This window comes from Bacillus sp. FSL H8-0545 (genome assembly GCF_038006105.1).
In the GTDB taxonomy this organism is placed as follows: domain Bacteria; phylum Bacillota; class Bacilli; order Bacillales; family Bacillaceae_G; genus Bacillus_A; species Bacillus_A cereus_U.
In genome coordinates, this window is record NZ_JBBOUO010000001.1 from 2,317,301 (window position 1) to 2,547,986 (window position 230,686).

The following is a 230,686-nucleotide window of genomic DNA, read 5'->3' on the forward strand; positions in this document are numbered from 1 at the left end:
GCTGGTTACAGGCCGCGTTAAGGATTTGTTTGGCACACTATACAGATCAAGAAAGGATTACTATTGGTATTCCTGTAATTGAAAAGAATCTTGAACAAAGCGAGAATCTTAATAAATTGATTCCTTTAGGAAGTGAAATCCATCCGCATCACAGCTTTAAACAACTAGTAAATCAGATTGAACAAACGACTTTATTCGGGTATGACAATCAGGAGTATCCACTTTCTGAATTATTAGCGAAACACCATTTAACTCCTTTTCAAATTGTTATTGGGATGGAAGGATTACATAATAAAAATTCGATAGAAGAATATGCAGAGAATAATTTAGCCATCTGGATACAAAGAAAATGGAATGAAATACATAATGAATTTGAAATTCAAATTTCTTTTAAGTCTCATTCATTCTCTTCTTTGCAACAGTTTGCAAATTCGTACCTTTATGTTTTAAAGCAAGTGTCAAGAAATTCGAATTTGGCTGTGAAAGATATTTGTATCATTTCAGAAGAAGAGAAAGAGTTGCTAGAAGAATTGAATCAAGATCAGACGGACATAGAATTTTCTCAAACATTTCAAGATTTGTTTGAAGAACAAGTGTTAAAAACCCCAGATCAAATTGCTGTTGTTTGTAATGATCAATCTTTGACATATAGAGAATTGAATAAGAAAGCAAATCAATTAGCTTCTATTCTTCAAAGTAAAGGTGTATCGAAAGAAAGTATTATTGGGGTTATGGTAGATCGGTCATTGGAAATGATCATTGGCATGATGGGAATTTTAAAAGCAGGAGCAGCGTATTTACCAATCGATCCTAACTATCCAAATGAACGAATTGAATATATGTTACAAGATAGTCAAGCAAAATGTTTACTGAGCAAGCGAACAGAAGTAGAATTGCCGCAATTTGCGGGTGAAGTACTGTATCTTGATGAGGAACATCTCTTCCAAGGTGAAGAAAGTAATTTAGTTCGACAAGGTGAGCCTAATGATTTGGCTTATGTTATTTACACATCAGGATCAACAGGAAATCCAAAAGGGGTAATGGTGGAACAGAAATCTCTTGTCCATTTTTTAAGCGTTATGAGAGAAAAAGTAAAAGATAATCAGTCGTTCTTGTTTCTTGCTAGTGTATCTTTTGATATTTCCTTGTTAGAAATATGTCTTCCTTTAACGCAAGGTTCGAAAGTAGTTATTGCTACAGAGGACCAGTTTGCAACAAAAGAATTGGCTCATTTGGTCAAAGTACATAAGGTGGATTTATGGGAATCAACCCCATCGCGAATGGAAGTGATTTTAAGTGATCCAGAAGGGGCAAATTTTCTAAAAGATTTAAAATCTATTTTGTTAGCAGGAGAAGCATTTTCCATTGATTTGGTTGAAAAAATTCGATGCATCAGTGAAGCGACAATTTTAAATATTTATGGTCCTACAGAAACAACCATTTGTGCAACAGTAAAGGATTTGAGCTCTGCCAAAGAAGTTACGATTGGAAGTCCCAACCCGAATTATCATTCCTATATATTGAATAAGTATGGTCAATTAAAACCATTTGGAATTCCGGGTGAACTCTGCATTGGTGGCGTGGCGGTAGCACGAGGGTATCTTGGGAAATCTAAACTGACAGATGAAAAGTTTGTACCGAGTCCTTTTACGGCAGGAGAAATGATGTATCATACGGGTGATCTCGTTCGTTGGTTGCCTAATGGAGAACTTGAATATCTAGGTCGAATGGATCATCAAGTGAAAATTCGGGGATATCGGATTGAATTAAGAGAAATCGAAAGCCAGTTAAGGGAATATCCAGAAATAAACCAAGCTATCGTTGTTGATCAAGTATATGGAAATAGGAAATTATTAGCTGCGTACTATGTATCGGATAATAAGGTCTCTTTTGATGAAATCAGAAAATATTTAAGTGATAAATTACCTGAGTTTATGATTCCTGAAAAAATGATTCAGGTGGAAGAGATTCCGTTGAATCCAAATGGGAAAGTAGATAGGAAAAGGTTATTAGATATAACACAAACAGATTATGTATCAATTCCATACGTTGCCCCGCGCAATGAAATTGAACAAAAATTGGTGCATGCATGGGAAGAAGTTATGGAGATTGAGGGAATCGGTATTCATGATAATTTTTTTGCTTTAAAAGGAGAATCGATTAAAGCACTTCAGGTAATTAATTTATTAAGAAAAGACTGCTTAAAAATAAGTACAACAGATTTTTTTAAGCATCCCACGATTGCTCAACTTAGTACTTGTGTAAAGTTAGAGCATAAAACGAAAAACTTTGAAAATAGACCAACCCATGTTAAAGATTTGTCTAAGCCATTTCCCTTAACAGAGGTTCAGACAGCGTACATGTTAGGACGGAATTCACAGTTTGAATTAAGTGGTATTTCACCTCAAACTTATTTTGAATATGAAACAAAATTGAATATCAATCGTCTTTCAAAAAGTTTTCAAAAGGTAATTCAACGTCATCCGATGTTACGAGCTGTAATTTTACCAGAGGGAGAACAGCAAATATTACAAAGCGTTCCTGATTACGAGATTGAAATAGTGAATCTCATAGATTTAGATGATAGGAATCAAAATGCTCGCTTACAAGAAGAACGTTCTCGAATGACTAATCATGTATTTCCTTTAGGGCAATGGCCTTTGTTTGAATTAAAAGCCTTTCTTTTAAAAGAAGACACGTATTTATTATGTTTTCGATACGATGCTTTATTAATGGACGGAGCAAGCATGAACATCGTTGGACAGGATTTGTTTCATTATTATTATAAACCAGAGCAAAGGTTAGAACCTCTATCTTTTGATTTTCAAGATTACATGTTTATCTATGATGAACTGGAACAAAGCACAGAATATAAAACAGCAAAAGATTATTGGACAAGTAAGCTTCCTGACTTTCCGTTTGCGCCTTCTTTGCTGTTAAAAAAGGATCCGGCAGAGATTGCTACTCCTAAGTTCCAATCACTTACTAAGATCCTGGACAATGAAATATGGACAAAGCTACGAAAGTTAGCACAAGAAAAAGAAGTAACTCCTTCAGCTCTGCTTTGTACAATATATGGTGATGTGTTGGCATATTGGAGTAATCAATGTCGATTGGCAATTAATTTGACTGTATTTAACCGTTATCCTGTTCATGAAGAAGTAGAGCAAATTGTGGGAGATTTCACTTCACTCATCTTGTTGGATGTTGATGTGAATCCAGATCAATCTTTCTTTACTAGAGTAAAAGAAACGCAATCTACTTTATTAGATGGCCTCGAACATCGCCATTACGATGGAGTTAATTTTATTCGAGATTTTACTCGATATCATCAAATGACGCCAAAAGCAGTTATGCCAATTGTTTTCACCTCGATGCTAGCAGGTGCGGGGGCTTTTGCTTGGGAACAGCTTGGTTCACTTCGCCATATTCATGCTCGGACTCCACAAGTGTATTTGGATAATGTGGTAATTGAAAAAAATGGAGAGTTATTAATTAGCTGGAACTATGTTGAAGAATTATTTGATGTTGATGTGATAGAAGCGATGTTTCACCAATTTGTTGACTTATTGGAACAATTAGTGAAACAAAGTGACGTAACATCTTTGCAGATGAAAGAGTCAGACCATGCTTTAATTAAGCAATACAATGAGACAACAGAAAAAATACCGTCGACTACTTTATATCAATTATTTACAGACCAAGTAAAACGTACACCGGATGAAGTAGCAGTAGTTTTTGAACAAGACTACTTAACATACTCGGAGCTTCATAAGCGCTCCAATCAAGTTGCGCACTTTTTAAAAGAACAAGGAATTTGTCTAGGTGACAAAGTTGGTCTTTTAGCACAAAGACGAGTTGACACAATTGCTAATATGATAGGTATTTTAAAAGCAGGTGCCGCTTATGTTCCGATTGATCCCGACCATCCTTCAGATCGCCAAACATATATTTTAGAAAATAGCTCATGCAAACTTTTATTAGAACCTAGTCTTTATGAAGAAAACCACTTGTCATTATATACAACAGAAGATATGCCTGCTATTGCTGGTCCGGAAGATCTTGCCTATATTATCTACACTTCAGGAAGTACAGGAAAACCGAAAGGAGTAATTATTACTCACCAAGCGGTTGCAAACACCATTCAAGATATTAATCAAAAATATCAGGTAAACGAAGATGATCGTATTATTGGTATTTCTTCTATGTGTTTTGATTTATCTGTATACGATATTTTCGGAACGTTAAGCACAGGTGCAATGTTGGTAATGATTCGTGAGCCAAGAGACATGCAAGAATTAATCCGTACCGTCGAACGTAGAGGAATTACAATTTGGAATACAGTACCTGCAATTATGGATTTGGCATTAGATCAAGTAGGTTCTCATTTTGAACATTCTTCCTTGCGTTTAGTTTTACATAGTGGAGATTGGATTCCACTTTCTTTACCAGAAAAAATAAAAAGACATTTTCCGATTGCGGAAGTAGTTTCACTCGGAGGAGCAACAGAAGCATCGATTTGGTCAATTTATTATCCGGTCAAACAGGTGGAATCGCATTGGAAGAGTATTCCATACGGGATACCTTTGGCAAACCAAGCGTATTATGTGTTGAACTATGAAAAGAAAATGTGCCCTGTTGGTGTAATTGGAGATTTATATATCGGGGGAGTGGGACTTGCTAAAGGATATTTAAATGATAGACAGAAAACGAATGAAGCATTTGTGTCACATCCTGATTTTGGTCTTATATACAAGACAGGAGACTGTGGAAAAATGCACCCTGAGGGATATATTGAATTTTTAGGACGCCAAGATTATCAAGTCAAAATTCAAGGATATCGAGTAGAGTTAGAAGAAATCTCCCATTGTCTTCTCACTTACAAACAAGTCGAACACGCTGTAGTGATTGATCAGACAGATGAGAATGGAATGAAATTTTTAGTCGCATATGTGGTAACTGAACAAAATATTAGCACAACAGAACTACGAAAGCATTTGCGAGACCACTTGCCAGATTACATGATTCCTTCTTATTTTGTTTATTTGGAACAACTGCCATTGACTCCAAACGGGAAATTAGATAGAAAAGCGCTCCCTGCTCCAGAGAAACAAAAGAATGAAGTATTTATTGCTCCAAAAACTGAAATGGAAAAAATATTAACTAGTGTATGGCAAGAAGTACTCAAAGTAGATCGGGTTGGAGTAAATGATCATTTCTTTGCCTTAGGTGGAGATTCGATAAAAGCGATTCAAGTTTCCGTCAGACTGTATAGACAAGGATTTGAGCTAGAGCCAAAAAATCTATTTTCATTTCCTATATTAGGAGACATGGCTCAATTTGTTAAAAAGCTAGAGCATCTTTCAAATTCACAATCAAGTGATGTAAACAAAATGAATGATAATCATTTTACATCACTAAATGTTAAAGATAAACAACTTAATCAACATACACTTATCAAAATACAAGAAAAAATGCCGGATATAAAAATAGAACGAATTTATCCATTGGCACCTTTCCAAGAAGTTATTTATGAGCATGCTGCGACTGAACCTGATACAAATGCATATTTTGAACAAACAATTTGGGCACTTGAGGGGGAGCTGGATATTAATCTCTTTACTCAGTGTTTCCAACAATTAGTTGATCGTCATGATTCTTTAAGAACGATAATTGTGCAAGATGAACAAGCACAACCTTGGCAAGCTGTTCTACATGATGTTCAAATGATTTCAGAGATAAAAAACTTGATTGAGATGACGAAACAAGAACAGCAAGAATTCCTAGACCAGTGGATGAATGAAAATATAAGTCGAGGATTTAAAAATGATGAACTCATGACCCGTCTCTGTATATTCCAACTAGGTAATAACGAGCATAAGGTGGTTTGGAGTTCCCATCATCTATTATGTGATGGTTGGAGCGTCAGCATTTTGATAGACGAATTATTCCAGCTCTATGAAACAATAAATGCGAGAACTACGGCGGAGTTACCTATGGTAAAACCTTTTGAAACATTCATAGAATGGACTTTAGCACAAGATCATGAGAAAGCACGTCATTTTTGGCGGGATTATTTATCAGGATACAATCGAAAAATTAGTATTCCTAAAAAGAAAATACCAACGCAAAGTGAAGGGTTAAACTTCACATTCATGGATTTAACATTAGACAAGGATTTGACTAATCAGTTACAGATATTTGTAACTAAAAACAATATAACTATGAATACGGCATTACTAGCTGTATGGGGAATATTGCTTGGTAAATACAACGGAATAAAAGAAGTAGTATTACCTAATCTAGTATCAGTCAGACCTCCCGAAGTAGAAGGAATTGAAAATATGTTCGGTCTGTTCACAAATGTTTTGCCTATCCGACTAGCATGGACAGAAACGCAATCTTTTGTGGACTTCCTGAAAAAAGTACAACTAGAAACATTGAAATGTAATGAGTATGCATACTATTCATTTGTTGATATACAAAAGCAAAGTGAATTAAAAAATCAGTTGACTGATCATCTTTGGGTTTTTGAAAACTATCCAACTAACCAAGCTATCTTTTCTTCAAATGAAAACAGAAATTTTGCCATCGCAGATTACGAAGTTGTTGATGAGCCGCATGTAAAGTATGGAATTATGTGCTTCCCTGAAGAAAAACTTACAATAAAGTTTGGATATGATCAAACTTTATACGAAGCGGAGAAAATACAGGAAATATTGAATCACTTCCATCAGTTAATCAACATGATTCTTCAAAATCCAATACAGGTGATCGGTAATTTCAAATTATAAAAAATGAAAAGGCGGGCAAGAACTCGCCTTTTTAAATAGAATAGGAGTAAACCAAATGACGAAAAACTTGCAGTTATCAGCCGAAGAGATGCGTCAGTTAGGATATCAAGCGGTTGACTTGATTGTTGATCATATGAATCATTTAAAAAGTAAACCAGTTTCGGAAACGATTGATAGTAATATTTTTAGAGACAAGCTAATTGAAACGATTCCAGAAAACGGATCCAATCCAAAAGAGTTACTTCATTTTCTTAATAACAATGTGTTTAATCAAATTACTCATGTGGATCATCCTCATTTTATGGCTTTTGTGCCAGGTCCTAATAATTATGTTGGTGTAGTAGCAGATTTTTTAGCAAGTGGGTTTAATGTATTTCCTACAGCTTGGATAGTAGGTGCAGGTGCTGAACAAATTGAATTAACGACAATCAACTGGTTAAAATCAATGCTAGGATTCCCTGATTCAGCTGAAGGGCTATTTGTCAGTGGCGGTTCCATGGCTAATTTGACTGCACTTACTGTAGCGAGACAGGTCAAGCTGAATAATGACATAGAAAATGCGGTTGTGTATTTTTCTAACCAAACTCATTTTTCTGTAGATCGAGCACTTAAAGTATTAGGTTTTAAACATCATCAAATTTGCCGAATTGAAACAGATGAAGATTTAAGAATTTCAGTTAGTACTTTAAAAAAGCAAATAAAAGAAGATCGATTAAAAGGGAAAAAACCATTCTGTGTTATCGCTAATGCAGGGACAACGAATTGCGGGGCGGTTGATTCCCTCGATGAATTGGCTGATCTTTGTAATGATGAAGACATATGGCTGCACGCGGATGGGGCTTATGGGGCTGCAGCAATTCTCAGTGAAAAAGGAAGGGAGTTGTTAAGCGGAATACATCGTGCCGATTCTTTGACGTTAGACCCGCACAAATGGCTTTTTCAGCCTTATGATGTTGGTTGTGTACTTATTCGAAATAGCCAATATTTAAGTAATACGTTCCGTATGATCCCAGAGTATATTAAGGATACGGAAACTAATATAGAAGAGAAAGTGAATTTTGGGGAGCGTGGAATTGAACTTTCTCGTAGATTTAGGGCATTAAAAGTATGGCTTTCTTTTAAAGTATTTGGAGTCACAGCTTTTCGCGAGGCAATTGATCATGGCATTATGTTGGCTGAACAAGTTGAAGAGTTTTTAAGGAAAGAAAAAGATTGGGAAGTGGTAACACCTGCCCAGTTAGGAATTGTTACTTTTCGTTATATTCCTTGTGAGCTAACATCTACAGATACAATTCATGAAATAAACAAAAAACTGGTGGAAGAAATTAATCAAAGAGGATTTGCTATGCTAAGTACGACTATATTAAAAGAAAAAGTAGTAATTCGACTTTGCTCTATCAACCCGAGGACAACAATAGAAGAAATACTTCAAATCATGATGAGCATTAAGGCGTTGGCAGAGGAAATAAACACATCGCCTAAACATCTTATATCTGTTTCTCAACCTTGATATATTAGGTGGATTTTACATATTAGTAGCCGATTCTAAATGAGAATCGGCTACTATACTATTTAAGAGTGTTTTTCTTGTAAAGGGATTAAGCCTCAACCTTAGAGACTCTTTTGAAACCAGTCTTTACTGCTTGTACCATTTCGTTCACAGCGTAAATAGATACATCGGCATTTGGATTTAATCCTTCAAACCAGTGATAGGCATTTGGATATAAATGAAATTCGACATCAACACCAGCTTGCGCTAGTTTGCTTACATAGGTTAATGTTTCACTGCGGAATGGATCTAATTGACCAACAAATGTGTAAGTATATGGCAAATCACTATAATCCTCTGCTCGAGAAGGCGCTGCATAGGCAGGGATTTGATCTGTTCCATACATTTCTCCTAAATACATTTTCCAACCAGCTTCATTTGCCTTTTGATTCCAAACAAATCCTTCTTTAATTTCATTCGCTGAAGGTGTATTATTTCGGTCATCAATCATTGGATAGAGTGGCATTTGTAAACAAATTGAAGGATATTTTCGATCTCGGGCTAATAATGATAATGCTGCTGTTAGTCCACCGCCAGCACTTACTCCTGCAACCCCAATTCGATTCGAATCAATGTTTAATGACTTTGCATTATCAGCAATCCATTTTAAAGCTGAATAACAATCCTCAATTGATGCTGGGTAAGGGTGTTCAGGTGCTAAGCGGTAGTCTACAGACACGACCACACAGCCAGCTTCTTTTGCAAACCTCATACAAGTATCATCGTTATCATCTATAGACCCTAAGATATAACCACCACCATGCATCCATAATAAGACAGGTAAAGGTTCATTATTTGATTTTGGACGATAAATTCTTAATGGTAACGGATTATCATCAGGTCCAACAATGACTTCATCTGTTAACGAAAGGGATTCATCAACAACGGTAGGTGGTCTCATTTGAGCTATTCCTTCTCTGATTGATTGCAAGTTTTCCGGGCGTAAATCGAGATCTGGAAACATCTCTAACCCTTGTAATAACTCTGGATTTACTCTTGTTTTCATTTTAGCACCTCTATTTGTAATTGTTTTCGAATAAATGAAGTGTATTCTAAGTAGTTTAATTGTGAAAAAACATCACAATTAAATTGTAAATTGGATATGTCTTAGTAGTCAACAGAATATTCGGAAATTAAAACCTTTCTCAAGAAGGAGTTTCATGCAGCCAGTAATACAAGTGGTTGATTTAGGAGTAAAGTGTTTTCATGTCGTTGTAGTTATTTACACTTAGTTTTCTAATTGAACCAAGAGGTGATCCGTTTTATTTTAATGACATATTGCAAGGGATACCTGTTCGAATTCATACTCGGAAAGGATTAATACATTTTCATTCCTTAATATATAATTCAGGGAAATACTCATGGGCAGGCATTAATATAGGAGAACAGTACAAATTAAAATAACTGTTTAAAAAAATTCCTTTTATTTGGCTAGAAAAGGAGTAGATTCTTTTTTCTTATCTAGACTCATGAAGAAGTATGAAAATCAGAATTTATAATTCAAAAGCCAGCTTAAAGTAATTGCAATAATTACTTTGGATAGTAATCTTAAAAAAATAAAAAAAAAGAGAAGAACTCACCAAGGTTCTTCTCTTTTTTATGTGTAATTAGGGTATCCATAACTGTAGATATGGATAGTGTAAATTAATGGATGAATAATTTACTCTTTAAATTATAACAGAACAAATAAAGAATTTTATATGTAATATTGCATAAGAAGGGTAAACAACAATAATTTCTTTTCATAAAAATAAGCCACTGGTGAAAATGATGAGTAACCCTTTTCCATATGAAATGAACTTGGTATAAAATGAAAGATTACAAGTATAAGATTCTATACTTAGTAATCTCTCACTTTAAGGCATATCTTTGGGTAAGTGAGGGGAGTTCAATCGATTCTGAATAAAATTGATAGTATCAGTTGCAATTTTTTTACGTTTAAGAACAATCCCGGCATGTCCACATGTATAAATATATCTTGTAGGTCTTTCCCAGGATTCCCACAAATAGTCCGTATCCTCAGAGTGCACATATAGATCGTGCTTACCTGAAATTAATAAAATATTTTCTTTTTTTACTTTTGGTAACGCTTGACTCGGTTCAGTGATTTTCCAATAATCTATTAATTCATCATACGTTACACCATGGTGTTCCAAGTCTTCTCTAATAAATCTACCTGGATTTGTCTTCCAAATTGAATAAGAAAGTCGATTTGCGTAGAAAATGGATGCTAATACATCAATCTCTGATTCAACAAGAGCTGTTAGGTTAGTAATAACCCCACCTAAACTGATTCCTATTAAAATCAAGGGGCCATTATTATTTGCTTTAATCCATTTAATCAAAGCTCGTAAATCAGCTACCGCTTGTCTAGTGGCTTGTACAGTTCGTTCAATATTGGCACTTACCATGTACTCTCCACTGAATAAGGATTGGTTGGGTTTTCTTTCAAAATGATAGGGTAGAGTGAAATAATACATATTCCACTTCAAGTTGGTCATATGGTCGTGAAATATTTTTTTTACACGTTCGTTAGAATCCATTCTCCAACCATGAACAAAGATGACATGAGGTGCATCTGCATTTTTATGTAAAAATAATTCCCCAGTTACAGAGTCGTTGCGTGAATCACCAGATTGAACCGAGCTTTTATATTTGAATTGTCCAACCATGTATTCCTTTTCCTGTTTTGAATGCTTAATGTTAAAATGAATATCAGATGGTTTTACTTTATAAAAAAATTCTATGTCCTTTATATCTAGTGAGGTGTTAGAAAGAGAAGTATACTGAAACTCTACACTTCTTTTTTTGTGCAAATCATACAAGGCGTATCGATCAATGAGTTTTGAAAAAATCAAATTAACCTCCTCCAAAATACATATTGTTTAAAACATAGACAAAATTTATGTTTTATTTATGCTGTAAATTAATTATAAAATATTCTCTTTTCCTAATATTAGGTGCTTAAATTACAAAAATAGGTAATAAATTTGTATATTATATTATAAAGCTAGCAATAAAATAAAACCATAAATAATTTATACTAAAATCTAAAAAGCAAGTTAATATTCTCATTCATATAAGAGAACATTAACCTGCTTATTTTCGTATCAAAAGGTACACCTTTTGAAGTGACGTAATTTATATGAAAGACAATGTGTCAATTTGTATATTTAATACAGTGATAGTTACCATAATTTTCGAAGCCTATAGTTAATTAACCTTACAATATACGTCTTTTTGGTATATAAATAGCTATATTCATTAGAGAAAGAGTTTTAATCCTTCATGAGAATCTTTAAAACCTAATTTCTTATAAAAGTGTAAAGCTTCTTGTCGTTCTTTATCTGTTGTTAACTGTACTAAATGACATCCCCGTAATTTAGCACGTTGAATAGCCCATTTAATAAGTTTACTTCCTATACCTTTACCACGTTTTGATGAGGCTGTCCGTACACCCTCAATTGTAGCTCTCCAACCCCCTTGACGTACAATGTAAGGCGTAAATGTAATTTGTTGAATACCGACAATCTCCGTCCCATCACACGCTACAATCAACTCGTTATTTGGATCACAATCAATAGCATGAAATGCTCTTATATAACTATCAGGGAGTGGTGTTTCATAGCGCTCTCTTTTATTTCCTAAAACATCATCAGCAAGCATTTTTACAATTTCATCTAAATCATCTGCCGTTGCAATCCTAAATGTTATAGTTTCTATCACTATCAAAAAACCTCCTTAATGTATGCACTTGTTACTTTTATTTTACTTGTTTAAATACAAAAGGTTAAATTATAAAATATTATGAGTCTCTATAACTTTTTCTTATAGATAGCATAAAAGCCTAACTTATAAAATTATAATTTAGGCTTTTTAACGCAATATTATTATTAGAAAATCCGACCAACTTCAATAAACCTCCATATTCTTTAATGAATTTTCATATTTAACAAGCACACATAGAACCATTCAAATAGGGTGGTTTTTATTTGTTGTATAGAAATTACGTAATAAGCATGGATTTGTATGCTCTCATTCAATGCTATCTAAAGCCATAACTTCCTTGCCAATATTCAAAAACGATTACGTTTTTGAATATGTGTTCCGGTCTTTCTTGACCAGGTCAATGAATAACTACACATAAACTCCTTATATCTCTAGATAAACTACCGATTAGCTCCATATAGACTCTAGATAACCTATATAGAATACAAGTTATCAAGGAGGTAAGAAAAAATGAACTTTATGAAACGAGCAATTCTCAGTATGAAAAAAAGAGTAGGAACATCATTAATTTTGATGGCAGTTTTCCTAATTGTTACAAATTTAGTGTTGGCAGGATTCACAATCCAAAATGCATCAAAAAAAGCTGCTGATGCAGCAAGAAAAAAACTCGGTGCAGATGTTACTTTAAGTCTTGATTTTGACAAATTAGGTCAACAAGCTAGGGAAACTGGAGAGATGCCTAATCCACCGAAGCTTAATACAAAAGAAGCAGATCAATTAGCGAAGTCAAAGTATGTAAAAGACTATAATTACATAACTAGCACTCTCGGAATTTCTGACGGACTTAAACTAGTAGGAGCTTCAGAAGGAGAAGAAGAAGGAAAAGGTAAGGCGGGAATGACGGCTGTACGAGGCGGTTCAGGCTCCGGTACAGAAATAGATATGAATTCTTCTTTTATGATTGAGGGAGTTCGCAAAACTGCATTACAAGAAAGCTTTAAGAATGGAAAAAGTAAAATCATTGATGGGAAACCAATTACAGAACAGATGAAAGATCAGAATGTAGCTTTAATGGAAAAACGATTAGCGGAATTAAACAACTTGAAAGTAGGAGATAAAGTTAAAGTTCAATCAGGGGATAAGAAGGAAACTCTTGAAATTGAAATTATCGGTATTTACGAAACGAATGAGCAACCAATGGGGCAAAATCCCCCTCCTATGATGAATCCAGCTAATAAACTATATATGCCTCACTCTACTTTAAAAAAATTAGAAACAGATGAAGGTACTCGTAGTAGTATTCAAGTTGTGTACTTATTGAACGATCCACAAGACATTGATGCATTTAAAAAAGAAGCAAAAAAATCTGATATTGATTTTAATTATTTTAAGTTAGATGCACATGATTCATTATACAAACAAATGATTAGGCCTATCGAAAATATCGCTTCTACTTCTCAAATGATTATCTATATGGTATCTATTGCAGGTGCGATTATCTTAGGATTAATCATTATGTTATCGATTAAAGCACGTCGTAAGGAAATGGGGATTTTATTGTCCATTGGAGAGAAAAAATGGAAACTGATGGCGCAGTTCGTAGTAGAAGTAGTATGTATTGCTATTTTAGCATTTGGATTATCCGTAACAACAGGAGCTAAAGTTTCTCAATACATAGGGGATAATTTACTTTCGAGTGAAATTGCTACAGCAAGCGAAGAAACAGACACCCCACAAAATGGTAGTGTAATGGTGGCTGGACCTGGTGGTAGTCTACAAGACCAAAAAGAAGAGCCGATTGATAAAATTGATGTAAGTGTAACAGGAGCAGATGTAGGAAAAATGGGGGGGATTGGACTAGCTATTGCTATATTAGCAACGCTTCTTCCAGCATTATCTATTCTACGTTTAAATCCAAAACAAATTCTTTTAAAAGATGAATAAGGAGGCTCGATATGGAAACGATTTTACAATTTAAAAATGTGGACTATTATTATGAAAGTAATGGGAAAAATGTAGCGATACTAGATAATGTTAATTTTTCTTTTCAAAAAGGGCATTTCTACACGATTTTAGGACCATCTGGATCTGGTAAAACCACAACTCTGAGCTTAGGTTGTGGACTGGATGTCCCTAAAAATGGTTATGTACTGTATAATGGTAAAGATATTCGAAAAATTGGTTTGGATCGATACCGTAATCAAAATGTATCTGTAATTTTCCAATCTTATAATTTGATTACCTATATGACTGCTCTTCAAAACGTCCTAACAGCAATGGAAATTACAGGTGTTAAAGTGCAAAATAAAAAGGCAAGGGCATTAGAATTATTAGAGAAGGTAGGACTCACAGAAGTAGAAGCGAAACGTAACGTTCTGCAACTAAGTGGCGGGCAACAACAGCGTGTAGCAATTGCTCGAGCGTTATCTTGTAATGTTGATTTACTTATTGCGGATGAGCCAACAGGAAACCTCGACGAAGAAACGGCAATGGATATAATAGAACTGTTTCAAGAACTTGCACATAAAGAAAATAAATGTATTATTGTTGTGACGCACTCACAGGAAGTTGCTAAAAAATCAGATCGTGCAGTTTATTTAAGTAAGAAGAAGTTGGTAGTAAACGAAATCTAATATAAACACCCTAACTTTTTAATTCACATAATTTTCGAAAATCAGTTTCTTCAAATGTTTTTATTTGATATATAATAAAGCCAAGCCATAATCAAAATGGTCTCCCTGCTTTGAATGTTAAGATAGTTTGTTGTTCCCTTTTTAACAATATTTGAAAAAGAACTTGTAGGATTTTCTACAGGTTCTTTTTGTTATGATCGGTTAACTATATCATTGAGGAATCACATATGAAAAACGGAACATTACCTAGATGTATGATCTAAATACTGGCCCGTTCAACTGATTATCTGTATAGTTATTGAAGAATTAAACCTACAATCATAATTAAACTAAATACTATCATCCAACCAAACGCACAATAGCCGAAAATTCTAATCCATTTAGGTAATTGATTCATGTTAACATTGTTTGTGGGAACTCCTTGCATAAAAAACATCATTTTTTGATCTCTATCCCTATTATTTTGTTGTTCATACATAATATCATCACCCTTCTAGAACGATTGTGTATAGATCAGCCTGAAGATAACTAAGCATAGAATATTCGACAATTATAGTGAGTTAATCTGTTTTCCAGTGCTGCATACTAAATTTCAAAAAACTAAAATTTGATTACTCAAAAGCTATATATACTAAAGTATTTGCTCATTTAAAACATAGTAAACCTTTTAACAAGAGATGCTTATTATTTGGTATTGAATAATTTAAATACATTCAATAATACTTCTTAGCGTATAGATACGTATATGTCTTTCAAACTATATGTGCCGTAAAGTAGGAGCAGCTTACATTCATGACTATTATTATTTATTCGTTACTTTTAAAGCATCTAACACTATTTTGGTTGCGTCTGCAATAAGTTTATCATCGTGTTTCGCATCCTCTTTAGCATGATTAGAAAGTATCGCAAGAATAATTGGCTTTTTATTTGGTGGCCAAATGATTGCGATATCATTCCTTGTTCCATAAGACCCAGATCCAGTCTTATCGGCTACTTCCCATTCTCCTGGAACTCCAGCACGAATTAAGTTGTCCCCCGTAGTATTTCTTTTCATCAAATCTATTAAAAAGTTCTGTTTCTCAGTTGAAAGTATATCACCTAGCGCGTATGTTTGAAGACTAGTAGCCAATGCCTTTGGGGTACTAGTATCATGAGTGTCTCCTGGTTGCACTTCGTTTAATTCTGGTTCAAAACGTTCAGGATTTGTGACAGTATCTCCTATTTCTCTCAGTGTTTTTTTGAATTCACTTGGCCCACCTAATTGTTTAAGAATAAGATTTTGTGCAGTATTATCGCTATATCGAATGGAAGCATCCGCAAGCTCTTTCAGAGTCATACCTGTATCTACATATTTTTCAGTAATTGGATTGTAATTCACAAGATCTTTGCTAGTATATTTAATTCTTTGATCTAAATCTTCTATTGATTTCTTTTGTAACAGTGCTCCAACAGCAAGGGCTTTGTGGGTAGATGCGTATGCAAACCGTTCATCTGAACGATAAGTAACAGTTTGATTCGTACCTGTGTCCAATGCATAAATACCAAGTTTAGCATCATATTCTTTTTCCAGCTTTACAAAAGAATGATTACTTGTATTTTCTTGTTTGGTTTGTTTCGGTGGTTCGGATTGAATATTACTATTGGAACAACCTATAAGCGTTACACATGAAAGTAATACTGCAGGTAACATCTTTTTATAATGCGAAATGTGAAAAAACTTCTTTGAAACTATCATACATTTTCAACCTCTTTCAAGAATTTATGGATTTTGTATAGGTATTTTACATGCCGATACAATTAACAAATGTACAGGATAGCACTCCTCTTGTATTTCTTGCATTACAAAATGAGAGAACTACCAAAAACACCTTTTTTATACGTAATAGACAATCTAAGTAACACATTTGTTCCATTTATGATTAAGGTTTTGAATATATCCATTAATTTTATAAGAATCACAAAATCCTCCTTTTTTGAACTCTACTTAATTTTATGTGGATTTAGATTGAGTTTCCCTCGTAACGGGAATATCAATTGGATGGCGCATATATAACAACCTCGTTTCGGATAGAATAGGTAATAACAACTACTGATTTCATTTTAAGTGAGGTGTTATAAGATACATACGACAAAACAAAAAAGATTTGTGGTGCAAAGTATAACTACATTTAGTCTACTAATAACGACTATTTTCACACCCATGCTTATTTACATTGTTTATGGATTACAGATTTCGAAAGGCTTTGAGGGATACTGGCCATCAATCTTGTTTTATACAACTTATATGACGGGTGTGTTTATCTGGATACCTATTGTGAATAAGGCTGGGATTCACCGCTCCTTATATTGGGCTGTTTCTATTCTGATAGTATCATTACTTAGTGTTACTTTCTTTGGATGGAGTTCAAGATGGCTAGAAATAAGTGCGTTAGTTTCTGGTTTTGCAGTTAGTACAATTTCTACCATGACGAGTACTTTATTGTTTCTACATGTGGAAGGCGGGGGAAAGATTTATAATAAAAATCAACAAGCGATTATTATTGGTATCGTTTTTCTTTTACTAATAAGCGTATTGTTAGCGATTAGTTTTCTATCGCCGCCGCTGATAACATGCATATATGGGATTTGTTTAATCAGTATCCTTTTTGCTATAAAAATGATGCCGAGAACGGAGTTAGCCAAAGGGTTTTTACCTATCTCCATCGTATCGGTAGTAGGAAAGTTTCTTTTTGTCTCAATGCTTATTCTTTTGATACGAACAAGTCGTAACATAAATAATGAACAATATATTTTCTGTTTTTTTCTACTCTCTATAGCGCTTATTTGTTTCATGTTTTTGAGTTTGTTGAAAGGAAAGTTCTTTCATAAACTTTCATCTTCTTTACCAATCCGATTAAAGGCAGAATCATTTTTACTTGGATTAGGAAATGGATATTTATTTTTGATAGGTATTTTTTATAGTTTTACTTTCTATAACATGTTAACCTGTATTTTCATTGTAGTTGGCCCATACCTATTAGGGATTTTGATGTCCATATTTTTAGATATCAAAGCTGCTAAGAAAGTTAATCCAATCCATTTGTTTTTAGTATGTACTTTAATCATGATATTCGGGTTTTATTCTCCACTATTTATAGTCCTTAGCGTTACATTTGGGAGCTATGCCATCAATAGTATTTCTTCTCAAAATAATATGAAAGTATATATGGTGAATGCTACACATAGAGAGCTTTCTTTACTCATTTACACAACATGGAGAAATATGGGGAATATATTTTTACAATTTTTTATATTGATTGTGATTGTGGGAGTAGGGGTGTTTTACGATGTCGAATGGTCACAACTTTTCCAAACAATTGTTGGGAAGGGTCAAATGCAGATTGAAGGGTTATCCGTACAACGATTGATGTTTATGTTAGCAATTTGCTGTTGGCTTGGCATGGTGGGCTTAGGTATGTGGATTGGTAAAAAAGCTAATCCCAATATTGCTTAAAAAGTAACTCGAAAAATACCGGTACTAAAAAATGGAGTATCACAAATATCTGATTGTAGCTTTTAGTTTGTCCACGATCTATGTAACATAAGTTGGATGGTAAAAATAAGGAGCTTAAAAAAACGAAAAGTCACCCTATTGATTCTTAATAAGTTTATACTTACTACAAAAACAAACAAACTCGTCCTACTAAGAGGGGAGTTTGTTTGTTGTTTGTTTAGATAATGGAATGTTCATGCAAAATTGTACACTATGTTCCATATTTTTTATAGAATATTTTATATCTAGCGTTTCGAAAATTTGTTTAACAATATATAAACCTAAACCACTTCCTCCAGTATTTCGATTCCTTGATTTTTCAATTCGATAAAATGGTTTGAAAATTTGTTGTATATCCTCTTCTTTAATATTGACACCTGTATTTATAATTTGCATTTTGATTTGACCTTGTTTAGAATCCTCACTTAACTTTATATAGACTTTTTCATTATGTGGTGAATACATAACCGCATTATGGATAATATTTTTACATGTTTTTTCAAAAAGAACACGATCTGTATAAACAGAAAGATCAGAATCAATTTCTTTTATTATTTGGATGCTTTTTTGAGAAGCAAAAAATTCGAGATCTTTTGTGATTGTATCTATTAACTTCGAAAGATTAACTTCTTCTACTTTTAGTTTAAAGGTGTGTTGTTCTAATTTGGACATGCTTAAAATTTCACGAACTAATTGTTCCATACTTTCAATAATTTGATGATTTTTCTTTAAATATTGATCACGATTTTGATAAGGGCCAATATTGTATATCATCCCTTCTAAGTATCCTTTCATTACAGTAAGAGGGGTCTTTAATTCATGTGCTACAATCGCAAAAAACTCTCTGCGTTTTGTTTCTATTTCTCGTTCTTTTTCAATATCATTTTTTAATTGTTGATTTGCTTTTTTTAAATCAAACATAGCTTGTTGTAAGTTAATAGACATGTCATTCAAACTATTAGATAATTCTCCTAACTCATCTGTAGAGCGAACCTCAATTTTTTCAGAGAAATCTAAATTTGCCATCTTTTGTGCACCTTCATTAATATAAATAAGTGGTTTTGTAATAAACCTGGAATAGAAATAAGCACTCCCTACACCAATTACGAGTACAATGATACTAATATAGGGGAGAAAGCGTACTAAAACCTGTGAAGCTTCATCAATTGGTTGAAATGTAGCAAAGACTATAAGCGTTAAACTACCATCTTGGAATTGAATTGGTTGCGTAACGTTATATGAATTGCTAAGGGTACCTGCATTCTCGAACCGTGTCGCTCTAGTAACTACTGTTGTTTGCGAACCACTTTGAGTAAAAGAAAATGAAGGAGAGTATTTAATTATTCCCTCATTATTTTGAAGATAAAGCATCGCATTATTTTTCTTTGCGTATTCATCAAAAAGTGGTATCGCATCTTGAAACGTAAGATCTTTAGACTTATCAATTATTTCTTTTATCCCTGTTTGAAGTTGATCTGTTTTGTATTGCTCATAAAACGTAGGGAGAAAGAAGTATAAAGTTAAATAAATTAATACTGCAAAGGATAACAAAATGAGAGAGGTAGTCATAAAGAGTTTATAAGTAATTTGCTTCATCTTCATGATTTTCACAATACTATTCATCAATTTTATAACCAATACCCTTTATTGTTTTAATATAAGGGATAGCTAACTTTTTACGTAGGTTTTTAATATGTGTATCAATTATTCGTGTTTCTCCAAAATAATCGTACCCCCAAACTTTTTCTACGATATTTTCTCTTGTGAGTACTTTTCTCTCATTTTGAAATAGTAGTTGTAGAATTTCAAATTCTTTTGTCGTTAATAAAATTTCAACGTCATTTACATATACTCTATATGCATCAACATCGATACGCATTTCTTTAAATACCAAATGATTATTTACATTTTTATCATAACTTCTTCTAAGTACAGCTTCGACTCGTCTAATCAAAACATGAAACGAAAAGGGTTTTGTTATATAATCATCGATTCCAAGATCAAACCCTTTCATTTGATCTTCTTCCTCTTCTAACGCAGTTAGCATAATAATTGGTACGTTTGACTGACTTCGAATCATCTTGGATACTTCAAATCCATTAAGATTGGGCATCATTACATCTAGAAGAATTAAATCAAAGGATTGCTTATTAAATTGTGTCATACCCTCTAATCCATCTGATGCGACTACCACTGTATACTGTTGTGTCATTAAAAATTGTTTAATTAATTCCTGAATTTCTTGATCGTCTTCTACCACGAGAATATGATAGTTTTTCATAATATCACCTCTGGTAGTCATTATAGCCTTACTATCTGGAGTTTATGTGGAGATGAATAGGACGTATATCTTGTTAGCTCTACGTTCAAGATTGTGTGTTATCAACTAATAAGTATTAATAGCCACATTACTTTTTTACGGATAAATAATTGTATGCTTAAAAAAATACTCATCGTATAAAAAGATGAGCGATTAATATTTACAAAAAACTAATGTATAATAATGTAAAATACATGTAATTTCTTAAATTGTATGAAAATATATTTTCGCTTCTTTACCAGAAGGGGAAATAGGAAATGAATTTCAATAAAAAAGCTACCGAAATAGTAGAGCGCGTACCACAAACTTTGGAGTTTTTTTATCTAGTTTCTGTTTAATCGTTAATCACCTACATAACAATTCTCCGGCTAAACCAAAAGTTTAAAGTGGGGGTATTTATATAATGTGAGAAAGGTTGTGAAATGATTTGAGGGGTTATAAAGCAATGCTATTTGATTTAGATGATACGTTACTTGATAGGGATATGGCAGTAGATAAATTGTTCTCCATTATTTTAGAGAAGTTTTATGAGGATGTTAAGCAACATGCAGTAAAAAACATTATGTTACAGAAATTCAAAGAATATGATAAAAAAAGCTATGGTCACAGTGATAAAGTAATGGTTTTGGAATCATTTTTTAATGAATTCCCATCGAAATATAGATTACCACGCAATAGCATTCAAGATTTTTGGAATAATAATTTTCCTAAATGTTTTTCTATAAACCAAAGTACTATTAATATTATAAATACTATAAAGTTGCATGTTAAAGTTGGAATTATAACAAATGGATCAACTCAGAGACAAAAAGCTAAAATAATTAACACGAATTTGAATCGTCATTTTGATACAATCATTATTTCTGAAGAAACGGGATTTAGTAAACCTGACAAACGCATATTTGAATTCGCATTAAAGAAGCTAAATGTGCAACCAGAAGATGTACTATTTGTTGGAGATGACTTAGAAAAGGATATTGCTGGTTGTCAAAATGTAAATATAAAGGGCATATGGTTTAACCCTCATATGATCACGAATACTACCGAAATAAAACCATATGCCGAGATTAATACCTTGGATAGTTTGTTAAGTTATGTCACTCCACAATATTTTTATAACAAGTAAAAACAATTTGGAGAGATGAATTTTCAAAAATATTTAAAAGATAGATTATCCTTAATTTCATTGACCGTATGAGAAGTATAAAACTATATTTATATTTGTAGTTAAGATAAAAGAATCCATTTTCATGATGTAATACGTATCACTCAAGTAAGGGCTAAATGGTATAGAGGGAATTTTGAGCCATGATCAATATGAAGAGCTGCAAAGCATGTTTACTACATGATGTGTAAATTATAGAGGAGTGAGACTATGGAATTAGAAAAAATAGTAACCGGCGGAATAAATATTGCTGTCGTAAGAAACGATACGTTAGTAATATCTGATGTTCAATCTGCATTAGATCTTTTGGCGACAGTTCAATATGAAGTAGATTCAAAGCGTATTATTATCCATAAATCATTAATAAGTGAAAGTTTCTTTGACTTAAAAACAGGTCTTGCGGGTGAAATTCTTCAAAAGTTTATAAATTACAAGGTAAAGATTGCTATCGTTGGGGATTTTTCTATGTACGCTAGTGAAAGCTTAAAAGACCTCATTTATGAATGTAATAATGGAAATGATATTTTTTATTTAGCAACTGAACAACAAGCAATTGAAAAGTTAAGCTCATTGAAGTAAATGATATAAAGTGTATTTCGAAAGAGGCATCCGTTATGGTGTCTCTTATTTGTATTCTGATACAAAGATGTTTTCAAAATTTGTACCGGTACAGTAATTGTAAATGTACATGGATACAGTACCTCATAAAATTTACAATCAGCATATATTAGTTTAACTTATAATTTTTAAGGGGTGCTGAATATGACAAGTTTACAACATCAACTTTTTACAAGATTGAACCTTGAAAAACGTACTGAAGTAAAATTTGAAGAATTAAGTACAATACTCTTTGCATTTGCGCATACAATACCGTTTGAGAATTTAGATGTTATAGTAGGTAATACAAATGAAATTTCAAAAGAGAACTTACAGAAGAAAATATTAACAAGTTCGCGTGGCGGGCTTTGTTATGAATTAAATACTCTTTTCTACTATTTTTTAAAAGACTGTGGTTTTAATGCTCAGCTAGCATTAGGAACAGTTTATAAAAATGATATTAATGCATGGGCACTTGAGGACGGACATATTACTATTAATATAAATTTTGATAATGAAACCTATTTAATTGATGTAGGGATTGCTTCGTTGGTACCTCTTGTTCTAGTTCCGTTTTCTGGGCAACCGGTTTCTTCTAAAAACGGCATGTACCGTGTGAGACGGAAAGATACAAGCAAAGGAAACTATGTTTTAGAAAGAATGGATGTTGATGAAGAGTGGAAAGTCTGTCATGCTTTTTATAATCATGTTATTGATGAGTCAATTGTAAATGAGGTTCAAAAAAAGGTGATAGAAGATGAGAAGTCTATTTTCAATAAAGGGTCGATTGCAGTAAAGTTGACCGATTCTGGTCATGTTTCCTTAACGAATACTAGTTTAACTGAAATTATTTACGGAGAAAAAAGTAAGCGTGAAATTACAGGGAATCAATATAGAGAACTATTACATTCACTTTTTAATATTGAACTATGAAAAAGTGAATAGCCGACTCCTATTTGGAATCGGCTATTTTGTTATTTCGAGCCAAGTAGATTCCGTTCTCAATTTAAAGTTTGATTTTCTTAATAGATATAATACACTAGAACAGTATAAAAAATATATAAAATGAATATTGAATGTAGAGGAAGATTATTATGTCAGTCATCGATAAATTGAAACTTAATAAGTATACGAATATGGTGGTTATTAACGAACCGAACGATTATGAAGTGTTTGGAGATAAACCAACTACATTTTCTAAAGAGCATGATGCTGTTTTTATTTTTGTAGAAACGCTTGATGAGATGGTAGAGCATACAAATTTCATTATTAAAAATGAAGAGTTGTTACTTGAGAAAGGTTATGTGTTTTTTGCATATCCGAAAAAAGGTAATGCTCGTTACAGTACTTTTATTCATCGTGATGAAATGTTTCCAGCGTTAAATGTTGGAGAAGATGGATATGTGGGAAATAGTGAGATTAAATTTGCGCGAATGGTAAGTATGGATGACGTTTTTACTGTTGTTGGTTTAAAGCGTGAAAAGAAAAAAGTGAAGAAAACGCCTGCTGCAAGTCAATGTGTTGCTGATTATGCAGATCGTATTCAAGATGTGGAAGCATTATTGGCTAATCATCCGACTGAACTTAAATTTTATCAAAGTTTAACTCCTGGCTATCAAAAAGATTGGGCACGAAATTTATTTTCTGTAAAACAAGAAAAAACACGTGAAAAACGTCTTGAGAAAATGATTGAAATCCTTTCACAAGGCTATAAAACAATTGAATTATTCCGTCAGAAGAAAAAATAACGATTAGGAACGTCACAATGATGCAACAATTAATTGGGATGAGTACATTGAAAAAAGGAATCCTTACATTATACTAAAGGATGTTCTTATATTTTTATATTATGCAAAAGAGAAAAGGTGTTTGAAATGAAATCGTATATTGTTGTTGGATCTGGAATTTTAGGGGCATCTACTGCCTATCATCTTGCTAAGGCCGGTGCAAATGTAACAATTGTTGATCGTCAAGAGTTAGGTCAAGCAACTGATGCAGCAGCGGGTATTGTATGCCCATGGCTTTCACAGCGTCGTAATAAAGCTTGGTATAAAATCGCTAAAGGCGGTGCACGTTACTATTCTTCTTTAATTCAGCAATTAGAAGATGATGGTGAAACGGATACAGGTTACAACCGTGTAGGTGCAATTAGTTTACATACTGACGAGAAAAAGCTAGATCAAATGGAAGAGCGAGCTTATAAACGACGTGAAGATGCGCCAGAGATTGGTGAAATTACGCGCTTATCAGCTGAAGAAACGAAAAAATTATTCCCGGCATTATCAGAAGAATATAGTTCTGTTCATATTAGCGGAGCTGCTAGAGTAAATGGAAGGTCATTACGCAATGCACTAGTAAGCGCTGCGAAAAAACATGGTGCTACTTTCGTAAAAGGAAATGCAATCTTAATTCATGAAAATAATCATGTTACTGGTGTTAAAGTAAACGAAAAAACACTTCTAGCAGAAAAGGTTATTGTAACTGCAGGAGCATGGGCGAACGAAATATTAAATTCATTAGGCGTTAATTTCTTAGTTACGTTCCAAAAAGCTCAAATAGTTCATTTACATATGGAAAATACAAATACAGAAAACTGGCCAGTTGTTATGCCGCCAAACGATCAATATATTTTGACTTTTGATGACGGTCAAGTCGTAATCGGTGCAACACATGAAAACGATACTGGATTTGACCACCGTGTAACTGCAGGTGGTTTACATGAAGTATTCCATAAAGCGTTAACAGTAGCACCTGGTTTAGAAGATGGTACAATGGTTGAAACAAGAGTTGGCTTTAGACCGTTTACACCAGGGTTCTTACCTGTTATTGGACCACTACCTAATTTTGAAGGCATACTCATTGCGAACGGATTAGGTGCTTCAGGATTAACAGCAGGTCCATACTTAGGATCAGAACTTGCTAAACTTGCGTTAGGGCAACCGATTGAATTAGATTTAAATGATTATGATGTTGCTGGGGCAATGGAATAGTAATAAACAAAAAGATTAGGAGTGATTTCCTAATCTTTTTGTCATGTTATTTGGGAGTAACTAAGTATTTGGGGAGGTAGGAGTTCTTTTAAACAGGTACCACCACATCGCTATCAAGCTAAGAAAATAGATAACCCACAAAACGAAAAATTTTTGCCTTTTATAGCAACGAAGTGCATTTTTATCGTTTGAGGTATTAGAGAAGAAAGATGGATTTGTTCAATATAGAGGCGAAAATACATATCAGAAATATAAACAATAGCCTCAAAAACTGGAGGCTATTCAATTTCACAATCTATTATGAGCAATTACAATAGGTACGCTCTTTAAAGTCTGTCCCATCGCTGAATCCGTAAAATGATGAATAACATCAAACCCCTCAACTTGATGGATATTAGCGAACCGTTTCACAAATGAAATTAAAGCGATAGGCGGGATCCCAATTAAAGTTTTTTAAACCTAATTGGACTTACCATTAAGAGAGCGAGGATTAATGTAATCCATGCATTGCTATATGAAAACAATCCCATACCAGCCAATGGTAATCCAGCAGCTGGAATAGGTAATCCCTTAAAATATCCAATGGTTGGTTTTACACTAAATTTAGCTAATCTTAAAGCACCCATCGTTGGGAAAAGGATAAATGCCAAAGAAGTTAAAATAGATGGTGTTGCTATCGAATGAAATAAAAGTGCAGGAGCAACTCCGAAACTAACAATATCAGCTAAGGAATCCAATTGTATACCAAACTCACTGTTCACTTTTAATTTTCTCGCAATTCTTCCATCAAGGAGATCTAAAACAGCTGAAAAGAAAATAAAAATGGAGGCTACTTCCAAATAGTCACTCATATTCATGGTAATTGAAAAAACACCGCACAATAAATTTCCAATCGTAAATAAATTGGGTACAGCTTTTACTATCTGATTGAACAAGGTTGTCCCCCCTAAGTTGATCAAACTTCACATTTATGTAGCATTTTCTATATATTCTTCCGTTATTCTTGAAAATATATGACCACTGTATGCTAAGTAAATTTCGACAAGAGAAAAGCCGATTTCCTGTACGTTATGTTGGTTTATAAACATGTTTAATCAAAGGTAAGTCTATTACTGCTGATTTACCTAATATAAAAAGCCCGTTTTTGAAAAAAAGAGTTATCAAAATAGGCTCTAAACATATTTTATAGAATCACTTTTTATAAAATATGTTTGATTATTTTCGGTACGCATTGTTGAACATTAGCACCCGATAGTTGAAGTGCCGAGTAGTCAAGCATTTTCCTCCGGTTGGTGGATAAGACCAACCACTCCTGTTTTAAATGTATTGGTTTTTATAAGTTTAAGATTGATCTTGTCCGTAATTTCTTTAAATAAAGGTAGTCCACTGCCTAAGACTACAGGAAACATATTAATCCGATATTCATCAATCAAGTCAAGTAGTTTACGAAATTTTGGTTTTCCGCCAGAAAAGATTAGTTAGATATCTTAATTATATAGTGGAACAAGATCGTCGTTTTATCAAGAAATATGTGCGTTCTATTTTGGGATTTAAGTCCTATAAAACAACATCTACACCCTAAAAGTTTCATCATACCTTCATATAGTCATAAAATTAATCTGTGGTCGAAAATACGTAAAGAGCTGCTAGAATGAATTACTGAGAATACGAAGAATAAAGGAGAGAAACGGAGTAAAAACTAAAAAAATTAGATAAGGAAAATGGAGAGATGAATTAAATGTTAAAGATCATTAAACATTTAAAACCATTTGTTACTTCCATCATTGCAGTTGTATGTCTTTTAACTGTGCAGGCAGTATGCGATCTATCACTGCCAGACTATATGTCTAACATTGTCAATGTAGGGATTCAACAAAAAGGTGTAGAAAATGCAGTACCTGAGGTTATTCGTAAAAGTGAAATGGATAAACTTACGCTCTTTATGAATGAAAATGAGAAGAAAAAAGTAGCTGACAACTATGCGCTTTTAGATAAGAACAACCTCTCTCAAAGTGAACTAAAAAATGACTTAAAAGATTATCCACAGCTTGATAAAGAGCCGCTTTATAAGCTACATACAGAAGATAAAAATATAATTAACGAACTTAACAATATCTTTGGGAAACCAATGTTAATTACACAAGGAATTGAAAAAGGAGGCGCATCTGCTTTCCCTCCTGCTGCGACGGGTGACAACAAAACACCAGCGAAGCTTCCGCCAAATACAGATCCTTTTGCAATCATTGCGAAACTTCCTCAAGATCAAATCAATGCAATGAAAGAAAAGGCAGATGAAAAGTTTAAGAATATGCCAGGCAGCATGGTAACACAATCAGCCGTTTCATTCATTGAGAATGAGTATAAAAAGATCGGTATCAATATAGATAAGCTTCAATCTAATTTCATTCTTACTTCCGGCGGGAAAATGCTGCTTTTATCCTTAGTAAGTATGGCAGCTACCGTTATCGTGAGTTTACTTGCTGCAAAAGTAGCTGCTGGACTCGGCAGAGACCTTAGAAAGAAAGTATTCCGGAAAGTTACAAACTTCTCGAATGCGGAGTTTGATAAGTTTTCCACTGCATCTCTAATCACAAGAAGTACAAATGATATCCAACAAGTTCAAACACTTATGGTTATGATGCTTCGCATTGTATTCTATGCACCAATTTTAGGTATCGGCGGCATTATTAAAGTACTTACTACAGACCTTTCAATGGGATGGATTATCGCAGTTGCGGTAATCGCGATTTTAAGTCTAGTCATTGGTTTATTTAGCATCGCGATTCCTAGGTTTAAGCGTATCCAAAAGTTAGTAGATAAAATTAACTTAATCACTCGTGAATCTTTAACAGGTATGCTCGTTATTCGTGCTTTTAATAATCAAAAACATGAAGAAAAGAAATTTGAAAAAGGAAATCAAGATTTAACAAACACAAATTTATTTGTAAGCCGTTTAATGTCATTTATGATGCCAATGATGATGTTTATCATGAATGCCGTTACTGTACTTATTATTTGGGTTGGATCACACCAAGTGGATATGGGACATATGCAAGTTGGTGATTTAATGGCATTTATGCAATATACAATGCAAATCATCATGGCCTTCTTAATGATTTCAATGGTATCTATTATGGTTCCACGTGCTTCAGTTTCCGCACAACGTATCGCAGAAGTTTTAGATACTGACATTACCATTAGTGATGTAAAAGAGCCGAAAACATTTGCTTCAGACAAGAAAGGTTACGTTGAATTTAAAAATGTTGGCTTTAGATATCCAGGTGCAGAAGAAGATGTGCTTTCCAATATCACCTTTACTGCAAAACCTGGTGAAACGACAGCTTTCATCGGAAGTACAGGTAGTGGTAAATCAACATTAATCAACTTAATTCCACGATTTTACGATGTCACAAGCGGCCAAATATTAATAGATGGCACGGATATTAGAGAAGTATCTCAGAAGGAATTAAGAGAGAAAATTGGTTATGTACCGCAAAAAGGAGTTCTATTCTCAGGTACAATCGAGAGTAATTTGAAATACGGTAAGAAAGAAGCAACTGAAGAAGAACTCGCAAAAGCGGCAGAAATCGCGCAAGCTATGGAGTTTATTAACGAAAAACCTGAAAGCTTCCGTACAGAAATATCACAAGGTGGTACGAACGTTTCCGGTGGTCAAAAACAAAGACTTTCTATTGCACGTGCTCTTACGAAAAAATCGGAAATCTTCATATTCGATGATAGTTTCTCAGCTCTTGACTTTAAGACAGACGCAGCATTGCGCAGAGCTTTAAACAATGAGATTACAGGAAGTACTGTTTTACTTATTGCCCAAAGAATCAGCACAATCATGAATGCCGATAAGATCATTGTACTTGACGAAGGAAAAATAGTTGGAACTGGTACTCATGAAGAGCTTATGGAAAACTGTGAAGTTTATAAGCAAATTGCTTTATCACAACTTTCAAGAGAGGAGTTGTCATCATGAGTGATAAAAAAATAGAAAATAGAAAACAAGGCGGTCCTGGCGGTGGCGGTCCTATGGGCGGCGGCATGAGAAAGATTGAGAAGGCAAAAAACTTCAAAGGAACGATGAATAAACTCCTTCAATACTTGAAGCCCTATAAATTATCAATCTTAGTCGTTATCCTTTTCGCAATCGGTAGTGCAGCCTTTACAATCGTTGGTCCAAAAATTTTAGGAAATGCGACAACAAAACTTTTCGAAGGACTCGTAAGCAAAGTATCAGGAGCACCCGGTGCGGCCATTGACTTTACCTATATCGGAAACATTGTCATTTTACTTCTTGGATTATATATACTGAGCACTGTGTTTGGTATTATCCAGGGGTACATTATTTCTGGAGTAGCTCAAAAAGTATCTTATAACTTCAGAAAAGAAATCGACGAAAAAATTAATCGTATGCCGCTGAATTACTTTGATAAAACAACGCACGGCGAAGTATTATCGAGAATTACAAATGACATAGATACGGTGAGCCAAACGTTAAACCAAAGTATGTCGCAAATCATCACATCCGTTATTACAATCATCGGTGTACTTATCATGATGTTATCAATCAGCTGGCAAATGACATTAGTGGCGCTTTTAATATTGCCAGTATCGATGATTCTCATCATGGCAGTCGTAAAACGATCACAAAAATACTTCAAATCCCAGCAAGAATATTTAGGACACGTAAACGGTCAGGTCGAAGAAATTTATAGTGGTCACAATATCGTAAAAGCCTTTAACAAAGAAGAAGAAGAAGTAAAAAAATTCGAAAAGGTAAATGATACCCTTTACCACTCCGCATGGAAATCTCAATTTTTATCTGGAATGATGATGCCGATTATGACATTTATCGGTAATATCGGTTACGTCGCTGTATCCATTTTAGGCGGATGGCTTGCGGTAAAGAGAACCATCGCAGTTGGAGACATTTTAGCCTTTGTGCAATATGTTAGAAGCTTTACGCAACCAATCGCTCAAGTAGCGCAAATCGCGAACGTACTTCAATCCACTGCAGCTGCTGCAGAAAGAGTCTTCGAATTTTTAGAAGAAGAAGAGGAAGTGCCAGAAGCAGAAAATCCAGTGAAGCTGCAAAAAGTTCAAGGAGAAGTTACCTTCCAAGATGTTCAATTTGGATACAATCCAGATAAGATCATCATCAATAATTTCTCATCTAACATTAAACCTGGACAAAAAGTAGCAATCGTCGGACCAACCGGAGCTGGTAAAACAACGATTGTAAAACTGTTAATGCGTTTCTATGACATAAATAGCGGTGCAATATGTATCGACGGTCACGATATAAAAGACTTCACGCGAGAAGACCTACGCAACATGTTTGGTATGGTACTGCAAGACACTTGGCTATTTAACGGCTCCATCATGGAAAATATACGTTACGGTAGACTCGATGCTACAGACGAAGAAGTAATTGAAGCAGCGAAAGCAGCTCACGTTCACAGTTTCGTAAAAACATTACCAAATAAATATCAAATGGAACTAAACGAAGAAGCAAGCAACGTATCCCAAGGACAAAAGCAACTACTAACAATTGCCCGCGCCCTTATTGCGGATCCGAAAATATTAATACTCGATGAAGCAACAAGCTCCATTGACACTCGTACAGAAGTACTGATTCAAAAAGCGATGGAAAACCTTATGGAAGGTAGAACAAGCTTCATTATCGCTCATAGATTATCAACAATACGTGATGCAGATTTAATCCTTGTCATGAGAGATGGGGATATTGTAGAACAAGGTAATCATGAAGAGTTATTGGAAGCTGATGGTTTTTATGCTTCGCTTTATAATAGTCAGTTTGAAGGTGCGGATGCTTCTTGAGTTAGGTGTCCCGAAAGTCCATTTAAATGACTAAAACCCACGGTGAAAATTCATTTTCTTCGTGGGTTTTTATCATTTTTAGGGTTCTGTTACAAAGTTTTTAAAAGTAAGCTAGATTTTTGCAAAACAAAGTGAGGAGCATGATAAATGGGAGATTTTAAAGGGAAACAATTTAAAAAGAACATTATTTTAGTAGCAGTCGGCTATTATCGTCGTTTTCCCTTAAGTTATCGAGATGTATTTGAGATTCTGAAAGAGCGTGGGATTTCGGTTCATCCTACGACGATCATGCGTTAGGCTCATGAGAATGTAGTTGTAATATATGGTTGTACAAAAATCTTCACCGTAAAACAAAGTGGGCTAAAAGTGAGCGAGAAGAGTTAAAGAAAGCATTAGAATATTAATTAATACATTCTTTTGACCAGAGGTGATTTCGCCGATGTAAGGAATCTTGTCCAGTGTAATTAAATCTTGAGCTGACCACCGATATGCAATATTTTCTAGTCCGAAAACTTCCAAAGCCTCGTAATGTTTTAGTGTTTCTCCTCCTTCTCCTGTTTTATTACTTTCTCCAGAGATAAGGAGCATTTCTTCCCCATTAATTGTTGCACAAGGGATAACCGGTTTAATTAAAGGGAATTATCAAAAAGGGTACTATAAAACAGAACAAGCCAAAGAAATGGATAAGGAGTGAGCAAGCGATGGACAACATTATTAATACGGGTAACTTTGGTTTACAAAGGGGACCTGCTCAAAAAACGGTTGGCCAGTATTTGTTCGATTGCCTGAAACTCGAGGGCATTACCGAAATTTTTGGTGTCGCAGGGGACTATAATTTTACACTTCTTGATACTTTGGAGTGTTATAACGGCATCAGCTTTATAGAAGGACGAAACGAACTAAACTCAGGTTATGCTGCAGATGGCTATGCAAGAATCAAAGGAATATCGGCTCTTATTACGACCTTCGGGGTCGGGGAGCTCAGCGCCTGCAATGCGATAGCGGGAGCCAACAGCGAGCATGTACCAATTATACACATTGTGGGTGCGCCTCCTGAGAAGGATCAAAAAGAGCATAAGCTTATGCATCACACCTTAATGGATGGAAATTTTGACGTTTTTCGCAAGGTGTATGAGCAGATTACGGCATATACCGCAGTGCTTACGCCGGAAAATGCCAAGATTGAAATTCAGACTGCGATTCGCATTACTAAGGAAAAGAAAAGGCCGGTATACCTGGTTGTGGCTAATGATTTAGTGACCAAGCCGATTAAAGTCTGGGCAGAACCGGTAACACCACGTCCAACATCCAACCAGAATACCCTTCAGGCTGCAGTGAATCATGTCCGTCCGCTTTTGGAGCGTGCCCACCGACCAGTTATCTTGGTGGATGTGAAAACTATGCGCTTCGGCCTTCAGACAGCAACTCGGCAACTGGCCGATGCAATGAATGTGCCTGTTGTAACGATGATGTACGGGAAGGGAGGATTCGATGAGACCCATCCAAATTATATCGGAATGTATCTAGGCTCTTTCGGGAGGACTGAAGTCCAAAGTACGGTGGAGAATGCAGATTGTATCATTGCGATTGGCATGGTATGGGCGGACACAAACACCGCAAGTTTTACCGCAAAGCTGAACCCGCTGATAACTGTCAATATTCAACCAGATATAGTTAAAATCGCTGAGGCGGAATATCCGAATATTCTTGCAGCCGACATGCTACTTGCCGTTCAGAAGGTGGGTTATACGGGCAAAGGTTTGACAAAAAAATTGTCATTCCCTTATGAGCAATTCACAACTATTGCCGACGGACCTCTAATGGCGGACGGCTATTATCCGCGTTTTCAGCGCATGCTGAAAGATGGGGATATTGTAATCGCCGAGACCGGAACGTTTTATTATGGAATGGGAGAGGTCAGACTGCCGGGCAATGTAACATATATTGGACAAGGTGGATGGCAGTCCATCGGTTACGCAATCCCTTCGGCGTTTGGTGCTATTATGGCCGCGCCGGAACGCCGAGTATTGGTGTTTACAGGTGACGGTGCCCTGCAGCTAACGGCACAGGAAATCAGTTCTATGCTCTATTACGGCTGCAAGCCCATAATCTTTATATTGAACAACGATGGTTATACAATTGAGAAATATTTAAATGTCAAAACAGAGGATCAAAAGTACAACCAAATCCCTCGATGGTCTTACACCAAGCTGGCCGAAGCTTTTGGAGGTAACGCGCTTACCGTTACGGTCCGGACCTATGGAGAGCTTGATCAGGCTATAATCCATGCTGAAAAGGAAAGCGCCGAAAGACTCTGTATAATTGAAATGATCGCAGGGAATCCGATGGACGCACCTGAATATATGCGACGGATGCGTAGTTATATGGAGAAGCAGGAAATGCAGCGCAGTCAGAAATAGTATCCAATTCCCTAGGCCCTAATTGGATACTAATTGAACAGTTCTAATCATATTCTTTTAATAAAACGCAATTAAAGGGGTGTAAAGTAAGTTGACAAAAGTTAAGGTTAGTTTACGACCCATTGCAAGTAAGTTCAATTTACCTACTGTTTTGAAAACAACTATACTACCAGGTGACTCAATTGAAAGGTTATTCATTGCCACCCAGGTAGGAGAAATCTTTTACATAGGAGACGGAGTTATAAGGACTTTTTTAGATATTCGCCCGCGAATCATAAAATTAGGCACATCTGAAGAAGGAGTTTCTAGTAGTGGTTACGATGAACGAGGATTGCTAGGACTAGCGTTTCATCCACAATTTTATCAAAATGGTTTATTTTACCTTCATTATTCAGTAGCTGGCACTCAAGGTCCGGGTGCCCTTTCTGAACCTTTTAAACCTGATCCATGTGATCCGAAAACTTTAAACTTAAAGTGGGTAAATAGAGATAATCAATATGATCATATTGATACGGTTGAGGAATGGATTTTACAATCACATGGTCAATCTCAAAAACGACGGACATTACTTAACATAAGAAGGCCCTTTTTTAATCATAACGGAGTCAATAGTTTAAACTTTTCACCTGAGACTGGAAAACTTGTTTTTACAAATGGAGATGGTGGATCGGGTTATGATCCATTTAATTTAAGCCAGGATGATTTAGAAATAGCGGGTAAAATAATTGAAATCGATGTAAGTAAAAATACATTCATAAATAACCCTCCAGTAGTTACGCGATTTAATGAGTTTCCTTTATCTATACAAGAAACACTTACAGTAATTGCGAAAGGAGTTCGTAATATAACAGGTATTTCATTTCAAAGGTTTTATAATCAGTATATCAAATATGCTGGAAATGTCGGGCAGGATATTGTAGAGTCTATTTTTTCGTTTGTTCATTATAAACCCATACCGGTTACCGAACTTGTTCAAACGCATTTAATGAGATCCACTCCCATTCAAGATGGATTTATTAATTTTGGTTGGCGAGGATGGGAAGGAGAATTACCTACTTCTTTTATAAGGCACTGTTCTGAGAACCCTACTTTGGATGAGAGAACAATGGCTTATTATAATGAAACAATTCAAACGTCAGTGAGACGTATTCAGCCTCTAATTAGTTATTTTCATAAAGATTCCAGACCGGATAAGTTTGGAGGAACTTCACTTACAGGAGTTCAGCCTTATATGGGAACTGCAATACCAAATTTAACTGGTAGCGTCGTGTTTACCGATCTTGCCAAAAAAGAAGAATCTCGGTCTCCAGTTAAAGGTGTTTTAGCATATACTAGGGCAAGTATAGACGATAAACGTAATGATTTTCATGTTATTGAAACCAATTATGATTTTGGTGCTCAAGCAGCTTATTATGTTAGTTTAGGAACAAACTTAGATCAAACTAGATTATATTTAGGAGTTTACGGTTCTATGAAAGTAACTGATTTTAACAAAGGTACTATTTATGAAATTGTTCCATGATACGATATAAACTCTAAGTCTAAAAATATAAGAAATTCATTATTCTTCAAAATGCACGACCTGTTGTCCCTCTAAAAAACTTCTATGTATAAACGATTAGTAGAAAGTTAACTCGTAAACCATAAGTGTATGAATAATTATAGTAAGTGATGAATTAGGTATCTTTAGGAGGTATTTTGATGAATCGCTTTAGATGCTATTGGTATCAATGGATGATAGAGCAGGATGCGAATTTTGTTCATAAAAGAAAGGTGACTCCTGCAAGTAGGTTAGTCATTACAGCGTTACTCGGTTCATTTGCTGCTATTTTTCAATCTGCGGGGAACTTAATCCCTGGAATTGGGTTATTTATTAGTCCTTTCGCGACGCTACCGATTTGTCTGGCTATTTGTTATTCTATTCGTGAGGGAGTACTTTCTTATATTCTTACTATTTTCCTATTATTCATTATTGAGCCAAGTGAACTAATTGTCTTTCCCTTTACTACAGGATTATTAGGTATAGCGTTAGGAGTATCCTTTTTACAATTCAAGAGGAGGATTTGGGTAATTTCCTTTTCAGCGATATGTCTACTTATAGGAATTATGATCATTCTCGATATCTTCCGTTTTCCTGTACTTGGTCCTACTATTCATACAACTATGGATATAAAAGTTATTACATTAATATTTATACTGAGTTTTCTATACTGCTGGATCTATGCAGAGCTATGTAGAATAATAATGAATAGAGTATATAAAGTATGGTCTTAACAATTGTATAAAATCTTTTTGAACGAATACACTTTCTCATATATTTTCAAAGATTGGAGATTTAAGTCATGTATAACGTTGAAATTAGAAGGCCGAATTCGGATGATATTGATGAACTAAATTTGTTTTTTCGTATAGTTATTACGAATACTTATAAAAACGAAGGGTTATCACAACTATTAGATGCCATAGAAAATGAAATTAATTCGAAAAAGCAATATTTGAAAAATGATTTTGATAGTAATGGAGAAAGTCGTTACTTTTTATTAGCAATAGATACAAGTAACAATAAAATCATTGGAACGATTGAAATCGGTCCAGCAAGTACATTAATTAATAGTTGTACAGGCGGTGTACTTAAGGATTTGTATGAAATAGGAACTGTATTTATACTTCCGGAGTATCAAAGAAAAGGTATAGGGAGTTTACTACTAAATACAATGTATCTTACATTACTTAGCAGAGGAATAACCGAATACTGTTTAGATAGTGGATACAAAAAAGCGCAAAAAATATGGACGAAAAAGTTTGGAAAACCTAGTTATGTGCTGAAGGATTATTGGGGCGAATCAAGTGATCATATGATTTGGAAAAAAAGTTTACATGATATACCTATAATATTTGAATTATAAAATGAAATATTTCTCTGAATATAGCTTTTCTTACATACTTATGCTATTATTTATCTTTATAATAAAAGAGGACGTGAATGAACTTGATTAAAATTAATATTCCTGAAACTGATGTTTCAATTACTGAACGTAAACAAGTTATTAAAGGAGACGAGCCATTAATTACTCCAATTAACGGTTTTATCGATTTCCACTTGTTCCCTAGAGATAAAGGCGGCATTTTTATGTTTTACAATATTAATGACGAACTTCTTTTCGTAGGTAAAGCTCGTAAAATTAGACAACGTATTAAAAAGCATTTTGAAGATAATGTTTCACCAATCAAAAATAATCGTGATGAAGTATACCGCATCGATGCATGTATCGTAGAAGATCCAACAGAAAGAGAAATTTACGAAACTTACATCATTAATGAATACAAAGCGAAATATAACGTTGATAAAGTGTTTTATAAATAAACAATATTAGCGAAATGAAACAATCCTAGTACATACACTAGGATTGTTTTTATTTATATAGATTTGTAATTTTTGTCCGTAATGATTTTCCTCGCATTTGTTCCTCCTTATAAGGGAATATATTATTTAATCGGCAGAATTTTTTCGTATTTTAAAGTAATGAGCGGCAATTAAACAAAGTACCCCTATAAATAACATAATAATTCCAAGAGTTTTATGCTTTCCTTCGAAGAAAGGTATGTCTGTAATTACATTTGTCATACATAAGCCTAAGAACACAAGAATTGGTCCAAGCCAAAGTAATATGTTGCCTAATTTTGTGTGTTTCTCCATATAAACCCTCCTTTATTTTTACATATATATCCATCGATATTGCAATCCATAACTTCTAAATAAAAGTTAAAGTAAATCCCCAAGAGAAATATATTTTCTTTCATAACAAAAATTAAAGCATCATATATTGGTACAAGCAAATGAGAAAGGAGATCATCATGAATTGGCTAGAAGCTTTTATTTTAGGAATTATTCAAGGACTGACAGAGTTTTTACCTATAAGTAGTACAGGGCATCTTTACTTAGGGAGACATCTTTTTCAATTAGATGAAGCAGGTTTATTTTTAGATACGATGCTGCATATTGGAACGTTACTTGCGGTGTTTATTTATTATAAGAAAGAATTTATATATTTAATTAAAAATCCGTTTTCAAAGCTTATGTTTTTACTTATTGTCGGGACGATACCTGCGGTTGTAATCGGCTTATTATTTAAAGACTTTTTTGAAGATATTTCAAAAACAGGTATAACAATAGGTTGGGAGTTTTTAGTGACGGGTTTATTTCTTTATATGGCCGATAAACAAAAGAACGGTCGTAAAAAAATGAATGATATTACATATAAAGATGCATTCATAATTGGTTCATTTCAAGCAGTAGCTATATTTCCGGCAATTTCTCGTTCTGGAATGACAATTGTCGCTGCATTATGGAGAAAGTTAGACCGCGAAACAGCGGCGTACTTTTCATTTTTATTATCAACACCAGCTATTGTCGGAGCTATCATCTTGCAATTTGCAGATGTTTTTCAAGGGAAAGCAGAATCTATTTCTAGTACATCATTAATTGTCGGAACATTATCAGCAGCGTTCTTTGGTTACATAGCAGTTTCATGGATGATTCAATATTTAAAACGTCATTCTTTAAAAGTATTCGCGTATTACGTATGGGGATTAGGTATTTTAATTTTAACGTTGCAATTCACAAAGGTGTTTTAAATATAATTAGCAAGGAATTATTAGTTAAGATCCTGTTCCATTCATACACGACAGGATCTCTTTTCATTAAGGGGGAAAAAATGTTTACTAAGGCTATCGTTATCGGTGGAAGTATAGCAGGGAAACTCGTCGCAAAAGCTTTATCAAATACGTTTGAAGAAGTAATCATTTTAGAAGCCGGAGAAAGATGGGATGGAAAAGGACCTCGTAAAAGAGTTCCACAAAGTAATCATCCGCATGTGTTATTAAAAGGCGGCGAAGAAGCACTTGAGGAGTTGTTTCCTAACATTACTAATGAATTAATTGAAGCAGGTAGCATTGTAAATAACTTTACTCGCGATTTAAAATGGCATCAGTTCGGCCTATGGAAGCAGCCTTTCAAAGGCGAAATAAATATGATTCAGCAAAGTCGTCTTCTGTTAGAATCTCATATTCAAAAACGAATTGAACAAGTTTCAAATGTTACTACGAAGTATGAAATGTTGGTTGAAGGATTACTAGTAGATAACAAACTTAATAAAGTCTATGGAATAAGAGCTAAATGTTTGAAAACAGAAATGAAAGAAGAATTTCATGCAGATCTTGTTGTTGATGCAAGTGGATTTGGTTCAAAAAGTATAGATTGGTTACAAAAATACAATTTTGAAGTACAAGAAGAGAAAGTAAGAATTGATTTGTTTTACGCAACTAGAATGTTTAGGCTCAAAGAAAAAGAGAAATTAGACTGCTGTAATATGCTTATGTCTCCAAGTTTTCCCGAGAATCCGTATGGTGTTCTAATTCAAACGATTGAAGATGATCGTTATTTTGTTACTTTTAGTGGAGATGCAAATGAAAAAGCACCGCAAACAGATGATGAATTTTATGATTTTGCTGAAAACCTATCAATCCCTAATGTTACAGAGTTTCTAAACAAATCTGAGGCGATTACCGATATAAAAACGTACAAAATTCCATATCAAGTACGCAGGCGATTTGATCTAGTTAATAATTTACCTGAAAGATTGTTAGTAGTTGGAGATGCGCATTGTCGTTTTGATCCAGTTTTCGGACAAGGTGTTTCAGTTGCAGCTATGGAAGCTCGCCAATTGCAATTAATCCTTCAAGGGAGAAAAAAGCTTGATAAAACATTAACTCAAGAGTTTTATAGGAAGTCTGCTATGATTATCAAAACACCTTGGGAAATGACGACAACGGAGATAGCACGTCATCCTAAGTTACAGCAAGAATTAACTATGAAACAAAAATTTCAGCAATGGTATACGAAACAAATATATCAACTTTCTGCAAGTGATTCTGATATTTATATTCGGTTAGTCAGAGTTATGAACTTAATTCGTAGTCCTTTTCATCTTTTTCATCCTAGAGTATTACTTGCTGTATTACTCAGACGAAAGAAATAGCAGGAAAATTATCGTTTAAAAAAGAATGTATAACAGTTAGTAAATCAAGAAGGGGTAAACGGGATGGAAATATACATAGAACAATTAAAGAATCAAGATGCTGAAGATTTATTTAATTTTGAACTCACGAACAAATCATTTTTTGAAACAATGGTACCAAGTCGTGGCTCTAATTATTACGTGTATGAATACTTTCAAAAGCAACTTGACGAACTATTAAAAGAACAAACTGAGGGGATTTCTTATTTTCATCTCATACGTAATACAGAAAAAGAAATTGTAGGACGTATCAATTTAGTAGATATAGATAAGGAAAAACGAATTGGCTCGTTAGGTTACCGAGTTGGAGAGAAGTTTACTAAAAAAGGAGTTGCAGCATCATCTGTAAAATTGATTTTGGCTCAAGCAAGAGTCTATGAAATTAATGAAATACATGCTACGACAACAACAAATAACATAGCTTCACAAATTGTATTAGAAAAGAGGGGATTTTCTCGTGAAAAGGAAGCAGATACAACTACTGTAGATTTAAACGGAGAAAACGTAAATTTCGTACATTATATTTGGAGGACTACTAAGGATTAAAAATAATAGGGGGGGGACATGTACATGAAGGATTTACGTTATCCAATAGGTCAATTTACTTATGTAGGCACTATTACAGAAGAAATAATTGATAAATGGATTCAAGAAATTGAGGATTTACCTAATGAATTAGCAAGAGCGATAAAAGATTTAGATCAGAAGCAGTTAGATACACCGTATCGCGTTGGTGGATGGACTGTTCGTCAAGTCGTTCATCATGTTGTTGATAGTCATATGAATAGCTACATACGCTTTAAATTAGCACTGACAGAAAAGAATCCAACTATTAAACCGTACAAAGAAGAAAAATGGGCAGAGCTACCTGACTCAAAATTGCCAGTAGATGTTTCACTTGTAATGCTAGATTCATTACATAAAAGATGGGTTAACTTATTATATTCTTTAGAACCGGCAGATTTAGAAAAGACATTTAATCATCCTGAATCAGGAGAAAAAAAACTTGCTGCTGCAATTGGACTATATGCATGGCACGGTCGTCATCATACAGCTCATATCACTTCTTTAAGAGAGCGTTTAAATTGGTAACATTAGAGAAGGCGACAGAAAGTGATGCAGAGATTATATTTCAAATGCAAGTAGAATCATTTAGTTCATTATTAGAAAAGTATAAGGACTATGAAACAAATCCGGCAAATGAACTTATTGAAAGAACGATTTCGAGAATAAATAATCCGGACGGTGGATTTTATAAAATTTTCGTAAATACGAATCTTGTCGGAGCGATATGTATATCACGTAAAGAAGAGTCATCTAAATTTTGGATAAGCCCGATGTTTATTATTCCAAACTATCAAGGGAACGGAATTGCTCAAAAAGTATTAATTTTAATCGAGGAGATGTTTCCGGAAATAACGACTTGGGAGCTTGCTACAATTTTAGAGGAAGAACGAAATTGTTTTCTATACGAAAAGATGGGATATATAAGAGCGGAATTTAAAAATAAATTAAATGATAAAGCAACATTAATTTATTATAAAAAAGAAAGGTAAAGCACATTTTAAATGCTTTACCTTTTCACATTATTTTAGATTGAATATACAAATTTAATGTATATTCTTCCAAAATGTTCGGGTTAGTAATTTCTAATGTGAATAAATATACAAAAACGAACTATTTCGTCGTATATGTTACTAACGCTTTTTGAATACTTAATATGCTATCATCGCCTTTAAATTCTTTCGTAATTGGCGCGCTCAAACTAGACACCCATATTTTAAGTTCTGCATCTAAATCAAAATGCCCAGCTGTTTCAATACTAAATTGTGTAATACTTTTATAAGGGATAGAATGGTATTCTGTTTTTTTACCAGTTACTCCTTGTTTGTCTACTAAAATAAGACGGCGATTTGTAAATACGATTAAATCACGAATTAATTTATAAGCATGCTCAACTTTCTCATCATCTAGCATAATCTTTTCTAAATCACGTTCAACGCTTTCTGTACTCGCACTTGATGCATTTCCTAAAATACCACTAAATAAACCCATATGAAATTCCTCCTTTATAATATGTGGAATGAGTTTCTTATATTGTACCATGCTATTGGATAAGACATTATGACATAAGTTCAATAGTTTTTCGTTATTGTTGCAATTAATTTATATAACCTCATCCTAAAATCTTGTGCTAACATGTAATTAAGAAAATAGAAGCAGAGGGATTAAGCATGAAGAATATCGGTTTAGTATTAGAAGGCGGCGGAATGAAAGGGTTATATACTGCAGGAGTACTCGAATATTTTATGGAAAGGAGCTTATTCTTTCCGTATGTAGTCGGTGTATCCGCTGGAGCGTGTATGGGAGCAACATATTTGTCACGTCAAAAAGGAAGAAATAAGAAAGTAAATACAGAGCTAGTAGCAGATCACAGGTATATATCTTATCGAAACTTAATTCGAAAACGTGAATTATTTGGAATGGATTTTTTATTTGATGAAGTACCAAACAAAATTGTACCGTTTGATTTTCAAACCTTCCTAAATTCAAATGAACAGTTTGTAATCGGAACGACTGATTGCGAATCAGGACAGGCAGTTTATTATAATAAAATAGAACATGGAAATGATATTTTGAAAATCATTCGTGCTTCAAGCTCTGTGCCATTTATTGCACCTGCTGTAGAATATGATAATCGAAAACTGTTAGATGGAGGGATTATAGATCCTATTCCAGTTTTCAAAGCACAGAATGATGGTTATAAAAAGAACGTTGTTGTTATGACAAAGCCAGAAGGATACGAGAAGCAGCGGAATAAATTTTCTGGACTGTCTAAAATTTTATATAGAAGATATCCGAAAATCGCAGAACTTTTAGTAGAACATTATCGTTTTTATAATGAAACTGTATCTTATATGAATCACAACGAACAAAAAGATAATTTTTATGTAATTCAGCCAAGTATACAACTTCCTATAAGCGGTATAGAGAGAAATAAAGAAAAGCTCGTTAATTTATATAATCTTGGGTATAAGGATGCTCATAATCATTATAAAAACTTATTGAATTGGATGGAGAAATAAAGGGGTGGAAAGTTGTTATTAGGAAAAAAGGTTATTTTTAATGAATTACAGAAAATGCATAGTCCTCTGCATAAGCCATTTCCCTATCGTGACACACGAAAATTGCAGAAAAACTATAAAAATACATTTACAGAAGATGACTGTATTAATGCCGATTTAAATTATTATTGGATGCATACAGCAGGAACTTTGAGTAGGGTACTTAATAAAAACGAAAAGAAAATTTTGTTTCAACAAATACTATGGCTACGAAAATCGTTTTTTGAATGGTTTCCGCAATATCGTTTTCTTAAAACAGGAATTATAAAGTACCCCATTTTATATAGAGATTTCATGAATTATGAAAAGGCTCGGAAACTGTTACTTTACTATCTTACTGAATAAAGACGAAAACGCACAGGTTAAATAACTTGTGCGTTTTTTGGTTCATAAAATATACAATATTTCCAACTTGTTTATATAGGAATTCTAATGAGAAGAAAGAAGTACTTATAAAATACTGCAGAGGAGGGAAGAGGATTTTAGTTTTGCGGTCGTTTTCCTTTAAATCATTATTCATCATGTAAATGTTAAGTGACAAAAAAGGTTTTTAATTCTTATTGGACTATCAGGCAGTTTAGTTAACTTGTGTTCAACAATTGTGTCGGATTCTTGAGAATTACTTTCAAATATTGTTAGTTATTTATGTTAAAATATTCCGAGTGAAATCAGGTTCTTATCGATGTTATAAAGTATCAAGCAAAATAATTCAGAATCGAAGAAGGGACAGTACTAACATGGAAAATGTATCAAATGTAGATAAATTGGAATCAATAAAATCTTTACAATCAACCATCAATAAATTAGAAAATGCTTTGTCGCAGATGACTCAAAAAGGCGCAAATACTACTTTAGTAAAGAAACGACTGAAAGCTGTTTGCATCGGCTTAGCAATGCTAGAAAACGTTTGGAATCAAAGAACCCATCATTACACCCTGGAAGAGTTAGCAGAAGCTCGTAATGTCATTACTGGTTTGCTGCCATCAATCAAGAACTTTTATGATAAGTCAAAGGCTGGTAGTCCCCAAAGAACACTTTTAGAAAGAAGAATAAAAGCGTTGGAACAAGCTATTCAAGCAATTGATAAATTTTCTAATAAATAACCGATTTAAAAGGATGCGTTAGTGCAATAAGAATTAAACAAATTTAAAGAGCCTTATTACAAATAAAATGTAGCAAGGCTCTAATTACAGTAAGTTTGAAACATATTCTTTCTATATTTCAATTTTAAATACTACACGTAAGATTCATCTTTATACACCACATGATTATTCTCGCACTTCACACCTTCAAGGACTTCTTATTACATCGGCTAATCAGTATACATTTCATCTTCAATTTCATATAACAGCAGGATATCTTGAAAACGAACCTCTTTAAACGGCAAATAGACGTCTCTATAAAGATTTAAAAGAAAAAAGATACAAAACCATTTATGAAGAGTTTAAAGGCGGTCACGATGGCATTTGGTGGCGTAAAAAGCTACCGAATGGATTGAGAGCATTAAAACATTCGAAAACAACACTATAAAAATAAAATAAAAAGGAGAGAGAATCTATGAATCAAGATGAGCTAGATAAAAAACTTAAAAAACAAGAAATTTTAGTTAAAGATGAAAAAGTTTGGTCGTTCACGTATGAGGATCATATTAGTTCTATCGTTAAACAGGCAGAAAAGACAGGAGTGTTTAATGATTTACCTGGGAAAGGGAAACCTCTTAATCTTGATAAAGATCTTTCGTATAATCCTGACAAGCAACTTTATAGGACTTTGAAAAATAATCATGTTTTGCCTAGGTGGATTGAGCTTTCAAAGGAAATTGATAATTTAAAAGAAAAGCAAAAAGAGGCAACAGATGCAGAAGAAGCAGCTAAACTAATTCAAATTATTAATAAAAAGGTTTCAGAACATAATTTACTTTGTCCGCCAAGTGCACAAAAAATGAGAATGAAAACGGATTTTTAGCTATTTTTAATGAAAGCACTTTTTACTCTATAATAGAGGTAGGCATTTATGAATTATCTTTAAAGGGAGGCAAGAGAAATGAAGGATACGTATCAGCTTAATATACCGAAAGAACTCGAGCAGTATCGAAGTATTTTAGAAGAAAGTGTAAAACCGTATATTAAAGTGTCTGGAACGCAAGCAGAGACAACTCTTTTTGAAAGCAAGTTTGGCGGGTATCCGTATGTACCTATAAATCAGGAACATCCTAAAGACTCAAACGGACAACCTATGATGCTACTTGCGCAGTTAAACTTTGAAGAAATGCCGTATATTGAACCCATGCCTCAAAATGGACTCTGTTACAATTTTTCGTAAGTGCTGATGATGAACTTTTTGGAATAGATTTTGATCATCCAACTAGCCAAAAAGACTTTCGAATCATTTATCATTCTACAATAACGGAAGATTTAACTAAGGTTATTACTAATTTTAGTTATTTAAACACTTTAGATTTAGAGCATTTTATCATACCTGAAGCAGCTAAACTAAAGTTTGAATTGGATTATCAACCAGTAACATCAAGAGATTATCGATTTGAAAAGATTTTTAATAAAAACATTGATTGGGAAGAAATTGTTGATGAAGAAAATAAAACAGAATTAGGCGAACTGTATGATGATCTATGCGAAGATCAAGGGCATAAAATTGGCGGGTATCCATTCTTTACACAGACAGATCCGAGGGAATAGGAAGAAAAATACCAACAACATGATATATTGTTGTTGCAAATCGATACAGACGATTCATTAAATATTATGTGGGGAGATTCTGGTGTTGCTAATTTCTTTATACGCAAGGAAGATTTATTGAACCTAGATTTTTCCAATGTTATTTACAATTGGGATTGCTATTAAAATAACAATTTAGAGCATTACTTATGTTTAAATAGGGAAAAGGACCCGATTTATTGGTGTATATATGTTTAAGTGCTAAAAAATCATCCTAACAGTTAGGATGATTTTTGTTTTGATAATATTTAATTATGTTAACTAAATTAAAAGATAGCAATCATAATAAAAGTCAAGCGATGATATGAAATAAATAAAAATAATGTAACATGTAGCAAATCATATATGTAGCTAAAAATGATAAATCAATCAGTGGGAAATTTATTAGTAATAAAAACACTTTAATCGATTTTAAATTTTTGTTTTAAATATATTGTTACGTAAAATTTTTTTGTGTTTGTAAATAGAACGATTCATGAATTTTAAGTTCGGATTTGCTATGAACGGATTAAATATAAATTAAGTGATAAAAACGTAAAAAAGCATTTAAGTTCGATTTAGTATAAATCTCATTAAAAATCTCCCTTTCATCTCATTAAGTATAGTTTACTTGGTTTTTGATACAGAGAAACACTTACTCTATACAACTTTGTATAATATATATTATGTTAACTAGAAAAAAGTAATAAACTTATCATATGTTAATTATGATTGTTAGGCTCCCCTTTTTAATTGGGTTAATAATCTGTTATAGATTGTGTGGTTATTTGTTATTTTAAGTTGTTCATGTTGTGTTATTGATAAGAATGTTTCCGTGTATAATTTATATTTTAGTTAATAAAAAACGCAATTCTTTTAAAGTGAACGAATTGCGTTGATATGATTAAGAATAAGTTTTTTAAAATTAGTTTGCTACAGCGATTGCTTCGATTTCGATTAATAATTTATCGTTAATCAATTTGTTAACTTCTACAGCTGAACTTGCTGGTGGATTGTTTGTGTTGATGTATTGATCTCGAATATCTCTAACAATGGCCATTTGAGAAATATCCGTCAAGAAAAATATTAATTTTACTACATCATTAAAATTTAATTCTGAAGCTTCTAATGCTACTTTAATATTTTCAAATACTTGGCGCGTTTGTGTACCTAAATCTCCATTCCCGACTATATGACCATCAGCATTAATCGCTACTTGTCCAGATATGTAAATTGTTCGTTTAGCGTTACTAACTTCGACTACATGTGAGCAACCGAAAGTTGCTGGCAAAGTTTCCGGATTGATAAATTTCTTTTGCAATGTACTTCTCTTCTTTAAATATCGCATTTTCTTTATATATTAATTCTAATTAGTTTCTGAACTATTATCTGTTCACAAATGATCTATTTTGTTGTATTCACTTATTTTCCATTGTTCTTGATGGTAATAGATGCTACTGATACAAGCAGTAAAAAGTTTTGTTTTTCCTGAGCCTATTTCATTATTGGATATAAGAGCAAGAATTGTGTTTATGACGGCGCTATGAGTAACTAAAATAACTTTACTATTTGGGTGTTGTTTCTGGATTATATTCAAACCGGTTATAATTCTTGTTTTTAGAAATCTTCTTGGTTCTTGATTTATATAATTACGATTTGGAAACATTTGCGTTCGCTCTTCTGTCGTTAATCCTGAAGCCATACCATAATCGCGTTCTATAAAATTCTCCATTTCAATAAGGTTTACTGGTATTAACATGTATGTATTTATGATTTCAGCTGTTTGCTTTGCTCTTGATAAAGGACTAGAAATAATAATGTCCCATTGTTTTTTACGTAAATATAGACCGCATTTTTCAGCTTGTTGTTTACCCTGTTTATTTAGCTTAATGTTCTCGCGACCTTGGAGCTTTCCAATAGCATTCCACTCCGTTTCCACGTGCCTAACTAAGCATATAACAGCCATACACGTATCCTCCTGCTACAATGTGAAGTTAAATTCTACATACAGTTTAAAGAGTTATATATGTTTGATTCCCTCGAGAGCTGCTTTTAATTACGTCTTGTTTTATTAATTCATCAGTTACTTTTGTATAGAAAAAGTGATACCACCATATAAAAAATTCTTCATAGGTTATTTCCATTGAGTATCTGCTGCTTACGTAATATTCTTTAAGAGGTTGATCATTTTCCTTTAACAATAAGATTAATTCTTCACTAATTGTGTTAGCGATTTCGCTAAGAATAGATAAGTCGGTTGTTTTAAAAACTGGAATAATAGGCTGTGCATTTTGATTTAAGCCTAGTTTTTCGTAAAATACATTTAAATTTAAGTCTATTTGACTATCTACTGCTACAAAATTTTTTACTAATTGCTTTTTCGCGTAATTAATATCAGTAATAGCATCGTGAAAATGTTCTTCAAGTATTTCCTTATTCACTGTTATTAAATTTAAGGTTGAATATCGCGTGTTTCCATAAAGGCCAATTTGAACTTCTCCTAAATCAAAATACGTATTACCATACATCCCGAATGCCCCTATGTCTGTTTGTGCCTGTTCTTGGATCGCATAATAATATCTTTTCTCATTTCTCAAAGGTCGTTCCGTTTCTAAATAGTTTTCTTCAATATTATCTATTTGTCCAAAATCTAGTAACACACCACTATAAAGTAATAGACTATACGATTCTTTAGGTAAATGATTAAATGTTTCAATTCTTTTAGAAATAATATCAATTTGATTAGAATATTTCTCAATCATTTTAAGTGTAGGCTTAATTAGAGGTTTACATAGGTTATACAATTTATCCCCTTCATAAGCTGTTATAACCATACACGTCGGATAGTAGCCTTCTCCTGTCCTTTTCAATAAGCCTTCTAATTCTAATAAATAAATGTGCTTTTCAAATTCTTCATTAGTCCAATTTAGTACTGTTTTTATAGTATTTGATTCAATTCTAAGATGAAGCATAACAAGTAAATATTGAAGATTTGTTTCACTTATTTTTATAGTTGGAGAATTATCTCCAGATGAAATCATTTTAGTCTCATAAGCTGTTTGCAGTATTTTCTCTGGGGTATTATTAGCAAGCATCATTACAGCCCTTCTTTTTAAATAAGTTAATTGTAAAATCTATGTATTTACTATGTTCTATAAATAAAAATAAGTACCCTTTAATAATCTCAAATTAAAAACCTTAGTATGCTCCTTTTGCATAATTAGTTACCTACCTGCTTCTATAACGTATAACGAAACGTACGTTCTTTGTTGTGTATGAGAAAGAATTTACTTAAACAAAACAATTTACAAATACATAATATTAGTTTTAGCTGCTGCTAAATGAATTCTATTTTATATATATAAATAATAAATTTGAAGAATTTATGAAATGTATTGTATTAAAGATGAAAGGTAAAACGATATAGATTACACTAATAACAGCTAGAATAACAACATACGTATATTGTTAAACGTAAAAAGGAGAACTAATGAAAAAGAAATATATAAATCAAATTCATACTGATGTAAGTTTTAAACCAAAAGATATTATAGGTTTAATGACTGATTACTTTAAAATAAAAACAAAGTTGCGACCTATAAAGAATTTACCTATTGTTTTATCGAATAAAGATAATGAGTCTTTAGATAGTGTTACATGGTTTGGACATTCTGCTGCTCTTTTAAAAATAGAAGGTAAAAAGCTGTTATTAGATCCTATGTTTGGCGATGCCTCTTCCCCATTTCCTATTTTTAATAGTAAACGTTATAGTGGTGCTTTTTCTTTAGAACGTGAAGATCTTCAGGAAATTGATGCGATTATCATTTCGCATAATCACTATGACCATTTAAATTACAAAAGTATTATGCAGTTAAAAGATCGTGCAAAGCACTTTTATGTTCCGACTGGAGTTGCGCGTTATCTTATTAAATGGGGTGTTTCACCTAGTAAAATTAGTGAGCATAATTGGTGGGATGAAATTACGTTTGATAATATTAAATTAGTTTGTACACCTGCAAGGCATTTTTCTGGACGAAGTATGACAGATAGAGATAGTTCGTTATGGTGTTCATGGGTTATCCTTGGTCAAGAAACGAAAGTCTTCTTTAGTGGTGATAGTGGATATGCTCCGCACTTCAAGGAAATTGGTAATAAATACGGTCCATTCGATCTTACTTTAATGGAATGCGGGCAATACGATACGAGATGGTCTGCAATTCATATGTTGCCAGAAGAAACAGTACAAGCTCATATTGACGTTAAAGGAGGATTGCTTGTTCCTATTCATTGGGGTGCTTTTACATTATCATTACATGAATGGAGTGATCCAATTGAGCGAGTTACGAAAGAAGCAAATCGTTTAGGGGTTAATATTGCAACGCCGCAAATAGGTGAATCTATTACGTTGAAAGCTAAAGATTATCCTACTTCAGATTGGTGGCGAGAAGTATAATCATAACAAAAAGCGAACTATATTAAATAGGTTCGCTTTTTGTTAATTCACTTATTTTGGAGTTCTCTTATATCTACTGGAATTGCATTTTTCATCTTTTCTTTAGTCCAATATTCTGTAGGGTCTTCTAGATGGTTTGAATCTTGAATAGTTAATGGGATATTTGGAGCTTTTTTAAATTGAGTAAGAGTATCTTTTTTACTAGATGCTGCAAAAGCTAAATAAATAATTGAGGATAATATAATAATCATACTAGTGGTATATATCCAAAATAAAAGCTTTTCTTTTTTCATGAATTCCTCCTTCTTATATATTCCCCACTTAAAACAAATATTTACTATAAAGTATTCTTTATAAACTTCTCAAACTTCCCATGTGATGTTTCAATTTGATTTGTTCTCCACATAATGAATCTCTCCTCAAAATAATGAATTCATTGCTGTGTTTTCTAGATTGCTTCTCCCGAATTAAATGACAAGCTCTTTTTCTTTTAGTTCTTTAAACTCATAGGATAGTAATTTATGGTTTGATAAAACACAAATATGTTCTAATATAGCTTCATTGTTTAGTACTTCAGGTAAAAACTTAGGTATCATTTCTCCTACACTGGAATTATAGTCGCTTAATATCCAGGACACGTTCCTCCAATCTAAAATCCCTTCAGATACCTTTTTAGGCGTGTCATATGTAAACTCGTAAGGTAGTTCTATTACATAAACATATATGCCACCAGAATATGAGGAACCCTCCCATTTAATAATGCCTTAAAATTGAATTTGATTTTGTTCAACATCTATATTTGTTTCTTCTTTTATTTCACGAATCGCATTTTCTAATGGTGTTTCTCCTTTTTCTATCTTCCCTCCTACCCCATTCCATAATCCTTTTACAGGGTCATATTCCCTATTTAACATAAGTATCTCTTCATTTCTTTTTATAAAACATAAAGTATGCTTGTACATAATTTAATTCCTTCCTTTGTTCTTAATAAGTTCTAACAGGCGATATTAAATATACTGCTGCAGATTGTTCACCTGCTTCAATTAATATCGGTCTCATGGAACCGCCAAAACTTAAAGTAACTCTATCTTCTTTTATTGCTTTTAAAGTATCGACCATATATCGTCCATCGAAAGATATATTTAATTGCTTTTCACCTTGAATAGCATCTATTTGTTGTGTCTCGGATATTTTACCAATCTGAGAAGCGTTAGAAGAGATTTGTATTGTGGATTCGTCAATGATTTCTAAGTTAACGTTGTTGTTTGCCCATTCACTAGCTAATAAACTTGACCGATCTACACCTTGTAAAATCTGTTTTCTATCTATATTAATAACCGTTTGGGATTCATTTGGAATTAGGCCGGATATATTAGGATATTTCCCTTCAATAAGCCTTGAATACAATGTAATTGTACCGAATTTAAAGATAATGTGACTCTCTGAAAGATATATGTATACTAAATTTGAATTACTGTTCATTAATTTTAGTAATTCACTAATAGTGGAACTTGGTACAACGCAATTCAATTTCGCATGTGAAGAAATGGTTATTTCACGTAAAGCCAGTCTGTGCGAATCAGTAGCAGCACAAATTAATTTGTTATGATCAATAACGAAATGTACGCCAGTAAGAACGGGTCTAGATTCATTTTTAGCTGCTGCAAAGACAGTTTGTTTAAAGACTTCAATTAATTGTCCCATCTCAACTTGTATTTCCGCATGTTCGTCTATAAATGGTACATTTGGAAATTCGTTTGCCGAGAATCCATTTAAGTTTAAAGTAATTTCATCTGATTGAATTGTAATCAATTGCTCATTCATACTTTTTATTAAAATATCACTTGGCATTTTCTTAATAATTTCAATGAAATATTTTGCTGGTACAACAATACGCCCTGCTTTTAAAATAGTTGCAATTTGTACACCTTCAATTGAACTAGGTATAAATTTTTCAATGAAAATATTCGAATTACTTGCGATTAAAGTAATTCCAAATTGATCTGCTGTTATTTTAATTCCGGATAATATAGGAATTAAAGTTTTTGCTGAGATAGCTTTACTTACTTCTGAAAGAGCTTGTGTAAAGTGTTTGTGATTAACGATAAACTCCATTTTTCCCCCGCCTTAAATGAAATACTATCTTTATGAAGATTGATGAATAATAGTTCCATTAAAAATATAAGGAACTGTTTCTTTCTTTTGTAAAACACCTTTTAAGTGTTCTGGTATACGTAAATAAGGTTCTGCTGAATCTAATTCCATCCAGGTAATCTCTTCAATCTCTTTTGGCCGTGATATACAGATTTCCCCTCCGATTATTTCTCCTAAAAAATTAAAGAAGATTGCATGATGTCCTCTCTCCTCAAAAAAGGCTTCACTAATGGAACAAACCCCTTTTACGGATATATCTAGCCCTGTTTCTTCTTTTATTTCACGAATTGCTGCCTCTTCTAACGTTTCACCGAATTTAACTGCTCCACCTGGTAAAGTGTAATAAGAACCATTTTTCCCTTTGTTTTTAACCATTAATAGCTTTTCATGAGTTTCATCATATAGAAGCGCGTATGTAACATTTACTTTTTTCATATGTAACCCCCTTGAATGGTAAAAATTTTCTGTCTTTATTTTATTCTATCATTAAATTGTTTGGATTCATAAAAAGTAATTTGAGTAAATAACTAATACGAAACGATATCGTGTTCATAGACACACAAAAGAAAAGAGCATATTTTGAAAAAGATTAATCATAATACACTCTTTAATGATTCATTTATAACCTTTTTTCTAAATAGTAATGATTATGTCTTTTAGGATGATCTTCACTTACCCCTATCACTTTATACCCATGCTTCTTATAAAAATTAGGGGCTTGGAAACTAAAAGTATCTAATTTGATTAGCCTACATTCTTTTTTAATTACAAATTCTTCAATAAGATTCATTAAATTGCTTCCGTAACCTTCGTGCCTGTATTCTTCAGAAACCCATAGGAAGTCAACATGTACATGGTGCCAAAATGTGATTGCCGTTATCCCTCCTACTATTTCTTCTTTTTCATTTTTCACTATAAAACTAATCTTTTCTGAAGGTGTTTTTTCTTCATTTGAAAGTTGTTTTTGGTTATATTCAATTACTTTTTCTCTTATGTAATCACTATCTTCTTGTACCCATTGCTTTACTATTTGCATTTTAACTATCACGCCCCTTTACATTATTTATTCAATTTAATAATCGGAATGTCCTATCTTCTTTAATGTTAGATTATGAAATAAGTACAAGGATAAAATTAGATTTTTTGAATGTCATCCATTATTTATACATTTTTTTGTAAAGCAAAAGAGCCCTAGTATAAGGACTCTTTCTTAGCATTAAGCTATTTTTCGATTTAACGATTTGATTTCCTTCTCCTTTTCTGCATTTGGAGGGCGGATTACTATAGAGATAACGAAAGATATAACACATAGAACACCGATTGTAATGAATGTTGGTTGAAATCCACCAAGTAGTGCCCCAATGAATGATCCTGCAAGTGCACCAAATCCGAAACCTTGGTAAACAATCCCGTAGTTTGTACTATGGTTTTTTAATCCGAAGAAGTCTCCCACAATTGCTGGGAAGATGGTGATGTTACCACCAAAGCAAAAGGCAACACTTGCTACACAAGCAAAATAAATCCCGTAATTTAGTGGAATGAAACTTAAAGTGAAGACGGACAATCCAATAATAATAAATGTAGCAGAGACGATTTTTAATCGACCTATTTTATCTGATAACGTTCCAAGAATAATTCTACCTATTGTATTAAAGATTGCAATCATTGCGACGGCATTAGCGGCAGTCGCTGCACTAAGACCAACGAGCTGCACCCCAATGTCTTTTACCATACCGATTAAATATAAACCACCCATACAGGAAGTAAATAGCATGAAAAACAAGAAATATACTTGTTTAGTTCGCATCATTTCACGCGGAGTATAGTCATTGTGTAATGTTTCAGTTGCGGTGTTACTTACAATTGCTTCACGTAAGAAGAACGATCCGATTAATACTAAAAGTAAGACGATAATACCCCAATATAAAAATGCTTGTGATACACCAAGACTATCGATAAGATTTCCGTTTACATATCTAAAAATTAAGCTACCCATTCCATATGCTGAAACAGATATACCAGAAATAAGCCCTTTACGGTTTGGAAACCATTTAATTAAATTAGATAGTGATGTAATATATGCTGTTCCATCAGCATATCCAACGACAACACCGGCTAATAAATAAAGTAATGGTAATGAGGAAACTTGTGAACTAAGTATTAAACCGAGTCCTAAAACAATTCCAGCTGTAGCGATCAGTTTACGAAGTCCAAATTTTTGTTGTAGCTTTCCTGCAAATAGAGTTGAGAATGATAAAGAAAAACTCGTAATTGAGAAAGTGATCGCGACTGAATTGAGGTTCCATCCAAACTTACTTACAAGGGGTTGATTAAATAAACTCCATGTGTAAATTGTTCCTAGGCCAATTTGAACAATGATTGTACCTAGAACAATTAACAACGGATTTATAGATGTTTGTTTCATACTAACTGTCCCCTTCTTTTATCATGACATGAATTTTCACAGTTAGTATATCCATGATAAATTGCAAGATACTGTACGGAAAATGGAAATTAAGTTAGCTTACACAAAAAGACACTTCGTCAAGAAGTGTCTTTTTGTAGGTTATATACAGCATTTAAAGAAAGCTTTGTTAAGATAAGACATTTTCGAATGCTTATGTACATATGTTATCAAATAATTTGCTGAAAGTGATGAGACTTAAGACGTATTTTTCTTTCATAAATAAGTCGGAGAGAAAATTAATATTCAATTTCCTCGAAGTCTTTCGGTTGCGGAACAGTTTGCATATTAGCTGCATCTTTCGGATCGCTATAAATCGCGTTTTGTTCTGTGTTTACATCCTTTATATTTTGCTTTTTATTTTTATTCACTTCATTTTTCATTAAAGTTCACTCCTTTTTATTATAGGAGTAGTTATGCCCTAACCACATTATTTTTACTGCTGCTAAATGTATCAGCGACTAAATTGCTAAATTCACGTAAATAATATAAATAATTATCCCCACCATAGTTGTATCTTTTATTGTACATTTTAGCAACGACGACATTATATTCTGGAATGACTAATATCGTTGGTCCTGTAATTCCTAATATTTGATAGGAACCTTTAGGAACTCGCTCACCAAGTTCACTAAATAAAGCAGGTTCATTTTGAACGAACCAAAACAACCCGTTTTGAGGTAGTTCTTTATTTGTATACTCTGGACTTTGTAAGCTCGTAGCAAGTGCTATAACTTCTTTTGGGACAATTTGTTTACCATTTAAAAACCCGTTATTTAAATGCAGGTTCCCCCAGTATGCAAATTCTCTCGCAGAGACAAACAAATTTTTCTCGGAGCCGTCATCTACTGCACCAACACTATTTATGGCATCTTCATTTGGATTTACAACAACCTTAACTAAATTATCATCTTGCTTTATTCTCCATCCAGTTTCTTTGAAATCAGCAGGTATGAATACACGCTCCTTTAATAGTTCAGGAAAACTCTTATTATACAGCTGATAAATAAGCTGCGTGACCATTCTTACATTAATATCTCTGTACGCCCAAGCTTGTCCCGGCTCAAACTCACGAAAAACTGTCCCATCATTAGTTTCATTTAAACCGTGTGAATGAGTTACTAAATGTCTTATCGTTGTTTTACCGAGTAATGAAGGATCAGGTTTTTCAAAATAATTTACTGCCTCGTCATCAAGAGATTTTATTTTCCCCTCATAAACTGCATAAGCTACCATTAATCCTAAATAGCTTTTTCTTGCGGAAGCGACATTGAACTGTGAAGATATGTTTACTTTTTTACTAGTAGAAATATTTGAATGCGTTCCACTATAATGCTCGAGCACAATCTTATTATCTTTAATAATACAAAGTGCTGCCGCAGAACTTTGATTTGTCTCTTTAATGTTTTCTACCCATGAAATTAATTTTTCATATTTGTACAAATAAATATCCCCCTAAAACATATAAAAATGACAGCATGAAAGAAAAGTTTCAATACATTATAACTTTGCATCTGCACTTTTCTTTCATGTGAAATATTATAGATCAATAATACTTAAATAACCCACCAGTTCCAGCAATTAGAACAGCTGAAACAACCAACGCAGCCTACACAACCTACACAACCGCCGCAACGTCCGCCGCCACAACCACCACAGCGACCACCACAACCGCCACAACGTCCGCCGCCACCGCATCCGCCACAACGACGTGCATCGTCTTGAATGTAGTAATATGGATATTGATTTTGTTGCTGATCCCAATAAACAACATTACCAGGTTGATAAGCATTAAGGTTTAATGCTTGTAGTTCTTGTTGAAACTCATTCATTATGAAACCCTCCATTTATAAATGTGAATTCCGTCCATATCTTTAAGTTTATTTACTTTTAAAAATAAAGTAGAAATAAGGCTATAGACTAAATGCGTACATCAACAAAATATGACTTTACACTAGGTGATGTACCTTGTTTATGAGCCTATTTTCTTTATATTCTTTTAGTGGACGTAATTAATATAAATAAAGACAATTAAAAGTTACTAATCCAGCAAGTTAATAGTTCATCACTTAATTTTCTTTCTAGTAATTCTTTTACGGAAGGTGTTGGCATTATTGTATAGGAGTTTATATTTTCTTTATTAAAATCAATCCAGTGAAATGCTAAATGGGACTCTTTAGATATTGGAGTAAAATCTGATTTTAACTCATTTGAATCTATTTCAAAAATGTGGTTAATTTCATGGTGAAGGGTTTCTTTGGCTTGCCATTTATTTTCTATGACGCCTAAAAATTGTTTTATACTGCAAGTTACTCCAAGTTTTTCTCGTAACTCTCTTAGTAGTGCATTCTCTGCTGATTCTCCAATTTCAACATGGCCACCGGGTAAAAAATAGTGATGTCCTATGTATTCAGCAACTAGTAATTTTTCATCTTTTATCATGATAGCTCGTACAATATGATGGAATTTACTTTTCATTTTGTATTCCTCCTAATCATTCACTTTATACTTGCTCAAAAATTGTCATTTAAAAGCGGGATAATATAAATCATAGGTGCTTCATATGGATGAACATTATTAATAACTGGAAGATAACATTTTACATGTTCTAGTTTACAATTTAATTGAAACTAATAATCTTGATAAACGATTCTAAAAAAGAGTATGTTTATGAAAATAAATCATCGAAACATACTCTTAATATTTTTAGCTGATTCATTCTTTTACAATAAGGTTTGATTAGCCCTATTCTTTGCGGCCTCAAAATCGAAGCCGTAGCTAAAGTATGCAATCACTACTTTTCCCTAAGCAAATCTATTCTCTATTTCAAATTTACCTGCCTGTACAAATTTTAGACTCTTAACGAACCACGAAAGCCTCTTGCGGCATAGTAAGATTCTGCCCCATTGTGATACACAAAGACGTGTCCAAAGCGATAATCGCAAAAAAGGGCACCGCCAAGTTCTCTAATATCAGAAGGTGTTTGCACCCAACTCGATGTCTTTAAATCGAAATTTCCAAGATTTTGCAACGCCCGATATTCTTCTTCCGTTAATAGTTCAATGCCCATGGCAGTTGCCATATCAATAGCGTTATTTTCTGGTTTATGTTTCTTTCTTGATTCTAGCGCTTCAAGGTCATAACAAACACTTCTACGCCCTTTAGGACTTTCTGCTGAACAATCATAAAAAATGTATTCGCCTTTTTCTTTATCAAAATCAACAACATCAGGTTCGCCACCAGTTCGTTCCATTTCATTGAGCGACCACAACTTTTCAGCATTAACATCCAGCTTCTCTTGAACATTAGCCCACTCTAGACCTGTATGGCGGTTCATGTTATTCTCAAAACGATCTTTCAATGTTTGTAGTAATTCTTCACGTTGCTCTAGTGACAACTCCTTTTTATTACTTTCTTTCATATTAGTTCCTCCCATGATGTTTTTATTAATGATAGTTTAAGTATATATAAATACTGTTTTATAATAAAATGTTTAAATAATTTTGTGAATTCGGTTTACAATAATTTATATGATTTAGTAAAATCACTTCTCCGCAATAGGACCCTTTAACGGAACAACTTATTGTTTCTAAACAGTTTCTTAATCGATCTTTCAATTCTAGATGTTCTTTTCCTTTTCACTATAAATACACGATATAACTTTATTCAAAACAGTACATCTTTATTTCAACAACAATAAGCGATATACTTCCTCACCGTCATATACATTTCCTAATGGTTTAAAACCATAACCTTCATATAGTTTCTTTGCAGAAATATTATCTTTATGGACAGTTAATCTAATTTCCTCACACTCTTTAAAGTTATTTTTTATTAAGTTAATGAGTTCCTTTAATGCTGCTTTTCCATATCCTTTTCCTTGCTCTTTTTCATCAATGATAAATCCGTTAATCCAATACATATCTGTTGATTCTCGTACATAAGCGTGCATAATAAAACCAACTATAAGGTCGCCATCATATATAGCGAATGGAACATATTCGACATTTTCACCATCTGGTTTTATGTATACTTTAGCAAGTGATACTGCCACTGCCGGAACAAATTGCATTTGATTTTCTTTAACTTGTAATTTCAATGCGTCTTCCCAATTTTCTCTCGTAACAATTTTTAATTGGACGTTCACTATTTTAAGCTCCTTTAAAAAAGAATTTATCTTTTATATTCAACGGAGTGAAATGATTCCCTTTTTCGACAGCACCTTATAGCATTATTTTTATAAAGTCTCGAATAAATTCTTTTTCATCTAATTCTAATGCTATTTATTATAGATATTTTCCGCTCTCGATTTTTTTATAATTATCTTTTTTAAATGTTAAATGAGTAATTATAACCCCTAATATAGTAATTACCCCTCCAACTATCGAAACAAAAGTTGGCACCTCACCTAACCATATCCAAGCGATAATACATGCAGCTACTGGTGTTAAATATAAAGAACTTGTTGCTTCAGAAGCACTGGAATGAGATGTAATATATGCTAATGTAATATATGGAAGTACTGTCGGGAACACACCTAAATATATAATACTCAAAGTAACTTCTATATGACTATGGATCAAGTTCTTTATCTCAAAGAGTTGCTGCAGAATGGTTAATCAAAGGTTTTTATGAGGAGCACGTAGCAAACGTAAGGATTCACCTAAAAGAGCGAAGACGAATAATGATACAAGCCTTAAATAAGTATTGTGCAGATATTGCCACGTGGGATATTCTTAGCGGCGGATTTTTTATATGGCTAAGGGTGATACCTAACATTCCGATGGAAAAACTGTTTTCAGAAGCATTATCAAAGGGAATTCTTTTAAATCCGGGACGAATTTATGAAGAGAAATCAGATCAGTACATTCGTTTATCGTATGGCTATGCTTCCCCTGAACAATTTACTCAAGGTATTTACATATTAAGTGAATTGATTAGTGAGTTGATGGAATAACAAAAATCCTCTTTAATGTAAAGAGGATTTTTGTTATATCTTATTTACCACAATCTCATCTCGTGTCCTAATAAAATGAGTTCTTTATAAGAATCACCGTCAATCTTTAGCGCTTGCACAAAAGATACCCTTATTTCAATATATTAAGTCGAACTAACAATGTTATTCAACTTTTCTCCTATACTGCAATACTATAAAAATAAAAAGGAGGAATTATTATGAGCATTTTCAATATTCTTTTGACCATTCACATATTATTTGGAACCATATGTTTAATTACGGGAATTGTAGCTATGCTTGCTCAAAAAAAGAAAGGGAAACATACGGAATGGGGCGAAATATATCATGCATCCTATGTTGTAATAACTCTTACTGCAATTATATTGTCTATTATAAATTGGGATAAAATCGCATATTTATTTTATGTAGCAATTTTCTCTTATTCATTTGCGATTTATGGCTATCTTGCAGGAAAAAAGCGTTGGAAAAATTGGATTCATCACCATATTAGAGGTATGTTAGGCTCCTATATCGGTGCCGTTACCGCACTTTTAGTAAACATCGGAATTCATATTCCCATTATTAATTTACTGCCGCCTATATGGTTTTGGTTTTTACCGACGTTAATCGGTATTCCTCTCGTAGTCAGTGTATCAAAAAAATATAAAAAACAAAGGAAAAATTAATTGCATTTTGGTTAATTTCTAATTTATTTTGATATTCTATATAGTGAATTGAATATTTTGTTTTTGCACTAAGGACATGGAATGGAAGAAAAATAAAAGGAATCCAAGCTTTAAAATGTACCCTATAGAATAGACACTGAAAAAAAAGTCTATTCTATAGGGTATTTCTTGTATAATGAGAGAAAATTGGGATCGGAGAAAGTTCAAAATGACAAAAAAGCTATTTACAGAAAGAGACATTCAAATTCTATCAAATAACCCCTACATAAAATCTGTAAGTCAGAAAGGTATCACTTATACAGATGAATTTAAGCGTATTTTTATTGAGGAAAATGAGAAAGGAAAACTACCTCGAAATATTTTTGAAGAATGTGGTTTTGATATAGATATGATTGGAATGAAACGAATTATGTCATCAGGAAGTAGGTGGCGTGCTGCTTACAGAAAAAATGGTGTATTTGGTTTGCGAGATACACGCACCCAAAACGCGGGAAGAACTCTTGAGAGAGAGCTTACGTTAGAAGAGAAGTATGCTCGTTTAGAAGCCGAACGGAACTTACTAAAGGCAGAAAATGAATTGTTAAAAAAGATCAAACTTATGGAAGGGAGGATGAGAAGGAAATAACGTTATCACCTAGTCAGAAATATATCCTGATTCGTTCTGTCATCATAAAATATAACTTAAGAAATATGGTGAGTTATTTGTGTAAAGTAGCTGGTGTATCCCGTTCGGGATACTATAATTATTTTTCCATTTCATCTCAAGAACAACGGAAACAAAAGAACAATCAAGATGAAATCGTGAAAGAAATCATATTAAAAGCACTTCGATTTAGAAATCGAAAGAAAGGGGCTCGTCAAATAAAAATGACATTGGTGGGTCATTTTCAAGTTGTCTACAATTTAAAGCGTATCCGTAGAATCATGAAAAAATATGAGATTGTCTGTCCGATTCGGAAAGCAAATCCTTATAAAAGAATGCTGAAAGCTTCAAAAGAACATCGAGTAGTGCCGAATCAATTAAATCGAGAATTTAAACAAAACACCCCAGGAAAAACGCTTCTTACAGATATCACTTATTTAGTTTACGGTAAGAATAAAAGAGCTTATTTATCTACAATTTTAGATGGATCAACCAATGAAATTTTAGCTTACCATGTTTCAGAACAGATGACATTAGACCTCGTAATAACAACTCTTCATAAACTAAAACGGAATAAGAAGATTCGATTGACTGAAGGTGCATATATTCATTCAGATCAAGGAGCCCACTACACAAGCCCTACCTACCAAAAATTAGTCAAAAAGCTAAAGCTCGGACAATCTATGTCAAGAAGAGGGAACTGTTGGGATAACGCTCCACAAGAATCATTTTTTGGTCATCTGAAAGATGAAGCACATATAAAACCTTGCGAGTCTTTTACTGAGTTGAAACAAGAGATTAAGAAATATATGACGTACTATAATCACTATAGATATCAATGGAATTTAAAAAAGATGACTCCTGTTGGATACAGAAATCATCTTCTTGATGTTGCCTAACTTTTTTAAAAATGTCCTTTACAAAGGGTACAGATTACTTTTGGATTCCTTTTATTTCTGTTTCTTTAAGGCATAAGTGTATCCAAACGATCTGGATAATTAGTAAACATCCCGTCGACGCCCCAAGAAATTAACTTTTTCATATCTTTTTCATTATCTACTGTAAATGGATGAACTTCTAATCCATAATTCTTTATTTTTTTTACGTAGGCTGCATCAATATATTTGTAATTCATACCAAGACCTATGCAGTATGTTTTATACTTTTTTATTTCTGATTCTGTTAATTGAACTGCTTTTTTATATGATAATAATTGTACTAGCGGTATATTGGCATTTAAATTATGAATCTTTCGCAGACTTTCTTCACTAAATGATTGAATAATAACTTTATCATTTATTTGGTAGTGATTAATAATTTCTAATAGTTTTTCTTCCATTCCAGGATATTCATCTGGCGATTTTGTTTCGATATAATAGTTAGCATTATGTCCAAACGTTTCAATAATTTCTTCTAGTGTTGGAACTTTAGCACCTTCAAATTCTTCCTTTGCTAAATTGGAATTCTTTTTATTGAAAAAAGATCCTGCATTTAGTTTCTTTATTTCTTCTAATGTATGTTCTTTAACTAATCCCATACCGTTTGTTGTACGGTTTAATGTTTCATCATGCATAGCTATTAAATGTCCATCTTTTGTCATTTGGAGATCTACTTCTATATAGTCACCTTTTAATTGTTGTCCTAATGTATAAGCCACTATTGTATGTTCTGGTGCATATGCAGAAGCACCTCTATGCGCAATGTTTTTTATATGATTTGATTGATTAGTAGCTTTTATATAATTATGTTCATTTACTTGTTGAAAAACAAAGATGCTTATTACTGTGAAGAAACAAATGATTGTAATTATAGATGTTTTTTTCATAACGGTATGTTAACTCCTATATTTAAAACAATTTGACTTGGATGATTTACTCAAATAAATGCCGATTTTCAAAAACAGTCATTTGTCCTACAACTTGAAAGCCTGATTTTTTATAAATATTTATTCCATCAGGTGAAGCTTGTAATACGCAATACGTATTTTTTAGTTGTTTAGCTTCTTGCAGTAAGAAATTAAACATAGTAGAGCCGAATCCTTGTCCTCTCATTTCTTCTTTAGTCGCAATATCATAAATACCGACACTATCTTTCGTACATACTAAAGAGCCAACAGATACTACCTCACCTTTATAAAGACCTAAGTATAGTTTCGTGTCATCGCTATTCCATAAATCTAAAGAAGAAATTTGATTATAGTATGATTGAACATTAGAGCCTTCCGCTGATGTACCGAATAAAGCCGCTAATGTTTCGCCAAATTTTTGTATTTGTACCGGCGAAGTTGCTTTTTGTATTGTAAAACCTGCTGGTATGTCTATTGTAGGAAGAATTGTTTGTAAATCTGCAACCATTGCAATATTATTTTCTGCTTCTATTAATCTAAGTTTTAGTAACTCGTTCTTAAGTGTATTCTCTCGCTTTGCATCCCAACACCAAACACTCATGGGGAACCCTTTTTGATTAAAGTATTCTATCTCCGCACATAATTCCTCGTTTCCTTCCGTTAAGTTGTTGTTTAATAAAGTAATAATATTAAATGTATCTGTAGGTAAACCACAGTTAACGGCAATATAATCCTTCGTTTTCTTTACACTCATTCCTTGCACATGTCGAGCAACATATGTAGTTTTATATGTAAAATTATCTATAAGTAACTTTTGATAATTCATCAATCGTGCTCCTTTCATAGAAAGTAATAATTTAATAACTCCTATATTAAATATAACATATAAGAAATTTCACTTAATCAATGATATCCCCCTTTTTAACCCCTTTATATCACACGATGTAGCATAATAAGAATTAAAAATGATATAACATTGTCGGAATGAAAAAAGTGGTATATAATAAATATTAACATTACTAGTAATTATTTTAGGTATTCCTAGAATAAAGGAGCGATACATATGAAAATTACTATTTATTTCGGAAGTCATGAAGATCAAGATGTTCGTACTATGGACTGTCATTTAGATGTAGAAGATACAGAAGAGATTGTTTCTGTATCATAATATAAATAATCGGGATGAACCCTATTCCCTACAGCGTTTAAGACACCTTTTACAGGTGTCTTTTTTATTGTTTTTTCATCAAAAACCCTTTACTTTAGAGCGTTTTAATAGTAAAATATAAATATACGAACAAACGTTCTTTTTGATTTATTTGTACATGAAGGGATGATTTTAACAATGGCTCAAGCAAAGCGCAGAGGAAGAAAAAAGCAAACACCTATTATTTCAAATACAGGCTTTATCGGCTCTGTCTTTATTGATACATTGGAGTTACAAAAGAAATCCTATTATTTCGCTCGTAAAAAACTTCAAATTGTTCATCACGTACTAGATGGTCTATCTGGGGCAACGAGTGCATTATTTAAAGAACATAATATCTCCGCATACATGTCATGTGTGTATTTACATAAACAAAAGAAAATCGGCTTTGTTCTTTCAACAAAACCGTTTGAACAAAGTGATGGGTTTGCTTACTTTATAAATTATTTAATCGAAAAGAATTTTTACGGTAACGAAGAAGTAGAATATCAAGAAGTATTTAATACAGGTTTTATTGGTGTAGTATTCGCGGATTTATCTAGTATAGATCGCTTTAATTTTGAGTTTGAAATGGGTATGTTAACGAAATTAATGAAAGATATGATTATTCCGGTTAAAGAGCTCTTTTTACGCCACAATGTACCGGCTTACATCTCCACTTCTCATTTAGAGGAGCAAAATAAATTAGGTTTCGTTCTATCTGTAAAACCATATGATGAACGTGCAGAAGCAGATTTATACTTCGAAACATATTTAAAAGAGCGCGGGTTATTTATTGGTGATGAAGAAGATGATATTGATAAGATTGTTATTAGAAAGACAGCTGAATTACGATAGAAAAGCACAGGATAATGATCCTGTGCTTTTTAAACATTTAACAATATCATTTAGTTACGTTAAACACTATAATCTGTTGAATGAATTTCTAAATTCAACTTATTTGAGTAAGCCTTATTCAAAATAAGAAATACTATCCCTCCTGCAATTGGAAGCATGTAGGCTGGAATATAATTTAATAATAGACCTGATAATGCCATTGCTATAGGCATCATCATTTTACCTATACTTAATCCAATACTGAGTACTCTTCCCCTATATTCATCAGGAATCTCTTTTTGCATGAAATAAGCTAAAGGAATATCAATTAGTGCTATCATTAGTCCTAAAAAGAACATAATAATGCAATACATAGTAACGTATACAAAATTATCTACTTCAATACTGTTGAATAAAACTGGAATCCCTGAAATTATCATAAAAATTGCCAACATAAAACTTGATTTTTTCAAAAGATAGGAATAAGAAAAACAATCAGTTATCTTTTTTACTAATATTGCACCAACTATCATTCCTACTGGAAAAGTCCCATGAATTATGCCAAATTGCTTCGAACTAAGATTGAGAACTGTGTTTATTATGTACGGTAATGGAACGATTACAGCAAAACCTAGGAAGAAATTAAGTGAAGTTAAAATACGAAACGTATTTTTTAAGCTTTCCCTTTCAATTAAGTAAGAAAACCCCTCTTTTATATCTTTAATAAAATTAATTTCTCTTTTTGAACATTCCTCATTTATGTTGTACTCGAACAATTTAAAGTGAATAAACAATATGGATATGCCCGAAAGAATAAATGAAATACCATTTATAATTATAAAAGTTTTTATATCTAATACAGCAAAAACGATGCCCCCTAACATAGGACCGAGAATTAAAGATACAGAATCGATAATTTTACTTATAGAGTTAATACTCATTAATCTCTCTTTAGACACGATATTTGGTTTTGCGGCTTCTAATCCTATTCCAAAGAATGTTGTAAATACCGACATAAGAAAGGTAGTAGCATAAATGATGAATAAGTTTAGTCCATAATTGCTGCTTAATATATAGACAGCAATTAATAAGCCTCCATTTAGTAGATCCATACAAACAACTAGTTTCTTTTTATCAACCTTATCTGCGATTACGCCGGCAAATGGATTCATAACAATCATTGGAATCGTTCCTAAAATGAGTGTAATTGCGAAATTTAATGCTGATCCGGTTATTTTTAAAACATATAATCCTAATGCGAAACTATAAATAGAGCTACCAAATATTGATATTGTTTTCCCAATTACATAGAGACAAATATTTTTTAGTTCTTGGTTGCTTTTTTCATTCTGTAACTGTATTCGTAAACTCTCCATAACTTTTCCCTCCCGCTTAACTTTGTATTACGTACAGTGTAAGTTCTCGGGTCAACCCAATATCAATATGCTAGTATTAAAAACTTTTAAAAGAAAAATTAAAAAAGATGGGGTTAACCCCATCTTTTTCCGAAAAATGAATATGTATAAATTTCTTCTCCTTGAACAAAGAAATCCTCGTATTTTCCTCCTCGTTCTATATATTCTGAAGTTCTTTCATCTATGGAATTAAACTGTAGCTTTTGGATTTCTCTCTTCACTTTTGAAGACGTAAAATTATCTCGAAATCTAGTTGTAATTTGGCTATTTATGCTGAAATTTTTAAATAAAATAAATGAACTTAATAAATAACAATCAGGTTTTAAAAGGGAATTTAATTCATGCAGCAAAAAGATTTCATTCTCAAAACTGTAATTACTTGTACCAGACTGATCAATTACAATATCAACAGAATGGTTCTGAATAGGTATACTTAAAAAATCAGCGCAAATAAAAAGAATGTTTCTTGTGGAGTTTCTTCTTTCAATTACATCTTTTAAAAATAGAAGTTTATTCAAATCTCGATCAACAGCAATATATAAGCAATCTTCTGGCAGCTCTTCATAAATATTTCGTAAAAAGAATCCAAAACCCGATCCTATATCAAGCAGTACCTTGTCATTTAAATCTAGTTGTTTTAATTTCTTTTTCGCCCATTCTCCTGCTCTATGTATATTCTCCAAATAAGAAGAATCAGTTTCATGGATATAATCTGAAATCGGATCTTCAAAAGAAGCCCTGTCAGACGTTTCAAACGATTTACCTGCTGTTAAAATCCCTGAAGTAATAACATACTCTTCGCCGCAATTACAAGTTAATTTCCCCTCCATAATTTGATTGCTATTAATAATTCCATCTTGAAGAATTAAATTTCCGCTACACTTAAAACATGTAAGAAAATTAAGTACCTTTAAATCTATCCCTAAAATTGAATTAGAAATCTCCGTTGTTATAGATAAATCATTTAACGCTGCCTTTAATTTATCTCTTCTTTCCTTTAAAATTTTTATTTCATGTTCCATCTTTTCATATTTCAATTTAAATAAAGATTGGTAAAAAGTATCTTTTTCGTAATTCATAGATTTTGCTAAACTTTTATAAAGAAAAAGTTCTTTAATTTCATTCAAACTAAATCCTAGCCATTTGTACTCTAATATAAGCTCTATATCTTTTTGACAATACTCATCAAAAAAATAATGGCCCCCCTTCTTTTCGGGGATAATTAGCCCGAGATCCATATAATGTCTAATCGTATCTATACTTAAATTATTTTTTTCTCCAAATTTACCGATTTTCATAATATCACTACCATTTTAATATTTGTTTATAAATACTTCTTTTCTAATCATAGAAAATCCTTTTATCTATCTATACATAATTATCTTTAGTATGGGGTAGATTCAATGAATACTTTATATTTGTTATAGAAAAAAATAAAAAACCCGCGAATTATTCACGGGTTTTACTCTTAATAACTAATTGCTATTGTACCTTCACCTGCATGAACAGCAAATGAAATTGGCAATGGATAAAGCTTGAAATCCATTTCAGGGAATGCTTGTTTAATATCTGAAATCCATTCTTCAGCTCCATCTTTATCGTTAGCATAGAACATATGAAGTACTTTTGGTAATTCTTTTTCAAGCTCATTTTTAATGTAGTCTCTACATTTTTGGATTTTACGCACTTTCTTTTCAAGTAAAAGTTCTCCGCCTTTTACTTCTAAGATTAAGTTGACACTTAATAAACTTCCAAGTAAAAATTGAACTCCCTTTACACGACCACTTGCATATAAACCTTTTAAGCTTTTTGGAAATACATAAAAGGGCCTTCTTTTTTCATCTACTAATGTTTTATGTATATCTTGTAAAGTCATACCATCATTGTATAACGTTTTAGCTTTTCTCAAAAGTTCATCCATTGGATAACTTGTCGTTTCACTATCTAATACAGTTAAAGGGAAACCTGCCATATCAGCAGCTAGCTTCATATTTTGATAAGTCCCACTTACTTTTCCGCTAATAGCAACTGCAAAGCCTTCTTCATATTCTTCTTTGCATTTAGTAAATAATTCTACCATTTCCCCTATGTTAGGTTGCGAAGTAGTAACTGTTCTTCCATCATTTAACGCTTCATAAAGACGTTTATGAACTCCTTCTTCACAATCCTTATAAGACACTCCATCAATAATAACTTCAATTGGGATAACAAAGTTATCACCATCTGTTGTAAAACTCGCAGTTGTACTATCAGTAAACCAAGCAACACGCTTCATGTTGTTCCTCCCTTATTCTGTTCCTCTTTTCTGACTTTTCTATATATTTATCTTACGAAAAGAGAATATCCCCTGTAATAGTAACAGGACTTTATTATTTTGGCTATAGTAGATGGATAATAAATGTGAATGTTTTTTGTCTATTTATCAAAAAAAAAGAAAACCACAAAATTTTCCGGCCTTCTTTTAACATTACATTACTTAAATGTTTCGTTATCTAAAATAACAACATAATCATTCGTCATTCGCCCCGCTTCTTTCGTATAACTGACGAGACGCTGGATGTTATCACAGCAAATTTTTGCTCCCCATACGAGTAACGGTACACCAATAAAATCAATATGAAATCTTCTAGAAAACAAACCGCCTAAAGTCATTGGCAATGGAACTGTTGGTGATGTATTAGAAAAAATAATCTTATCATTGTTTTGATAATGTTTTTGCAGAATTTCTCCTAAATGCTTCATGGCAGGTACAACGACCTTTGATGCCCCGCATCCAATTGTATATACAGGATTCCCATATTCATCTTGTCCATGAAAAATAATTTTCCCCATATCTTCTGTTTTCAATTTATTAAAGTACTCTACATTTAAAATTTCTTCTTTCGTTAACTTCCGATCAGTTGGTAATTTATTTAAATGATAAGCTGCAGCTAGCGAGGTTGTATGCGTTCCGCCGAAATCCGTGTAAATGAATATCATATTATCATCCCTTGTTGTAAAAGTTCAATATTATTTAGTATTACCGTTCACAGCGTTGTTAAACAAGGGACGAATGTATTTACGCTGTTTGTGTTAATTCATTATATTTTTTCCAAATATAATAGCGTCTACTAATTACGGTACCTAATGTGATACATAAAAAGGCATTCGTTACAACCATTAATATGTGGTGAGTACTGCCAGGAAACATACTTTGCTTAATCAAAACCTTTGCACCTAAAATAACAAGGAGAATAATTGTACTTAACCAATTTCCTTTTCGTAATACATGACCTGTTTCACTATCTAATCGAAATGTTAAAGCTTTTCCTCTAATAACTCCAAGACCCAATCCAATTCCGAGCATTGCAACGAATAATAGTACGTGCAATATATTTAATTGTCCCATATGAATAATGGACTGGATTGTTACAAAGCACAGCAAAGCCGGAATGAGCCAAATACGATTAATATTCACTTTGTATTCCTTACCTTGCATTAATACAATTATAAGAATAACAAATAGAATATCCATTTAGAGTCCTCCTATATACTTGTTTACCTTTGAAAATTATATTCGCCTCTGTTCATACCATACATGAAATACGATAGCTACTTTAATTTGTAAAATATGGAATGTGATTTCCCATTAGCCTTAAGCATTATTTATAAAAGTAAAAAGACGTACTTTCTACTCGTACGTCTTTAGTAGCTTTATTAGTATATTCCTAAACTGGTTTAAACTTTTATTTATCAATAAATTCTATACCTTTAGAGTTAGTTTTATCTAATACTTGAATGTTAAATGTAGCAGCTAATTTTAAAGTGATTTTATAAATGGAATATCCAATTATAGAACCTAGAACGTTACAGATTACATCATCAATATCGGTAATACGTCCCCATCCACTAACTAATGACTCGATTAATTGTAACAATTCTATACTAACCGATATGATAAAACCTAATAAAATAGTATTTTTAACTTTGTTGAATTTATTCCATATAAGTGGTGCTAAAAACCCTAAAGGCATTAATAATAAAACATTCCCGCCTACATTTCTTACGATTAGACCAATCATAAATAGGACATCACCATCATAAGCACTCCCTATTTGACCGATATCTTTAATAATTGATGCAAAAGGAATAATATTGATTGACCGATTAAGATTTTCAACACTAGAAGGAAACCCGATTGGTAAAGGGAATAAGGTTACTGCAACAACCATACAAATGTATACTGCAAATAGAAAACTAATTAATTCTTTCCACCAATTCACATGCTTTTTATTTTTGAACCCAATTAATATACTTCGGACAAATAAATAACAGATAACCCCAAAAATAATAAATAAACTATCGTTAATCATATGCAAATCGCTAACACATCCCTTTATCTTAATTATTCTATAGGACTTTTCGCAGGTTAGTTTTGTCATACGGAATAATGCATCTTTATATTATTGTAAATTCATTAAAGAGAAACCTTCATTTGCGGGATTTTCATATTTTTCTTTCCCTCTAAGTACATTGTCATAATATGCTGTATCTAAAAAAGATAACATACTGCAACATATCCAGCCTATTTCATCGTTTTTTATATGCTCTAATTTTTATATCCATGTAATTAAAAAACTCCTTCTATTTCTACCATGAATTTTTCGGGTCCTGCCCCTTTATTTGATGGAATAACTAATGTAATTCCTAAGTCCGGGTATACGGCCGAACGAAAACTCACGCCTGGATCATATCCCATTACATGATATTTAAAAATATTTTCTTGTCTTTTCTCAATCCATATTCCATAACCGTAAGACTGGCTATTATTCACCAAAATATGAGGAGTTAAAAGTAACTTCGTATATTCGTGGCTTAATATTTCGTTGTTAAATAGAGCTTCCCAAAATTTCACCATGTCTGGTGCAGTAATATAAGCACCGCCATCAGAACCTCCTTTTATGGGGATAGAGTATGCATTTGTTCTCCATTTTTGACTATTTACATCCTTTATATATCCGAGAGCTGTATGTTTTGGCAAATTATCTAAAGAGAAATAGCCTGAATCATTCATGCCAACTGGAACAAATATATTTCTTTCTATATATTCCGTAAATTCAAGTCCTGTCTGTTGTTCTATAATTAATCCAAGTATAATAAAACCTGCATTGTTATAGTAAAACTTACTTCCTGGTGTAAACATCATAGTATTGTTTTGGAATAAGGGTAAAAAGTCTTTTAAACTTTTTAAAAGATACATAGGGGTCTGTTTCCAAAGATCTTCAAAGTTATCCATGATACTTTCATCAAAATAATCTGGAATACCCGAACTATGCGTTAAAAGTTGATGTATTGTAATATCTTCATTAAAGTTTGGGAATTTAATATGTAGACAATCTTTTAACTTTGTATGAAAAGTAATTACACCTCTTTCAACAAGTTGACAGATACTGATAGCAGTGAACAATTTACATCCTGAGGCAATTCCGAATCTTGTTTGTAGTGTATTGTTTATACATTCACTTCGGTTAGCATATCCAAATGAATTTTCATAGATAATATCATCATCTTTTTTTATTAAGACTACCCCAGAAAAATCTATATTCCGATGTATTTCTTTTGCAATTTTCTCTATTTGATCTTTTGTTTTTATCATAATAACCACCCTTGTTTATCGATATTGTTCTTTCCCCTTATTATTTTTCCATATATAGGGGAAAGAACCCTCCTATTCAACCCCCTAAGTTTCAAATGAAAACTAAGGGAACTATTTCGATGTTATTGATTCAGCGGAATATACCTTAGACTGCGATGGTAATAAAGTAAACACGCACAATATGATAGTAATAAGTAGCATTACAAATACTCCTACAATGACTACAAGTTGTATAGAAGTGAATTGAGTTGCAACTCCGAACAGAATCGTTATAAAAATTGTTAAAACAGCTATAACGAGTCCGTATATACTCCCGATTCGTCCCATCATATGAACCGGAACGTTATTTTGATAAAATGTGTAAAATCCTGTATTTGCATATGCCATAGAGAAAGATAAAACAAAGAATCCGATAGCAGCTATTAAAAACCCACTTGAAAAAGCATAAATCAAATATCCGATTGCAATGAATAATGATCCTATCCCAATTAGAAATGAAGGTGCTAATTTTTTTGATAAAATTGTATTTGTTATGGCTCCTAAAATAAAACCCGCTCCAGCGATACTAACTAGGAAGCCATACTCACTATCTGTTAACAATAAAACTTCTTTTGCAAACGATAGTTCAAGCGAATCAATAGCGGTAGCTAAGACCATCATCCCTTGAAATAAGAAGTAAACACAAACAATATACATAGATTTTTTACTAAAATTTAAAACTATGTTCCAATCTTTCTTTAATACAGTTAGTGACAATTTATCATTGGATGTATTAGAATCGTCTTTTTTATCAAGATTAGGTAAAAGTAATGTAATGAACCCTGATAGCAGAAATGCTATAGCATTCATATATATTGCAAACTCTGGTGTGCCAATTATTAATAATATCCCCGCTACCGCTGGACCAATTAAAAATGCACCAGATCCTATTAAACTACGTAGTGAGTTGAAACGTTGTCTTTGCTCTACTGGAATTAATTTCGTCATATATGTCATAGCAGTTGGCTCATAAATCGCACTAGCCATGCTAATAAAGAATACTAAAAGATAGATAATCCAAAGAGATGGAAGCAAAGGTAAAATGACGATAAATACTGCGCGGTATATATCAAGGTGAATCATTAACTTCCGTTTGTTTAAACGATCTATCATACTTCCCGACCAAGCGTTTGTAAATAAAGCAGCTAATGGTTTAATCACATATAAAGCAGCAACCGCTAAAGCTGAGCCGCCCATATTATAGACAAGTACATTAAGTGCTATTAAGTAAATCCATGCACCTAAATTTGCAATACCGACTCCGGACAGTAGTAATAAAGGATATTTCCAATCTTTAAGTAATTTTTTCACTTTAGGCACCCGCTTTCTAAATTGTTTTAAACCAATAAAAAAATCCCACCCCCAAGACTTAAAGTCTTAGGGACGAGATTTATCATCGCGGTGCCACCCTAGTTTGTTAATATGTCGCCATATTAACCTTATCAGGTACTGCATAAAGCTTATACCTTAGCTCTATAACGGGAGCTCCCGTCACACCATCCCCTTATTAAAGGTTCCGATGTGCTGCTCAGAGGCTTGATTCAATAAAGAATTTTTGCTCCTTTTCAGCTAAATGGAGCTCTCTGTGAAAAATTCATTTTATTTACTCTTCTCATCATCGCATGTAATTTTATCCATATTATCATATAGGTTTTATATTGTAAATAATTAAAAAGAATAATCAGTTTTTTAAGAAAGTGAACATCCTTTATAATTTTGTAACTTGATTTTTTATTTATTAAAAAAAATACGGTGCGTGAAATTGCTTGTAACTCTAACAAAAAGAGCCTATTTATACTATAGGCTCTTACAAATTCGATATTAATTTGTACTCGCTTCTGCTAATGGTTCTAGAGGCGGTTCCAAATCTAGTTTTAAAGCATCACCTTCTTGTATATATTGTCCATTTTCAATGCTTTGACTCGTTACATACCCTGTACCTGTTGTTTTTAAATCTAATTTCAACAACTTAGAGAAATACATAACATCACGCATTGACCAACCTTTTAGGTTAGGCATTTTCACATTATTTCCCACTAGAAATATGCGATCTCCTTCACTCATTACCTCGCCAGTTTGTGGATATTGTTTTATTATCTTTCCTTCTCCTAATAATACCGGCTGAAGTTTCGCTTTTTCTGCAATATTTTTCACCGTATCCATCGTTTGATTTACATGATTTTGTACTTTTATTTCAGATTGCTTTGTTGCATCTGCCATTTGTTTTTCTGTATATGGTTTCACTTTTAAATATTCTAGACTATTTTTCATAACTGGTTTAAAAATTTCGGCAAGAGGCTGAGCGCCGTATTCATTCCCCTTTAATTTAGGTTGCTTAATGGCTAAATATACGACTAATTGCGGATCATCAATTGGAGCCATTCCTAAGAATGAAAAAATATAATTATCTTTCCCTTCCATATATCGTCCATTTTCAGGATTCGGAATTTGCGCTGTCCCTGTTTTACCACCAATCGGATAACCATCAATTTTATACATCGTTCCCGTTCCTTTAGATGATGTTATAACACGTTCCATTAAGTTCCTTACCTTATCTGCAGTTTCTTTTTTAATCGGATTCCCTATTTCTTTAGGTTGATTTTCCATAATAACTTGCTTATTTGTTGGATTTACAACCTTATCAACAATATAAGGTTGCATCATTTTCCCGTCATTTGCTATAGCTGTGGCCGCTTGTACGATTTGAATAGGAGTTACAGTTGAGCCTTGGCCGAAAGAAGTAGTAACTTGTTGAATTTGAGTATTTAACAATAATGTATTTTTACTTTCTCCAGGCAAATCTATCCCTGTTTTTTGATTGAAACCAAATTTATTCATATATTGCTTGAATTTATTTGGTTTCAGTAACTGGTCTTCTAAAATAGAAAAAGCAACGTTAGATGACCGTTCAAACCCTTCATCAAATGTAATTGAGCCCCATCCATATCCGCCATTATGATCTTTAATTTCTGCTGAACCAACTGTGTATTTTCCTGATTGGAAATATTCTTTCCCGTTATATACACCTTCATTAATTGCAGCAGCTAATGTAAAAACTTTCATTGTAGACCCTGGTTCGAATGCGTTCGCAATTGGATCATTTAAAAAATATTCAATGTCTCCCTGATTAGGATTATAACTAGGCTTACTAGACATTGCTAAAATTTTACCTGTTTTTGGATCTGCAATGATTCCTACTAACATAGAAGGATCATAGTGTTGCTCCGCTTTGTTCATCGCGTCTTCTAAAAAACTATTAATTTGTTTATCAAGCGTAAGATATACGTTATTTCCATTTTTAGCAGGTTCTATTTTTCCTATATCATTTGTAAGTGGGATACCTCTTCGTGAACCTACATATTCTACATTTCCGTTTGTAGAGCGTAAATATTTATCCAAACTTTCTTCAAGCCCAAACTTCCCCTCCGCATTACCTTTATCATCTGGTCTTGCAAAACCAAGTATATACGAGGCGAAGTCTTCATTTGGGTATACTCTGGCTTTTTCTGTTGTAAACGATACACCTGGTATTTTCAAATTATTAATTTCTTCCTTCGCTTCTCTAGATAAGTTACGTCCAATTTTACCAATTTCAACTTGCGTACGTCCTTCATGAAAATTTTTCATGATCTCCTCTTTATCAACTTCAAGCGCATCTGCTAAACGTTGTGCAGTATCTTCTTTATCTTTTAATTTATCTTTTCCTTTTAAGTTTACAACGATGCGATATGTCGTTGAGTCTTGGACTAATACTTTACCGTTTTGATCATAAATTGTCCCGCGATTTGCTTCAAGAACTCCATTTTTGTTTTGTTGTTCATTCGCAAGATCTTTTACATTAACATTATGCACGACTCCTACTGCTTGAATATAAAATATACGTAAAAGCATAGTAAGAAACAAAACAATAAAAGCAATCATCATATATCGAGCGCCTTTATTCGTTTGAAGTTTATGCATACTTATCTCCTTTCTTTTCCAATGTATTAATGCAAAGATGTGCTACTAAATATGTTCTTTATTATATTAGATACTATCTTTTTCGAAGTTTTTTTACTAATTCCTCTATAACAATAAGAAAACCAGCTCTGTTGCTGTTTGTTTTTTATTTATTTTGTATTTTTTAATATAAAATACGGTAAGTGAAATTTAAGAATGTTCAAATAAAAAGAACCTACTTTTTGTAGGTTCTTACGATTAAGCTATATGATTATATTTTGCTAAAAAAGGAACTCGTTTTGCTACTAGTGCATACATTTTGAAAATTAAACTAGCTAACGGTTCAAGTATACGTGTGCTTTGTATTACTAATCCACTTGTAATAAATGTTAAGAACGCAGCCCCAAGTATATCTAGAGGATAATGAACACCTACGTACATGCGTGATACACCGACTAATATTGCCCATATAAGCGCGATATATTTAAGTTTTTCTCCTCTTAGAATAAATACGAAAGCAATCGAAAATACAAGTACAGAATGATCACTTACAAATGATGAATCTGCTGCATGCGGTACTAATTGATTGACATGATGTGTAATAAAAGGACGCGGATGATAATATACCGCATGTATAAGAACATTTACTAATAATGCAATACTAACTGAAAGTGTCGTGTATAACACCGTATATTGTTTTCGGATTGCATTTTCTTTCTTTCCATTATTGAACCATAGGATAAGCATAAATAGAATAGCTACATATGCAGCACTATTTGTAATAGCAATCATTAGCGTATCTAATAGCTTGGATGATCCAGCAAAATTATTAATCCATTGAAATACTGTGTAATTCATATTACTCTCTCCTTATTTTTTCTCATTGTACTTTAAATAAAGATACAAGTGTTCTTGATTTACACAGCATACAACATCAAAATGAAAATGGGCTTAAACTTTTCTCATCTAATTCTCATTTTGCTACTATTCATTTGACAATGGTGTAACTATTTACACGAGCTAAATATGTATAAAGGTTGTAAACCATTTTAAATAGCATGGTGAACACTCTATGCATGGATATAATACATAACATATTCATTCAAATATATTAGTTACGAAATCATATTCTTATTCCATACGAAGGGCAATATTACCGAATTGTTCTCCTTGCTGCATTCGATTTAAAGCTTGGATTGCTTCTTCTAATGGATATACTTTATCAATAATTGGTTTAATATTATGTTTCTCTATAAAATGAACCATCTCATTAAATTCTTCACGGCTTCCCATTGATGTTCCCATAATATCAATTTGATTATAAAATAATGCTCGTAACGGTAATTCGATTTTATCTCCTGAACTTGCACCAAAGTTAACGATTCTTCCATTTGGTTTTAATATATCAAAATATTTTAAGAAAGTCGCCGGACCTATACTATCTATAATTAAATCCACTTTTTCTCCATGTAGGCACTCTTCCCAATTACCAGAACTATTAAAAGAAAAGTCTGCTCCATATTTTTCAGCAGCCTTTCTTTTGTCCTCTATCCTTGAAGTAACACTCACCTTTGCTCCAATTGCTTTAGCAAATAACATAGCATAAGTAGCTACACCACCGCCAATCCCCGGAATTAGGACATGTTCTTCAGATTTTAATCTACCTTTTGTAAAAAGCGCTTTATATGCAGTTAATGCCGATAAAGATAACACACCAGATTCTTCCCACGTAAGATAGGATGGCTTTTTCACTACATTTTCAGCTGGCACAATAACATATTCGGCAAACGTTCCATCGGCTGGTCCACCTAGTACTTCAGGTAACTCTGGTATTTCATGAGTATTATTCCATCCAATACTAGGGTTAATAATAACCTCGGTATGTAGTGAAATATTTGAAACTCCTTCTCCTAGTTCTATAACAATACCTGCACCATCTGACCCTAAAACTAATGGTAGTTCCATTTCTTTCCTATTATTCATTATAAATAAGTCGCGATGATTTAAACCTGCTGCTTTTAATCTCACTTTAACTTCCCCAACATTAGGTGTTATCTCAGGTGATAATTTATATTTTAAACCTTCTATTCCATTTTTATGTTGATGTACAATAGCTTTCATTAATAATCCCCCTTTATATTATTAATGTATCGAAAATATCGAAATAAATAAAATATTTTGATTACTAAACATTAAAAAAAGAGGAAATACATCATGTATTCCTCCTTTTAAATAACTCTTACAAAAAGAATTTTCCACCTTCAACTATCAATGGGTAGCATAAGGAAATGTAATCGTAACAACTGTTCCTTCATTTTCTTTACTCTCTAATTGAATAGTTCCGTTATATTTTTCTACAAGCCGTTTTGCAATAGATAGACCTAGCCCATTGCCACCTTGTTTTCGACTTCTCGCTTTATCGACTCTATAAAAACGGTTAAGAACAAATGGTAAATCCGATTCAGGTATTCCCGTTCCATGATCTATTATGCGAATATTAATTTTCCCCGACTGTATACTTGATTCAATACAAATATACTTATTAGCTTCTTTTGTATATTTCACTGCATTATCCATTACAATAATACTAATTTGTTCTAAGTAAGATGGTGGTATTGAAACATACGCTTCATCTGCATCTAATTTCATATCAAATTGAACGTCAGGTTGCAGTACTGCAAAGTTTTGTGTAACTTGTTTTAATACGCTATTAACATGGACTCGTTCGGCTGCTATTGGATGCATCTGGTCTGATTCAGCTCTTGATAGCTCTAGCAATTCTGAAACTAATTTATTTAATCGATCTACTTCTTTTAGACTGGATTGAAGAGATTTATCCAATAATGCTGAATCATTTTTCCCCCATCGATTCAGCATTGATAAGTGCCCTTGAATAATTGTTAATGGTGTTCTTAATTCATGCGATGCGTCTTCTACAAACTGTTTTTGCTGTGTAAAAGAAGTTTCTACTTCATCCATCATTTCATTAAAAAGAATCGATAATTTTGCGAGTTCATCATTATTTTCTCGTACTGGAACTCTTTCATTTAGTCCGTTTTTCTTAATACGCTTCATCGTATCCGTTATGTTTTGGACACTTGATAAAAGCTTTTTCGTTATAAGTATCCCGCCTAAAAAACTAAACACTAATCCACATATCCCTGCAAAGACCATTACCACTAAGATAATTTTTAATAAATGATCAAATGTCTCTAAGTTTTTCGTAAGTTCAATAGTTCCCGTGAATTTTTTTGTTTGAATTGGTATGCGCTCAACTAATATTCGATCTTCTATATGTCTTTTTATAAATGCTTCATCTTGTGTAACATTTTTTGGTTCTATCCACGATTCATTAAAATCTCGCGAAACAGTAACAATGGGTTTTCCATCATTTCCGATAATACGAATCATTTGATGTTTATCAATCATGTTGTTAAGAAATTCATTACTGTTTTCAAATGTTTTGCTCGAGAGCGTATCATTTTTATCTTGAAAATATGCCGCTATTTCTGTCACTTGTCTATTTATTTGTTTCTGTTCATAATCTATAGTCCACTTATTAATTACAACAAATTGTAACGCGCTATATAAAATAAACAAAATGAATACTAGTGTAGTGGACCAAAGTGTTAATTTCCACTTTATAGGCAAATTTCTAATTCGGTACATAATGTTTTTTATCATTTCATTATATATCCAGCACCGCGGACTGTTTGGATATACTCCTCCTTATCTAAACTATGTAACTTATTACGTAGATAACGAACATATACATCGACTATATTTGTCTCAACCATTGCATCATATCCCCATACTTGGTCCAGTAAAATATCACGGGTAAGAACTCGATTAATATTTTTCATAAACATAAGCAGTAGCTCGAATTCTTTATTTGTAAGTTCAATTTCTTCATTTCCTTTAGTTATAGTTCGAGATTCAATCTGAAGCTGTAAATCTTTAAACGAAAGAAATGATGCGTGCTTTTGCTCTGTATTTTCTTCTCTCCTAAAAATCACTCTCATACGTGCTAAAAGTTCTTCAATCGCAAACGGTTTTGGAAGATAATCATCAGCTCCACTATCTAACCCTGTCACACGGTCCATAATACTATCACGAGCAGTCAACATGATAATAGGTGTACTTTTAGTTGCTCTTAGTCGACGACATACTTCCAGTCCGTTTAATCCTGGTAACATTAAATCAAGTAATATGAGATCGTAATTCTTTTCAAGTGCTGCTTCTAATCCCTTTCTTCCATCAAGTTGTATATCTACTATATATCCTTCATACTTTAATTCTAATTCTAAAAAATCTGCTAAGCTTTCCTCATCTTCAATAATTAGTATATGTTGCAACGATACTTCCTCCTATACGATTAAATGAATAAGTAATCCTATTCCGAATAAAACCGCAATGAATTGATGTACTTTTCGATACATCTTCAATTTTGTTTTCTGATTAGATTTCTGTAAACCAAATCCTGCAACCCCTAATGCTATTAAGGTTAAAAGAGAAAATATACCACTGTATATTAGTATTATATGACGACTTCCTTTTATTAAAAAGTAAACACCGTGAGTAGCCGCAACAGCTATTACAGTGTAACCAATTAGTATGTGAAACCGTTTTATAAAAAGATATAGCTCTTTAATTATTTTAAATCCGTGCATGTTTTTCTTCTTTAAAAATAACCATATATGACGTAAGAACCATGATGATGCAGCTAGAATTGCCCCATATTCACCGAAAGAACCTAATTTCTTATTTAACCATTGTACATTTAATACATTCCCGTACGTAACATTAATAAATAGCACTTCCACACTACAAATAATAATAGTAATACCTATTATTTTAACGTACATATGAAAATATTTATTTCTTAGTATCTTCTCCATTTTATTTAATCCCCTTTTGACTCAAAAGCTCTATAATCAGCAGTGTATCAAGCAAAAGAGAGAATAACATGAGAGAAAGATTAAAATAAAATGAGAATCTGCAAATTACTTATATTTTGTTTATATCCTTTTTGGCCAATTTTAATATGTTGCAAATAAACGGTGCTTTTGCATTTGTATATGAAACACGATCAAAAGGATATGTAGCAGCAAGTTTCTCTTTTAATTTTCTATATTCTTCACGTGCCCACTCATGATTTTTTAGAAATTCTCGAAATAATAGGTTGTTCTTCCATTCCTCACTATTATAAATATAAACATGCAAATGATGACTACCCGCTCTCCATTTCCCTTTTCTAAAAAAACGCCAATTAAGTGTTTCTTTTGGAACATATTCATAGCCAATTTCCGCTAGGGGTTCCCTCCAATTTTCGGTAATTTGTAAATTTGTTACGCCAATCATCATATCAATAAGAGGTTTAGCCCCTAATCCTTCTACGGCCGTGCTTCCTATATGTTCAATAGCAATAATTTCTTCATTTAGTAACGGCACAATTTTATTTTTTTCATTTAAAAACTCTGTATGCCAATAATGTTCGTACGGTTTAATTAAGATTTTTCCATCCATTTTCTTTCCTCCTTATAACTATACATCATTATATTTATAAAATTTAATTTTATTAACATAGGGATTTTACAAAATATGTCGAATATTATAATAGACAACTTAATTATACTAAATATGAGGTGAATCATGAAAGATATTCCAGTTGAAATTCAATTAAATACTGTCACATTCCAACTAAAAAATTATCATAATTTTGATTGGCTTACGAAACTAGGAACAGTATTTGCAGTTTTTGACCAACAAGATTCCGGTAATATAAGTTTCGGTGTTGAAAAGAATGGGAAAAAGAAGTTTATTAAATATGCAGGGGCACAAACACTCGCATATAATGCTTCTACAAATGAAGCTATAAAAAGATTAAAAAACTCAGTTACTATATACAATGAATTAAAACACGTTTCTCTTATAAATTTAATTGATCACTACCCTTTACAACATGGATATGTTTTAATTTTTGATTGGTTTGACGGTGAATGTCTTCACCCGCACTGGAGTTTCCCACCCCCAGCAAAATACAATGATCCTAATTCACCATTTTATAAATATAAGAAATTATCCGTTAAAGACAGACTGATTTCATTAAATTCTATTTTAAATTTCCATACTTACGTTGAACACAAACACTATGTAGCTATTGATTTTTATGACGGTAGTATTTTATACAACTTTAAAACTAATGAAACAAAAATTTGTGATATTGATTTATACAGTAACACACCGTATGTAAATAAGATGGGGCGACTGTGGGGATCATCTCGTTTTATGTCACCTGAAGAGTTTCAACTTAACTCTATAATAGATGGAAAAACAAACGTATTTAATATGGGGGCTATAGCTTTTGCACTTTTAGGTGGCGGGCAAGATCGTTCCTTTATAAAATGGGAAGCTGGCGAAGGATTATATGAAGTAGCATACCGTGCTGTAAATGAAAATCGTAGTAAGCGCTATGCGTCAATGGAAGAGTTTAATAATGCATGGTTAAAAGTCTATAACGCTGAAAAGCTATAAAAACTACATACATTATAAAAGTACATGTAAAACTTGTACTTTTATAATGTATAATACATATGGGATTGAAATTCAGGATAACGGGGCATGTATTATGAACTTTGTTTACATTAATCAAAATGTTTTAAATAATCTTCTTTATATTTTAAGCAGTATTTTTGTTTTTTACTTTATTTATGATAGTGGGTACTTCGGGAAGAAATATAAGAAACTACTTATCATTCTTTGTACGAGCATCCCACTAATTTTATGTATGCGGTACCCTATCTATATGGATGAAAATTGTATTCATGATTTAAGACAAATCCCCTTTTTAATTGGTACACTTTATGGTGGATTTCCTGTCGGTATTGCATTACTCATGATTTTATTAATTACACGTTTTATGTTTTATGGTTTTAGCCTGTTAACAATCATTGTTTATGGAACGATGTTAATAATTACAGCATTCGCATCATCAAAATTTAAAACATACAATCGGAAAACGAAAGTAGCTTCATCTATGTTTTTAACTTTTTTCCTTGCAATATTTACAACTGTAATTGTTTTAACTCTATCAGATTTTGAAGTGAATAATTTGTACATTATTTATTTCATTCTATTACCCACTATTTTAATATTATTTATGGTCTATTTTAATGAAGTTTTAAAAGATGCAATATTCATGCGATCAAAATTAATAAAAGTTGAAAAAATGGAGATTGTCAGCCAACTCGCTGCAAGTATTTCACATGAAGTAAGGAATCCATTGACTGTTGTAAAAGGATTTACACAACTTTTAAAAACACCAAATATAACTCAACAATCCAGAGATGAGTATATTGAACATATTCTTGAAGAGTTAAATCGTGCACAAGCAATTATTGATGATTACTTAACTTTTGCCAAACCGGCTTCAGAAAAACTAGATCATATTTCAGTGGAGCACGAGTTAACTCGGGTTATTAATATGATGTTGCCTTTTTGTAACATGAATAATATTAATATTACAAAAGAGTTCTCAGCGGGAACAATTATTGGTAATACACAGCATTTCCATCAATGTTTTTTAAATTTAATAAAAAACAGTATAGAAGCAATGCCATGTGGCGGTAATCTAATTATTTCTGCAACTGTTAGTAATAATACGGTCATAATAAGGATTCAAGATAGTGGAATTGGAATGTCGCAAGAGCAAATTAATCGATTTGGCGAACCGTATTTTAGTACAAAAACGAAAGGTACTGGTTTAGGTACGATGGTTGCTGTGAAAATTATCGAAACGATGCGAGGCACATTGAAAATCCGAAGTGTTATAAATAAAGGAACTACTTTAACTATCACATTACCTAAATACAGTAATGAAGAGATTTCGTATAATAAATGAAAAAGGAGCTATTAAGCTCCTTTTTCATTTATTTCGATACAAAAAGTATCTGCTATGTTTTTTAAAGTTTACATTTTGTAGAGATTAATTAGAAATTAGTATCCTTAGCTCCAACAGCTACATCCAACAATAATTAATAAAATAAATAACACAACTAATAATGCGAAACCTCCACCAAAACCACAAGAACCGCCGAAACTCATATTTTTTCCTCCTTTTGGTTTGAAAACTAATAGGTAGTTGATCATTTTAACTGGTTCGTATTATACAGTATGTGTATCTCCCTTTTTTGAGCATGTCTTCATAAAATTAGTAAAAGCACTCTATTGAGAGTGCTTTAAAATGGGTACCAGAAACTCTTGAATACATTTACTTTTAAGTACACTGCAATAATTAAAATGATAATACCAACAAAAAGAGTGATGTAATCTACTTTTTGAGCATTCTTTGCATAGTACCACGTACGTTTGTCTTTCTTTCCAAACCCTCTTAAATCCATTGCATTTGAAACCGTATCAATTCTTTCTAAAGAATGAATAATAAGTGGCCAAAAAATCAAAATACGATTTTTCATAAGAATCCATAAACTTGCTTCTCCCTTTTCAAAAGGTACGCCTCTTGCCTCCTGTGCATGTTTAATGATTATATATTCAGATTGAATGTTTGGTATATAACGCAGTGCAATATTTATTGCATATGTAATTTTATAAGGAATGGTAAATTTATTTAAGCTGCTGACAAATTCACTTGGATGAGTTGTATAAATAAAAAGAAGTGTAAATGGTAATAACGTAAAATATTTCAATGAAAGTGTAGCGGCATAAAATAAAGTTTCATATGTAATTGTTGCATAACCTATATGAAAAAAAGAGGTATACGTTCCCGTTAATTTCGATCCATGGGTGGGCGTAATGAAAAGAATCATAACGGAATTTAATAAACTAAATGTAAATATAACGCTGAAAACAACTATAATTTTACGCAATTGAATTTTTGCAATTAAGAGGCCGATACATCCAATAATAAATAAAATTAGCAATATACGAAAATCAAAAAATAAAAAAGTAAGTGTCATACAAAATATAAATAAAGATAATTTAATTGCACCATCCATACGATGAAAATACGTATTATGCATATTCCTCCCTCCTATTAGCCTCAATATAAAGTTTCACAAACTTTTCTGGAGTTGGAATTCCGCTTAATTTAGCTAGTTTTATTAATGAAATCTCCCGTAGATTAGCTCTTTGTAACGTTCCTTGATCCCCTAATACAGCGGATACAGTATTGTCCGCAATGATTTTCCCTTCATGCAGAACTACCGCTCGATCTGCGTATTCTAAAGCAAGATTCATATCGTGTGTGATAAAAATAAAGGATATGCCCTTTTCAGCCAATGTTCTTATAAACGACATAAACTGTTTGTAATGGTAGTAATCTTGCCCAGCTGTCGGCTCATCTAATATAATAAGTTTTGGGTTTGTTGTAAGTACAGAAGCAATAGTTAGTCTCTTTTTTTGCCCGTAGCTTAATGCCTGAATTGGCCAATTACGAAATGGGTATAATCCACAAATTTTCAAAACAACTTCCACTCTACTACTAATTTCTTCTTTAGAAACCTTTTTTAATTTTAATGTGAATGAAACCTCCTCTAAAACAGTACGTTGTGTAATCATATGATTTGGGTTTTGCATAACATACGAAATAACTTCGCCACGTTTACGGATAGACCACGTATTTATGTTTTCTCCAGCGAATGTAATTCTCCCATTTTTTGTTTTATTTATTCCTATTAGACTATGAGCTAATGTCGATTTACCTGCTCCATTATGACCCAATAATGCTACTATTTCACCTTCTCTTATTGAAAGGTTTATATCTTCTAATGCTATATGTTTATTATTATACGAAAATGATAAATTTTCTATTTGACATACTTCTCTATTTTTATGTGTGTCTTCAAATGAAACTTGTTTCTGCATCCAATTCTTCATTACGCTATTAACTTTTTCATTACAAAGATTTTCAATTGGGAACAACAGGTTATTGTTATTGACAAAATTTAATTTCTTTAGAACTTCTATATAAATAGGTTCTCTTAGCCCGATATTTGGTAATATATTAGATGCTAATATTTTATCCGGTGAACCCATCGCAACAATTTCTCCTTCATCGATTAAAATAATTTTGTCTAAATCAAGGTTTAAAATTTCTTCTATTCGATGTTCAATAATTACAATTGTTTTATTATATTTCTCATGAATATCTTTAATGAGTTCTATAGTATTCAAACTACTTGCTGGATCTAAGTTAGCTAACGGTTCATCAAATAATAATATATCTGCATTTGTCGTTAGCAGACCTGCAAGAGAGACTGTCTGTTTTTGACCTCCTGATAATTCATGAGGACTTTGTGCATGAAAATTCTGCATGTTTACTTTTTTTAAAGAATCATTAACAATTTTTTTCATTTCATTTTGATTTATACATTCGTTTTCTAATGAAAATGCTACATCTTCTTCGACAGTAAGACCAATAAATTGTGAATCTTGATCTTGTAATATTGTTCCTACATGTTTACTCTGTTCAAAAATACTTCCCTCTCTCGGATCCTTTCCAGCTATTAAAATATTACCAGTACTAATCCCTTCGTAAGAAAATGGGATTAGCCCATTAATACAATGAGCTAATGTTGACTTACCTGAACCACTTCTTCCAGCTATTAGTACCTTTTCCCCTGGATATATATGAAATGTAATTTCTTTTAAAGTAGGCTGTGCGGCATGCCCATATTGAAAGGTAAATTGTTCAAAAGATATAATTGGTTGCATGTATACATCCCTACTTTTCAATTTTTAAATGTGTATGTTTCTTATTTGCTTTAGCTAGACCAATCGTGATTGGTAATCCAAGAACTAAAAATACGATAATGTCTGAAATGGTTGCTCCTAGTACTTGTATAACGATTTTGTCAAACGGTTCTCCCATCACAATAATATCGAATGCACCAGCAAATATAATGGCAATGACAATTCCAACTAACCCCGCTATTGCAAAATAAGAAATATCACGGTTATTATACGCTCCATTTTTTACACTGAAACCAGTTCTTTTTTGTATAAGACCCATTGAAAATCCGATAATCCCCGAACTAAACACCCATCCCCACCAAATACCCCAACCAGCGATTGTATCTGTAACGGTATGACCAATAAGCCCTATTAATAGTCCTGCCACTGGGCCAAATAACGCACCAAAAACTGTTAATATAGCCAATGCTGGTTTAACAAATGTATTGGGTGCGATAGAAAATCCCCAAAGCCCTAATACCCCGTATAAAGCTGCTCCAATTCCGATTGCTACTACTAGTTTTGTCGTTAATTTGTTCATTACAATTCTCCTCTCCTATTATCCCGCTTTTAATACTCTATATTTATTTTGAAAATGAATTATGCATCGACACTTCCTTTCTATACAACAAAAAATGACCCCTTAAATTAAGAGGTCATTTTCTTTCACGTACAAGAATCCTCTTATCTTTCAAAAGACATATAAATGTCCTCTGCGGAATTAGCACCTTCCTATGCATTTACATAGGGGTTGCTGAGGCTTCGTAGGGCCGTTCCCTCTACCTCTCTGGATAAGTATGTATTTGTAATCTGTATTATGGCACTAACAATTAAAAAATTCAACACTTTTCTTAATATTTTTATTTTTCTATAAATAGTTCTTCTAAATCATTGTATTCTTATAGGAATTATGAAATAATGAATTCAAAATTGTTACGGGAGGAATACATGATGAAAGTTATTGGCCTAATTGGCGGACTAAGTTGGGAATCAACATCGTTATACTATAAACATATAAATACACTAACCCTCTCTCAATATGATCAAAATGCGAAGCTTGTTTTATATAGCATGGACTTTGGTGAGGTAACTACATTATTACAAAATCATCAATATGAAGAAGTGAAAAATGAATTAGTCACAGTAGCCAAAAAGGTAGAAAAATCTGGAGCTGAATGTTTACTAATGTGTTCTAATACTGTACATCTATTTGCTGAGGAAGTAGAACAAGCAATATCAATCCCACTTCTTCATATCGGTGATGTAAGTGCTACAGAAATGGTAGAACAGAATATAAAACGTATCGGACTATTAGGAACAAAACAAACGATGGAACAAGATTTCTATACATCACGACTAGCAAAATATAACATTGAGACAATTATCCCAAATGACGAAGAAAGAACTTTTATCCATCACGTCATATTAAACGAATTAAGTAGAGGCATTATTTCAGAAACTTCAAGGGAGAAACTAATACAAATTACCAATTCATTAATTCAAAACGGTGCGGAAGGTATATTACTAGGCTGTACTGAAATACCATTGCTTATTTCCCAAAATGACCTTACTGTTCCTGTTTTTGATACTGCTTTTTTACATGCAAATACTGCTGTACAATTTGCTGGATAATAATATAAAAGCATAAAGGTAGATCCTCTATGCTTTTATATTGTCCGAACTATTTATTTAAAAGAGCATCAATAACTGCAATGGCTCTTTCGGAACCACCACACTCTAAAAAACTTTCATTCAGTTTTCGAATGCCATGTTTATACTTTTTATTTGAAAGAACGTCTGTTACCGCCTCTTTTAAAGTTTGCACATTAACATGCTCTTTCAATAATCTATGTGCTGCCTCAAGCTCAGTTAATCTTTGCGCTATCATAGGTTGATCTTTATCATGCGGTATTATCACAAATGGGACATTGTAATAAATTGCATCGTGCACACTATTCATTCCACCATGTGTAATAAAAACATCTGCTTCACTTAATATTTCTGATTGAGGTACGTAAGGGGCTATAATAAAGTTGTCTGGCGTTTGCTTAATTTTTGAAATATCATTTCTATCACCGATCGCCATTACTACAATCCCTTCGAAATTTGAAAAAGCATCAATACAAGTATTAAAAAATGGTTCGAGCCCTTCAAGAAGTGTTCCCATTGAAATATAAATAACTTTCTTTTTTGAAAGCAATTCAAGTGGAAACGTTGCATTTGTTTTGCGCTTTATAATACTCGGTCCAATAAAAACATTGTTTTCTCCGAACGAATCGCTATTAGGTTGAAAATAACGACTTGTATACACGAGACTAATATCTCCCTTATTATGCATAAATTGAAGATTATTTTTGGGCTTTACTCCAAATTCATGTTCCATTTGATACAGTAACTTTTCAGAGAGTTCATCGGGTTGGAATTGTATTTCTGCATTTGGATGAAAAGGCAAGGTTTCCAATAATTCTGGTGGAATTAAAAATATAGGAGAGGAAACTATGCCTGGAACTTGTAAATATTCCTTTACTAACTCTCCGGCACCAAATATATCATAAACTACGAAATCAAAATTTATGCTTTTACATAATTCTTTCGTAATTTCTAATATATATAAAGAAGTTTGAACATGTACATGAAAGAAAGATTTTAATCCATATGAAGTTTCATTATCAATAGAAATCTCCTTTAATAAATCCGGATGAGTATGTACAATAGCCCCCAAAACTTCAAGCCTTTCCTTAAAGTTTTCCGTTGTAATATAGTGTACGTTATCTCCTCTTTCAGTAAAGGCCTTTACTAAACTTAATGTAGGATTTACATGTCCCTCTGCAGGAAAATTAACTATTAAAATATTCAACACGTATTTCTCACTCCTTACAATTCAATGTTCTTATTAATCGTACTGTTATTATTACAAGCAATCTTCCTCTAATAGTCCCAATATGCTTACTACTTTAGGTTGATAAATAATTATCAGTCATCGGAAAAGGCATCTACATAAGTAGATGCCTAACTGTGATAAGGAGTGTTCTGTGAGGTTAGGATAAGCTTTTCTGCTTGTCCTATGCTATCAATATATGAATTATTTTATAAAACGTGAATAGTTAATAGAATTATTTTAACCATTTTATTTGATCAAATGGATAATATACCATTTTCACTTTACCTATTACATGTGACTCATCGATAAGTCCAAGTGTATTCCTACTATCTTTACTATGATTTCGATTATCACCTAATACAAATAATTTATGCGAGGGAACTTTCATTTCTCTAAAGTTTGAAAAATGATTTGATACTTGTGACATATCTAACTGTATATACAACTCATCTCGCTTTTTACCGTTAATATATACCACATCGTTTCTTAATTGTATGTTATCCCCTGGTAATCCAATAATTCGTTTCACGTAGTATGTAGGCTCGTCTTCTTTTTTTATTATTACAACATCACCATGATGAAAAGAAGAAAAATAGACACTAGCCTTATTAACTAGTATGCGATTATTTTCATTCAAAGTAGGTTGCATCGAAATTCCTTCTACCATACAAAATAAAAATGACTTATTAATAATAATAATTCCTATTATAATTAAAATATAGCTACATATTTTTCTCCAATCTTTTAGAATCAATTGCTTCATATATACCTCATTTCTAATCTATTCGTATGTAAAAACGTCTCTAGTTCATATAAATGCTAGAGACATTTCGTATATTTTAATTCTCTTTAGAGTCATCTATTTTTGGTGCTTCGCCAGTTAATCGCTTATTTTTTAAATCAAAATAAGCATCTAAAACTTCTTTTCCAATATCAGAGTTAATACCAGACTTATCATTTATAACCCATGGTACTACAACGGAAAATGCTACTTCTGGATCATCATAAGGCGCATATCCCGCTAATGTTAAATTATAGCATTCTCTACGTTCACCTTTATCATTTCTGCCAATATTACTTTCTCCACCATATACAGTCTGTGCGGTTCCTGTTTTACCAGCAGGTTTATATGATGCTTTTTGAAACGCCCTTACTCCCGTTCCATCCCCTTCTTGGAAAACTCTTCTAAACCCTTCTTTTACTTGATTTATATAATCTTCTTTCATATCCACTCTATTTAAAACAACTGGTTCTATTGATTGCACCACTTTGCCGATTTCATCTTTCTGCACGGTTTGTTCTCTAATCTCTTGAACAATTTGTGGTTTCATACGATACCCACCATTTGCAATAGTAGAAATATATTGTGCAAGCTGAAGTGGTGTATACGTATCATACTGACCAATGGAAAAGTCTAATAAGAAACCAGGCTGATTATCTTTTCTCCCTATTTGTCCAGCTGTTTCATTCGGTAAATCAATGCCCGTTGGAACACCTAAACCGAATTGCCTGAAATAATATCTCATTTTATCAAAGTATTCTTGTTTAATATCTAGTGAACTATTTTTCACATAATCCACACCTGCAATTTTTAATGCTGTATTAAACATATAGACGTTAGAAGAAACTTGTAAAGCTCTTAGATCATCAATATTTCCGAATTCTTTCCAAGACTTTTTCTCCTTAGTTCCTTTGAATTTCATAGGTGCGTCATAAAAGTATGTACCTGGTGTTATAGCTTTTGTTTCAAACCCTGTTAACACTGTCGCACCTTTCACAGTTGATCCAAGCTCATATGAACTTGTCATCGTGCCTAAAGCGTAATCTTCAACTTCAGTTTTCCCGTCTTTTTCTACTAACTTTTTCCCAGCCATTGATAATACTTGACCATTTTTCGGATTCATCATTACAACGAAAGCACGGTCCAACATCGATTCTGAACCTTTGTATGCCTTTAATATTTTTTCTATGCTCTCTTCAACTTTTTTCTGTAATTCCATATCTATTGTTAAAGTTAAATTCTTGCCGCTTTTCCCTTCGGAAACTGTTTCCGTTCTAATCGTATTATCTTGTTTATCAGCAAGACTTCTTACTTCTTTCTTCGTACCATGAAGTACATCTTCATATTGTTGTTCGATGTAACTTTTCCCGACCCTGTCATTCCGGCTATAATCACGCACTAAATAATAATCTAATCGTTCACGTGGTAATCCTTCATCAGCATTCGAAACATTTCCAAGTACCGAGCGGAATAAACCATCATTAACATAGAAACGCTCCCAATCAACTGATGCATCTACCCCTGGGAGGTTTGCTAAGTTTTCACTAATCACAGTATATTCCTTTTCACTAACATTTTTTTTAATAATTTGAGGTGCCATTTGATAACCTGAAGTCATTTTACTTTTAATAGCCAACACTTCTATATCTTGAGCTGTTAATTCTTGAAGGTTTTTATCTGAAACTCGTTTTCTCTTTAACTCTTCAGTTTTTTTATCTAGCTCTTTTCCGGCAATATCATTTTCTCTAAACTTATCTATTTCTTTTTTAGATACTAAATTTTGAGCAACCTTTGGATTTAATTGTATCCAAAAATCTTTCTTATCTGTCTCGGTTAACTTATCTATATCTTCTTGCGGCATTTCAATTATTTCTGCAAGTTGTCTTGCAGTTTTTAGCATTTCTTCCGATTTTACACCTTTCACCTTTGTATATGTAATCGTACGTAAAGACTTATTGTCAACAACTGGATTACCTTCGCGGTCATAAATTTTGCCACGTGGTACTGTAAGACTAACAGTTGCATTCTCTCTTTTTTCTACTTCATTCTTATATGTTTCTCCATCGAAAATTTGCACTTTACCTAACTGGATTATAATTCCAGAAAATAATAAAAATACACAAAAGAATAAAATATTTAACCGTATTGGTATTGGCCAACCGTTCTTCTTTTTTTGCTTTTTCACCTTGTTATAATCTCCTCCCTACATCACTTTCGTTTCATTACTTACTATATGTAGTCTCCATATAGTAAGTAATATTATTTTTTAAACATTACGTTGTATGAATATTAATATAATGTTTAAAACTTAATAGAAATTTAAGCAATGGTAAAGAAAAGGTAAAGTTTACTAAATAAAATTTAAAAATACGCAATAACAAAGGGCTTAGTTTTCACTAAGCCCTTTGTTATTGCGTATTTAATTATTTACGAGTTATATAGAGCGTATTGTTACGGATCTATCTTCACTCTTTGATATGGACGGTTCATTTTGAAATTTTGGTAAGTAAATCGTTACAGTTGTCCCGGCGCCAACCTCACTCATAATACTAATAGTCCCATGGTGACTTTCAATGATTTTATAACTTAGCATCAATCCGATTCCTGTTCCTTTTTCTTTCGTACTATAAAAAGGTTCACCCAATCTCTTAATTCTTTCTTCTGGTATCCCTATTCCTTCGTCTACTACATCTATTATGATACCACCTTCATTCATTTCTTTAATATGAATTGAAATCTTCCCGCCATCTGGCATCGCTTCAATTGAATTTTGCAAAATATTAATAAATACTTGTTTTAATTGATTTTCAGAGCATTCAATAATCATCTCTTTGGAATCTGTAAATAACTCAACTTGAATGTTTGTCATAATTGCTTTTGTGTTAATTAACGACACAACATTTTTGAATATTTGACAAATATTTTTCTTCTCAGTAGGGATTTCATCTGTTTTAGCAATCGATAAAAATTCCTGAAGGATTGCTTCAATTCTCTCGATTTCAGAAAGCATAAGATTAAAATATTTTTCTTGATCCTCTTTGTTAATTTGGAATAATTGTATAAATCCTTTTATTACAGTTAAAGGGTTCCTCACTTCATGTGCTACACCGGCTGCTAATTGACCAATTGCCGCAAGTGTATCTGATTTATTTAGCAATTCTTCTGCCTTTTTCCGCTCTGTAATATCGCGGACAACAATCATAATTTTATCTTGTAATAATGGTAAACATCTAGCTTCAAAGAAATCGATACTTTCATTAATTGTTAGAGGGTATTCTACAATTACATTCTTTCCTTCTTCTTTCAATTGGCGAATTGCTTCTTGAAATTGCTGTGCTACTGGAGACGGTAATATTTCGTAAAACTTTTTTCCCATAAAAGCTTCTGCGGGTACGTAAAATTTTGTAGGAGATCCTGCTTTATAATCTATAATTGTCCCATCGTCTTCTGTTAAAAAACATAAATCTGGTAAAGCTTTAAAAATTAATTCTAATTCAGAGGTTTGTTGTTTTAATTGCCCTTCTATCGCTTTTAAATGTGTAATATCTACCCCAACAGCCCAGTAACTAAATCCTGTTACAGGAAACTGCTCAGATATATTGGACCACATTATCGTTTTAATTTCACCATTTTTACATGTTAAACTCATTTCCCAATCTCTAAAATTTTTTCCACGAGTCAAAAATTTATTTTGTATTTGATGGCGATAATTATGGTCAGGATACAGTAATTGAAGAGCGTTTGGATTCCCAATTATTTCTTCAGCAGTATAACCTGTTACAATCTCGCATTCTCGATTCCACAAAACAAAATCTCCATTATAGTCAAGCGCATCCACCATAACAGGCATGTTTTGTAAGATCGTATGTAGTTCTTCCTCTTTTCGAGAAAGTAACGATGTATTTTTACTTTGAACTGCTTTTTTCACCCCAGCTATAATGAGGTTAGAAAGCATTTCAAAATATTTTTGACAATTGAAAATTTCGCTTCGTTTGGACCATACAACAAAAGATCCTAAATATTGATTGTATAAGAAAAGGGGGATTTCAATTTTGGGAAGTTTACATACTTTCATTTCATTAATTCCAAATGAAAATATACATTCGTTTTCAGCATCAAGAAGTTGATGTGATATGTTGGTTAATTTATAAAATTGTTCTGCCATGGTTTCTATTGTACTCACATCAATAAGTTCCATTAGCCGCGCATTCATTCCTTTTTCACCTCGATATGTAAAATTTATACAAATTCAAAATTCATACTTCTTCATTATACGAAGAAAGTGCTCCTAGGTATATAGCTGTAGAATAATTATTCGAACAAATTCTATTTTTCAATTAAAAACAGAAAATAATATGGGAGTGTTACGCGCTGCTAGTAGCAGTATAAAAATACAATAAACGTAGAATTCACAAAAAATTCACAACTTTCATGAAAAATATAAACATTTATTCCAATATATTCTATATAATGAGGTGTAATAAGGCTTCTATGAATCTCATAGAATACCTTACCCCTAATAAAAAGAAAAAAAGAATCTATTTGGATTCTTTTTTTCTTTTTTTATTACATTACATATTTATATAAAGCATGTGCGACACCATGTTCTTCATTTGTTAACGTTTCGTATTGACACATCGCTTTTATTTCTTCAACTGCATTTCCCATTGCAATTGATATATTTGCTTTCTCCATCATAGAAACATCGTTTAAGCCATCGCCTATTGCTACAGTGTTTTCAACTGGAATATTAAGATGTTCTGCTAAAGTATATAATCCATTTCCTTTTTGAGCATCTCGATGATTAATCTCTAAATTATGCCAATAGGAAGATGTAATAGCTAAATCCGTATTATGCAGAAACGTTTCTTTTAATTTTTTTAATTTCTCTATGTCATAAGAAAACGGTAAAAGTTTATGCACATGTATATCCATTTCTACAATTGGTTTACAGCTTTCTGTACTATGAAATGCTGTATGCTCAAGGTATAATGCAGCAATCGTTTCTAACTCTTTCAAATCGAAATTTTCTTTTGCATTCCTCACATACTCGATTTCATTACGTACACTCTCTACTCCATAATCCGGTACATACACACCTTTATTAGTATAAAGCTGATAATACAAGCCATTCTCTTCAAGATATTCTACAATCTCAAGTGCCTGCATATTTTGAATTGGATATCTCTTCATCATTTTTTTATCTTTATATATAAGTGCACCATTTTCCGCAATAATCGGACACTCCAAATCAACTTCTAACAAAAGTCGTTCAATATCCACAATAGAACGTCCTGTACAAATTGCTACAACATGGCCAGCTTCTTGACATTTCCGAATTGCTTCTGCATTCTCTTTACTAATCATTTTATTCCCTGAAAGAAGAGTTCCATCTAGATCAATTGCGATTAATTTCATTATTTCTTCACCACTTTCTATAAATACACGAGTTTTTATTAAATAAAAGGTATCGTTTTCATACGAATCTCGTGAAGCACTCCTTATTTATAATTTATGAAAAGCGTTTCAGGTCAAGAAATAATTAAAAATAAAATCCAAAGCTGTTCTTTTTAAAGAAAAGCTTTGGATTTTAAGCTACGAATTATAACTAATATATTTTGTCTCACACATGTATACGTTTTTTTCTTCTGTTGGTATATATACTTTAAACTTTTCTAAACGTTTTCCGTATATATGAATAGTGATTGCGCTTTCATTTTCGGATATTTCTAGAATATGACAATCAGCTGGTGGAATTACTTTATCTGTTTCGCCTTCTCCCAAATAAAGATTTCCTGTATGTGTTAAATAAGAAAGTGAATTTCCAAGTTGCTTCGTTTGAACAAAGTTCTGCACCATTATCCTTCCTGAAAAAACACCTTCTACTCCCCATGTGCCATCATGATCATGTAATGGTGTAGATTGTCCATCTTTCCATACGAGAGCTAATACTTCAAAACGTTTTAACGGATCTTCATACAGTAAGTGTCGTGCATATTGAGCCGAATTCGCCTTCTGTTTATCTAATGGAAGCCATGTTTTCTTTTCTAAAAGTTCTTCTAGTAATGTTTCAATTTCACACACGATTTGTTCTTCCAATAAATCACCATCTATTAAATCAGTTACAGCTTTAATAAATATTTGAAACGTTTTACTCCCATTGCACGTTAACATAAGCATCCTCCTCTACTCTTTTTTCACACACCTCCATACTATAAAACACACTAAAATTTTACAATTGAGAAATAAAAAAACAAGGTACAATACAATGTACCTTGTTGAACGTTTTATTGAGTTTTTAAGCGAATAGGTAAGTATTTTAAGGTTTGCTCATTTTCCAATATACATGTTTCTAAATTATAAGATGGAGATAATTCTATTTTTTCGAAAGCATTTATAAAGGTACTTAATGCAATCTCAGCTTCTAAACGTGCAAGCGGTGCCCCCAAACAAAAGTGCGGACCTTTACCAAAGGTTAAATGTTTTTCATTTCCTATGCGGTGTAAATTATACTTAGAAGCATGTGAGAATTTGTTCTCATCTAAATTTGCTGCACTAACCCATGCAACAATCATTTGATCCTTTTTCATTAAGGGACCAAATATGTTTGTATCCTCTGTAATCCTCCGAGCTAATGTAACTGGAAAGCGATAACGTAATACTTCCTCAATTGCTTTTACAACTAATTTAGGTTCTTCTCTTAATTCTTGATAAATTCCAGGTGAATCCACTAAAAAGCAATAAAAACTATTAATAATTAAATTTGTAGTCGTTTCATTCCCAGCAGCTAAAAGTCCTATTGAAAAAGTTACAATTTCTTCATCAGTTAACCTTTCCTCTTCATACTCCGCTCGTATTAAATCTGAAATAATATCATCCGTTAAGTGATATCGTTTTTCTTGGACAATCGGAAGAAGGTATGCTTTAAATTCATTTAAAGCAACTCCTTTCTTCGTGTCCAGATCATTAAACTTTTCTTTACTATACGGCATAAATAAAATATCAGACCATTCTTTAATTTGTTTACGGTCTGTAGTTGGTACTCCTAATAGATCTGATATAACAGTAACAGGTAAAGGTGCAGCAAATTGATTAACAATATTAACTTCATCATACTTTTCTATATTTTTTACAAGTTCATCTGCAATAGTTTGTATACGAGGTTTCCATTGTTCTAAACTTCTTGGAGTAAATGCTTTCGAAACTATTGAACGTACATTACGGTGTTCTGGGGGATCAGAAGAATTTATATTTATTTTCGTTTCTAAAGGTGGTATTGAAAATTGTCTACGTTCCCTTCTACTAGAAAATAAGCGAAAATCTGATAGAACACGGTTCACATCCTCATACAGAAACACATTCCATACGTCTTGTTCTTCATCATAATAAACAGGGTGATTGTCTCTCATATACTGATACCAATCATAAGGATTCCATAACTCTTCTTTTGTTTTTAGCTTTGAAATTTCATGAACTAAAATAACATTTTCAGGTGAAGTCATAGTTCTTTCCTCCCTTTTCTTTTACAATAAAAGTGATAGGTAGGCTTTACAAAGATGTATAGACTAACATATGTTATTTTAACATATAGAGAGCTGGAATTTTCAAATAAGAACTTGAGAAACATATTAGGGGGATTACTATGTACGTTGATATTTTACTACTAGCTGAATTAACGACAGGACCAAAACACGGCTATGAAATAAAGAAAAATATTCAAAATCGCTTAGGCGGGAATTTTGAATTGAATCATAATATGCTTTATCCTGCGCTTCGACGTTTTGAGGACATGGGGGCTATAATGAAAGAAATTCATCAACAAGTCGGAAAACCAAACCGAAATATATATGAAATAACAGAAACAGGCGAAGAAATTTTTTATGAAATGCTAAGAGAGTTTCCTGAAAAAATTGCGACAAACAATACTGAATTCCTTGTGCGTATCGCGCTCTTCGAAAAACTTGATTACGAGGCTAGAAAAGAAATTTTGACTACGCGCCAAAACGTGCTTCAAGAACAACTTACAGCCATCCAATCCCTTGACGTTGTCTCACCTTTTATTACAGAAGTTGTTGAATTTACTAAATCACGTATTGAACATGAATTACATTGGATTATATCTCTTATGAAGAAAATATAAAAAATAACAAGAAAAGTAAAAAATAATGAATGAAAATGAGATTTATTATCAATACTATAATTAATAAAAGGGCAACCTCGATTTGGCTACCCTTCAAAAATTTATACTTCTGGATCGAAAGTTTTGCAATCTGTTTCTTCAGTTGTAGATGCTTGTTTTCCTTTATGACTAACTACATAAATTGCATCTGCACTACATTTATTACCGTTACTCCAAAATTTACAGTTATTCACTTCGCATAATACATCTTGTGCCATAGTATCACACCTCCTTGTTCTTTTTATCATTAACAAAATTCGGGGGTATGATACTCTTTGGCATGCATTTTTTATTTTCTTTTTAGCTTTCTTAATGATTCTATATCCCCTCGTACAATAGTATCAACATTTTCGGTTATTTTTTCAATGTCAAAATTCCACCATTGAATCTGCAATAATTCATCTATTATTGCATTTGAAAATCTCTCTTTTATTTTATTTGCAGGATTTCCACCAACAATTGTATATGGTGCGACATCTTTAGTCACAACAGATTTAGCTGCAATTATTGCACCATCACCTATTTTTATTCCAGGCATAATAGTTGTGTCCATACCAACCCAAACGTCATTTCCAATCACTGTATCTCCTTTATAGGGCAGATCAGATAACTGTGGTGTGAATTTCTCCCAGCCATTCCTAAAAATATTAAATGGATATGCCGAAAATCCATCCATTCGATGATTCGCTCCGTTCATAATAAAGGTAACTCCAGACGCAATGCAACAAAATTTACCAATAACGAGACGATCCCCGATAAATTCATAATGATATAATACTTGATCTTCAAATGTTTCCCCATGCTTCGCATCATAGTAAGAATAATCACCAACGATTATATTAGATTTCATTATTGTGTTTTTTATAAAATGAACGTTTTGATTTCCTTCAATTGGGTATTTAACGTTTGGATTAGGATTCATGTTGCACAGCACTTCCTTTACCATTCATTTCACTTTCTACTGCTATAACTGGCTTTAGATTATATATAGGTAAAATAAACAATAATCCAATTATAAATAATAGAGCTGTCCCTTCATACATTGTACTTAAAGAAAAGGTTTCTTTTAACGCTCCAGCAATACTCATCGTTACTACCATAGAACCAGTAAATAATGGACTTAGAATACCATTCACGCGCCCAATAAAATCCGTATCACTATTTTGAATAATAAGCGTATTAATCCCAATTTGAATGCACGGTAAAGCTAATCCGCTAAAAAGTTGTGCAGTAAGTGTAACCCATAAATTTGTGGAATAGCCTATAATACCAATTCCGATTGCCTGACCGAGCATACCTACAATTAACATCTTTTGCGGGGCCACGTTTTTCGCGAATATCATTGCTAAAGCTCCGCCAACAATCATTCCTGCACCATTTACTGTTAATAACCACTGTAAACTTTCTTTTGATAATCCTAGTTGTTCTGTCACAATAAATATTCCGAGCGGCTGGATAAGCCCTATACCGAGTCCAGCTGCCATAAAACATAGACCGAGCAAAGTTAATGCTTTTTTCTTTTTTACATATTGAATACCATCAATCATTTCCTGCAATAGAGTTATTTCTTTTTTCTCTGCTTCGTTTTCAAGATCTTTCGGAAGAAATAACAATACAGCTGCAGCAAGTAAAAAAGCGATACCAGTTATTATTATTGAAATATAGATTCCAAAGCTGTGAAAAATAAATGTTCCAATAATCGGTCCTAACACCATAAATATTGCAAATATCGTTTGATATAATGACATGGCTAATTGAATTTGTTCTGTCGATAAATGTTGTTTAAATAATTTCATTCCGGATGGTTGGGAAAACTGTGAAAGAATCGCAGATATGAGCGTCACAAAAAACACGATTTTCCACGTACCAAACATTAGAGTGATCAATACTGCGAACACTGATATAGAACTTAAAGTTTCACACCATATCATTGTCTTCTTCGGCTTCCATCTATCCGCAAAGGTCCCACCAATAAAGGAGAAGATAAAAATCGGTGCAAATTCGGCAACTGAAATCATCGAAATTGCAAAAGCATCACCTTTCGTCATTTCCATAACATAAAGTAATACTGCAAAGTTCCGAACCCATATTCCAATTTGTAAAAATAATGCTGAAGCAAGAATTCCTTGCACAAATCGATTTTTTAATACTTGTGATACCCCCTGATTTTGATTCGTTTCTGCAGTCGTCGACATAAAAAAGCCTCCTATTTCGTGTTCTAAATAGGAGGCAGCACAAATCATATGAAAAGACTATATATTCGCAGCGCGAAATACATCCCTTTTCTATACATGCACATACTAATCCTATTCAGAAGAATATTTCGTTTTTTAACGAAGATCTCTTACAAATAGAATTAGTTGATCATTGGGATGTTTTCACCCTTCCGTTTCGAATTTAAATAATACATACATACTCTATGTAAATCGTTTTCGATGTATGCATGTCTTAATGTAACTATTCTAGAAAGTCAAAGGTAATTCCTCTAAAGAACGCATTAAGTAATTTCCTTGCCAGTTAATTTCTTCACGATTACCTTTTATTTGTAACGAAGGCAAACGCTTTAACAAAGTAGTAATAGCAATCTTTGCTTCTAACCTAGCAAGTGGTGCTCCTAAACAGAAATGGCTACCATGTCCAAAGGCAATGTGACGGTTATTCTCCCTTGTAATATCGAATACTTCTGGGTTTTCAAATACTGATTCATCACGGTTTGCTGAAGCTAATGCAATAATAACCATGTCTCCTTTTTGGATTGTTTGATCGTGAATTTGAAACGGCTCAGCCGCCCATCTTGCAGTTGTAACCTCAACTGGAGAATAATATCGCAATCCTTCCTCTATAGCTGAATCAATTAGTTTTGAATTTTCTTTTAATAACTGTAATTGATCAGGATTTTCGAGAAGTGCTAATACCGTATTTGTAATTAAATTCACAGTTGTCTCGTGTCCCGCTACGATAAGTAACATAATCATTGAGTATAGTTCCGGGGCACTAAGTTTATGTCCCTCACTTTCCACAAGTATTAAAGCACTCACCAAATCCTCTTTAGGATCTTGTCGTTTTACATCAACTAAATATTGAAGATATGTAATAAATTCAGATAGTTGCTTTCCAGTTTCTTTTATTTCTTCTGGTGTTACTGGGGAGGCAATGACGGCATGCGACCAAATCCTAAATTTCGCTTGATCCTCTTTTGGAATTCCAAGCATCTCACTTATTACAATAATCGGTAATGGGAATGAATAATCATCCACAAGATTTAATGTACCTTTTCGCTCTATCTCATTTATTAAATCATCCGCTACTCTCTGAATTCTTCCGTCTAATTGTGAAATCATCTTCGGTGTAAAAGCTTTTTGAACTAAAGAGCGTAAACGACTGTGGTTAGGTGGGTCCGAATTTAACATGTGTGTTGTTAAATGATCACTATTGTCAACAGAAAGAAACATGTTCATTGTATCTTTAGAAAACACATTATTTGGATCTTTTTTTAAGCGATTATCTTTTAAAAGCGGCAAGGCATCTTCATATCTTGTAATGAGCCATTCTGTACCAATCTCGACTTTATTAACAAATAAAATAGGTTGCACTTTTCGCGATTCTTTATAAATCTCATAAGCATCTTCTTTAAACTGAGCAGAAGCTAAATTAATGCCATCCTCTATTTTTCGGCCAACCTTATTTTTTATTGACATTGCATTCCCTCACTCTCAATTATTTGTGTAAATCAACCCAACATTTGAATTATACTTCAATAAAAACTAGAAAATTGTAAATTTTTAATTAAAATCTTACTTCGTATATTGAAAAATAAAAAAGTGAGAGAGTAAAATTATTCTACTCTCTCACTTCCTATTATGCGAAGCACATAAAATTACTAATTTGTTGATATCGATAACTTACTTTGCGGCGGCGACCAGCTTGCCAAGTGTAGCCGGATACCCCACTTCTTCTTACTTCTGTCGGAAAAAACCATAAGTCTCTTCCGAATGGACCAGGACGATGTAAACGTAAATATCCCCATCTCCCTAAACAGTTACACATCCATGATTTCATATTGCCCGCTTGTGCAGGAGAAGCAAATGTGGATGGTAAAGACGGAGCTTGTGACGGTGGTGGTGACGTTGGAGCATCTTCCGCATCATCTGGTCTATAATCTTCTAGTTCAACCTCTCTAACTTCGATATCAGGTTCATATCCGTATTGTTGTGGATTATAATACATCGTTTGATCATATGGATAATTTTGTTGGTTATACATATTAACAAATCACCTTCTTTTCATTCATTACCTTTAACATTCATATGTGATATAACACCTATCGGAAGCTTATGTATAGCCCAAATTAAACTAAAAAAATAAAGCTCGTATCTTTTTTTCAAAAATACGAGCTTTTTTATAAACGGAATATATTATTATTTTTTCAACTTCACACTATAAAAACGCATTTCTTCTAATAAACCTTCAAATTCAAATACCTCTTGTTTAATTAATACTTTCAAGCGATACTCTAAGAAAGTATCCCCAACTAATTGCTCTACAAGACCAAGTGCTTCACCAATTACTCTCGGAGCTTTAAGGAAGTCTTTATCAGCACCTACTTTTTTCGCACACTCAATAATGAATTGGTCAAAATATTCTTCTTGTACAGAATGCACTTCATTGTCTTTCCAAACTCTTAAAAATTCCATACTATTCGATAAACTATCCCACTCGTGTTCAAGATTCACTCTGCTTTCTTTAGTTAAAAACGGTGATTCTGCAAAACTATTTTGGAAAGTAGCTAAACTTTCGGGCGATAATTCTCCCGTTCCACGTATATCATACTCTTGGTTTAAGATTTCTCTACTCACTTCAGATGTATTAATGATTCGAATATTTTTCTTACCTTTTAATTGCGCCATTACAAAACAAAGGCCTACATGTTCATGTGCGTTATCTGCCTTCCAAATGGTAATCGGTGTTTCATTAGGAATAGAATGTAGTTCTTCTAAAGTTTCCATAAATCTTGGTAAATATTCTTCTTCATAATAACTATCATAAGAAGTTAAGTTGTTTAATAACCATTGCTGTCTTGCGAGTTGCCCTTTATTCGTATGTAATTGATTAATCGGTCCAATTGAAAAGAATTCAGAGAATGCAACAACACTCTCCTCAAATAGTTCTTCTTGACTTAACATATATTTTAAACACCCAGTTGTTGAATCATCAAAAGCGATATGAATGTGTGTACTTTCTTTTACATTCTTTTTATAAGATGTATTACTCGTTAGTTGCTTAGGTATACTTATCAAGTGTTTAATCGTATCTTCACTATAGTTCTCTTCTAATAAATCTAATTGTATAAGAATGCTTTGCAGTAAATGTTTTGCTTCATCTTCGTACATATCCTCTACAGCATTTTTGATTTTATCTATCACGCAAATACCTCTATTCATTTCTAAAATAACGTAGATTATAGTGTATCATTTTAGTATAGATGTTTAAAAGTCTTTTTAAAATCAAATCGTTTATTACACAGATTGCTGCAGCCATCTAAGTTTTTAACAAAAGCTTTCTCTATATTCCTCTCAATCTATAGATTTATAATATTTTTTGCTTCCTCCTTATCTATCTCCCCAAATCACATTAGTTGCTAAATAATTTTTAAACACTTTATAAATCTTTTTATTTAAATGTATAATTATATAGAAAATAAAAACTACAGGAGCAATATTAATGGCGAAAGTACTTACTAATTATAAACATTATTTAAAAAATTGGAGATTTATATTTATTTGTATATTACCTGCTGTCGCTTTATTGTATACATTCGATGTCATCTTTGAACTACTGTTTCACCAAAATTTCTATTTGTCTAATTTAATTGTTGCTATCATGCTAATCTTAATATTTATTAACGTTAAAGATAAGTTTAATATCAAAGGTTAAAGAAAACTATAATTGAAACGAAACCGTTGTGAAGCTACATTTTTCATAAAAAATTAGAGCACCCTGCTATTGGATGCCCTAATGTGATTAGAGGTTTTTTCTGAGTATTTAGTAGGACACGAAGATCTTGTCCTATTACATAATATATGCTTGTACTTATTACATTGTGCATTAAAAAGTACAATGTCCAGATGCCAAATAGATACATACACATTGGAGTAACTAACACGCTAGAAAAGACCTTCCTATATCCATTCATTCTTAATAGCCTACATTATTACTAATAAAATCTGCTCATACTTTCATTGTACAATTGCTTTATTTATAAACAAAAAACATCCCCATGGATGTTTTTTATCTAATTATCTTTAAACTTCCGATAGTTATCTTTTATTTATAACTACTTTATAAGCTTCTGCTAATTACTCTTTTTAGTATATTATCATGAAGACTAGAGCAAGCATGCCTTGTCATATATTAGATAAGGGATGTGATAACATTGGGTAACGATAACAATCAATTTGTTTTTCATGTAGTAAAAAGTTCGGCAATTAAAAGATTTATAATTATCGATATAATTGCTGGAACAGGAATTTATTGGACCGTAAATTTCATTTCTTCAAATGCATTACTCGCAATTATTAGTTGTATTTTGGGGACAAAAAAAATGAAGAAAATGCATCATTCATAGAAGCAATAACTAAATCCCAATTCATTTCTTTCAAATTTGTTGCCTTTACTCTTCTTGAAGTGGGAAAGCAATTTTTCACAGTTGGCTAATTCATCCGACTTTCTGGCAGACAATACTTTTGATTGTCTGCTTTTTGTATGAGATTTTTCGTTTTACATATACTACTTTTGAACCTGTATACCAATGCAAGCCATTTTGGTGTTTGGGATTTCCCTTCCTGGGATAAGTATTTTTGTACTTATCCCTTTTTTGTATAGGTATGTATATTTGGGATAAAACTAATTACAAGCAGATTTTCTGTTTATTCGTAGTTCTTAACCAAAAGACTTTTCTCCTTTAAAGGACAGTAGGTACGACTGCTTGTCCTTTTTTATTAATATTTCACACACTATTTTTTGCTCCCTTCTAAGCATTCAATTACAGCTCCCAAATAGCCGATGTTTATATTCATACAAAATAAGCAGTTGCTGATACTTTCCTTTTTGAGTTACACAACACAATAAACATGTGTAACTATAGATTTGAATCCATGTCCCTCCTATCTCAAAAGCTCTCCTAAGTAACTAAAAAAAGAACACTTGTGGGTGTCCTTTTTTTCTTTATGTAAGAGAACATACAGATAACATTAATCCTCCAAATGTCACTGTTCCTAGTAACCCCAATACAACTCCTGTTAAACAAACACAATCAGCAAGAAAAATTGAAGATTGCGATAATGGAACAAATGACCTACTTGTGCTCGATCCATAATGTTTTATTTTTTCATAATTTATATCCAACATTAAATGTAGACATGATACACAACCCTCAATAGTTTGAAGAGATTCATTTTCTAACCGCTCCAATAACTTGTTATTTAAAGCAAATGGTAGAGGGTACTGCTTATCTAATTTTATATTTTGATAAATTAATTGTAAACGAGATAGCATACTATTTTTCTTTTTTTCAGATGCAGCTGTACATTTCATATTATTAAATTCATTTAATAACAGCGTCAATTCATCTCTGTTGCCGTATAAATCCCTAGCTATTCTTCTCTTTAGTTTGTACGAATGGATAATAGATTTAATTTCAATCATTTAATTACACTTCCTAATTAAATATTATTTCCCCTTATACATAATCAGTGCTTTTAAACCCTATTAACAATACACTCAAACATCTTAATTTACTATCGATTATCATTAAATTAACCTTACATAGTTGTAATAATTTCTTTAACTACTTACCAACTAGAGGCAATCCATCCTCATAATTAATATTGTATATATCTCTATAGAAAGTGAAATCATAAATAAAAATAACTTGACTTTATTTGCTGGATTAACTCTTCTCTTTACTTTGTAATAAAGTATTAAAATAATACTGGTTATATGTTCACGTTATTATAGCTAATAAGAAGGATAAGGATAAAAATGCACAAAGCGGTACATATAAAACAGTATCCATTCTGGCAAACTGCGTATCTTTTTTTCGTTTAAAGATACCAAAATAATGAAACTCACCAATTACTCTTATGAAAAAAACAACCATACAAACCCAGGATGCCATTTGAACAAAAACATTGGGAAGTGCGAAATGAACAATATTTGCTTGTTGTAATAAAATCATTGCTGCCATACTTAATAATAACGCAATGAACAATGTCATTCCTGTACCTGGTGTAAACGCCTTTTCTCCAGCTTTAGTTGGAATGACACTATTTGTCGCCCACTTACCTCCGAAAGCCCAATAAACATGTAAAAAACTAACTAAGAATAATATGCAAACAGAAATATATGTAATAATAAGCATTTTGTCCTCCCATTATTTTATTTAAATCCTTACCTTTAAAATATGCTATGAATCCTTCATACGCAACCTATATTTAATTACATAAAAAACCCCTTAATGATTTATCAATTTTACGATAAATCATTAAGGGGTTAGTGAAATTTATTATGCATTATACCTATTTTTTCGACGTTCCATCCTAGTTTGTCCTTGAACAGTACTTTCTTTATATTGATCTATTTGCTCTGCCATTTCATATGTTACAACTGGTTCTGCGTTATTACGCTCATGCATTATTTCTGACGTTTTACGTTTAGAACCTTTTCCACCAAACTTAAATAATTTCATCTTAAATTTCGGTAATCTTGGAAAGCGGATCTTAAATGATAGCCTTTTACGTTTCTTTTTTTGTTTAAATAGATTTGTATTTTCTTTATTATTATCTTTCTCTTTTCGATGAATTAACGTCGCAAGTAATCCACCTAATATAAGTCCTCCAACCAAGAGTAAAAGATATACGTAATTGCTTGTCATTAAACTCGTCATACGCTCAAGTATGACTAACGACTGTACTTCTTTTATATCCCATAATAAAGCGGCCCATAATGAGAATAAACCTAAAGTAAGCCCGTATGTACGAAAGCGGAATATACAAGGTATTAAAGCGATACAAGCGGCAATTTTGGCATTTGCTATTATAGCACTTGTTGAAATATCCTGATTCCAAATAACTAACAGTAGTGTTATAAATGGTGCATATGCTATCCAGCTACATATACGTGAATATATCTTTTTCGCAAAGTAACTACCGAAACTAGTAAAAAATAAAAGTCCTCCAATATATAAAGATTGTTCAAGAGGGATTTGCTTTAACATTCCTGCAATTGGAAAGAGGCCGCTCAGTAGCATTAATAATACATCTAATTTCTTCACAATTCCCCATTCCTTTCAAATTATCTTTTCAATTAATAAAAATCGCTTTTCCATATGATGTAGTTTTTGTATTTCTAAAAAACATCTTAATCCTGTATGTAAATAAAGTAAATACGTAAAAGAAAAGATACATGACAAAGGATAGCCTTATTTACATGGAAAAATGACAAATCCTGCTCATTATTACTAGCAGGATTTGTATACTATTATTTATATTAATATCAATGCATCTTCTTTTTCTAAAATTATTACATCTGCATCTAATTCGTCACTGAATTCTTTAAACTCCCTTGAATCAATATCTGTAGTATAATTTTTAATTAATTTAACCATATGCATTACATGCGTATTATGAATATTTTGTTCCGAGAGCAAGGTTGATTTACAGCACATGTAATGTATCATTTTGGCGATTTCTTCTCTTTCCTCAGATTTTACACCAAACGGGATAACTTCGAGTATGTGCTGCTGTACTATCTCATTGCAATTTAATTCGTATGCAGCCGTGCTATAGTAAATTCCCATTTGATCTACAAATAATCTCGTTTCATCCATAACATATTCTTGGTCTCTAACAATATAGTTCGGTACATCTGAGTTAGTATTAATTCTAATTATGTTTATATCCTCTTTAAAATTTGGGATTATTTCAGGTGAAACCTTGATATTAACGCTTTCATTTTGCAATTCCTCTATCCAATATTTCCTCATATTTGCATCTACAATAAAATAAACTTCTTTATTTTGTTTATGTGCATCTTGTGAAATTTCAACTAATGTTTCTGACATAAATTGTTTAAAACTGACTCCTATATCATTCCTTTTTGATGGTTGTGGTAAAAACACTTTATTATTACCTATATTTAATAACGTATGATCAATTGTGCCCCATTCTTCTTGCCCATATAATTTATATACTATTTCTCTCCCATTTATTTTTGAAAAAATAGGTAAGAAATCATATTTAGACATTTTCTCAATTGATAAATTTACAATTATCCCCGGTAATTTTATCTTATTCCAACTACGCTTTAAGAATCCCTTTTGTTCTAACAAACTAAGAATGGCATTAATAATTTCTTTTTTAGATACACTTTGTCCAATAAATAAATTAATAAATGCTGAAATACGTTCCGTTCGAGCGAATCCTTCCCGAATGATTTGCTTTGGATTAATTTTTTCGCGACCATCACAATTTTTCATTGCAATTAATGCTAATTTCATTTCATCTTGCTCACCTGCCGTAACATGTACAGCTTTTACGACATCGTCTACAAGTTTCTTTTTGTTTTTATGGCTATATTGCATTCTATATGGATTTTGTAATAATTTTTCAATGTTGTATCTTTCAATTTTTAACAGCACCGGATTATCTGCATTTAATACATAGGATGAATCTTCATTTTGAGCTAAAACTATTTTGCTATCTAATAACGCTTGTTCTATCTCTATTATTATGTCATCTGACCATACTTCTAACGTAATTGTGTCTAATCCCTTTGGAGCAAATAAAGGTAATAACTCATTCTCATTATCAGTTAATACTTTTCACATTCTGGAAGTGATGTAAAATATGGGAAGCTTAGTTGGAATTCATTAAAAAGTTCCTCTTTTTCTCTTACTTTTATACCAAATTTTATTTTTGTTCCTTGAACTTTATATATATTTTCGTTATATGGAAGAAGCACTCTTACATTAGTTCCTCTAATATACTCTTTCGGACATTGGAGAATGTCCTCTAATTTAACTTCTCCACCTATCCTATACTCATCTTTTAAATTTCTAAAACGTTTAATCCATTTTATTCCTTTTTCAGCTTGTTGCACTTTTAACTTTATAAACCTTTGCTTTTTATTATTTAATTCAAATTCAGGAGTTGAAATCAGTATTTGGCTCCGCTTCCGCCCTAAAAGTATAGGAATATCTTTATGATTATATTGTTGATAAAACCGCCTAATCCCTACGGATACTTTTAATAGTGGAATATTCTCACCTCCACGAGTTACGTATTCAAACCGATATACATAAGCGAAATAATCATGTGTTTCTTCATCTTTAATTGGCTCAGACATCGCTTCAAAAACATCTTGTGATCGCAGTGGCGAAAAATATATTTCTTCCTCGTTTTTATTTTCCATACGTAAAGGCTGTTCGCAAAAAATATGAGTAATTAAAGCTGGTACCCATTTAGAAAACGTTTTTTTATCATGTAATACTGGTAAATTACTAATTAAATCATACTGCCATTCTAAATGTGGTGGATCTATTAATTTATTCGGTTTCCAATCATGAATAACCTCATACCAGCTTTGGAAAATATAGTCTAACTGTTCTTGTCTCATTGGTTCTTTTGCTACAATCCAAGGTGTATCTTCCTTTAATACATATGGATCATGCTGAATGAACAATATATCAGAAAACATATCATACAATCTTTCATTTACAAGTTTTAATTTGCTCGTTAATAAAAATGTTCTATAATGTATCTCTACAATCTCAAGCCATTCAATAGGAAAGTAAATATACGATACTTTCTCATTATAGAGGGGTTCTACTATATTTTTAAATGTTAATAACCGTAATTTTTCCATATTATTAATACTTCCTCTCTTAATATATATTGATCATAAATAATACTAGAAAAGATACCAATTTTTTTAAGCATAAACGAATCAAATTTAAACCAAGCATAGTTTAGGAAAAAATAAATTTAATTATAAGAATAATACAGTATAAAAACTAAATTAATAAAAAGTTACTATTACCATATAACTACCTCCTTATTTCACTCTATATATTATAAAAACATTATAATTCATTATTGTATTTTATATCTGTAATTTACAAAATATTTACATAAATTAAACATAATAAAAGGTAACGCCTCTTTATATAGCGATACCTTTTATATACTCTTTATTAAATAACACCTTTAACTTCTTCATTCACCGGCCATTTTTCTAATGTATATGCCATTTCCCAAAATGAATATTCATATTGACTACTAAAAATAAAATGTTGTCTCATACGATTACGGTCTGCCTCTGTTACTTTTTCAGCAATCGTATCTAATCGTGTAATTTGCTCTTCTACTAGAGTACGGAACCAATCCGAACCATATGCAGAAATCCATTCTTGATAAATTGGTTCTTCTGGTTGACATTCTTTTAATCGTTCACCAATTTCATAATATAACCAATAACAAGGTAAAATAGCCGCAATAATATCTCCTAAATGCCCTTCATAAGCTGCACGATACATATGAGATGTATATGCATATGCAGTTGGCGCAGGAATAAAATTATCTTTTTCTTCTTTTGTAATCCCTAATTTCTTTGCGAAATTCTCATGTAAAGATAACTCAGCTTCATACGTATTTTGTGCATGATGCGCCATACGAGCCGTCGTTTCTAATTCAAGAGCCTTTGCAGCACCTAACGTTTGTACTCTAGCAAAATGACTTAAATAATATGAATCTTGAAGCACATAATAACGGAAACTAGCTAAATCTAACGTTCCTTCGCCAAGCTTTTTTACAAAAGGGTGATTGAAACTCGCTTCCCAAATTGAATCTACTTCTTTACGTAATGATTGTGAAAAAGTCATTTAAATCCCTCCAATAATTTATAAAATATAAGTATTTATCCACATTTAATGAAATAAAAAAAACTTTCTTTACAGGCGTAAAGAAAGTGAAATAGACAATATTAATTTATGCATTAAATACCATGTCTTCCCCACTTTCCTACGCTGGCATTAACCAGATCAGGTACTAAGAGTCTCAAAATTACATTTGATCTCAGCCTATAAAAGGCCCCTCTAGTGGATAAATATTTAGTTGTCGTATTGTAATTATCATAGCATACTTCGTGGAACTATCAAAAGTTTTAATTGTACAAGTATCTTAAAAACCTTCTTCTTTCCTTACTTTTAATGAAGTTTCAATGATCATATCTAATAGCTTACTATAGCTAATTCCCGCTGCATCTGCACTTTTCGGCAGTAAACTTGATTGTGTCATCCCTGGTAATGTATTAACCTCCATTACATATGGAATTCCGTCCTTCACCATCATATCAACCCTTGCATAAACACTACATTTTAATGCTTTATAACAAGCCATTGACGCTTTATTTACACGTTCCTTAATTTCAGTTGGCAGTTCAATAACTTCTTCAATTGTACTAACATCATCGTATTTTGCATTGTAGTCAAAAAACTCAGCTGCATGTCGAATCGAAATGATAGGTAACTGTTTACCATCAAAAATTGAACATGTAATCTCGTCACCTTTTATATACTTCTCAATTACTACTTCAGAATCCCATTCGAATACAGTTTCCAGCATTGAGATTAATTCGTTTTTATCATTAACGATCTTTACTCCAACACTTGAGCCACCAGAGTTAGGTTTTACCACTAACGGAAATCCTATCTTATCTAACTCTTCAAGCTTTAGATCATCCATTTTTGTAAGTTCAATCCAATCGGGTGTTTCTACTCCTTCATAACGCAAAATCTTTTTCGAAATATTTTTATCCATACATATACCGCTAGATAACATATTGCTACCGCTATAAGGAATACCTAAACTCTCAAGCGTCCCTTGAACTGTACCATCTTCTCCGTATTTTCCGTGTAATGCTAGCAATGCAAAATCAATGTCTTTCGCTTTTTCAATTAAATCCATTTTTTCATTTAATGTAATTGGAACTATTTCATACTTACTCTTATCTAAATGTGCAATCATTTCATTACCAGTCATAATTGATACTTGTTTTTCAGAGGATACTCCTCCCATAATAACGCCAATTCTCATTTTCTCAACTCCAAGTTTCATTTTTTAATGTTTCACCAATTATTTGAATCCCGCTAACAATTTCCTTTTCTTTCAAACGTGAAAAACCTAATCGGAATGTGTTCGCTCCTCCTCCATCAGAGTAAAAAACATCTCCAGGAGAAAACGTAACTCCTTTCTCATAACACTTTTGTAAAAGTGTGCGGGCTTGAATTTTTTCTTCCAACTCTATAAACAAATGAAGTCCACCATCTCCAGTCATTCTTTTAAACGGAATGTACTGATTACACGCCCCAACAGCTAACTCATATTTTTTCTTATAAACAGATCTTGCTTTTTTTAAATATTTTTCAAAATATCCTTCATGTAAATATTGAAACAGAACAGCTTGATCTAACGTTGATGTGTGAATGGTTCTTGCTCTTTTAACACTTTCTAAATAATGTATCAGTTCTTTATCTGCAATAATCCAGCCTACACGTAAACCAGGGAAAAGTACCTTCGAAAAGCTACTAATATAAATCACATTATTACCAGCCCCAGCAAAAGTTAATAACGGCGATAAATGTGAACCTGAATAACGTAATTCTTCATTAAATCCGTCCTCTATAATAGGAACCTTATATTTCGAAAATAACCTCATCAATTCCGTTCTTTTCTCCGAACTCGTAACAATACCAGTTGGATTATGATAAGAAGGAATTAAATACGCAAAATCAAAATCCTTTTCACGCAAACTTTTTTCTACTTCAGTCGTATCAATACCATCATCATTCATATTAATTCCATGAACTTCAAGTCCATGTAAACGAAAAAGCTTCAATGCAGCATGGTGAGTTGGGTTCTCACAAATAACACGCCCTGATTTTTTCAATAAGGAAGAAAGTACAATATCTAATCCTTCTGTAAATCCATTTGTAATTAAAATATCTTTGTTCGAAATATCTACACCTTTCATTTCCATGTAATGAAGTAGATAATTCATTAACGGTCGATAACCTTTTGCATATCCGTAGTTCAATACGATATCCCCTTCAATGGACATACGAGTAAGAAAAGCTCTTTTGAAATTTTCAACATCAAATAGCTTTTCATCCGGAGCTATACTATTAAAAACAATCATTCCTTTTTCCCAGCGAACACCATGTTTCATTAAATCTAATTCATCCGCTAATGCGGTAACTGTATTGAGTTTATTTTTCCAATCTATTTCAACAGACGAAGTGTTACTTATATCCACTTTCGCGACAAAGTTCCCTTTTCCTTTAACTGCATAAATGAGCCCTTCTTGTTCTAAATCCGCATATGCAGAGAGTACTGTATTCCTGCTCACTGATAGTAATTCACTCAGTTCCCTTGTTGATGGGATTTTTTGGTTCCCTAACAAATGCCCTTTCATAATCATCTTTTTCAAATAATCCTTTAATTGAATATAAACGGGACGATCTTTTACAACTTTAAAATCCTTAAACAATTCCTTACCCCCTGCAATTATTTTTGCACATTTATTTCATTCTCAAAAGGTCCACCACATATGTATTTTTTATGAATAGCGGTACGGTTATAAAGCCTATAAATCCTTTCGATATAGATTGATTACATCTTTCAAAGCGGCTGCGGCTGCCCCACGTGGGTTTGAGGCCCCTCCAAGCGTTGTCACTTGTCCCATTGAATCCGTAAAGAATGTAATTCCTTTTTCGGTACTATTTATATTTGCTAATGGATGTTCTTTCTCTAAATTACAAGGTTTTACACTAAGATTTACTTTTCCATTATCATCTTTATATGCTGATGCAATCAATTTAATAGATTTATTTTGTTCCTTTGCATTTTGAATTTGTTGCGTTGTAACGTGCTCTATTCCGTTTATTTGTATATCTTTGAGTGAATAATCTGTTCCCATTAAACTATTCGTCAAAAGTAATAATTTACAAGCGCTATCCATCCCGCTTATATCTAATAACGGGTTAGTCTCCGCAATTCCTTTATTTTGTGCTTCTTGCAACGCTTCTTCAAACGTCTTATCTTCTTCATGCATCTTTGTAAGAATATAATTTGTTGTCCCGTTCAATATTCCTTCTATTTTTTCAATATGGCAACCTGCTAAACTTAGTTGTCCAATGTCTAATGTCGGTAACGCAGCCGCAGTTGCACCGCTATATCGAATACGTACATTTGCCATTTTTGCTGCTTCCTTTATTTCTCTCCAGTTTGTAACGAGTGCACCTTTAGAAATTGCGACTATATCCATATGTTTCTCAATCGCTTGTTTTATATATTGTTTTCCTGGATTTCCATCCTTTAGATTTGTAACAGTTGATTCTACCAATACAGTGCCACTTATCCCACTCGTTCCACGTTCCTCCGGATGATGTTCTATATATTTTTCAATCGCAGCAGTACCGCCACCATACATTAATAAATGATGAATAGATAACCCTCCCTCATTACGTATTGCAACATTTCTACCTAATACGCCACTTACCACTAAATTTATTCCATATGTTTCATTTATATATAAATATTTTTCATTTAATAATTTTATAAACTCTCTTCCTACTGTTCCATATCCAGATAGTACAATGTGAATTTTCATAATATCCCCCCATATTTTTCTACCAAATCCCTCTTTCAATATAATATAAAGCGCCCCCGAATTCCATCGAGAGCGCTTTATTATTAACTATTGCGGTAGCCATGATAACTTTTCTGCAATTGTTCTATAAAATTCTTGAATATTAGAAAAACCTAACGTGTCTGAAACACTTAATCCTACCATATCGAGATGATCCCAATTTACTTTCGTTTCAATATGATTCCATTTTCCAACCTGTAAAGACTCATTATTATTTACGGCAATATTAGACGAAGGCGCAATCATAGAATTTGTATTTACTACACCGTCATTTTGCCACCAAGATGTATCAATTAATGGGCGATTTTCTTCATATCTTGCATAGGAACCTAAGAAAAATGCATTACCCATTAACACTTTATTCATCGTAATATGAGGTAATTGTAAACCTGTTATAGGTGCTGCTTGCGATGCATGTCCACTATACGATAAGTAATATACATCCGATTGTGTCTTTACCCAATTATTTAACTCTTTTGCACCATCAGTACTTAAATCCCATTGACTTATATCTTTTGTATTTTTCCAAATTGAACTATTTAAAATACGATCAGTATATTGGAAAAAGGACTCTCCACCATTCTTTTTCATACCCCATTGATCCAATTTAAAATCATATAATGATAAATTATTGTTTCCTCCTAAACTTGCAGCAGTAATGAGTAAATCTTTAACAAACGGAAGCAATAGACTACCATCCGCAAGTGTTGTCCCGTTGTGAGGAGTTGCTAAAGTTGTAACACTATGAACATACGATTTACCACCTTCAAATAGTGGTGATATCTTTGTATTCGGATGATTTTTCACATAATTTTTTTCTTCATAACTTCCTTCTTTTAATAGCTGTACTAATGTTCTCGTCGTTTGTCCTCCCATACTATGCCCAACTAAATGAACTTTATTTGTTTCACTCCAATTCGGTGCAAAACCACTATATGTTCTACCAAAACGATTATGTCTATGTTTCTCAGCATGTGCCGCACCATAATCTACTGTTCCACCGTTAATTTGCGCATATAATTCACATGCACGGTCCCAATTACTAGAAACAGGGCCAACAGCAGCCGTATGAACTGTATAACCATTTCTTTTTAAATCTTCCTGTATATCATGAACACCACCCCAATATTTTACCCCTAGCATTTCTTCCCTACCCCATCCAGCAAATCCATTCACTAAAATGATAGGATAATTATTTTGTTGCCTCTCTTCAGCGTAAGTTGTTTTCGCTACAAATGAACAAACAGTCACTAATGCAAAAAAACATATTTTTAAAAATAGCTTCCCCATACTTCCCCCCCTAATAAAACGTTTACATTTTTCCGTGAAAAAGATTTACACAATTCGTTTTTAACTTAAACATAATGTAAAGTATTTTATATACGTTGTATATATAGAAAACATACACAAATGTTGATAAATATTAATTCAAGTAAACATTTACTTTTTACAATAAAACTTTTAAATCTTATTATTTGAATTTATAATTGAATGTAGTTTCCTCATGTTAAATGGATTAAAAATCATAAGAAAACTAATTTCATTGCTTGAAAGGAGGAAAAAGCATGCAAATCGGATTAAACATTCGTACTTTATCTCAACCTACTAAAATAACTTCCTCTAGTCTTGAGCATAATAATATCCCTTCTATTAAACTTGAAGATACGAAATCAAATGATCCAATCAAATTTGATATTCGTTCATCTGAAAAAGAAATGAAACGACTTGAGCATAAATTTAGCGAATTAGATTTATGGAAGATGTTGAAAGATAAAGGTGTTCCTTTATGGATCATACTTGAAATGCTACAAAAAGTCCGTAAAGAAAAAGAAGCTCAAAATAATTCAGTTCAAAATTCAAATACGATTGAAGAAACGAGTGAGACTCGATTAAATGAAGTAATGTAAAGCATAATATTTGATTGGTCTATAAACTAAAAAGAGTTCAAGACTGATAAAGTTTTTATCAACCTTGAACTCTTTTTTAAGATTTTTCTCCAATCGTTACAAACTGAAAAGATACTTCTCCTTCCAAACCTTTAATTAGCCTTGTTACTTTGACATTTTCATTAACCAATGTATTATCTGTCGACATTTTAGGTTTTTCATCTCCTAAAGATTTTTTCAGATGAAGAAGGTGCATTTTCGTTTCATTTGCCTTTATTTCTTTATACACACTATTTTGTGCTACAATCACATACCATTGCGTTGGATATGTACGAGTGTTACCTATCCAAGCGTCACTATCGTATGAAACTGGAATCTCTTTTCCTTCTAATTCAATACTTTTCATATTCTTTTCGTCTTCATGTGTAAACAACAGCGAACCTTCTTTTGGGAATTTCGGTAACGTATCTATAATATAATTGGAGCCATTATCTCGTTTACGAAAAACTTTTTCTTTAATCAATGCTTGTGCTGTAGATTCATTTAAAATTAATACCTGTCCATTTCCAACTTTACCTTTTTTCACAGAAAACACTTCATTTTCTTTCGTAATTTCTTGATAACGATTAATAATTGGTGAAATTTTATTTTCATCTCCAATGATTAATAAACCGTTTGCAGGAAATGGATTTTCCTTTTTAGAGCATGCACTAAAACTTATTAAAAGTAGTATCGTTAACATAAAAATAGTTAAAGTTCTTTTCATCGCGTTTCCTTTCATCATACAGTTCATTTTTTCACATACTTTTGTGTAGTCTTACAAGCTAATATACTCTATTGCTCCATAACTTTATAAAGCTTTTGTAGGTAACGCCAACGAGTTATAAAGAAATATAAAACTTGTATACATATAAATGAAATTAAAATAACGATCGAGCTATTTAAAATAGAAAAATCGACTAATTGTTGCAGTGCCGTATACGCAACTACAGTATGAATCACTGCAATGATAATCGGTAAGAAGAACATTAATACTAACTGTCTCGTTACAACTTTTTTTAACTCTCGTTTACTTAATCCCATTTTCGAAATCATTTTATATTGTTGTTGATCACGGTCCAAATCAGTATATAATCGGAAATAAATAAAACTAGCAGCAAATGTAAAGAAAACGATTCCGACTAAAACACTTGCCATAAGTAATAAACCATTCTTTTGCTTTGCCTCCAACAAGTTTAATGTTAAAGCCTCAAAGTAGAAATCTCTGTCCCTAAGATCTTTATCGAATACATTCTTTAATTGATTTGAAATCTCTTTCGTTTTTATCCAATCATCTACAACAAATCCGTAAGTACGATGTTGAATATTTTCATCTTTTGGATTACTCGTATGAGGAATTTCATCATACACATGATCTTGAACAGCAATATAAATACTACTAGGATCATGTGGTAAAACTAAATTTCCCACAGTTTTTTTCACACGAAATGTCTTTGTCCAATCTCCTTGAATGACTTCAATATTTTTTTTATAGTCACCATTTTTAAATTCTTGTTTTTGTGACACCCTCCCAGGGATTAGTAAAATTTCATCTTCTTTTTCAATCGTTTCTTGTTGGTATCCGAGTGCTCTCGTAAGTTCGTTATATTCACTTAATTTCAATACATTTACGTTACTTTCTGTAAATTTATTTGAAGATGAAGCCATTCGGTACGGAATATTTGCATCCGCAAGATGTTTTTTTATAGTAGAGAGATGTTTATCTACCAATTTGTTGTTTTCAGAGCTTTCATACAGAAATGTATATGGGTTTGTCATCCATACTAAATTCCTATTACCAAGAGCAGCTGTTGTACCGATTGCTGTAAATGCAACTGCTGAAATAATAGATACAATGAAAAACATCGCTGCGTTATCTTTCATACGGTAAATTAATTCTGAAAATGTTAATATATTTGTTCGCTTTAAAAAGAATGATTCACTCCTTTTAGCAAGATACAATATATACACGCTACACTGTGTATATAAAAAGTACGTTCCTATAATGACTAGAAGTACACCCATTCCGAGCGTAATAAAATTAGTACTTGGGATAAAGCGAAATACTGAAATATATCCATAGCCTATACTAATTAAAGAAAGTAGCGATAATAGAATAGAAGCTTTCGGTTCAGGCTTTGGCTTTTCCTCTGCTTGAATAAGTTCCACAAGTTCCGTTACTTTTATCATTTTAAAAGTAACAAGCGAAACAATTAAAAATAATAAAAGAAATGTGATGACTGTTAATAATACCGCCTGCACTGGTATATAAAAAGGTAAACCATTACTAATCATTAATACACTTGCACTTATCAATAAAACTAGTTTAGAAAATATGAGTCCAATAAGAATTCCTATACAAATTGAGCCAAATCCAATCAACATATTTTCAATTAATAATAATTTCTTAAGCTGTCTCATTGACATACCTTGCATCATTAATATGCCAAATTCTTTCTTACGCGTTTTTAAAAACGAACTAACTGAATATAAAATAAAGAAAAATGAAAATACAAAAATCAATCCTTGCGAAACTGTAAATCCCAATGTACCGAATGCACTTATTGTTGCACTTGTCGATTTTAATTCTCCTTGTAAATCAGGATGAAATAATAAAAGAGCATACGTAAAGAAAATCATAATAGAAAATGCACTACTTAAAAAATGGGCAGCATATGTACGCTTATTACGAAAAATATTATTAAATGCGAACTGACGAAAAGTCATGTCTTTTCCCCCCTAACAAAGAAAGGACATCCATAATCTTTTGATAAAATGCTTGCCTGCTTTCACCACAATAAATTTCGTTATATAGTTGACCATCTTTAATAAATATAACTCTGCTGCAAAAACTGGCTGCATACGGATCATGTGTAACTAACATCATCGTTGCCTTTTCTTCCTTATTAAGAGCATCTAGCATCTCCATTACATCATTTGAAGATTTAGAATCCAAGTTCCCTGTTGGTTCATCTGCAAGTAATAATTGCGGCTTATGAACGATTGCACGAGCGATTGCTGTTCTTTGAGCCTGCCCCCCTGATATTTCAAAAGTTCTTTTACTCAATATATCTGTAATATTTAATTTCTCTGCAATTTCTTCCACTCGTTTGTTCATTTCTTGCACAGAAACACCATCTAATGTCATCGGCAATACGATGTTTTCTTTTACAGTAAGTGTGCTAAGAAGATTAAATGATTGAAAAACAAATCCTAATTGTTTCCTGCGGAATAACGCTAAATCTTCTGATGATAATTGGAAAGGATTTGTGCCATTTATTAATATTTCTCCCGATGTTGGAGAATCGATAGTAGATACCATATTTAATAACGTTGTTTTCCCGCTTCCTGATGGTCCCATAATCCCTATAAATTCACCTTCTTGAATTGATAAATCAATATCTACCAATGCTTTAAAAGGTATTTTCCCCTTATATACTTTACTAATACTTTTTGCATGTAAAATTTCCATTTATATTCTCCCTTCATTTGTACTGCTCACTATAAAGTGTAAAGGAATTGTCTTACAGCTCATATTGATTCATCTTTCATTTATCTTACACGCTTGTAAGATTTCTAAAAAAACTGATAACAAATCTATTTTTAAGCTACAACCGGCGTATATCTATCTTATAATATATACATAGTAGCATGAAATACAATGCTACTTATCTCTGACGCCGGGACAACTTGTATTCTTTATTAGCAACATGCAATATATTATAAAAAATAACTATACAACTTCAAAACGATTAATAACAACTTATAATTCACAAGTAAAATCAAAAAGTAAATATTATGTAAAAAAGCTTAGAGTTTTAAGCCCTAAGCTTTTCTTTTTTATAATGATTTTATTCCATTATAGCCCTTTTTAAAGAAGAACATTTTTTATCCACTCTGATTTACTCACTATATAATGATTATATAGTTGGTTTTCTATCGTTTGTTGACTCAGATAAGTAAACCCACATTTTTTAATTACTTTATTTGATGGTATGTTGTTGATTAAAGCAATTGCATTTAGGACATCTAAAGTTGTATTTTTGAACAAATAATCAATTAACCCTTTAGTCGCTTTCGTAGCGTAACCATTATTATGATACTCGCTTGAAATAGCATACATGATTTCTCTATTTGGTGAAGGGAGTTCTTCTTTAATGCTTGTGCAGCACCATCCAATAAATTCATTTGTATCTTTATTAAATATTCCTAGCTTTAATATATGATCATCTATGTTGCATGTATTTTTCACCGCATCAAGAAATGCTTTATTTGCTGGTATTTCATAATTTGCAACCCAATTTACTCGTTGTTCTTTCGTTGATTTCCAGTCTGGCAAAAACCTTTCTATTTCCGGTTGATTCGATATTTTATAAATACTCTCCGCATCTTTGTTAGTAAACTCTTGCAAGTATATATCTCCACAGTCTATTCTAAATAAATTAGTCGAACTCTCTTCTCCCATGTTAATCCCCCTTAATTATATTAAAGCGCCTTAATCTGCTTCGTAAGTTCTATAAATCGTTCATCAAGTTCTTTATATTCTTTATCGTTAAAAGTTAAAAAGCTTAATTTACCTAATACTTCTTGTCTCTCTGTTTCTAACGTTAAACGTAGCTCTTCAATATCATCTCTTGTTTTAGTAGGCTCTTCTAACTGCTTTTGTATCGTATTATTTGAAAACACGAGTTTCGTGTTAGTTGTTTTCTCTAGAAAATATCGATCGTGAGAAACTATAACCAATGTTCCATTATACTCAGCCAATGTATTTTCAAGTTGTTCCCTTGAAGGTAAGTCTAGATGATTTGTCGGTTCATCTAAAATAAGTACATCTTTTTCCTCTAAAATATAGGTCATTAGCTTACACTTCACTCGTTCTCCCATGCTCATTTGCTCAATCGGCTCTTTCCATTGAGAAGCCTGGAACCCTAAATATTTCATTAAATTTTGGACTTTTCCTCTTTCTTCAAATGTCTCTTTAAAAAATAAATCTTCTGGTGTTTTATCAAGTGGTAAATCAAATACTTCTTGTGTTAAATAACCGATGTTTGCTGATGGTGAAATCCATACTTCTCCTTGAACAGTCTCCGTGCCCATAATCATCTTCAGTAATGTTGTTTTCCCGCTTCCGTTTGGTCCAATAATCGCAAGCTTCTCACCGTGTTGGATTGTAAAATTAACGTTTTCGAATAATGTTCGTCCATCAAATTCTTTCCTCAATTGTTTCACTTCTAAAAAGCGTTTTCCTACTTTTTTATTCGCTTGAATAGAGAACTCAACTGAATACTCTTCTTTAACACGTTCTACTTTCGTTTTCTCAAGCTCTTTTTCGAGACGTTTCCGTTTCGACTTCACTTGCGCATCCATTCGCTTCGCTTTCACACGATAAAATTCTTTAACGCCTTCTTGTTTTGTAGACTGTGCATGTGCCTTTTGTGACCATGAACTTAATTCGTTTATTTGTGATTCTACTTGTTCTATCTTTTTTTGCTGTTTTTCATATTCACGCTGCTGCGTCATTCTTTTTTGCTCACGTGCTTTCATATAACTCGTATAATTACCGCTATGGTCAATTAATTTTTTATCCTCAATTGACCATATTTTTGTTGCGACAACATCTAAAAAATATCGATCATGCGATACGACGATAACTGTACCTCTCATATTTTTTATTTGTTTAATGAGAAATTCCGTACTCGTCTCATCTAAATGATTTGTCGGTTCGTCTAATATTAATAAATTAGGATTTTCGGAAAACCCTTTTGCTAATCGAACTTTCAGCTTTTCACCACCACTTAAAGTAAGAAAATCGTTTGTTGGCACGCCCCATTTCGCAAGAAGTTCTGCTTCTTTTGCAATCACATCATTACTAATAAAGGATTCTGTTTCTTGTTCAACATATGCCGTTGTCACATTCATTTGCTGCCATTCAACAGTACCTTTTGATGGCTCAATCTTCCCATTAATTAATTGAAGTAACGTTGATTTACCAGCACCATTTTTACCAATTAATCCGATAACATCCCCTTGTTTTACTGTAACATTCATTTTCTCTAATAAAGTATTTTCTATTATTTCAACATAAACATCATTTAATTTTAAAAGTTCTTTCATATTACAGATCCCTTTCATTAAGGGAGAACAAAAAAATCCTCCCAAATTAATTTGGCAGGATTAGTCATTAAAATATTTATACCCAAATAAGCTATTAAGCAAAATAAATAGCAATACTATTGTATGGAAATCGGGCAGACTAATCCTATTTTTTATAAATTGAAATTTATTTAATTTCAACATTTAAAAATAAGATTAGTTAATCATCGTCCACCCATCATTCCTTTCCGTCGTTAGTAACCAAATTGTACCATAGTAGTACTGTATGAGTAAATGTAATTATATGTGATACTGCTTTAGATTTTACTATCATGTAAACTTCTACGCGCTCCCACTTATATATTTTTTATATAAATCTCCAATAAATTATATATTATACATATTAAATTTCAGTTCTTATAATGAAGATATCATTTTAAAAGGAGGATACTACAATGGAGTTTAGCAAACTAGGAAACAGTGGATTAACAGTAAGCAAGATTGCATATGGGAACTGGATAAACCATGGTGGAAAAGTAGATGAGGATACTGCAAAGGATTGTGTGAAAGTCGCACTAGATGTCGGAATTACAACGTTCGATACTGCCGATGTTTATTCAGACACTATAGCCGAAGAAGTACTTGGCCGGGCTTTGCAAGGTATACGCCGAGAAAGTATAGAACTATGTACAAAAGTATGCCATCCGACTGGACCCGGAAAAAATGATCGAGGCTTATCACGAAAGCATATTTTAGAAAATTGTAATGCATCTTTACACAGGTTACAGACAGACTACATTGATGTCTATTATGCACATAGATTTGATACAACAACTCCTCTTGAAGAAACGATGTTTGCTTTCTCAGATCTTGTAAGGCAAGGAAAAGTCCATTATATTGGTGTAAGTGAGTGGACATCGGAACAAATTACCCGCGGTGCAGCACTTGCACGAGAATTGAAAATTCCACTCATCGCTAGCCAACCTCAATACTCGATGTTGTGGCGAGTTATCGAAACTGATGTAATACCAACATGTCAACGTGAGGGACTTGGTCAAATTGTATGGTCCCCCCTTGCACAAGGTATTCTCACAGGAAAATATCAACCTGGTAAAGCAATACCCACTCAATCACGTGCTAATTCAGATGCTGGCAAACCATTTTTCCACAAACTGGTGCAAAGTTGGATGAATGATGACATACTCATCGCTATCCAAAAACTCAATCCCATCGCGCAAGAAAATAATCTTACCCTACCTCAACTCGCAGTTGCATGGGTACTACAAAATCCAGCTGTTTCCTCCGCAATTATAGGTGCTTCAAACCCAGAGCAAATAAGAGAAAATGCAGTTGCTTCTAGTGTTAAATTACACCCTGAAATAATGGATCAGATTGATAGTGTACTAAAAGGTTTCATTGAGTACGATCCGAGCAAAACAGGTTGAAACATCAGTGAATTACTTTTTAAAAACCACAAAATACCTTGTGGTCTAACTTTAAAATAAAAATAGAGGTTTCACTTTCCAATTTCTCACTGCCCATCCTATCAAGATGGGCTTTTACTCTTTAAATTCAAATTGTGAAGTCGCATAAACCTCTCTAACAACTGTTAAAAAGTTCTCTAACACGACAGACTTTTCATCTTGTCTCCATCCAACATATAAATTTATTTTCGGTGTATTTTCTTGAATGTCTTTATATATGACACCCGATTTTTTATAACTTTCCACCGATGATGGAACGACAGAAATCCCCATTCCTGCTGCAACTAAATTTACAATCGTTTGCATTTGGATCGCTTCTTGAACAATATTTAAACTTACTCCATGTTCCCAAAAGTAACTAATAATTAAATCATAAAAGTTAGTACCGAAATGACGAGGAAATAAAACAAATGGTTCGTCCACTAGTTCTTTAATAGAAATATTAGGTAACGAAACTAAGGGATGATCTTGATGTAATACCAATTTTAAACGTTCCTCAGAACAAATTTCGGAAGACAATATTTCATTATTCTGCTTAGAACGAATAAATCCAATATGAATTTGTTTTTCATAGAGTGCTTTTATTTGCTGGTCTGTTGTCATCTCGCGTAATATGAGCTGTATTTTAGGAAAACGTTCTCGGAATTTTTTTAATATCTCTATAACGGTTTCTGTAGAATCGACAAAACCAATTATTAAATGTCCTATCTTCCCTTCATCCGCAAGCTGCGTTTCTTTAATGGTTCTATCTACTTGAAGCAACGTTTGCCGTGCACCTTCTAAAAAGATTTTCCCCGCATCGGTAAGTTCAACCATTCTTTTTGTCCGGTGAAAAAGTTGAACTCCTAATTCTTCTTCCAATTTTCGAATTTCTTGGCTTAAAGGCGGTTGTGCCATCATAAGACGCTCTGCTGCACGACTAAAGTTTAATTCTTCTGCCACTGTTATGAAATATCTCATTTTACGAATATCCATTACAATCCCCCCTACCATAAACAAATAATAAACACTTCGCTTTTACTTCTCTAAGGTAAATAATTTTTTATTTTCAAGTGGTACAAAACAAGGCTAAAAAACTTATCTCCAAAGTTCTTTAGCCTTAATCACTTGTTACACATTAAAAAATATTATTCGTACAACGGTACCTTTATCAACTTCTGAATGGATCTCTACACTATGTCCCAATTGTTTTGTAATTTCATATACAAGATATAACCCCATTCCAGTTGATTCTTTAAAATCTCTACCATTTTCTCCTGTAAAGAACGGTTTAAATACTCTTGGTAAATCTTGCTTCGGTATCCCGACGCCACTATCGGCAATTTCAAGTACAACTGTATTACCTTCCCTACATGCTTTCACTTTAATCTTTTCTCTACTACCTGATGAGTATTTAATCGCATTCGATATAATTTGTCCAATTAAAAATTGCAACCATTTCGCATCACTTTCTACAGTAATACCTTTATCAATTTCAAGCTCTGGATATACAAAACTCCGGATAAAGAAGCGTTTATGTTCATGCACGGAATCATTTACTACTTTATGTAGTTGTACTCTTTCTACATAAAAATCTTGTGTGAATGCTTCTAAACGCGCGACATATAATGCCATCTCTAATCCCTTTTTTAACCGATCTGTTTCCTCATTAATACTTTCAAAACGCGAATCCACTTCATCCTGTGTAATTAATTCTATTACAGATAAAGGTGTTTTCATTTGATGAATCCACTGATTCATAAAGGTTAAATGATCATTATTTTTTCTCTCTTGCAATTGGAGCTGATTTTGATAATGGCGATATTGCACTTCAAGCAGATCTTGAAGTGCAGTAGATACAGCTGCAAAATCAGATTTTTGAACAGATTCATCTAAAGATTGCATCGGATTTGCTAAGCGCTCATAAAAAGAACGATGTGTAAAATAACGAAATAATAAATAACTTACCATAAAAAAAGCACCTAAAAACATTGCATATAATGCTGTTGTAATATGGTTATGCCCATCAAACCAATACACAAGGAATATGGACAGAAGTTGAAATACTGTAAAACAAATAAGTGGTATATGATCACGTATAAACAGTTTTATCATTTTTCCATACCAGTATCCCAAGTAATATGCAGTCTATATCCAACACTACGAATTGTTTCAATCGCTCCTTCAATATGTAACGTTTTTAATTTTTTACGCACCCGTGTTGTATTTACACTTAACGTATTATCATCAACATAGGATTCACTATCCCATAATTTATTTAGTAACACTTCTCTACTCACAACACGCGGATAATTTTTCATTAACGTCTCTAATAAAATGGCTTCGTTTCTCGTAATATCAATCTCTTGATTCATAAGTTTTAATACAAGCCTTTCGGGATATAAACAAAGACCTTGTTGCTCAACCATACGTTCTTCTAGTTTCGGTGCATAATCTCCGTAAGCACGTCTTAAATGACTACGAATTTTCGCCATTACAACTTCATAGTGGAACGGTTTCGAAATAAAATCATCGCCACCATTTTCTAATGCCATAACTTGATCCATCGTACCTTCGCGAGCCGAAATAAATAAAATCGGACATGTAGAAACCGCACGAATTTGACGACACCAATAATAACCATCAAAACTTGGTAAATTAATATCTAATAAAACTAACTCTGGTTGTTCTTCTAAAAATATGTCTAACACATTTTGAAAATCCGATACAATAATTCCTTGGTAACCATATTTCGCAACATATGTTGATAATAGCTCCGCAATTTTCATATCATCTTCTACAATCATAATTTTGACCATTATTGAACTCCTTTTAATTCACAATCTCAAATATACTTATACAAAATAAATACTACCTCTTTTTATTTAATCCGTAAATTAAAAAAGGATACTTTTATAAAACAGCATCCTTCTTCTATTATTCTTATTTAATATTAAATTTACTCCAATTAAAACCCAGCTTCTCCACATAGTCCATTCTTAGTTCCATCCGCGTCGTTTTTAGTGGATCCACAACTTGGCAAACTTTTAAATTACCCGCTGCTGATAATAAAAGAGTTGCATCAGCTTTAGCCATTTCTAATTCTTCATGTAAAAATGTCACCATATTATGTACAGCACGATTCGCTGCATCGTCTAACAATTTCTCTGAAGCAATCGTCATTATTTTTTCTTTTTGGATAACCATTGGTAATGGCCATTTCTTTTCTTTTATAATTTGAACAGTTACAGTTACCTCTCCAGCAACTTCCACTCCACTAACACCAATTTCACCATCACCCATTGCGGCGTGTAAATCCCCTAATGCTAAAAGAGCGCCAGAAACATTTACAGGTAATAATAATGTTGTTCCTTCTTTTATCTCTTTACAATCCATATTTCCGCCGTGGTCATGCGGTGTTCCACATGAAATACTCTCTTCTTTTGGGGCAGTACCAATCACACCGATCATTGGATTAATTGGAATCTGTATTTCATTTGAAAATATAACATGTTCATTGTGTATTGGGACAATTTTCACTGTATTTTCATTTAGCTCATCCCCCATTACACCAAGGTTCGCACCTGTTGTTAAAACACCCTGCTCTGAAATTTTAATCTTTACAATCCTGACGACTAATATATCACCAGGTTCTGCTCCTTTAATATATACAGGGCCAGTCGCTGGATTAATTCGATTCCAATCTAGTTCTTGAAATACGACATTTTCCGAATCAATTTGATTTTCAAAGCAGTCGTACGTTTCAAATACAATCCGACTCCCAGTGTCTACTTCTATACATGGCTCATTATTTGGTGACATTGCATAAATAATATGTTCTTTATGAATACGATACATACTACCTCTCCCTTTTCATTATTATCTTCTATAACTAATTAGCTCTAATTCATACAAGTTCCTTGTTAAAATTAAAAGTTATTTTCAGATTACAAAAGCACTTAGCTCATTTTGAAACATACACTCTTTACTATAACAAGTAAAGAAAGGTGGTATTACAATGCCCCTTATTCCATACAACGAAAGTGACGTTGATTTACTAGCACGTTTAATCCGTGCTGAAGCTGAGGGCGAAGGACGACAAGGTGAACAACTTGTCGGATGTGTTGTAGTAAACCGTGTATTTTGCGATTGCTTAGATTTTAAACAACTCCGTACCGTACCTGATGCTGTATATCAAAGCCCTGGCGGATTCGAAGCGGTTCAATACGGATACTTTTATCAACGTGCCCGTGAATCAGAAAAAGAAATCGCAAGAAAAGTTTTACAAGGTGAATGGCGCTGGCCGGCAAGGTGGGCTCTTTGGTATTTCCGTCCAGTTGGAGCTTGTCCGCCTGAATGGTATAATCAGCCGTTTGCAGGGCAATTTAAAAGCCATTGTTTTTACGAACCACGTGGTGATGAATGTCCAAAAATGTATTCACGATAGCAAAAATTAAGCAACGCAAGTACTTATTCTTTTGAGTACTTGCGTTATTTTTTAATGTACTTTAGAAATCTAATAATGTGACGAATTTTCTGACGCCTACCACATGTATTAATAAAGGTATACGTGGACCACTTGATTGATTCATAATGAGCCTATATATAATGGTAAATAATTGTTTTTGATTTTCTTTCATTATTTTTTTATTTTCATGATGACAAATCGGATACAATTGTTCCATTAAGTTAGAATAATCTTTATTAGAACGTAATATTTTACAAACTTCCACTAGCCATTTTTTCTGCCTTTCATCTAATGTGTTATAAAACTCCGTATTTTTCTCTTGATTTACCTCAATTAATTTTTCAGATTGAAAGTTTCTTATCCAATACTCTGCACGATTACTTATCGCTATCATTTCAGGTAATCCATAGCTCCTATCTATTTTCTCTAATATATCTTGTAAAATAGATGAATCAAAATTTAATAACGGTAAAGTTCCTACTACTTGATTAAACTTTGGATACTCTTTAAATCGGCTATCATGTCTAGAAAGTTTAATTGCATCAAATAAATCTTCATTTTTGAGTGTTTTATTTTCATAACTGTCCTTCAATCGTTCATACTCTGTATAATTACGTATCACATCTTCATCAAGTCCAATATGAAAAGCTGCATCAGGCTTATATTTTGCAAACATAAAAAGAATTACTTCTGGTAAATACACTTTTAATAAGTCGCTAGGTGTAATACTATTCCCTGAAGAACTGGACATTTTTTCATGATGCCCTTTAATTCCAATGAAATCATAAGCAACGTATTGAGGGGCTTCACAATTGAATATTTTCCTTGCAATTTCTTTTGATACATTATAACTACCTGTTTCCGATGAATGATCTCTTCCGCCCGGTTCGAAAATAACATCCTCTATCATCCATCTCATCGGCCAATCGATTTTCCAATTCAGTTTCATTTGATTTGTATTTAATACGGATAATTTATTTTGATTTCCACATTCACAATCATACCGAACTGTTTTTAATACTTCATCAAAATGTGTAATAGTTGTTGCATCATTCCCGCAGCTCTCACAATATAACGTAACGGGATAAAAGTTTTCTCTATCTTCTTCTCGGTGTATTCCTGTTTTAAAACCCATTAAAATATCATATATTTCTTTTCTTTTATACAAAGACTCTAATATGTTTTCGTTATACCTTCCGCTTCTATATTCAGCATGTTGATAAATAAATTCTACTTCAATTCCAAATGCTTTGAGCGATTTCTCAAACTCTTTTTCAAAATGCTCTGCATACGAGTCATGACATCCATACGAATCTGGAATATCAGAGTATGGCATACCAATATACCTTGCAAAAGATGAATCAATATTTTGGGGAACTTTTCTAAACCTGTCATAATCATCCCATGAAAATATGAAACGAGTCTTTTTCCCTAAATTTTGAAGCGCCCTTACAACGAAATAAGTCGTTATTATTTCACGAAAGTTTCCAATGTGAACAGAACCAGATGGACTTATTCCAGATGCGCAAACAAAAGTTTCTTTGTTTGGATGCTTTCTAATTAATTCATGTGCTACTTCATACGCCCAATGCATATGTTACTCACCTCAATTGTATTTTTGTTTTCACATTTTCAGTTTTATGCAATAAAAAAACTCCCACCCCCAAGATTATTCATCTTGAGGACGAGAGTTATTAGCTTCGCGGTACCACCTCAGTTTGTTAATACGTCACCATATTAACCTCTTCAGGTACGGCAAAATATGCTTATACCCTATCTCTATAACGGGAGAACCCGTCGCACCATCCCTAAACAAATTAGTTCCTTGCGCAGCTCCAAGTCTTTTTTCATTAAGATGTATACCGCTCTTTCTCAGCTACCAGAGCTCTCTGTATGTATTCATTCTTAACTACTCTTCTCTTCAATGCCAATTTATATTAGTTTTTTACACATGATAATTTATAACGTATATATTGTCAAATTTTTCTGAACAGAAATTAATAACACATATTTTCCCTATCTAAAAAATATATTCATTCAAGTTGAATGTTGTGACTACACCATCACAACATTATGTCACTTTCGGTTTCTCTTTAAATCGCTTATACTTTTCACTCCTTTTATATACTCGCAATACATTTTCACATGAAACATCCTATACCTCTTCCTCCTCATAGTTATATGCTATTTTCGAGTTACGTGAGAAGTCCTTCGTTTTTTCACAGTACATCTTTTTTATTCCAATCCGACAAAAGGTTTACCTACATTTTTATCGAATTTTATATGTATCTTTAATGAATTGAGGTCAATCACTATGAACAGAATCGATTACATAAGACAAGAAGAGAAAAAGTATCACGATCTTTGCTATGAACAATACAAATTATTCGAAGCAGGATCTTGGCTGTATAAACCTGTTAAAACAGTTATGGACATGCTGAACTATTTTGAAGGACAGAAAGACCTACACATACTTGACCTTGGCTCTGGTGTCGGTAGAAACAGTATTCCGATTGCACAAAAAATCATGAATAGTGGCGGAACCGTTACTTGTGTTGATCTACTTGATTCGGCTTTAACGAAGTTACAAGTTTATAGCAAAGAACATGGTGTATTTGAATACATAAAAACAGAACAATCAGCACTTGAAGACTACTATATTTCCTCTAATTCTTATAACTACATCATTGCAGTATCAAGTTTAGAGCATGTCAAATCGATAGAAGATTTTAAAAAAGTGCTTCACTCTATGAAAAACGGAACAAAGAGTAACGGTATCAACTGTTTAATAGTCAACTCTAACATTCAAGAAATTGACTTGGAAACGAATCAAGAATTAGATGCTTTAATTGAAATTAACATTTCTATGGAAGAAATGATACGTATACTAAAAGACGTTTATTCCGAATGGCAAGAAGTAAAAGTTGAAATGAAAAATTTAACGTATGATATTGTACGAAACGGTACACACATTCAATTAAATACGAATGCGATTACTTTTGTCGTGCAAAAATTATAGTATATATGAGTGGTGACTATTTTCATTTCATATAGTCACCACTCATATATTTATGTAACCATCATCCCATTGTAATTACAATTTCCCCTCTAGTATGCTGACTTTCACTCAAAATATGAGCTTCTCTAACTCCTTTTTCATTAAACGGAACAACCTTGCTAATGATTGGTTTAATTTTTTCAGCTTGGATCAAACTAGTTAATTCGTCTAATTGCTTCCCACTTGGTTTCAACCATAAAAACCCTGATTTTATGCCCTTTACTTCATGCAGTGGTTCATGAACGATAGAAACTAGAACACCACCAGATTTAATAATTCGAAAACTTTTTTCTTGTACTTCTCCGCCGATTGTATCTAACACAATATCATAATCTGATAGTAACTCTTCAAATTTATCTTTTTTATAATCAATAACAAGGTCAGCCCCTAAACACTTTAAAAACTCTTCATTTTTACTACTTGCAGTTGTTGCGACAAAGGCCCCAAATGATTTTGCGATTTGAATTGCAAAACTCCCTACTCCGCCCGCTCCAGCATGAATGAATACTCGGTCATTTTCTTTTATTTGTGCATAATCAACAAGACTTTGCCAAGCTGTTAGTCCTGCAAGAGGTATAGATGCTGCTTCTTCAAAATTAAGATTATTTGGCATTTGCGCTACTAAATTTGATTTCACTGTAATGTATTCAGAATAAGAACCTTTCCCTATATTTTCGGGTTTCGTAAATACTTTATCTCCTATTTTAAAATGATTCACATCTTCTCCAACTTCTTCAACTACTCCAGCAACATCTAATCCTAATGTAATTGGAAATGAAAATCGCAACTTTTTTTGTAAGTCTCCCTTTCTTATTTTCCAATCAACAGGATTGACGGATGTTGCGTGTATGCGTATTAATACTTCATTACATTTAACAACCGGCTTTGGAACTTGTCTTTCTTGTAATTCTTCAACACTACCATATTGATTAATAACAATTGCTTTCATTTCCTCGCCCCCTTGCTGTTTATTTTAATAACAAACAATTATTTTTCAAAATTTTTCGCCTTGTATGAAAATAAATATGTTTGGAGGTGATATTTATGCTACTCTACTAATTAAGCATCATGAGTGCAAAAAACATTTATTTCACTTAAATACAATCTAATTTACGCTTAAGAAACACCCAAAGTTATATTTCTCTTTATTTATTAATGACCTTTAAATGAAACGGAGAGTGTGCTATGAGTGAACAAGTTTTCAAAGTAAACGGTATTGATATATGTACAGAAGGCTTTGGAAATCCTAATAACCCAGCAATATTATTAATTATGGGAGCTACGTGTTCAATGGTTTATTGGGATGAAGAATTTTGTGAAAGGTTGGCTAGCACAGGAAGATTTGTCATTCGCTATGATAACCGTGATGTTGGGCGCTCTGTTACATATGAGCCTGGGACTTCCAATTACACTGTAGCTGACCTGGCTGAGGATGCAATCGGGGTACTCGATGCATATCATATTGACAAGGCACACCTTCTGGGCATGTCATTAGGAGGTATGATTGCTCAAATTGCTGCAGTAAAACACCCAGAAAGAATTTTGTCCTTAACATTACTAGCAACAAGCGTTATTGGATCTGATAACAATACTCGTGATTTGCCTCCAATGGATGAAAGAATTTTGACACATCATGCTAATGGTGCGAATTTAGATTGGACAAATAAAGATGTTATAGCGAAATATTTAGTTACAGGATCACGTCTACTCTGTGGATCAAAGCGTATATTTGATGAAGCAAGAACTTTGAAACAAGTAAAGCAAGAAATAGAACGTGCCAACAATTTATTAAGCATGTTCAACCATGCCCTCCTTACAGGTGATGATTCTTATGAAGGTATACTTAAGTCATTACTAGTACCTACTTTAGTAATTCATGGTACGGACGATACAGCTCTTCCACTTGAACATGGACTCGCACTTATTGATGAAATTCCGAACGCAAAACTACTAACCCTTGAAGGTTCAGGGCATGAGAATCATCCCGATGACTGGGCCGAAATTATTAAAACAGTTTCAAAACATACATCTAAAATATAAGATAAAAACAACTAATAGAAATAGTGATACAATTACAAAAGCCCATCACTGCATTTGTATGTATAGTCATGGGCTCTACCTATGATTTTCTATGTTCAAAAGAATGGGCAATCTAATTGATCAACAGATTCCCACGATTTTTTTTTTACATTTTCGGTGGATTTACTATTTTCTAGTGGTACGTTTTTAAATGGATTCACTTCAACTTTTAGTAGAGATGGCGGTTCTACATATAAAGAAAAAACATGACTACTTGGCAAGGCTTTCGATACATCAATATCTCCTACTTGTTTAAATAATTGCTGCGCTGCAAAGAAAAAGAAATTAGTTGGATTAGTTTGTTTATTAAGCCATGCAATCATTTCAGGTGATACCGATTTATTAATATTTATTTTCACTCGATCACCACGTTTAAATCGCCTAGATCGCATACTTCCACCAACTAACTTATCGTTAAGTTTGTGAATCCTAACTCTTTTTGCTTATGCTCTCTATATTTTGGCGAACATGTATATACTAAAAGACCACGAGCATTGGTGAATAACGGGTTATCTACAAAAATTACATTTTTCAAGCGTCCTTTTTGTTTCAAAATCATTTTTAAGCTATTTTTAATAATAACTGCGCCCCCACCATAAATAAATACATATGGATCGTCTTTCATATCATCAATTTTGTTAATAATATCCGTTGCAACGCGTGCTGCTAAACCTAAAAACGCTGGCTGCGATTCCTCAACTAACAATGCATTTCTTGGATGCTTTTCATTTAAATAAATTTGGTTGAATTCTGTAATACTATCAATTGTTTTCGTAGGATATTTCCGATTCCATCTCGTAATAATTTGTAGTAACGTTTCTTTTACACCGTACGATAATCCTTTACTTAATTGCGGGCGGAAATTTACCCCTAATGAAACAACTTCTTCCGTTGTCCCTGCGCCAATATCAAAAGACAATAAAGTTTTATCTACAAAATCAATTTCTGAAACTTGATTTTGTTCACATTCTATTTTATGTTTCACAACATTTCCTTCCTCATCATATACAATCCCCCACGTCCCAGAAGCGCCTTCAGGTAGACATTTACAAAACTCAATAGAAACATTAATCGTAACATCGCGTCCATTTGGATAATGGAATATGACCTTGTGATTACCCATATACCGTTTCGAATTTTCAGCAGCGATTTCCTGTGTAATAAGTTGCATTGGAAGAGCAACAGATAAATCATAACGAATATTAATATGACTTGAAGTTGGACTTTGACGCATAGCACTTATCGCTAAACCTGAAAGGATTGTAATGACCATTAATTCATCAGTAGATTTATTTGATTTCTTCTCCACTTCTGTACCTTTTAATTGATCTTGAATCACTTTTTCTCCAACGATGTATCGTACATTATTTAACATTAGCGATGGAGAACTAATGGTCACATCAATGTGATTCTCTAATTCTGACGATGAAACTTCACCCTCATCTAACAACCCCGTAGGCTCACCTATATATAAGGAATAAATACTCGGAATAAAAATGGGTTCCTGCCCTTTCACCATTAACTTCAAACCATTATTTCCTGCATCTGCACCAGCTTTTAAAAGAATAGACATAACTACCCCCTAATTTAATCTGACATCCCTTCCAAATATATGCGAGCCCATTCTTTTACATTCAAATGTAATGTAATTTTTTCTTCATCCTTTAAACAAAATATCACAAATATTCATTTATCGTGTAAAAAGTATTTGACATAAAACTTTTCCAATTTTATACTATGGTTGTAAAGATTTTTTGACAATGGTGGAGGTGCAATTATATATTGAATACTAAAAAGATTATTTTTGTAATCATTGTTTTATCGTTAATCGCGATACTCGGACATGGCGCATACAAATACGCAACTGAAGGTTCAATTTTGGGTGGAACGATTTTCGCTGCTTCTTTAATACTTAGTAATTTAATTAATCATATTACATGGGGAGATCCAAACGGAGTATCGAAAGAAAGTCAAGATGAGATGGGACAACAAATTACATATAAAAGCTTTAAAATCGCGTATTTTGTGCTTGTAGGTGTTATGTTCCTTATATTACTCTGCTCGGAAGGATTTTCTATGGGTTTCAATTTGGATGGTGTAAAAAACCTTCCACTCTTTATTGCACTCTGTTCTTCCTTTCTTATTTTCCCTATCGTTGAACTCATTGTCGCCAAACAATATAAATAAAAAAAGTGGTTTTCTGTAAATAGAAAACCACTTTTTTATTTAAATCTCTTCTGCTATTGCTTTCAGCTTATTCACAGTCCGCCAGTTCCTTACTGTAGCTGGCGTATGTAATTTTTGAAACTGGTTCATTAGTTTAGAATTCCGAATGCTTTTTTTGAAAAATAAATACACTACTCTTCCTTCGATATGACAATCTTCTATGTCACTATTAAGCCTAAGTAACTGATTGCACTCCCCTTCAGAAAGGGTATTAGCCAAAAAGGCCACATGTACACTTTCTCCTTCTAACAATGAATTGGTCTCGTAAGGACATTTTTTAATAATATTAATAAATTCATCATTTGTTCTTAACATGACCGGAACATCGAAATCAAAAACGTTCTTAATTGCACATTCAATTCGTTCCTTTAGAAAATTTATTTCTTCCTCTGATTCAAATACTACATTCCCGCTTTGAATATACGTTTTCACTTGTTTTACCCCAATTGATTCAAACGCTTTTTTCAAATCCGCCATTTTGATTACTTTATGCCCACCTACATTTATTCCCCGTAGTAATGCAATATAAATTGTCATATGATTACCCCTCGCGTATTTACATGCTTAGCAATCGAATTGTTTTGCACCTTCATACTTCTCGAATACTTACCTTAATGCCTCTAACATATCATGTTTGGAAAATATCTCAAATGAAAAAACTTACTACATGATTTTTTTCAAGAGTAAGCTTTATTATCTTATTATCTCGTTATAGGTAAATGTAATATGAATTGTTGTCCAATTGGTCCCATTCTTCTAAATCCTCTATCTTGAAATCCAACTTTCTCATATAACTGTTGTGCCGGAATATTTTTTTCATTTACAGCAAGAATCACTTCGTTTTTTATTGAATAATAATATTTTACAAAGCCTTGTAATAGCGCCAATGATTTTTTAGCATATCCTTTTCCTTGTTTATTATGATTAACAGAAAAAGAAGTTAAAAGTATGGCATCCTTATTTTCTGTAAACTCCTGTACTCTATCACCTGTTTGTAATATAAATACACCGACAGGTACTCCGTTATAGTCTAAAATAACAACTACATTTTTCGTTCGATCATTTTTCGCTTTCTCCAGTAATTCACCTGGATTCGCCGTAAATTGAACTTGTTCACTTGGTAAAGTAAATGATTGTATTATCTCTTTATACTGCTCCTTATACGGAACTAATTGTATTTCCCCTGTATGTATGTTCATGCTTAACTCTCCCACTCCTTCAAGTTATTAACTTAAACCTTGCTGTGTTTTAGAATGCACTTTTCCATCCAAAAATGTAATTTCAGCAAATGATTTTGGATCGTTGCCTTTCCAAGCAAAAATTTGTTTAATTCGTGTAGAATGTTCTTCCCCTTCTTCTATGAGTAAATCCCCTTCAAAACCGATTAATTCTTTCACTTCTAAATATGTCATTCCTTCATTAATATTTGAGAAATGATTTACATTAATGGATTTTTGATTTTTATTTTCCGTTATAGTAGAAGATGTAGCAGTTTTCTTCTTCACTTCTTTCTTCTGGTCACACGCTGTCATACTAAAACCTATGCATAAACTACACAATATGAGTGTGCTTTTTTTCATCATAACGGTTGTCCCTCCCCTCATTATTAAACCATATTTTCCCTTAAAAATAAACTGAATATTTAATTTTATAAAAAATCCCGTACAATTTAGTACGGGATTTCCACTATTTTTTCAAATGATTATTGGACTGATCATCTTGTTCTTTTCGAAGTTCTTGTTCTTCATCTTTTGGTAATTGTTTATCATTATCTTTAATCGGGTTTGTTTCTCTATTTTCAATCATATCATTTGGAACTTGCGGCATTACACGGCCAACAATTGCTGCTAATTCATCAAGTATGCCTTCACCAGTTTTACCTTTTTTAATTTGCTTACCTATTTGTTTTAGTCTTTCATACGTATCAACATCTGCTACAACGACTGCATTCGCACCATTTGGGTCATTCTTTAAACTTTCTGCAACAGAATACTTAATTGACTCAACGCGAGTTCGATCAAGTTTCGCTTTTACATCAATACCTACCACAGCATATTTCCCAACTACTACTGCTGTCGCATCGTTTACACCAGGTATACTTGCAGCTAAAGATGCCAGATGATCAGCTGCCTTTTCATTTGGTTTATTTGATTTATTTGTATACGTAACATTTTTCATCGAGACATTTTTTTGTTCTGGCTTTTCATTAGAATTGTCTTTTTTTCCAATACTACATCCAGTAATAACGAAACAAAACATTAACATATATATAATGATTTTCATTATTTTCACCACTTTATCATTGATGTTTAATCATAAATTTTTTCAACCGCTTGCATCTTCTTCACTTTTTCTTCTGCCCCGCTATTTGCGTTAATGAAAATTTGGTACGTATCTTTCCCTAAAGTACCAATATATTCATAACAAAGTACTTCATTATGCAAGTCATTTACTACTACAGCTTTACGTTCTTCCATAACTTTTACATCGGGATTAATTTTCTTTCTCGCCTCAGCAGCAGTTAGCTTCGCACTCGGAATTGTTCGTTTTTGATGCGATGCTAAATATTCTTTCGCAGAAAAACCAACAATCGATCCATCATCTAAAGCAATTTTCATTTGAATTGCTTCTGGATAAATACGCACTCCATTTTCATTTACAACGTACGTAAACACACCGATATTATCATATTGAGAACTATCAAATAGCTCCATATTTGTAAACTTATGATCCTTTAAAAATGTTAATCCTTTACTTCCTGCATCATTTAAACTAATTTTTTGTTCTTTAATTTCTCGGTTGTTCATTACCCAAATTGGATATCCACCTTTTCCGGTAATATCCATATAATACTCATTGTTCGTTGCTGGATCTTGAATTTTCACACTGTAGAATGATTCTTTTGCACCTTTTCCACTTTTCTCAACTTCTACTTTTTCATTCCCTTTTAAGTTTAAAAATGATTTCGCGATTTTTTCCGCTTCCTCTTTCGAAATCGCCTTTCCTTTTGCCTCAAATCCGCCTTTTTTATTCTTTTGTGCACTTGTAAAAGTCGGTCCAAAGTTTGTGGACGAGTATGATGTTACATTCTTTTCTACCGTCTTTAATCCATCGATAATTGTGTTATCTGCTGGATCTTGGTTTGACGCTAGAGCCATTTCTACATCCATCCAGCGAAGATTATTTTTCAATACAAGATGCTGCACTTTTCTCAGTTCATCTTGTATATTTTCTGCATTTGAATATAAACCTTGTAACGTTTTATATTCTTGATCATTTAACGGTTCTTTTTCTAAATCACGAACCGCTGCACGATAACTAAAATCACCGATATTCGCAAGGAACTCTTCCGTTTTATTAAATGGCATTAATGTTAATGGTAGTTGCCCTACATCAGAACGAGCCTCTGATGTTAAACGCCATACATCTGCTAAAGCTGGCGATAATGAGGAACGTGAATTCATCGCCAGTGTTGTTCCAATTTTATCGTGTAATAAATCAACTTCATATGCTAAATCATGAAACGCACGCTGATAACTATTTTCCGCTCGAATTAATACCGCATTTTTCTCTTGATGCTCTTTATAGCCCCAATACCCTGTTCCTACTACACCTACTGTTAACAATACAATGATAATACCTCGTAACATGTTTCCACCTCCGCTCTATTTACAGAAAATATGTTTACCGATTTTTTTAATTTGTGGACGAGTCCAAATCCATTTACTTGTCGCAGTATCTGGATTGAAATAATATAATGCATTCCCAGTTGGGTCCCATCCATTAATCGCATCTAATACAGCTTTTTTCGCTGTTTCATTTGGCGTTAAATATATTTGTCCATCTGCTACTGCTGTAAATGCTCTCGGTTCAAATATTACACCTGAAACGGTATTTGGAAACGATGCACTTGTGACACGGTTTAAAATTACCGCAGCTACTGCAACTTGTCCTAAATATGGCTCACCACGCGATTCTCCGTACACAGCGTTTGCCATTAGCTGAATGTCATTTTGAGAATAACCGTTTGGAACATTTGTCCCTTTACTTTGTGGTGGTTTATTTTCTTGTGCAGTACCACCGCTATTCCCTTTATTAGTTGTAGTACCTTTATTAGCGGTCGACTTATCATACTTCGTCGCTTTTACAAGCATTTGCTTCGTTTTAGCACCCGCTAAACCATCAACTGGCAATCCGAATTTTTGCTGAAAGTTTCGAAGCGCCCAATATGTACCCCATCCGAAAACACCATCAACTTTTCCCGTATAAAATCCGTTATATTTCAAACGAGTTTGCAGTTCAATGACATCTTCTCCAGATGCTCCCCTTTGAATTACTTGATTAGAAAAGGCTTCTACATTTTTGGTTTGTATACTACTTACCATTAAAGATAAACCAATAAAGGTAAGTAAAACTGCTAGCTTCAAAAAACCTTTTTGACGCATATGTTTCCCTCCTTAAATACAGAATGAATTCATGGTTATGTTTTGTAAATGTGAAGCTTTTATGTAAAGAAGACAAAAAAAGCCAAGCTTATATGCTTGAAGATATATGCACACAATATAAAAAAGAGTAAAAGGAGCTTATTATGAAGTATTTCTTCACACGTATAGCATTCGCGATTTTTTTACTAACAGCATGTTCAAATATATATACTGGTCCATCTATAGTTCACGCACAGCCACCCTATGCAAAATGGGGTAAACTAGCCGTTGAAAAAACGAAAGAACAATATCCGAAAGCTGAAATTATCGATTACCTTCATATAGGTAGAAAACCAAAAACTGTTCAAATAACAGTTGAAAAGTTTAAATTATGGCTACGTGAGGGTAGAAAAGAGTATGGTGTTTTTGTGGATATAGAGTTTGATACGAAAACAGAGAAATTTTTAAAGATGTCCTTTCAGAAGACAAATCGGTAAAACAAAGAAACCTCCGTCTTTACATACAGACAGAGGTTTCTTTATGTACTTCTTCCTTAATAAGGAGGATTATTATTTATATGCAAAGATCGATTACCTAACATTTTTACTAATCCGCAAATAGCTCCAATTACAACCGCTATTCCGATACTATATAAAAGTACTCTACCATATCCACCTATTCTCGGATCGAGAAACGGATATGGGTACCAATTCACGAATGGACCGCGTATTAAGCTATAGACAACATATAAAAGCGGGAAAACAAGCCAACTCGCAGCCTGTTTCCATGTAATGGTCTTTGTAGGTGGATTTATAACCCAGTCTAAAATCATCGCTAATGGCATGATGTAATGAAGCACAGTATTTACCCACGGTATTGCTGTTTGAAGTGACTCTTCTAATCCCCTTAATAACAAAAAATAAATAAGTCCTGTTGTCAGTATATATACTGTAGCTGCGCCGCGAAGAACTCCAAACTGCTCGGAACGTCCGAATGTGGCTGTCACCAAGCTACTTAATAGTAGAATTACCGCCACTAAAATGTTGCTTTCAATTGTGAAGTAACTAAAAAAATTAACTGGATTGAACGGTTTCACTTGTGCTCTTGTAACAAATTGAGTAATAAGTGCACTAAACGCTAGAAGACTTAATAACAGTCTATAAATCGCTATCATTTTTGCACTTCTCATACAACACCTCCTTCCTCTTCTTATTTATGATTGGAATTCTCTATTATATGCTCTATAAATAACTTTAATGGTACGAGGCCACGTTTCGGCATGTGACTACTAATAACCGCTACGAGCTCTAACTGCGGAATGATAATAATGTATTGTCCTCCGTATCCCATAGCAAAATACATACAATACGGTATGTGAAATCTTTCGTTATGTAATACCCACCAGTGATATCCATATGCCCCGACATGTTCATACGTTTCAAATAGAGCTGTATTTGATTCTTCTAACCATTTCGATGATACAATTTCATTCCCCTTCCAATATCCATTGTTCAAACATAATTTCCCTAACTTTAATAAGTCTATAGATTTCATTTTCATACCGAATCCGCCAACATATATATCTTGCGGGTCTTGTTGCCACTCATACTCCGTAATGTTTAACGGCTCAAATAAATACTTTTTCGCGAACTGCTCCGTCGACATTCCAGTTGCTTGTTGAATGATGTAACTAAGTAAGTGAGAAGAGCCTGAATTATAATTCATTTTCGTACCCATTTCTTCAATGAGCGGCTTTTCTAAAATGTATTGCACCCAATTGTCTGATTCCACAAAGTCATTTGGGAAAATAACCCCATTTCCGAACTCTTGCCAATCTTCTCCTGTTGTCATCGTTAATAAATGATACAGCGTTAGTTCCCTCTTTTTCTCCGGTGCATTTTGAATCCATGTTGTGATTTGTGTATGTATATCATTTATAAATCCTTTATCAATTGCGATACCAATTAATATAGATACGATACTTTTTGTAATCGAATTAATTTTAAATAAGTCATTTGCACAGTCTATCGTTTTATAGTACTCAGTCGTTAATTCCCCTTTTTGATAAACAAGAAATGTATTAACTTTTTTCTTTTCAAATTTATTTTGTAATTGCTCAAAGTTCAAGAAATCTTCCTCCATCTAAATGATTATGTAATATTTGTTGTTCATCTCGTTCTCTCTATTAAATCATATTTGTTTTTAAAACAAAAAAAATAAACTTGCCAGCATTTAATAGCTGACAAGTTTATTTTATAATTTCGTTCGAACATTCCAAAGCTCTGGGAAGAAGCATTGATCAAGCACTCGCTTTAAATAAGATACGCCAGAAGAGCCACCTGTTCCCATTTTATGACCAATAATTCGTTCTACCGTTTTCATATGACGGAAACGCCATTGTTGTAGCCAGTCTTCAATATCGATTAATTTCTCTGCAAGCTGATATAAATCCCAATATTTCTGCACGTCCGCATATACTTCTATCCAAGCCGCTTCTACAGTTGCATCCTCTTCGTAAGGCTGCGTAATATCACGATTTAACACATCTTCATGAATTGGGAATCCTTCTTTAACAAGCGCTTGTATCGCCACATCATACAAACTTGGTGCATGAAGTGCTTTATGAAGACGAGCATGTAATTCTGGGTCCTTTTCATAAATCTTTAATGCATGTGGTGTTTTATAACCAAGTGCATACTCAATCATTCGATATTGATACGATTGAAAACCGGAAGCCTGACCAAGTGAATCACGGAACTCAATATATTCTGATGGCGTTAATGTCGCAAGAATATCCCAAGATTGAATAATTTGCGACTGAATTTTTGATACACGTGCTAACATTTTAAAAGCTGGTGGTAATTTATCTTGTTTAATAGATTCAATTGCTGCATTCAGTTCATGTAAAATTAGTTTCATCCAAAGCTCACTCGCTTGGTGAATAACGATAAATAACATTTCATCGTGATGATCTGATAATCTTTGTTGACTAGATAATAAGCTATCTAGCTGTAAATACTCTCCGTACGTCATATTTTCCTTAAAATCAGTGTGAATCCCTTTTTCCATAATTACTTTTTCATTTTCTTTCATATTAGTCAAACGCCCCTTTTAACATTTCTATTTATATTGGTCTAATAACAGCTCGAACTGGGCTCCCATCTGCATCTGTTAATGCAAGTGGTAAGGCAATAAGTTCGTAATCGCCGTCTGCTACGTGATCGAGTACGACATTTTCTAAAATGTGAATTCCGTGTTTAAATAATTGATGATGTGCTGCTAGTTCTTTATCATCTAAAGGATCAACAGAGGGTACATCTACCCCAATTAAACGAATGCCCTTACTTGATAGAAAATCTGCAATATCAGCACGTAAATACGGGATTTTTTCTGGGAATTCTTGCGCTTTACCATGTGAAGATGTACGTAATAATAATCGCTCTACACCTTCTAATTTAAAACGTTCTAATTCCTTTTTACCGATACTCTCCAGCCCTGACACATCGATAACTCGTGCTGCGCCTACATATACGTGTATATCTAAATCTAACACCTTCTTACCGTCATTATCGAAATGAAATGGTGCATCAATATGAGTACCTGTATGGATACTCATCGTTAACTTTCCGACATTTACCGAACCACTGTCTTCTTTTGACCATGAAACTTCATACGAGAACGGTGTATCCCCTGGCCATGTCGCGATATCATTATTTAGCGGTTGTGAAATATCAATCCACTGCGATGTTTTCATGCTTACGCCACAACCTCTCGCTTATTTTCAAAGTTTTTATATTCTTCATTTTTCATAATTTTCTTTAAGATTTGTACAGAGTTCCATACTTCCTCATACGTATTGTATAAAGCAACAGGCGCAAGTCTAACTCCATTTGGAGCTCTAAAGTCTGGAATCACTCCATTTGCTTTTAACGCTTTACATATACGTGCCGCCTCAGCATGTTCTAAATAAATATGCCCGCCTCGTTTTTCATCCTCTAGCGGATTTCCGATTGTAAATCCCATATCATTTAACTCCAATTGAATTAAATCGAGCATATATCTTGTTATATGTAATGACTTTTCACGTAATCTTTCAATACGGGCATCTTTAAAAATTTCAAGAGAACCGATTAATGGTGCAATACTTAATACGTGAGGTGTCCCTATTTGATAGGCTCCAGCATGATCAGCCGCAGTTAATGAATGTTCCATATCAAACTGCTTATCCTTTCTAGAGCTAAACCAACCAGATAATCCTGGAAGTCTATCTAAATGTTTTTTATTCACATATAAACCTGCAACACCACCAGGACCTGCATTTAAATATTTATAATTACACCATACAGCGAAATCTACATCCCATTCGTTAAAATGATGCGGAATAGAACCGATTGAATGACATAAGTCAAAACCGATATGAATACCACGTTTATGAGCTTCAGCTGTTAATCGCTTCATATCGAGAATTTGTCCGCTTCTATATAGTACAGAAGGCAATAAAATTAAAGCGATATCATCTGTCATTGCCTGAATAATATCATCTTCAGAAAGTGTTCTTCCATCTCGACTTTTCACTCGTACTAAATGCTCATCTGGATCTAAGCCTTTTAAACGAATTTGACTTTGAAGCGCATAAATATCTGACGGAAATGTTAATTCATCCGCAAGAATTTTTGTACGTATTCCTTTCGGCTCATAAAACGTCGCAATAACTTGATGTATATTCGCAGTCGTGGAACCGGTTACAATTGTTTCTTCCGGCAAAGCTCCAATAAGAGGTGCTGTCAATTCACCTAATTTCTCCGAAAGGAAAAACCACGGATGCTCACCTTCAGTCCATCCATCAATTCCAAACTCTTTCCATGAATCTAGCAAAGTAAGTAACGATTTCTCTGCTCTTTTTGAAAGCAAACCTAAAGAGTTACCATCTAAATATATTGTTCCTTCTTTTTTATAAAATTCAGTTTGAAAATCTTTCAGTTCATCATGTTTATCACATTCAAGCGCATACTCATAAGTTGGTTGAAATGGTTCTTTATACATGGTGTCACCTTCTTTTAATTTTCTTTTTATTCTAACTAATTAAAATATATCACTTAAGTTGATATGACGTCAATGATATTATGTCAGTTGACTTTATATACGAACTTCTTTTACAATACAATTATATTTTCAGATATTTCAGTATAAAGAGGTGATTCTTTGAAAAACTCTACTCTTTCAACAAGAAAACACCGCTCCTTAGAAACGAAAAAGAAACTATTACATTCCGGTTATACTATTTTTATAAAAAACGGATTTCAGAAAACTACAATCACGCAAATTATTAAACATGCAGAAACTGGTTATGGAACAGCATATGTATACTTTAAAAACAAAGATGCTCTCCTCGTCGTTTTGATGGAAGGTGTGATGAATCGCTTTTATGATATTGCTGATCGCTCTTTTTCCCCTCAAACAAAGTTAGAAGCATGTGATATGATTCAAAGTCAAGTTAGAGCATTTTTACAATTAGCGGAAGAAGAACGGGATATTTTGCAAGTTGTCGAAGAAGCAATAGGATTATCAAGAGAGATAAGTCAAAAATGGGATGAGATTCGTGAACGCTTTATAAAAAGTATTACACAAGATATTACTTACTCTCAAGAAAGTGGATTGGCGCAGCCTGAATTAAATAAAGAGATTGTAGCACGTGGTTGGTTCGCGATGAATGAAACGTTTCTTTGGACAATCGTACAAAATGATAAAGAACTAGAGTTAGAAGAAATTGTACATACTTTAACGGTAATGTATACGACAGGATTATATAAATAGCACATTATAACCTCAAAAAACCGTTACTCAATATGCTTAGTAACGGTTTATTTAAAATATTTTATTAACGATACAAAAATACAAAATAGCGATGCAAGTAAGAGAATAATCCCCAGATTTTTATTCTCTTTTTCATCTTTCTTAAAATTTTGTACCCCCATACCAGCTAACATAAATCCTAGAAGCAATTGTAGAATAAGCATACTTTGTTTCGAATCATCATTCCAACTATAGATGGAATAGACCATTACAATAATTGCAAGTATGAATGTGGTAATTCTAATCATAAGAACACCCCCTGTTTGATTCTATTGTTTTAACCTACTCACCATTCCAACAATAAACTTATACTCAGCTCTACTTTTTCTTACTTTCTTAAAGCCCTCTCTCGTATCAAAAATAAAACACGTTTTCCACAACCAAATTCGTACATATAAAGACTCAAAATAAATAGGTTTTATAATGCCGCGTTCCTCAAATTCAGTTCCGTCTTTATTTTCAGTTTCTGTTCGAACGAACCACCTATTCCCGATTCCAATTTCAATATACTTCACATGTTAACCCCCTTCAGGAAATCTTCTTTCTAACTATTCTATTATTTCCCCGGTAAGCGCACATTCCGACAGAACGTGAGCCCACAAAGAAAAAGCAGATTACAAAAATCTACTTTTATAGCCTAAATTTTTGCATTCGTTTATAAAATGTACTGCGTGGCACAGCAAATAATTTTGCAGCTAATGAAACATTTCCGTTTGTCTTTTCTAGCGCTTCAATCATGCTATAACACTGTAGTTTTCCGTGAAAATTCAGCGTATGTTTTTCTTTATTTCCATTTTGTAACTCAATTTGTTTTTGATTTCCCATCACCTTCTGTAATAAAATGACATTTACGTTCCGCATATTTCCCGTCCATTTATATTTTGAACATTGATTACAAATAACAACTTGTTCATCACTATCAATTACATCTAAAAAGCGGTGAATTACATGTAGTTCGTTTTGATGTATTTGAATGCTACATTCACGTTCAATCGCATGGGCAATTGAAGTTAACATACCTAGCATATACGGATGTGAAAACTCAATCGAACAGGAGAAATAGCATTTTCAACACAATTAGAAAGACGACACAAATATGTTGATAATTTGAATATCTTAATGAATTTCTTTATGTTTTTTTATCAACACTATATTTTGTATAATGGAGCCTACTAAAATACATAACCAAAACCACTTTATCGGATTGTTATTTAAAAAGAATATTGCCACTGCTATTGCGAATAAAATAGTGGATGCTAAACTAATATATAATTTCGTTCTCATCCCCATTTGGCTTCACTCCTCTATCATTTTACAGTACATAGTAACTTTTCATTTTTCATCTCTATTATGTACTCTCGTAAAACATATTCTTTCCCGCCATGTTTATCATACCAATCATGTATTCTTTTAACATGCATTTTATCATTTCTAATTTCCGTTTCAATTTCTACATATTCTTCATAACTATCATATTCCCATATTGCAAATACTTCAGTCGTACCATCATTATTATCTTTCATCCAGCGTCCTATTAAACGAGAACCATATTTTAATTGATTAGGTAAATTAGTATCATTGAAATGATCATTAAATATTTCTATGAATTCATTTTTTACTACATAGTACTTCCTTCTGTAAAACATATTTCTTCACCTCTTTTATGAAAAGTATCAGTAAACCTTCCCATTACTACCGTATTATAATACTTACCATCCGACAGTTTTTTATCATTTTTTAGAATACCTTCTACCCCAAAACCTAAATTTTTATAAAGCTGAATGGCTTTCTTATTTGTCTCTATCACTTGTAATGCTATCTTTTTCACTGCATTTTCATCAGCCCAATTAATAGATTGTTGTAATAGGCACTTACCCATTCCATATCCCCAAAACTCTTTTAAAATACAAACTCCGAATTCTACTTTATGAGATAATCTCGTTAAATCAGATCCTTCACATCTCGAAAATCCAACGACACGGTTATGAACTTCCGCAACTAAAAAGAGATTTCTTGTTTTTTTACTATCCGTTTTTATTATTTCCTGGAATCCCTTCGTATCTATAAATCCCTCTCCAACTTCTCTATCCATATTTTCAGTTTCTCCATCGATCTGAACTCGTATTTTCGATAACTGCTCTGCATCTGTCTCAGCTGCAGAACGAATTGTATAAGTTAATCCATTTATATGAAACTCTTGTCCTTTTATAATCATTTCAAACTCCTTTTAAATGCAGTCTATTGGCGCTATTACAATTTGTTTACCTTGTTTCTCAAATTCTTGAATAGTTTCTTTACTAGCCTCTTCATCTGTTATTATAAGGTCAATTTCTTTAAGTGACTCTCCTTTTATAAAGCAGTCTATTCCGAGTTTATTATGAGGAGCTAAACAAATATTTCTTCGAGCGATTTTGCTTACTGTTTTTCCAAAATGAGCAACTTCCGGTGTTGCAGTACTTATACCATGTAATGAAACTCCACCACCTGTGGAAAAATAAATATCAATAGTAAAACTACTAATCAATTCCGAGGCAAGTGTATCAGTAATATTTCCTGAAGGTTTTACCTTACCACCAATTAAATACACTTCTATGTTCTTATATTCTCGTAACGAACTAGCTATCTCTATAGAATTCGTAATAACTGTGAATGATGTTTCGGGTAAAAATTTTAACATAGCACAATGAATTGAAGCCCCACCAATAAAAACGGAATCTCCTTCTTGTATATAAGATGCAGCAACTTTAGCGATTGCGTCCTCATATATAGGGCCATTACTATAACGTTTAGATGGCTCTGCGGCTAAGTTCCTCACTCTTGCAAGTTCAATTGCACCTCCGTGCGTCCTTTTTAATAAACCCTCTTTCTCCATAATAGATAGATCTCTTCTTATAGAATCAATAGACATATCAAATATTTCAGCAAGATCTTTTGCGACTACTCTTCCATCTTTCTTAAGCAATTCTAAAATGTTCTCTCGACGCTCTTCAGTAAACATGTTCTCACCACCGTTATTGAAAATTCAGAAATTTAATATTTATGTTAATTATATGCATGTCCCTTCCGTTTTACAATATTTTCAATTCTTATTTTTTCAGCTTTATGCAGGTTTTCTCTCTCTTTCTATTTCATTAACTTCAACACCGAATAAATGTATATTTGTATATCCTACTAAAATGCTTCTATTTATCTCCTTATTGTTGTAAAATTATTCCTATGTTTTACTTTTTAATACAGAAAGGAATTACTATGAAATCTTTAATTAAAGTAACTTGTACAGCATTAATATTTACAGGAATAATGGCAGGATGTAATAGCAGTGCTACACCAAAACAAGAAAAGAGCTCTCTCGAAAAGAATGCAATGCACTATGGGGAAATATTTAAAAACGGATACTATAGAGCAACTGTTGAAAATGCAAGATTCGAAAAAATAGACAAAGAGTGGCGTCTCACAGCACGTGTTATGATTAATAATGTTCGAGCCGATGGACAAACTATTGATCTTTCAGAGATAAAATATTTCATAAAAGATGAAAAAACTGGTCAAAAATATGAAGGTGAAGTTCATCCAGTAGATGATGAGAAATATAAAAATGTTCCACTCGAATTTTCTTTAACTACTGACGTTGTATTTGAAATGAAAACTTCGCCTAAAGACTTAAATAACATGTATTTGTATATAGATAGTAAAGTTGCTCCATTAACAAATACATATTGGAAGCTTGATAATTTAGTATCAAAATAAAAAACAGTCTTAAATGACTGTTTTTTTGTTATCGAACTTGTAAACTTCAGCAAAAGAAACTCTCTTTATTATAAATTAATATACAAATAACCAAGTTATTTTTTCTCAAGCAAGACATCTTTTGCACAAATCGTTACTTCTTCAAATGGGCAATCAAATAACATACCTAATTCAAATCCATCTTCAGTAAGCTCTATTTCATGGTACAGCCACCAAGCACCTTTAAGATTATCCGGCATAGAACATTTCGTCACTCCTGTAAAAGTTACTTGAAGTTTATCGAAATCACTAAAAGTGCCACTGCAATCTACTGTTATAGATAAAATATCTTCTAAATTTCTCTCTACAGTTAAAATTTCACTATCATGTAGTGATGCCTTATGTAACTGAACAACATTTGACGGAAGCATTTTCTTAATGGAATTAAAATGTTCTAAGTATGATAGATCTAATTGAGCCATTCTTTTCTCATAATCTGCTGTCCACTCTAATAAAAGTTTCTTTAATTCATTAGGTGGATATTCTGAATCAATAGTGTTGTTATGAATATGTGTATGTAGTGTTTCAGGAAGAAAATTTAATAAATCTTCTTTCCTTTCTTCTACTTCGTCTTTCAAACTTTGTATATAATCAGGATTCACTTCTTTCCATTCTTCTATTGATCCTATGTAATTTACAAATCCTGAAATTTGCATTTCTTTATACCAATCTCTTGTGAAATATTTCAATGACATCTCTCCTAAAATATTTTAACATCCAAGAAAAGCAATATATTTATTTATTATATCATTCCAATAACCATTTTTTCTAAAGAAAAAATGTAAAACTGCAAATATTCCGCCTATTATTTCTAAAACTTCAGAATATTTACAAAATTATAAAACTAGATTACATTTTACTAGTACAAGATTTTCCTGTACAAAAATCTAAACAAAAAAAGGGATGGTTATATGTTGAAGAAATTAGTAGCAGGGACATTAGTAGCAGGTTTTGCATTAACTGGAGGATTAGGTGTAGTAAGTGCTGCAGAAAAAGATAATACAATTAAATCATTTGATTATTTAAAAGTTGATGAAAAGAATGTTAATTCATTCACAAAACTAAGCGATCAATCAAAAAAAGACATCCAAATTACTATGGTACTACCTAAGCAAAATGAAAATGGAGATTGGTTAGCTTATGGCTTTACTAGCAGAGAAACATTGAATGCTTTTATTGAAAAGGATAAAAAGGCACTTAAAAATCAAATTAACCCCTTAGGTAGTGGTGCTGGTAGTACCGATTTTTATGAGCATCAAAATAAAGGTGGACAGTATATTTATTGGAGCAGCGGCTTTAAAAACCTACCTTCTAGCTGGAACGACAGAATTTCTTCTGTAAGTACAGCTTCACCTTCTGCAAGTTATTCAACAACGCTATGGGAACATTCTTCAACTCAAGGATATGGAAAAGGTGTCTCCTTTAGACACTCTGATTGGTATGGTCAAACTGCTAATTTAGCTGCGGATTGGAACGATATTACTTCAGCAATTGAAATCAAATAGTAACAGGGCATTTCAATTGAATAGTTGGAACTACATTTTTATATAGTTTCACACAAATTGCTACTTAAATATTATTAGATAGTAGAAAGACCAGTCATTTTAGACTGGTCTTTCTACCTTCAAGCGTGCACAGCATGTCTTACGGCCTACAATAATGCTTCATGAATTGCTTCAGATAAATTAGAGAACCATTACACTATTCACTATCAAAACTCTTCTGTAATTTCCGAATGTAAATAATTTGACCAATATGATACGCATTATGAGTTGTTACATTAGCTAATACTTCCCACCACTTCGCAGATACAGGAAATCCAATTACATCACTTTCAACCTTGTCTTCATTTATGAGATTTTGCCATTGTAACAGTTTCTCTAATAGTTTTTCTCTTAACTCTTCAAATGTTTGATTATCTGATAGCATAAAACTTTTGTTATTATCACCAATAGCGGGCACGGCATTAACATTTGATTCTTTATACCTTGTTTGCCACGTCGAGTTCCAATACAGTAAATGTTGTACAATTTCAGCTATACTATTACTCTCTTCATTCGGTTTCCAGAAAGCTTCTCTCTCAGATAAATCCTTAACTGCATCTGAAAACGGAATATACCAACTAGGATCATTCGCATTTGCTAATAACTGATCTGCTAAAACATCTTTAACATGGAACATTTTACTTCCCCCCGTTAAAAAGATTCATTTCAAGACAATACTCACTTCTCTATATACGCTGAGTTTGCAAAATCCCCTCTTTTTAGCCTCAATCCCAAACATATGCACATAAAGAAACCGAAAGCACCTAATCCATAAGCTGTTGTATAACCACTTTCCCCGATAATCCATCCTGCAAGTCCTGGTCCAATCATTTGACCAACTGCATAGAAAACGGATATAAAACTAATTGCCATTGAGACATATTTCGGAGATACTTGCTTTGAAGCAGCAACTTGAATTAATAAAAGGATACCTCCGAGGCTGGAACCCCAAATAATTGCCGACATGATAAAGCCAATGATATGTCCAAATATAATTGGAATCATATCACCTATTACAGCTAATAAAAGTGCAATACATAACGTCTTCTTTATACCAATCCGATCCGAAATCAATCCCCAGACAGGAGCTCCTACGATTGAAAACATACCTGCAATCGCATAAACAGTTCCCGAAATTGATGCCGAAATACCATTATCAATCATAAAACTAGTTTGATATAAATTTGGAATTAAATAAACAACTCCAACAATAAAATACATCCATGCAATGATGTATAGCTCTTTCGTTTTCCATAAAAACGACTTATTATTCCTTTCCCCCTCATCTTCAGTAACTTCTGGATTTTTCAAAACAATTGAGGAAACGAATACAACAATACATGTAATAACGCCAAACAAAAGCCATGAACCACGCCAACTATACTCTGGAAATGTACGTACTATATAAGGAACAATTATTCCACTAAATAGCATGCCTATGCCAGCACCGCTTAATAACAGCCCCATTGCAGTTCCTCTTTTTTCTGGAAACCATCCTACTGTTATTGACATGAGTGGTGTATATACAAGAGCACTTCCAGCTCCAGCACATAGCATAAAAATAGCAGCTATCCAAACTGAAGGAACAAATGCTAATCCTATTAAACTTACAACGACGAGCCAACTCCCTATTAATAAAACTGATTTTGCTCCAAAATGAATGGTGAGTATTCCAGATGTTCCGACTGTTAATAAATAGCCTAAAAAGAGTATCGTTCCTAGCATACCTGATTGAGCTGTAGATAAATGGAGTCCTTCTTGCATAAACGGCAATATAATTCCATATGCCATACGTGCAAAACCCGTCGTTGTTATAATAAGAAACATTCCTGTTAATACAAATATCCAAAAATGACGCTCCTTCTGCTCTTTCATTTAAATCCCTCCATAAAAAGTTATTTCCAATTGGATGTTGATTGTAATTATAATGACCATTACAAAAAGCAACTACCAAATGACGGAGGAGTTTACGGTATAGCGGATTATTCCTGTTTTACGTTAATAAATACGTAAAAATTTTGATGGATTCATTCCATATTTTTTACGAAATAACTCTGAAAAATGACTGACATTATTGTATCCAACTGCAAATGCCGTTTCGGTCACATTACTATTTCCCGAACGCAGTAAATCTATCGCATGTTCCATACGTTTTTCTCGTAAATATGTAAATGTGGACATCCCAAATAATTCTTTAAACCCAATTTTTAATTTATAATCATTTAATCCTACTATTTTAGCCAATTCTAATAATGATGGGGGTGATTCCATTCGTTGAAGTAAAATTTCTTCAGCCTGTTTTATTTTATTCAAATCCTTTTTTGATAATTGACTCCTTTTATTGGCGTCACAATCATTAAGCAACACTCTCCCAAAATGTATAGAAAGCAATTCGAGCGCTTTACTTTCTATTTCTAGTTGATTAATACGATCCTTTTGGGGATGCTCTATCATTCTCTTAATACGATTAGATGTTATAGAATCAATTGGATTTTGAAACTTTTTAAAAGATTGATTTCCTAATATAGAATGAAAATCAAGACTTTTTTCAATAGCATTATTCGTCATGAAATGATTAAACAATGGTACAGGAATACCAATCGCTAATGAATATAGAGTCGTTTCTTTTTCATATTCAAATAATACATCAAAATCATTCATAAAATATAAATAGCTATTTCCAGTCATTAATTCATACGAGGAATGACCAACTTGCACTTCTCCGAACCCTTGTAAACAAAAATTAAGCTCCACCATTGCTGCATCAGATGCAAACTGGATGCAATGATTTTTATGAAATTGATAATTTGATAACACAATTTCCATTCCTGAAAACGAAGTCCATCTTCGTATTTCACCCTTACCTATTGTTTTGGGCATATTCATATGTCTTTCCTCTACAACTTGTAAACCATGAAAATATTTATGAAAAATATCATGAAAACCGTTAGTCTCCATGAAATCCACCCTCCTTTTATGTAAAAACTAAAATTAATTGATAATCATTTTCAATTATAACAAATATCTTTATACAATAAATAGATTTTATCCCCATAACTCGTTATGATAAAAGAAAAAGAAAGCGAGCGACCAATGAATAAAAAAATCGCGGTTATTACAGGGGCATCAAGTGGATTCGGACTATTAACGACACTTGAACTTGCGAAAAAAGACTATTTTGTCATTGCTACAATGCGAAATCTTGAAAAACAAGTAGACTTAATATCTCAAGCTACTAAACTCAACTTACAGCAAAACATAAAAGTTCAACAATTAGATGTAACAGATCAAAGTTCTATACATAACTTTCAATTATTTTTAAAAGACATGAATAGAGTAGACCTTCTCATTAATAATGCAGGATATGCAACTGGAGGCTTTGTAGAAGAAATTCCAGTAGAGGAATACCGTAAACAATTTGAAACGAACCTTTTTGGAGCTATTTCAATCACTCAACTTGTCTTACCATATATGAGAAAGCAGAAAAGTGGAAAAATCATTAATATAAGCAGTATTAGTGGCCAAGTTGGATTTCCTGGTTTATCCCCTTACGTTTCTTCAAAATATGCATTAGAAGGCTGGAGTGAATCGCTTCGCTTAGAAGTAAAACCTTTCGGAATAGACGTTGCCTTACTTGAACCTGGTTCTTATAACACGAACATATGGGAAGTTGGTAAACAATTAGCTGAAAACCAATCTGATACAACCTCTCCTTACAAAGAATATATGGATAAAATACAAAAACATATTAATAGCGGCAGCAATACATTTGGTAATCCGATAGATGTTGCCAATAAAATCGTTGAAATTGCCGAAGCGAAACGTACTACATTAAGATATCCAATTGGAAAAGGTGTCAAATTTATGATCTTTGCGAAGAAAATTCTTCCATGGAGATTGTGGGAGTTTCTTGTTTTGAGGAGTTTTAAGAAGATGTAAGTAACTTTATTGAAAAAATATGTAAGGGGTGCTAATTAAATGCTAGGTTTACCCTATGGTAAAGTGTTTTTAGTTCCGTGGTCCGAAGAGTGGGAATTTGAGTTTTCAAAAGAAAAACAATTAATTGAGGAACAAATTGGAAAATATATTTTAGCGATACACCATATTGGAAGTACTTCCATCCCGCATTTAAGCGCAAAACCTATTATTGATATTGCGATTGAATTAAGAGATTTCAAAAGTGATCTAAAATGTATTACAAACCTAGAACAATTAAATTATAAATATAGAAAAGATGTATTACCCGAAAGGTATTATTTCAATAAAGGTGAGCCAAGAACTCATCAAATTCATATGTATGAACAAGGGAATAAATATTTAATGGAACAATTAAAATTCAGATATTACTTAATAGACAATAAAACTTCTCGTATGCAGTATGAACAGTTAAAGATTCAACTTTCAAAAGCTAATCCTAATGATAAACATAAGTATGCAGAAGATAAAACAAATTTCATTAAATCCATATTGACTAAAATCAATGATTAAATTACGAGGGCCAAACTTCATACACATGATAAGCAACCATTTACACATAGATAAATGGTTGCTTATCAATTAGTTATCTCATTAATCGTACCATCGATACCTATTATTATAAGTGATTGATCTTCACATTTTTCATGAATCCATTCTAAAATCACGTTTAAATCCAACCTAATCCATCCCCTTATACTTCTTACATCAATAATTATATCGTTATGCAGCAGGTGGAACGAAGTAAAATAGCATCGAAGTCATAAAAACAAATGTAAATACTCCAATTAGTGAAAATATATAATCTTTCGATTCTCTATCATACTTCCATTCCATCCATGCTCTCAAGATCAACGTACCACCTAAATAAGTGAAAATGACATAAGCAATATTAACACTTTCGAATTTAAAGATAAAAATAAAACTAGTTATTAAATAAATAAAAAGTAATCCTATTTCCAATTTTTTATGTAAACTATTTACATGTTTTTTATAGCCCCAAAAACCTATCTTAGGCATATTCAATTTTTTTCTTAAAAACTTATCAAAAAATAGACAGCTATACAAAAAACAATACTTATAATCCAAAAAGTAGAAGTTCCCATTACCATTCCTCCTATTACTTCATTGAATTATTAAAAATAAAGTGGACGTTATTACGGTTATTCTCTTCTAAATAACTTAAGATTCCTTCAGGATATGTTGGTTTCTCCTTTAATTCTTCTAGACTTTTCCAAGTTAATATAATATCCTCATGATCTTTATGCCGTATTTCATTTGTAATGATCTCTTCAACAGTTCCCCGATGTAGCAATGTACAGTGATGTCCTTTTTCGTTTTTCCACTCAAAAATATTCTCACTTACAATTGCTAACTCTTGAACATCAACTTTCAAATCATATTCTTCCATCAACTCCCGTATTATTGCTTCTTGTGCCGTCTCACCAAACTCAATAGAGCCACCTGAAAAACGGTAAAGTGAAACTTTAATCAGTGGGGGTTTTGTTCCCCACCAATGATTATTAGTTGAACCAATCGGGCGTTTACGGGCAGTTGATCTCCCACCTAACTTCTTTGCACCAGCCGATTTTTTGAGGTGGGAGTCTTACTGCCCGTTAATGCGGGATAAAATGATTCATTCTCATCACATTGAACAGGCGCTTTAGGATGATCTTCATTTAAAATCATTGCTTCAGCGCGTAATCGAAGACTTTTCATTTCTTCTCTCCCTATAATTGCTCATTATATGATATTGCCATAGTTTCGTAATCAATACATATTAAATAAGGAAATATAGAATTATCCCCGTTATCATTAGTGATACAGCCCCGCCTAAGGACATCAAAAACTCCCTCGATTCTCGGTCATATTTCCATTCCATATATGATTCGAAACTATATAACGTAATTAAAAACAAAAAAGGTAGAAAGCCCATATATAGGGGATTTGAAAGAGAAGAGCATATAATTATAACCACTATATAAGAAAAAATAATAATTCTGTTTCCCCATTTATGCAGCTTATTTACATATTTATTATTCCATCCTTTTTGTTTCGGTATATTTAGCCTTTTTCTCACTATATTTTCTAAGAAAAATAAGAATATGATCCATAAAACTAATACAATTACTTTCACATGCAATAGAGAGATCGCCTCCTTTACCTTATCGTTTAGATTTTCTCCGGCTGATCACTCGGATACGTAGCATTTCCTTTATTTTCAATATCCCAACTAATAATTGTCGCACTATCTCGTCCGAATTGATAATGAACGTGTTCTAAAACATTGTGAACATGTTCTTTAAGCTCTACATTATTTCCATTCATATCATTATAAAGATTTAATGAAGTTTCATAACGGCGTTCCCCGCATTCTAATACTCCATCTGTCACCATTACAATTCGATTCTTTCCAGTACGTAGTTCACGAATTCCTGACGAATAGCAAGGAACGGGTAAATTAAATGTATTTACATTACCAATCCATTCGTAAAAGTGGCGTTGATTCAATGTATATTGTCCTAATTTATGTAACTCTTCATGAAATACATAAACCAAGCAATCACCTATGGAAAGCCACCATATGTAATTTTCTTTTCTTACGCATATTAAGCAAGCAGTTTCACCTTTTACTCTTTCGCACTTTTCTTTAAATGAGGGGGATTGAAAAATCGTAAGTATATAATTTTCAACAGATCGAAATACGGTTTCAATTGATTCTTTCATAATCGCTTTTATATTTTCATATTCTTTTTGGATTGTATTTACTACTAAATCAACACTATCTGCACTATTATGTCCATCTAATATAACAGCGAATTCCCAATCACCATTTGACCAAACTAATGCACCGTCTTCATTCTTTTTTGCTCCGGCACTTATATTCCCGCCGTATTTACCAAGTACGATATCACCATATTGCTTTACTGAAACTTCGTCTAAACACATTTCCCTACTTCCAACCCATGAATATTGTGTATTATTTGTTGTATGCATACTCATTTACCATATACTTTCGTATTCTTTCGCATAGTTTTTTGATTTTCTCTGAGTCACCATATGGTGCGCCAGTCCATTTCGCTACTTCAGTTGGTGACCAAAACTCTTTTGGTGTATTCGGATAACGCGGAATAATGTGCATATGCAAATGTGGTACACCATTACCTGAAACGAAACTGTAAATATGTTCTGCACCTTCGCTTTCTTTAAGTGCTTTACTTACTCTACTTGTTATAAGTCCGAACGCTTTCGCTTCTTCATCTGTTAGTTCAGCAAGGCCAGGTACATGTCTCTTTATATCTATCATTACATAGCCAAGGTATGTTTCTTCTGCATCCCAATGGACATGTCCAACGTATATGAGATCATCTTCATAAATAGCACCACCTGGAACTGTAATGTTCCCTTTATGTTTTTCACAAATGAAGCAGTTTTTTTCTGCTTGATTGTTTATTGGCATATCCATCACCATCCTTTTCATATATAATATCACAAAAAAAGGAAAAATAGGTTTTGTATTCCGAAAATTCAATCTCTTAAACCCACATTTTTTCTATTAAATTTATATGATACGATTTAAACAAATTTCATTTTAAAAGTTTACAACTCATTATTTCTTCAAAAGCGTAATCCCCATTCCAACTGCAATCCCAATCGCTATTCCGATTGCTATATTATCAGTAAATACACCAGGAATTACACCAATTACAACACCTATAGCGACACCAATTGTCATAGCATCATTTCTTTTTTTATTTTCAGACAAAATTGCATCTCCTCCCATCATTTCTCCCTATATAATATCTATTTACATAAACGTGGTAATATCCTAATATATTCGCTATTCCACTTGAATATTTCCAAAAAATGTACTTTAAACTTTAAATATATTACTTTTCCATTTTCCGTACATACTCCTCTTATTATGAAAAAATTTTCGAGTAACCATTAAATATACATAGGCATTTACTATAAGAAAGATTCGTAATTCATTTAAGGAGGAACGATTCAAATGCATCCTCATTGGAATCCAAATTTAAATCAACAATATGTTTACTCACCCCATACCCCAAGGAATACACTGCATTATGATTCGCAATACATGATGCAGCGCATCGCAAGCCTTGAAAGCCAATTAGCTAAATTGATCTCTTTAATCGAAGAAAATAATCATTTAATAAAATCAATGGAACAACAGCAAAACCAAGTTTGTGCACCAGCTGGAGGTTCTGTTATTGTTCGGATGTAATTCGAATTCAAAAAAACACACTTTGTTGTATAAAGTGTGTTTTTTGAATTATTTTCTTTTTGTATGAAACCCTTGCGTAATTCGGTCTAATATAATCGCAATCACGACGATAGCTAGTCCCGCTTCAAATCCCATTCCGATATTTACTTGTGTTACAGAGCGATATACATCGACGCCAAGTCCTGGCGCTCCTACAAGTGAAGCTGTTACAACCATTGATAACGAAAGCATAATACTTTGATTCACTCCAGCCATGATCGTTCCGGTTGCGAGTGGTAATTGTACTTTAAATAATTTTTGTGATGCGGTAGAGCCAAACGCATTCGCAGCTTCAATTAAATCTTCTGGAACTTGTCTAATTCCTAAGTCTGTAAATCTGATTGTCGGTGGCATAGCAAAAATAACGGAAGCGATAATGCCTGGTACGACGCCTACCCCAAAAAATGTTATCGCGGGAATGAGATAGACGAATGCTGGCATTGTTTGCATAAAATCTAATGTCGGTTTTAAAAATTTTGAAAAGCGCTCGTTTTGAGATGCTAAAATGCCAATTGGAATTCCGACTATAATTGAAATAATAACTGAAGTAAGTACGAGCGCTAATGTTTGCATCGTTTGTGCCCAATAGTTAATATTTAAAATAAATAATAATCCGATGAGCGTAAAAATGACTAAAGATAATTTTCTCGTTGTGTACCAAATGAGGAAACATAGGAGAATAATCATCAATATGGCTGGTATTATTGTTAAAAAATTAGTGAGTAAATCAACAAATCCACCGATAATATAGGAGAATCCTCGGAACAAGCCTTCAAAGTGCTCATATAAACTTGCAACAAATGAATCGACCCATTCCCCTAATGGAATACGCGGTATACTATTCATCGTCTTTCACCTCTTCCTCAATGTTTCCTGCAAGAGCCTGAATGACACTTTCACGTTTAATAATTCCTCTTAGCCTTTTCTTCTCATCAATTACGGGTAACGGATATTTCATCTCCGCCATTTTTGCATACGTTTCTTCCAGTAAAGTTTCTAAATACACATGCGGAATATCGTTAAGTAATAAATCAGCAATCGGCCACTGTTTTTGTACTGCTTTACTTGCATCATCCGCAGTTAATATACCTAAAAACTCATACTTTTTGTTTACAACATATACGGTAGAAACACCTGCATTCCTCATAATTTGAAGTGCTACACGTGGTCCACGATCAATTAATAAAGTCTCCGGTCGTTTTAATATAGATTCCGCCGTAATTACTTTTCCTAAATTCACGTCCGCCACGAATTTCTCTACAAATTCATTGGCAGGACTCATCATAATTTCTTCCGGCGTTCCAATTTGAACGATTTCTCCATCTTTCATTAATGCGATACGATCTCCAATGCGAAGCGCTTCATCTAAATCGTGTGTAATAAATATAATTGTTTTTTCCATTTTATCTTGTAACTCTAACAATTCATCTTGCATTTCTTTTCGAATTAGTGGATCTAATGCACTAAATGACTCGTCCATTAGTAATACATCTGGATTATTCGTTAGTGCCCTTGCGATTCCAACACGCTGCTGCATACCACCACTAAGTTGACTTGGGTAATTATCTTTATGATGATCTAGCCCTACTAACTGTAGCGATTCTAACGCCTTATTTTCTCTTTCCTCTACTGGAACTCCTTGAATTTCTAACCCGTACGCAACGTTTTGTATCACTGTACGGTGCGGAAATAAAGCGAACTTTTGAAACACCATGCTCATCTTCGTTCTTCTTACTCTTCGCAACTCTTCTTTTCCCATCGTTGCGATATCTTCACCATCTATGTATATATGCCCCGCTGTCGGTTTAATTAATTGATTTAGCATTCGAACCAATGTAGATTTCCCACTACCAGATAAACCCATAATAACAAAAATTTCTCCAGTGTATACTTCAAACGTTGCCTTTTTCACACCAACGTTCATTCCTGTCTCCTTTAAAATTTCGGATTTGCTTTTTCCTTCTTTTAATAAGGTAAGCGCTCGTTGCGGATGTTTCCCAAATACTTTTGTTACATTTTCAACACGTACCTTTGTATTATCCATGTCACTACTCCTTTTCTGCCCATCTATTTACATAGTGTTGCGATTTTGCAAAGAAATATTACATAAAAATGACATTCATAAGCTTTCTTTAAAATTCTCGTTTCCGTTCATAATAAGAATGCTTACTTATACATTTATTTAAAAAGGCAAACGTTTCTTAGGAGGGTTTCGATGAAAAAGAAAATATGGCTTATATGCCTTGCATTATTTATTACTATGATTTTCACTTCATGTAATGCAACAAATGCAAATTCGAAAGGGAAAATTAAAATAGGTGTAACAAGTTGGAAAGAAAATATCGCAACCGCAAACATGTGGAAAGTTTTATTAGAAGAAAAAGGCTACAAAGTTGAGCTCATGTATTTAGAAAAAGCTGCGATTTGGACTGGAGTCGCACGTGGTGATGTCGATGCAAATTTAGAAGTATGGCTTCCAGTTACTGATCAACCATTAAATGATCGTTATAAAGATGACATTGTCTTAAAATCAAAATGGTATGAAGGCACTGGACTTGGTTTAGTCGTCCCTTCTTATGTGAAAAACATAAACAGCATCGAAGATTTAAACGCTCATAAAGATGAGCTAGATAATAAAATCGTCGGGATTGAACCTGGCAGTAGCCTTATGAATTTAACGAATAAAGCAATGAAAGAATATGATATAAAACTCAAACTTGTCCAATCTTCAGAAGCTGCGATGATGAGCGAACTAAAGAAGGCATATACGAAAAAGAAACCAATCGCTGTTACGCTTTGGAATCCTCATTGGGGCTTTTCAGAATTTGACTTAAAATATTTAAAAGACCCTAAGAAAGTATATGGTGAAAAAGATGACATTTATTACTCCGTTCGTAAAGGTTTCGAAAAAGATCATCCGGATATTGTGAAATACTTTGATCAATGGAAAATGAACGATGAACAACTAGGTACTTTAATGGTCATGCTAAATAAAACGAAAGATCCGGAAGAAGCCGCGCGAAAATGGATTAAAAAAAATCAAGCTTTAGTTGATGAATGGGTAAAAGAATGACAAAAACAGGCTAGGGAATTTATCATATTCTCTAGCCTGTTTCATGTTATTTTTTCTCAATAACTGCATCAACAATTCCATATTCCTTCGCTTCTTCTGCCGTCATAAAATAATCTCTTTCTGTATCATGAGCTACCTTTTCTACTGGTTGCCCTGTTCGATCAGATATGATTTTGTTAATATCATGTTTTAACTTTAATATTCTTTTTGCTGTAATTTCAATCTCCGTTGCTTGCCCTTTTACACCACCGAGCGGTTGATGAATCATGATTTCACTGTTAGGGAGCGCAAATCTTTTTCCCTTTGCGCCAGCTAATAGTAAAAGCGCACCAAATGATGCCGCAAAGCCCATACAAAGTGTTTGCACATCTGGTTTAATAAGGTTCATCGTATCTAATATTGCAAATCCCGCTGTCGTTGAACCGCCCGGACTATTGATATACAGGAATATATCTTTTTCTGCATCTTCCGCTTCTAAAAATAATAATTGTGCTACTACACTGCTTGCAACTTGATCGTTAATTTCTGAACCAATCATAATAATTCGGTCTTTTAATAATCTTGAATATATATCATAGGAGCGTTCTCCTAATTTCGTTTGTTCTACTACGTAAGGAATTGCATTCATATTAAATCCCTCCATCTATTTTATGCCGCACTAAGCATACAACTGTAAGAAGAAGGTTTTTTCATACTGAAGAATAACACCGGTTGTATTGATGGTAACTTAGTGAAATCTATTGTTGGGAGAAGTTTCGTCAACAATTCAGGTCTTTCTTCACGAATAGAAGTTACAACGATTTCAACATCATCCGTGTACTCCACTATTTCAATCCCTTCTTCACTTACCGTTTTCAGCCTATTTCTACTCCTAAATAACGATGCTTTCACTGCACCTTCTGATACCGAACATACTTTAGCAATATCCGCGATACTATATTGAAAAACATCCTTTAATAATAAAATTACGGATTGTTGCACATTTAACGAAGATAATACTTTCCCTACCATTTCATGCAAATCTGCAATTTTTTCATGTGGTTCTTCAAATGTATTTTGCTGTTCTAACTTTTCTTGAACGGATTTTGATTTCATTTGATCTAACCATTGATTTCGAGCAATTTTATACAGAAGCGTTATACAAATTTTCTTCTCACTATACTTTTGAAGAACTTTGCAAATTGCTTCTTGGGCAAGGTCTTCCCCATCCCATTTATTCTTCGTCAAAAACGTACAGTACCTTTTTACCTCTGCATAATGTTCAATCAATAAATTTATATTTGAATGATTCATATCGATATGATCCTTTAAAACCTGAGTTACTTTTGTGCACAAAATAACCACTCCTTTTCAGCGCTTACTTATTAAACGATTGAACAAATAAAAAAGTTACGGGGCTTATAATAAATTTTATGTTTATGTTCATGAATACGGGTCATAAATATGTTATATAGCATTTTACATGAGGAGGAATCAATTTGCCAAAATTAACAGTTGAAGGTACCGGAACTTTTGATGTTGAGGAAGGGACAAAACTAGTATTAGCACTTGAAGATAACGGTGTACACATTCTTCATCGTTGCGGTGGCAAAGCAAGATGTACAACTTGCCGAGTTGAAGTCATTGCAGGTGATTTTTGTGAGGCTACAAATGATGAAAAACAAGCTATTACGGAAAAAGGAATTGAAGACCACTTACGATTATCGTGCCAAATGCGTGTACATAAAGATATTACTGTTCGCCCTATACTTACAGTTGAAAATTCCGGTTTAGATGCTGGACCACGTCCGGCGGAGTAAAATGATGAATTTAAAACAGCTAGCCGGTGAATATGCTGCTGGCTTTGTAAAAGATGGTATGAAGGTTGGAGTTGGTACGGGTTCAACTGTATATTGGACAATACAAAAGTTAGGTCAACATGTAAAAGAAGGGTTATCTATTCAAGCTGTACCGACATCAAAAGAAACTGAAGCATTAGCAAAACAACTATCTATTCCGTTAATCTCTTTAAATGAAGCCGATATACTCGATCTCACAATCGATGGAGCAGATGAAATCAATAATGATTTACAATTAATAAAAGGTGGCGGTGGTGCATTACTTCGCGAAAAAATTGTTGCCACCTCCTCTAAAGAACTTATTATTATTGCAGATGAATCCAAACTCGTTTCACACTTAGGTGCCTTTCCACTTCCTATTGAAATCATCCCCTTCTCTTGGAAGCAAACTGAAAAGAGAGTTCAATCTTTAGGATACGAAACACGTTTACGTATGAAAGATGGCGGACCATTTATAACTGATAACGGCAATTTAATTATTGATTGTATTTTTCCAAACAAAATATTGAATCCAAATGACACACATACAGGGTTAAAGATGATTACCGGTGTAGTTGAAACAGGATTATTTATCAATATGACGAACAAAGCGATCATCGGAACAAAAAACGGGATAAAAGAATATTAACCATTTTAAAGGCTGACTTTTGCAAGTCAGTTTTTTATTTTTCATAGTATAACATTACAGTATGATATACTATGAAAACACATTCATATCACACTAGAAAGGGCTGAACAATTTGCAATCCAAACTCATAACAGAACTTACTGATTTAGAAACTGCCTTTTACATTCGAAAAGAAGTATTCGTAAAAGAGCAAGGTGTCCCTCTTGAGGATGAATTCGATACATATGACCAAATTGGCGAGACATGCAAACATATATTAGTTTATTATAATGAACTTCCTGTAGGAACTGGCCGTATACGATTCATTGACGGAATGGGTAAACTAGAACGAATTTGTATTTTAAAAGACTATCGCAAATACGGATTAGGAAAAGTAATCATTCAAAAGTTAGAAGAGATTGCTCGTAACAAAGAAGCAAACAAAGTGAGACTACACGGTCAAACACAAGCTGCAGGATTTTATGAAAAATTAGGCTATCAAACTTCTTCTGATGTATTTATGGAAGATGGAATTCCGCACATACTTATGATGAAGGAATTGGCGTGATAAAAAGGGTATTATATGAATCCATACTGCAGGTTCATATAATACCCTTTTGTGTCCTATTCGTTTGTTTCATGAAACTTATCATATTCTTTACTGTAATGGATTTTTAATTTTTGTATTAAACTTGCATATTTTTCAGTTCACTACCGACCTATACATACAAAAATCTCATCAACAGCTTGCATATCCCCACCTGTTTTCCGGAAAGACTCCTTCATCTTTAAAGCAGTTTCTTTAAACGATGATTGTCCTAAAACAAGCGCTACACTTTCACGTAGTTGAGTCTCCGTTAATCCTTGCATTTGTAATGTAACTCCTGCCCCGAGATTCTCCACTTGATTCGCGATTACTGGCTGATCTGCACTTTGCGGAATTACAATTAGTGGCACCCCATTATAAAGTCCTTCATGTGTACTATTCATTCCACCGTGTGTAATAAATAATTTTGTATATGTAAGTACCTCAATTTGTGGAACATAATTTTTCACAATGAAGTTTTTAGGAATCTCACCTAAATCACTTATTTTAGTCTTTTCACCGATAGACATAACAATAGTATAATCGGTATTCTCAAACGCTTTAAAACAAAGTTTATAGAAAGTAATGGACTCGTTAAAAACCGTACCTAGTGAAATATAAATGAGACTTTTCCCTTCGATTGTAGTAAAATCGAAGTTTTCTTTTCTTAATTGTGTAGAAATAGATGGTCCTACAAATTTATATGATTCATCAAAAGTTTCTCCAAAAGGTTGGAACTCCCTAGTTGTATAAACAATTGTAAGTGATGCAGGATTACAGAAAACTTCATAAGGTGATTTAATTTCAACACCATATTTTTCTTTAATTCCTATTGTTAAGTTTTGATAATCATTTTTAATTTTTTCAATAGATTCATCTCGGATATTTTTCGAAAGATGTTCTAACATTATTGTGAATGATTTTTCATCCTGCGCAAAAGATGTACATGAATTAATTGCTGGCAGCTTAAGAATTTGAGCAATTAGATGTCCACAGCCAAACATAGAATCGTGAATGATGTAATCAAAATGTTCTCCTTCAATTTGTTCAAGAACACTCGGTATAATAACATCTGCTGTATGTAAAAGACCATTTATTCTTTCTGGTAAATAATTTCGACCACCGGAAAGAAAAGCTTTTATAAACTTTTGGTCGTCAATTGTTCGTACAGTAGCCCCTGTTTTTTCAATACGCTCCCTGAAAGCTTCTATTGAAAAATAAACTACCTCTTCACCGCGGGAAATTAGTTCTTCTACAACTTTAATGGTTGGATTAATATGACCTTCTGATCCAGCGTTAATGAATAAAACACGTGCCAATGTAAACACTCCTTAGGTTAAATGATTTCTATGTTGTCATTAGGAGTACAGACACTTTCCGTACTCCTATCTTTTATTCTCCTTCTAAATGGACCTAGCAAGCCTAAAACCAAGATCATCTATATGAAATGTAGGATGGCTACGGCGGCGACAAGTAGCACCGCAACCTCTCGCTTCTTCAGCCCAGCTACCGCCTCGGAAAATTCGGTACGATCCGTACACTTTTTCATCATACAAATCATAGCACCATTCCCAAACGTTCCCCAACATATCATATAATCCCCATGCATTCGGTTCTTTTTTACCGACCTCATGAATATGTCCATCTGAATTTTCATTATACCAAGCAATCTCTTTAAGCTCTCCATATATGTATCCAGTAGTTCCTGCCTTACACGCATATTGCCACTCTGCTTCAGAAGGTAATCGGTAGCCGTTTGAATCTAAGTTACAACTAACAATTTGATCGTCATCACTAATAGAATAATACTCTTTTAATCCCGCTTTTTTTGAAAGTAAATTACAAAACGCAATTGCATCATTCCATGAGATATTTACAACTGGTTTATTATTATCTTTGAATATATTTGATGTATTATTCGTAATAGCATCATATACTTCCATCGTTACAGCATATTTTGCAAGAAGAAATGGTTTAACTTGAACTTTCCATTCCTTTTTTATTCGATCATCTCTTAATACTACCTCTCCTGTTGGAACTTTTACCATAAAAGAATCAGTCGAGCGAATGATTTCATTCAATATTATCCCTCCAATTCAAAATGGAACATAATTTAATTCTTTTAATGCACTAATTTATACTTACCGTACTTCCTTTAAGAATCGTTGAACCTCACTTGGTGTTTTTAAAATAATAACTCTTTTATGCTTTTTTAATTGATCCAGTCTTGTTATAATTGCAGGTCTTTTCGACTTAGGATATTCCCATATCCGGTCTTGTTTTATTCCGATATTGCACAATTCTTTTAAAAGCACGATAAACACATATTGTTCTATGAATATCAAGAAAGATAATTGTATCAGCTGCGTTAATTCTTATGTCCATTGTCCCGCCATAATTCCCATCAATAATCCACTTTTCTTCTTTAATTAAGTCATTTTGAACTGTTCTTTGTTCCTCCCTCGGAACACCTTCCCAATTCGGTTTCCAAAATAACGCATCAAGATGATACACCTGTATTTTTAGTTTATTTCCTAACAGCCTTGCTAATGTAGATTTTCCTGAACCACCAGAACCAATTAATATAATTTTTTTCATATGAGTACGATTCTTTCTATAGATTCTTCAATATCTTCCTTATTAGCAAAAATCCATAAAAACATCTCTTCATTTAACTTTAGTAAATCTTTTAACTGAACAAAATAAGTAATAAATATAACTTGAATTGAAAGCATTACATACCAAATTGATTTTAGTTCTTCTCTCGTTAAAATGTTTTGCTTATAATATCCTTTAAAAATTCCACTTACAATTTGTAACCATTTCCCTCTTAATGTTTCATCACTAAATATCTCACTTAAAATACTTGTACAGCAATAGCATAAATCGAATACTCTAACGTTTTCTTCTAGAAGTTCAAAATCGATAAACCCTTGAAAATCACTTTCTTTAAAGATTACATTTGATAAGTGCATATCGCGATGAATAATTTGTTTCGGTAATGAGTGAACCGTTTCCTTGAAAGTTGTATGTATTTGATCCATTTTTTGAATTACATTCCGATGAACATGCTCATTCTTTACTAAATTCGGTAACGCCCATTCGTATACCACTTTATATAACTCTCTTTTTATTAACTCGTTAGCACTATTCACTGAATTTAGTTCGTGATGTAAATTAGCTATTTCCTCTCCAATTGTACTTCCTAGCACTTTTAGCTTTTCTGTATCTTTTATTTCTAGTACACTTCCGGCAACATATTCGTACAAACAATAATTCTTCTCTCTATAAAATACGTACCTTTCATCATTTCTCGTTTTCACTAATTTTTGTACTTTAACTCTTTTTTCATCAAGCTGTTCTAATACATTTAGTTCAACTAGAAACTGTTTTATCGATCCCTTTTCCTTTAAAATATACGCTTTTTTATTACAATGAATCTTCGTTACGTTAGGTTGAATTTCAGTAGCTGTGACATCTTTATCTTGAAACCAAAACTTTGCAATTTCCAGTGCATGCTCCATATACAAATCCCCCTTTTTTAAATCTCTTATTTCTTCCGTAACATAAACTCAAAAAACATTCCTACACCAACACCAATTGTATAAGCCACTAAATCACTCCATAAAAATCCGTACCCTAATACGAGTCCACCTAAAGTCGTTGCACGAATACTATCTATCCAAGCCGCATGGTACAATTGGCTAATTTCAATCCCATAACAAAATAGCAAACTAATAAAAGCTAATTTCTTCGTTTCTATTTTAGGAAATAAAAAGCCAAATCCAGTGAAAATCATTAATGCCCATAATGCATCCCCTAAGTAGTCATTTAATAGATCAGGTAATGCAAAAGCAAACTTTCTTGAACTAAGACCTAAAATAATAACAACTATAATAAACACTGCATATAGTAATCTATTTCGTTTCGTATTCATTTCAAAATCCCCTATTTTATAATTTAAAACTGTAAATAGCTAGTAAAATATAATCATTTTACTAGCTATTTATGGTCGACTTCACTTTGTATTTAATCCATTATCTCTTGCTGCTTTTTCTTTGAAAATGATTGTAGTACTAAATCATACGACCAATCTATCATCTTATTAATTTGTTCTTTCCCTACATCTTTATGTATGTACACTGTATTCCAATGCTTTTTATTCATATGATATCCAGGAATAATCGTTTCTGGATAATCTTCTCTTATTCGCAAAGCAAGTTCCGGATCACACTTTAATGTAATCGCAGCTTTTTCACCTTCTTCATGGTTCACTATCGCAAATATTTTATTATTGAGTCTCATACATGTTGCACTCCAGCCATCTGGAGAATCTTCTGTCGCTTTTCTTTTCGATAAACAATACTCTCTCGTTGCATTCATTCTTCTAGCACCTCTTATTCTTTCACTATTTGATTACTATGCATCACAATTTGCTTTGTCGCTTGAAATTGCTGTTCACCATAAAACTTTATTAGTTTCTCTCCGCAAAATAGACTAACAATATCAATATGAGAAATCTCTTTCAGTAACATTGTTAGCATCTTCTCACCAATTCCTTTATTTCTTACACTCTCATGGACGACAACATCTTCTATGTACGCTCGAAAAACACCATCAGAAACAACTCTAGCAAATCCAATTAATTCGTTATCTTCCCATACTCCAATTGCTATACTATTCTTTAACATTTTTTCAATATCGATTTCTTTTCTTTCTGGCCACCAGCCGATAGAATCGTAAAGCTTCTTTATTTTCTCTGCACAGATTGGTTGTTCATGTTGTAATTTATACGTGTACATATTATTTTTCCCACCAACTAGTATACATAATATTATTATAATCTCTTTTCTAAAAAGTGTTGACTATGACCTTTCGGGTGATTTTCAACAACACCATATTCTCGGTAACCATGCTTTTTATAGAAGTCTGGTGCTTGGAAACTAAATGAATCTAGTAATATTAGTCTACACCCTTTTTCCTTTGCAATTTCTTCAATTTTATGTAACAATTGACTGCCGTATCCATCATGGCGAACTGATTCATCAACCCATAAAAAATCGATATGAAGGTGATAAAAATACATCGTTCCTGTTACGCCGCCAAAGATTTTCCCTTCCTCATCTTTCACTACGAAACTTACTTGCTCCATCGGTTGTTTTACTTCATCTGTTAAGATAGACATGTTATATTGAATTACTTTATTTTTTATGTATTCGCCTTCAGTACGAGTACCGTTCTCTATGCGTTTCATATATTTCTTCCTTTCAACGTAGTAAGCTACATTTAATTTTTATTTCTTTTCTTTAAAATACTAATAAATACAAATCCGCCATATATAACAAAGCATGAAAAACCAATTATCCCTGGTACAGAGACATAGCCTTTTCTTGCATAACTTATAACTGCAAAACTAACGATTGACAATAAAATAGATGACCAAAATATAAGAGCTGTTTTTCTTCGTCTCTGTTTCGATGTACTTTCTCTCTCTTCAGAAATACGAGTGCCAAAAAGCAATACAATACAAATGAGTATCGCTGCAAAGTAAATTGTATCTAATGACAAATTGTGATCGTATAGTGCGATTCCAACTTCCAAAGCAATAATCGTTACAATTAATATGATGATCGTTGAAATTTTTAAATTTCTTTTCAATCGCTCACTCCTAGCATGCTTTCACTATATTCTTTGTATATGTATTTCAAAGCTGTTGTAATAGTTTCATCAACCTCTATATTATGAACTCGCTCGGGTAAATCTTTCCCTCCAATTACATAAAGAAACGGGAGTTCATTAAACATTCCCATTATACCAATATTTATTGTAGTGGTGGGCAACCCACCTGTCTGACAGTCTGCATATTCATTCCTCTTTTTATATCATTTTATCATCTTCTCAAAATTCGATATTAAATTTTAAAACCCCTTTTTTTGTTAAACCATATTTGTGCTTACAACAAAAAGGTAGCATGAAATTCCTTCATACTACCTTTTGAAAATAATGAACTATAAACTATTATTTACAAGGTACAGCTCTTACCTTCCGATAATAATCTCTTTATAATTATCGGAACGAACATTTCTATTCCTCCGCAGGATTTTTTGGCCCATTAAGCTCCAATTGATAAAAAGCTAAGTCTAACCATCTATTGAATTTATAACCAGCCTTTTTTATTGTCCCTGAATGAACAAACCCAAAGTTTTTATGCATAGCAATACTTTTTTCATTTTCTGCATCAATCCCAGCAATTAACGTCATATATTCTCTTTCCTGTGCAATAGCTATTAGTTCTTTCATTAAAGACGTCCCAATTCCATTTTTTCTATATTCCTTATCAACATATATCGAATGTTCAACTGAATATTTATAAGCAGGCCATGCCCTAAATGGACCGAATGTTGCAAATCCCACTACTTTATTATCTAGTTCGTATACTAAAATTGGATAACCGTCAGTCTTTTTTTGTTCATACCAATCTATTCTATTTTCAAGGGTTACAGGTTTATAAGCATATACAGCTGTTGTATAAACTATCGCATCATTATAAATATCTAAAATACATGCTAAATCTTTTTTCGTTGCTTCCCTTATCATTGTTTTCTTCCTTTCATAATGGTTATCTTCTAAATGGTTTCATATTATCGGAATTCCTGATTCATTTCCACATACGAATACTAGCTTTTCGGAAACCATCAAATATATTTATTGCAGCAGACAGTGTGTAAATAAAAATTCCACCGCCGATTAACCACGTTTTAAATTCCTCTGGGGACATAGTAAACACATTTGCCACATACGTAATAAATCCTTCGTTAAATAAATGCGAATTTACTACAATTACAATGAATACTATTGTTCCAGCTACTTGAAGAATAGCATTCCCAATTGCCAACCTTTGCGTCCATTGTCCTTGTACTAATTTATAAAGTGATATACCTATTTCGAAAACGATCATAATAACAACGATTGGCCAGTACTGGAGTAAAACATCTTGATTGAAAGTTGGCGCGACAAAATTCAGTCCATTTTCAGTACCTTCATATACGCCTACAAGATGATTGGCATAAAAATAAAGCGTTGCCCATACTGCCGTCCACATCAGCCCTCCAAAAACTTCAAACTTTGAAATCGCCTTTTTCTTCGGGATATACGAGATGCTTTTCAAATCATCTGGTGTCCATTTTTTAAAACTTGTTGTTAATGGGTGCGCATCTTTTTCCTTATCCGTTCTTTCTAAAATAGCAAAAACAATTGTTACCCAGAAAAATACTTGGAGACCTACTTCCAATGTCCTTCCAATGCCTTCACCTATCATTTTTAAAATTACATTTAATACCGCCTGATCACCACTATAGCCAATAAAATTTTCTGCAACCATTGAAATAAGCGCAATAACAACCGCAATCGGTATAATCATTTTTAATAAAGTCATATACACATCAAAATAACGTGGTCCAATTAAATGCATCGGTCTATCCAAGTACCCATTAGCCAATGAGACTGGACTCCCTAATTTTTCAAGAACACTTTTTTCATCGTCTTCATTATAATCATCAGGTAACATATCCTCGATTGTTGACCGTAGTTCAAGTATAATATCTTCACGATTTTTTTCAGGTAATCTCTTCGCAACTTCCTCGACGTAGATATCAATCAAACTCATTCTCGTCCTCCTCCTTCAATAGGTTATAAAGTTCTTTCGAATCCTTTATCCATTCCTTTTTCAACTGTAAAAATATCTCTAATCCATATTCACTTAAAACATAATACTTTCGAGGTCTACTCTCCGTTTTATCCCAACTACTCGTCACTAGTTCTTGCTTTTCTAATCGGCGAAGTAGTGGATATAAAGTACTTTGATCAATTATAATCCCCGATTGCTCCAATAATTGGACCAGTGAATATCCATACTGCGGCGTTCTTAATTGGCTTAAAACCGCTAATGCTAATGTCCCTCTTCTTAGCTCAGTAATTAACGAATTTAATAAAGCATCCATTTATTCACCTCATTTCCATTACTATATGTCATACAGTATATGTTTTATACTATGTATCGTACAGTATTAGTGTGACAAAAACAATGATTATTTACCAAAAAAATACATAATTAAAAGCACAAACTATATGATTTGTGCTTTTCTAGCCAACTTAAATATCTATAACACGCTTAACTTTGTATCTCTGGTAATATAAACTCTCCTTTTTCTTTAGAAAATGGGACAACCTCTACAATCGCCTCAACATTGATTACTCCATATACATGCGGGTATTCTTGACCGTTTGAAGCAAGTTCATATTTTATTTCTGCTTTTACCAGGGATGGATTAATTGTAAGTAATAAAACCTCTTCTTCATGATTAAAATGTTTTTGAGCAACTTTTAAAGCTTGATCTAATAATGAACAATGAATAAACCCCTCATCTTTAAGAGAGGCTTCATTAATTTCTCCAGTTGTTTTTGCGACTTCCCAATTTCTTTTCGTTATTACTTTTGTAATCATACTCATTCTCTCCCCTATCTTTATATAGAAAAACAAGAGGATTTTCTGTTTATTACTAGAAAGTCCTCTTGAAGTTTTTATTTATTTTTACCCCTTAATTAAAGGTGATGCTTCCCCGCCATGGAAAATCCATAAATCATGAAGAGATCTCGTACATCCAACATACAATAACTTCGCATCATGTTTTGTATTTTTGTAATGCTCCTCATCAACGTCGATTAGAAGTACTGCATCAAATTCTAAACCTTTTGCTAAGTAGACAGGCACTACCGAAATACCACCCTCGTATTTACTTTGATCTGCTTCAATGACATTAACAGTCAACCCTGCATTTGTTAACTTCTCATATATATCACGGCATTCATCATCTGTTCTTCCAATTACCGCGATTGTTTTCACATCTTCATTTTGCAAATGCTGTAATGTCTTCAAAACTTCAGTAAATTGATCCTCTGCATGAATTACCTTTACTTCTTCACCACTACGGAAAACAGGTGTAGCAAGCCCTACAGGAATTTCTGCATTTTTAATTATTTCATTCGCAAATTCAATAATTTCTTTTGTCGAACGATAACTTCTCGTCAGTTCATAATAACCTGTTTCTTGAAAGACTTCCTTAAAGGCATTCCAGTCTTCAATTCCTTGATAATCATAAATTGCTTGCGATAAATCACCTAATATAGTGAAAGAATTACCTAGTGTAATTTCTTTTAGTACATAAACTTGGAATGGTGAGAAGTCCTGCGCTTCATCAATAACGACGTGATGAAACTTCTGTCCGATTTCAATACCTGTTATGCGATGATGTATGTAAATTAAAGCAGGTAAATCTTCTACATACACTTCTTTTTTACGACAATTCTTTTCTGTTTCTTGCACTAATTCTTCAGGTAATACGTCGAGTATTTCTTTACTTTTCAACATTGAACTGTATAGTGAAAGTGGGCTCATCTTTGGCCAAAAATTCATATATGTGTTCAATCTCTTTGTCGCTTCTTTTTTTAGTAACTTTTTCTCGTTTGTTTCTCCAAACTTTTTAAGTTCAATTTCAATCCAGCGCTTCATACGGCCGACTAAACGTTCTCTTCTTTTCTTTAATGGATAATGTTTATATTCAACTTGCATCCATTTTTTAACGTCTTCCACTGGAATAACTGCTTTATCCCACGCCTCAAAATCTTTTGTCGGTACTAAATCTTTTTCAAATTGAACCATTCTCTCTTCAATAAACGACTTAAATTCCAGTGTGCCTTTCAATTTACCGAGCATAACCTTTTTTTCATCACGATTAATTGAAAAAGCTTCTTTCAATTTTTCTTCTGTCTGCTTCAGTTTCACCGAACCATCTAACGTACGTAATGCCCAATCTGGAAACGTTGTTTGACTAATATTGCCTACACCTAATTCAGGAAGTACACTCGAAATATAGTCTAAAAACAAACTGTTTGGAGCAAATACAATCATTCTCTCCGCCTCTAGTTGTTCACGGTATTCATAAATTAAAAAAGCAAGGCGATGTAAAGCGATCGTTGTTTTTCCGCTTCCCGCAACCCCTTGAATTAATAATGGTAAGTTTCTTTCCGCACGAATAATATTATTTTGCTCCGATTGTATAGTCGAAACGATATCTTTCAATTTATTATCTTTATTCTCACCTAATCGATATAGAAGAAAATCATCAGCATGCGATACATCTTCATTTCCTTTCACATATGTATCAACAACACGTTCAAGCTCTCTTTTTCGAATAGAAATATTTCTTTTTAAATAAACATCGCCTTCTACTAACCCGTCTGGTGAATGATAAAACGCTAATTCTTCTCCACCGGTAAATGAATAAAACATACTTGCGACAGGTGCTCGCCAATCAATAACCATCGGTTTCATCGTATCTTTATCTGAAACACCTACTTTACCGATGTAAATCGGCATAACATCTTCTTTGCCATCCTCCTGGAAGTCTAATCTTCCAAAGTACGGCTCTTGCACACCAATACGTAAGTTTTGTCTATTAGACTCCCTCATACTTTCAAGAATTTGCTCTTTAAAATCTTCTCCATAATAAACCGGGATTTTTTCAAGCTGCTCTAATTGCTCATCCATCGTACATAAAATATCTTTCATTTTCTGTAATTCTTCTTCAAATATGTTACTCATTTGATGATTCCCTCCTGTCCGTTCCAATTTTTTCAGTCGAGATATAATTCTATAAAAAACACAATCATAAAGTCAATAGTTTAAGTGAGAATTTTCCAAAATAAAGAAAAGGTAGGGATAAGCCCATACCCATCAGCTAAGATTTTGAAGTATCCTCAAAGGAAATTTTTTCTCTATATTTATTTATGAGAATTACATTCATTTTTTTGTTTTGGGGAACAATCAATTTTTCACTTACATGCAGGAATTACATACTTACCAAATAAGTCTAAAGATGAAAGCACTTTATGATGTTCTAATCCACCAAAATTCATTACTGCCATAAAATTCGTAACACCTATTTCACTGTAGGACTGAATTTGTTTAATAACTTCATCAGGACTTCCTATTACTGGATCGAATTTATGTTTAAGGTCTTCATATGAAATATTCGTCCCACGCGGAGTATTCATAAATAGTTGATAAGGACCTTTTGCATTTGATTCAGCATCTGCATATGTTTCACCAACATGAACATGAAATGCAATAGGGATTTCCAACTCTTCTGGATTACCGTATCCTGACTTTAGATACGTATTCTTGTAAGTATCAATCAGCTTTGCTAATTCATCTCGTGATTTACTAAACCCAAGCCCCATGAAATTGTTTCCCATACTAGCAACATGATTAACACCTTTTTCACTAGAGGTTGCAATCCAATGAGGCGGAAACGGAGCTTGTGTTGGCTGAACATTAAGCCTAAGGTCTTTGTATTGAAAAAAGTTCCCTTGATGAGAAAAAATCTTGCCTGACCATGCCTTACGTAGCACTTCTAGAGACTCGTTAAAACGCTCGGTTTTGTCCTCCAATGAAATATTATAACCATCAAATTCCTTCTGTGCATATCCACTACCTAGCCCCAAGTCTAATCTTCCGTTTGATAAAAGATCAACCATCGCATAATCTTCAGCAACTCGTATAGGGTTGTGTAATGGCAGTACTGAAACACCCACACCGAGGCGAATTCTATTCGTTCTTTGAGATACCGCAGCGAGCAGAACTGCTGGAGAAGGATTAATACCAAAATCTGAGAAGTGATGTTCTGCAAACCATACCCCATCAAAATTCACTTCTTCAGCCCGAACGGCTTGCTCTAATACCTCATTATAGAATTGTTTAGGTGTTCGGGATAATCGATTGGGGTAATTATCAAATATGGTTAATGTACTAAATTTCATTTAATATCGCTCCTGATACTTTATATTCATTTCTATATTTCATAGATCTTTTACATAAAATCTAAATGGTATTATTAATATTCTAGTTATCCGAATCATTCCACTTACGACTTATTTCTAGGCCATAATCCATATCGTAAACTTCTTTTATGGCTTTAACTTTTTCAAGACTTTCATCGCTAAACACAGGTTTGTTTTCAAAAGAATGAAGAACAATTCTTTCAAGAAGAACACCTAATGAAATATCATGATATTCTGCCATCGCTTTCAAAACTTTTACCATTCTTTTTTCCATCCTAATTCCAGTTTGCACACGTTCAACTTTAATTTTTATATTCTTTTCATTTATTTGCTCATTATTTTGTTTCATAATTTCACATCCTTACCGCAAATAATACTATTTTGTTACCTTGATAACAATGTAACATTATAACACCGATGCATATTTTGTCAATTGTGTCATTTTATTATTGGTTAAACATAATAGGTTCTCGCCTATTACTATTATCAAGATAATGTAAATTTGTATCCATATAACGAAAAAAAACGCTATTCTTTTTATAGGAATATAAAAAATGAGAAATTCGACTGAAAACAAAATAAAAAGCAGATAATGAATTATTCCATTATCTGCTTACCAATTTATCCTTAGCTGCTTTTATTATATTTTTTGATACACGATCCAATCCCCAGAATCAATGATTTTCTTTAATATCTCTTTATCCTGAGCAACATACACATATGCATGTATTTCTTTATCAGCAAAATATACCGTTTGTGTAATTCGATCATATAAATCAGTCTCTGCATTACCTGTATATTCTTCGAGTTCATCTAACTTTTGCAAAACCTCATCATCTACTTCGTAAACTTCACCATATACTTTCTCCTCACTTGGGCAAATCATTGCAGGATACCCTTCGTTTGTATCAAATAATTTGCCATACGTCCATGCTCCGTCTACGATGCATGTTGCTCCTTGCATATAATGAGCATTCGTTTGCCCTCTTCTTAACGTGCCATAAACGAAAACGTGATGCATATATCCCTATCCCCTTTATATGTCTCTACTTTCTTATTTGTAAATAAGCACGAATCATAAAGTAACTCACTTCATCTGGAAGCTGCTCTTTAATAGACTTTAATCCACCTTCTGCATTTTGCACGGCAGTTTCAATAAGAGATTCATACGCTGCTGGAACAAAGCTTTTCCAATCTACTTCCATTCCATCTTCAAAAGAGCGAATTAAATGATTTTCAATCGTTTGTCTCGATAGACCACGCTCTTTCGCAATCTCACTTAGATCAATGCCTTGTTTATACATTTCATACGTTTCTAAATGGGAATTTGCTGAAGCTTTTCCTGATTTTTTATGCTCTGTAACAACTTCCATCTTAATCGTTTCCGCATAGTCTGGATTTTCTTCAATAAAGTGCTGAACTGCTTGTAAGAAGTGAGAACCGTACTTCACAAGTTTATGTTCTCCTATTCCTTTTACAGCTAGAAGTTCGGAGTCACTTTGCGGCATTTTCGCGCACATATCTTTTAATGTTTGGTCAGAGAAAATAACGAAAGGCGGTACACCTTCTTCTTGCGCAATTTCTTTACGCACTTCACGAAGCACTTCAAATAAAGGATGGTCTTGGACGATTTGTCGCGTTTCAACTCGTTCTTTTCGTAAAACATTTTCTTTACCAAGCAATACTTCTTTCCCTTTTTCCGTTACTTTTAATGTCGGATATGTACCATGTTCAACTGCAATTAACTCGTCCGAAATTAAAAACTCAATAAACTCACTGACTTCTTTTACACTACGGTTTGATAAAAGGCCATACGTTGGTAAAGTATGAAAATTAAATTCAATGACTTTCTTATTTTTTGATCCAGTTAAAACTTGTGCAATCATTTGTTTTCCAAATCGTTGGTTCGTCCTGATCATACACGATAGAACCATTTGTGATTCTATCGTCACATCAATACTTTCACGATCGTCAGTACAATTACCACAGCGGCCACAATCTTCCTTCGGTTCTTCTCCAAAGTATTGCAAAATAAATGATTGTAAACATTGTTCTGTATGACAGTAGTCCGTCATATTTTGTAGTTTTTCAAGTTCATTTGAAAAACGTGATTCTCCAGTTGATTGATCAATTAAAAAGCGCTGCACTTGCACATCTTGAGAAGAATATAGCAAAATACATTCACTATCTAATCCGTCACGACCAGCACGTCCTGCTTCTTGATAGTAACTTTCCATATTTTTTGGAAGTTGATAATGAATAACGTAACGAATATTCGATTTATCAATCCCCATTCCAAACGCTGATGTCGCTACCATAACGCTGATTTCATCTCGTAAAAAGAGTTCTTGCTGTTCATTTCGATCGTGATCGCTCATACCAGCATGATATTTCGATACCGAAACTCCTGCTTTCCCTAAATCTTCATATAACTGATCGACTACTTTTCTTGTAGCTGCATAAATAATCCCAGATTCCTTCTGATTTTGACGAATATAATCTGCTAAATACGCATTACGATCCTGTCCTTTAATTACTGAAAACGATAAGTTCTCGCGTTCGAACGTTGTCATAATTGTATTTTCTTGATTAATTTCAAGCGTATTACAAATATCATCACGTACTTGTGGTGTTGCTGTTGCTGTTAATGCTAAAACGAGTGGTTTTTCTGGAAGATAATCTAATATGCGATGTATATGCAAATAACTCGGACGGAAATCATGACCCCACTGCGAAATACAGTGCGCCTCATCAATTGCTATCATCGGGATTTTCATATCGATAAGTTGATCAACAAACTCCATAGAATCAAGACGCTCAGGCGCCACGTAAAGCAACTTGTAATGCCCTTGTTTCGCCAATTGAATTCGTTGATTCGCTTCTGTAATAGAAATAGAACTATTAATATATGTAGCGGAAATACCGTTTTGTATTAATGTATCTACTTGATCTTTCATAAGTGAAATCAAAGGTGAGATAACTAATGTCGTTCCTTCGAATACTAATGCGGGAATTTGATAACAAATTGACTTACCACCGCCCGTAGGCATAATACAAACTGTATCTTTCCCATCTAATACATTTTTAATTGTTTCATCTTGTCCTCTTCGGAATGACGAATAACCGAAATAAGACGCTAAAAGTTCTTGTGCTTTTGTAAACAAAAAAGATTCACCTGCTTTTCTATATCTTTCATCTATTCCTATTATATCATCACTTATGCGTCATGAAAGTGATGAATGCCAGAGTTATATAATCTGTCATCAAATTGATTCTCGCCACTTTGAATTTTATAAGTATTTGAGTTCTAGTTGCTTCCTACGTTTTACAATATAAAAAACACAAATCTAGTACATAAGAAGAAAAAATTTCAATATAAATATTCATTTTATTCCCCTTCCTAGAATACTACTAATCGTATACATATGAATTTGAGGAGGTTAAATTATGAAACGTAGTTACAATAGTTCCATCAAGCCTAAAGAGTCAAATAAACAACTCCAATTCTCTAATAATGATGCGTGGAAATATGAATCATTTTATAAGTATCAGCCCTTATTTTCTTATAGCAAGCTTATGAATTTCCTTTCTCAACTTTTTAAACGTTAATACATGTGCCAAATATATATTATTCAAACAAATTTTCTCAACATATAACTTATAGACTTACTACAATACAGTTGTTACCATATATAATAATCTGTTAGATAAACCCCTTATGTTGACCTGCTTAAAATTAGCAGGTCTTTTTTATCCTTACATATTGCAATGTATGATATCCTGGCTGAAAAGTCTTTTCTCCATTTTAGAACCCTATTCCACTCTCCACAAATGATTATAATTCCAAAAAGCAAAATATAAATCCGCTACATTCATACAAGCAATTCATTTTTTCTCAATACACAAAGTGAATTTCATTTGTTATTATGAAGATACTCTAGATGAGTCTTTGCTCATCAACATTATCTAGTTAAAGGGGTCTGCCGCGGGAAGCAGATCCCTTTAACTTTATTAAAAATTATCCTTTTCATTTGGTCGCATTTACCAGGTTATTTCGAAAGAATTTTATGCTAATATTACGTAGTCGAGTCCGACATCTCGGCAATACCCTTTTGAGGTCCTGCAATTTCCCTTGCAGGACCTCTATTACTTTAAAATTCTTTTAATTCATATATATCGTAATCATGTTTTTTATTCCCCTTCAACTTTCTCCTTTTCCAACTCTCAAAAAAACTCCTGGACACGTAACTTAAAAATAACGTTTATCATATTGTGAGATATACCTGTTCAAAGGAGTGTAACTATTTATGTATACTTATTGGCAATCGTATTACTCCCCTTATCATATCACTAATGGAAACTTCGATTCATTTGTACGGAATTACCGAGTTAGTAAAAACGAAAACTTTTTAAAAGGATATATGCGTTCTTTATGGGAACAACACGTCGCTTGGACGCGATTAGCCATTATAGGCATCATCTTTAACTTGCCAGACGTAAACGTTACTGTTGGACGTCTTCTACAAAATGCAACACATATGGGGCTTTCACTTGAACCATTCTACGGAGAAAATGCAGTAAAAAAATATAGTGCATTAATTAAAGACCACTTAGTAATTGCAGCTGATCTTGTTAAAGCCGCAAAAGCTGGCGATCAAAACGCAGCAGCCGCTATAGAAAAGAAGTGGTACTCTAATGGTGATGAAATTGTTGAGTTTCTAACCAGTATCAACCCATATATAGAAAAAGAAGAATTTAGAAAAATGTTTTATGAGCATTTAGCGTTAACGAAAGCGGAAGCACTCGCCTTCCTAAATAAAGATTATGATGCCAGTGTAAAACTATACGATAAAATTGAAAAAGAAGCATTAGAAATGGCTGATACTATAACAGATGCAATCGTAAAACAATTTCCGCAAGTATTTCAATAATAATGGGCCGATTTGTCTTCAAATCGGCTTATTATTATTTCTATCTAGTTCACATTTTACGCCTCTCCTCTTTACATTTAGCTTATATCGATATATTTTATTAATATCCGTTTTTTATAGGAGGAAATAGTTTGATTAACGCAATTGGTCTCGTATTTATCCTCACAAATAAGCACGAGAAAAAGAAGAAAGTTTATCTGAATGAAAAATTCGCATTAATAGACATTATTGATTCTAAAGAAGTATTTGATGATGAAGGTAACTCATTAGTAGAACTAACATGTAAATACAGCATATACTTAGATGAAAAATACTACTGTAAATCTCTCGATGATTATACTGGACAAGTATTCCCCTTCTTAAGCGCTAAAATAGGAAAAGGACTTCTCAGAAACTTAAATTACTACTTTTCTTACGTTGATGCCTATGATAAAAAACCACCTGTTAAGGAAATAAGACCTCTTATGAAACAAGTAACTAACAGATAGTGCTAATTGCCAAAAAGAAAGTATCTAACTTCGGATGCTTTCTTTTTGAATTACTTGATTGCTAGCTTTCATCCTCTTCTAAATATATGTATCCAAGCATACTTTAAAATAAAAACACTGGAGGATTAAGCTGAATGAAATATTCAGAAACAATCGTAAGTAAACGACTTCGAAAACTTAGAACAGCTGGTATGTTTTTTATATTATTTTTAATCGCATGGCTTGGATATACAAAATTCCTTTATGGAAATGGTTTTCTTTTAGAAAAGAAAAATTCAGTTGAAGTAATGAATATTAACTTTACTGGAGAAATAGAAAAGAATTTCGATGTAAACTTACAAGGCTTTCGTAAAACGAACCTTGATACTCTAATAAATGCTAGTAAAACTGATCCGAGTGAATTATCATTAATCGAAATTATTAACACATCTTGTTCTCAAGATTGCATAGGTGAACCTTCAACTTACGTAAAATCGAATCAAGGATATATCTTTTATAAAGAATCTAACGGTACCCCTGTATCTTTAAAAATTAAAAAGCAAGATTCATGGGAAATAGAAAAGAAATCCGTTCAAAATGGAATTTAAACATGCATTTAATATAAACTACCGTTAGCTTTTCACTATAGAAATAGCTCCTATCCCCTTAGGGGTTATATTTGTTTGACGAGTCTACTTATCACATAAATAAAAAGAGTACTTCAAAGTACCCTTTTTATTTATCATTCTTACCATTCTTCATGTTTACAATGACATTTTTCACACTTGCAATGGCATTTCGGTTTCTCTTTACAGCGACATTCGTCACAATCACATTTCGGTTTTTCCTTGCAACGACACTCGTCACAATCACATTTCGGTTTTTCCTTGCAACAACATTCGTGACAATCCTTACGTTTGCATCTACATCTTCCGAACATTAACTCATCCCAAAAACTATTACAATTATTTCTCATGAGAATATGATTCCTCCTTTATAGACTTCATCATATTCTATGTTTTAAAGTGTAAAATGGCTTGTTTGCTAGTCTAGTTTATTAGTATTAAAGTGAGTTGAATCTAGTATCAAATCATATCTATACTTCCTGCTGTGCTTCCACAGCATCATTCAACCTCTGCAACATATACCCAATTCCTTTACACCCTTCTAATGGATATGTAATGATTTCTTCTGGATATAGCTTCGTCACAACTTTTTTATGCTTCTTCCCTGCAAGTAAGACTATTTCATCAAACTGAAGTAAGCTTTTATCAATCATCTGTTGTTTTAATTGTTCTATACTAATAATTTCATTACTCTTTGAATCAAATGCAAGATCATAGTTTTCCTGTAAAATATCATTTGGTCGTAAAAATCCATGCTTTGCTGATAATATAACCCAGTTCTCGAAAAACTCAGCTGCATACGCCTGACATGCTTTTCCGAATGGACTAATATATACATCTTTTGCCTCTACCTCTCCGTAATCTGGGTACTTATCCCAAATTTTCTTCTTTCCGCATGGAATTATGCATAACCTTTTCATCGTTATTTCTTACCTCGCTTCTATCTTTCTTATGAAACATCAATTTCCCAGTACATTTTTTTACAGAATACTATATACTAATCTTGAAAGATAAAATTACATTATCTTCTATATTTAGTTTACTTTCTTTTAGAACAGTCGATTAAGCATATATATTATTACATAAACACACCGTACTAAAGTCACTTTCATACAGCATGCATACACCTCATCCTTTAGTGGATTTGTGAAGATTTCGTAAAATCAAGTACACTTAACCTCCCAATCACTATTCAATAGTACAGTATATATATCATTGAAAGGAGGTGAACAACTATGAAAAATATACTCCCAGCATTATTAGCTTATATTATTGTTTGTATCATCGCGATTATCATTCCAGCATCCGAGGGCTATAATACTGTAGGTTGGAAATTCTTTGTTGGGCAAGCGTACGCAATACCTATTTTCATTATTGCTGCTATTATTACATTTTATATAAATAAGAAACGATCTTATGAATAAACGATAAGTAGGATAGCTATTGCTATCCTTTTTTATTTCCATCCAATAGGCTCGTCTGTAATTTTATAATAAAAAAAGACAAGCAGCCAATCTGACTACTTGTCCTTTCTGTTTATCCGTACTCAATATTATTAAGCTTGGAATGTTTCTGTTAATACAGGAACGATTTGTTTTTTACGAGATACAACACCCTTTAAAGTAGCTGTGTTGTTTTGTAATGTTACGTTGTATGCTTTCTCAACAACGTTTGCTTCTTTACCGATCGCAAGACCAACAGAATCGTTAGTTAAGATGTCAGTTACAACGAATAAGAATAGGTCTAAACCTTTTTCTTCTACTACTGCAGAGATAACTTTTTCAAGTTCCGCTTGGTGTACAAGAACGTCGTTTGTATCAACAGCGTTTACTTGTGCGATTTCAACTTTCGCGTTACCCATTTGGAATTCTTTAGCGTCAAGAGAGATTAATTGCTCCATTGTTTTTCCGCTTAAGTCAGCACCAGCTTTTAACATTTCTAAGCCGTAGCTATCTGCATCTACACCAGCGATTTCCGCTAATTCACGAGCTGCTGCTACGTCTTGTTCTGTGCAAGTTGGAGATTTGAATAGTAAAGAATCTGAAATAATTGCAGATAACATTAAACCTGCAACTTCTTTACGAATTGCAACGCCGTTTTCTTTGTACATTTTGTTTAAGATTGTAGCTGTACATCCAACTGGCTCACAACGATAGTAAATAGGATCGCTTGTTTCAAAGTTAGCAATACGGTGATGGTCAATAACTTCTAACACACGAACAGATTCGATATCGTTAGCACTTTGTTGACGCTCATTATGGTCAACTAAAATAATGTTGTCCACTTCGTTTGCTACTGTCTCAACAAAACGCGGTCCTTCTACTTTAAAATGATCTAACGCAAATTGAGTTTCACCGCTGATTTCGCCTAAACGTACAGGCTCAGCATTCATTCCTAATTCTTTTTTCAATTCTGCATAAGCAATCGCAGAACAAATTGCATCTGTATCTGGGTTTTTATGCCCGAAAACTAGTACTTTTTCCATGATTTCCACCTCTTCATGAAAAGGATATCTTAAAGAAGCAAATATGACAATATTTTAGACACATTTTTTTATAAATAATTGCAGTTTCTTCTATATTTTTCATCGTTTTCACAAAAAAAGACCCTCTAAAATAATTTAGATGGTCAAAGGTTATCTTTTCTTAAAATAAAGGTGGTACTTGCACTACGTTGTTAAATGTGAAATTGACAAAGTCCGTCTAATTATCGAATAGCCCTCTTCCTCTCAAATTTGCGGAAACAGGCTCCTTTCCTATTTCACGTGCCCATATAGATAACTGGCCGATATGGTGGATTTCGTGGACAATGACATGACGTATTATCTCTCCGTGTGTACATTCAATGGCTCGGCGCCTAATTGGTGTGTCTCTAGAGCTAATCGGTTTTTCATTGAAATCAATTTCTGAAAGTTTCCGAGAATCCATTTCATTTGTCCAAGAGGTCACAAATGGCTTCACTTTCTCGTGGTATTGAGCTGAAAGATTTTTCACTTTTTGCAAGCTGGCATATTCTTCAAACAACGGCTCCTCAGGCACTGGTTCACCGCGCAAACCTAATATCCACATATATTCCACATCTACAATGTGAAATAGAGTATGCAGGATACTGCCGAACCCACCGACCCGTTTCTTTAATAGTTCTTCATCCGGCATGTCTTCGCACAATGTAAACCACTCATCACGAACTTGCCAGTTATATTGAAACAGTTTTAACATCACAACACCCTCCATCTTTTAGATTAACATTTAATACTCACCAAAGACTTCAAAATCCCTATTTAAATAATAACTCTAAAAAACCTATTAAAACCTTCTACAAACTGGCTCTTTAATTGAACATTCCAGATGAAGTTACAGGGTTTTATCAAACTTTATTTTAAATTATCAATCTTTTTTATAAATCAACACACAGACATAATAACAAATATGTCGTTTGAAATTATCTCCCTTTTCAAATAAAAAACTAAATCATTTTGTAATAAATTACCGTTGCATCTAACCCACCATTTGGAGAAATTGCATACCCTGGTATTTTACCGGATTCTTGATAGTCTAATGACTTATACAATCTATTGGAAGGATCTCCTTCTCTAGTATCTAATACTAAAAGAGTCCTGTTTTCTTGCTTTGCTCGTTCCTCTGCTTTTTGCATAAGTGAACGTCCAATACCGTTACGTCTAAAGTTTGGATGAGTCATTAACTTACAAATTTCGGCTCTATGGATCCCGTTCGGCTTTGTAACTAGATGTAGTTGAACACTGCCTGTCACTTCATTGTTTATTTTAGCAACATACAATATCACTTCTAGTGCTAATACAGTTTGCCAATACTTCGCTGCTTCTTTTTCTTCTAGTGGAGGTAAAAAACCTATTGACGCTCCATCATCTACTACAGTTTTCAACAGTTCAGAAAGCTCTTCAATATCATTTTCTAGTTGCTTAAGTTCTTCAATTACTATACTTCGCATTCCTTTTCCCCCTTTTGTTTCATTGTAGCAATTTTTAAAGCAGGAATAATGAAATACTAAGATGAAATTATTTAAAATATGATTTTTTAGAGAAAGGATAACTATATGAAATATATATTAGATAGGAAATATGCAAGAGAATTGCTGGATTGGGCATATGAACAAAACCCAGGTCCGTGGTTCGAACATTCACGTAATGTTGCCCTTGCAACTGAAAAGATAGTTGTAGAACTTATTAATAATGGATACGACCTAGATGCTGACATAGCATACAATGCTGCCCTCCTGCATGATATAGGAAGATATAAAGGTTTTACTAAATCTGTTATTCATTCCTATGATGGTTATATGTATATGAATGATTTAGGATATACAGGAAACGCCATTATATGTGTGACACATTCATTTCCTTGCAAAAATGAGCATATAGATATCGCAGCGGAGTGGAGCCTTGTTCCCGATTATATGGAAAGCCGGTTAATTGAAATATTGAATGAAAATAGTGACTACGACTTATACAATAAGGTTATTACCCTTTGTGATGCACTTGCTGATGCGGAAGGCTTTACTACTCTTGAAAAAAGATTGATTTCAGTTGGTTTACGACATGGAACAACCTCTCATACCTCTTTACATTGGAAGGGATTCTACACAATTAAGAATGAATTAGAATCTTTAATCGGTAAGAATATATACACACTTCTCCCTGATGTAGAGAAATCGATTTATAAAAATATAGAATATTAAAATAAACGAAACTTAAAAACGATAGAATTTGTATTTATGATTCTAAAAAACTCTTTGAAAAGTGGAGGGATAAATTATTAGTAAAATGGGATTTGACTTGATAGAACATAAAGATAACTTTGATTTTGGATATGAAGATATAGTAAGTATATCTAGGAGATGTAAATTTTCTAACTGTTCGCATACTAATGAACCACACTGTGCAGTTCAAAAAGCTCTCTCTGACGGAATTCTTTCTGAAGAAATATTTAATAATTATTATAGAGATATAAATGAGGCACAATATGTTTCTGCACAAAGTAATAAAACAAAAGCTATCGATTATATGAAACAACTGAAACTCTTTCAAAAAAATTAGGCTAAAATAAAAAGCTCTCCTTACAAGCTTATTTTAAGGAGAGCTTTCTCATGTTTAATGAATTTGATTTTTCAATTCCACCATACACTCTTGCACTAAAATCATTGCTTAGCACTTTTCAGTTCTCCTGAAATTGCAGCTAAAACACAACAAGCTTCTAAAATCACTTTACTAAGATCAGCCTTTTTGTTTACGACCAAACAAGGACCATATATAACCTTGATTAAAGATTGAATTTTCAGTTTTTTAATACTAGAAATTTGCATGTTTAAAATTTAACACTATCATCCGCCGATACTTTTTCTTTAGAATTTTTCCTTCCAACCTCTTTACTCCGCTCTTCCCAAATCGTTAAACCTTCAATTCCTACTTTTTTAGGATCAAAAACAGGATCTTTTCCTTCTTTTTTCTGCGTTTCATAATCTTTTAACACTTTTAATGCAGTTTTGCTTAACAATAGGATTGCTATAAGGTTTAACCATGCCATACTACCAATTCCTAAATCTCCGAGGTTCCATAAAAACGAAGCTGATTCTACACTACCGATGTATACCATAATTAAAAATCCAATTTTTAATACTGGTTTTAACCAGCTATATTTGAGCCCACCATCTAAATAAGTAAGCGTCGTTTCAGCGATATAGTAGTAAGCGAGTAAAGTTGTAAATGCGAAGAAGAAGATTGCGATTGAAATGAATATTGGACCAAATCCAGTCATAACAGTTTCAACTGCTTGTTGTGTATAAATTGGACCTGCTTCCACATTTCCTATATTCTGTACAATAGCGCTTTTCCCTTCAGGTATAACATTATACATACCTGTTATTAAAATCATGAGAGCTGTTGCTGTACATACTACAATTGTATCGATATATACAGAAAACGCTTGAACTAACCCTTGTTTTGCAGGGTGTGATACTTCAGCAGCTGCAGAACTATATGTTGCTTCTCCTACACCCGCAACGTTTGAAAATACTGCACGCTTTACTCCCCATGCAATAGCTGCCCCAACGATTCCTCCAAACATTTCATTTACACCAAATGCACTTGAGAAAATTAAAGCAAACATACTTGGAATTTCCGTTACATTCGCAATTAATACGATACATGTAACAATTACATACCCAATTGCCATAAATGGAACTAACATTTGTGAAACGCCTGCAATTCTCTTTACTCCACCAAAAATAATCGCTGCCAATAATACAACTAAAAATATACCAGTTATATATTTACTAATGCCCGAAGAGTTTTCAAATCCAACCGCGATACTACTTGATTGAATCCCTGGTAATAAAACGCCATATGAAAGTGTTACAACCACTGCTACAATGACCGCAAACCATTTCATTTTCAAACCTTTTTCAATGAAATATGGTGTACCACCGCGGTATTCATTTCCTACTTTACTTTTATATACTTGTGCTAATGTTGATTCAACAAATGCACTAGCCGCTCCTAATAGAGCCATCATCCACATCCAAAATACAGCTCCAGGTCCGCCAAAAGCGATAGCTGTCGCGACCCCTGCGATATTCCCTATTCCAACCCTACCTGATAACGCCAAACAAAATGCTTGAAAGGATGATATCCCAGTCTCTGAGCTCTTTCCTTCAAATAATAGTTTAATCATCTCTTTAAAATAACGAATTTGTAAAAAACGAGTTGCAATTGTAAAATACACTCCTGCTCCTAATGCAAAAACAACTAAACCAATACTCCATACTTGCCCTACTAACCATTCTACTAATTTCTCCATCCAAATCCCCCTTATAATTCTTTTGAAAAAGCAATTTTATATATAAGAAAAAGGACAACCTTTATCCTACCTACCAGTTGTCCGCATCTCTTACTATATTTCATCATTCTTTTATCCCGCTATTTGTGGGTAGTATGATTCCCACCTCATGCGTTGAACACAAAGGAAGTAAGGTGGAAAATCACCTACCCGTAAATGCCTGATTGGTTCAACTACTATTCAGCAGGGATGAAAAGACTCCCGACTGAATAGAGTATCACTTAATATTTACCCAAACACTTTTCACTTCTGTATAGTTATCAAGGGCGTATGAACCTAATTCCCGTCCAACACCAGATTGCTTATATCCACCAAATGGTGCAGCAGCATTTTCTAAGTTATAATCATTAATCCACACTGTTCCTGCCTTTAATTTATTGGCAACTTGATGCCCTGTTTTAATATTTTGTGTCCATACACCCGCAGCAAGCCCATATGAAGAGCGATTCGCTCTTTCAATTACTTCTTCTGTCGAATCAAATGGAAGTACAACGACAACTGGTCCAAAGATTTCTTCCTTAACAATTGTCATATCATCAGTAACATTTGTGAATACGGTTGGCTGTACAAAATAACCTTTTTCAAATGCACGTTCACCGCCAGCTGCAACAGTAGCACCTTCAGCTTTTCCTTGTTCAATGTAATTTAGCACACGCTCTTGTTGTTTTTTAGATACGAGCGGTCCCATTTCAGTTTCCGCCTCCATACCTGCCCCAAGCTTCACTTCATTTGCCATTTTTACAAGTTCATTTACGACTGTTTCATAGTGCTTTCGATGAACGAAAACTCGAGATCCTGCGCTACAATTTTGACCATGATTATACATAATTCCTTGGAACGCACCGTTAATCGCTTCTTCTAAGTCAGCATCTTCTAAAATGATGTTTGGTGACTTACCACCAAGTTCTAGTGTTACATGTTTAATTGTTTCTGCAGATTGACGCATAATATATTTCCCTGTAACTGTTGAACCTGTGAAAGCTACTTTATCAATATCATGATGGTTTACAATTGCAGCTCCTGCTTCTTGGCCGAAACCTGGTACAAAGTTTACAACACCGTTTGGAAAACCAGCTTCTTTAAAAAGCTTCGCTGTATATAGTAAAGATAAAGGTGTTTGCTCTGCTGGTTTTAATACAATCGTACAACCTGTCGCAAGAGCGGCTCCCATTTTCCAAGAAGACATAACGAGCGGAAAATTCCATGGAATAATTTGACCTACAACACCAACCGGTTCATGGCGTGTGTAATTTAAATAATCTTTTGAAATCGGAATTGTTTGCCCGATAATTTTTGTAGCCCATCCCGCGTAATAACGATAATTTTCTACAGTTGCTGAAATATCATCATCCAGTGCTACTTGATATGGTTTTCCATTGTCTAAAGCTTCTAGCTGTGCTAATTCTTCTCTATGCTCTTCAATTAAATCTGCTAATTTATAAATAAGATGTGCTCTTTCAGCAGTAGTCATCTCTGCCCACGGGCCTGATTCAAAAGCAAATCTCGCCGCTTTTACTGCGATATCAATATCTTCTTCTTGTGCTTCACATACGACGGCTAGCACATCTTCTGTCGCTGGATTGTATGTTTCAAATGTCTTTCCACTAATAGAAGGAACAAATTCGCCATTAATAAACATTTTAATTTCTTCATTTAAAAACGCTTTCACCTTTGGTTTCAACTCAATGTTTGTCGTTAACATATATACTCTCCTCCTTGTTTAAACAGCTGCATGAGCTGCAATTTTTGATAAAATCGTTTGAAGCTTTTGATCTTCCTCTTCAGTTAATCCTAATCTCGGATAACGAGAAGGTCCGCCAACTTGCCCGTGTAGTTCCATTGAACGTTTAACGATTTGTACATATTTCCCTGATCCTTCAAGAAACTCGCAAAGTGGTAAAATAGCATCGTTCATTTCCCACGCTTTTTCTAATTCACCATTTTGAAAATGCTCATACATTTTCGTAACAAGTCCTGGAACAATATTTCCTGCTACTGAAACCCATCCTGTTGCACCAACTAAATAAGATTCCATAACTAAATCTTCAGATCCGCAGAAGACTTGAAAAGCACCTTCACCTTGTCTTACTAAATCTCTCGCTTTTCGAATATCTCCGCTAGATTCTTTAATATGTGTAACATTTTCACATTCTTTTCCGATTCGAAGCATAAGTTCTGTACTCATATCAACACCAGAAGTAAATGGATTATTGTATAGCATAATTGGTATATTTACAGCGTTTGAGATTTCTTTAAAATGAAAATAGATTTCCTCTTCTTTCGGTTTACAATAATACGAGTGTATAATTAATGCACAATCTGCTCCGTGCGCTTCTGCATGTTTCGTATATTCAATCGTTTCTTTCGTCGTCTCCGCAGCAGTTCCAACAATAACTGGAATACGGCCATCAACTTCTTTTAATACTGTTTCTACCATGTTAAATCGTTCTTCTTTTGATAAACTAACAAATTCCCCCGTACTTCCATTAATAATAATTCCAGCTACCTTTTGCTCAATAAAGTAGTTTACGTTTTGTTTTACGCCTTTCCAATCAATCTCTTGAAATTCATCCATCGGTGTTATTAATACTGGAAATGCCCCTTTAATTTTTTGCATCTTTATCTCTCCCTTTAACATATTATTTTAATAAGAAACCTGTTGGAAACGGATCAGTAGGATCTAATATAAATGTTTGCATACCTGTAATAAACCCTCTACTTTCAAATCGAAAAATGTATCCGAGTTCTTCTTTCTTCACTTTTTCTACTGTTATAAAGCTATTAAAAATACTTTCATTTCTAAAAGGTTTATCCGCTATATAATCATTTTTAAATAATGTATGAACATAAGACACAATAGTAGAAACAAAACCCGGCGAACGTACTATAAAGTTATCTTCATGAAATGTAATCGACTTTATATGGTTCTTTTCTTTTTGCATAGAATCTACTAAAATAAGTCTTTTTATTAATGACTGTTTTTGTATAGATTGAAGTGTAGCTTCACCCCATTTTTTTAATTTAGAGATGTTTTCAATACTGATTTCTGGCGAATACGTATCTTTTTCTACAACTGCATATACTTTATCTGCTTGTATGAGAGAATAACGTATATTACCAATATTCAAATCCTTCTCAACCATATAACATAGTTTGCTTTCAAACGAAACAGATATAACTTCATCATCCTCTACATATGCGTGGACTGAAAAAATTCCAGATAGCGTTTCAATTTTATATTGATTAGAATCTCTCTTTTTTAAATATCCACTTTCTAGTAGCATTGTTATTACCGCGACAATACCACCGTAATGAAGAGGGATTGATCCTTCATGATTAAAAAACAATACAGCTGCATCCACTTCATTATGAATAGAAGGAACGACAATACATCCATTTAAACCGATAAAACCACGTGGTTCATTTAATAAGAGTTTCATTTCTTCTGCTAAATCACCTGAAAATTGTTCATTTAGTTGCTCCAAACTGTAGTAGTATTTGCATGGTAGGTCTTTAATTACACGAAATGCTTCGCCAGCTACGTGTACGTCTACTGCTGTATACATTTTTTGAATGTTCATTTTACATCCTCCGTTTCATGTTCCATCGGCGGAATTAGCAAAAAGCCTTCTTTAAGTGGATCCTTTTCATTGTAAAAAAATCTATGCATGCCCATAAGCCAAGCTGATCCCGTAATTTTCGTTACTACAGCTTCAATATTTTCGACATATGTTGTATTCATGACACACCCTTTAAATAGAGAACCCACAATACTCTCATGAACAAATTCTTCATCGATGTCAATTTTTTTATGAGCGTATAATACAGCTAACTTCGCTGATGTTCCTGTACCACATGGAGATCGATCAATTCCCCCTGGTGGAACAACAACTGTATTTTTCACATGCGCACTTTCATGAGTAGGATCTGTGTAAAATTCAATATGTGTTAATCCTCTTATAAACGAATACTCTGGATGAATGATTTCAAAATTCTCATTAATTGTATTTCTAATATGAATCGCCTTATCAATGATTGTAGAAGCATTTTCTGGCACTAGCTCTAGACCAACTGCCTTCGCATCGATAATGGCATAAAAATTACCTCCATACGCAATATCAGCCTCTACAGTTCCAATTTCTTCGACGTATACAGAAATATTTTTCAGTAAAAAAGCTGGTATGTTACAGAAAGAGACTTCTTTCGCTTTCCCATCTTGAACAGAAATATCTACTTCAACTAAGCCAGCTGGCGTATCTAGCTTTAAGGAAGTAATCGGTTCAACTACTGGAATTAAACCTGATTCAACTAAAGCTGTACATACACCAATTGTATCGTGGCCACACATCGGCAAATATCCACCCGTCTCTATGTATATAACACCTATATCAGCTTCAGGATGACACGGATCTGTTAATAGTGCTCCTGACATTACATCATGACCACGTGGCTCATTCATTAACAATTTACGAATCCAGTCATACTCCTTTTTCATATGTAACATCTTCTCTGCCATCGTCTCTCCAATTAACTTAGGAAGTCCGCTAATTAATGTCCTCGTTGGATTCCCGCCCGTATGTGTATCAATCGTCGTAAAGACTCTTTGTGACCTCATCCGTTTAACACCCTTTCTGTAAAACGACTCAAACGAAGTTGTTCAATAGGAATGATTGTTTCTTTGTCATTTAATAACTCTTCAATCACTTTCCCAGTAACTGCTGCAAGACTAATTCCATCACCTTCATGTCCTGCTGCTATAAAGTAGTTCGGAATATGTTCCACTCCTGAAATGATTGGCAAATGATCTTCTGTCCACGGGCGTAAACCAGCATATGAACGAATCACCATCATATCTGCCATTTTCGGATAAAAACGAATTGCTCTGTTCGCAATACATTTAATAACCTCGTTATTTATCTTCGTATGAAAGCCTACAAATTCTCTACTACTACCAATTAAAAAATTTTGGCTTTCTGTCGGTTCAAATACAAGTGCCACCCCGTACTTTTCAGTTAAAGCATCCACTTTTCGTTTTCCACCAAATTTAGAAATCAAATAACCAAATTCCATTACTTTACGGCAACCTACGTGTTGTTGCCTTGAAGCTACAATAATATGTCCCTTTCTCGGTTCAATTGGGATATTCACATCTAACATCTGTCCGATTTTAGGAGCCCACACACCGGCTGCGTTCACAACTTGCTTCGCAGTAAACGTTCCATTTGTCGTTTCTACAATAAAGGAACCATCTATATCTCTTTTTATTTCTTTCACTTCTGTATGATTAAAAGCTTTTGTACCAAATTTTTTTGACTCTGCGAGAAGTGAAAAAGCAAGAAGGTACGGATTTACAGTCGAATCCGTTGCACATTCTAAACCACCTAATAAATCATCTGCAAAAAACGGTGATTCGTCTCTTATATCTTGTCTATCAAGCATACGAAACGGTAAACCAGCTTCTTTTTGCCGATTGACCCATTGCTGCGCCGCTTCCATCTCTTCGTCTAATTCACAAACGAGAATGCTTCCTGGCGCCCTATATTCAAATGAGTGCTCTAACTCTTCACTTAAATCAGTTACTAATTTTTGACTTACTAACGACATTTGGCTATCAAACCCTGGGTCTTTATCAATCGCTAAAATATTCCCATCACACCGTGAAGACGTTCCACTGACAAATTCTCCTTTTTCAATGATCGTTACGTCTCTTCCGTATTTTGAAGTGTAATAAGCGATAGAACATCCTATAATTCCACCGCCTATTATTAAAACGTCACAGTGCCTCATATATAGCACTCCTCCTTTCTCCTAAATCTCTCACTTTTTATTTATGCAATTGGTGTGCCAACTCTACATACAGAACTATTTATATGAAATAATTTTTATTTGTAAAAATATTTTAAATTTATCGTAAATAGGTGTATTATTTCTTTATCACTGTCTAAATTTTTATACATACTAGGAGGACACTATGACATTTTCATTTCCAACAATAAAAGGGTTTATAAAAATTTTATCAATTGATCGTACAAGCACCATTCAGCACATGAAACAGGAAGGTAAAAATTTTTATTACCTTCCTTCATCTACTGAAGAATGTAGTTGCGCAGTTATTTATGAAGAGGACTCTTTCACTACGTTAATCGAAGCTTTTTCTAACAATTCGGCAGTTGTAATTGTGAACGAAAATCTAGATCCTATATGCTGTGTAACTGCTCAACAAATGATTCCATTTCTTTATAAGTCTTACAATGATCTGCTAGCTTTTTATAACACTGTCATTCAAACGACTGATTCTTCTGTTACCGTCATTGATGAGAAAGAATGCGTTCGTACGTGGACAGATGGCGCTGAAAAAATCTTTTCAGTCAAACATAACGAAATTATCGGACAACCGATTACACGTTTTTTTGATTATAAAGATTTAGAAATTTTACAATCATTACATGACGGAAAAAGCATAATCGCCCAGTTCCATCAGCCTCGTCCGGATTTGTTCGTATTAATTAATTCAAATCCAGTTTATTGTAACAATGAAATTATAGGAGCAGTCGTTTCTGAAACTGATGTTACAAATCAAGTCGCTTTGAATGAAAAACTATTTAATATGTCGCATGAAATGCACCGATTAGAACAAGAAGTAGCAAAATATAAAGATACATCCGATCCTTTCCTTGCGATGAATGGAAAAAGCCCTGTTATACAACGAACGATTCAATTAGCTAGAAAGGTTTGTTCAGTGAAATCCACGGTTTTAATACTCGGCGAAAGCGGAGTTGGAAAAGAAGTGTTTGCGAAAGCAATTCATGAAGCAAGTGAGACAGCGAATGCCCCGTTTATTTCAATTAACTGCGGTGCAATTCCTGAAGCGTTATTTGAAAGTGAATTATTTGGTTACGAGCGCGGGGCGTTTTCTGGTGCAAATAGTAAAGGGAAGAAAGGGAAAATAGAGCTCGCGCAAGGCGGTACTTTATTCCTTGATGAGATTGGAGAAATGCCTCTCGATATGCAAGTGAAACTTTTGCGTGTACTGCAAGAACGAAAGTATTACCGAGTTGGTGGAGAAAAAGAAATTAATATCGATTTCCGCATTATCGCTGCTACAAATCGTGATTTACAAGAAGAAATGAGAAAAGGAACTTTCCGAGAAGATTTATACTATCGCTTAAATGTAGTTAGCTTGCACATTCCGCCACTGCGCGAAAGACGAGAGGATATTATCGAATTAACCTACTCCTTCTTAAACGATTTTTCAATAAACTATAACAGGCCTATTCGTGACTTACCTTCAAGCATTATGCATGAACTGCTTCATTACAATTGGCCTGGTAATATTCGCGAGCTCCGCAACGTAGTTGAAAGACTCGTCGTATTTGCGACAGACGGCATTATAAAACAAGAATATTTACCGTTTCATACAAATGATACTTTAGAGAACAAAACATCTCATTCCCTATTACTCAGCAATAATAATATGATTCTTTCTTTACAAGAAGAAATGGATGAGCACGAGAAAAAGGTAATTGAAAGGGCTTTACGCATTTTAGATGGTAATAAATTAGAATGTGCGAAACAACTCGGGGTAACGAGGGCCACTTTATATAACCGCTTAAAAAGGCTTGGGTTACAATAACCCCTTCTCCTCCTCTATGTTGGCATAGTTATTGCATAATAATTTGTGTAAACCGAACTAGAGGAGGAATACATATGACGAATAAAGAGAATTTAATTGTTTGTCGTTGTGAAGAAGTTACATACGGACAACTTCAATCGACAATTGCTGAATATAATTGCTCAGCTCGTGAGTTAAAACTAAGAACGCGTGCTGGTATGGGTTTTTGCGGGGGACGTACATGTAGAACAACACTAGATCGAATGATCGAAAACGCTAACCCTGGTACATCTCCTGACGAGATTCCATTAAAATATCAACCACCAGTGCGTGCAGTTACTTTTGGGGCGGTAGGTGAAAATAAATGAATAGAATTATAAATCACCCTATTTTAGGTAGTTTAAATAGTAGTCAGCGTATCAATTTTCAATTTAATGGTCAACAATATGAAGCATATGAACATGAAACGATAGCGGCCGCTCTACTTGCAAACGGAATAAGAACGTTAAGAGTCCATGAAGATAGCGGGACGCCGCGAGGTATTTATTGTAATATCGGACATTGTTCTGAATGCCGTGTGACAGTAAACAATCAAACGAACGTACGAGCATGCTTAACGGTTGTAGAAAACGATATGGTTGTTGAAAGCGGAAAACAGCATCCAAATATCGTGAGAGAGATGGTGAAAAAGCGATGATCGATGTAATTATTATTGGCGCAGGACCAGCAGGATTATCAGCTTCCATCTCTTGTGCACGTTTTGGACTTAACGTACTTGTTATTGATGAATTTATGAAGCCGGGCGGGAGATTGTTAGGACAGTTACATCAAGAGCCTACTGGGGAATGGTGGAACGGAATAGAAGAATCCAAACGCCTTCACGAAGAAGCAAAATCCCTTTCAGTCGATATTCGGTGCGGTGTTTCCGTCTATAATTTAGATAAAGATGAAAGTTCTTGGTTCGTGCATACAAATATCGGTACGTTAGAAGCACCGTTCGTACTAATTGCTACTGGGGCTGCTGAGTATTCTATTCCCCTTCCTGGCTGGACACTTCCAGGAGTTATGTCAATTGGAGCAGCTCAAGTTATGACAAATGTTCACCGCGTGCAAGTTGGAAAAAAAGGAATCATAATTGGCGCTAACATTTTGTCTTTCGCCATTTTAAATGAATTACAATTAGCTGGAATTAAAGTAGAACATATTGTACTTCCTGAAAAAAGTGAGTTAAGCCAAAAGGCTGGTGAACCAGAAGAAGTTTTGAACTCTCTTTTAAATGTAGCTCACCTCGCTCCTTCTGCTTTTCTGCGTTTAGGTAGCCGTTTTATGAAATATGATTGGATTCGAAAAGCTGGATTAACCTTCTATCCAAATAGCGGAATGAAAATAAACGGGACGCCGCTTCATCTTCGTAAAGCTGCGCTTGAAATTATCGGAACGGATCAAGTTGAAGGTGTCCGTGTGGCTAATATTGATTCTAAAGGAAATATTATTAATGGATCAGAAAAGATATATGAGGCTGACTTTGTTTGTATTGCCGGAGGTTTATACCCTCTTGCTGAGCTTGCCGCTGTAGCTGGTTGTCCGTTCCATTACATTCCTGAACTTGGCGGGCATGTCCCGCTTCATTCAGAAGAAATGGAAACCTCTCTTCCAGGTTTATTTGTTGCTGGAAATATTACGGGCATTGAAAGCGGAAAAATCGCGATGGCGCAAGGAACAGTTGCAGGTCTATCTATTGCTAAACATGCAAGTGAGAAACGTGATCTAGTCGACCAACAATTACAACAAGCAATGCAAAACGTTCACTCTGTTCGTCAAAAAGCAGCGATTCAATTTAATCCAATGATTGATGTTGGTAGACGGAAGATGAATGAACTTTGGTATGATTATTCTTCTACATATGCACATACTAAAAAGAGCTGCTGAGATTACTCTCAACAGCTCTTTTCACTACTCATCTGAGTTATTAAATTTCGCTAATGCGTAAATACCTTCTTCATCATCTAATTCAAGTTGCAATCTTGCTGCAAATGAATTGACGTTGTATTCTCGATCAAGTAGTAAGCGTAGTGCTTCGATTAAGTTCGCTTGAATTAATATTTGCTGGCGACCATTTACCTCTACTTCTGCAGAGAAACCGTAGTCATCATCATACATTAGTTCAACTGAAACTTCTTCTGGACCAACTTGTCTTTTTTCAGCGATATATATACAAAGCGCATTTATAAGCTCTTGTTCAGAAATTTTTATTGTTTCCATGCTACTTCATCTGCCTTTTTCTTACGTTGATCTTTGAAGTATTTAAATGCACGAACTGCTAACATTACGATACCAGCCATTACTAACATATTTACCATAAACGCTAATACAGAACCAAGAGCTCCCATATTTGCAAATAAGCTACCCATTAGTAAACCACCAAGACCACCTAGTAATAAACCTTTCATAAAGCCACCTTTATTACTTTTTGGTGCTGTGTTTGTTGCTTTTGTTTTTGAATCTGTTGTCGTTTTTTGTGAATTTACATTAGAATCTTTTTTGTTTAAATCAACTTTTGAATTTTGACCAGAACTTGGTGTATATGATTTTTTACCAGATTTGTAACTTTTCGCTTCCGCGTGATTTACGAACATAAAGCTACTAGCCCCAAAGATAACCATGAATGCTGTCATTACTGCTACAAGTTTTTTCAACATATTATATCCATTCTCCTTTTATATAGATATATGTGAAATCTACCTTTCTTTTAAAACAAGAATGATAGATTTATTTTAAAACCTTTTTAAAGGTTCTTATGAACTCATTATATGAACTTTTGTCGAAATATGCAAGTATTATTTACTATCGACAATAATTCCATAACAAAGGAAAAATTAAGAAAAACGGAATTGACTTTAAATGAAACAAAACATATTATAAGTTCATAAGAACTTTTTATAATTTTGGAGGTGAAAAGATGGAAACATTTCATCTCACACGAAACGAAATGGCAACGCTCCTTCTATCACTTAGAGGATGGAATCCGAAAAAGCCTCTTAGCATTTTACAAGAAGCTTGGGCAAAGTCACATAAAAAAGATATTGAAAGCGGACAAAGCGTTACAGCTTTTATTACAACCGCACTTTCACCTATTTTTGAAAAATTAATTAAAATCGATGATACGGATGTCGGTTTTTCTTTAAATGAAATAGTTGCGCTTGGTAATCAGATTGAAAACACAAGTTTCTCTGTAACTGCTATGCAAAACTGGGTGAAACGAGATATAAAAGAAATGATTGGCTCCCCTCAAAAAGGGAAGAAATACTCAATCGAACAAGCAGCCTTATTATTCATTGTTGAAGATTTAAAAACAGCGCTTGATTTTGAATCTATTCGCAAACTATTACGACTTATCGTAAATGACCCGGCCGATCGAAGTGATGATTTAATTAACCCCGTTCATTTATATGTAGCTTATTCTTCTTTATTTGAAGAACTAAATCAAGGGAATTGCTTACAACTAAATGCAACTGATACCATTCATACGATCGAAAATATTGTAAAAGAAAAAGCTGATAAAATTGCAAGCAAGTTTGATCAAATTAATAACGAACAACGCGAAGCAATTCGTAACGCTATTATTATTGCTACCCTATCTGTTCATACCGCATATGTACAAATGTTAGCGAAGCGCTACGTTTCAGCAACGTTATTTTTACAAAATTTAGATGTGAAGCCGTAAAAAATAGGAGCAGAATTGCTTCTATTTTTTTATAACAAAAAGGTATTTAATTTTAAAGACGAAAACAAGCATAACCCTGTCGTATATTGAGAACAGGGTTATGCTTGTTTTCCCTCGATGTAAGATACTTAACTACACTAAACAATTTAATCAGAAATTCTTTTAAAATCTAAATTTCATTCCATTAGATTTCTAACCGATTTTTTCCATAAATCTAATTATTTCATCCCTATAATTGAATTTATCATTAATCTTTTGTAATAATTCAATATCATGAGTATGGGTTTTTCCTGTTTCGAGCAGTTCTCGATATAAATCAATATACGGAAGTTGTTTATTAATAGCGTTTTTTAATTCCTTTTCTACATCATAAGAAATTTTTTTAAATCTCACCTCTGCAACCCCTGCCTCATCAATTTCAAGAATTGCATACTGAGCACGTAGGTCAGAGTTTAACTTATCCCATCTGTAAAAAGGTTGTCCAATAGTTCCTGGGTTAATAATTAATTGATCATTGCTACTATAGCGTAACAATTGGTGATGGGTATGAGCGTAAATCGCAATATCATAATCATGATCAAATAACTGATCAAAACTTTCCTGATTATTAGTGGGCCATAAATCTCCTCCATAATTTTTATTCGGTAGATTATGACTAATACTGATAGATAAATCATTAACCCGTTTTGTTATATGTAATGGTAGATTTTTAATATGATTAATATAGTTTTTATCTAAATTTTCACATTGATACTGAACTAATCTAGAAACATAAATATCCGTAGCGTTATTAATATCAATGTTTTTATTAAGCACATCCAGAAAACTATCTTCCCAATTTCCTTGAACATACGTATCAACGTTAATACTCTCTAACATCTCAAATAAATCATTCGATCCAGGCCCAGGCATAATTAAATCTCCTAAAAACCAATAATCAGTCACACTTTCTTTAATAGAATCTTCGATAACTGCAGTTAAAGCAGTTGCATTACCATGGACATCTGCCAGTAAAGCAATTTTATGTTTCATGTATTTCATTTCCCCCTTTGTAAATTCAACACTTACATCATTATACAAAATTTTCAGTCTACTAGTCCTTTCCTTCTCTTTAAATATGAGAAATTTTTAATACTCCTTTCATTCTCTCTTCATGAAAACTCAATTTATATCGTTTACTATAAATACTAGGAAAACTAATACAAGACATAAAAAGTATTAAAATGGCAATACATTCATTAAATAAGGTATAATTTGCATATAGTGAACTTTTTATGTTATTAAATAAAAAGAGCTCTTACTCGAAAAAACTTATGAACTAGAAGGTGCAACAATGTTAAGTAGTTTTATTCATTCAGTATTAACATTTTTTGAAGGATTAGGTTATTGGGGCATAATGCTTGGACTTATGATTGAGATTATCCCAAGTGAGATTGTCCTAGCTTATGCAGGTTACTTAGTATCAAATGGAAGTATCTCATTTGTAGGCGCAGTTATATTCGGTACAATCGGCGGCGTTATTGCCCAAGTTTTTGTTTATTGGATTGGAAGATACGGTGGTCGCCCTGTATTAGAACGTTACGGAAAGTATATTTTCATTCATAAAAAACAAATTGATGCTGCTGAAGATTGGTTTAATCGTTACGGAACTGGCGTAATTTTCACTGCACGTTTCATTCCAGTCGTTCGTCATGCGATTTCAATTCCTGCTGGGATTACCAAAATGCCACTTTCACGTTTCATTACTTTAACAGGACTTGCGATTATTCCTTGGTCTATCATTTTCATTTACTTAGGTGAAAAACTTGGAGAAAACTGGGGTAATATAAATGACGTTGCTGGACCATATGTGCAATCTTTCGCTATTGGCGGGGTTGTTCTTATTATTTTATATTTCGTAATAAAAAAGTGGACAAAAAAACGTAAAAAGCTTGCTTAAATTTTTAATAAAACCGCTATAAATTCATTTAGAATTATAGCGGTTTTTTATTATAGGCTTGTTTATATATTATAAATTGCATTATTTCTTCTTTATGTTTTAAATCATGTTGAATGAGTGATGAAAAATAATCGTTTAATCTCACTCTTTTCGTGCCGAATTGGTAGTCATCTTTAAAGTTCTGGGCAGAAATTTGATTCATTTGATCAACTAACTGTTTACGAGTAAAACTAAATTGATCTATTAGTCCTTCTTTCGAAATACCAGACCTCGCATATTTTATTGCACTCTTATTCATTTCCTCAACATCTGTTGGAACATTTGGTACAGATTGCCCACTTGTAAAATATGAAATTCTATACTTCATTAAAAACTCATCCCAAACGATAAAATGTGAAATCACATCCGCAATTCCCCATGAACCTTTTCTAAAAGACTCAAACCATACATCATTAGTTACACACTTCAATGTTTGGCACCAGTCTATTAGACTTAACTTTTCTTCCAGAATCCTTTCTTTCTCCATAATGCACTCCTCTTCCACACTAATAATTCATTCATATTAATGATTTCTAGACATTTCATTAAAACCCTCCAGTTTAAGATTTACTTGGATAAGTTACAATTCATTTGTAACTTCGTATAGTAACTCAAAAGGAGTGATTCCCCTATGCATTGGCATCAAAAAGTACCATACTTAATCGGACGCCCTATCGGCATTTCCTTCATGAATGGACAAGGAACTTCCGGCGTTTTATGCGGTGTACAAAATAATCAATTATTTGTTTACGAATACCTTTACCAAGCTCAATTTGCAATGAAACATTATGATTTTAGGCAAATTCAAGATATACACGCCTTTCCAAATTGCCCGCACCAAAATCCTTTATATTAAAAAACAGGAACGGCTTTATCGCCATTCCTGTTTCCATTGTTTATACATTATTTTTCAGAGTAAAACTTCTGCACTGCTTCATCAAAATAGATCCAGCCTTTCCAGCCTAAATGAATTGTATCTTTTAAGAAATACTTATCATATTCATGGCTAGAAAAATCAACTACTGGGTATCCTGCTTTTTCGACTTGATCGCGAACCTTGTTATAATACACATCACGGCGTTCTTTTGGGAAACCAGCGTAATCATACCACGGTCCGTTTACAGGCACAGAAATAAAGAGTGGTTTTACATTTTTTTCTTTGAAAAGATCTAAAACAATTTGTAAGTCATCATATTCTGGTGAATCATCATACGATTCATTTGCTCTAAAGTTTTTTAAACCTTTTAATTTTTTCTTTAAATTATGTTTATAGTAATATGGATTTTCAATTCCGAATGTATTTGTTGTGGATCCTACTTTACCTTCTTGTTCCGCATGTTTACGTGCATCTTCCCAAGAAAGTGAACGTAATCCCATATTTGTTTTCTCTTTCATCGGTTCGATTTTAAATAGAGAGTTAAATAGATCTCTATGATCTAAAATATTCCGGTACATGTATGCTAACGGTTTAGCTAGTCCAGCCTTTATGTTATGTTTTGTATCGTTATACACAATACTTTCTAGTGAGCTACTTAATATCGCATCCTTACGAACTACTTTATAATCTAGTAAACGTTTCGCAATTTTCTTCTTCATATCAGGATTTATTTCATCATTAAAGATGAAATGATATGCTTGTTGTTTAGAAAAATTATTTAAAAAGTCCCCTTGTGATACACCAGTTTTTGTAAACCATTGTGGTGAAAGAACAAACACTACCTTTTTACCTTCTAATTCATCCATTGTTGACGTCATATTTAATATATGAGCCAAACTTTGCGTACCGCCAGTCCCGATTAAAAATGGTGTAAAGCCAGCTGGATTTACTTTAAAATAGTTAGACGGATGATATGCATCCATTCGTAAAAACTCTGATGAACCATACATCGGTAAGTACTGCGAATTCTCTAACATTTTCTGTTGCAAGAAAATACTTTGTAATTTCTCTTTTTGCAAGGAAGTTGCCGCATCTTCAACCTTCTTATCGCTAATAAGTGATACTAAACTTTTAGATGGGATAAGCAGAACAATGAAAAAGAGTAGACACGCTATAATAATTGGACCAAAAGCATGCTTCATCTTCATCGGTTATTCCTCTTTCTATTACGAATAAATTGTAACCCTTGTTTATGACACGTCATCATTTCTCTCCTTTTTCTCTATACATGTTCCATTCTATTTATCTATTATATACATGTATGTATTTCCTTCCTTGTTCTATTAAGTCCTATACAAATAGCGCAAGAAAATGTTTCCAAAGAAACACGTTAATTATACAAGATTCCACATATATTTCACACTGAAAATTTAGTAATAATTTTATTTTTAAACAGTGAAAAAATATATAAAATGTCTATAATTCATTGGAAGCTATAAGAAAAAACAGACTATCACATACGTGAAGTCTGTTTTTTCTCTTTCTTTACTTTTGTATGTCTGCCCATTTCAAGCTTGTTGCTGGGCCAAATTGATGTACGTATAAATCTTTCACGTATGGTTTTTGTAAGTAAGATAATCCGCGCTGGAATACCGGTGCAATTACCGCATCATCAAGGAGCACTTTTTCCGCATCTTGCAATGCCTTCCAACGAGCTTTTTCATCATTACCTAATTCAGTTTTAATCTTTTTAATTAACGCATCATATTCTGGATTTGCATATCCTGTATTATTGACAGTACTTCCCGAAAGGAATACTTCTAAGTAAGTCATTGGATCTGGATAATCAGGTAACCAGCGTGATAACGACATTTCATATTCTTTTTTCTTCTCTAGCGCTAGTTTTTGAGTATGGGGTTGTAATTTCACATTTACTTTTAGCCCTGGTAAGTTTTTCTCAAGCTCTTCTTTAATATACTCTCCTACTTTTTTAAAGTTTTCTAAGTCATAGTTTAAGAATTCTAACGTTACTTCATTTGTTCCCGTCTCTTGCTTTGCTTTTTCCCAATATTCCTTCGCCTGTTTTACGTTCGTCTTATTAAATTCTCCAGCTGTATCTCTAAAATCTTTCTTATCTGGGCCCTTTAAAAATCCTTTCGGAACGTAGTAGTTCGCAGCTACCGATCCATCATTTAAAAATGAAGTCGCAAGTCCCTTCTTATCAAAAACTGTGCTCAGTGCAAGACGTGCGTTTTTATTTTTAAGAATCGGTACATTTTCATTGAAACGGAAGAAATACATAACCGGATCTGTATATTGTTTCAGTTCTTTATTATTTTTATATTTATCTACGAATTCTGTAGAAATGACAGCTCTATCAACTTTATCTGTTTCATATAAATTTACCGCCGTTGAAATTTCTTTAACAACTTGATAGTTTACTTCATCTAACTTCACTTCTTTTTTATCCCAATATTTATCGTTTTTCTTCATTGTAAAACTTGCTTCGTGCTTCCACTCCGACAACGTAAACGGCCCATTATACACCGCTTTATTTGCCTCTAAACCGTATTTATCACCTTGCTCTTTCACAAAATTTTCATTAATTGGATAGAACGACGGTAAAATAAGTAGTTTTGTAAAATACGGTACTGGATGTTCTAATTCCACAACAAACGTTTTATCATCTTTTGCTTTCACACCTAATTCTTCTAATCCTAATTGTTTCTTATTTATCTTTTCCGCATTTTTCACATCGTACGCAATATATGCATATTGAGAGGCTGTATCTGGATTAATAAGTTGCTTCCAAGCATATACGTAATCATGAGCTGTTACTGGATCGCCGTTAGACCATTTCGCATCACGTAAGTGGAATGTATAAGTCTTTCCGTCTTTACTCACTTCATATTTCTGTGTCCCAGCCTGGATCACTTCATCATTTTTCGATAAACGGAATAACCCTTCCATTACATTATTCAAAACGTTAAACGATACAGCATCTGTTACTTTCCCTGAATTTAATGATGGAATTTCACCCGTTTCTAATAGTTGCAATACTTTCTTCTCATCTCTCGGCTTTGTAGCTGTTTTTTCTTTTGCGCAACCAACTAAAAATGAAGAAACTAATAGAGTACTAACTAATGAGTAGCGAACTACCTTTTTCATTTCCAAACCCCCTCTATTTTTTACGGTAAGTAACGACGAGCACCAGCGTATTCTTCTATATATCCTGGTGTATTTAACGGGATTATTTCAACTGATCTTTCAGCTCTTGGTGAGTGAATCATATTACCATCACCAATATACATTGCAACGTGATGGACACTACCTTTTCCTTGATTATGTGCAAAGAATATTAAATCGCCCTTTTGTAGGTTTTCTTTATCAACCGCAGTTCCTGCTTTTGATTGTGGCCCAGAATCCCTCGGTATGGTAATGCCATGTGATTTATAAATCGTATGTGTAAATCCAGAGCAATCAAAACCAAACCCACTTGTACCAGCCCATATATACGGTAAGCCTAAAAACATCTTGCCGGTGTTTATTAAATCATCAGCTGTTGGCATAGGAATATCATTTTGAGAACGGTGAACCGTTCCATCATTTTTCCGTAGCCACGCCTTCTGACCATTTGGTAATAGTACGCGGTACGAAATAGCATCTTCACTCAAAAGTGGTAATCGCGTATTATAACTTACTTCTAGTGATTTATGTTTTTCAGAAGGATTTATATATAAAATAGCTGTCGGTTTTGTAATTAAAACGAACGGCTGTCCTGCCTTATCTGCAAATTCTTGATTATACGTTAATTGTTTTTCAGGCATCCACCCGGGATACCCTTCTTCATTTCGCGGTGTTGGCTGTCCGTGCACTAGTACTTTTACCCAATCACCTTTTTTATCAATGACCGTTACTTCTTGACCGAGTAGCGCTTGCGTTTCTAATTTATTTGCACTCGTTAACCAAAGCTTCTCATCAAGTGTCATTGATTTCGTCCACTTCCACAAATCAACTGGGTTTGTTGCGCTCGGTGCATCGATTGGCCGAAGCGAATCTGGTGCGGTCCATAACGTCGCAGCTGCCACATCAATAAATGCTTTCTTATCTTTTTTCTCTTCGGCATTTGCCGATGTGAAAGATGAAAAAATGAATAATGTCGTTAATAATGCAGTCCCCACTTTTTTCATAATATATCCCCCTTAAAAGATAGTTTACTAGGTACTCCTCCTAAGATTGTATATTCACTACAGAATGCAGGTTTACCTTTGGGCCAGTGTAAGTCATCCCTTCTGGCTCTTCTACTAACCATAACGGTGCATCAAGATCAAAGTAATGAATATTTGGATGAGCCGCAGCTAAATGTGCAACAGCGCTAACTGAAAGTGAAGATTCCATCATACTTCCAACCATACACTTCACACCTGCTGCTTCCGCAATATCCGCAATTTTCCAGGCTTCTCGAATACCACCGCATTTCATTAACTTAATATTAAGTAGGTCTGCATATCCTCCTTGGACAATCTTTAATGCGTCGCTTGCCGAAAACATACTTTCATCTGCCATAATAGGCGTTTGTACATTGTCCTTCACGTACTTTAATCCTTCCCAATCTTTCGCATGAACTGGTTGTTCTACAAATTCTATATTTAAATTTCTATTCTCCATTTCTCTAATAATAGAAACCGCTTCTTTCGGTTTCCATCCTTGATTTGCATCTAAACGTAACGTCGTATTCTTTGGAACCACATTTCGAATTGCCTCTATGCGTTCCAAATCTAAATGTGCCTCTTTACCCACCTTAATTTTTAATGTTTGGAATCCCTTTTCGATATGCTTTTCTGCTTCTTTTGCCATTAATAAAGGTTCATCCACACTTACTGTAATATCAGTATAAATCTCTTTCTTTCCACCTAGTAATGCGTATAACGGTATGTTGTGAAATTGACAATACACATCGTATAAAGCCATATCTACCGCCGCTTTTGCACTTGTATTTCCTATACAACTCATTTGAATGTGTAACAATAACGTTTGAAATTGCAGTACATCTTTTTCAACTAATACAGAACGAATTGGTCCTAATATTGCTTCCTCCATCCCGTTGGCAAAATCACCTGTAATAACCGGCGTTGCTGCAGCAGCTCCTCTTCCAACAATTCCTTCATCTGTATGAATAAACACATCTATACTTTCGATTTCCGTTACAGTACGAAGCGCTGTTTTAAACGGTGTATGAAGCTTTACATGTCGGCGGTTTACCTTCACATCGGTAATTTTCATTTTGTTCATCCTTTCGTTGTTTATAGAGTGATACTTTAATACACGGGAGACTTTATTCTGCCCGTTAATGCGAAACAAAAAAATCCAGCCATAAGAAGATTCTTACGGCTGGATTTTGTCTATGAATGGGTAGACAAAGCAGCAATCTGATTATATTTTTTCTGTGCATCCTTTAGCGCTACAAGTAGCGCCTTTTGAGACGAACCGAAGTATCGATTTTTTATTTCTGTTACTAATGCTGGGTCATTAATATTTTTATGTAGAAACAAATATTTAACAAATTGAGATGTTAATGCAATTGTCGCTGAGCAATCTGCATCTACAATTTCCCCTGTATCCTTCTCAAGTACAAATGCTACAAAATAACTTTTGAACTTTTCGGTAATGGGATTATTTTGAGGTGCTTTCGCATCCCCTACGACGTAAATTGTATTTGAAGCGTACACAGCTATCTTCCTTTCTTATACGAGGATAACGGTTTTCTTAACAGACGTATAAGCTGTTAACTCAACGTTGATCAAAAAATGTATCCGCTTACCTTGTATTATATACAATTGACAGAATTTTAACAATATTTATTTTGACATATATTCCATAATTATGGAAATCTCTTAAAACAATTAAAAATGGCTCAAACTTCTCATTTTTACAATATGTCATTGCTCCTTGTACCATGACATTCACACTACAAACACCTTTTTCCTCATACATCAAAAAACAGTTAGCTATCGCTAACTGTTCCACCACTTCACTTTGGCAATACGAATATTGTTTCGTTTGACTTAGAAAATTGATACTCTTTTCTCGCAAACTTTAATATTTCTTCTTCATTATCCGTTAAATTCTCGATGTTAGTCTTTAAAGAACCTTGATCTTTCTTTAAAGAAACTAATTGTTTCTTTTGGTTCGTTATTGTATTTTGTTTGCCATTAATTACTTCTTGTTGTTTCGTCAAAATATATTGAACGTAAAGAGTAGTCGCAGCAATAAAAATGAACATGAAAATAAAACGCCTTAACTTCTTCTTATTTATAGTTCGATTGTCGTTAGGCTGTGATAGTTGCTCTGGTATATTAGGAACATTTACTCTTTTGAGTTTCCTCATTTTCAAATCCCCCTAACCCATATTTTTCCACTACCATAGGCACGATCTCTTATTAACTTAAATTCTATTCTTATAAAATAAGCTCCTTCACAAAAAAATCTCACAAATTAACCAATTAGAGATAGCGTTCGACGACATCTCTGTATTTAAAATGAGAATTTTTATTTATGCTGCTATAAAATAGTAGTTTATGTTATTCTTTTTCCCCAATTGTAGAAAACATTTTTACACATATAAATTCTAGTTTTGCATACCGATGTTATAACATGCTTACAAGGAGGAAAAATGATGCACTACCGCACATTGGGTAAAACTGGAATTACTGTTTCTGAAATTGGCTTTGGAGCGTGGGCGATTGGCGGCGATGAATGGGGTCCTGTTAACGACAAACAATCTATAACCGCTATGAAGAAAGCAATTGAATGCGGCGTAAACTTTATTGATACTGCTGATGTATACGGATTAGGACATAGTGAAAGGTTAGTAACTCAAGCGATAAGAGAGCACCGTAATAATATCGTTTTATCAACGAAAGGTGGTTTAATTGGACATCACTATGATCCAAGTGGAGAGCCTGTTTATAATACTGCCGAAAAAGTGATCGCAGTATTTGAAACTAGCTTACTGCGCCTAGAAACAGATTATATTGATGTTTATTTCTGTCACATTTGGTGGGATAAACAAGAAGAAACAGAAGCATTTTTACGCGCATTTGAAATATTAAAACGGGACGGAAAAGTAAGAGCTGTTGGTGTTTCAACTCACGACCTACAATATATAAAACACTTCAATAAAAACGATGAAATTGATGTTGTGCAACTTGATTACAACATATTAAACCGAAAACCAGAAAACGACATACTGCCCTACCTACAAGAGAACAATTTAGGAGCTGTTATACGCGGACCTTTAAAAATGGGGATATTAACTGGAAAGTTTACAAATAAAACAACTTTTCCTGATGGAGATTTACGCAAAGAATGGCCAAAAGAAAAGTGGTTTCAAGAAGATTTACAAAAAGTAGAAAAATTAAGGTTACTCTCAAATAAAAATCAGACATTAGGACAACTTGCACTTCGCTACGTCCTCTCCCATCCAGCAGTATCGGTCGCAATTCCTGGCGCAAAAACAGAAACACAAGCGAAAGAAAATGCAGATGCAACTACCCGTCCGATCCTTACAGATGAGGAATTAGCGTATATTCAGTCAATATAAAACAAGACCAGCAGTTGGATTTTTCCAACTGCTGGTCTTGTTTTACTTTTAATATTGTAAATCAATATCATATTCCATTCTCTTCGCTGTTTCTTCAGCAACCCGAGCACCTAACAAATTTTTCACAATATGAAATGACATATTAATTCCGGCTGAAATTCCACCAGACGTAATAATATGCCCCTCATCTACAAACTTTACATTTTCTAATACTTCAATATTCGGAAAATCATTTCTAAAACTTTCAATCCTTGCCCAATGTGTTGTCGCTTTGAAGCCATCGAGTAATCCAGCTTTCGCAAGTAAAAGCGCACCGGTACAAACAGAAGTCATTAACTTTACTTCTTTCATTTGCTCGCGGATCCAATTTGTTATTATTTCATTTTTCATTTCGTTTTCTCTAACACCTAACCCACCAGGAATAATTAAAATATCAACTGGAGGCAAGTTTTCGATACTATAGTCCGGTTGTACCTTTAATCCATTTCTCGCTGTAATCATTTCTCCATCTTGACTAACAGTATGAACTGTAAATGGTTGACCTTCACTTGTTGCTGTAACGGAAAAAACTTCAAATGGGCCCGCAAAATCTAACACTTCCACTTCCTTAAAAAGAAAAATCCCTACATTCCAGTGGCTAATCATAAGCTCACTTCCTCTTGCAAATGATGTAATAAGGATTCATGCCCTTTTGCTAAAGCAATATCATATGCGGTTTTCCCATCATTTTTCTTAATCATTTTATTTGCACCATTTTCAAGAAGTAATATAATGATTTCTTCATTTCCTAATAACGCTGCTTCATGAAGTCCTGTCCAGCCACCACTTTGCACAGCATTCACATCTGATCCCTTTTCAATTAAGAAAGCTACAAGCTCGCTTTGTTTGTTCGCAATTGCTGCTTGAAGTGGCGTATTTTCATTTTCGTTTTTTGCTCTAATATGTATTTCTGCTCCCTGTTCTAAAAGGAAACTTGCAATTTTTTTCTGTCCAAAATAAGCAGCTAAGTGAAGCGGTGTCCATCCATCTTCACTAAATGAGTTAACAACACTTGGATCCGTATTAATGATTTCTACTACCTTTTCTTTTTCCCCGCTTATGACTGCTTGTGATATTGATATGATTTGTTCCATAATGAACCTCCATGTATACAAATATTAAGTACCCCTTAATAAATTCCATTAATAATCACATGTTCCTTTCTTAATAATTAAGTTTACATAATAATATTATTTTTATAATTCGTTATCCTAATAAAAAAACAACCCACTCTTGAGTAGATTGTTTTTGAATTTCATTTTTATAATTGTTTTAAAAAATTATCATTTTCACTTGCAACTAATTAACATTAATAAAAATGAAATGAAATTATATATTTAGCAGCCATGAACTCTTAACATATCGAAACCGGCTATTTACTTAAATCAATAGTTTTTTATCATTTGAAAACCAAAATGAATTTTATCCTTACATTTGAAAAATCCATATGTAGCAAGAGTCTATAACGGTACTCTTATCATACTAATCTATAACAATTCTGCCTTCTTCCCTTACCTGTATCCTTTAAAACATAAGACTTTAAAACGAGTGCTGTTAGTGAATCTGTTAATGTTTTATATGATAAATTTGAAAGAGCTAATAGATCGTTCGTATATAACATTCTATGCTTCTCTAATAATAATAGTACTAATCGTTCTGACGGTTTTAATGTTTCATCACTTTCTAGTATAAAATCTATATTTTTCATATTCCCTACTTCTTACTCCTTATATAAAAAATGATTTTAGTAGTTATTTAATATAAAAATACTACATAACAAATTTGAAGATATATCGAAATAACATAACGCCCAAACACTTTTATACTATAACATAAAAAAGATATTTCCCCAAATTGAAAATGCCTTTTTATATCTACTTCTCTTTTTTATATAATTGATATGATTGTTCTAACCCTTTATTATATTTCGTATTATTATCTGTCCATTCTCCCCCTAAATTTCCTGGCCACCCTGATGTATTAGCAACATATTTAAGCAACTCCCAATCCTGCAGTCCTTTTTTCACACCACGCTCATACGATTTGACCATACTTGAAATTGCTATCGTTGTATTTATACGTGAATCCACTAAACTCTCTTCCGATAATTGTGCTGGTGCTAATCCACCACGATGTAATTGGAATAATCCGAAAGATGTTCCGTTATCTCCTATTGCTTTTCGGTTAAATTTTGTTTCATGATCCGCAATTGATAATGGTATCCAATCTGGAATATCATACCTCTTTGCAACTTCACTAATTACTTGTTTATTATTTTTAATCTCTTTATGCTTTTCATAGTTGGTATGAATTACATAACTTAAGGTAAATAACGTAAGTAATATAAATATATATTGTAACGCTTTTTTCATCATTTCATCTCCTGATTTGTGTATGTTTCACTTTCTATATACACTATAAGACTTTTATGTGACATTCATTTGACAAAATGATATTAATTATACATAAGCTGTTACAGTTTTAACTATCAATCTAAAAACTACAATTCTTCTAAAAGACTCCTTCAACACATAAAAACAATCAGCCTTTCATGTATAGTACATGAAAGGCTGATTGTTTTTCACTACACTTTTTTATGTATACAGTATATCCCTGCTATAATAAAACAAATTGAAATTACCGATAAAATTGCACCCTGGATTTCATAAAATGCAGTAAAGAATTTTCCACTTAGTCTATCCCAAATTTCTAATGAACCCGCGTAAATTGCGGAAGTTATATATGTAAGACCGAATAGGAGAACTCCCGAAAGAACATAGGTTACTCCACTATTTTTCATTATTAGTTCACCTCCATTAATTCTATTTGTGAATAAAACAAAAAAGACCTTTATACGTTAAAGATCTTTTTCATCTTATTTTTGTTACAAAAACGCCAGAATCTAAAACAAAAACTTACTTTAGGATAAAACATTTCTATATACAAATTAAATACTACAAGCATCTTCTCGATTAACATTTTTCACATTAAATATCTCTTGCAATATGCGGTTTACTATAATGGCTTGTTCCACCACCGCCTACTATTACTTTACCGCCTTTTTCAAAGATTAATAATTTTCTTGAACCATCAGAAAGTAAAACTACTACTTCCGCATTGTCACTTGTAGCCGTATATATTACATATCCACTTTTCGAAATACAAGTTGCCCAATTTTCATCAAATTCTGATCTTAATACTCGATTAGAATACACTTGATTTTCAATTCTTCCCGGCTGTTCATTTTCCAAATTTTTCTTACCTCCTTCCAAAGTTGTCATTTATATATAAATGACGGTTTCTCAATAAATTAGTGACCGTCCTTAATATAAATAGTATATGTGTTTATTATGAAAAAGCTTGGACAATGAAAACGTAACAGCATTTAAGTATTTTATAATCGAAATTTCTCCTTAATCATTACAGCTACTTCTTTAGCACTCAAATGAGTATTATTAATTTTTATGTACTCTTCTTTTTCGATTTCACCATGAAGAGAGTTTAATCTATGTTTTTTCATCGTTTCTTTTAAATTTTTTTCGGACCATTCAATATCTCTTTTTTTTGGTTTATGTTCTAATCTATGGGGACTTTTATTACGCTCTAATCTTTCACCAATTTCTGCTTCAAGTTCTACAAAATATACTGCTGCACCTTTTGATTCAAAAATGCTTACTACATGGTGTATGTAATCCCAATCCGATTGAAGGTCAAATGCCCATACATATGTAAAAATCATTCCGTATAAATCACTTTGAGACACTTCTTCAAATATTTCATTACGAAACAAACTTACTAATCTTTTTGCTTCTTTTGTACTGTAATCAAAAAATGTACTTACTAGATCAATTGTCATGTGATTATGAAAAAGCTTTAAATCTGTAATTTTTGCTAACTCTTGACCGACTGTCATTTTCCCAACTGCTTGTGGGCCAAATATTAATATGAATTTCATTTGTTTTCCTCCGATTTTTCTCTATAAACAATTACATAAAACATATCCTAAAATTGAAAATAAGGCAGTCGATGTTGTGTCGATTGCCTTATTTTCATGAATAGTTCCTATATTATTCGTTTCGTACAGCTTCAAAAGTAATAATTTGGTCTGCATTTGACGGTTGCTTTTCATAAACATAGTCAGCAGAGCAAGTAATGTCAGTGAAACCTATACTTTCTAAAAGGAGTTTAAACTCTTCTATTCCATACCACCGCATTGCAAAGCGTTGTAGCTCTGTTTGTACTAACTGTCCTTTACTCCATTTTTCATATTTTAAATATGATAGGGTAACTTGGTTCAGCCAATCTATCTCAATTGATTTATTTTCTAATGTAATCCCGTCCCCGCTTGGCAAAGAAAAAGTCGATGTATGAATCTCACCCGTCTTCCAGTCATATGGAAGCGCAAGATCTACAATTAAACGCCCGCCTAGATTAAGATGTTCATAAAAACATTTCAAAGCGTTTATAGAATCATCATGATTTTCAATTAAACAAAAGGATCCAGTAGGAATGATAATTGCCTCATATTTATGTGGCAGTGAAAATTGTTGTAAGCTGTCTTGATATAAATTAGGATTTAAACTTCTTTCTTTACAACGCTTTCGGCAAGAATCTAGCATTTCAGGTGAATAATCTATCCCATCAACTTTAAAACCAGCTTCAAGAAATGGAATAATGACACGCCCCGACCCTACCGCTGCTTCAAGAATTGTTCCTTTACAACTTTTTAAACGTTCTTGATAATATTCAATATCACCATTCAAAGAGTAACCGACAGGTTTTGTGTAATCATAAAGTTCCGTACAAAGCGTACTATAAAAACTAAACATTTATTTTCTCCTCCGTTTTATGTGTACGGAAGATTCTAATTTACTTAATCTTTCCGTACCTCAAATTTTAATGAGAATTCGAAAGAGCTGACTGTCATAATATATCACTCGCTTTCCATAGAATATAATCATATTGTATAATATTCCCTTCAAAATGAACATATAGAAATCAAAATTCAAACTTACACTGAAAGGAAGATATGATGAATTCATTAATTGGATTTCTTTTTCTTCTTATCGCTATTAATGTTCTAATTTTCTTTATAGCAAAAAATTATAAACGAATATGGAAAATAGCCAGTGGTATTTTCATTCTTTCTTCCCCCATTGTTTTCTTTGCCACTATGCACGTAATTGGAGAAAAAGTAGGAGATGGATTAGCTGGAGGTTTTGCCGCTTTTACCTTTAGTGGACTTTTAATCATTAATGCAATTTTTTTATTTGTTATAAGCATTTTTGTATCTACCGATAGAAATTCATAATAAACTCCCCATGTTTGTAGGCATTTATATTTCAAAATTTAAAGAGCTTACTATGTAGTAAGCTCTTTATTAATAACTATTTATTTCACAATCGGCAATGTCACTTCACTCAATTTTACTGTAAGCTTCGTGCCCGCTTTCGGTCTAATTGTATAATCGTAATCACTTGCGATTAAGACGACTCCTATTTGATGTCCTGCTTTAAATACGTAATCATCTGGCTGCATGTCCCATGAAAATGTGTAATCTTTACCAGGTTGAATCGCTGTTGAATTCTCTATACTATTTAAGTTTTGCGGATCCATCCAATCTCTCGTTACGATTTCAGGCTTCGCTCCGCCGTAATCAACGAGTAAAGCTGTTAAATTTGAAACTGATCGATCCATATTTCCTGTTATTGAAATCTTAGGCGTACCACTTATTCGCATATCTTTTTGCAGTACAGGCATTGTATATATTAATCGATTCGCTATTTCTAACTCAGGGTTTTCTACTAGTTGATTTGACTTTATTTTTGCATCATCTACTAACGAGAAAACATTGTTTACTGATCCCATACTTAATGGCAAATTGATTGCTTTATTACTTAAATACATACGGACTTTTGATGGTACAGCCGCTGGATCTGGCCAATTTTTTATTTTTTGCCACGATTTATTTTCACGTTGGACATCTACCATCGGTTCAGCCATAATTCCATTTTCAATTCCATATAACCAATAATCGAACCATTTATTTTGCGTTTGTTGCCAGTTATTACTTGATGTTCCGCCGTGTCCACCTTGATGTAACCACATTTTACGAGGAACATTGTTGTCGCCAAGAGCTTCCCACCACTGTGAAAACTGCTTCGTTTTTACATTCCAATCATTTAGCCCATGAACTACAAATACACTTGCTTTCACATTTTTTACATCTTTTACATAGTTACGTTTATCCCAAAAGTCGTTATAATCGCCTGTTTTACGATCTTGTCCAGCTGTTAATTCTTTAATGACCTGCCCGCAAACTTCAGGATTCTTTCTTGTTAGTACTGCTTCAGCCATATTATCTGTATCTTCTCCTTGATAACCTCCTGGCGCAATTACTGCTCCATTTGCACGATAATAATCATACCAACTACTAATCGCTGCGATTGGAATAATTGTTTTTAACCCTTCAACTCCAGTCGTTGCGACAGCATTCGGTAACGTACCATTATAAGAAACTCCTGTCATTCCTACATTTCCCGAAGACCAATTTGCATTTACTTCCTTACCATCCTCTGTATATGCTTTCGCACGCCCATTTACCCAATCAATGACAGACTTCGTCCCTAGTATTTCTTGCTCATCTCCAGTTGTCGGACATCCATCTGATTTTCCAGTTCCGATACTTTCGCCTAAAATGACTGCATATCCTCTCGGAACATAATAATTACCATACGATCCAAGATTAACTGCCCCATACGGTTTTCCCTCATACGCATACAATTCTTCATCAACATTATAAACAGGAACATCTTTTAAACCAGATCGATATGGACTCATTTCATAAATAACAGGAACTTTCACATCTGGATTTGTCTTTGGACGCATAACCTTTACTGATACACGATCTTTTTTACCATCTCGATCACTATCAACTTCTGTCTCTACAAATAGATTTTCTACAATGGCTTCATCAAGTGAATAGATTGGTTTCGTCATCCCATTTTCCAATTGAATTTTCGTATTTGGAGTTAAAGCTTCTGAAACTTGTCCATTTAACTTAACATCATTCTCTTTTACGAAGCTCCCTTCCTTATTTTCCGCATGTGCAGTTATACTAGAAACCCCTGAAGTAATTGTTAAAGATACTATAGCTGAAAGTGTAATTGCTAATTTCTTTTTCTTCATACCCTTCCCTCCCCATATGTTCCTTCTCTTACTATACATCAAAAATACAGAAAATTCAGTTTATATTTTATAAAAAGTTGAGAAATTTGTAGAACTATCAAATCTTTTTATATAAAAGAAAAGGAACTAATAACAATTAGTTCCTTTCTATATACATATAAAATTGTATTTCCCCATCTACTACCGAAACCCCGTATTCAAATCCATGTCTTTCTAAAATACTTTTTACAATCGCTAGTCCTAATCCAGTACCTGATTTCTCTTTACTACGAGAAGATTCTAATACGTAAAAAGGTTCCCAAATTTTATCAATCTCTTTAACGCCCTCAGCAGCAATACCATTTTGAATTTGAAAATACACAACGTCATTTTTCTCTTCTAATGTGATTTTTATATTTTGATTCGTTGTATATTTTATCGCATTAGAGATTAAATTTTGAAAGACCATTCTCATTTTATTTAAATCAGCATAAACAATCGCGTCACCAGCATTATAGTTCACTTGCAACTTGATTTCTTTCGAATCCAGTTCAATTTTATGCTTATCTATTATACTTTGGACTAGTGGTTCAATAGGGAATTCTTCTTTTTGTAAAATATCTCTTTCTAGTTTAGAAAATCGCAATAACTCTTCAATTAAATTTGAAATTTGATCTGTTTGTTTAATGATTGTATCAACATATGTGCCATCATCTAAACCATCTTTTATTCCCATAGAATATGCTTTTACTAATGCGATTGGTGTTTTTAACTCATGAGTTACATCGCCCATAAATCGTTTTAAATGCTCATTTCGATTTGTTAAATCTTGATGCGCTCCATGCAATTTATCACTCATGATGTTAATACTATTTGCTAAATCACCTATTTCATCATTCGTTTTAACTTTCGTCCGTTTAAATTTCAGACGTGAAATATCTTCTGCGACATCACTCAATTCTTTCAGTGGAGTAGTGATTGTTTTTGAAAGAATCCAAACAAGCACGATAATAAGAAATAGTGAGAATCCCAAAATGTATAAATAAAATGAGTTAAGCGTTTTAATTACTTCATTGGAATGTGCGATAGAAACTCCTACTAAAATCAACATATCATCTTTCGCAATGTATTTCGCAAAAAAACTAGATTTTATCTTTTCTTGATCATATATTTTATTCGATTGTCCGAGGTTCTTCACTTTCGTAATTTCTTCTTTTGTAATCCAAAGTTTATTCAATGCAACTCTCTTTTTTGTAAGTTGCATGCGTAATTCTTCATTAATAGCATCTTCTGAATTATTTATTGATGTATATGCAATCGTAACATTACCTTCATTTTCAATGCGATTTATAGCATCATCCAGTTCTTCACGCGGTATCGACTGTATTTCCGCTGTAATGCCTTCTAAGCTTTCACGTGTTTTGTGCACATTATATTTTGGTAAAAAATAGTTAATTAATAATAAAGAGATGACAAAAATAAGGATGACTGTTAAAGAAATGCTGAAAAATAACTTTTTACCGAGCTTATTCACACTCTTCCTCCAAACTGTATCCTAAACCACGATGTGTCTTTATAATATTTTCTCCTATTTTTTTACGTAATCTTCTTACATGCGTATCAACCGTTCGCTCTTCCCCAAAATAATCAAATCCCCAGACGATATCTAACAACTTTTTCCGTGTTAAAATCGTGCCTTTATGATTTAAAAAGCACTTTATTAATTGTAATTCTGTCTTTGTAATGTCTAATTCTTTCTCATTTTTATATACTTTATTTTTGGTGAAATCTATTTTTAAATCTTGAACTTGAATAACATCTTCATGCTGCACAAGCTTTTTCGCTCGGGTTATTAGCACTCCTGGATGAAATGGTTTTTTTACATACTCATCTGCCCCGCTTTGAAGAGCTACTAATTCATCTTCACTTTCACTTTTCGCAGTAAGCATTAATACTTTCACACTTGAATTCTTTTTTATTTCCTGACAGACAGTAATACCACTATTTTTCGGCATCATCCAATCTAAAATAGCTAAGTCAATTTTCTCATCATAAAATATTTGAAGTGCTTCCTCTCCATCCTTCGCTAATAAAACTTCGAAGCCTTCTTTTTCAAAATACGCTTTTAAAATTTTCAGCATATCTTGTTCATCATCTGCGATTAATACTTTCATTACATTTCCTCCATTACCTATAAACAAATATCAATTTTATCATACAACTTCTTTGTTACATGAATGTGACAGAAAAATATTTACAACATTTGAGGGTATAGTAAGTGTGAGGTGTTGTTTTATGTTCAAAAAAATAGGAGTCATTACTCTGCTTTTCTTTTTATTATCAACAAATGCGTTCGCAAATACAAATAAACAAATTGAAGTATTTGATTGCAAAAAAGAAATGGTAGTCCAAAAACAATCTTTAGATCGGGCCATTCAAAAAGAAGCAGTTCAATTTGCAAAATCAATTACCGGTCCATTCAAAAACTTAAATGTCGTTCCGAAAGATGGACATATGATAAAAATCCCTTTATCTAAACCTGTTTCTATTACAAATCAATGGTTACATACAACAATCGATGAAGTACTCATCCTTCTTCCATTTAATGAAAAACCTTATATTATGCTTTACGACGATGAGAATAATCCGCATTTTTATTATGTAAAAGGTGATCCGAAGGGATTATTGAAACAAATGAATGTTAAGATGTAATTGCTTAAGAAAGGTTCCGTACATGAGTATGGGACCTTTCTACAATCTTATAAAGTGACTTGAACCTTTATAAGATTCTCCTTTTACAAATTCATTTGCGCAATAAAACTCATCACCTTGCTTCGTATCCGTATGTAGAACCACAACGTGAAAATACTTTTCCGCATGTCTTAATAGTTGCTTTAATAACAACTTCCCTAATCCGATGCGCCGATAATCCTTTGAAATATAAAACCTTCTTAATCGGCCAATCTTTAAACCTTTCGTATTTGGATCTTGATTTAATCCTCCAATACTAATTAACTTATCCTCTCGAAAAATTCCATATAAACATTCGCCTGTTTTACTAAATGTATTTCTTTTACTTTCATATTCATTTATTAATTTTATTAGGAAGTTAAATCCTTCTTCTGTACTTTCTTCGACAAGATGATTGATCTCATATTTAAACAAATCTTCAATCTGCTTAATTTGTATATCTTCCAGCTTTATCCCCCACTTTCTCTATTCAAATGTATCTTTTTGAAAAATAAAAATGCCCAAGAATATATCATCCTGAGCATTCATTTGTCTGTTCACTTATTCAATTTGTAGTGTAAGAATTCTTCAATTCAGGTAATATTCCCTTCAATTCCATTAAATCATTAATTACTAAATCAGCATGAGCAAGTTCCTCTTCTTGTGCAAAATCAAAATTACATCCAATCGCAATCAAGCCATTATCTTTAGCTGCATTTATATCAGATAAACGATCTCCAACTACCGCTGCCTCTTTTATATCGTATTTTTTCAAAATACTTTTTACTAAGTCACTTTTATTAAGCGACTGAATTTGTTCGATACTAAACGTTTCAGTAACCCATTGCTCTAAATCATAATAAGAGACGATTGCCTGTAAATATTCCGTTAAACCGTTACTAGCTATGTAAATTGAGCAATCATTTTCTTTTAAATAATTGAAAACCTCTTTTACATTCGGATATAAAGCACCTTTCCCACTCTTTATGTTTTCAATTAATCTTTCTAAGAAATATGCATCCGTTTGTTCTCTTACTTCATTAGAATGGTTCGGCAATAAAGCTTCCCAAACTTTTGGTAAAGGTACACCCATAATTTCACGGTATTTATCAATTGGTGTTACTGCATTCCATAATTGTAGTGACCGTAAATGATCAAATGTATCATCTAGTGATAACTCTAAAATTTTGTCTGTTTGAAATAAAGTCCCATCCATATCGAAAATTAGTGCTTGCAACATTTTATTCTCTCCCATTCTTTACTTATAAACTACAATACAATTTTACTCGAAATATGTTTAAGCATCTCAACAATAATTTCTGAACAATAATTCGCTGCGGTTTTCGCGAAATCATCATATGAAACTTGCGCCTCATCATCTGCACTATCAGAAATGCATCTCAAAACTAGAAATGGTATGTCATTTATATAAGCAACATGTCCAATTGCCGCTCCTTCCATTTCTGTACAATGAGGTGCATATTCAGTGACTAATTGCGCCTTTAATTTTGAATCCTCGACGAAGCATTCTCCGCTGACGATTCTTCCTTCATGAACAGTAATATTTAAACTACTACTATTAACAGCTTTTCGGGCTAAATCTCTTAATTCCTCGCTTGCATGAAACTCTTCTTGAAACGGAAATAGATTCTTCATTTGATTTTTATTAACATCATGATGCGTAACATTTGTAGAAATAACTAGATCGCCAACTTTCACATCCGGATGTAATCCACCCGCAACACCTGTATTAATGATAGAGTCTACATCAAACTTACTAATTAATATTTGTGTACATGCAGCTGCATTTACTTTCCCTACACCACAGCGAGTAATTATAATCTCTGTACCCATGAACTCTCCCTTATAGAAAGGCATGTTGGCAACTGTATGTTCCTCTTTTATATGTAGTTTTTCTAAAAGTAAGTCTATTTCTATTTGCATTGCTCCGATAATACCGATTCTGTTCATAATGTATTCCCCTTTATCTATTTGTGCGCCCCCTACATAAGCTCCAAATATTCATCAACATCTTTATTTATTTGTATAAAAGCTTTATTCCAAAACTCATAATTTGTTAAATCAATTTCAAAATGTATCTCCATAAGTTCTTCAACTGGGGCTTTCCCCGTTTCTCGCAAAAATTCTTTATACCTCAAATAAAATTCACTTTTATTTTCTTTCGCTAATTCTAGTAAACTAAAACTTACTAAATAACCAAATGTGTATGGATAATTATAGAAAGGAACATCTGCTATATAAAACTGAACGTATTTCATCCAAACAAACGGCTGATATTCTGTTAGTGCATTTCCATATGCCTTTTCTTGCACGGCTATAGATAATTTCTCAATTTCATCAGCACTTATAGGACCTTCTTTACTTTTTTCATAAAAACTCTTTTCGAACTGAAACGATGCACGAATCGCCATAACATAATTAAAGCTATTTCTAATTTTCCAGCTAAGCAATGACTTTTTCATTTCTGTACATTCTGCTGTTTTTATTAAGTGATCTACAAGTACCATTTCAAAGAAAATAGACGCTGATTCAGCTGTACTCATTGGCAGATAATCATCTAAAAATGAAGTGGATTGTTCAAAACTCATAACATAAAAATGCCAAGCATGTCCTAATTCATGAGCAAGTACTCTTACACTATCAATCCTCCCATCATAACGCATTGAAATACGGGATTCTTTTTCACTGAAAAAAGGAGCACAAAATCCCCCCGGCGGTTTATTATCTCTCGGTTCAGCATCGACCCAGCCATTCGCTATCGCATTCCGCGCGAACTTTTCCAATTCTTCATCTATATTTTCAAATGCATCATATATGTTTTGTACTCCTACTGAAAAAGGAAAAACATTCACATTACTTTCTTTTAATGTCATAAGTTCATGCCATGTAATCGAATTCTTTTCCTTTTTAAAAGCGTTTAAAGCACTTACTAGCTTATCAAGTTTAGATTCAGTTGCATCCCACATTTGTGATAATACAGTTTCAGAAATGCCATTCATTTGAAGGGATTGAGTTAAAACTTCTCTCCTTTCTAATTCATTACTCCGCGTATTACGTAACCTTCCTATTTGGTTCAATACAGTAGCAAAGATTTCTTTTTCCTTATTCAAAGTATTTGTAAGAGAATCGAACACTTTTAATCTTTCATTATGATCATCACTATTCATCGCAACATAATTCGCTTGTCCAAAAGATAAGGTCTCTTTATCGTGTATTACTTCTATCTTATTCCGTAATTGTATGTACATATCTTCCCAAGCTTTTAATTCATCTTCTATTAGCTTAATACTTGAATTATTACCATTAATATTTTGTTCCTTACTAGATTCTATTAATAGTTGAACTTCTTTCTTCAATTGGTTTATTATTACACCTTGTAAATTATTTTCGGGTGGTGGATCATCTTCAGTAGCGCGGCAATATAAGTAATACTCTGCTTTTTCGATAGCCTGTATAAGTTGTGAAAGGATTACTGAGTCTTTTGTTGCTTTATATTCAATTTTTAATCTTTCTATCGTTTCTATAGAAAACGTGAAGTTTTGTTCTTGAGGATATAGCCTGTCCAAATCCCATTGAGATTGAGATTGGGCTTGTATTATTTTATTCATTTTGCACCCTCCTTTTTTACAAATAGTTACAAAAATCTACTCTTTTCACTATTATATATGAACTATCAAATTTTTAACATCTTGAAATATTCAAACTTATATGAATGTAATTTGATATTTCATTTTCTATTTCTTCCTATTTAAATAAGTTGTAAGTATTACTACTTATTCTAGGGAATTTCTAGGTTCGTATAGACTACACTGTTTATTTACTCTTTCTTTTGTTTGAAGTTTATAACTTTCACTCCACTTGGATTAATGTTATAAGTAATTGTTACAACATGATTTGGTGGGTTATGGGCGTTTGTATAAGTTCGATACTTTGCAACGACAATGAAGTTAAAAGTGTATTTTGGGGATCGGTCAATTTTTATAACCTTCGCATCAGTTAAACTATACTGATGCGAAGGTCCAAGTTTGCTTTGAATCGTTCGACTTGCATACGGAGCCAATAAAGTGTTATAGGAATCATAAAAATCTTTATCAGATATGTTAGCTGCGTTTCCTTCTTTCGGAGATGCAAATATGACCATTATTAAAATCCCGTAAATTATTAGGGATAGTTTACTCTTTAGCATGAGATTCACTCCAGGCTTATTAGATGATAAACTTTAGGATGCTCTAAAAAATAATGACTATTCTCTTTATGTTATTCTTAGCTTATTAAGCATCAAATAAATCAGAGCTTTTACTTGCGAGTCAATATTTTTAATAACATTTATGCTAGCTCGAATAACTGGAACTGATTTTTAACTATATTTCAAACAAATTGAAAAAAATACCACCCTAACGATCTAAAGATGCTGGCTTTTACTGAGTATATATAGAATTTAAACATAGTAGAAAGTGAGAGAATAACTTATGACAACTCATATTGTACAATCAACCGACTATAATCAAGCATCTGATGCATTACGACGCGGAATTGCTGTAATGCTACAGCGGGTTTGGCCAGATTCCGATTCCCTGCCTGAGGGGAAAATTCCTGAAACACATCTTAAAGAATTTAATGTACACTCATTTTATTCCTATATAGATGAAAAGCTAGTCAGCTATGCAGGTGTAGTGCGCAAAACTATCCATCATAAGGGACAACCATTTAATATAGCCGGACTGAGTTGTGTAGCGATTGATCCAGATTATCATGGTCAAGGTTTAGGTTTACATACAGTTACTGCCGCTACCGAATGGATTGAAAAACAAAGCGATATAGATTTCGGTATATTTACATGTAAACCGTCTTTAGCTCCCTTTTATAATCGTGCTGGCTCTTGGCCTGTTATACAAGATGTAGTACTTATTGGTAGAGAAGATGAAAATGCTTTATCTAGTGCATCCTTAGAAGTTGCTGTTTTAATGCGTTTGTTTTCAAAGAAAGCGAAATCCCATAAATCAATATTGCGCCATACCACTATTAATCTTGATTTTCCAGTTGCTCAGTTTCTATAATACAGATAAACAAAAGCCAATTTCCCTACGATAAGGACATTGGCTTTTTCTTTTTTATTTTGCTTCACATACGAAATTCGTATTTTGTGATTCCTTCCCATACAGTACCATTAATGCGTGGGAACCTCTTTTAATTAATAATCTGAGAAAACATATTACTGAAACCCTGTTTTAATCCATTTTATTTTCAGCTGATATTTTATAATATTTAGCAGATAATTTATAGGAACGATTCTCATAATAATAATCCCCAAATTTAAAAGCTAATTCAGCAACCAAGCTATATTGCTGTTTTTCTATCCCCATCTCAATTGCTTGTTTCATATTCTTCTCATATCCATTATAATCTGCCCATATTTTATACTTTTCTGCTTTAAACCCATAAAGTTGAACATGTGCATAAGGTACATCGAAAATTGATAAAATTTCAAATGCCTCATCTATAAATTTAGTTACTTTTTTCCAATCTTTTAATTCCATATAAATCTCTATTAAATTCCGGATTGTATATACTTTATCTGCTTTGTTTGGTAAATACTCACAAAGAATCAAGTTTTCTTCGTAACATTTTATTGCATTTTTATAATCTTTTAATGCTTGATAAATTTTTCCGTAATTATATTTTACATAACATAAGTTTAATGAATCATTTTCCACCTTTGATTCATTTTCTACTCGTTTCAAAGTTTCAAATGCTTGTTCATACTGTTTATCTTTGTTATATTGCATCACAAGAAGTATTAACGCATAAATTTTATGTTGCTCTATATTAAACTTTTTATACAATTCATATGCTTTTTTTGCGTATATGCGACTAACACTTAGGTCTTTATTAAGATGCTGACTTACCATACTTATATTGTAATACGTATCCGCATGCAACTCGGTCTCTTCTGGTTCCAGCATATTTTCTATCTTTTTGTAAACTCCATATGCTGTGAAATATTCCCCTTTATTAGAAAAATAAAGACCTCGAGCTCTTAAGTAATAAATATAATCCTCATTATCTTGTATTTCGACCTGACTTGGTATCATTTGCAAAGCTTGATCTACTAACGGCTTCACATATAATAAGTTTTTTTGTCGGGCATGATAGTATATAAGTACACCATATACCTTTAGTAATAAAGGTATTGAATCCACTTCACGAACATATAATTCTAACAAAGATAAATCAGCTTCAGTAATACTTTGATCTTTTTTATATTTATTACATATTTCAAGAATAGTAAGCTTTATCTCCTCGTGATTACCTTCTATGAGATAATCGCCATCAACACCCAGCTTCTTAGAAACTTGTTTTAAAAAAGAAGATGATGGTTTTATTTTCCCACTCTCAATTCTACTTAAATAGGTTACTGAGCATATTTCTGATACGAGCTCCCCCTGTGTTAATCCTTTATGCATACGAACTTGCCGAATACGTTCCCCAATTTCCATCTCTCTACTCTCCCTATTTAACCATTTCATGCTTTTTACTAATTAAGTCATTATGTATTTCTTAATCTTTCATACTATATAAAATGGGCATTCTCACATATGTAAAAAAATGTATCGATTATTTAAATTGTACATTCATACTTTGATTATTTCTATACTTCTTGTTAAATTAAATGGTAAAAAACCGGTTTTTCCGGCTATTTTTTTCATACAATTTTACTACTTGTTATTAACAAAGACAGCGCCATATACTTGAATTACGATAAACTTAATAAAAAGGATTTAACTAAATGTAAACTATCATTCTTAATTTAGATAGCATGTTTGCTTAAGCTTGCCTAGTACATAGAAGGCACCGATTGTAAACCAAAAATAAATTAAATGAACTTAATAGACGAATTATAAATACCATATCCTATAAGTTAGTTTATCGAATAATTTACAAAAAAAGAAAGGATGATAACCATGATTGTAAGACTTAAAAATGAATCAGCACGAAAAATAGTAAGATATGTTGGAGGAGCCGTTTTACTTTTAATAATAGCTTCTTTCCTTTATCAGTGGAAAAATGACTTAGTAATTGATCATACTGAAAGAATCAGCTTTGCACTCGCCGTCACTACTTTCCTATCTACCTTCATACCTTTTAAAGAGAAAGTTAATAAATAATTACATATTTTTCATTCGCATAAAACATTTATATTAGAATTAAAAAAGGATTGATCAAAAGATCAATCCTTTACTCTACTTCATTTAAGAAGAACAATGTTAACGCACCTGGTCCTGTATGCGCTCCGATTGCAGCTCCAATTGTATTTACGATAAATACTTCGCAGCCGAATCTTTCAGTAATTAATGCTTTTAATGCTTCGGCCGTTTCTAAGTCATCACCGTGAGTCATACCGATTGTTTGACCTTTAAGGTCTTTTCCGCGCTCTTCCATAATATCAACAATTCGGCTTAATACTTTCTTTTTCCCTCTTACCTTTTCAAGTGGTACAAGTTTTCCTTCATCCACATTTAAAATTGGCTTAATGTTTAATAAACCGCCGATGAAACCGGCTACTTTACTTAAACGTCCACCTCTAACAAGGTACTGTAAGTCAGCTACAGTGAAGATATGTTCCATATGCTCCATTAGAAAAGCGACACGGTTTAAGATTTCTTCTTTTGACGCGCCCTCTTTTGCCATTTTGGCAGCTTCTAATACGACAATACCTTGACCGAGTGAGGCACATTTTGTATCGATAATTTC

The 230,686-nt window shown here is 33.2% G+C and carries 236 protein-coding genes, 16 pseudogenes, 2 riboswitches and 2 other annotated features (2 of these 256 cut by a window edge); of the genes and pseudogenes, 75 read left to right on the top strand and 177 right to left on the bottom strand.

The window, feature by feature from the left end:
• Together MHI07_RS12085 and MHI07_RS12090 are read left to right on the top strand one after the other, a co-directional pair.
• Positions 1 to 6,794, top strand: the 3' portion of a protein-coding gene (locus MHI07_RS12085) for an amino acid adenylation domain-containing protein (RefSeq protein WP_340823989.1). Its footprint begins 217 nt before the window's first position; the window shows 6,794 of its 7,011 coding nt (coding positions 218-7,011); the start codon falls outside the window, past its left edge; it ends in the stop codon at positions 6,792 to 6,794.
• 55 nt (positions 6,795 to 6,849) lie between these two features.
• Complete coding sequence (locus tag MHI07_RS12090; RefSeq protein WP_002161664.1) at positions 6,850 to 8,304, top strand: pyridoxal phosphate-dependent decarboxylase family protein; 1,455 nt, start codon at positions 6,850 to 6,852, stop codon at positions 8,302 to 8,304.
• An 88-nt stretch (positions 8,305 to 8,392) separates the two neighbouring features.
• Here MHI07_RS12090 and MHI07_RS12095 read toward each other — a convergent pair whose 3' ends face one another.
• The 3 genes from MHI07_RS12095 to MHI07_RS12105 all read right to left on the bottom strand — a co-directional run bounded on the left by MHI07_RS12095 (position 8,393) and on the right by MHI07_RS12105 (position 12,069).
• Positions 8,393 to 9,349, bottom strand: a complete 957-nt coding sequence (locus MHI07_RS12095) for an alpha/beta hydrolase (RefSeq protein ID WP_340823992.1) — start codon at positions 9,347 to 9,349, stop codon at positions 8,393 to 8,395.
• 850 nt (positions 9,350 to 10,199) lie between these two features.
• A complete protein-coding gene (locus MHI07_RS12100) occupies positions 10,200 to 11,201 on the bottom strand; it encodes an alpha/beta hydrolase (protein ID WP_340823994.1) in 1,002 nt (333 codons plus the stop codon).
• 406 nt (positions 11,202 to 11,607) lie between these two features.
• Entirely contained in the window at positions 11,608 to 12,069 is a 462-nt protein-coding gene (locus MHI07_RS12105) for a GNAT family N-acetyltransferase (protein ID WP_002013294.1), read from the bottom strand.
• 513 nt (positions 12,070 to 12,582) lie between these two features.
• Between MHI07_RS12105 and MHI07_RS12110 the strand changes: the two genes are divergently transcribed.
• Entirely contained in the window at positions 12,583 to 14,016 is a 1,434-nt protein-coding gene (locus MHI07_RS12110) for an ABC transporter permease (RefSeq protein ID WP_340823998.1), read from the top strand.
• Between the two features lie 11 nt (positions 14,017 to 14,027).
• Positions 14,028 to 14,705 carry an ABC transporter ATP-binding protein gene (locus MHI07_RS12115; RefSeq protein WP_002161658.1) on the top strand — a complete coding sequence of 226 codons (678 nt, stop codon included), beginning with the start codon at positions 14,028 to 14,030 and terminating at the stop codon, positions 14,703 to 14,705.
• Positions 14,706 to 15,000: 295 nt separating this feature from the next.
• Here the strand turns inward: MHI07_RS12115 and MHI07_RS12120 are convergent, their stop codons facing one another.
• Together MHI07_RS12120 and bla are read right to left on the bottom strand one after the other, a co-directional pair.
• Positions 15,001 to 15,183: a hypothetical protein gene (locus tag MHI07_RS12120; protein WP_002161657.1), complete on the bottom strand. Its 183-nt coding sequence runs from the start codon at positions 15,181 to 15,183 to the stop codon at positions 15,001 to 15,003.
• 324 nt (positions 15,184 to 15,507) lie between these two features.
• Positions 15,508 to 16,440, bottom strand: a complete 933-nt coding sequence (bla, locus tag MHI07_RS12125) for a class A beta-lactamase (RefSeq protein ID WP_002161656.1) — start codon at positions 16,438 to 16,440, stop codon at positions 15,508 to 15,510.
• A gap of 465 nt (positions 16,441 to 16,905) precedes the next feature.
• Between bla and MHI07_RS12130 the strand changes: the two genes are divergently transcribed.
• A complete protein-coding gene (locus tag MHI07_RS12130) occupies positions 16,906 to 18,198 on the top strand; it encodes a hypothetical protein (protein WP_340826898.1) in 1,293 nt (430 codons plus the stop codon).
• Between the two features lie 189 nt (positions 18,199 to 18,387).
• Here MHI07_RS12130 and MHI07_RS12135 read toward each other — a convergent pair whose 3' ends face one another.
• Entirely contained in the window at positions 18,388 to 19,860 is a 1,473-nt protein-coding gene (locus tag MHI07_RS12135) for a sensor histidine kinase (protein WP_215581849.1), read from the bottom strand.
• On the bottom strand, positions 19,853 to 20,518 hold the full coding sequence (locus MHI07_RS12140) for a response regulator transcription factor (RefSeq protein ID WP_340824002.1): 666 nt from the start codon (positions 20,516 to 20,518) through the stop codon (positions 19,853 to 19,855). The genes MHI07_RS12135 and MHI07_RS12140 overlap by 8 nt, the downstream gene beginning before the upstream one ends.
• A gap of 484 nt (positions 20,519 to 21,002) precedes the next feature.
• Here MHI07_RS12140 and MHI07_RS12145 point away from each other — a divergent pair, with 484 nt between their 5' ends.
• The 5 genes from MHI07_RS12145 (at position 21,003) to MHI07_RS12165 (ending at position 25,309) form a co-directional block, all read left to right on the top strand.
• Positions 21,003 to 21,683: an HAD family hydrolase gene (locus MHI07_RS12145; protein WP_340824003.1), complete on the top strand. Its 681-nt coding sequence runs from the start codon at positions 21,003 to 21,005 to the stop codon at positions 21,681 to 21,683.
• A gap of 249 nt (positions 21,684 to 21,932) precedes the next feature.
• A complete protein-coding gene (locus MHI07_RS12150; protein WP_215581852.1) occupies positions 21,933 to 22,301 on the top strand; it encodes a DUF4180 domain-containing protein in 369 nt (122 codons plus the stop codon).
• Positions 22,302 to 22,484: 183 nt separating this feature from the next.
• Positions 22,485 to 23,252 (top strand): arylamine N-acetyltransferase family protein, encoded by a 768-nt coding sequence (locus MHI07_RS12155; RefSeq protein ID WP_340824005.1) that lies wholly within the window; start codon positions 22,485 to 22,487, stop codon positions 23,250 to 23,252.
• Between the two features lie 161 nt (positions 23,253 to 23,413).
• Positions 23,414 to 24,067 (top strand): YdeI/OmpD-associated family protein, encoded by a 654-nt coding sequence (locus MHI07_RS12160; protein ID WP_199659446.1) that lies wholly within the window; start codon positions 23,414 to 23,416, stop codon positions 24,065 to 24,067.
• Positions 24,068 to 24,193: 126 nt separating this feature from the next.
• A complete protein-coding gene (locus tag MHI07_RS12165) occupies positions 24,194 to 25,309 on the top strand; it encodes an NAD(P)/FAD-dependent oxidoreductase (protein ID WP_215581857.1) in 1,116 nt (371 codons plus the stop codon).
• A gap of 443 nt (positions 25,310 to 25,752) precedes the next feature.
• Here MHI07_RS12165 and pssA read toward each other — a convergent pair whose 3' ends face one another.
• Positions 25,753 to 26,244 carry a CDP-diacylglycerol--serine O-phosphatidyltransferase gene (gene pssA / locus MHI07_RS12170; protein ID WP_215581859.1) on the bottom strand — a complete coding sequence of 164 codons (492 nt, stop codon included), beginning with the start codon at positions 26,242 to 26,244 and terminating at the stop codon, positions 25,753 to 25,755.
• A gap of 530 nt (positions 26,245 to 26,774) precedes the next feature.
• On the opposite strand from pssA, the pseudogene MHI07_RS12175 reads away from it, so the two are divergent.
• The 4 genes and pseudogenes from MHI07_RS12175 to MHI07_RS12190 form a co-directional block, all read left to right on the top strand.
• Positions 26,775 to 26,885: pseudogene (locus MHI07_RS12175) on the top strand (IS6 family transposase); the annotation flags it as partial.
• 162 nt (positions 26,886 to 27,047) lie between these two features.
• Entirely contained in the window at positions 27,048 to 29,294 is a 2,247-nt protein-coding gene (locus MHI07_RS12180; protein WP_002200375.1) for an ABC transporter ATP-binding protein, read from the top strand.
• A complete protein-coding gene (locus MHI07_RS12185) occupies positions 29,291 to 31,159 on the top strand; it encodes an ABC transporter ATP-binding protein (RefSeq protein WP_340824014.1) in 1,869 nt (622 codons plus the stop codon). The genes MHI07_RS12180 and MHI07_RS12185 overlap by 4 nt, the downstream gene beginning before the upstream one ends.
• A 147-nt stretch (positions 31,160 to 31,306) precedes the next feature.
• Positions 31,307 to 31,453, top strand: a pseudogene (locus MHI07_RS12190) (IS6 family transposase); the annotation flags it as partial.
• Between the two features lie 108 nt (positions 31,454 to 31,561).
• On the opposite strand, the pseudogene MHI07_RS12195 reads toward MHI07_RS12190, so the two are convergent.
• Positions 31,562 to 31,765: pseudogene (locus MHI07_RS12195) on the bottom strand (FAD-dependent oxidoreductase); the annotation flags it as partial.
• 95 nt (positions 31,766 to 31,860) lie between these two features.
• Between MHI07_RS12195 and MHI07_RS12200 the strand changes: the two are divergent.
• The 5 genes from MHI07_RS12200 to MHI07_RS12220 all read left to right on the top strand — a co-directional run bounded on the left by MHI07_RS12200 (position 31,861) and on the right by MHI07_RS12220 (position 36,943).
• On the top strand, positions 31,861 to 33,579 hold the full coding sequence (locus tag MHI07_RS12200; protein WP_340824016.1) for an alpha-keto acid decarboxylase family protein: 1,719 nt from the start codon (positions 31,861 to 31,863) through the stop codon (positions 33,577 to 33,579).
• Positions 33,580 to 33,670: 91 nt separating this feature from the next.
• The gene (locus MHI07_RS12205; protein ID WP_016104962.1) at positions 33,671 to 35,101 is read left to right on the top strand and encodes a PQQ-dependent sugar dehydrogenase; all 1,431 of its coding nucleotides are present in this window, start codon (positions 33,671 to 33,673) and stop codon (positions 35,099 to 35,101) included.
• A gap of 179 nt (positions 35,102 to 35,280) precedes the next feature.
• Complete coding sequence (locus tag MHI07_RS12210; RefSeq protein ID WP_340824019.1) at positions 35,281 to 35,853, top strand: hypothetical protein; 573 nt, start codon at positions 35,281 to 35,283, stop codon at positions 35,851 to 35,853.
• A 68-nt stretch (positions 35,854 to 35,921) separates the two neighbouring features.
• Positions 35,922 to 36,485 carry a GNAT family N-acetyltransferase gene (locus MHI07_RS12215; RefSeq protein WP_215581867.1) on the top strand — a complete coding sequence of 188 codons (564 nt, stop codon included), beginning with the start codon at positions 35,922 to 35,924 and terminating at the stop codon, positions 36,483 to 36,485.
• Between the two features lie 77 nt (positions 36,486 to 36,562).
• Positions 36,563 to 36,943, top strand: coding sequence for a nucleotide excision repair endonuclease (locus MHI07_RS12220; protein WP_002161640.1), 381 nt, complete (start codon positions 36,563 to 36,565; stop codon positions 36,941 to 36,943).
• 126 nt (positions 36,944 to 37,069) lie between these two features.
• Here the strand turns inward: MHI07_RS12220 and MHI07_RS12225 are convergent, their stop codons facing one another.
• Positions 37,070 to 37,276: a hypothetical protein gene (locus MHI07_RS12225; protein ID WP_002161639.1), complete on the bottom strand. Its 207-nt coding sequence runs from the start codon at positions 37,274 to 37,276 to the stop codon at positions 37,070 to 37,072.
• A 158-nt stretch (positions 37,277 to 37,434) separates the two neighbouring features.
• On the opposite strand from MHI07_RS12225, the gene MHI07_RS12230 reads away from it, so the two are divergent.
• From MHI07_RS12230 to MHI07_RS12250, 5 genes are all read left to right on the top strand, one after another.
• A complete protein-coding gene (locus tag MHI07_RS12230) occupies positions 37,435 to 38,214 on the top strand; it encodes an undecaprenyl-diphosphate phosphatase (protein ID WP_002110135.1) in 780 nt (259 codons plus the stop codon).
• 80 nt (positions 38,215 to 38,294) lie between these two features.
• The gene (locus tag MHI07_RS12235) at positions 38,295 to 39,617 is read left to right on the top strand and encodes a glutamate synthase (RefSeq protein WP_340824024.1); all 1,323 of its coding nucleotides are present in this window, start codon (positions 38,295 to 38,297) and stop codon (positions 39,615 to 39,617) included.
• Positions 39,618 to 39,680: 63 nt separating this feature from the next.
• Complete coding sequence (locus MHI07_RS12240) at positions 39,681 to 40,202, top strand: GNAT family N-acetyltransferase (RefSeq protein ID WP_215581873.1); 522 nt, start codon at positions 39,681 to 39,683, stop codon at positions 40,200 to 40,202.
• Positions 40,203 to 40,226: 24 nt separating this feature from the next.
• A complete protein-coding gene (locus tag MHI07_RS12245) occupies positions 40,227 to 40,748 on the top strand; it encodes a YfiT family bacillithiol transferase (RefSeq protein WP_002119716.1) in 522 nt (173 codons plus the stop codon).
• On the top strand, positions 40,688 to 41,212 hold the full coding sequence (locus tag MHI07_RS12250; protein WP_215581875.1) for a GNAT family N-acetyltransferase: 525 nt from the start codon (positions 40,688 to 40,690) through the stop codon (positions 41,210 to 41,212). Before MHI07_RS12245 ends, MHI07_RS12250 begins: the two co-directional genes overlap by 61 nt.
• Positions 41,213 to 41,333: 121 nt before the next feature.
• On the opposite strand, the gene MHI07_RS12255 is transcribed toward MHI07_RS12250, so the two are convergent.
• On the bottom strand, positions 41,334 to 41,711 hold the full coding sequence (locus tag MHI07_RS12255; RefSeq protein WP_002110143.1) for a PH domain-containing protein: 378 nt from the start codon (positions 41,709 to 41,711) through the stop codon (positions 41,334 to 41,336).
• 179 nt (positions 41,712 to 41,890) lie between these two features.
• On the opposite strand from MHI07_RS12255, the gene MHI07_RS12260 reads away from it, so the two are divergent.
• The 5 genes and pseudogenes from MHI07_RS12260 (at position 41,891) to MHI07_RS12280 (ending at position 45,642) form a co-directional block, all read left to right on the top strand.
• Positions 41,891 to 42,742, top strand: coding sequence for a patatin-like phospholipase family protein (locus tag MHI07_RS12260; protein ID WP_215581877.1), 852 nt, complete (start codon positions 41,891 to 41,893; stop codon positions 42,740 to 42,742).
• Between the two features lie 12 nt (positions 42,743 to 42,754).
• The gene (locus tag MHI07_RS12265; protein WP_215581879.1) at positions 42,755 to 43,126 is read left to right on the top strand and encodes a YxiJ-like family protein; all 372 of its coding nucleotides are present in this window, start codon (positions 42,755 to 42,757) and stop codon (positions 43,124 to 43,126) included.
• Positions 43,127 to 43,518: 392 nt separating this feature from the next.
• A complete protein-coding gene (locus tag MHI07_RS12270; protein WP_204209566.1) occupies positions 43,519 to 43,884 on the top strand; it encodes a hypothetical protein in 366 nt (121 codons plus the stop codon).
• 91 nt (positions 43,885 to 43,975) lie between these two features.
• Positions 43,976 to 44,746 (top strand): annotated as a pseudogene (locus MHI07_RS12275) (DnaJ family domain-containing protein); the annotation flags it as partial.
• 78 nt (positions 44,747 to 44,824) lie between these two features.
• Positions 44,825 to 45,642 (top strand): annotated as a pseudogene (locus MHI07_RS12280) (YwqG family protein).
• A gap of 778 nt (positions 45,643 to 46,420) precedes the next feature.
• Here the strand turns inward: MHI07_RS12280 and MHI07_RS12285 are convergent.
• The 3 genes from MHI07_RS12285 to MHI07_RS12295 all read right to left on the bottom strand — a co-directional run bounded on the left by MHI07_RS12285 (position 46,421) and on the right by MHI07_RS12295 (position 48,590).
• Entirely contained in the window at positions 46,421 to 46,816 is a 396-nt protein-coding gene (locus MHI07_RS12285) for a RidA family protein (RefSeq protein WP_215582081.1), read from the bottom strand.
• A gap of 72 nt (positions 46,817 to 46,888) precedes the next feature.
• Complete coding sequence (locus tag MHI07_RS12290; RefSeq protein WP_340824033.1) at positions 46,889 to 47,461, bottom strand: histidine phosphatase family protein; 573 nt, start codon at positions 47,459 to 47,461, stop codon at positions 46,889 to 46,891.
• A 46-nt stretch (positions 47,462 to 47,507) separates the two neighbouring features.
• Positions 47,508 to 48,590: a hypothetical protein gene (locus MHI07_RS12295; RefSeq protein WP_215582082.1), complete on the bottom strand. Its 1,083-nt coding sequence runs from the start codon at positions 48,588 to 48,590 to the stop codon at positions 47,508 to 47,510.
• A 395-nt stretch (positions 48,591 to 48,985) separates the two neighbouring features.
• Between MHI07_RS12295 and MHI07_RS12300 the strand changes: the two genes are divergently transcribed.
• Positions 48,986 to 49,948, top strand: a complete 963-nt coding sequence (locus MHI07_RS12300) for an MBL fold metallo-hydrolase (RefSeq protein WP_215581883.1) — start codon at positions 48,986 to 48,988, stop codon at positions 49,946 to 49,948.
• A gap of 47 nt (positions 49,949 to 49,995) precedes the next feature.
• On the opposite strand, the gene MHI07_RS12305 is transcribed toward MHI07_RS12300, so the two are convergent.
• The 14 genes and pseudogenes from MHI07_RS12305 to MHI07_RS12370 form a co-directional block, all read right to left on the bottom strand.
• Complete coding sequence (locus MHI07_RS12305; protein ID WP_215581885.1) at positions 49,996 to 50,241, bottom strand: hypothetical protein; 246 nt, start codon at positions 50,239 to 50,241, stop codon at positions 49,996 to 49,998.
• Between the two features lie 174 nt (positions 50,242 to 50,415).
• Positions 50,416 to 50,910 (bottom strand): annotated as a pseudogene (locus MHI07_RS12310) (NUDIX hydrolase).
• 22 nt (positions 50,911 to 50,932) lie between these two features.
• A complete protein-coding gene (gene dnaN, locus MHI07_RS12315) occupies positions 50,933 to 52,063 on the bottom strand; it encodes a DNA polymerase III subunit beta (RefSeq protein ID WP_340824037.1) in 1,131 nt (376 codons plus the stop codon).
• 30 nt (positions 52,064 to 52,093) lie between these two features.
• On the bottom strand, positions 52,094 to 52,537 hold the full coding sequence (locus tag MHI07_RS12320) for an NUDIX hydrolase (RefSeq protein ID WP_340824041.1): 444 nt from the start codon (positions 52,535 to 52,537) through the stop codon (positions 52,094 to 52,096).
• A gap of 184 nt (positions 52,538 to 52,721) precedes the next feature.
• Positions 52,722 to 53,138, bottom strand: a complete 417-nt coding sequence (locus MHI07_RS12325) for a GNAT family N-acetyltransferase (protein ID WP_340824043.1) — start codon at positions 53,136 to 53,138, stop codon at positions 52,722 to 52,724.
• Between the two features lie 180 nt (positions 53,139 to 53,318).
• Positions 53,319 to 54,527, bottom strand: coding sequence for an L-lactate MFS transporter (locus MHI07_RS12330; protein ID WP_002161621.1), 1,209 nt, complete (start codon positions 54,525 to 54,527; stop codon positions 53,319 to 53,321).
• Between the two features lie 278 nt (positions 54,528 to 54,805).
• The gene (locus MHI07_RS12335) at positions 54,806 to 54,949 is read right to left on the bottom strand and encodes a hypothetical protein (protein WP_002013225.1); all 144 of its coding nucleotides are present in this window, start codon (positions 54,947 to 54,949) and stop codon (positions 54,806 to 54,808) included.
• A gap of 31 nt (positions 54,950 to 54,980) precedes the next feature.
• Positions 54,981 to 56,009, bottom strand: a complete 1,029-nt coding sequence (locus MHI07_RS12340; protein ID WP_215581895.1) for a serine hydrolase domain-containing protein — start codon at positions 56,007 to 56,009, stop codon at positions 54,981 to 54,983.
• Positions 56,010 to 56,122: 113 nt separating this feature from the next.
• Positions 56,123 to 56,398 (bottom strand): heterocycloanthracin/sonorensin family bacteriocin, encoded by a 276-nt coding sequence (locus MHI07_RS12345; protein ID WP_219921178.1) that lies wholly within the window; start codon positions 56,396 to 56,398, stop codon positions 56,123 to 56,125.
• Between the two features lie 199 nt (positions 56,399 to 56,597).
• Positions 56,598 to 57,044: an NUDIX domain-containing protein gene (locus MHI07_RS12350; protein ID WP_340824047.1), complete on the bottom strand. Its 447-nt coding sequence runs from the start codon at positions 57,042 to 57,044 to the stop codon at positions 56,598 to 56,600.
• Positions 57,045 to 57,079: 35 nt separating this feature from the next.
• A pseudogene (locus tag MHI07_RS12355) lies at positions 57,080 to 57,193 on the bottom strand (cytochrome C biogenesis protein); the annotation flags it as partial.
• A 224-nt stretch (positions 57,194 to 57,417) separates the two neighbouring features.
• Positions 57,418 to 57,987 carry a DUF4256 domain-containing protein gene (locus MHI07_RS12360; protein ID WP_340824050.1) on the bottom strand — a complete coding sequence of 190 codons (570 nt, stop codon included), beginning with the start codon at positions 57,985 to 57,987 and terminating at the stop codon, positions 57,418 to 57,420.
• Positions 57,988 to 58,248: 261 nt separating this feature from the next.
• Positions 58,249 to 58,713, bottom strand: coding sequence for a GNAT family N-acetyltransferase (locus tag MHI07_RS12365; RefSeq protein WP_215581903.1), 465 nt, complete (start codon positions 58,711 to 58,713; stop codon positions 58,249 to 58,251).
• A gap of 139 nt (positions 58,714 to 58,852) precedes the next feature.
• Positions 58,853 to 59,134 (bottom strand): annotated as a pseudogene (locus MHI07_RS12370) (EamA family transporter); the annotation flags it as partial.
• Positions 59,135 to 59,136: 2 nt separating this feature from the next.
• Between MHI07_RS12370 and MHI07_RS12375 the strand changes: the two are divergent.
• A pseudogene (locus MHI07_RS12375) lies at positions 59,137 to 59,523 on the top strand (aminotransferase class I/II-fold pyridoxal phosphate-dependent enzyme); the annotation flags it as partial.
• A gap of 44 nt (positions 59,524 to 59,567) precedes the next feature.
• Here the strand turns inward: MHI07_RS12375 and MHI07_RS12380 are convergent.
• Positions 59,568 to 59,645, bottom strand: a pseudogene (locus tag MHI07_RS12380) (DUF4269 domain-containing protein); the annotation flags it as partial.
• A gap of 96 nt (positions 59,646 to 59,741) precedes the next feature.
• Here MHI07_RS12380 and MHI07_RS12385 point away from each other — a divergent pair.
• On the top strand, positions 59,742 to 60,209 hold the full coding sequence (locus MHI07_RS12385) for a DUF2306 domain-containing protein (protein WP_002161613.1): 468 nt from the start codon (positions 59,742 to 59,744) through the stop codon (positions 60,207 to 60,209).
• A 208-nt stretch (positions 60,210 to 60,417) separates the two neighbouring features.
• Positions 60,418 to 61,751, top strand: a protein-coding gene (locus MHI07_RS12390; protein WP_215579587.1) for an IS3 family transposase whose coding sequence is annotated in 2 segments (ribosomal slippage) — positions 60,418 to 60,805 and positions 60,805 to 61,751 — 1,335 coding nt in all. Because the reading frame shifts where the segments join, the coding sequence is not laid out codon by codon here.
• Between the two features lie 65 nt (positions 61,752 to 61,816).
• On the opposite strand, the gene MHI07_RS12395 is transcribed toward MHI07_RS12390, so the two are convergent.
• Positions 61,817 to 62,677, bottom strand: a complete 861-nt coding sequence (locus MHI07_RS12395) for a glycerophosphodiester phosphodiesterase (protein ID WP_002161612.1) — start codon at positions 62,675 to 62,677, stop codon at positions 61,817 to 61,819.
• 46 nt (positions 62,678 to 62,723) lie between these two features.
• Positions 62,724 to 63,524 (bottom strand): GNAT family N-acetyltransferase, encoded by an 801-nt coding sequence (locus tag MHI07_RS12400; protein WP_340824055.1) that lies wholly within the window; start codon positions 63,522 to 63,524, stop codon positions 62,724 to 62,726.
• Positions 63,525 to 64,043: 519 nt separating this feature from the next.
• On the opposite strand from MHI07_RS12400, the gene MHI07_RS12405 reads away from it, so the two are divergent.
• A complete protein-coding gene (locus MHI07_RS12405; protein ID WP_016104985.1) occupies positions 64,044 to 64,742 on the top strand; it encodes a hypothetical protein in 699 nt (232 codons plus the stop codon).
• Positions 64,743 to 64,801: 59 nt separating this feature from the next.
• On the opposite strand, the gene MHI07_RS12410 is transcribed toward MHI07_RS12405, so the two are convergent.
• The 15 genes from MHI07_RS12410 to MHI07_RS12480 all read right to left on the bottom strand — a co-directional run bounded on the left by MHI07_RS12410 (position 64,802) and on the right by MHI07_RS12480 (position 81,275).
• On the bottom strand, positions 64,802 to 66,097 hold the full coding sequence (locus MHI07_RS12410; RefSeq protein ID WP_340824058.1) for an MFS transporter: 1,296 nt from the start codon (positions 66,095 to 66,097) through the stop codon (positions 64,802 to 64,804).
• Positions 66,098 to 66,210: 113 nt separating this feature from the next.
• On the bottom strand, positions 66,211 to 67,434 hold the full coding sequence (locus MHI07_RS12415) for a methyltransferase domain-containing protein (protein WP_340824060.1): 1,224 nt from the start codon (positions 67,432 to 67,434) through the stop codon (positions 66,211 to 66,213).
• A 170-nt stretch (positions 67,435 to 67,604) separates the two neighbouring features.
• On the bottom strand, positions 67,605 to 68,411 hold the full coding sequence (locus MHI07_RS12420; RefSeq protein ID WP_002110177.1) for a DegV family protein: 807 nt from the start codon (positions 68,409 to 68,411) through the stop codon (positions 67,605 to 67,607).
• 197 nt (positions 68,412 to 68,608) lie between these two features.
• Positions 68,609 to 69,115, bottom strand: a complete 507-nt coding sequence (locus MHI07_RS12425; protein ID WP_002110178.1) for a DUF3189 family protein — start codon at positions 69,113 to 69,115, stop codon at positions 68,609 to 68,611.
• A gap of 79 nt (positions 69,116 to 69,194) precedes the next feature.
• A complete protein-coding gene (locus tag MHI07_RS12430; RefSeq protein WP_215581909.1) occupies positions 69,195 to 69,650 on the bottom strand; it encodes a DUF1453 family protein in 456 nt (151 codons plus the stop codon).
• A 211-nt stretch (positions 69,651 to 69,861) separates the two neighbouring features.
• A complete protein-coding gene (locus MHI07_RS12435; protein WP_445661750.1) occupies positions 69,862 to 70,488 on the bottom strand; it encodes a VanZ family protein in 627 nt (208 codons plus the stop codon).
• Positions 70,489 to 70,745: 257 nt separating this feature from the next.
• Positions 70,746 to 71,771, bottom strand: coding sequence for a serine hydrolase domain-containing protein (locus MHI07_RS12440; protein ID WP_340824066.1), 1,026 nt, complete (start codon positions 71,769 to 71,771; stop codon positions 70,746 to 70,748).
• A 111-nt stretch (positions 71,772 to 71,882) separates the two neighbouring features.
• Entirely contained in the window at positions 71,883 to 73,121 is a 1,239-nt protein-coding gene (locus MHI07_RS12445) for an MFS transporter (protein ID WP_340824068.1), read from the bottom strand.
• Between the two features lie 65 nt (positions 73,122 to 73,186).
• Positions 73,187 to 73,438 (bottom strand) — a binding site (T-box leader).
• A gap of 193 nt (positions 73,439 to 73,631) precedes the next feature.
• On the bottom strand, positions 73,632 to 75,770 hold the full coding sequence (locus tag MHI07_RS12450; RefSeq protein ID WP_340824071.1) for a penicillin-binding protein: 2,139 nt from the start codon (positions 75,768 to 75,770) through the stop codon (positions 73,632 to 73,634).
• 237 nt (positions 75,771 to 76,007) lie between these two features.
• Positions 76,008 to 76,607 (bottom strand): undecaprenyl-diphosphatase, encoded by a 600-nt coding sequence (locus MHI07_RS12455; protein WP_002110185.1) that lies wholly within the window; start codon positions 76,605 to 76,607, stop codon positions 76,008 to 76,010.
• 273 nt (positions 76,608 to 76,880) lie between these two features.
• Complete coding sequence (locus MHI07_RS12460; RefSeq protein ID WP_215581917.1) at positions 76,881 to 77,870, bottom strand: zinc-binding dehydrogenase; 990 nt, start codon at positions 77,868 to 77,870, stop codon at positions 76,881 to 76,883.
• Between the two features lie 147 nt (positions 77,871 to 78,017).
• Positions 78,018 to 79,433: a HAMP domain-containing histidine kinase gene (locus MHI07_RS12465; protein ID WP_340824075.1), complete on the bottom strand. Its 1,416-nt coding sequence runs from the start codon at positions 79,431 to 79,433 to the stop codon at positions 78,018 to 78,020.
• Positions 79,430 to 80,104 (bottom strand): response regulator transcription factor, encoded by a 675-nt coding sequence (locus MHI07_RS12470; RefSeq protein WP_002141982.1) that lies wholly within the window; start codon positions 80,102 to 80,104, stop codon positions 79,430 to 79,432. The genes MHI07_RS12465 and MHI07_RS12470 overlap by 4 nt, the downstream gene beginning before the upstream one ends.
• A gap of 12 nt (positions 80,105 to 80,116) precedes the next feature.
• Entirely contained in the window at positions 80,117 to 80,647 is a 531-nt protein-coding gene (locus MHI07_RS12475; RefSeq protein ID WP_078182372.1) for a hypothetical protein, read from the bottom strand.
• Positions 80,648 to 80,756: 109 nt separating this feature from the next.
• The gene (locus MHI07_RS12480; RefSeq protein WP_340824080.1) at positions 80,757 to 81,275 is read right to left on the bottom strand and encodes a GrpB family protein; all 519 of its coding nucleotides are present in this window, start codon (positions 81,273 to 81,275) and stop codon (positions 80,757 to 80,759) included.
• 126 nt (positions 81,276 to 81,401) lie between these two features.
• On the opposite strand from MHI07_RS12480, the gene MHI07_RS12485 reads away from it, so the two are divergent.
• Entirely contained in the window at positions 81,402 to 82,283 is an 882-nt protein-coding gene (locus tag MHI07_RS12485) for a serine/threonine protein kinase (protein ID WP_215581925.1), read from the top strand.
• A 46-nt stretch (positions 82,284 to 82,329) separates the two neighbouring features.
• Positions 82,330 to 83,649 carry a HAMP domain-containing sensor histidine kinase gene (locus MHI07_RS12490; RefSeq protein WP_340824083.1) on the top strand — a complete coding sequence of 440 codons (1,320 nt, stop codon included), beginning with the start codon at positions 82,330 to 82,332 and terminating at the stop codon, positions 83,647 to 83,649.
• Between the two features lie 104 nt (positions 83,650 to 83,753).
• Here MHI07_RS12490 and MHI07_RS12495 read toward each other — a convergent pair whose 3' ends face one another.
• The 4 genes from MHI07_RS12495 to MHI07_RS12510 all read right to left on the bottom strand — a co-directional run bounded on the left by MHI07_RS12495 (position 83,754) and on the right by MHI07_RS12510 (position 87,039).
• Positions 83,754 to 83,852 (bottom strand): YjcZ family sporulation protein, encoded by a 99-nt coding sequence (locus MHI07_RS12495; RefSeq protein ID WP_000007808.1) that lies wholly within the window; start codon positions 83,850 to 83,852, stop codon positions 83,754 to 83,756.
• Positions 83,853 to 83,986: 134 nt separating this feature from the next.
• A complete protein-coding gene (locus MHI07_RS12500; protein ID WP_340824084.1) occupies positions 83,987 to 84,787 on the bottom strand; it encodes an energy-coupling factor transporter transmembrane component T family protein in 801 nt (266 codons plus the stop codon).
• A complete protein-coding gene (locus MHI07_RS12505; protein ID WP_340824087.1) occupies positions 84,780 to 86,480 on the bottom strand; it encodes a DUF3744 domain-containing protein in 1,701 nt (566 codons plus the stop codon). Before MHI07_RS12505 ends, MHI07_RS12500 begins: the two co-directional genes overlap by 8 nt.
• Before the next feature lie 10 nt (positions 86,481 to 86,490).
• On the bottom strand, positions 86,491 to 87,039 hold the full coding sequence (locus MHI07_RS12510) for an ECF-type riboflavin transporter substrate-binding protein (RefSeq protein WP_340824090.1): 549 nt from the start codon (positions 87,037 to 87,039) through the stop codon (positions 86,491 to 86,493).
• Between the two features lie 140 nt (positions 87,040 to 87,179).
• Positions 87,180 to 87,296, bottom strand: a riboswitch (SAM riboswitch).
• Between the two features lie 150 nt (positions 87,297 to 87,446).
• Here MHI07_RS12510 and MHI07_RS12515 point away from each other — a divergent pair.
• A complete protein-coding gene (locus MHI07_RS12515) occupies positions 87,447 to 88,130 on the top strand; it encodes an aspartate/glutamate racemase family protein (protein ID WP_215581936.1) in 684 nt (227 codons plus the stop codon).
• A gap of 49 nt (positions 88,131 to 88,179) precedes the next feature.
• On the opposite strand, the gene MHI07_RS12520 is transcribed toward MHI07_RS12515, so the two are convergent.
• The 7 genes from MHI07_RS12520 to MHI07_RS12550 all read right to left on the bottom strand — a co-directional run bounded on the left by MHI07_RS12520 (position 88,180) and on the right by MHI07_RS12550 (position 97,662).
• Entirely contained in the window at positions 88,180 to 89,358 is a 1,179-nt protein-coding gene (locus MHI07_RS12520; protein ID WP_340824095.1) for a macrolide family glycosyltransferase, read from the bottom strand.
• Positions 89,359 to 89,611: 253 nt separating this feature from the next.
• Positions 89,612 to 90,142 carry a signal peptidase I gene (lepB, locus tag MHI07_RS12525; protein WP_097829317.1) on the bottom strand — a complete coding sequence of 177 codons (531 nt, stop codon included), beginning with the start codon at positions 90,140 to 90,142 and terminating at the stop codon, positions 89,612 to 89,614.
• A 76-nt stretch (positions 90,143 to 90,218) separates the two neighbouring features.
• Positions 90,219 to 92,345 (bottom strand): peptidoglycan D,D-transpeptidase FtsI family protein, encoded by a 2,127-nt coding sequence (locus MHI07_RS12530; protein ID WP_340824098.1) that lies wholly within the window; start codon positions 92,343 to 92,345, stop codon positions 90,219 to 90,221.
• Between the two features lie 249 nt (positions 92,346 to 92,594).
• Entirely contained in the window at positions 92,595 to 94,373 is a 1,779-nt protein-coding gene (locus MHI07_RS12535) for an ATP-binding protein (protein WP_340824100.1), read from the bottom strand.
• Between the two features lie 353 nt (positions 94,374 to 94,726).
• Entirely contained in the window at positions 94,727 to 95,578 is an 852-nt protein-coding gene (locus MHI07_RS12540) for a Cof-type HAD-IIB family hydrolase (RefSeq protein WP_002085231.1), read from the bottom strand.
• A gap of 177 nt (positions 95,579 to 95,755) precedes the next feature.
• Entirely contained in the window at positions 95,756 to 96,334 is a 579-nt protein-coding gene (locus MHI07_RS12545) for a cysteine dioxygenase family protein (RefSeq protein ID WP_340824103.1), read from the bottom strand.
• Between the two features lie 113 nt (positions 96,335 to 96,447).
• Entirely contained in the window at positions 96,448 to 97,662 is a 1,215-nt protein-coding gene (locus MHI07_RS12550) for a cytochrome P450 (protein WP_215581944.1), read from the bottom strand.
• Positions 97,663 to 97,802: 140 nt separating this feature from the next.
• Between MHI07_RS12550 and MHI07_RS12555 the strand changes: the two genes are divergently transcribed.
• The gene (locus MHI07_RS12555) at positions 97,803 to 98,300 is read left to right on the top strand and encodes a PadR family transcriptional regulator (RefSeq protein WP_215581946.1); all 498 of its coding nucleotides are present in this window, start codon (positions 97,803 to 97,805) and stop codon (positions 98,298 to 98,300) included.
• Positions 98,301 to 98,401: 101 nt separating this feature from the next.
• Here MHI07_RS12555 and MHI07_RS12560 read toward each other — a convergent pair whose 3' ends face one another.
• The 6 genes from MHI07_RS12560 to MHI07_RS12585 all read right to left on the bottom strand — a co-directional run bounded on the left by MHI07_RS12560 (position 98,402) and on the right by MHI07_RS12585 (position 103,762).
• Positions 98,402 to 98,557 carry a DUF1540 domain-containing protein gene (locus MHI07_RS12560; RefSeq protein WP_215581948.1) on the bottom strand — a complete coding sequence of 52 codons (156 nt, stop codon included), beginning with the start codon at positions 98,555 to 98,557 and terminating at the stop codon, positions 98,402 to 98,404.
• A 71-nt stretch (positions 98,558 to 98,628) separates the two neighbouring features.
• The gene (locus tag MHI07_RS12565) at positions 98,629 to 99,261 is read right to left on the bottom strand and encodes a Vat family streptogramin A O-acetyltransferase (RefSeq protein ID WP_340824109.1); all 633 of its coding nucleotides are present in this window, start codon (positions 99,259 to 99,261) and stop codon (positions 98,629 to 98,631) included.
• Positions 99,251 to 100,534 (bottom strand): MFS transporter, encoded by a 1,284-nt coding sequence (locus MHI07_RS12570; RefSeq protein ID WP_215581952.1) that lies wholly within the window; start codon positions 100,532 to 100,534, stop codon positions 99,251 to 99,253. Before MHI07_RS12570 ends, MHI07_RS12565 begins: the two co-directional genes overlap by 11 nt.
• 267 nt (positions 100,535 to 100,801) lie before the next feature.
• Positions 100,802 to 102,037, bottom strand: a complete 1,236-nt coding sequence (locus MHI07_RS12575; protein WP_215581954.1) for a cytochrome P450 family protein — start codon at positions 102,035 to 102,037, stop codon at positions 100,802 to 100,804.
• Between the two features lie 160 nt (positions 102,038 to 102,197).
• Positions 102,198 to 102,602: a hypothetical protein gene (locus MHI07_RS12580; protein WP_002110206.1), complete on the bottom strand. Its 405-nt coding sequence runs from the start codon at positions 102,600 to 102,602 to the stop codon at positions 102,198 to 102,200.
• A gap of 155 nt (positions 102,603 to 102,757) precedes the next feature.
• Positions 102,758 to 103,762, bottom strand: a complete 1,005-nt coding sequence (locus MHI07_RS12585) for a DUF1835 domain-containing protein (protein ID WP_340824112.1) — start codon at positions 103,760 to 103,762, stop codon at positions 102,758 to 102,760.
• Positions 103,763 to 104,060: 298 nt separating this feature from the next.
• On the opposite strand from MHI07_RS12585, the gene MHI07_RS12590 reads away from it, so the two are divergent.
• Positions 104,061 to 104,273 carry a hypothetical protein gene (locus MHI07_RS12590; RefSeq protein WP_215581958.1) on the top strand — a complete coding sequence of 71 codons (213 nt, stop codon included), beginning with the start codon at positions 104,061 to 104,063 and terminating at the stop codon, positions 104,271 to 104,273.
• Positions 104,274 to 104,772: 499 nt separating this feature from the next.
• Positions 104,773 to 104,964 carry a hypothetical protein gene (locus MHI07_RS12595; RefSeq protein WP_033710969.1) on the top strand — a complete coding sequence of 64 codons (192 nt, stop codon included), beginning with the start codon at positions 104,773 to 104,775 and terminating at the stop codon, positions 104,962 to 104,964.
• Between the two features lie 599 nt (positions 104,965 to 105,563).
• Here MHI07_RS12595 and MHI07_RS12600 read toward each other — a convergent pair.
• From MHI07_RS12600 to MHI07_RS12640, 9 genes and pseudogenes are all read right to left on the bottom strand, one after another.
• Positions 105,564 to 106,043: a hypothetical protein gene (locus MHI07_RS12600; RefSeq protein ID WP_002161576.1), complete on the bottom strand. Its 480-nt coding sequence runs from the start codon at positions 106,041 to 106,043 to the stop codon at positions 105,564 to 105,566.
• Positions 106,044 to 106,341: 298 nt separating this feature from the next.
• A complete protein-coding gene (locus MHI07_RS12605; RefSeq protein ID WP_215581960.1) occupies positions 106,342 to 106,758 on the bottom strand; it encodes a DUF3995 domain-containing protein in 417 nt (138 codons plus the stop codon).
• 144 nt (positions 106,759 to 106,902) lie between these two features.
• Positions 106,903 to 107,670, bottom strand: a complete 768-nt coding sequence (locus MHI07_RS12610; protein WP_002161574.1) for a DUF3959 family protein — start codon at positions 107,668 to 107,670, stop codon at positions 106,903 to 106,905.
• 210 nt (positions 107,671 to 107,880) lie between these two features.
• A pseudogene (locus MHI07_RS12615) lies at positions 107,881 to 110,261 on the bottom strand (pPIWI_RE module domain-containing protein).
• A 328-nt stretch (positions 110,262 to 110,589) separates the two neighbouring features.
• Positions 110,590 to 111,276, bottom strand: a complete 687-nt coding sequence (tenA, locus tag MHI07_RS12620) for a thiaminase II (protein ID WP_002032475.1) — start codon at positions 111,274 to 111,276, stop codon at positions 110,590 to 110,592.
• A gap of 119 nt (positions 111,277 to 111,395) precedes the next feature.
• A riboswitch (TPP riboswitch) is annotated at positions 111,396 to 111,501 on the bottom strand.
• 73 nt (positions 111,502 to 111,574) lie between these two features.
• The gene (gene ddlB / locus MHI07_RS12625; protein ID WP_002110213.1) at positions 111,575 to 112,489 is read right to left on the bottom strand and encodes a D-alanine--D-alanine ligase; all 915 of its coding nucleotides are present in this window, start codon (positions 112,487 to 112,489) and stop codon (positions 111,575 to 111,577) included.
• A 4-nt stretch (positions 112,490 to 112,493) separates the two neighbouring features.
• Entirely contained in the window at positions 112,494 to 113,942 is a 1,449-nt protein-coding gene (gene pdxR / locus MHI07_RS12630) for a MocR-like pyridoxine biosynthesis transcription factor PdxR (RefSeq protein WP_340824122.1), read from the bottom strand.
• Between the two features lie 96 nt (positions 113,943 to 114,038).
• A complete protein-coding gene (locus MHI07_RS12635) occupies positions 114,039 to 115,064 on the bottom strand; it encodes a homoserine dehydrogenase (protein ID WP_078173613.1) in 1,026 nt (341 codons plus the stop codon).
• A gap of 87 nt (positions 115,065 to 115,151) precedes the next feature.
• On the bottom strand, positions 115,152 to 116,393 hold the full coding sequence (locus MHI07_RS12640) for an esterase/lipase family protein (RefSeq protein WP_215581970.1): 1,242 nt from the start codon (positions 116,391 to 116,393) through the stop codon (positions 115,152 to 115,154).
• A gap of 275 nt (positions 116,394 to 116,668) precedes the next feature.
• On the opposite strand from MHI07_RS12640, the gene MHI07_RS12645 reads away from it, so the two are divergent.
• A complete protein-coding gene (locus MHI07_RS12645; protein WP_215581972.1) occupies positions 116,669 to 117,010 on the top strand; it encodes a DUF3914 domain-containing protein in 342 nt (113 codons plus the stop codon).
• A 76-nt stretch (positions 117,011 to 117,086) separates the two neighbouring features.
• On the opposite strand, the gene MHI07_RS12650 is transcribed toward MHI07_RS12645, so the two are convergent.
• The 5 genes from MHI07_RS12650 to abc-f form a co-directional block, all read right to left on the bottom strand.
• A complete protein-coding gene (locus MHI07_RS12650; RefSeq protein WP_078173675.1) occupies positions 117,087 to 117,770 on the bottom strand; it encodes a lipoprotein BA_5634 family protein in 684 nt (227 codons plus the stop codon).
• 53 nt (positions 117,771 to 117,823) lie between these two features.
• Entirely contained in the window at positions 117,824 to 119,755 is a 1,932-nt protein-coding gene (locus tag MHI07_RS12655; protein WP_215581974.1) for an ABC transporter permease, read from the bottom strand.
• A complete protein-coding gene (locus MHI07_RS12660) occupies positions 119,730 to 120,500 on the bottom strand; it encodes an ABC transporter ATP-binding protein (protein ID WP_199659506.1) in 771 nt (256 codons plus the stop codon). Before MHI07_RS12660 ends, MHI07_RS12655 begins: the two co-directional genes overlap by 26 nt.
• 399 nt (positions 120,501 to 120,899) lie before the next feature.
• Positions 120,900 to 121,493, bottom strand: a complete 594-nt coding sequence (locus MHI07_RS12665) for a GNAT family N-acetyltransferase (protein ID WP_340824128.1) — start codon at positions 121,491 to 121,493, stop codon at positions 120,900 to 120,902.
• A gap of 20 nt (positions 121,494 to 121,513) precedes the next feature.
• Positions 121,514 to 123,142: a ribosomal protection-like ABC-F family protein gene (gene abc-f, locus MHI07_RS12670; protein WP_340824130.1), complete on the bottom strand. Its 1,629-nt coding sequence runs from the start codon at positions 123,140 to 123,142 to the stop codon at positions 121,514 to 121,516.
• A gap of 434 nt (positions 123,143 to 123,576) precedes the next feature.
• On the opposite strand from abc-f, the gene MHI07_RS12675 reads away from it, so the two are divergent.
• Positions 123,577 to 124,566 (top strand): aldo/keto reductase family protein, encoded by a 990-nt coding sequence (locus MHI07_RS12675; protein ID WP_340824132.1) that lies wholly within the window; start codon positions 123,577 to 123,579, stop codon positions 124,564 to 124,566.
• Positions 124,567 to 124,680: 114 nt separating this feature from the next.
• Here MHI07_RS12675 and MHI07_RS12680 read toward each other — a convergent pair whose 3' ends face one another.
• From MHI07_RS12680 to MHI07_RS12695, 4 genes are all read right to left on the bottom strand, one after another.
• Positions 124,681 to 125,580, bottom strand: coding sequence for a LysR substrate-binding domain-containing protein (locus MHI07_RS12680; protein ID WP_215578637.1), 900 nt, complete (start codon positions 125,578 to 125,580; stop codon positions 124,681 to 124,683).
• A gap of 135 nt (positions 125,581 to 125,715) precedes the next feature.
• Positions 125,716 to 126,699, bottom strand: a complete 984-nt coding sequence (locus tag MHI07_RS12685; RefSeq protein WP_215582084.1) for a sensor histidine kinase — start codon at positions 126,697 to 126,699, stop codon at positions 125,716 to 125,718.
• Positions 126,696 to 127,403: a response regulator transcription factor gene (locus MHI07_RS12690; RefSeq protein WP_215578639.1), complete on the bottom strand. Its 708-nt coding sequence runs from the start codon at positions 127,401 to 127,403 to the stop codon at positions 126,696 to 126,698. Before MHI07_RS12690 ends, MHI07_RS12685 begins: the two co-directional genes overlap by 4 nt.
• Before the next feature lie 124 nt (positions 127,404 to 127,527).
• A complete protein-coding gene (locus tag MHI07_RS12695) occupies positions 127,528 to 128,442 on the bottom strand; it encodes an acetamidase/formamidase family protein (RefSeq protein ID WP_215578641.1) in 915 nt (304 codons plus the stop codon).
• Between the two features lie 160 nt (positions 128,443 to 128,602).
• On the opposite strand from MHI07_RS12695, the gene MHI07_RS12700 reads away from it, so the two are divergent.
• Entirely contained in the window at positions 128,603 to 129,031 is a 429-nt protein-coding gene (locus MHI07_RS12700; protein ID WP_002119861.1) for a cell wall hydrolase, read from the top strand.
• A gap of 61 nt (positions 129,032 to 129,092) precedes the next feature.
• Here MHI07_RS12700 and lysS read toward each other — a convergent pair whose 3' ends face one another.
• Entirely contained in the window at positions 129,093 to 130,646 is a 1,554-nt protein-coding gene (lysS, locus tag MHI07_RS12705; protein WP_340824138.1) for a lysine--tRNA ligase, read from the bottom strand.
• 83 nt (positions 130,647 to 130,729) lie between these two features.
• Positions 130,730 to 130,986: a binding site (T-box leader), on the bottom strand.
• A gap of 380 nt (positions 130,987 to 131,366) precedes the next feature.
• On the opposite strand from lysS, the gene MHI07_RS12710 reads away from it, so the two are divergent.
• Positions 131,367 to 132,071, top strand: coding sequence for a class I SAM-dependent methyltransferase (locus MHI07_RS12710; protein ID WP_215578645.1), 705 nt, complete (start codon positions 131,367 to 131,369; stop codon positions 132,069 to 132,071).
• A gap of 61 nt (positions 132,072 to 132,132) precedes the next feature.
• Here the strand turns inward: MHI07_RS12710 and MHI07_RS12715 are convergent, their stop codons facing one another.
• Positions 132,133 to 133,059, bottom strand: a complete 927-nt coding sequence (locus MHI07_RS12715; RefSeq protein WP_340824142.1) for an NADP-dependent oxidoreductase — start codon at positions 133,057 to 133,059, stop codon at positions 132,133 to 132,135.
• Between the two features lie 236 nt (positions 133,060 to 133,295).
• On the opposite strand from MHI07_RS12715, the gene MHI07_RS12720 reads away from it, so the two are divergent.
• Positions 133,296 to 134,150: an alpha/beta fold hydrolase gene (locus tag MHI07_RS12720; protein ID WP_215578647.1), complete on the top strand. Its 855-nt coding sequence runs from the start codon at positions 133,296 to 133,298 to the stop codon at positions 134,148 to 134,150.
• Positions 134,151 to 134,245: 95 nt separating this feature from the next.
• Here MHI07_RS12720 and MHI07_RS12725 read toward each other — a convergent pair whose 3' ends face one another.
• Positions 134,246 to 134,581, bottom strand: coding sequence for a hypothetical protein (locus MHI07_RS12725; RefSeq protein WP_002110237.1), 336 nt, complete (start codon positions 134,579 to 134,581; stop codon positions 134,246 to 134,248).
• 11 nt (positions 134,582 to 134,592) lie between these two features.
• Positions 134,593 to 135,762: a ParM/StbA family protein gene (locus MHI07_RS12730; RefSeq protein ID WP_002161548.1), complete on the bottom strand. Its 1,170-nt coding sequence runs from the start codon at positions 135,760 to 135,762 to the stop codon at positions 134,593 to 134,595.
• A gap of 209 nt (positions 135,763 to 135,971) precedes the next feature.
• Here MHI07_RS12730 and MHI07_RS12735 point away from each other — a divergent pair, with 209 nt between their 5' ends.
• Positions 135,972 to 136,376: a hypothetical protein gene (locus MHI07_RS12735; protein WP_215578649.1), complete on the top strand. Its 405-nt coding sequence runs from the start codon at positions 135,972 to 135,974 to the stop codon at positions 136,374 to 136,376.
• A 39-nt stretch (positions 136,377 to 136,415) separates the two neighbouring features.
• On the opposite strand, the gene MHI07_RS12740 is transcribed toward MHI07_RS12735, so the two are convergent.
• From MHI07_RS12740 to sleB, 6 genes are all read right to left on the bottom strand, one after another.
• Positions 136,416 to 136,952 carry a DUF1697 domain-containing protein gene (locus tag MHI07_RS12740; protein WP_215578652.1) on the bottom strand — a complete coding sequence of 179 codons (537 nt, stop codon included), beginning with the start codon at positions 136,950 to 136,952 and terminating at the stop codon, positions 136,416 to 136,418.
• Positions 136,953 to 137,116: 164 nt separating this feature from the next.
• On the bottom strand, positions 137,117 to 137,614 hold the full coding sequence (locus MHI07_RS12745; protein ID WP_215578654.1) for a GNAT family N-acetyltransferase: 498 nt from the start codon (positions 137,612 to 137,614) through the stop codon (positions 137,117 to 137,119).
• Between the two features lie 27 nt (positions 137,615 to 137,641).
• Positions 137,642 to 137,998 carry a hypothetical protein gene (locus tag MHI07_RS12750; RefSeq protein WP_340824154.1) on the bottom strand — a complete coding sequence of 119 codons (357 nt, stop codon included), beginning with the start codon at positions 137,996 to 137,998 and terminating at the stop codon, positions 137,642 to 137,644.
• A 103-nt stretch (positions 137,999 to 138,101) separates the two neighbouring features.
• Positions 138,102 to 138,698 carry a YhcN/YlaJ family sporulation lipoprotein gene (locus MHI07_RS12755; protein ID WP_340824156.1) on the bottom strand — a complete coding sequence of 199 codons (597 nt, stop codon included), beginning with the start codon at positions 138,696 to 138,698 and terminating at the stop codon, positions 138,102 to 138,104.
• A gap of 26 nt (positions 138,699 to 138,724) precedes the next feature.
• On the bottom strand, positions 138,725 to 140,065 hold the full coding sequence (gene ypeB / locus MHI07_RS12760; protein ID WP_215578658.1) for a germination protein YpeB: 1,341 nt from the start codon (positions 140,063 to 140,065) through the stop codon (positions 138,725 to 138,727).
• 15 nt (positions 140,066 to 140,080) lie between these two features.
• A complete protein-coding gene (sleB, locus tag MHI07_RS12765) occupies positions 140,081 to 140,860 on the bottom strand; it encodes a spore cortex-lytic enzyme (RefSeq protein ID WP_215578660.1) in 780 nt (259 codons plus the stop codon).
• Positions 140,861 to 141,003: 143 nt separating this feature from the next.
• Here sleB and MHI07_RS12770 point away from each other — a divergent pair, with 143 nt between their 5' ends.
• Positions 141,004 to 141,336 carry a DUF3889 domain-containing protein gene (locus tag MHI07_RS12770; protein WP_340824158.1) on the top strand — a complete coding sequence of 111 codons (333 nt, stop codon included), beginning with the start codon at positions 141,004 to 141,006 and terminating at the stop codon, positions 141,334 to 141,336.
• Between the two features lie 56 nt (positions 141,337 to 141,392).
• On the opposite strand, the gene MHI07_RS12775 is transcribed toward MHI07_RS12770, so the two are convergent.
• The 5 genes from MHI07_RS12775 to kynU all read right to left on the bottom strand — a co-directional run bounded on the left by MHI07_RS12775 (position 141,393) and on the right by kynU (position 145,882).
• Positions 141,393 to 142,028, bottom strand: a complete 636-nt coding sequence (locus MHI07_RS12775; RefSeq protein WP_215578662.1) for a Pr6Pr family membrane protein — start codon at positions 142,026 to 142,028, stop codon at positions 141,393 to 141,395.
• A 20-nt stretch (positions 142,029 to 142,048) separates the two neighbouring features.
• Positions 142,049 to 142,966 carry a serine hydrolase domain-containing protein gene (locus MHI07_RS12780; RefSeq protein WP_340824159.1) on the bottom strand — a complete coding sequence of 306 codons (918 nt, stop codon included), beginning with the start codon at positions 142,964 to 142,966 and terminating at the stop codon, positions 142,049 to 142,051.
• 126 nt (positions 142,967 to 143,092) lie between these two features.
• The gene (kynA, locus tag MHI07_RS12785; RefSeq protein WP_002110249.1) at positions 143,093 to 143,932 is read right to left on the bottom strand and encodes a tryptophan 2,3-dioxygenase; all 840 of its coding nucleotides are present in this window, start codon (positions 143,930 to 143,932) and stop codon (positions 143,093 to 143,095) included.
• 31 nt (positions 143,933 to 143,963) lie between these two features.
• Positions 143,964 to 144,593 carry an arylformamidase gene (kynB, locus tag MHI07_RS12790; RefSeq protein ID WP_002161539.1) on the bottom strand — a complete coding sequence of 210 codons (630 nt, stop codon included), beginning with the start codon at positions 144,591 to 144,593 and terminating at the stop codon, positions 143,964 to 143,966.
• Positions 144,594 to 144,595: 2 nt separating this feature from the next.
• Positions 144,596 to 145,882, bottom strand: a complete 1,287-nt coding sequence (gene kynU / locus MHI07_RS12795; RefSeq protein ID WP_070139384.1) for a kynureninase — start codon at positions 145,880 to 145,882, stop codon at positions 144,596 to 144,598.
• Between the two features lie 159 nt (positions 145,883 to 146,041).
• Between kynU and MHI07_RS12800 the strand changes: the two genes are divergently transcribed.
• Positions 146,042 to 146,653 (top strand): TetR/AcrR family transcriptional regulator, encoded by a 612-nt coding sequence (locus MHI07_RS12800; RefSeq protein WP_215578668.1) that lies wholly within the window; start codon positions 146,042 to 146,044, stop codon positions 146,651 to 146,653.
• A 47-nt stretch (positions 146,654 to 146,700) separates the two neighbouring features.
• Here the strand turns inward: MHI07_RS12800 and MHI07_RS12805 are convergent, their stop codons facing one another.
• From MHI07_RS12805 to MHI07_RS12835, 7 genes are all read right to left on the bottom strand, one after another.
• Complete coding sequence (locus tag MHI07_RS12805) at positions 146,701 to 146,940, bottom strand: YczI family protein (protein ID WP_002110253.1); 240 nt, start codon at positions 146,938 to 146,940, stop codon at positions 146,701 to 146,703.
• A 21-nt stretch (positions 146,941 to 146,961) separates the two neighbouring features.
• Positions 146,962 to 147,207, bottom strand: a complete 246-nt coding sequence (locus MHI07_RS12810; protein ID WP_002110254.1) for a DUF3977 family protein — start codon at positions 147,205 to 147,207, stop codon at positions 146,962 to 146,964.
• A 115-nt stretch (positions 147,208 to 147,322) separates the two neighbouring features.
• Complete coding sequence (locus tag MHI07_RS12815; protein ID WP_435868776.1) at positions 147,323 to 147,553, bottom strand: helix-turn-helix domain-containing protein; 231 nt, start codon at positions 147,551 to 147,553, stop codon at positions 147,323 to 147,325.
• 255 nt (positions 147,554 to 147,808) lie between these two features.
• Positions 147,809 to 147,982, bottom strand: coding sequence for a hypothetical protein (locus MHI07_RS12820; RefSeq protein ID WP_002110256.1), 174 nt, complete (start codon positions 147,980 to 147,982; stop codon positions 147,809 to 147,811).
• A gap of 17 nt (positions 147,983 to 147,999) precedes the next feature.
• Positions 148,000 to 148,338, bottom strand: a complete 339-nt coding sequence (locus tag MHI07_RS12825) for an NIPSNAP family protein (protein WP_215556930.1) — start codon at positions 148,336 to 148,338, stop codon at positions 148,000 to 148,002.
• Complete coding sequence (locus tag MHI07_RS12830) at positions 148,311 to 148,907, bottom strand: GNAT family N-acetyltransferase (protein ID WP_215578672.1); 597 nt, start codon at positions 148,905 to 148,907, stop codon at positions 148,311 to 148,313. The genes MHI07_RS12825 and MHI07_RS12830 overlap by 28 nt, the downstream gene beginning before the upstream one ends.
• Positions 148,908 to 148,919: 12 nt before the next feature.
• On the bottom strand, positions 148,920 to 149,690 hold the full coding sequence (locus MHI07_RS12835; RefSeq protein ID WP_204209977.1) for a DeoR/GlpR family DNA-binding transcription regulator: 771 nt from the start codon (positions 149,688 to 149,690) through the stop codon (positions 148,920 to 148,922).
• 251 nt (positions 149,691 to 149,941) lie between these two features.
• Between MHI07_RS12835 and MHI07_RS12840 the strand changes: the two genes are divergently transcribed.
• Positions 149,942 to 150,439: a hypothetical protein gene (locus tag MHI07_RS12840; protein ID WP_340824173.1), complete on the top strand. Its 498-nt coding sequence runs from the start codon at positions 149,942 to 149,944 to the stop codon at positions 150,437 to 150,439.
• Between the two features lie 95 nt (positions 150,440 to 150,534).
• Here the strand turns inward: MHI07_RS12840 and MHI07_RS12845 are convergent, their stop codons facing one another.
• Positions 150,535 to 151,167, bottom strand: a complete 633-nt coding sequence (locus tag MHI07_RS12845; RefSeq protein WP_215578676.1) for a DUF4085 family protein — start codon at positions 151,165 to 151,167, stop codon at positions 150,535 to 150,537.
• A gap of 222 nt (positions 151,168 to 151,389) precedes the next feature.
• Between MHI07_RS12845 and MHI07_RS12850 the strand changes: the two genes are divergently transcribed.
• Positions 151,390 to 151,983 carry a hypothetical protein gene (locus tag MHI07_RS12850; RefSeq protein ID WP_000914462.1) on the top strand — a complete coding sequence of 198 codons (594 nt, stop codon included), beginning with the start codon at positions 151,390 to 151,392 and terminating at the stop codon, positions 151,981 to 151,983.
• Positions 151,984 to 152,179: 196 nt separating this feature from the next.
• On the opposite strand, the gene MHI07_RS12855 is transcribed toward MHI07_RS12850, so the two are convergent.
• From MHI07_RS12855 to MHI07_RS12865, 3 genes are all read right to left on the bottom strand, one after another.
• Positions 152,180 to 152,659, bottom strand: a complete 480-nt coding sequence (locus MHI07_RS12855; protein ID WP_002110268.1) for a DinB family protein — start codon at positions 152,657 to 152,659, stop codon at positions 152,180 to 152,182.
• Between the two features lie 41 nt (positions 152,660 to 152,700).
• On the bottom strand, positions 152,701 to 153,897 hold the full coding sequence (locus tag MHI07_RS12860; protein WP_088078688.1) for an MFS transporter: 1,197 nt from the start codon (positions 153,895 to 153,897) through the stop codon (positions 152,701 to 152,703).
• 123 nt (positions 153,898 to 154,020) lie between these two features.
• Positions 154,021 to 154,980 carry a helix-turn-helix domain-containing protein gene (locus MHI07_RS12865; RefSeq protein WP_340824179.1) on the bottom strand — a complete coding sequence of 320 codons (960 nt, stop codon included), beginning with the start codon at positions 154,978 to 154,980 and terminating at the stop codon, positions 154,021 to 154,023.
• Positions 154,981 to 155,115: 135 nt separating this feature from the next.
• Between MHI07_RS12865 and MHI07_RS12870 the strand changes: the two genes are divergently transcribed.
• Both MHI07_RS12870 and MHI07_RS12875 read left to right on the top strand, forming a co-directional pair.
• Positions 155,116 to 155,961: an oxidoreductase gene (locus MHI07_RS12870; RefSeq protein ID WP_340824181.1), complete on the top strand. Its 846-nt coding sequence runs from the start codon at positions 155,116 to 155,118 to the stop codon at positions 155,959 to 155,961.
• Positions 155,962 to 156,000: 39 nt separating this feature from the next.
• The gene (locus MHI07_RS12875; protein WP_340824183.1) at positions 156,001 to 156,510 is read left to right on the top strand and encodes a GrpB family protein; all 510 of its coding nucleotides are present in this window, start codon (positions 156,001 to 156,003) and stop codon (positions 156,508 to 156,510) included.
• A gap of 210 nt (positions 156,511 to 156,720) precedes the next feature.
• Here MHI07_RS12875 and MHI07_RS12880 read toward each other — a convergent pair.
• The 6 genes and pseudogenes from MHI07_RS12880 to MHI07_RS12910 form a co-directional block, all read right to left on the bottom strand.
• Positions 156,721 to 157,103, bottom strand: a pseudogene (locus tag MHI07_RS12880) (DUF4181 domain-containing protein).
• A gap of 14 nt (positions 157,104 to 157,117) precedes the next feature.
• A pseudogene (locus MHI07_RS29385) lies at positions 157,118 to 157,716 on the bottom strand (NUDIX domain-containing protein).
• A gap of 61 nt (positions 157,717 to 157,777) precedes the next feature.
• Positions 157,778 to 158,140: a DUF4181 domain-containing protein gene (locus tag MHI07_RS12895; RefSeq protein ID WP_131230266.1), complete on the bottom strand. Its 363-nt coding sequence runs from the start codon at positions 158,138 to 158,140 to the stop codon at positions 157,778 to 157,780.
• A gap of 29 nt (positions 158,141 to 158,169) precedes the next feature.
• Positions 158,170 to 158,994 (bottom strand): PP2C family serine/threonine-protein phosphatase, encoded by an 825-nt coding sequence (locus tag MHI07_RS12900; protein ID WP_340826899.1) that lies wholly within the window; start codon positions 158,992 to 158,994, stop codon positions 158,170 to 158,172.
• Positions 158,978 to 159,478, bottom strand: coding sequence for an HIT family protein (locus tag MHI07_RS12905; protein ID WP_215578686.1), 501 nt, complete (start codon positions 159,476 to 159,478; stop codon positions 158,978 to 158,980). Before MHI07_RS12905 ends, MHI07_RS12900 begins: the two co-directional genes overlap by 17 nt.
• A gap of 129 nt (positions 159,479 to 159,607) precedes the next feature.
• A complete protein-coding gene (locus tag MHI07_RS12910) occupies positions 159,608 to 159,781 on the bottom strand; it encodes a septum formation initiator (RefSeq protein ID WP_340824188.1) in 174 nt (57 codons plus the stop codon).
• Between the two features lie 228 nt (positions 159,782 to 160,009).
• Here MHI07_RS12910 and MHI07_RS12915 point away from each other — a divergent pair, with 228 nt between their 5' ends.
• Positions 160,010 to 160,246, top strand: a complete 237-nt coding sequence (locus tag MHI07_RS12915) for a hypothetical protein (protein ID WP_016105064.1) — start codon at positions 160,010 to 160,012, stop codon at positions 160,244 to 160,246.
• Positions 160,247 to 160,294: 48 nt separating this feature from the next.
• Here MHI07_RS12915 and MHI07_RS12920 read toward each other — a convergent pair whose 3' ends face one another.
• Positions 160,295 to 161,131, bottom strand: a complete 837-nt coding sequence (locus MHI07_RS12920; RefSeq protein ID WP_215578688.1) for an ABC transporter permease — start codon at positions 161,129 to 161,131, stop codon at positions 160,295 to 160,297.
• The gene (locus MHI07_RS12925) at positions 161,124 to 162,329 is read right to left on the bottom strand and encodes a quaternary amine ABC transporter ATP-binding protein (protein WP_340824194.1); all 1,206 of its coding nucleotides are present in this window, start codon (positions 162,327 to 162,329) and stop codon (positions 161,124 to 161,126) included. The genes MHI07_RS12920 and MHI07_RS12925 overlap by 8 nt, the downstream gene beginning before the upstream one ends.
• 171 nt (positions 162,330 to 162,500) lie before the next feature.
• Between MHI07_RS12925 and MHI07_RS12930 the strand changes: the two genes are divergently transcribed.
• On the top strand, positions 162,501 to 163,358 hold the full coding sequence (locus tag MHI07_RS12930) for a glycine betaine ABC transporter substrate-binding protein (protein ID WP_016105066.1): 858 nt from the start codon (positions 162,501 to 162,503) through the stop codon (positions 163,356 to 163,358).
• Positions 163,359 to 163,404: 46 nt separating this feature from the next.
• On the opposite strand, the gene clpP is transcribed toward MHI07_RS12930, so the two are convergent.
• Together clpP and MHI07_RS12940 are read right to left on the bottom strand one after the other, a co-directional pair.
• A complete protein-coding gene (clpP, locus tag MHI07_RS12935) occupies positions 163,405 to 163,986 on the bottom strand; it encodes an ATP-dependent Clp endopeptidase proteolytic subunit ClpP (RefSeq protein ID WP_016105067.1) in 582 nt (193 codons plus the stop codon).
• Positions 163,987 to 164,006: 20 nt separating this feature from the next.
• On the bottom strand, positions 164,007 to 164,693 hold the full coding sequence (locus tag MHI07_RS12940) for an RNA polymerase subunit sigma-70 (RefSeq protein WP_002161519.1): 687 nt from the start codon (positions 164,691 to 164,693) through the stop codon (positions 164,007 to 164,009).
• Between the two features lie 143 nt (positions 164,694 to 164,836).
• Between MHI07_RS12940 and MHI07_RS12945 the strand changes: the two genes are divergently transcribed.
• From MHI07_RS12945 to MHI07_RS12955, 3 genes are all read left to right on the top strand, one after another.
• Entirely contained in the window at positions 164,837 to 165,157 is a 321-nt protein-coding gene (locus MHI07_RS12945; protein ID WP_002110280.1) for a 2Fe-2S iron-sulfur cluster-binding protein, read from the top strand.
• Between the two features lie 4 nt (positions 165,158 to 165,161).
• Positions 165,162 to 165,824 carry a ribose 5-phosphate isomerase A gene (gene rpiA, locus MHI07_RS12950; RefSeq protein ID WP_340824200.1) on the top strand — a complete coding sequence of 221 codons (663 nt, stop codon included), beginning with the start codon at positions 165,162 to 165,164 and terminating at the stop codon, positions 165,822 to 165,824.
• A 112-nt stretch (positions 165,825 to 165,936) separates the two neighbouring features.
• Entirely contained in the window at positions 165,937 to 166,371 is a 435-nt protein-coding gene (locus MHI07_RS12955) for a GNAT family N-acetyltransferase (RefSeq protein ID WP_215578690.1), read from the top strand.
• Between the two features lie 143 nt (positions 166,372 to 166,514).
• On the opposite strand, the gene MHI07_RS12960 is transcribed toward MHI07_RS12955, so the two are convergent.
• The 19 genes and pseudogenes from MHI07_RS12960 to recQ all read right to left on the bottom strand — a co-directional run bounded on the left by MHI07_RS12960 (position 166,515) and on the right by recQ (position 181,451).
• A complete protein-coding gene (locus MHI07_RS12960; RefSeq protein WP_340824203.1) occupies positions 166,515 to 167,708 on the bottom strand; it encodes a macrolide family glycosyltransferase in 1,194 nt (397 codons plus the stop codon).
• A gap of 84 nt (positions 167,709 to 167,792) precedes the next feature.
• Positions 167,793 to 168,437 carry a formylglycine-generating enzyme family protein gene (locus tag MHI07_RS12965; RefSeq protein WP_435868777.1) on the bottom strand — a complete coding sequence of 215 codons (645 nt, stop codon included), beginning with the start codon at positions 168,435 to 168,437 and terminating at the stop codon, positions 167,793 to 167,795.
• A 93-nt stretch (positions 168,438 to 168,530) separates the two neighbouring features.
• Positions 168,531 to 168,987: pseudogene (locus tag MHI07_RS12970) on the bottom strand (DNA topology modulation protein).
• Positions 168,984 to 169,913, bottom strand: coding sequence for a phosphotransferase enzyme family protein (locus tag MHI07_RS12975; RefSeq protein WP_340824205.1), 930 nt, complete (start codon positions 169,911 to 169,913; stop codon positions 168,984 to 168,986). Before MHI07_RS12975 ends, MHI07_RS12970 begins: the two are co-directional and overlap by 4 nt.
• A gap of 26 nt (positions 169,914 to 169,939) precedes the next feature.
• Entirely contained in the window at positions 169,940 to 170,326 is a 387-nt protein-coding gene (locus MHI07_RS12980; RefSeq protein ID WP_215578696.1) for a ribosomal maturation YjgA family protein, read from the bottom strand.
• Between the two features lie 92 nt (positions 170,327 to 170,418).
• On the bottom strand, positions 170,419 to 170,772 hold the full coding sequence (locus tag MHI07_RS12985) for an MmcQ/YjbR family DNA-binding protein (RefSeq protein WP_215578698.1): 354 nt from the start codon (positions 170,770 to 170,772) through the stop codon (positions 170,419 to 170,421).
• A 14-nt stretch (positions 170,773 to 170,786) separates the two neighbouring features.
• The gene (locus MHI07_RS12990) at positions 170,787 to 171,191 is read right to left on the bottom strand and encodes a GNAT family N-acetyltransferase (RefSeq protein WP_340824211.1); all 405 of its coding nucleotides are present in this window, start codon (positions 171,189 to 171,191) and stop codon (positions 170,787 to 170,789) included.
• 35 nt (positions 171,192 to 171,226) lie between these two features.
• Complete coding sequence (locus MHI07_RS12995; protein WP_215578700.1) at positions 171,227 to 171,643, bottom strand: GNAT family N-acetyltransferase; 417 nt, start codon at positions 171,641 to 171,643, stop codon at positions 171,227 to 171,229.
• A 32-nt stretch (positions 171,644 to 171,675) separates the two neighbouring features.
• Entirely contained in the window at positions 171,676 to 172,047 is a 372-nt protein-coding gene (locus MHI07_RS13000) for a hypothetical protein (protein WP_215578702.1), read from the bottom strand.
• Positions 172,044 to 172,238 (bottom strand): annotated as a pseudogene (locus MHI07_RS13005) (serine hydrolase); the annotation flags it as partial. The gene MHI07_RS13000 and the pseudogene MHI07_RS13005, both read right to left, overlap by 4 nt.
• Before the next feature lie 235 nt (positions 172,239 to 172,473).
• A complete protein-coding gene (locus MHI07_RS13010) occupies positions 172,474 to 172,986 on the bottom strand; it encodes a GNAT family N-acetyltransferase (RefSeq protein WP_215578704.1) in 513 nt (170 codons plus the stop codon).
• Between the two features lie 61 nt (positions 172,987 to 173,047).
• Positions 173,048 to 174,055, bottom strand: a complete 1,008-nt coding sequence (locus tag MHI07_RS13015; RefSeq protein ID WP_002200244.1) for an HAAS signaling domain-containing protein — start codon at positions 174,053 to 174,055, stop codon at positions 173,048 to 173,050.
• Complete coding sequence (locus MHI07_RS13020; RefSeq protein WP_215578706.1) at positions 174,042 to 174,389, bottom strand: PadR family transcriptional regulator; 348 nt, start codon at positions 174,387 to 174,389, stop codon at positions 174,042 to 174,044. Before MHI07_RS13020 ends, MHI07_RS13015 begins: the two co-directional genes overlap by 14 nt.
• A gap of 170 nt (positions 174,390 to 174,559) precedes the next feature.
• Positions 174,560 to 174,892: a DUF952 domain-containing protein gene (locus tag MHI07_RS13025; RefSeq protein ID WP_215578708.1), complete on the bottom strand. Its 333-nt coding sequence runs from the start codon at positions 174,890 to 174,892 to the stop codon at positions 174,560 to 174,562.
• Between the two features lie 87 nt (positions 174,893 to 174,979).
• Entirely contained in the window at positions 174,980 to 177,049 is a 2,070-nt protein-coding gene (locus MHI07_RS13030; protein ID WP_340824220.1) for a HelD family protein, read from the bottom strand.
• A 230-nt stretch (positions 177,050 to 177,279) separates the two neighbouring features.
• Positions 177,280 to 178,266, bottom strand: a complete 987-nt coding sequence (locus MHI07_RS13035; protein WP_215578712.1) for an LLM class flavin-dependent oxidoreductase — start codon at positions 178,264 to 178,266, stop codon at positions 177,280 to 177,282.
• An 82-nt stretch (positions 178,267 to 178,348) separates the two neighbouring features.
• The gene (locus tag MHI07_RS13040; protein ID WP_088229249.1) at positions 178,349 to 178,636 is read right to left on the bottom strand and encodes a hypothetical protein; all 288 of its coding nucleotides are present in this window, start codon (positions 178,634 to 178,636) and stop codon (positions 178,349 to 178,351) included.
• Positions 178,637 to 178,927: 291 nt separating this feature from the next.
• Positions 178,928 to 179,308, bottom strand: coding sequence for a gamma-glutamylcyclotransferase family protein (locus MHI07_RS13045; protein ID WP_215578716.1), 381 nt, complete (start codon positions 179,306 to 179,308; stop codon positions 178,928 to 178,930).
• Positions 179,309 to 179,333: 25 nt separating this feature from the next.
• Complete coding sequence (gene recQ, locus MHI07_RS13050) at positions 179,334 to 181,451, bottom strand: DNA helicase RecQ (protein WP_215578718.1); 2,118 nt, start codon at positions 181,449 to 181,451, stop codon at positions 179,334 to 179,336.
• Positions 181,452 to 182,594: 1,143 nt separating this feature from the next.
• On the opposite strand from recQ, the gene MHI07_RS13055 reads away from it, so the two are divergent.
• The 3 genes from MHI07_RS13055 (at position 182,595) to MHI07_RS13065 (ending at position 184,293) form a co-directional block, all read left to right on the top strand.
• Positions 182,595 to 183,218: an acetylglutamate kinase gene (locus MHI07_RS13055; RefSeq protein ID WP_340824227.1), complete on the top strand. Its 624-nt coding sequence runs from the start codon at positions 182,595 to 182,597 to the stop codon at positions 183,216 to 183,218.
• A 131-nt stretch (positions 183,219 to 183,349) separates the two neighbouring features.
• Positions 183,350 to 183,706, top strand: coding sequence for a hypothetical protein (locus MHI07_RS13060; RefSeq protein WP_000606233.1), 357 nt, complete (start codon positions 183,350 to 183,352; stop codon positions 183,704 to 183,706).
• Between the two features lie 134 nt (positions 183,707 to 183,840).
• Entirely contained in the window at positions 183,841 to 184,293 is a 453-nt protein-coding gene (locus MHI07_RS13065) for a hypothetical protein (protein ID WP_215578722.1), read from the top strand.
• A gap of 127 nt (positions 184,294 to 184,420) precedes the next feature.
• On the opposite strand, the gene MHI07_RS29390 is transcribed toward MHI07_RS13065, so the two are convergent.
• Together MHI07_RS29390 and MHI07_RS13075 are read right to left on the bottom strand one after the other, a co-directional pair.
• Positions 184,421 to 184,558, bottom strand: coding sequence for a hypothetical protein (locus tag MHI07_RS29390; protein WP_445661751.1), 138 nt, complete (start codon positions 184,556 to 184,558; stop codon positions 184,421 to 184,423).
• A 223-nt stretch (positions 184,559 to 184,781) separates the two neighbouring features.
• A complete protein-coding gene (locus MHI07_RS13075) occupies positions 184,782 to 185,231 on the bottom strand; it encodes a DUF6884 domain-containing protein (RefSeq protein ID WP_215578724.1) in 450 nt (149 codons plus the stop codon).
• 315 nt (positions 185,232 to 185,546) lie between these two features.
• On the opposite strand from MHI07_RS13075, the gene MHI07_RS13080 reads away from it, so the two are divergent.
• Complete coding sequence (locus tag MHI07_RS13080) at positions 185,547 to 185,735, top strand: DUF4017 family protein (RefSeq protein ID WP_002012993.1); 189 nt, start codon at positions 185,547 to 185,549, stop codon at positions 185,733 to 185,735.
• A 131-nt stretch (positions 185,736 to 185,866) separates the two neighbouring features.
• On the opposite strand, the gene ppaC is transcribed toward MHI07_RS13080, so the two are convergent.
• The 3 genes from ppaC to MHI07_RS13095 form a co-directional block, all read right to left on the bottom strand.
• Positions 185,867 to 186,796, bottom strand: coding sequence for a manganese-dependent inorganic pyrophosphatase (gene ppaC / locus MHI07_RS13085; RefSeq protein ID WP_215578726.1), 930 nt, complete (start codon positions 186,794 to 186,796; stop codon positions 185,867 to 185,869).
• A gap of 217 nt (positions 186,797 to 187,013) precedes the next feature.
• A complete protein-coding gene (locus MHI07_RS13090) occupies positions 187,014 to 187,529 on the bottom strand; it encodes a DinB family protein (RefSeq protein WP_215582091.1) in 516 nt (171 codons plus the stop codon).
• A gap of 247 nt (positions 187,530 to 187,776) precedes the next feature.
• Positions 187,777 to 188,280, bottom strand: a complete 504-nt coding sequence (locus MHI07_RS13095; RefSeq protein ID WP_340824234.1) for a GNAT family N-acetyltransferase — start codon at positions 188,278 to 188,280, stop codon at positions 187,777 to 187,779.
• A gap of 105 nt (positions 188,281 to 188,385) precedes the next feature.
• On the opposite strand from MHI07_RS13095, the gene MHI07_RS13100 reads away from it, so the two are divergent.
• Both MHI07_RS13100 and MHI07_RS13105 read left to right on the top strand, forming a co-directional pair.
• Entirely contained in the window at positions 188,386 to 189,027 is a 642-nt protein-coding gene (locus tag MHI07_RS13100) for an HD domain-containing protein (protein WP_215578730.1), read from the top strand.
• An 85-nt stretch (positions 189,028 to 189,112) separates the two neighbouring features.
• Positions 189,113 to 189,385: a hypothetical protein gene (locus tag MHI07_RS13105; RefSeq protein ID WP_002200231.1), complete on the top strand. Its 273-nt coding sequence runs from the start codon at positions 189,113 to 189,115 to the stop codon at positions 189,383 to 189,385.
• A 101-nt stretch (positions 189,386 to 189,486) separates the two neighbouring features.
• On the opposite strand, the gene MHI07_RS13110 is transcribed toward MHI07_RS13105, so the two are convergent.
• The 7 genes from MHI07_RS13110 to MHI07_RS13140 all read right to left on the bottom strand — a co-directional run bounded on the left by MHI07_RS13110 (position 189,487) and on the right by MHI07_RS13140 (position 196,970).
• Positions 189,487 to 189,651: a hypothetical protein gene (locus MHI07_RS13110; RefSeq protein ID WP_215578732.1), complete on the bottom strand. Its 165-nt coding sequence runs from the start codon at positions 189,649 to 189,651 to the stop codon at positions 189,487 to 189,489.
• A 2-nt stretch (positions 189,652 to 189,653) separates the two neighbouring features.
• The gene (locus MHI07_RS13115) at positions 189,654 to 191,144 is read right to left on the bottom strand and encodes an alanine/glycine:cation symporter family protein (RefSeq protein ID WP_215578734.1); all 1,491 of its coding nucleotides are present in this window, start codon (positions 191,142 to 191,144) and stop codon (positions 189,654 to 189,656) included.
• A gap of 256 nt (positions 191,145 to 191,400) precedes the next feature.
• Positions 191,401 to 192,885: an aldehyde dehydrogenase family protein gene (locus MHI07_RS13120; RefSeq protein WP_002110322.1), complete on the bottom strand. Its 1,485-nt coding sequence runs from the start codon at positions 192,883 to 192,885 to the stop codon at positions 191,401 to 191,403.
• Positions 192,886 to 192,903: 18 nt separating this feature from the next.
• Positions 192,904 to 193,800, bottom strand: coding sequence for a 4-hydroxy-tetrahydrodipicolinate synthase (dapA, locus tag MHI07_RS13125; RefSeq protein ID WP_340824242.1), 897 nt, complete (start codon positions 193,798 to 193,800; stop codon positions 192,904 to 192,906).
• Positions 193,801 to 193,822: 22 nt separating this feature from the next.
• Positions 193,823 to 194,764 (bottom strand): proline racemase family protein, encoded by a 942-nt coding sequence (locus MHI07_RS13130; protein WP_215578736.1) that lies wholly within the window; start codon positions 194,762 to 194,764, stop codon positions 193,823 to 193,825.
• Positions 194,761 to 195,798 (bottom strand): proline racemase family protein, encoded by a 1,038-nt coding sequence (locus MHI07_RS13135; RefSeq protein WP_113710033.1) that lies wholly within the window; start codon positions 195,796 to 195,798, stop codon positions 194,761 to 194,763. Before MHI07_RS13135 ends, MHI07_RS13130 begins: the two co-directional genes overlap by 4 nt.
• Entirely contained in the window at positions 195,795 to 196,970 is a 1,176-nt protein-coding gene (locus MHI07_RS13140) for an NAD(P)/FAD-dependent oxidoreductase (RefSeq protein ID WP_340824245.1), read from the bottom strand. The genes MHI07_RS13135 and MHI07_RS13140 overlap by 4 nt, the downstream gene beginning before the upstream one ends.
• 184 nt (positions 196,971 to 197,154) lie before the next feature.
• Here MHI07_RS13140 and MHI07_RS13145 point away from each other — a divergent pair, with 184 nt between their 5' ends.
• From MHI07_RS13145 to MHI07_RS13160, 4 genes are all read left to right on the top strand, one after another.
• A complete protein-coding gene (locus MHI07_RS13145; RefSeq protein ID WP_340824247.1) occupies positions 197,155 to 198,816 on the top strand; it encodes a sigma-54 interaction domain-containing protein in 1,662 nt (553 codons plus the stop codon).
• 74 nt (positions 198,817 to 198,890) lie between these two features.
• Positions 198,891 to 199,163, top strand: coding sequence for a (2Fe-2S)-binding protein (locus tag MHI07_RS13150; RefSeq protein ID WP_002065856.1), 273 nt, complete (start codon positions 198,891 to 198,893; stop codon positions 199,161 to 199,163).
• On the top strand, positions 199,160 to 199,492 hold the full coding sequence (locus MHI07_RS13155; RefSeq protein ID WP_002110336.1) for a (2Fe-2S)-binding protein: 333 nt from the start codon (positions 199,160 to 199,162) through the stop codon (positions 199,490 to 199,492). The genes MHI07_RS13150 and MHI07_RS13155 overlap by 4 nt, the downstream gene beginning before the upstream one ends.
• The gene (locus MHI07_RS13160) at positions 199,489 to 200,724 is read left to right on the top strand and encodes an NAD(P)/FAD-dependent oxidoreductase (RefSeq protein ID WP_215578740.1); all 1,236 of its coding nucleotides are present in this window, start codon (positions 199,489 to 199,491) and stop codon (positions 200,722 to 200,724) included. Before MHI07_RS13155 ends, MHI07_RS13160 begins: the two co-directional genes overlap by 4 nt.
• 24 nt (positions 200,725 to 200,748) lie before the next feature.
• On the opposite strand, the gene MHI07_RS13165 is transcribed toward MHI07_RS13160, so the two are convergent.
• Complete coding sequence (locus MHI07_RS13165) at positions 200,749 to 201,057, bottom strand: YxcD family protein (RefSeq protein WP_002110338.1); 309 nt, start codon at positions 201,055 to 201,057, stop codon at positions 200,749 to 200,751.
• A complete protein-coding gene (locus tag MHI07_RS13170; RefSeq protein ID WP_002012966.1) occupies positions 201,045 to 201,494 on the bottom strand; it encodes a hypothetical protein in 450 nt (149 codons plus the stop codon). The genes MHI07_RS13165 and MHI07_RS13170 overlap by 13 nt, the downstream gene beginning before the upstream one ends.
• Positions 201,495 to 201,754: 260 nt before the next feature.
• On the opposite strand from MHI07_RS13170, the gene MHI07_RS13175 reads away from it, so the two are divergent.
• Positions 201,755 to 202,519, top strand: coding sequence for a DUF1836 domain-containing protein (locus MHI07_RS13175; RefSeq protein ID WP_002110340.1), 765 nt, complete (start codon positions 201,755 to 201,757; stop codon positions 202,517 to 202,519).
• 192 nt (positions 202,520 to 202,711) lie between these two features.
• Here MHI07_RS13175 and MHI07_RS13180 read toward each other — a convergent pair whose 3' ends face one another.
• A complete protein-coding gene (locus MHI07_RS13180; protein ID WP_215578742.1) occupies positions 202,712 to 203,551 on the bottom strand; it encodes a metallophosphoesterase family protein in 840 nt (279 codons plus the stop codon).
• A gap of 301 nt (positions 203,552 to 203,852) precedes the next feature.
• On the opposite strand from MHI07_RS13180, the gene MHI07_RS13185 reads away from it, so the two are divergent.
• Positions 203,853 to 204,458, top strand: coding sequence for a DedA family protein (locus MHI07_RS13185; RefSeq protein WP_215578743.1), 606 nt, complete (start codon positions 203,853 to 203,855; stop codon positions 204,456 to 204,458).
• Between the two features lie 24 nt (positions 204,459 to 204,482).
• On the opposite strand, the pseudogene MHI07_RS13190 reads toward MHI07_RS13185, so the two are convergent.
• Positions 204,483 to 204,984: pseudogene (locus MHI07_RS13190) on the bottom strand (DinB family protein).
• Between the two features lie 144 nt (positions 204,985 to 205,128).
• On the opposite strand from MHI07_RS13190, the gene MHI07_RS13195 reads away from it, so the two are divergent.
• A complete protein-coding gene (locus MHI07_RS13195; protein ID WP_002110344.1) occupies positions 205,129 to 205,353 on the top strand; it encodes a hypothetical protein in 225 nt (74 codons plus the stop codon).
• 47 nt (positions 205,354 to 205,400) lie between these two features.
• Here MHI07_RS13195 and dltD read toward each other — a convergent pair whose 3' ends face one another.
• From dltD to MHI07_RS13230, 7 genes are all read right to left on the bottom strand, one after another.
• Entirely contained in the window at positions 205,401 to 206,582 is a 1,182-nt protein-coding gene (gene dltD / locus MHI07_RS13200) for a D-alanyl-lipoteichoic acid biosynthesis protein DltD (protein WP_215578745.1), read from the bottom strand.
• A gap of 337 nt (positions 206,583 to 206,919) precedes the next feature.
• On the bottom strand, positions 206,920 to 208,542 hold the full coding sequence (locus tag MHI07_RS13205; protein ID WP_340824259.1) for a peptide ABC transporter substrate-binding protein: 1,623 nt from the start codon (positions 208,540 to 208,542) through the stop codon (positions 206,920 to 206,922).
• Between the two features lie 20 nt (positions 208,543 to 208,562).
• Positions 208,563 to 209,564, bottom strand: a complete 1,002-nt coding sequence (locus MHI07_RS13210; protein ID WP_340824261.1) for a C40 family peptidase — start codon at positions 209,562 to 209,564, stop codon at positions 208,563 to 208,565.
• A gap of 40 nt (positions 209,565 to 209,604) precedes the next feature.
• Positions 209,605 to 210,666, bottom strand: a complete 1,062-nt coding sequence (locus tag MHI07_RS13215; RefSeq protein ID WP_199659562.1) for a dipeptide epimerase — start codon at positions 210,664 to 210,666, stop codon at positions 209,605 to 209,607.
• Between the two features lie 110 nt (positions 210,667 to 210,776).
• Positions 210,777 to 211,103, bottom strand: a complete 327-nt coding sequence (locus MHI07_RS13220; RefSeq protein WP_002012954.1) for a DUF3870 domain-containing protein — start codon at positions 211,101 to 211,103, stop codon at positions 210,777 to 210,779.
• Between the two features lie 88 nt (positions 211,104 to 211,191).
• Positions 211,192 to 211,467 carry a hypothetical protein gene (locus MHI07_RS13225; RefSeq protein WP_071151333.1) on the bottom strand — a complete coding sequence of 92 codons (276 nt, stop codon included), beginning with the start codon at positions 211,465 to 211,467 and terminating at the stop codon, positions 211,192 to 211,194.
• Complete coding sequence (locus tag MHI07_RS13230; protein ID WP_215556970.1) at positions 211,406 to 211,762, bottom strand: FtsB family cell division protein; 357 nt, start codon at positions 211,760 to 211,762, stop codon at positions 211,406 to 211,408. Before MHI07_RS13230 ends, MHI07_RS13225 begins: the two co-directional genes overlap by 62 nt.
• 288 nt (positions 211,763 to 212,050) lie before the next feature.
• Between MHI07_RS13230 and MHI07_RS13235 the strand changes: the two genes are divergently transcribed.
• The gene (locus MHI07_RS13235; protein WP_088078724.1) at positions 212,051 to 212,977 is read left to right on the top strand and encodes an aldo/keto reductase; all 927 of its coding nucleotides are present in this window, start codon (positions 212,051 to 212,053) and stop codon (positions 212,975 to 212,977) included.
• Positions 212,978 to 213,025: 48 nt separating this feature from the next.
• On the opposite strand, the gene MHI07_RS13240 is transcribed toward MHI07_RS13235, so the two are convergent.
• From MHI07_RS13240 to MHI07_RS13275, 8 genes are all read right to left on the bottom strand, one after another.
• Positions 213,026 to 213,622 (bottom strand): DJ-1/PfpI family protein, encoded by a 597-nt coding sequence (locus tag MHI07_RS13240; protein WP_215578753.1) that lies wholly within the window; start codon positions 213,620 to 213,622, stop codon positions 213,026 to 213,028.
• Positions 213,619 to 214,110, bottom strand: coding sequence for an ankyrin repeat domain-containing protein (locus tag MHI07_RS13245; RefSeq protein ID WP_215578754.1), 492 nt, complete (start codon positions 214,108 to 214,110; stop codon positions 213,619 to 213,621). Before MHI07_RS13245 ends, MHI07_RS13240 begins: the two co-directional genes overlap by 4 nt.
• 383 nt (positions 214,111 to 214,493) lie before the next feature.
• On the bottom strand, positions 214,494 to 214,724 hold the full coding sequence (locus MHI07_RS13250) for a hypothetical protein (protein WP_000789035.1): 231 nt from the start codon (positions 214,722 to 214,724) through the stop codon (positions 214,494 to 214,496).
• A gap of 166 nt (positions 214,725 to 214,890) precedes the next feature.
• Positions 214,891 to 215,391 carry a hypothetical protein gene (locus MHI07_RS13255; RefSeq protein WP_002110354.1) on the bottom strand — a complete coding sequence of 167 codons (501 nt, stop codon included), beginning with the start codon at positions 215,389 to 215,391 and terminating at the stop codon, positions 214,891 to 214,893.
• Positions 215,392 to 215,600: 209 nt separating this feature from the next.
• On the bottom strand, positions 215,601 to 215,816 hold the full coding sequence (locus MHI07_RS13260; RefSeq protein ID WP_340824274.1) for a hypothetical protein: 216 nt from the start codon (positions 215,814 to 215,816) through the stop codon (positions 215,601 to 215,603).
• Positions 215,817 to 216,003: 187 nt separating this feature from the next.
• Complete coding sequence (locus MHI07_RS13265) at positions 216,004 to 216,267, bottom strand: hypothetical protein (RefSeq protein WP_002110358.1); 264 nt, start codon at positions 216,265 to 216,267, stop codon at positions 216,004 to 216,006.
• A gap of 143 nt (positions 216,268 to 216,410) precedes the next feature.
• Entirely contained in the window at positions 216,411 to 216,971 is a 561-nt protein-coding gene (locus MHI07_RS13270; protein ID WP_215578756.1) for an AAA family ATPase, read from the bottom strand.
• 112 nt (positions 216,972 to 217,083) lie between these two features.
• Positions 217,084 to 217,845, bottom strand: a complete 762-nt coding sequence (locus MHI07_RS13275; protein WP_215578758.1) for a class I SAM-dependent methyltransferase — start codon at positions 217,843 to 217,845, stop codon at positions 217,084 to 217,086.
• 203 nt (positions 217,846 to 218,048) lie between these two features.
• On the opposite strand from MHI07_RS13275, the gene MHI07_RS13280 reads away from it, so the two are divergent.
• Positions 218,049 to 218,327: a hypothetical protein gene (locus tag MHI07_RS13280; RefSeq protein WP_215582093.1), complete on the top strand. Its 279-nt coding sequence runs from the start codon at positions 218,049 to 218,051 to the stop codon at positions 218,325 to 218,327.
• 80 nt (positions 218,328 to 218,407) lie between these two features.
• Here MHI07_RS13280 and MHI07_RS13285 read toward each other — a convergent pair whose 3' ends face one another.
• The 3 genes from MHI07_RS13285 to MHI07_RS13295 form a co-directional block, all read right to left on the bottom strand.
• Positions 218,408 to 220,204: a Xaa-Pro dipeptidyl-peptidase gene (locus MHI07_RS13285; protein WP_340824281.1), complete on the bottom strand. Its 1,797-nt coding sequence runs from the start codon at positions 220,202 to 220,204 to the stop codon at positions 218,408 to 218,410.
• 136 nt (positions 220,205 to 220,340) lie between these two features.
• Positions 220,341 to 221,717: a sensor histidine kinase gene (locus tag MHI07_RS13290; protein ID WP_215578762.1), complete on the bottom strand. Its 1,377-nt coding sequence runs from the start codon at positions 221,715 to 221,717 to the stop codon at positions 220,341 to 220,343.
• Positions 221,710 to 222,357 (bottom strand): response regulator transcription factor, encoded by a 648-nt coding sequence (locus tag MHI07_RS13295; RefSeq protein ID WP_016105117.1) that lies wholly within the window; start codon positions 222,355 to 222,357, stop codon positions 221,710 to 221,712. Before MHI07_RS13295 ends, MHI07_RS13290 begins: the two co-directional genes overlap by 8 nt.
• 121 nt (positions 222,358 to 222,478) lie before the next feature.
• Here MHI07_RS13295 and MHI07_RS13300 point away from each other — a divergent pair, with 121 nt between their 5' ends.
• Complete coding sequence (locus MHI07_RS13300; protein ID WP_215578764.1) at positions 222,479 to 222,895, top strand: hypothetical protein; 417 nt, start codon at positions 222,479 to 222,481, stop codon at positions 222,893 to 222,895.
• 39 nt (positions 222,896 to 222,934) lie between these two features.
• On the opposite strand, the gene MHI07_RS13305 is transcribed toward MHI07_RS13300, so the two are convergent.
• The 5 genes from MHI07_RS13305 to MHI07_RS13325 all read right to left on the bottom strand — a co-directional run bounded on the left by MHI07_RS13305 (position 222,935) and on the right by MHI07_RS13325 (position 227,120).
• Entirely contained in the window at positions 222,935 to 223,348 is a 414-nt protein-coding gene (locus tag MHI07_RS13305; protein WP_340824287.1) for a GNAT family N-acetyltransferase, read from the bottom strand.
• A gap of 130 nt (positions 223,349 to 223,478) precedes the next feature.
• Positions 223,479 to 224,153: an HAD hydrolase-like protein gene (locus tag MHI07_RS13310; protein ID WP_215597790.1), complete on the bottom strand. Its 675-nt coding sequence runs from the start codon at positions 224,151 to 224,153 to the stop codon at positions 223,479 to 223,481.
• Between the two features lie 29 nt (positions 224,154 to 224,182).
• Complete coding sequence (locus MHI07_RS13315; protein ID WP_215578770.1) at positions 224,183 to 224,884, bottom strand: 5'-methylthioadenosine/adenosylhomocysteine nucleosidase; 702 nt, start codon at positions 224,882 to 224,884, stop codon at positions 224,183 to 224,185.
• A gap of 32 nt (positions 224,885 to 224,916) precedes the next feature.
• Positions 224,917 to 226,542, bottom strand: coding sequence for a M3 family metallopeptidase (locus MHI07_RS13320; protein WP_215578772.1), 1,626 nt, complete (start codon positions 226,540 to 226,542; stop codon positions 224,917 to 224,919).
• Positions 226,543 to 226,751: 209 nt separating this feature from the next.
• Positions 226,752 to 227,120, bottom strand: a complete 369-nt coding sequence (locus tag MHI07_RS13325; protein WP_002110384.1) for a DUF3888 domain-containing protein — start codon at positions 227,118 to 227,120, stop codon at positions 226,752 to 226,754.
• A 283-nt stretch (positions 227,121 to 227,403) separates the two neighbouring features.
• Between MHI07_RS13325 and MHI07_RS13330 the strand changes: the two genes are divergently transcribed.
• Positions 227,404 to 227,991, top strand: coding sequence for a GNAT family N-acetyltransferase (locus MHI07_RS13330; RefSeq protein WP_340824296.1), 588 nt, complete (start codon positions 227,404 to 227,406; stop codon positions 227,989 to 227,991).
• Between the two features lie 171 nt (positions 227,992 to 228,162).
• Here MHI07_RS13330 and MHI07_RS13335 read toward each other — a convergent pair whose 3' ends face one another.
• Entirely contained in the window at positions 228,163 to 229,431 is a 1,269-nt protein-coding gene (locus tag MHI07_RS13335) for a helix-turn-helix domain-containing protein (RefSeq protein ID WP_215582095.1), read from the bottom strand.
• A 465-nt stretch (positions 229,432 to 229,896) separates the two neighbouring features.
• Between MHI07_RS13335 and MHI07_RS13340 the strand changes: the two genes are divergently transcribed.
• Positions 229,897 to 230,100, top strand: coding sequence for a hypothetical protein (locus MHI07_RS13340; RefSeq protein WP_070146611.1), 204 nt, complete (start codon positions 229,897 to 229,899; stop codon positions 230,098 to 230,100).
• 70 nt (positions 230,101 to 230,170) lie between these two features.
• Here MHI07_RS13340 and MHI07_RS13345 read toward each other — a convergent pair whose 3' ends face one another.
• Positions 230,171 to 230,686: the 3' portion of a DegV family protein gene (locus tag MHI07_RS13345; protein WP_070146613.1), read on the bottom strand. 345 nt of this gene lie beyond the right edge of the window; the window shows 516 of its 861 coding nt (coding positions 346-861); the start codon falls outside the window, past its right edge; the stop codon is at positions 230,171 to 230,173.

Coding starts and splice junctions, on each gene's coding strand:
- MHI07_RS12090 (WP_002161664.1), top strand. CDS start 6,850: ATGACGAAAAACTTGCAGTTATCAGCCGAAGAGATGCGTCAGTTAGGA.
- MHI07_RS12095 (WP_340823992.1), bottom strand. CDS start 9,349: ATGAAAACAAGAGTAAATCCAGAGTTATTACAAGGGTTAGAGATGTTT.
- MHI07_RS12110 (WP_340823998.1), top strand. CDS start 12,583: ATGAACTTTATGAAACGAGCAATTCTCAGTATGAAAAAAAGAGTAGGA.
- MHI07_RS12115 (WP_002161658.1), top strand. CDS start 14,028: ATGGAAACGATTTTACAATTTAAAAATGTGGACTATTATTATGAAAGT.
- MHI07_RS12120 (WP_002161657.1), bottom strand. CDS start 15,183: ATGTATGAACAACAAAATAATAGGGATAGAGATCAAAAAATGATGTTT.
- bla (WP_002161656.1), bottom strand. CDS start 16,440: ATGATAGTTTCAAAGAAGTTTTTTCACATTTCGCATTATAAAAAGATG.
- MHI07_RS12130 (WP_340826898.1), top strand. CDS start 16,906: ATGCTTATTTACATTGTTTATGGATTACAGATTTCGAAAGGCTTTGAG.
- MHI07_RS12135 (WP_215581849.1), bottom strand. CDS start 19,860: ATGAATAGTATTGTGAAAATCATGAAGATGAAGCAAATTACTTATAAA.
- MHI07_RS12140 (WP_340824002.1), bottom strand. CDS start 20,518: ATGAAAAACTATCATATTCTCGTGGTAGAAGACGATCAAGAAATTCAG.
- MHI07_RS12145 (WP_340824003.1), top strand. CDS start 21,003: ATGCTATTTGATTTAGATGATACGTTACTTGATAGGGATATGGCAGTA.
- MHI07_RS12150 (WP_215581852.1), top strand. CDS start 21,933: ATGGAATTAGAAAAAATAGTAACCGGCGGAATAAATATTGCTGTCGTA.
- MHI07_RS12155 (WP_340824005.1), top strand. CDS start 22,485: ATGACAAGTTTACAACATCAACTTTTTACAAGATTGAACCTTGAAAAA.
- MHI07_RS12160 (WP_199659446.1), top strand. CDS start 23,414: ATGTCAGTCATCGATAAATTGAAACTTAATAAGTATACGAATATGGTG.
- MHI07_RS12165 (WP_215581857.1), top strand. CDS start 24,194: ATGAAATCGTATATTGTTGTTGGATCTGGAATTTTAGGGGCATCTACT.
- MHI07_RS12180 (WP_002200375.1), top strand. CDS start 27,048: ATGTTAAAGATCATTAAACATTTAAAACCATTTGTTACTTCCATCATT.
- MHI07_RS12185 (WP_340824014.1), top strand. CDS start 29,291: ATGAGTGATAAAAAAATAGAAAATAGAAAACAAGGCGGTCCTGGCGGT.
- MHI07_RS12200 (WP_340824016.1), top strand. CDS start 31,861: ATGGACAACATTATTAATACGGGTAACTTTGGTTTACAAAGGGGACCT.
- MHI07_RS12210 (WP_340824019.1), top strand. CDS start 35,281: ATGAATCGCTTTAGATGCTATTGGTATCAATGGATGATAGAGCAGGAT.
- MHI07_RS12215 (WP_215581867.1), top strand. CDS start 35,922: ATGTATAACGTTGAAATTAGAAGGCCGAATTCGGATGATATTGATGAA.
- MHI07_RS12220 (WP_002161640.1), top strand. CDS start 36,563: ATGAACTTGATTAAAATTAATATTCCTGAAACTGATGTTTCAATTACT.
- MHI07_RS12225 (WP_002161639.1), bottom strand. CDS start 37,276: ATGGAGAAACACACAAAATTAGGCAACATATTACTTTGGCTTGGACCA.
- MHI07_RS12230 (WP_002110135.1), top strand. CDS start 37,435: ATGAATTGGCTAGAAGCTTTTATTTTAGGAATTATTCAAGGACTGACA.
- MHI07_RS12235 (WP_340824024.1), top strand. CDS start 38,295: ATGTTTACTAAGGCTATCGTTATCGGTGGAAGTATAGCAGGGAAACTC.
- MHI07_RS12240 (WP_215581873.1), top strand. CDS start 39,681: ATGGAAATATACATAGAACAATTAAAGAATCAAGATGCTGAAGATTTA.
- MHI07_RS12245 (WP_002119716.1), top strand. CDS start 40,227: ATGAAGGATTTACGTTATCCAATAGGTCAATTTACTTATGTAGGCACT.
- MHI07_RS12250 (WP_215581875.1), top strand. CDS start 40,688: ATGGCACGGTCGTCATCATACAGCTCATATCACTTCTTTAAGAGAGCG.
- MHI07_RS12255 (WP_002110143.1), bottom strand. CDS start 41,711: ATGGGTTTATTTAGTGGTATTTTAGGAAATGCATCAAGTGCGAGTACA.
- MHI07_RS12260 (WP_215581877.1), top strand. CDS start 41,891: ATGAAGAATATCGGTTTAGTATTAGAAGGCGGCGGAATGAAAGGGTTA.
- MHI07_RS12270 (WP_204209566.1), top strand. CDS start 43,519: ATGGAAAATGTATCAAATGTAGATAAATTGGAATCAATAAAATCTTTA.
- MHI07_RS12290 (WP_340824033.1), bottom strand. CDS start 47,461: ATGGCTGTTATATGCTTAGTTAGGCACGTGGAAACGGAGTGGAATGCT.
- MHI07_RS12295 (WP_215582082.1), bottom strand. CDS start 48,590: ATGCTTGCTAATAATACCCCAGAGAAAATACTGCAAACAGCTTATGAG.
- MHI07_RS12300 (WP_215581883.1), top strand. CDS start 48,986: ATGAAAAAGAAATATATAAATCAAATTCATACTGATGTAAGTTTTAAA.
- MHI07_RS12305 (WP_215581885.1), bottom strand. CDS start 50,241: ATGAAAAAAGAAAAGCTTTTATTTTGGATATATACCACTAGTATGATT.
- dnaN (WP_340824037.1), bottom strand. CDS start 52,063: ATGGAGTTTATCGTTAATCACAAACACTTTACACAAGCTCTTTCAGAA.
- MHI07_RS12320 (WP_340824041.1), bottom strand. CDS start 52,537: ATGAAAAAAGTAAATGTTACATACGCGCTTCTATATGATGAAACTCAT.
- MHI07_RS12325 (WP_340824043.1), bottom strand. CDS start 53,138: ATGCAAATAGTAAAGCAATGGGTACAAGAAGATAGTGATTACATAAGA.
- MHI07_RS12330 (WP_002161621.1), bottom strand. CDS start 54,527: ATGAAACAAACATCTATAAATCCGTTGTTAATTGTTCTAGGTACAATC.
- MHI07_RS12335 (WP_002013225.1), bottom strand. CDS start 54,949: ATGAAAAATGAAGTGAATAAAAATAAAAAGCAAAATATAAAGGATGTA.
- MHI07_RS12345 (WP_219921178.1), bottom strand. CDS start 56,398: ATGAATGAGTTTCAACAAGAACTACAAGCATTAAACCTTAATGCTTAT.
- MHI07_RS12350 (WP_340824047.1), bottom strand. CDS start 57,044: ATGAAAAGTAAATTCCATCATATTGTACGAGCTATCATGATAAAAGAT.
- MHI07_RS12360 (WP_340824050.1), bottom strand. CDS start 57,987: ATGAAAGAAAGTAATAAAAAGGAGTTGTCACTAGAGCAACGTGAAGAA.
- MHI07_RS12385 (WP_002161613.1), top strand. CDS start 59,742: ATGAGCATTTTCAATATTCTTTTGACCATTCACATATTATTTGGAACC.
- MHI07_RS12395 (WP_002161612.1), bottom strand. CDS start 62,677: ATGAAAAAAACATCTATAATTACAATCATTTGTTTCTTCACAGTAATA.
- MHI07_RS12400 (WP_340824055.1), bottom strand. CDS start 63,524: ATGAATTATCAAAAGTTACTTATAGATAATTTTACATATAAAACTACA.
- MHI07_RS12405 (WP_016104985.1), top strand. CDS start 64,044: ATGGCTCAAGCAAAGCGCAGAGGAAGAAAAAAGCAAACACCTATTATT.
- MHI07_RS12410 (WP_340824058.1), bottom strand. CDS start 66,097: ATGGAGAGTTTACGAATACAGTTACAGAATGAAAAAAGCAACCAAGAA.
- MHI07_RS12415 (WP_340824060.1), bottom strand. CDS start 67,434: ATGAAAATCGGTAAATTTGGAGAAAAAAATAATTTAAGTATAGATACG.
- MHI07_RS12420 (WP_002110177.1), bottom strand. CDS start 68,411: ATGAAGCGTGTTGCTTGGTTTACTGATAGTACAACTGCGAGTTTTACA.
- MHI07_RS12425 (WP_002110178.1), bottom strand. CDS start 69,115: ATGATATTCATTTACACGGATTTCGGCGGAACGCATACAACCTCGCTA.
- MHI07_RS12430 (WP_215581909.1), bottom strand. CDS start 69,650: ATGGATATTCTATTTGTTATTCTTATAATTGTATTAATGCAAGGTAAG.
- MHI07_RS12435 (WP_445661750.1), bottom strand. CDS start 70,488: ATGATTAACGATAGTTTATTTATTATTTTTGGGGTTATCTGTTATTTA.
- MHI07_RS12440 (WP_340824066.1), bottom strand. CDS start 71,771: ATGATAAAAACAAAAGATCAAATAGAGAAAATTGCAAAAGAAATACAT.
- MHI07_RS12450 (WP_340824071.1), bottom strand. CDS start 75,770: ATGCATAAACTTCAAACGAATAAAGGCGCTCGATATATGATGATTGCT.
- MHI07_RS12455 (WP_002110185.1), bottom strand. CDS start 76,607: ATGAATTACACAGTATTTCAATGGATTAATAATTTTGCTGGATCATCC.
- MHI07_RS12460 (WP_215581917.1), bottom strand. CDS start 77,870: ATGAAAGCTATTGTACATCAACATAAAAATGGAATAGAAGGTTTAAAA.
- MHI07_RS12465 (WP_340824075.1), bottom strand. CDS start 79,433: ATGATAAAAAACATTATGTACCGAATTAGAAATTTGCCTATAAAGTGG.
- MHI07_RS12475 (WP_078182372.1), bottom strand. CDS start 80,647: ATGGAGAAGATACTAAGAAATAAATATTTTCATATGTACGTTAAAATA.
- MHI07_RS12480 (WP_340824080.1), bottom strand. CDS start 81,275: ATGGATGGAAAAATCTTAATTAAACCGTACGAACATTATTGGCATACA.
- MHI07_RS12485 (WP_215581925.1), top strand. CDS start 81,402: ATGAAAGATATTCCAGTTGAAATTCAATTAAATACTGTCACATTCCAA.
- MHI07_RS12490 (WP_340824083.1), top strand. CDS start 82,330: ATGTATAATACATATGGGATTGAAATTCAGGATAACGGGGCATGTATT.
- MHI07_RS12495 (WP_000007808.1), bottom strand. CDS start 83,852: ATGAGTTTCGGCGGTTCTTGTGGTTTTGGTGGAGGTTTCGCATTATTA.
- MHI07_RS12500 (WP_340824084.1), bottom strand. CDS start 84,787: ATGCATAATACGTATTTTCATCGTATGGATGGTGCAATTAAATTATCT.
- MHI07_RS12505 (WP_340824087.1), bottom strand. CDS start 86,480: ATGCAACCAATTATATCTTTTGAACAATTTACCTTTCAATATGGGCAT.
- MHI07_RS12510 (WP_340824090.1), bottom strand. CDS start 87,039: ATGAACAAATTAACGACAAAACTAGTAGTAGCAATCGGAATTGGAGCA.
- MHI07_RS12515 (WP_215581936.1), top strand. CDS start 87,447: ATGATGAAAGTTATTGGCCTAATTGGCGGACTAAGTTGGGAATCAACA.
- lepB (WP_097829317.1), bottom strand. CDS start 90,142: ATGAAGCAATTGATTCTAAAAGATTGGAGAAAAATATGTAGCTATATT.
- MHI07_RS12535 (WP_340824100.1), bottom strand. CDS start 94,373: ATGAATGCGCGGCTAATGGAACTTATTGATGTGAGTACAATAGAAACC.
- MHI07_RS12540 (WP_002085231.1), bottom strand. CDS start 95,578: ATGAAATTAATCGCAATTGATCTAGATGGAACTCTTCTTTCAGGGAAT.
- MHI07_RS12545 (WP_340824103.1), bottom strand. CDS start 96,334: ATGTTAACGTGCAATGGGAGTAAAACGTTTCAAATATTTATTAAAGCT.
- MHI07_RS12550 (WP_215581944.1), bottom strand. CDS start 97,662: ATGACTTCACCTGAAAATGTTATTTTAGTTCATGAAATTTCAAAGCTA.
- MHI07_RS12555 (WP_215581946.1), top strand. CDS start 97,803: ATGTACGTTGATATTTTACTACTAGCTGAATTAACGACAGGACCAAAA.
- MHI07_RS12560 (WP_215581948.1), bottom strand. CDS start 98,557: ATGGCACAAGATGTATTATGCGAAGTGAATAACTGTAAATTTTGGAGT.
- MHI07_RS12565 (WP_340824109.1), bottom strand. CDS start 99,261: ATGAATCCTAATCCAAACGTTAAATACCCAATTGAAGGAAATCAAAAC.
- MHI07_RS12570 (WP_215581952.1), bottom strand. CDS start 100,534: ATGTCGACGACTGCAGAAACGAATCAAAATCAGGGGGTATCACAAGTA.
- MHI07_RS12575 (WP_215581954.1), bottom strand. CDS start 102,037: ATGTCAATAAAAAATAAGGTTGGCCGAAAAATAGAGGATGGCATTAAT.
- MHI07_RS12580 (WP_002110206.1), bottom strand. CDS start 102,602: ATGTATAACCAACAAAATTATCCATATGATCAAACGATGTATTATAAT.
- MHI07_RS12590 (WP_215581958.1), top strand. CDS start 104,061: ATGGCGAAAGTACTTACTAATTATAAACATTATTTAAAAAATTGGAGA.
- MHI07_RS12600 (WP_002161576.1), bottom strand. CDS start 106,043: ATGATTGAAATTAAATCTATTATCCATTCGTACAAACTAAAGAGAAGA.
- MHI07_RS12605 (WP_215581960.1), bottom strand. CDS start 106,758: ATGCTTATTATTACATATATTTCTGTTTGCATATTATTCTTAGTTAGT.
- tenA (WP_002032475.1), bottom strand. CDS start 111,276: ATGACTTTTTCACAATCATTACGTAAAGAAGTAGATTCAATTTGGGAA.
- ddlB (WP_002110213.1), bottom strand. CDS start 112,489: ATGAGAATTGGCGTTATTATGGGAGGAGTATCCTCTGAAAAACAAGTA.
- MHI07_RS12635 (WP_078173613.1), bottom strand. CDS start 115,064: ATGAAAATTCACATTGTACTATCTGGATATGGAACAGTAGGAAGAGAG.
- MHI07_RS12640 (WP_215581970.1), bottom strand. CDS start 116,393: ATGGGGAAGCTATTTTTAAAAATATGTTTTTTTGCATTAGTGACTGTT.
- MHI07_RS12645 (WP_215581972.1), top strand. CDS start 116,669: ATGCAAATCGGATTAAACATTCGTACTTTATCTCAACCTACTAAAATA.
- MHI07_RS12650 (WP_078173675.1), bottom strand. CDS start 117,770: ATGAAAGGAAACGCGATGAAAAGAACTTTAACTATTTTTATGTTAACG.
- MHI07_RS12655 (WP_215581974.1), bottom strand. CDS start 119,755: ATGACTTTTCGTCAGTTCGCATTTAATAATATTTTTCGTAATAAGCGT.
- MHI07_RS12660 (WP_199659506.1), bottom strand. CDS start 120,500: ATGGAAATTTTACATGCAAAAAGTATTAGTAAAGTATATAAGGGGAAA.
- MHI07_RS12665 (WP_340824128.1), bottom strand. CDS start 121,493: ATGGGAGAAGAGAGTTCGACTAATTTATTTAGAATAGACTGTGGAGAT.
- abc-f (WP_340824130.1), bottom strand. CDS start 123,142: ATGAAAGAACTTTTAAAATTAAATGATGTTTATGTTGAAATAATAGAA.
- MHI07_RS12675 (WP_340824132.1), top strand. CDS start 123,577: ATGGAGTTTAGCAAACTAGGAAACAGTGGATTAACAGTAAGCAAGATT.
- MHI07_RS12680 (WP_215578637.1), bottom strand. CDS start 125,580: ATGGATATTCGTAAAATGAGATATTTCATAACAGTGGCAGAAGAATTA.
- MHI07_RS12685 (WP_215582084.1), bottom strand. CDS start 126,699: ATGATAAAACTGTTTATACGTGATCATATACCACTTATTTGTTTTACA.
- MHI07_RS12690 (WP_215578639.1), bottom strand. CDS start 127,403: ATGGTCAAAATTATGATTGTAGAAGATGATATGAAAATTGCGGAGCTA.
- MHI07_RS12695 (WP_215578641.1), bottom strand. CDS start 128,442: ATGTATCGTATTCATAAAGAACATATTATTTATGCAATGTCACCAAAT.
- MHI07_RS12700 (WP_002119861.1), top strand. CDS start 128,603: ATGCCCCTTATTCCATACAACGAAAGTGACGTTGATTTACTAGCACGT.
- lysS (WP_340824138.1), bottom strand. CDS start 130,646: ATGCATTGGGCGTATGAAGTAGCACATGAATTAATTAGAAAGCATCCA.
- MHI07_RS12710 (WP_215578645.1), top strand. CDS start 131,367: ATGAACAGAATCGATTACATAAGACAAGAAGAGAAAAAGTATCACGAT.
- MHI07_RS12715 (WP_340824142.1), bottom strand. CDS start 133,059: ATGAAAGCAATTGTTATTAATCAATATGGTAGTGTTGAAGAATTACAA.
- MHI07_RS12720 (WP_215578647.1), top strand. CDS start 133,296: ATGAGTGAACAAGTTTTCAAAGTAAACGGTATTGATATATGTACAGAA.
- MHI07_RS12725 (WP_002110237.1), bottom strand. CDS start 134,581: ATGCGATCTAGGCGATTTAAACGTGGTGATCGAGTGAAAATAAATATT.
- MHI07_RS12730 (WP_002161548.1), bottom strand. CDS start 135,762: ATGTCTATTCTTTTAAAAGCTGGTGCAGATGCAGGAAATAATGGTTTG.
- MHI07_RS12740 (WP_215578652.1), bottom strand. CDS start 136,952: ATGACAATTTATATTGCATTACTACGGGGAATAAATGTAGGTGGGCAT.
- MHI07_RS12745 (WP_215578654.1), bottom strand. CDS start 137,614: ATGAACATACATACAGGGGAAATACAATTAGTTCCGTATAAGGAGCAG.
- MHI07_RS12750 (WP_340824154.1), bottom strand. CDS start 137,998: ATGATGAAAAAAAGCACACTCATATTGTGTAGTTTATGCATAGGTTTT.
- MHI07_RS12755 (WP_340824156.1), bottom strand. CDS start 138,698: ATGAAAATCATTATATATATGTTAATGTTTTGTTTCGTTATTACTGGA.
- ypeB (WP_215578658.1), bottom strand. CDS start 140,065: ATGTTACGAGGTATTATCATTGTATTGTTAACAGTAGGTGTAGTAGGA.
- sleB (WP_215578660.1), bottom strand. CDS start 140,860: ATGCGTCAAAAAGGTTTTTTGAAGCTAGCAGTTTTACTTACCTTTATT.
- MHI07_RS12770 (WP_340824158.1), top strand. CDS start 141,004: ATGAAGTATTTCTTCACACGTATAGCATTCGCGATTTTTTTACTAACA.
- MHI07_RS12775 (WP_215578662.1), bottom strand. CDS start 142,028: ATGAGAAGTGCAAAAATGATAGCGATTTATAGACTGTTATTAAGTCTT.
- kynA (WP_002110249.1), bottom strand. CDS start 143,932: ATGAAAGAAAATGAAAAAGTAATTATGGAAAAAGGGATTCACACTGAT.
- kynB (WP_002161539.1), bottom strand. CDS start 144,593: ATGAAAACATCGCAGTGGATTGATATTTCACAACCGCTAAATAATGAT.
- kynU (WP_070139384.1), bottom strand. CDS start 145,882: ATGTATAAAGAACCATTTCAACCAACTTATGAGTATGCGCTTGAATGT.
- MHI07_RS12805 (WP_002110253.1), bottom strand. CDS start 146,940: ATGATTAGAATTACCACATTCATACTTGCAATTATTGTAATGGTCTAT.
- MHI07_RS12815 (WP_435868776.1), bottom strand. CDS start 147,553: ATGCGGAACGTAAATGTCATTTTATTACAGAAGGTGATGGGAAATCAA.
- MHI07_RS12820 (WP_002110256.1), bottom strand. CDS start 147,982: ATGGGGATGAGAACGAAATTATATATTAGTTTAGCATCCACTATTTTA.
- MHI07_RS12825 (WP_215556930.1), bottom strand. CDS start 148,338: ATGTTTTACAGAAGGAAGTACTATGTAGTAAAAAATGAATTCATAGAA.
- MHI07_RS12830 (WP_215578672.1), bottom strand. CDS start 148,907: ATGATTATAAAAGGACAAGAGTTTCATATAAATGGATTAACTTATACA.
- MHI07_RS12835 (WP_204209977.1), bottom strand. CDS start 149,690: ATGTTTACTGAAGAGCGTCGAGAGAACATTTTAGAATTGCTTAAGAAA.
- MHI07_RS12840 (WP_340824173.1), top strand. CDS start 149,942: ATGAAATCTTTAATTAAAGTAACTTGTACAGCATTAATATTTACAGGA.
- MHI07_RS12850 (WP_000914462.1), top strand. CDS start 151,390: ATGTTGAAGAAATTAGTAGCAGGGACATTAGTAGCAGGTTTTGCATTA.
- MHI07_RS12855 (WP_002110268.1), bottom strand. CDS start 152,659: ATGTTCCATGTTAAAGATGTTTTAGCAGATCAGTTATTAGCAAATGCG.
- MHI07_RS12860 (WP_088078688.1), bottom strand. CDS start 153,897: ATGAAAGAGCAGAAGGAGCGTCATTTTTGGATATTTGTATTAACAGGA.
- MHI07_RS12865 (WP_340824179.1), bottom strand. CDS start 154,980: ATGGAGACTAACGGTTTTCATGATATTTTTCATAAATATTTTCATGGT.
- MHI07_RS12870 (WP_340824181.1), top strand. CDS start 155,116: ATGAATAAAAAAATCGCGGTTATTACAGGGGCATCAAGTGGATTCGGA.
- MHI07_RS12875 (WP_340824183.1), top strand. CDS start 156,001: ATGCTAGGTTTACCCTATGGTAAAGTGTTTTTAGTTCCGTGGTCCGAA.
- MHI07_RS12900 (WP_340826899.1), bottom strand. CDS start 158,994: ATGCATACAACAAATAATACACAATATTCATGGGTTGGAAGTAGGGAA.
- MHI07_RS12905 (WP_215578686.1), bottom strand. CDS start 159,478: ATGAAAAGGATGGTGATGGATATGCCAATAAACAATCAAGCAGAAAAA.
- MHI07_RS12910 (WP_340824188.1), bottom strand. CDS start 159,781: ATGGGAGGAGATGCAATTTTGTCTGAAAATAAAAAAAGAAATGATGCT.
- MHI07_RS12915 (WP_016105064.1), top strand. CDS start 160,010: ATGCATCCTCATTGGAATCCAAATTTAAATCAACAATATGTTTACTCA.
- MHI07_RS12920 (WP_215578688.1), bottom strand. CDS start 161,131: ATGAATAGTATACCGCGTATTCCATTAGGGGAATGGGTCGATTCATTT.
- MHI07_RS12925 (WP_340824194.1), bottom strand. CDS start 162,329: ATGGATAATACAAAGGTACGTGTTGAAAATGTAACAAAAGTATTTGGG.
- MHI07_RS12930 (WP_016105066.1), top strand. CDS start 162,501: ATGAAAAAGAAAATATGGCTTATATGCCTTGCATTATTTATTACTATG.
- clpP (WP_016105067.1), bottom strand. CDS start 163,986: ATGAATGCAATTCCTTACGTAGTAGAACAAACGAAATTAGGAGAACGC.
- rpiA (WP_340824200.1), top strand. CDS start 165,162: ATGAATTTAAAACAGCTAGCCGGTGAATATGCTGCTGGCTTTGTAAAA.
- MHI07_RS12965 (WP_435868777.1), bottom strand. CDS start 168,437: ATGGTAAAAGTTCCAACAGGAGAGGTAGTATTAAGAGATGATCGAATA.
- MHI07_RS12975 (WP_340824205.1), bottom strand. CDS start 169,913: ATGGAGCATGCACTGGAAATTGCAAAGTTTTGGTTTCAAGATAAAGAT.
- MHI07_RS12980 (WP_215578696.1), bottom strand. CDS start 170,326: ATGAATACGAAACGAAATAGATTACTATATGCAGTGTTTATTATAGTT.
- MHI07_RS12985 (WP_215578698.1), bottom strand. CDS start 170,772: ATGAATGCAACGAGAGAGTATTGTTTATCGAAAAGAAAAGCGACAGAA.
- MHI07_RS12990 (WP_340824211.1), bottom strand. CDS start 171,191: ATGTACACGTATAAATTACAACATGAACAACCAATCTGTGCAGAGAAA.
- MHI07_RS12995 (WP_215578700.1), bottom strand. CDS start 171,643: ATGAAACGCATAGAGAACGGTACTCGTACTGAAGGCGAATACATAAAA.
- MHI07_RS13010 (WP_215578704.1), bottom strand. CDS start 172,986: ATGATAAGGGAAGCAACGAAAAAAGATTTAGCATGTATTTTAGATATT.
- MHI07_RS13015 (WP_002200244.1), bottom strand. CDS start 174,055: ATGAGTTTGATTGATATCTACGTCGAGGAAGTTGCGAAGAGATTACCT.
- MHI07_RS13020 (WP_215578706.1), bottom strand. CDS start 174,389: ATGGATGCTTTATTAAATTCGTTAATTACTGAGCTAAGAAGAGGGACA.
- MHI07_RS13025 (WP_215578708.1), bottom strand. CDS start 174,892: ATGATTACAAAAGTAATAACGAAAAGAAATTGGGAAGTCGCAAAAACA.
- MHI07_RS13030 (WP_340824220.1), bottom strand. CDS start 177,049: ATGAGTAACATATTTGAAGAAGAATTACAGAAAATGAAAGATATTTTA.
- MHI07_RS13035 (WP_215578712.1), bottom strand. CDS start 178,266: ATGAAATTTAGTACATTAACCATATTTGATAATTACCCCAATCGATTA.
- MHI07_RS13040 (WP_088229249.1), bottom strand. CDS start 178,636: ATGAAACAAAATAATGAGCAAATAAATGAAAAGAATATAAAAATTAAA.
- MHI07_RS13045 (WP_215578716.1), bottom strand. CDS start 179,308: ATGCATCACGTTTTCGTTTATGGCACGTTAAGAAGAGGGCAAACGAAT.
- MHI07_RS13055 (WP_340824227.1), top strand. CDS start 182,595: ATGTATACTTATTGGCAATCGTATTACTCCCCTTATCATATCACTAAT.
- MHI07_RS13065 (WP_215578722.1), top strand. CDS start 183,841: ATGAAATATTCAGAAACAATCGTAAGTAAACGACTTCGAAAACTTAGA.
- MHI07_RS13075 (WP_215578724.1), bottom strand. CDS start 185,231: ATGAAAAGGTTATGCATAATTCCATGCGGAAAGAAGAAAATTTGGGAT.
- MHI07_RS13080 (WP_002012993.1), top strand. CDS start 185,547: ATGAAAAATATACTCCCAGCATTATTAGCTTATATTATTGTTTGTATC.
- ppaC (WP_215578726.1), bottom strand. CDS start 186,796: ATGGAAAAAGTACTAGTTTTCGGGCATAAAAACCCAGATACAGATGCA.
- MHI07_RS13090 (WP_215582091.1), bottom strand. CDS start 187,529: ATGTTAAAACTGTTTCAATATAACTGGCAAGTTCGTGATGAGTGGTTT.
- MHI07_RS13095 (WP_340824234.1), bottom strand. CDS start 188,280: ATGCGAAGTATAGTAATTGAAGAACTTAAGCAACTAGAAAATGATATT.
- MHI07_RS13100 (WP_215578730.1), top strand. CDS start 188,386: ATGAAATATATATTAGATAGGAAATATGCAAGAGAATTGCTGGATTGG.
- MHI07_RS13105 (WP_002200231.1), top strand. CDS start 189,113: ATGGGATTTGACTTGATAGAACATAAAGATAACTTTGATTTTGGATAT.
- MHI07_RS13110 (WP_215578732.1), bottom strand. CDS start 189,651: ATGCAAATTTCTAGTATTAAAAAACTGAAAATTCAATCTTTAATCAAG.
- MHI07_RS13115 (WP_215578734.1), bottom strand. CDS start 191,144: ATGGAGAAATTAGTAGAATGGTTAGTAGGGCAAGTATGGAGTATTGGT.
- MHI07_RS13120 (WP_002110322.1), bottom strand. CDS start 192,885: ATGTTAACGACAAACATTGAGTTGAAACCAAAGGTGAAAGCGTTTTTA.
- dapA (WP_340824242.1), bottom strand. CDS start 193,800: ATGCAAAAAATTAAAGGGGCATTTCCAGTATTAATAACACCGATGGAT.
- MHI07_RS13130 (WP_215578736.1), bottom strand. CDS start 194,764: ATGAACATTCAAAAAATGTATACAGCAGTAGACGTACACGTAGCTGGC.
- MHI07_RS13135 (WP_113710033.1), bottom strand. CDS start 195,798: ATGAGGTCACAAAGAGTCTTTACGACGATTGATACACATACGGGCGGG.
- MHI07_RS13140 (WP_340824245.1), bottom strand. CDS start 196,970: ATGAGGCACTGTGACGTTTTAATAATAGGCGGTGGAATTATAGGATGT.
- MHI07_RS13145 (WP_340824247.1), top strand. CDS start 197,155: ATGACATTTTCATTTCCAACAATAAAAGGGTTTATAAAAATTTTATCA.
- MHI07_RS13150 (WP_002065856.1), top strand. CDS start 198,891: ATGACGAATAAAGAGAATTTAATTGTTTGTCGTTGTGAAGAAGTTACA.
- MHI07_RS13155 (WP_002110336.1), top strand. CDS start 199,160: ATGAATAGAATTATAAATCACCCTATTTTAGGTAGTTTAAATAGTAGT.
- MHI07_RS13160 (WP_215578740.1), top strand. CDS start 199,489: ATGATCGATGTAATTATTATTGGCGCAGGACCAGCAGGATTATCAGCT.
- MHI07_RS13165 (WP_002110338.1), bottom strand. CDS start 201,057: ATGGAAACAATAAAAATTTCTGAACAAGAGCTTATAAATGCGCTTTGT.
- MHI07_RS13170 (WP_002012966.1), bottom strand. CDS start 201,494: ATGTTGAAAAAACTTGTAGCAGTAATGACAGCATTCATGGTTATCTTT.
- MHI07_RS13175 (WP_002110340.1), top strand. CDS start 201,755: ATGGAAACATTTCATCTCACACGAAACGAAATGGCAACGCTCCTTCTA.
- MHI07_RS13180 (WP_215578742.1), bottom strand. CDS start 203,551: ATGAAACATAAAATTGCTTTACTGGCAGATGTCCATGGTAATGCAACT.
- MHI07_RS13185 (WP_215578743.1), top strand. CDS start 203,853: ATGTTAAGTAGTTTTATTCATTCAGTATTAACATTTTTTGAAGGATTA.
- MHI07_RS13195 (WP_002110344.1), top strand. CDS start 205,129: ATGCATTGGCATCAAAAAGTACCATACTTAATCGGACGCCCTATCGGC.
- dltD (WP_215578745.1), bottom strand. CDS start 206,582: ATGAAGATGAAGCATGCTTTTGGTCCAATTATTATAGCGTGTCTACTC.
- MHI07_RS13205 (WP_340824259.1), bottom strand. CDS start 208,542: ATGAAAAAGGTAGTTCGCTACTCATTAGTTAGTACTCTATTAGTTTCT.
- MHI07_RS13210 (WP_340824261.1), bottom strand. CDS start 209,564: ATGAAAAAAGTGGGGACTGCATTATTAACGACATTATTCATTTTTTCA.
- MHI07_RS13215 (WP_199659562.1), bottom strand. CDS start 210,666: ATGAACAAAATGAAAATTACCGATGTGAAGGTAAACCGCCGACATGTA.
- MHI07_RS13230 (WP_215556970.1), bottom strand. CDS start 211,762: ATGAGGAAACTCAAAAGAGTAAATGTTCCTAATATACCAGAGCAACTA.
- MHI07_RS13235 (WP_088078724.1), top strand. CDS start 212,051: ATGCACTACCGCACATTGGGTAAAACTGGAATTACTGTTTCTGAAATT.
- MHI07_RS13240 (WP_215578753.1), bottom strand. CDS start 213,622: ATGATTAGCCACTGGAATGTAGGGATTTTTCTTTTTAAGGAAGTGGAA.
- MHI07_RS13245 (WP_215578754.1), bottom strand. CDS start 214,110: ATGGAACAAATCATATCAATATCACAAGCAGTCATAAGCGGGGAAAAA.
- MHI07_RS13250 (WP_000789035.1), bottom strand. CDS start 214,724: ATGAAAAATATAGATTTTATACTAGAAAGTGATGAAACATTAAAACCG.
- MHI07_RS13255 (WP_002110354.1), bottom strand. CDS start 215,391: ATGATGAAAAAAGCGTTACAATATATATTTATATTACTTACGTTATTT.
- MHI07_RS13260 (WP_340824274.1), bottom strand. CDS start 215,816: ATGAAAAATAGTGGAGTAACCTATGTTCTTTCGGGAGTTCTCCTATTC.
- MHI07_RS13270 (WP_215578756.1), bottom strand. CDS start 216,971: ATGAAATTCATATTAATATTTGGCCCACAAGCAGTTGGGAAAATGACA.
- MHI07_RS13275 (WP_215578758.1), bottom strand. CDS start 217,845: ATGTTTAGTTTTTATAGTACGCTTTGTACGGAACTTTATGATTACACA.
- MHI07_RS13280 (WP_215582093.1), top strand. CDS start 218,049: ATGAATTCATTAATTGGATTTCTTTTTCTTCTTATCGCTATTAATGTT.
- MHI07_RS13285 (WP_340824281.1), bottom strand. CDS start 220,204: ATGAAGAAAAAGAAATTAGCAATTACACTTTCAGCTATAGTATCTTTA.
- MHI07_RS13295 (WP_016105117.1), bottom strand. CDS start 222,357: ATGAAAGTATTAATCGCAGATGATGAACAAGATATGCTGAAAATTTTA.
- MHI07_RS13300 (WP_215578764.1), top strand. CDS start 222,479: ATGTTCAAAAAAATAGGAGTCATTACTCTGCTTTTCTTTTTATTATCA.
- MHI07_RS13310 (WP_215597790.1), bottom strand. CDS start 224,153: ATGTTGCAAGCACTAATTTTCGATATGGATGGGACTTTATTTCAAACA.
- MHI07_RS13315 (WP_215578770.1), bottom strand. CDS start 224,884: ATGAACAGAATCGGTATTATCGGAGCAATGCAAATAGAAATAGACTTA.
- MHI07_RS13320 (WP_215578772.1), bottom strand. CDS start 226,542: ATGAATAAAATAATACAAGCCCAATCTCAATCTCAATGGGATTTGGAC.
- MHI07_RS13325 (WP_002110384.1), bottom strand. CDS start 227,120: ATGCTAAAGAGTAAACTATCCCTAATAATTTACGGGATTTTAATAATG.
- MHI07_RS13330 (WP_340824296.1), top strand. CDS start 227,404: ATGACAACTCATATTGTACAATCAACCGACTATAATCAAGCATCTGAT.
- MHI07_RS13335 (WP_215582095.1), bottom strand. CDS start 229,431: ATGGAAATTGGGGAACGTATTCGGCAAGTTCGTATGCATAAAGGATTA.
- MHI07_RS13340 (WP_070146611.1), top strand. CDS start 229,897: ATGATTGTAAGACTTAAAAATGAATCAGCACGAAAAATAGTAAGATAT.